At 70.9% G+C, this 230686-nt stretch carries 201 protein-coding genes, 1 tRNA gene and 4 pseudogenes (2 of these 206 cut by a window edge); 102 read left to right on the top strand and 104 right to left on the bottom strand.

What is annotated here, in order from left to right; all coding sequences use genetic code 11:
- The 5 genes from OHA98_RS01325 to OHA98_RS01345 form a co-directional block, all read right to left on the bottom strand.
- Positions 1-1689, bottom strand: the 5' portion of a protein-coding gene (locus OHA98_RS01325) for an FtsX-like permease family protein (RefSeq protein WP_266922241.1). 1167 nt of this gene lie to the left of the window's left edge; the window shows 1689 of its 2856 coding nt (coding positions 1-1689); its start codon is at positions 1687-1689; its stop codon lies off the left edge, out of view.
- A complete protein-coding gene (locus OHA98_RS01330) occupies positions 1686-2450 on the bottom strand; it encodes an ABC transporter ATP-binding protein (RefSeq protein WP_266922242.1) in 765 nt (254 codons plus the stop codon). Before OHA98_RS01330 ends, OHA98_RS01325 begins: the two co-directional genes overlap by 4 nt.
- A gap of 190 nt (positions 2451-2640) precedes the next feature.
- Complete coding sequence (locus OHA98_RS01335) at positions 2641-3264, bottom strand: PadR family transcriptional regulator (protein WP_266922243.1); 624 nt, start codon at positions 3262-3264, stop codon at positions 2641-2643.
- 93 nt (positions 3265-3357) lie between these two features.
- Positions 3358-4140, bottom strand: a complete 783-nt coding sequence (locus tag OHA98_RS01340) for a hypothetical protein (RefSeq protein WP_266922244.1) — start codon at positions 4138-4140, stop codon at positions 3358-3360.
- A 184-nt stretch (positions 4141-4324) separates the two neighbouring features.
- The gene (locus OHA98_RS01345; protein WP_266922245.1) at positions 4325-6019 is read right to left on the bottom strand and encodes a protein kinase; all 1695 of its coding nucleotides are present in this window, start codon (positions 6017-6019) and stop codon (positions 4325-4327) included.
- A 291-nt stretch (positions 6020-6310) separates the two neighbouring features.
- On the opposite strand from OHA98_RS01345, the gene OHA98_RS01350 reads away from it, so the two are divergent.
- A complete protein-coding gene (locus OHA98_RS01350) occupies positions 6311-7885 on the top strand; it encodes a protein kinase (protein WP_266922246.1) in 1575 nt (524 codons plus the stop codon).
- Positions 7886-7939: 54 nt separating this feature from the next.
- On the opposite strand, the gene OHA98_RS01355 is transcribed toward OHA98_RS01350, so the two are convergent.
- From OHA98_RS01355 to OHA98_RS01365, 3 genes are all read right to left on the bottom strand, one after another.
- A complete protein-coding gene (locus OHA98_RS01355; protein WP_266927641.1) occupies positions 7940-9025 on the bottom strand; it encodes a phosphotransferase enzyme family protein in 1086 nt (361 codons plus the stop codon).
- A 63-nt stretch (positions 9026-9088) separates the two neighbouring features.
- The gene (locus tag OHA98_RS01360) at positions 9089-9517 is read right to left on the bottom strand and encodes a pyridoxamine 5'-phosphate oxidase family protein (protein ID WP_266922247.1); all 429 of its coding nucleotides are present in this window, start codon (positions 9515-9517) and stop codon (positions 9089-9091) included.
- A 244-nt stretch (positions 9518-9761) separates the two neighbouring features.
- Positions 9762-10421: a response regulator transcription factor gene (locus OHA98_RS01365; protein ID WP_266922248.1), complete on the bottom strand. Its 660-nt coding sequence runs from the start codon at positions 10419-10421 to the stop codon at positions 9762-9764.
- A 400-nt stretch (positions 10422-10821) separates the two neighbouring features.
- Between OHA98_RS01365 and pdhA the strand changes: the two genes are divergently transcribed.
- From pdhA to OHA98_RS01380, 3 genes are read left to right on the top strand one after another with little or no spacing between them, the layout of a single operon-like run.
- Entirely contained in the window at positions 10822-11979 is a 1158-nt protein-coding gene (gene pdhA, locus OHA98_RS01370) for a pyruvate dehydrogenase (acetyl-transferring) E1 component subunit alpha (RefSeq protein WP_266922249.1), read from the top strand.
- Between the two features lie 2 nt (positions 11980-11981).
- On the top strand, positions 11982-12962 hold the full coding sequence (locus OHA98_RS01375) for an alpha-ketoacid dehydrogenase subunit beta (RefSeq protein WP_266922250.1): 981 nt from the start codon (positions 11982-11984) through the stop codon (positions 12960-12962).
- A gap of 13 nt (positions 12963-12975) precedes the next feature.
- Positions 12976-14469 (top strand): dihydrolipoamide acetyltransferase family protein, encoded by a 1494-nt coding sequence (locus OHA98_RS01380; protein ID WP_266922251.1) that lies wholly within the window; start codon positions 12976-12978, stop codon positions 14467-14469.
- A 75-nt stretch (positions 14470-14544) separates the two neighbouring features.
- Here OHA98_RS01380 and OHA98_RS01385 read toward each other — a convergent pair whose 3' ends face one another.
- On the bottom strand, positions 14545-14973 hold the full coding sequence (locus OHA98_RS01385; RefSeq protein ID WP_266922252.1) for an ATP-binding protein: 429 nt from the start codon (positions 14971-14973) through the stop codon (positions 14545-14547).
- Between the two features lie 244 nt (positions 14974-15217).
- Between OHA98_RS01385 and OHA98_RS01390 the strand changes: the two genes are divergently transcribed.
- Positions 15218-16105, top strand: a complete 888-nt coding sequence (locus OHA98_RS01390; protein WP_266922253.1) for a helix-turn-helix transcriptional regulator — start codon at positions 15218-15220, stop codon at positions 16103-16105.
- Positions 16102-16284, top strand: a complete 183-nt coding sequence (locus OHA98_RS01395) for a DUF397 domain-containing protein (RefSeq protein WP_266922254.1) — start codon at positions 16102-16104, stop codon at positions 16282-16284. Before OHA98_RS01390 ends, OHA98_RS01395 begins: the two co-directional genes overlap by 4 nt.
- Before the next feature lie 80 nt (positions 16285-16364).
- Here OHA98_RS01395 and OHA98_RS01400 read toward each other — a convergent pair whose 3' ends face one another.
- The 3 genes from OHA98_RS01400 to OHA98_RS01410 all read right to left on the bottom strand — a co-directional run bounded on the left by OHA98_RS01400 (position 16365) and on the right by OHA98_RS01410 (position 19355).
- Positions 16365-17246, bottom strand: a complete 882-nt coding sequence (locus OHA98_RS01400; RefSeq protein ID WP_266922255.1) for a phosphotransferase — start codon at positions 17244-17246, stop codon at positions 16365-16367.
- 86 nt (positions 17247-17332) lie between these two features.
- Positions 17333-18232: a D-alanyl-D-alanine carboxypeptidase family protein gene (locus tag OHA98_RS01405; protein WP_266922256.1), complete on the bottom strand. Its 900-nt coding sequence runs from the start codon at positions 18230-18232 to the stop codon at positions 17333-17335.
- A gap of 148 nt (positions 18233-18380) precedes the next feature.
- Positions 18381-19355, bottom strand: coding sequence for a Bro-N domain-containing protein (locus OHA98_RS01410; RefSeq protein WP_266922257.1), 975 nt, complete (start codon positions 19353-19355; stop codon positions 18381-18383).
- 161 nt (positions 19356-19516) lie between these two features.
- Between OHA98_RS01410 and OHA98_RS01415 the strand changes: the two genes are divergently transcribed.
- Positions 19517-20200, top strand: coding sequence for a GntR family transcriptional regulator (locus OHA98_RS01415; protein ID WP_266922258.1), 684 nt, complete (start codon positions 19517-19519; stop codon positions 20198-20200).
- On the top strand, positions 20197-21507 hold the full coding sequence (locus OHA98_RS01420) for a nitrate/nitrite transporter (RefSeq protein ID WP_266922259.1): 1311 nt from the start codon (positions 20197-20199) through the stop codon (positions 21505-21507). Before OHA98_RS01415 ends, OHA98_RS01420 begins: the two co-directional genes overlap by 4 nt.
- Before the next feature lie 213 nt (positions 21508-21720).
- Here OHA98_RS01420 and OHA98_RS01425 read toward each other — a convergent pair whose 3' ends face one another.
- Positions 21721-22545: a maleylpyruvate isomerase family mycothiol-dependent enzyme gene (locus tag OHA98_RS01425; RefSeq protein ID WP_266922260.1), complete on the bottom strand. Its 825-nt coding sequence runs from the start codon at positions 22543-22545 to the stop codon at positions 21721-21723.
- 200 nt (positions 22546-22745) lie between these two features.
- On the opposite strand from OHA98_RS01425, the gene OHA98_RS01430 reads away from it, so the two are divergent.
- Positions 22746-23555: a carbon-nitrogen family hydrolase gene (locus OHA98_RS01430; protein ID WP_266922261.1), complete on the top strand. Its 810-nt coding sequence runs from the start codon at positions 22746-22748 to the stop codon at positions 23553-23555.
- 114 nt (positions 23556-23669) lie between these two features.
- Here the strand turns inward: OHA98_RS01430 and OHA98_RS01435 are convergent, their stop codons facing one another.
- Positions 23670-24170 (bottom strand): LURP-one-related/scramblase family protein, encoded by a 501-nt coding sequence (locus tag OHA98_RS01435; protein ID WP_266922262.1) that lies wholly within the window; start codon positions 24168-24170, stop codon positions 23670-23672.
- Between the two features lie 30 nt (positions 24171-24200).
- Here OHA98_RS01435 and OHA98_RS01440 point away from each other — a divergent pair, with 30 nt between their 5' ends.
- The 4 genes and pseudogenes from OHA98_RS01440 (at position 24201) to OHA98_RS01455 (ending at position 28637) form a co-directional block, all read left to right on the top strand.
- Entirely contained in the window at positions 24201-25727 is a 1527-nt protein-coding gene (locus OHA98_RS01440) for a recombinase family protein (RefSeq protein ID WP_266922263.1), read from the top strand.
- Between the two features lie 34 nt (positions 25728-25761).
- Positions 25762-26250 (top strand): annotated as a pseudogene (locus tag OHA98_RS01445) (recombinase family protein); the annotation flags it as partial.
- Positions 26251-26379: 129 nt separating this feature from the next.
- The gene (locus OHA98_RS01450) at positions 26380-26577 is read left to right on the top strand and encodes a hypothetical protein (protein WP_114660140.1); all 198 of its coding nucleotides are present in this window, start codon (positions 26380-26382) and stop codon (positions 26575-26577) included.
- 245 nt (positions 26578-26822) lie between these two features.
- On the top strand, positions 26823-28637 hold the full coding sequence (locus tag OHA98_RS01455; RefSeq protein ID WP_266922264.1) for an NHL domain-containing thioredoxin family protein: 1815 nt from the start codon (positions 26823-26825) through the stop codon (positions 28635-28637).
- Between the two features lie 80 nt (positions 28638-28717).
- Here the strand turns inward: OHA98_RS01455 and OHA98_RS01460 are convergent, their stop codons facing one another.
- The 6 genes from OHA98_RS01460 to OHA98_RS01485 form a co-directional block, all read right to left on the bottom strand.
- The gene (locus OHA98_RS01460) at positions 28718-31609 is read right to left on the bottom strand and encodes a BTAD domain-containing putative transcriptional regulator (protein WP_266922265.1); all 2892 of its coding nucleotides are present in this window, start codon (positions 31607-31609) and stop codon (positions 28718-28720) included.
- Positions 31610-31740: 131 nt separating this feature from the next.
- Positions 31741-31962 (bottom strand): DUF6458 family protein, encoded by a 222-nt coding sequence (locus tag OHA98_RS01465; protein ID WP_266922266.1) that lies wholly within the window; start codon positions 31960-31962, stop codon positions 31741-31743.
- 164 nt (positions 31963-32126) lie between these two features.
- Positions 32127-33425 (bottom strand): M18 family aminopeptidase, encoded by a 1299-nt coding sequence (locus OHA98_RS01470; RefSeq protein ID WP_266922267.1) that lies wholly within the window; start codon positions 33423-33425, stop codon positions 32127-32129.
- A gap of 104 nt (positions 33426-33529) precedes the next feature.
- Positions 33530-34204 (bottom strand): hypothetical protein, encoded by a 675-nt coding sequence (locus tag OHA98_RS01475; protein ID WP_266922268.1) that lies wholly within the window; start codon positions 34202-34204, stop codon positions 33530-33532.
- Positions 34205-34287: 83 nt separating this feature from the next.
- A complete protein-coding gene (locus OHA98_RS01480; RefSeq protein WP_266922269.1) occupies positions 34288-34947 on the bottom strand; it encodes a hypothetical protein in 660 nt (219 codons plus the stop codon).
- 118 nt (positions 34948-35065) lie between these two features.
- Positions 35066-36892, bottom strand: a complete 1827-nt coding sequence (locus tag OHA98_RS01485; RefSeq protein ID WP_266922270.1) for an acyl-CoA dehydrogenase — start codon at positions 36890-36892, stop codon at positions 35066-35068.
- A 167-nt stretch (positions 36893-37059) separates the two neighbouring features.
- Here OHA98_RS01485 and OHA98_RS01490 point away from each other — a divergent pair, with 167 nt between their 5' ends.
- From OHA98_RS01490 to OHA98_RS01500, 3 genes are all read left to right on the top strand, one after another.
- Positions 37060-37500, top strand: a complete 441-nt coding sequence (locus OHA98_RS01490) for an SseB family protein (protein WP_266922271.1) — start codon at positions 37060-37062, stop codon at positions 37498-37500.
- 141 nt (positions 37501-37641) lie between these two features.
- On the top strand, positions 37642-38598 hold the full coding sequence (locus OHA98_RS01495) for a pirin family protein (RefSeq protein ID WP_266922272.1): 957 nt from the start codon (positions 37642-37644) through the stop codon (positions 38596-38598).
- A gap of 78 nt (positions 38599-38676) precedes the next feature.
- Positions 38677-39795: an AI-2E family transporter gene (locus OHA98_RS01500; protein ID WP_266922273.1), complete on the top strand. Its 1119-nt coding sequence runs from the start codon at positions 38677-38679 to the stop codon at positions 39793-39795.
- On the opposite strand, the gene OHA98_RS01505 is transcribed toward OHA98_RS01500, so the two are convergent.
- Positions 39781-41934, bottom strand: coding sequence for a SpoIIE family protein phosphatase (locus OHA98_RS01505; RefSeq protein WP_266922274.1), 2154 nt, complete (start codon positions 41932-41934; stop codon positions 39781-39783). The two genes, OHA98_RS01500 and OHA98_RS01505, sit on opposite strands and share 15 nt — an antisense overlap.
- 175 nt (positions 41935-42109) lie before the next feature.
- Between OHA98_RS01505 and aspS the strand changes: the two genes are divergently transcribed.
- Positions 42110-43894, top strand: coding sequence for an aspartate--tRNA ligase (gene aspS, locus OHA98_RS01510; protein ID WP_266922275.1), 1785 nt, complete (start codon positions 42110-42112; stop codon positions 43892-43894).
- Positions 43895-44191: 297 nt separating this feature from the next.
- Entirely contained in the window at positions 44192-44977 is a 786-nt protein-coding gene (locus OHA98_RS01515) for a L,D-transpeptidase family protein (RefSeq protein ID WP_266922276.1), read from the top strand.
- A 92-nt stretch (positions 44978-45069) separates the two neighbouring features.
- Here the strand turns inward: OHA98_RS01515 and metG are convergent.
- Positions 45070-46685: pseudogene (gene metG, locus OHA98_RS01520) on the bottom strand (methionine--tRNA ligase).
- Positions 46686-46898: 213 nt separating this feature from the next.
- Between metG and OHA98_RS01525 the strand changes: the two are divergent.
- Both OHA98_RS01525 and OHA98_RS01530 read left to right on the top strand, forming a co-directional pair.
- Complete coding sequence (locus OHA98_RS01525) at positions 46899-47552, top strand: response regulator transcription factor (protein WP_266927642.1); 654 nt, start codon at positions 46899-46901, stop codon at positions 47550-47552.
- Positions 47549-48835, top strand: coding sequence for a cell wall metabolism sensor histidine kinase WalK (locus OHA98_RS01530; protein ID WP_266922277.1), 1287 nt, complete (start codon positions 47549-47551; stop codon positions 48833-48835). Before OHA98_RS01525 ends, OHA98_RS01530 begins: the two co-directional genes overlap by 4 nt.
- Here the strand turns inward: OHA98_RS01530 and OHA98_RS01535 are convergent.
- Positions 48769-50370: a VWA domain-containing protein gene (locus OHA98_RS01535; protein WP_266922278.1), complete on the bottom strand. Its 1602-nt coding sequence runs from the start codon at positions 50368-50370 to the stop codon at positions 48769-48771. The genes OHA98_RS01530 and OHA98_RS01535 overlap by 67 nt on opposite strands.
- Before the next feature lie 292 nt (positions 50371-50662).
- Between OHA98_RS01535 and OHA98_RS01540 the strand changes: the two genes are divergently transcribed.
- The gene (locus OHA98_RS01540; protein ID WP_266927644.1) at positions 50663-52732 is read left to right on the top strand and encodes a PhoX family phosphatase; all 2070 of its coding nucleotides are present in this window, start codon (positions 50663-50665) and stop codon (positions 52730-52732) included.
- Between the two features lie 150 nt (positions 52733-52882).
- Positions 52883-53302, top strand: a complete 420-nt coding sequence (locus tag OHA98_RS01545) for an RNA-binding S4 domain-containing protein (RefSeq protein WP_266922279.1) — start codon at positions 52883-52885, stop codon at positions 53300-53302.
- Between the two features lie 163 nt (positions 53303-53465).
- Here the strand turns inward: OHA98_RS01545 and OHA98_RS01550 are convergent, their stop codons facing one another.
- From OHA98_RS01550 to OHA98_RS01565, 4 genes are all read right to left on the bottom strand, one after another.
- A complete protein-coding gene (locus tag OHA98_RS01550; RefSeq protein WP_266927645.1) occupies positions 53466-55331 on the bottom strand; it encodes an FUSC family protein in 1866 nt (621 codons plus the stop codon).
- A gap of 151 nt (positions 55332-55482) precedes the next feature.
- Complete coding sequence (locus OHA98_RS01555; RefSeq protein WP_266922280.1) at positions 55483-55728, bottom strand: DUF2630 family protein; 246 nt, start codon at positions 55726-55728, stop codon at positions 55483-55485.
- Positions 55729-55797: 69 nt separating this feature from the next.
- The gene (locus OHA98_RS01560; protein ID WP_266922281.1) at positions 55798-56748 is read right to left on the bottom strand and encodes an NADP-dependent oxidoreductase; all 951 of its coding nucleotides are present in this window, start codon (positions 56746-56748) and stop codon (positions 55798-55800) included.
- A 275-nt stretch (positions 56749-57023) separates the two neighbouring features.
- Positions 57024-57920: a hypothetical protein gene (locus tag OHA98_RS01565; protein ID WP_266922282.1), complete on the bottom strand. Its 897-nt coding sequence runs from the start codon at positions 57918-57920 to the stop codon at positions 57024-57026.
- 132 nt (positions 57921-58052) lie between these two features.
- On the opposite strand from OHA98_RS01565, the gene OHA98_RS01570 reads away from it, so the two are divergent.
- The 4 genes from OHA98_RS01570 to OHA98_RS01585 all read left to right on the top strand — a co-directional run bounded on the left by OHA98_RS01570 (position 58053) and on the right by OHA98_RS01585 (position 61876).
- On the top strand, positions 58053-58460 hold the full coding sequence (locus OHA98_RS01570) for a hypothetical protein (protein WP_266922283.1): 408 nt from the start codon (positions 58053-58055) through the stop codon (positions 58458-58460).
- Positions 58461-58690: 230 nt separating this feature from the next.
- Complete coding sequence (locus OHA98_RS01575) at positions 58691-59662, top strand: ATP-binding cassette domain-containing protein (protein WP_266922284.1); 972 nt, start codon at positions 58691-58693, stop codon at positions 59660-59662.
- Positions 59659-60516 carry an ABC transporter permease gene (locus tag OHA98_RS01580; protein WP_266922285.1) on the top strand — a complete coding sequence of 286 codons (858 nt, stop codon included), beginning with the start codon at positions 59659-59661 and terminating at the stop codon, positions 60514-60516. The genes OHA98_RS01575 and OHA98_RS01580 overlap by 4 nt, the downstream gene beginning before the upstream one ends.
- 154 nt (positions 60517-60670) lie before the next feature.
- Positions 60671-61876, top strand: coding sequence for a MerR family transcriptional regulator (locus OHA98_RS01585; RefSeq protein WP_266922286.1), 1206 nt, complete (start codon positions 60671-60673; stop codon positions 61874-61876).
- Between the two features lie 27 nt (positions 61877-61903).
- Here OHA98_RS01585 and OHA98_RS01590 read toward each other — a convergent pair whose 3' ends face one another.
- From OHA98_RS01590 to OHA98_RS01605, 4 genes are all read right to left on the bottom strand, one after another.
- Complete coding sequence (locus OHA98_RS01590; RefSeq protein WP_266922287.1) at positions 61904-65188, bottom strand: AAA family ATPase; 3285 nt, start codon at positions 65186-65188, stop codon at positions 61904-61906.
- 174 nt (positions 65189-65362) lie between these two features.
- Positions 65363-65785, bottom strand: coding sequence for a universal stress protein (locus OHA98_RS01595; RefSeq protein ID WP_266922288.1), 423 nt, complete (start codon positions 65783-65785; stop codon positions 65363-65365).
- 117 nt (positions 65786-65902) lie between these two features.
- Positions 65903-66493, bottom strand: a complete 591-nt coding sequence (locus OHA98_RS01600) for an FMN reductase (RefSeq protein WP_266927647.1) — start codon at positions 66491-66493, stop codon at positions 65903-65905.
- A gap of 83 nt (positions 66494-66576) precedes the next feature.
- Positions 66577-67683, bottom strand: a complete 1107-nt coding sequence (locus OHA98_RS01605; RefSeq protein ID WP_266922289.1) for an LLM class flavin-dependent oxidoreductase — start codon at positions 67681-67683, stop codon at positions 66577-66579.
- A 431-nt stretch (positions 67684-68114) separates the two neighbouring features.
- On the opposite strand from OHA98_RS01605, the gene trpS reads away from it, so the two are divergent.
- Entirely contained in the window at positions 68115-69209 is a 1095-nt protein-coding gene (trpS, locus tag OHA98_RS01610) for a tryptophan--tRNA ligase (protein WP_266922290.1), read from the top strand.
- A 33-nt stretch (positions 69210-69242) separates the two neighbouring features.
- Here trpS and OHA98_RS01615 read toward each other — a convergent pair whose 3' ends face one another.
- Positions 69243-71261 carry an NAD(P)-binding protein gene (locus tag OHA98_RS01615; RefSeq protein WP_266922291.1) on the bottom strand — a complete coding sequence of 673 codons (2019 nt, stop codon included), beginning with the start codon at positions 71259-71261 and terminating at the stop codon, positions 69243-69245.
- Between the two features lie 455 nt (positions 71262-71716).
- Here OHA98_RS01615 and OHA98_RS01620 point away from each other — a divergent pair, with 455 nt between their 5' ends.
- Positions 71717-72790, top strand: a complete 1074-nt coding sequence (locus OHA98_RS01620; RefSeq protein WP_266922292.1) for a CdaR family transcriptional regulator — start codon at positions 71717-71719, stop codon at positions 72788-72790.
- Between the two features lie 164 nt (positions 72791-72954).
- On the opposite strand, the gene lysA is transcribed toward OHA98_RS01620, so the two are convergent.
- The 8 genes from lysA to OHA98_RS01660 form a co-directional block, all read right to left on the bottom strand.
- Entirely contained in the window at positions 72955-74352 is a 1398-nt protein-coding gene (gene lysA / locus OHA98_RS01625; protein WP_266922293.1) for a diaminopimelate decarboxylase, read from the bottom strand.
- A 12-nt stretch (positions 74353-74364) separates the two neighbouring features.
- Positions 74365-74721: an SAV_915 family protein gene (locus OHA98_RS01630; protein ID WP_266922294.1), complete on the bottom strand. Its 357-nt coding sequence runs from the start codon at positions 74719-74721 to the stop codon at positions 74365-74367.
- Between the two features lie 361 nt (positions 74722-75082).
- Entirely contained in the window at positions 75083-75538 is a 456-nt protein-coding gene (locus tag OHA98_RS01635; RefSeq protein WP_266922295.1) for a tellurite resistance TerB family protein, read from the bottom strand.
- 242 nt (positions 75539-75780) lie between these two features.
- Complete coding sequence (locus OHA98_RS01640; protein ID WP_266922296.1) at positions 75781-77094, bottom strand: cation:proton antiporter; 1314 nt, start codon at positions 77092-77094, stop codon at positions 75781-75783.
- 2 nt (positions 77095-77096) lie between these two features.
- Positions 77097-77567: a cation:proton antiporter regulatory subunit gene (locus tag OHA98_RS01645; RefSeq protein ID WP_266922297.1), complete on the bottom strand. Its 471-nt coding sequence runs from the start codon at positions 77565-77567 to the stop codon at positions 77097-77099.
- Between the two features lie 209 nt (positions 77568-77776).
- Positions 77777-79243 carry a flotillin family protein gene (locus OHA98_RS01650; protein WP_266922298.1) on the bottom strand — a complete coding sequence of 489 codons (1467 nt, stop codon included), beginning with the start codon at positions 79241-79243 and terminating at the stop codon, positions 77777-77779.
- Positions 79244-79333: 90 nt separating this feature from the next.
- The gene (locus OHA98_RS01655; protein WP_266922299.1) at positions 79334-79843 is read right to left on the bottom strand and encodes a hypothetical protein; all 510 of its coding nucleotides are present in this window, start codon (positions 79841-79843) and stop codon (positions 79334-79336) included.
- A gap of 104 nt (positions 79844-79947) precedes the next feature.
- Positions 79948-80433: a peroxiredoxin gene (locus OHA98_RS01660; protein ID WP_266922300.1), complete on the bottom strand. Its 486-nt coding sequence runs from the start codon at positions 80431-80433 to the stop codon at positions 79948-79950.
- A 156-nt stretch (positions 80434-80589) separates the two neighbouring features.
- Here OHA98_RS01660 and OHA98_RS01665 point away from each other — a divergent pair, with 156 nt between their 5' ends.
- Complete coding sequence (locus OHA98_RS01665) at positions 80590-81435, top strand: alpha/beta hydrolase (protein ID WP_266922301.1); 846 nt, start codon at positions 80590-80592, stop codon at positions 81433-81435.
- A gap of 117 nt (positions 81436-81552) precedes the next feature.
- On the opposite strand, the gene OHA98_RS01670 is transcribed toward OHA98_RS01665, so the two are convergent.
- Positions 81553-82188 carry a TetR/AcrR family transcriptional regulator gene (locus OHA98_RS01670; RefSeq protein ID WP_266922302.1) on the bottom strand — a complete coding sequence of 212 codons (636 nt, stop codon included), beginning with the start codon at positions 82186-82188 and terminating at the stop codon, positions 81553-81555.
- 69 nt (positions 82189-82257) lie between these two features.
- Between OHA98_RS01670 and OHA98_RS01675 the strand changes: the two genes are divergently transcribed.
- The 3 genes from OHA98_RS01675 to OHA98_RS01685 all read left to right on the top strand — a co-directional run bounded on the left by OHA98_RS01675 (position 82258) and on the right by OHA98_RS01685 (position 86178).
- Positions 82258-83751, top strand: a complete 1494-nt coding sequence (locus OHA98_RS01675) for an MFS transporter (protein WP_266922303.1) — start codon at positions 82258-82260, stop codon at positions 83749-83751.
- A 161-nt stretch (positions 83752-83912) separates the two neighbouring features.
- Positions 83913-85625 carry a SpoIIE family protein phosphatase gene (locus OHA98_RS01680; RefSeq protein WP_266922304.1) on the top strand — a complete coding sequence of 571 codons (1713 nt, stop codon included), beginning with the start codon at positions 83913-83915 and terminating at the stop codon, positions 85623-85625.
- Positions 85626-85803: 178 nt separating this feature from the next.
- The gene (locus OHA98_RS01685) at positions 85804-86178 is read left to right on the top strand and encodes a hypothetical protein (protein WP_266927649.1); all 375 of its coding nucleotides are present in this window, start codon (positions 85804-85806) and stop codon (positions 86176-86178) included.
- 41 nt (positions 86179-86219) lie between these two features.
- Here OHA98_RS01685 and OHA98_RS01690 read toward each other — a convergent pair whose 3' ends face one another.
- The 5 genes from OHA98_RS01690 to OHA98_RS01710 all read right to left on the bottom strand — a co-directional run bounded on the left by OHA98_RS01690 (position 86220) and on the right by OHA98_RS01710 (position 90431).
- Positions 86220-87068: a GNAT family N-acetyltransferase gene (locus tag OHA98_RS01690; protein WP_266922305.1), complete on the bottom strand. Its 849-nt coding sequence runs from the start codon at positions 87066-87068 to the stop codon at positions 86220-86222.
- Between the two features lie 82 nt (positions 87069-87150).
- A complete protein-coding gene (locus OHA98_RS01695) occupies positions 87151-87867 on the bottom strand; it encodes a hypothetical protein (RefSeq protein WP_266922306.1) in 717 nt (238 codons plus the stop codon).
- Positions 87864-89174, bottom strand: a complete 1311-nt coding sequence (locus OHA98_RS01700; protein WP_266922307.1) for an MAB_1171c family putative transporter — start codon at positions 89172-89174, stop codon at positions 87864-87866. The genes OHA98_RS01695 and OHA98_RS01700 overlap by 4 nt, the downstream gene beginning before the upstream one ends.
- Before the next feature lie 157 nt (positions 89175-89331).
- Positions 89332-89913 carry a toxin gene (locus OHA98_RS01705; protein WP_266922308.1) on the bottom strand — a complete coding sequence of 194 codons (582 nt, stop codon included), beginning with the start codon at positions 89911-89913 and terminating at the stop codon, positions 89332-89334.
- 14 nt (positions 89914-89927) lie between these two features.
- Positions 89928-90431, bottom strand: coding sequence for a hypothetical protein (locus tag OHA98_RS01710; protein WP_266927651.1), 504 nt, complete (start codon positions 90429-90431; stop codon positions 89928-89930).
- 662 nt (positions 90432-91093) lie between these two features.
- On the opposite strand from OHA98_RS01710, the gene OHA98_RS01715 reads away from it, so the two are divergent.
- The 5 genes from OHA98_RS01715 to OHA98_RS01735 all read left to right on the top strand — a co-directional run bounded on the left by OHA98_RS01715 (position 91094) and on the right by OHA98_RS01735 (position 94808).
- Entirely contained in the window at positions 91094-91420 is a 327-nt protein-coding gene (locus OHA98_RS01715) for a MerR family transcriptional regulator (RefSeq protein ID WP_266922309.1), read from the top strand.
- A 281-nt stretch (positions 91421-91701) separates the two neighbouring features.
- On the top strand, positions 91702-91905 hold the full coding sequence (locus OHA98_RS01720; RefSeq protein WP_069572018.1) for a cold-shock protein: 204 nt from the start codon (positions 91702-91704) through the stop codon (positions 91903-91905).
- A gap of 247 nt (positions 91906-92152) precedes the next feature.
- On the top strand, positions 92153-93709 hold the full coding sequence (locus tag OHA98_RS01725) for a DEAD/DEAH box helicase (RefSeq protein ID WP_266922310.1): 1557 nt from the start codon (positions 92153-92155) through the stop codon (positions 93707-93709).
- A gap of 292 nt (positions 93710-94001) precedes the next feature.
- Positions 94002-94367: an SCO5918 family protein gene (locus tag OHA98_RS01730; RefSeq protein WP_266922311.1), complete on the top strand. Its 366-nt coding sequence runs from the start codon at positions 94002-94004 to the stop codon at positions 94365-94367.
- 237 nt (positions 94368-94604) lie between these two features.
- Entirely contained in the window at positions 94605-94808 is a 204-nt protein-coding gene (locus OHA98_RS01735) for a hypothetical protein (RefSeq protein ID WP_266922312.1), read from the top strand.
- Positions 94809-94824: 16 nt separating this feature from the next.
- On the opposite strand, the gene OHA98_RS01740 is transcribed toward OHA98_RS01735, so the two are convergent.
- Together OHA98_RS01740 and OHA98_RS01745 are read right to left on the bottom strand one after the other, a co-directional pair.
- On the bottom strand, positions 94825-95925 hold the full coding sequence (locus OHA98_RS01740) for an acyltransferase family protein (RefSeq protein WP_266922313.1): 1101 nt from the start codon (positions 95923-95925) through the stop codon (positions 94825-94827).
- Positions 95926-95976: 51 nt separating this feature from the next.
- On the bottom strand, positions 95977-98292 hold the full coding sequence (locus OHA98_RS01745) for an MMPL family transporter (RefSeq protein ID WP_266922314.1): 2316 nt from the start codon (positions 98290-98292) through the stop codon (positions 95977-95979).
- Positions 98293-98546: 254 nt separating this feature from the next.
- Here OHA98_RS01745 and OHA98_RS01750 point away from each other — a divergent pair, with 254 nt between their 5' ends.
- The 3 genes from OHA98_RS01750 to OHA98_RS01760 all read left to right on the top strand — a co-directional run bounded on the left by OHA98_RS01750 (position 98547) and on the right by OHA98_RS01760 (position 102431).
- Positions 98547-100076 carry an alpha/beta hydrolase gene (locus OHA98_RS01750; RefSeq protein WP_266922315.1) on the top strand — a complete coding sequence of 510 codons (1530 nt, stop codon included), beginning with the start codon at positions 98547-98549 and terminating at the stop codon, positions 100074-100076.
- A 175-nt stretch (positions 100077-100251) separates the two neighbouring features.
- Positions 100252-101478 (top strand): cation:proton antiporter, encoded by a 1227-nt coding sequence (locus OHA98_RS01755; RefSeq protein WP_266922316.1) that lies wholly within the window; start codon positions 100252-100254, stop codon positions 101476-101478.
- A 182-nt stretch (positions 101479-101660) separates the two neighbouring features.
- Positions 101661-102431, top strand: a complete 771-nt coding sequence (locus tag OHA98_RS01760) for a peptidoglycan recognition protein (RefSeq protein ID WP_266922317.1) — start codon at positions 101661-101663, stop codon at positions 102429-102431.
- Between the two features lie 75 nt (positions 102432-102506).
- Here OHA98_RS01760 and OHA98_RS01765 read toward each other — a convergent pair whose 3' ends face one another.
- From OHA98_RS01765 to OHA98_RS01785, 5 genes are all read right to left on the bottom strand, one after another.
- Complete coding sequence (locus tag OHA98_RS01765) at positions 102507-102872, bottom strand: PH domain-containing protein (RefSeq protein WP_266922318.1); 366 nt, start codon at positions 102870-102872, stop codon at positions 102507-102509.
- 145 nt (positions 102873-103017) lie between these two features.
- Positions 103018-104997, bottom strand: a complete 1980-nt coding sequence (locus OHA98_RS01770; RefSeq protein ID WP_266922319.1) for an ABC transporter permease — start codon at positions 104995-104997, stop codon at positions 103018-103020.
- Positions 104998-105115: 118 nt separating this feature from the next.
- Complete coding sequence (gene modA, locus OHA98_RS01775) at positions 105116-105925, bottom strand: molybdate ABC transporter substrate-binding protein (RefSeq protein WP_266922320.1); 810 nt, start codon at positions 105923-105925, stop codon at positions 105116-105118.
- Between the two features lie 244 nt (positions 105926-106169).
- Complete coding sequence (locus OHA98_RS01780) at positions 106170-106565, bottom strand: molybdopterin-binding protein (RefSeq protein WP_266922321.1); 396 nt, start codon at positions 106563-106565, stop codon at positions 106170-106172.
- A gap of 346 nt (positions 106566-106911) precedes the next feature.
- Positions 106912-107709 (bottom strand): VOC family protein, encoded by a 798-nt coding sequence (locus OHA98_RS01785; RefSeq protein ID WP_266922322.1) that lies wholly within the window; start codon positions 107707-107709, stop codon positions 106912-106914.
- Positions 107710-107862: 153 nt separating this feature from the next.
- Between OHA98_RS01785 and OHA98_RS01790 the strand changes: the two genes are divergently transcribed.
- Positions 107863-108513: a GNAT family N-acetyltransferase gene (locus OHA98_RS01790; RefSeq protein ID WP_266922323.1), complete on the top strand. Its 651-nt coding sequence runs from the start codon at positions 107863-107865 to the stop codon at positions 108511-108513.
- Here the strand turns inward: OHA98_RS01790 and OHA98_RS01795 are convergent.
- The 14 genes from OHA98_RS01795 to OHA98_RS01860 all read right to left on the bottom strand — a co-directional run bounded on the left by OHA98_RS01795 (position 108453) and on the right by OHA98_RS01860 (position 127397).
- The gene (locus OHA98_RS01795) at positions 108453-109733 is read right to left on the bottom strand and encodes an FAD-dependent oxidoreductase (RefSeq protein WP_266922324.1); all 1281 of its coding nucleotides are present in this window, start codon (positions 109731-109733) and stop codon (positions 108453-108455) included. The two genes, OHA98_RS01790 and OHA98_RS01795, sit on opposite strands and share 61 nt — an antisense overlap.
- 114 nt (positions 109734-109847) lie before the next feature.
- The gene (locus tag OHA98_RS01800) at positions 109848-110048 is read right to left on the bottom strand and encodes a hypothetical protein (RefSeq protein ID WP_266922325.1); all 201 of its coding nucleotides are present in this window, start codon (positions 110046-110048) and stop codon (positions 109848-109850) included.
- A gap of 88 nt (positions 110049-110136) precedes the next feature.
- The gene (locus OHA98_RS01805) at positions 110137-111111 is read right to left on the bottom strand and encodes a TerC family protein (RefSeq protein WP_266922326.1); all 975 of its coding nucleotides are present in this window, start codon (positions 111109-111111) and stop codon (positions 110137-110139) included.
- Positions 111112-111226: 115 nt separating this feature from the next.
- The gene (locus OHA98_RS01810; RefSeq protein ID WP_266922327.1) at positions 111227-112579 is read right to left on the bottom strand and encodes a phosphoribosyltransferase; all 1353 of its coding nucleotides are present in this window, start codon (positions 112577-112579) and stop codon (positions 111227-111229) included.
- 136 nt (positions 112580-112715) lie between these two features.
- Positions 112716-113537 carry an enoyl-CoA hydratase/isomerase family protein gene (locus tag OHA98_RS01815; protein WP_266922328.1) on the bottom strand — a complete coding sequence of 274 codons (822 nt, stop codon included), beginning with the start codon at positions 113535-113537 and terminating at the stop codon, positions 112716-112718.
- Positions 113534-114664 carry a cytochrome P450 gene (locus tag OHA98_RS01820; protein WP_266927653.1) on the bottom strand — a complete coding sequence of 377 codons (1131 nt, stop codon included), beginning with the start codon at positions 114662-114664 and terminating at the stop codon, positions 113534-113536. The genes OHA98_RS01815 and OHA98_RS01820 overlap by 4 nt, the downstream gene beginning before the upstream one ends.
- 358 nt (positions 114665-115022) lie before the next feature.
- A complete protein-coding gene (locus OHA98_RS01825; protein WP_266922329.1) occupies positions 115023-116417 on the bottom strand; it encodes a cytochrome P450 in 1395 nt (464 codons plus the stop codon).
- A 55-nt stretch (positions 116418-116472) separates the two neighbouring features.
- Entirely contained in the window at positions 116473-117063 is a 591-nt protein-coding gene (locus tag OHA98_RS01830) for an ATP/GTP-binding protein (protein WP_266922330.1), read from the bottom strand.
- On the bottom strand, positions 117038-117412 hold the full coding sequence (locus OHA98_RS01835) for a DUF742 domain-containing protein (protein ID WP_266922331.1): 375 nt from the start codon (positions 117410-117412) through the stop codon (positions 117038-117040). The genes OHA98_RS01830 and OHA98_RS01835 overlap by 26 nt, the downstream gene beginning before the upstream one ends.
- Positions 117409-117813: a roadblock/LC7 domain-containing protein gene (locus OHA98_RS01840; protein WP_266922332.1), complete on the bottom strand. Its 405-nt coding sequence runs from the start codon at positions 117811-117813 to the stop codon at positions 117409-117411. Before OHA98_RS01840 ends, OHA98_RS01835 begins: the two co-directional genes overlap by 4 nt.
- Positions 117810-119027: an ATP-binding protein gene (locus OHA98_RS01845; RefSeq protein WP_266922333.1), complete on the bottom strand. Its 1218-nt coding sequence runs from the start codon at positions 119025-119027 to the stop codon at positions 117810-117812. Before OHA98_RS01845 ends, OHA98_RS01840 begins: the two co-directional genes overlap by 4 nt.
- Positions 119028-119319: 292 nt before the next feature.
- Positions 119320-124308: a DNA repair ATPase gene (locus tag OHA98_RS01850; RefSeq protein ID WP_266922334.1), complete on the bottom strand. Its 4989-nt coding sequence runs from the start codon at positions 124306-124308 to the stop codon at positions 119320-119322.
- A 217-nt stretch (positions 124309-124525) separates the two neighbouring features.
- Positions 124526-126637: a flotillin family protein gene (locus OHA98_RS01855; RefSeq protein WP_266922335.1), complete on the bottom strand. Its 2112-nt coding sequence runs from the start codon at positions 126635-126637 to the stop codon at positions 124526-124528.
- Positions 126638-126773: 136 nt separating this feature from the next.
- On the bottom strand, positions 126774-127397 hold the full coding sequence (locus OHA98_RS01860; protein ID WP_266922336.1) for a hypothetical protein: 624 nt from the start codon (positions 127395-127397) through the stop codon (positions 126774-126776).
- Between the two features lie 453 nt (positions 127398-127850).
- Between OHA98_RS01860 and OHA98_RS01865 the strand changes: the two genes are divergently transcribed.
- Positions 127851-129293: a vanadium-dependent haloperoxidase gene (locus tag OHA98_RS01865; RefSeq protein ID WP_266922337.1), complete on the top strand. Its 1443-nt coding sequence runs from the start codon at positions 127851-127853 to the stop codon at positions 129291-129293.
- A gap of 55 nt (positions 129294-129348) precedes the next feature.
- Here OHA98_RS01865 and OHA98_RS01870 read toward each other — a convergent pair whose 3' ends face one another.
- Positions 129349-130455, bottom strand: a complete 1107-nt coding sequence (locus OHA98_RS01870; RefSeq protein WP_266922338.1) for a CU044_5270 family protein — start codon at positions 130453-130455, stop codon at positions 129349-129351.
- Complete coding sequence (locus OHA98_RS01875) at positions 130452-131129, bottom strand: RNA polymerase sigma factor (protein WP_266922339.1); 678 nt, start codon at positions 131127-131129, stop codon at positions 130452-130454. Before OHA98_RS01875 ends, OHA98_RS01870 begins: the two co-directional genes overlap by 4 nt.
- 165 nt (positions 131130-131294) lie before the next feature.
- Between OHA98_RS01875 and OHA98_RS01880 the strand changes: the two genes are divergently transcribed.
- The 6 genes from OHA98_RS01880 to OHA98_RS01905 all read left to right on the top strand — a co-directional run bounded on the left by OHA98_RS01880 (position 131295) and on the right by OHA98_RS01905 (position 137260).
- Complete coding sequence (locus tag OHA98_RS01880) at positions 131295-132872, top strand: serine protease (protein WP_266922340.1); 1578 nt, start codon at positions 131295-131297, stop codon at positions 132870-132872.
- 343 nt (positions 132873-133215) lie between these two features.
- Positions 133216-134172 (top strand): endonuclease/exonuclease/phosphatase family protein, encoded by a 957-nt coding sequence (locus OHA98_RS01885; RefSeq protein ID WP_266922341.1) that lies wholly within the window; start codon positions 133216-133218, stop codon positions 134170-134172.
- 100 nt (positions 134173-134272) lie between these two features.
- A complete protein-coding gene (cseB, locus tag OHA98_RS01890) occupies positions 134273-135034 on the top strand; it encodes a two-component system response regulator CseB (protein ID WP_266922342.1) in 762 nt (253 codons plus the stop codon).
- A gap of 5 nt (positions 135035-135039) precedes the next feature.
- A complete protein-coding gene (locus OHA98_RS01895) occupies positions 135040-136287 on the top strand; it encodes a HAMP domain-containing sensor histidine kinase (RefSeq protein ID WP_266922343.1) in 1248 nt (415 codons plus the stop codon).
- 138 nt (positions 136288-136425) lie between these two features.
- Positions 136426-137088 carry a DUF6338 family protein gene (locus OHA98_RS01900; RefSeq protein WP_266922344.1) on the top strand — a complete coding sequence of 221 codons (663 nt, stop codon included), beginning with the start codon at positions 136426-136428 and terminating at the stop codon, positions 137086-137088.
- Entirely contained in the window at positions 137072-137260 is a 189-nt protein-coding gene (locus OHA98_RS01905; RefSeq protein WP_266922345.1) for a hypothetical protein, read from the top strand. The genes OHA98_RS01900 and OHA98_RS01905 overlap by 17 nt, the downstream gene beginning before the upstream one ends.
- A gap of 36 nt (positions 137261-137296) precedes the next feature.
- On the opposite strand, the gene OHA98_RS01910 is transcribed toward OHA98_RS01905, so the two are convergent.
- Entirely contained in the window at positions 137297-137851 is a 555-nt protein-coding gene (locus OHA98_RS01910; protein WP_266922346.1) for a hypothetical protein, read from the bottom strand.
- 60 nt (positions 137852-137911) lie between these two features.
- Here OHA98_RS01910 and OHA98_RS01915 point away from each other — a divergent pair, with 60 nt between their 5' ends.
- From OHA98_RS01915 to OHA98_RS01925, 3 genes are all read left to right on the top strand, one after another.
- Entirely contained in the window at positions 137912-141262 is a 3351-nt protein-coding gene (locus OHA98_RS01915; protein WP_266922347.1) for a CHAT domain-containing protein, read from the top strand.
- A 38-nt stretch (positions 141263-141300) separates the two neighbouring features.
- The gene (locus tag OHA98_RS01920; RefSeq protein WP_266922348.1) at positions 141301-143217 is read left to right on the top strand and encodes a hypothetical protein; all 1917 of its coding nucleotides are present in this window, start codon (positions 141301-141303) and stop codon (positions 143215-143217) included.
- 109 nt (positions 143218-143326) lie between these two features.
- Complete coding sequence (locus OHA98_RS01925) at positions 143327-144823, top strand: serine/threonine-protein kinase (RefSeq protein ID WP_266922349.1); 1497 nt, start codon at positions 143327-143329, stop codon at positions 144821-144823.
- A 141-nt stretch (positions 144824-144964) separates the two neighbouring features.
- Here OHA98_RS01925 and OHA98_RS01930 read toward each other — a convergent pair whose 3' ends face one another.
- Together OHA98_RS01930 and OHA98_RS01935 are read right to left on the bottom strand one after the other, a co-directional pair.
- Positions 144965-146137: a hypothetical protein gene (locus OHA98_RS01930; protein WP_266922350.1), complete on the bottom strand. Its 1173-nt coding sequence runs from the start codon at positions 146135-146137 to the stop codon at positions 144965-144967.
- 49 nt (positions 146138-146186) lie between these two features.
- Positions 146187-147095: a LysR family transcriptional regulator gene (locus OHA98_RS01935; protein WP_266922351.1), complete on the bottom strand. Its 909-nt coding sequence runs from the start codon at positions 147093-147095 to the stop codon at positions 146187-146189.
- Between the two features lie 129 nt (positions 147096-147224).
- Between OHA98_RS01935 and OHA98_RS01940 the strand changes: the two genes are divergently transcribed.
- Positions 147225-148430: an MFS transporter gene (locus tag OHA98_RS01940; RefSeq protein ID WP_266922352.1), complete on the top strand. Its 1206-nt coding sequence runs from the start codon at positions 147225-147227 to the stop codon at positions 148428-148430.
- 147 nt (positions 148431-148577) lie between these two features.
- On the opposite strand, the gene OHA98_RS01945 is transcribed toward OHA98_RS01940, so the two are convergent.
- Both OHA98_RS01945 and OHA98_RS01950 read right to left on the bottom strand, forming a co-directional pair.
- Positions 148578-149435, bottom strand: coding sequence for a lamin tail domain-containing protein (locus OHA98_RS01945; protein ID WP_266922353.1), 858 nt, complete (start codon positions 149433-149435; stop codon positions 148578-148580).
- Between the two features lie 712 nt (positions 149436-150147).
- The gene (locus OHA98_RS01950) at positions 150148-150408 is read right to left on the bottom strand and encodes a hypothetical protein (protein WP_266922354.1); all 261 of its coding nucleotides are present in this window, start codon (positions 150406-150408) and stop codon (positions 150148-150150) included.
- Between the two features lie 209 nt (positions 150409-150617).
- On the opposite strand from OHA98_RS01950, the gene OHA98_RS01955 reads away from it, so the two are divergent.
- From OHA98_RS01955 to OHA98_RS01965, 4 genes are all read left to right on the top strand, one after another.
- Positions 150618-150878, top strand: coding sequence for a peptidoglycan-binding protein (locus tag OHA98_RS01955; protein WP_266922355.1), 261 nt, complete (start codon positions 150618-150620; stop codon positions 150876-150878).
- A gap of 19 nt (positions 150879-150897) precedes the next feature.
- Entirely contained in the window at positions 150898-151068 is a 171-nt protein-coding gene (locus tag OHA98_RS42860) for a peptidoglycan-binding domain-containing protein (protein ID WP_353962243.1), read from the top strand.
- A 396-nt stretch (positions 151069-151464) separates the two neighbouring features.
- Complete coding sequence (locus OHA98_RS01960; RefSeq protein ID WP_266922356.1) at positions 151465-152061, top strand: hypothetical protein; 597 nt, start codon at positions 151465-151467, stop codon at positions 152059-152061.
- Between the two features lie 227 nt (positions 152062-152288).
- Positions 152289-153050, top strand: a complete 762-nt coding sequence (locus tag OHA98_RS01965; protein ID WP_266922357.1) for a polysaccharide deacetylase family protein — start codon at positions 152289-152291, stop codon at positions 153048-153050.
- 3 nt (positions 153051-153053) lie between these two features.
- Here the strand turns inward: OHA98_RS01965 and OHA98_RS01970 are convergent, their stop codons facing one another.
- Positions 153054-153533, bottom strand: coding sequence for a hypothetical protein (locus OHA98_RS01970; RefSeq protein ID WP_266922358.1), 480 nt, complete (start codon positions 153531-153533; stop codon positions 153054-153056).
- Positions 153534-153585: 52 nt separating this feature from the next.
- Here OHA98_RS01970 and OHA98_RS01975 point away from each other — a divergent pair.
- Positions 153586-154394 (top strand): IS5 family transposase gene (locus OHA98_RS01975; protein ID WP_266922359.1). Its coding sequence is split into 2 segments (ribosomal slippage): positions 153586-153930 and positions 153933-154394, totalling 807 coding nucleotides; the frame shifts between segments, so codons are not numbered across the junction.
- A 320-nt stretch (positions 154395-154714) separates the two neighbouring features.
- Here the strand turns inward: OHA98_RS01975 and OHA98_RS01980 are convergent.
- Positions 154715-155293, bottom strand: a complete 579-nt coding sequence (locus OHA98_RS01980) for a TetR/AcrR family transcriptional regulator (protein ID WP_266922360.1) — start codon at positions 155291-155293, stop codon at positions 154715-154717.
- Positions 155294-155412: 119 nt separating this feature from the next.
- Between OHA98_RS01980 and OHA98_RS01985 the strand changes: the two genes are divergently transcribed.
- The 4 genes from OHA98_RS01985 (at position 155413) to OHA98_RS42605 (ending at position 158861) form a co-directional block, all read left to right on the top strand.
- Entirely contained in the window at positions 155413-156897 is a 1485-nt protein-coding gene (locus tag OHA98_RS01985) for an MFS transporter (RefSeq protein ID WP_266922361.1), read from the top strand.
- Positions 156898-156971: 74 nt separating this feature from the next.
- Complete coding sequence (locus tag OHA98_RS01990) at positions 156972-157637, top strand: O-methyltransferase (RefSeq protein ID WP_266922362.1); 666 nt, start codon at positions 156972-156974, stop codon at positions 157635-157637.
- A 328-nt stretch (positions 157638-157965) separates the two neighbouring features.
- Complete coding sequence (locus OHA98_RS01995) at positions 157966-158451, top strand: hypothetical protein (protein WP_266922363.1); 486 nt, start codon at positions 157966-157968, stop codon at positions 158449-158451.
- On the top strand, positions 158448-158861 hold the full coding sequence (locus OHA98_RS42605; RefSeq protein WP_323179488.1) for an AAA family ATPase: 414 nt from the start codon (positions 158448-158450) through the stop codon (positions 158859-158861). The genes OHA98_RS01995 and OHA98_RS42605 overlap by 4 nt, the downstream gene beginning before the upstream one ends.
- Here OHA98_RS42605 and OHA98_RS02000 read toward each other — a convergent pair.
- Positions 158745-159176, bottom strand: a complete 432-nt coding sequence (locus OHA98_RS02000; RefSeq protein ID WP_266922364.1) for a tautomerase family protein — start codon at positions 159174-159176, stop codon at positions 158745-158747. The genes OHA98_RS42605 and OHA98_RS02000 overlap by 117 nt on opposite strands.
- A 115-nt stretch (positions 159177-159291) precedes the next feature.
- On the opposite strand from OHA98_RS02000, the gene OHA98_RS02005 reads away from it, so the two are divergent.
- Positions 159292-159882, top strand: a complete 591-nt coding sequence (locus tag OHA98_RS02005) for a TetR/AcrR family transcriptional regulator (protein ID WP_266922365.1) — start codon at positions 159292-159294, stop codon at positions 159880-159882.
- A 551-nt stretch (positions 159883-160433) separates the two neighbouring features.
- On the opposite strand, the gene OHA98_RS02010 is transcribed toward OHA98_RS02005, so the two are convergent.
- The 3 genes from OHA98_RS02010 to OHA98_RS02020 form a co-directional block, all read right to left on the bottom strand.
- On the bottom strand, positions 160434-161267 hold the full coding sequence (locus OHA98_RS02010; RefSeq protein ID WP_266922366.1) for a PIG-L family deacetylase: 834 nt from the start codon (positions 161265-161267) through the stop codon (positions 160434-160436).
- A gap of 478 nt (positions 161268-161745) precedes the next feature.
- On the bottom strand, positions 161746-163326 hold the full coding sequence (gene dacB, locus OHA98_RS02015) for a D-alanyl-D-alanine carboxypeptidase/D-alanyl-D-alanine-endopeptidase (protein WP_266922367.1): 1581 nt from the start codon (positions 163324-163326) through the stop codon (positions 161746-161748).
- Positions 163327-163791: 465 nt separating this feature from the next.
- Positions 163792-164007 (bottom strand): DUF6243 family protein, encoded by a 216-nt coding sequence (locus tag OHA98_RS02020; protein ID WP_266922368.1) that lies wholly within the window; start codon positions 164005-164007, stop codon positions 163792-163794.
- 882 nt (positions 164008-164889) lie between these two features.
- Between OHA98_RS02020 and OHA98_RS02025 the strand changes: the two genes are divergently transcribed.
- The gene (locus tag OHA98_RS02025; RefSeq protein WP_136314796.1) at positions 164890-165165 is read left to right on the top strand and encodes a hypothetical protein; all 276 of its coding nucleotides are present in this window, start codon (positions 164890-164892) and stop codon (positions 165163-165165) included.
- 77 nt (positions 165166-165242) lie between these two features.
- Positions 165243-165938: a hypothetical protein gene (locus tag OHA98_RS02030; protein ID WP_266922369.1), complete on the top strand. Its 696-nt coding sequence runs from the start codon at positions 165243-165245 to the stop codon at positions 165936-165938.
- Between the two features lie 306 nt (positions 165939-166244).
- Here the strand turns inward: OHA98_RS02030 and OHA98_RS02035 are convergent.
- A pseudogene (locus tag OHA98_RS02035) lies at positions 166245-166375 on the bottom strand (DNA-binding protein); the annotation flags it as partial.
- A 413-nt stretch (positions 166376-166788) separates the two neighbouring features.
- Between OHA98_RS02035 and OHA98_RS02040 the strand changes: the two are divergent.
- The 6 genes from OHA98_RS02040 to metC all read left to right on the top strand — a co-directional run bounded on the left by OHA98_RS02040 (position 166789) and on the right by metC (position 173875).
- Positions 166789-167961 (top strand): ATP-grasp domain-containing protein, encoded by a 1173-nt coding sequence (locus OHA98_RS02040; RefSeq protein ID WP_266922370.1) that lies wholly within the window; start codon positions 166789-166791, stop codon positions 167959-167961.
- An 86-nt stretch (positions 167962-168047) separates the two neighbouring features.
- On the top strand, positions 168048-169301 hold the full coding sequence (locus OHA98_RS02045) for a radical SAM protein (protein ID WP_266922371.1): 1254 nt from the start codon (positions 168048-168050) through the stop codon (positions 169299-169301).
- 20 nt (positions 169302-169321) lie between these two features.
- Positions 169322-170548 (top strand): acetyl-CoA carboxylase biotin carboxylase subunit family protein, encoded by a 1227-nt coding sequence (locus tag OHA98_RS02050; protein ID WP_266922372.1) that lies wholly within the window; start codon positions 169322-169324, stop codon positions 170546-170548.
- Positions 170545-171429 (top strand): sulfurtransferase, encoded by an 885-nt coding sequence (locus tag OHA98_RS02055; protein ID WP_266922373.1) that lies wholly within the window; start codon positions 170545-170547, stop codon positions 171427-171429. Before OHA98_RS02050 ends, OHA98_RS02055 begins: the two co-directional genes overlap by 4 nt.
- A complete protein-coding gene (locus OHA98_RS02060) occupies positions 171426-172688 on the top strand; it encodes an MFS transporter (protein WP_266922374.1) in 1263 nt (420 codons plus the stop codon). The genes OHA98_RS02055 and OHA98_RS02060 overlap by 4 nt, the downstream gene beginning before the upstream one ends.
- The gene (metC, locus tag OHA98_RS02065) at positions 172685-173875 is read left to right on the top strand and encodes a cystathionine beta-lyase (RefSeq protein WP_266922375.1); all 1191 of its coding nucleotides are present in this window, start codon (positions 172685-172687) and stop codon (positions 173873-173875) included. The genes OHA98_RS02060 and metC overlap by 4 nt, the downstream gene beginning before the upstream one ends.
- A gap of 114 nt (positions 173876-173989) precedes the next feature.
- Here the strand turns inward: metC and OHA98_RS02070 are convergent.
- From OHA98_RS02070 to OHA98_RS02090, 5 genes and pseudogenes are all read right to left on the bottom strand, one after another.
- Positions 173990-174262: pseudogene (locus OHA98_RS02070) on the bottom strand (nucleotidyl transferase AbiEii/AbiGii toxin family protein); the annotation flags it as partial.
- Complete coding sequence (locus OHA98_RS02075) at positions 174225-174605, bottom strand: transcriptional regulator (protein ID WP_266922376.1); 381 nt, start codon at positions 174603-174605, stop codon at positions 174225-174227. The pseudogene OHA98_RS02070 and the gene OHA98_RS02075, both read right to left, overlap by 38 nt.
- Positions 174606-174915: 310 nt before the next feature.
- A complete protein-coding gene (locus OHA98_RS02080) occupies positions 174916-175317 on the bottom strand; it encodes a DNA-binding protein (RefSeq protein WP_266922377.1) in 402 nt (133 codons plus the stop codon).
- Positions 175314-175562 (bottom strand): type II toxin-antitoxin system CcdA family antitoxin, encoded by a 249-nt coding sequence (locus tag OHA98_RS02085; protein WP_266922378.1) that lies wholly within the window; start codon positions 175560-175562, stop codon positions 175314-175316. The genes OHA98_RS02080 and OHA98_RS02085 overlap by 4 nt, the downstream gene beginning before the upstream one ends.
- 205 nt (positions 175563-175767) lie before the next feature.
- The gene (locus OHA98_RS02090) at positions 175768-177084 is read right to left on the bottom strand and encodes a hypothetical protein (protein ID WP_266922379.1); all 1317 of its coding nucleotides are present in this window, start codon (positions 177082-177084) and stop codon (positions 175768-175770) included.
- An 812-nt stretch (positions 177085-177896) separates the two neighbouring features.
- On the opposite strand from OHA98_RS02090, the gene OHA98_RS02095 reads away from it, so the two are divergent.
- Both OHA98_RS02095 and OHA98_RS02100 read left to right on the top strand, forming a co-directional pair.
- Positions 177897-178922, top strand: coding sequence for a hypothetical protein (locus OHA98_RS02095; RefSeq protein WP_266922380.1), 1026 nt, complete (start codon positions 177897-177899; stop codon positions 178920-178922).
- A 115-nt stretch (positions 178923-179037) separates the two neighbouring features.
- Entirely contained in the window at positions 179038-179505 is a 468-nt protein-coding gene (locus tag OHA98_RS02100) for a hypothetical protein (protein ID WP_266922381.1), read from the top strand.
- A 400-nt stretch (positions 179506-179905) separates the two neighbouring features.
- On the opposite strand, the gene OHA98_RS02105 is transcribed toward OHA98_RS02100, so the two are convergent.
- The 6 genes from OHA98_RS02105 to OHA98_RS02130 all read right to left on the bottom strand — a co-directional run bounded on the left by OHA98_RS02105 (position 179906) and on the right by OHA98_RS02130 (position 184959).
- Positions 179906-180235, bottom strand: coding sequence for a MazG-like family protein (locus tag OHA98_RS02105; RefSeq protein WP_266922382.1), 330 nt, complete (start codon positions 180233-180235; stop codon positions 179906-179908).
- Between the two features lie 26 nt (positions 180236-180261).
- Complete coding sequence (locus OHA98_RS02110) at positions 180262-181584, bottom strand: UDP-glucose/GDP-mannose dehydrogenase family protein (protein ID WP_266922383.1); 1323 nt, start codon at positions 181582-181584, stop codon at positions 180262-180264.
- A gap of 107 nt (positions 181585-181691) precedes the next feature.
- Positions 181692-182924, bottom strand: a complete 1233-nt coding sequence (locus tag OHA98_RS02115) for a hypothetical protein (RefSeq protein WP_266927655.1) — start codon at positions 182922-182924, stop codon at positions 181692-181694.
- A 97-nt stretch (positions 182925-183021) separates the two neighbouring features.
- On the bottom strand, positions 183022-183231 hold the full coding sequence (locus OHA98_RS02120) for a hypothetical protein (RefSeq protein ID WP_266922384.1): 210 nt from the start codon (positions 183229-183231) through the stop codon (positions 183022-183024).
- Positions 183228-183446, bottom strand: a complete 219-nt coding sequence (locus OHA98_RS02125) for a hypothetical protein (protein ID WP_266922385.1) — start codon at positions 183444-183446, stop codon at positions 183228-183230. Before OHA98_RS02125 ends, OHA98_RS02120 begins: the two co-directional genes overlap by 4 nt.
- 283 nt (positions 183447-183729) lie before the next feature.
- The gene (locus OHA98_RS02130; RefSeq protein WP_266922386.1) at positions 183730-184959 is read right to left on the bottom strand and encodes a helix-turn-helix domain-containing protein; all 1230 of its coding nucleotides are present in this window, start codon (positions 184957-184959) and stop codon (positions 183730-183732) included.
- A gap of 300 nt (positions 184960-185259) precedes the next feature.
- Between OHA98_RS02130 and OHA98_RS02135 the strand changes: the two genes are divergently transcribed.
- A complete protein-coding gene (locus tag OHA98_RS02135; RefSeq protein WP_266922387.1) occupies positions 185260-186102 on the top strand; it encodes an NAD(P)-dependent oxidoreductase in 843 nt (280 codons plus the stop codon).
- Between the two features lie 32 nt (positions 186103-186134).
- Here OHA98_RS02135 and OHA98_RS02140 read toward each other — a convergent pair whose 3' ends face one another.
- The 4 genes from OHA98_RS02140 to OHA98_RS02155 all read right to left on the bottom strand — a co-directional run bounded on the left by OHA98_RS02140 (position 186135) and on the right by OHA98_RS02155 (position 190626).
- On the bottom strand, positions 186135-187838 hold the full coding sequence (locus OHA98_RS02140) for a mobilization protein (protein WP_266922388.1): 1704 nt from the start codon (positions 187836-187838) through the stop codon (positions 186135-186137).
- Positions 187835-188359: a plasmid mobilization relaxosome protein MobC gene (gene mobC / locus OHA98_RS02145; RefSeq protein WP_266922389.1), complete on the bottom strand. Its 525-nt coding sequence runs from the start codon at positions 188357-188359 to the stop codon at positions 187835-187837. Before mobC ends, OHA98_RS02140 begins: the two co-directional genes overlap by 4 nt.
- Before the next feature lie 222 nt (positions 188360-188581).
- Entirely contained in the window at positions 188582-189355 is a 774-nt protein-coding gene (locus OHA98_RS02150; protein WP_266922390.1) for a DUF2637 domain-containing protein, read from the bottom strand.
- Positions 189356-189543: 188 nt separating this feature from the next.
- A complete protein-coding gene (locus OHA98_RS02155) occupies positions 189544-190626 on the bottom strand; it encodes a DUF3631 domain-containing protein (RefSeq protein ID WP_266927657.1) in 1083 nt (360 codons plus the stop codon).
- 446 nt (positions 190627-191072) lie between these two features.
- On the opposite strand from OHA98_RS02155, the gene OHA98_RS02160 reads away from it, so the two are divergent.
- The 4 genes from OHA98_RS02160 (at position 191073) to OHA98_RS02175 (ending at position 194330) form a co-directional block, all read left to right on the top strand.
- Positions 191073-191558: a helix-turn-helix transcriptional regulator gene (locus tag OHA98_RS02160; protein WP_266922391.1), complete on the top strand. Its 486-nt coding sequence runs from the start codon at positions 191073-191075 to the stop codon at positions 191556-191558.
- 188 nt (positions 191559-191746) lie between these two features.
- A complete protein-coding gene (locus OHA98_RS02165) occupies positions 191747-191965 on the top strand; it encodes a helix-turn-helix domain-containing protein (protein ID WP_014046958.1) in 219 nt (72 codons plus the stop codon).
- On the top strand, positions 191965-193122 hold the full coding sequence (locus tag OHA98_RS02170) for a tyrosine-type recombinase/integrase (RefSeq protein ID WP_266922392.1): 1158 nt from the start codon (positions 191965-191967) through the stop codon (positions 193120-193122). The genes OHA98_RS02165 and OHA98_RS02170 overlap by 1 nt, the downstream gene beginning before the upstream one ends.
- A gap of 359 nt (positions 193123-193481) precedes the next feature.
- The gene (locus tag OHA98_RS02175) at positions 193482-194330 is read left to right on the top strand and encodes a hypothetical protein (protein WP_266922393.1); all 849 of its coding nucleotides are present in this window, start codon (positions 193482-193484) and stop codon (positions 194328-194330) included.
- Positions 194331-194591: 261 nt separating this feature from the next.
- On the opposite strand, the gene OHA98_RS02180 is transcribed toward OHA98_RS02175, so the two are convergent.
- Positions 194592-194665 (bottom strand) — tRNA-Gly (locus tag OHA98_RS02180).
- Between the two features lie 543 nt (positions 194666-195208).
- Between OHA98_RS02180 and dcd the strand changes: the two genes are divergently transcribed.
- Entirely contained in the window at positions 195209-195784 is a 576-nt protein-coding gene (gene dcd, locus OHA98_RS02185; protein WP_266922394.1) for a dCTP deaminase, read from the top strand.
- A 10-nt stretch (positions 195785-195794) separates the two neighbouring features.
- Complete coding sequence (locus tag OHA98_RS02190; RefSeq protein ID WP_266922395.1) at positions 195795-196292, top strand: phosphoribosyltransferase; 498 nt, start codon at positions 195795-195797, stop codon at positions 196290-196292.
- Positions 196293-196373: 81 nt separating this feature from the next.
- Here OHA98_RS02190 and OHA98_RS02195 read toward each other — a convergent pair whose 3' ends face one another.
- The 3 genes from OHA98_RS02195 to OHA98_RS02205 all read right to left on the bottom strand — a co-directional run bounded on the left by OHA98_RS02195 (position 196374) and on the right by OHA98_RS02205 (position 200756).
- Positions 196374-197327 (bottom strand): Yip1 family protein, encoded by a 954-nt coding sequence (locus OHA98_RS02195; RefSeq protein ID WP_266922396.1) that lies wholly within the window; start codon positions 197325-197327, stop codon positions 196374-196376.
- A 327-nt stretch (positions 197328-197654) separates the two neighbouring features.
- The gene (locus OHA98_RS02200; protein ID WP_266922397.1) at positions 197655-199922 is read right to left on the bottom strand and encodes a (Fe-S)-binding protein; all 2268 of its coding nucleotides are present in this window, start codon (positions 199920-199922) and stop codon (positions 197655-197657) included.
- 81 nt (positions 199923-200003) lie between these two features.
- Positions 200004-200756: a sugar transferase gene (locus tag OHA98_RS02205; RefSeq protein ID WP_266922398.1), complete on the bottom strand. Its 753-nt coding sequence runs from the start codon at positions 200754-200756 to the stop codon at positions 200004-200006.
- A 352-nt stretch (positions 200757-201108) separates the two neighbouring features.
- Here OHA98_RS02205 and dnaK point away from each other — a divergent pair, with 352 nt between their 5' ends.
- The 4 genes from dnaK to OHA98_RS02225 all read left to right on the top strand — a co-directional run bounded on the left by dnaK (position 201109) and on the right by OHA98_RS02225 (position 205335).
- Complete coding sequence (gene dnaK / locus OHA98_RS02210; protein WP_266922399.1) at positions 201109-202956, top strand: molecular chaperone DnaK; 1848 nt, start codon at positions 201109-201111, stop codon at positions 202954-202956.
- Positions 202953-203603 carry a nucleotide exchange factor GrpE gene (grpE, locus tag OHA98_RS02215; protein ID WP_266804949.1) on the top strand — a complete coding sequence of 217 codons (651 nt, stop codon included), beginning with the start codon at positions 202953-202955 and terminating at the stop codon, positions 203601-203603. Before dnaK ends, grpE begins: the two co-directional genes overlap by 4 nt.
- 93 nt (positions 203604-203696) lie before the next feature.
- Positions 203697-204887, top strand: a complete 1191-nt coding sequence (gene dnaJ / locus OHA98_RS02220) for a molecular chaperone DnaJ (protein WP_266922400.1) — start codon at positions 203697-203699, stop codon at positions 204885-204887.
- A 1-nt stretch (position 204888) separates the two neighbouring features.
- Positions 204889-205335 carry a helix-turn-helix domain-containing protein gene (locus OHA98_RS02225; RefSeq protein ID WP_266922401.1) on the top strand — a complete coding sequence of 149 codons (447 nt, stop codon included), beginning with the start codon at positions 204889-204891 and terminating at the stop codon, positions 205333-205335.
- A gap of 97 nt (positions 205336-205432) precedes the next feature.
- On the opposite strand, the gene OHA98_RS02230 is transcribed toward OHA98_RS02225, so the two are convergent.
- Positions 205433-206434 (bottom strand): helix-turn-helix transcriptional regulator, encoded by a 1002-nt coding sequence (locus OHA98_RS02230; protein ID WP_266922402.1) that lies wholly within the window; start codon positions 206432-206434, stop codon positions 205433-205435.
- 110 nt (positions 206435-206544) lie between these two features.
- On the opposite strand from OHA98_RS02230, the gene OHA98_RS02235 reads away from it, so the two are divergent.
- The gene (locus OHA98_RS02235) at positions 206545-206841 is read left to right on the top strand and encodes a hypothetical protein (protein ID WP_266922403.1); all 297 of its coding nucleotides are present in this window, start codon (positions 206545-206547) and stop codon (positions 206839-206841) included.
- The gene (locus OHA98_RS02240; protein ID WP_266922404.1) at positions 206838-207158 is read left to right on the top strand and encodes a (2Fe-2S)-binding protein; all 321 of its coding nucleotides are present in this window, start codon (positions 206838-206840) and stop codon (positions 207156-207158) included. The genes OHA98_RS02235 and OHA98_RS02240 overlap by 4 nt, the downstream gene beginning before the upstream one ends.
- 108 nt (positions 207159-207266) lie before the next feature.
- On the opposite strand, the gene OHA98_RS02245 is transcribed toward OHA98_RS02240, so the two are convergent.
- Positions 207267-207668 carry a pyridoxamine 5'-phosphate oxidase family protein gene (locus OHA98_RS02245; RefSeq protein ID WP_266922405.1) on the bottom strand — a complete coding sequence of 134 codons (402 nt, stop codon included), beginning with the start codon at positions 207666-207668 and terminating at the stop codon, positions 207267-207269.
- 362 nt (positions 207669-208030) lie between these two features.
- Here OHA98_RS02245 and clpB point away from each other — a divergent pair, with 362 nt between their 5' ends.
- Together clpB and OHA98_RS02255 are read left to right on the top strand one after the other, a co-directional pair.
- Entirely contained in the window at positions 208031-210616 is a 2586-nt protein-coding gene (clpB, locus tag OHA98_RS02250; protein WP_266922406.1) for an ATP-dependent chaperone ClpB, read from the top strand.
- 138 nt (positions 210617-210754) lie between these two features.
- Complete coding sequence (locus OHA98_RS02255) at positions 210755-211324, top strand: YbjN domain-containing protein (protein ID WP_266922407.1); 570 nt, start codon at positions 210755-210757, stop codon at positions 211322-211324.
- A 111-nt stretch (positions 211325-211435) separates the two neighbouring features.
- Here OHA98_RS02255 and OHA98_RS02260 read toward each other — a convergent pair whose 3' ends face one another.
- Positions 211436-212620, bottom strand: coding sequence for a pyridoxal phosphate-dependent aminotransferase (locus tag OHA98_RS02260; RefSeq protein ID WP_266922408.1), 1185 nt, complete (start codon positions 212618-212620; stop codon positions 211436-211438).
- Between the two features lie 798 nt (positions 212621-213418).
- Here OHA98_RS02260 and OHA98_RS02265 point away from each other — a divergent pair.
- The 15 genes from OHA98_RS02265 to OHA98_RS02335 all read left to right on the top strand — a co-directional run bounded on the left by OHA98_RS02265 (position 213419) and on the right by OHA98_RS02335 (position 229667).
- Entirely contained in the window at positions 213419-213940 is a 522-nt protein-coding gene (locus tag OHA98_RS02265; protein ID WP_266922409.1) for a DUF2617 family protein, read from the top strand.
- Between the two features lie 120 nt (positions 213941-214060).
- Positions 214061-215659 (top strand): polyamine aminopropyltransferase, encoded by a 1599-nt coding sequence (locus OHA98_RS02270; protein ID WP_266922410.1) that lies wholly within the window; start codon positions 214061-214063, stop codon positions 215657-215659.
- Positions 215660-215765: 106 nt separating this feature from the next.
- The gene (locus OHA98_RS02275; protein ID WP_266922411.1) at positions 215766-216773 is read left to right on the top strand and encodes an SRPBCC domain-containing protein; all 1008 of its coding nucleotides are present in this window, start codon (positions 215766-215768) and stop codon (positions 216771-216773) included.
- 21 nt (positions 216774-216794) lie between these two features.
- Positions 216795-217589, top strand: a complete 795-nt coding sequence (locus OHA98_RS02280) for an aldose 1-epimerase (RefSeq protein WP_266922412.1) — start codon at positions 216795-216797, stop codon at positions 217587-217589.
- A gap of 41 nt (positions 217590-217630) precedes the next feature.
- Positions 217631-218170 carry an orotate phosphoribosyltransferase gene (gene pyrE / locus OHA98_RS02285; protein ID WP_266922413.1) on the top strand — a complete coding sequence of 180 codons (540 nt, stop codon included), beginning with the start codon at positions 217631-217633 and terminating at the stop codon, positions 218168-218170.
- A 189-nt stretch (positions 218171-218359) separates the two neighbouring features.
- Complete coding sequence (fbaA, locus tag OHA98_RS02290; RefSeq protein ID WP_266922414.1) at positions 218360-219382, top strand: class II fructose-bisphosphate aldolase; 1023 nt, start codon at positions 218360-218362, stop codon at positions 219380-219382.
- Between the two features lie 73 nt (positions 219383-219455).
- Positions 219456-220646 (top strand): MalY/PatB family protein, encoded by a 1191-nt coding sequence (locus OHA98_RS02295; RefSeq protein WP_266922415.1) that lies wholly within the window; start codon positions 219456-219458, stop codon positions 220644-220646.
- Between the two features lie 113 nt (positions 220647-220759).
- Positions 220760-222268: a DHA2 family efflux MFS transporter permease subunit gene (locus OHA98_RS02300; RefSeq protein WP_266922416.1), complete on the top strand. Its 1509-nt coding sequence runs from the start codon at positions 220760-220762 to the stop codon at positions 222266-222268.
- Positions 222269-222316: 48 nt separating this feature from the next.
- Positions 222317-222730, top strand: coding sequence for a DUF3151 domain-containing protein (locus OHA98_RS02305; RefSeq protein WP_266922417.1), 414 nt, complete (start codon positions 222317-222319; stop codon positions 222728-222730).
- A 231-nt stretch (positions 222731-222961) separates the two neighbouring features.
- The gene (locus tag OHA98_RS02310; RefSeq protein WP_266922418.1) at positions 222962-223810 is read left to right on the top strand and encodes a tryptophan 2,3-dioxygenase family protein; all 849 of its coding nucleotides are present in this window, start codon (positions 222962-222964) and stop codon (positions 223808-223810) included.
- Entirely contained in the window at positions 223803-225029 is a 1227-nt protein-coding gene (gene kynU, locus OHA98_RS02315) for a kynureninase (protein WP_266922419.1), read from the top strand. The genes OHA98_RS02310 and kynU overlap by 8 nt, the downstream gene beginning before the upstream one ends.
- A 237-nt stretch (positions 225030-225266) precedes the next feature.
- A complete protein-coding gene (locus OHA98_RS02320; RefSeq protein WP_266922420.1) occupies positions 225267-226142 on the top strand; it encodes a S9 family peptidase in 876 nt (291 codons plus the stop codon).
- Between the two features lie 210 nt (positions 226143-226352).
- Positions 226353-227726 (top strand): sensor histidine kinase, encoded by a 1374-nt coding sequence (locus tag OHA98_RS02325; RefSeq protein WP_266922421.1) that lies wholly within the window; start codon positions 226353-226355, stop codon positions 227724-227726.
- Positions 227723-228385, top strand: coding sequence for a response regulator transcription factor (locus OHA98_RS02330; protein ID WP_266922422.1), 663 nt, complete (start codon positions 227723-227725; stop codon positions 228383-228385). The genes OHA98_RS02325 and OHA98_RS02330 overlap by 4 nt, the downstream gene beginning before the upstream one ends.
- A 76-nt stretch (positions 228386-228461) precedes the next feature.
- Positions 228462-229667, top strand: coding sequence for a cytochrome P450 (locus OHA98_RS02335; protein ID WP_266922423.1), 1206 nt, complete (start codon positions 228462-228464; stop codon positions 229665-229667).
- A 191-nt stretch (positions 229668-229858) separates the two neighbouring features.
- Here the strand turns inward: OHA98_RS02335 and OHA98_RS02340 are convergent, their stop codons facing one another.
- On the bottom strand, positions 229859-230686 hold the 3' portion of the coding sequence (locus OHA98_RS02340; RefSeq protein ID WP_266922424.1) for an NAD(P)-dependent oxidoreductase. It continues 108 nt past the right edge of the window; the window shows 828 of its 936 coding nt (coding positions 109-936); the start codon falls outside the window, past its right edge; the stop codon is at positions 229859-229861.

Here is a 230686-nt window from a genome sequence, read left to right on the forward strand (position 1 = left end):
GGACGGGTCCTCGGCGACGAGCGCGGAGGTGCCCTTGGTGAGGACCGGGGAGTAGTCGTAGTCCTGTTCGGCCATGGCGCTGGAGGCGTACGTGGCGACGGCGACCGTGCCGGCCACGGCGGCCATCACAGCGGCGACGGCGGGCGCGGTACGTCCCCGGTTGCGTGCCGCGTCACGGAGCGCCATGCGCGGTGTGAGCGGGAGCCTGCGGCCGAGCCGGCCGAGGAAACCGATGATCACCGGGATGCAGGCGAGCACGCCCAGTTCGGCGATGACCGAGCCACCGGCGACCAGGGGGGTCTCACCGCTGACACCCCCGTAGACGGCGATGGCGACACCGCCCGCCAGCGTGAGGGAGCCGAGGACGGGCAGTACGCGGGAGCTCCGGCGGGTGCCGCGACGGCCGGTGAGCGATTCCAGGATCGACTGGCGGCCGGCCACCACGGCCGGGACGAGAGCCGCGAGGACGCCGGTCACCAGGCCGAGCAGGGCGATCGCCAGGAGTTCCGCGGGGCGCAGGGTCAGGCCGCCGAAGCGGTTACCGGTGTAGCCCTCGATCAGCGGGCGGAACACCAGGGTCAGGCCGAGTCCGAGCAGCACGCCGAGCACGGTGCCGGCACCGCCGAGCACGACACCACCGGCGAGCACGACGGCCCGTACCTGACTCCGGTCGCCGCCGCACGCACCGACGAGGCCGAGCTGCCTGCGCGACCGGCGCGCGCCGACGGCGAACGCGGGCCCGGCGAGCAGCACGATCTCCAGGACCGTCATGGCCACGACGGTGATGACGGCCGTGCTCATGACCAGCCCGCCGTCGTCTCTTCCGCTCATCTGCGAGGCCAACGGGATCTCGGAGTCCGGCGGGGGGTCGAGGACGAGCCGGCGGGACAGCACCAGGACGCCCTTCTCGTTGGCGGCGAGCACGTCGGGCCAGGTCACCCCGGCGCCCTTCGGGCCCTGGACCAGCCACTCCGTCCTGTTTGGGTTGGGCGGGAGGATCCTGTCGTCGCGGTCGGCCGCGGCTTTCCAGGGGGCGATGACGGCGCCCGGATCGGCGTACAGGGCCTGCTTGCCCAGCGCGTCGGGGAGTTCCACGGAACCGGTGACGGTGTACGCCAGGTCGGGGCCGCGCACGGTGAGGCGGGAGCCGATGTGGAGGCCGGACGACTTCAGGAACGCCTCGGTGACGGCGATCTCACCCTTGCCGTGCGGGAACGCGCCGTCGACCAGTTCGATCCTGCCGCGGAGCATCCGGTCCGCGGTGCGCAGTTCGGTGATCTCGGTGTTCGTGATGCCGTGGGCGGTCGTGACGGAGGCGGGTACGGACCGTTCGGTGAGGAACCGTGAGCCCTTCGGGAACGTGGCCGGTACATCCACCGGCTTCCGCTCCTCGCCCTGCCGCGGTCCGGCCGCCTCGTCGCCACTGCGCCACGCGCTCTGGTCGGGCACCTGCTGGATGGGCACCCTCCCCAGGCCGGGGTCGCTGTACTGGGCGTCCGCCGCGCCCATGACGGCCGTCAGTTCCTCGGCCCTGGTCGGGGTGGCGCTGCGGTACGTGACATCGGCGGCCGTGACGCCGAGGACGGGAAGGGCGATCATCGCGACCACCAGGGCGCTGCGGCCCTTGGCCCGCATCGCGTCGCGCCGGGCGATACGGAGGGCGGCGCGCCATCCGGAGAAGAGGCTCACTCGGCGGCCTCGGCGACGAGCAGGGAGTCGGCCCCGGAGGACAGTGTCTGGTCGACGATCGAGCCGTCCCGGAGGAACACGACCCGGTCGGCCCAGGCGGCGTAACGGGGCTCATGGGTCACCATCACCCCTGCCGCACCCTCGTCGCAGCGCTTGCGCAACAGGGCCAGGACGGCCTCGCCGGTCTCGGAGTCGAGCGCCCCGGTCGGCTCGTCGGCCAGCACCAGGCGCCGGTCCCCGACGAGGGCGCGGGCGATGGCGACGCGCTGTTGCTGGCCGCCGGACATCTCGTCCGGGAAGCGGTCGGCGATCTCGGCGAGGTTCATCTCGGCCAGCGCCGCGAGGGCTTCCCTGCGGGCCTTGCGCAGCGGGATTCCGTCGAGTTCGCGGGGCAGGGCGATGTTCTCGGCGGCGGTGAGGGCCGGTATCAGGTTGTAGTCCTGGAAGACGTAGCCGACGCTGCGGCGGCGCAGAGCGGCCATGCCCTTGCGGCCGAGGGCGGCGATGTCCTGGCCCTCGATGACGACCTGGCCGCCGGTGGCGGTGTCGAGGCCTCCGGCCAGGGTCAGCAGGGTGGACTTGCCGGAACCGGACGGGCCCATCACGGCGACCAGTTCGCCCGTGCGCACGGAGAGGTTGACGCCGCGCAGGGCGTGCACCTCGGCGATGCCGGAACCGTGTGTGCGGGTCAGTTTCCGCAGTTCGAGAACGGGCTCGTCCACGGGCAGGCCGGTGGACGGAGAAGGGGCGGGCGAGGACATGGTGGGTTGTTCCCCCTAGGAACGCTCGGAGCAGGTCGTGCAGAGTCGTGCATGGGCAGGGCCGCCCGCAGGCCGTGGCAGGGCCCGGCAGGCCGCGGGGCGAGCCGGGCGGGGCAGGGGCGGGGCAGGGGCAGGACGGCCGGCAGTGGTTCCGGTCCCGCGCCCGGCAGGTGGGCGGCAGTGGTTCCGGTCAGCGGCGGGTACGCGGGCGGGCGGCCGGGAAGCGCGCCGGGGCGCGGGTGGCGGCCGTACCGGACTCGGCCGCCGGCTCGGTGGCGGCGGCCTCGGCGAGGCGGACGAGCCGGGCCTCGCAGTGGTCCAGCCACCGGGCCTCGGCCTCGGCCTGGAAGATCAGCTGCTCCACCACGAGGAGCCAGGCGACCTCGTCACGGTTGGCCGGGACATCGGCGAGGGCCTGCGCCTTCAGCCGGGTGTAGTCCTGCATCGCCTTCAGGGTGTGGTGGCGCTGGGACTGGATGACGTGCCGGATGTCGACGCCCGGGGCGCCCACGGCCATCGCGAGCTTGATCGCCAGCTCGTCACGGGGCGGGCTGCTGCGGTCCACCGGCGTCTCGAACCAGCTGTGCAGCTCGGCGCGGCCGTCGTCGGTGATCGTGTACAGGTCGTGGCCCGCGTCGTCGGCGCCGTCCTGCGCGACCATGCCGTCGCGCTCCAGGCGGCTGAGCGTCGTATAGACCTGGCCGACGTTCAGGGGCCAGGTGGAACCAGTGCGGGACTCGAATTCGGTGCGGAGCTGGGAGCCGTACCGAGGCCCGCGCTCCAGGAGGGCGAGAAGCCCGTGACGGATCGACATACTCAGTATGTATACCGAGTATGTCGCTGATGGCAAGCCCGGTGTCCTTGCACCACAGGCGGATCGCGGCCGGTTTCCGAGGGCCGGGAACGCTCAGTGGGTTCGGCGCATACGGAAGGCGAGGAAGCCCAGTCCCGTCCCGACCAGCGCGATCCCGGCCCCCAGCGAGACCTGCTTCACCTGCTCCACGGACGGCGCGTCCAGCGCCTGCCCGGCAGCCCCGGGCGGGTTGGAGAACGCACTGGCCGGTGGGGTGAATACCGGCACGTCAACGGCGTCCGCCTCCGGTTCGTCCTCTTCGAGGCCGGCCTCGGCCCGCGCGAGTTCCAGCGGCGACAGCGAGCGCCCGGGGCGCGCCCGCCCCGCCCCGGCCTCCCGCCCGGCGAGCGGCCGGTCCGAAGCCGAAGCGGAAGGCGAAGCCGCAGCGGGATCCGCAGCGGAATCCGGGGAGGTGAGGGGTGCGGAGGAGGCGGAGGACGACCTTCCCGCCGACCCTTCCGCCGACCCTGCGGGTGGCTGTGCGGCATCACCGGCGGACGCGTCGGCCGCTCCGGTCGGTGCGGGCGGACCGCCGTCCGCGGGCCGGAGCGTCGCCGTGCCGGAGGCACGCGGGGAAGGCGGGGCGGAAGGAAGCATCGACGGCCGGGCCGAGGGCGGCGGGGCGCTCGGCGCGGCACTCGGGTGAGCATCGGGCGGAGCTGCGGGAGAGGCGCCCGATGGGGCCGTTCCCGGGCGGGCGGAAGAGGCGAGGGCCGCGGCGTCCGGGGCCACGCCCGCGTACGCCGTCCCGCTCACGGTCCCCAGCGCCGCGCCGACCGCCATCACCAGACAGGCCACGTATGTCGACGACCGCGCTGGGAGGAGTCCTGGAGCCATGAGATCAGCGTCACACGCGCCGATATATCCGGCATCCCGGACACCGGAGACGCCCACGGAATGCCGGGGCATCCCTCATAATCCCGCCCCGGCACAGCATCGCCCGGCATGCATCACACGTCACCCGGCACGCATCACGCATCATGCGTGCCGGGTGACGTGTGATGCGTGCCGGGTGCAGTCCCTAGGCGGGGTCGCCGGTGGAGATCCGCAGCTCGAAGTGGGCGCCCCGCTCGGAGACGGCGGTGCCCGAGGACGGGAACTGGTCGACGACCTGGTCCTCCGCGTACGTGTTGCCCGGCTCCTTGATCTCCTTGATCGTCCATCCGGCCGCCAGGGCGCAGGCCTTCACCGACTTGATGTCCTTGTAGATGAAGTTCGGAGCCGCGACCTTCGAGGGGTCGTTCGAGTCCTCCATCGCGTCCGTGCACTTCTCGGTCTTCATCGTCCGGTTGCGCTCCGGCGGCTTGTGCTCGCCCGCCACCGACGATTCGTTCGACGTCGGGTCGTCCTTGTCGGCGTCGGAGCCCTGGAGGGACAGCACCGTGATCAGACCGCCGATCGCGAGCAGCGCGACGGCGATCGCTCCGACGATGACCGGCATGTTCCGCTTCGAGCCACCACCGCCCGGACCACCGCCCGGACCGCCACCGCTGACGCCCATGCCGCCGGCACCCGTGTTCTGCGGGACGGTCGAGTACGGCGGCGGGGTCTGGTGGGCCAGGGGGCCCTGGGTCTGGTACGCCGGGGCCGACTGCGGGTAGCCGTAGCTCGGCGCGGGCGCCGGGGTGGGCTGGTTGTACGGCCCCGGCTGCTGGTGGGGCTGCTGCGGCTGGTGCTGCGGGTGCGGGTGCGGCTGGTAGGGCGTCTGGACGCTGTGCGGGGCCGAGGTGGCCTGGTCGACGGGCGGGAACACCGCCGAGCCGACACCCGAACCGCTGTTCGTCGGAGCTCCGCCGCTGACGATCACCGGAGCGCCGGTCTGGCCGCCACCGGCGTTCAGCACGCGGGCGATCTCGTCCCGCATCGCGGCCGCGCTGGGGAAGCGCTCGTTCGGGTTCTTCCTCAGGGCGCGGGCGACCAGCGCGTCCATGGCCGGGGTGACCGCACGGTTGATGCTGGAGGGTGCGACGGGCTCCTCCTGCACATGCGCGTACGCGATGGCCAGCGGCGAGTCCGCGTCGAACGGGATCCGGCCGGTGTGGAGCTGGAAGAGCATGATGCCGACCGAATACAGGTCGGACCGGGCGTCCACCCCGCGCCCGAGGGCCTGCTCGGGGGAGAGGTACTGCGGCGTACCGACGACCATGCCGGTCTGCGTCATCGAGGTCACGCCCGACTGCATGGCGCGGGCGATACCGAAGTCCATGACCTTCACGACGCCGCGCTTGGTCATCATCACGTTGCCGGGCTTGATGTCCCGGTGGACCAGCCCCATCTCGTGACTGGTCTCCAGCGCGGCCAGCACATCGGCCGTCACCTTGAGCGCCTTGTCCGCGGGCATCGCGCCGTAGCTGCGGATGTCCGCCTGGAGGACGGAGCCGAGCGGCTGCCCCTCGACGTACTCCATGACGATGTACGGCATCAGCGCGCCGCCGAGCTCGTCCTCGCCGGTGTCGAAGACCGAGACGATGTTGGTGTGCTGGAGCTTGGCGACGGCCTGTGCCTCGCGCCGGAACCGCTCGCGGAAGGACTGCTCGCGCCCCAGCTCCGTGTGCAGCGTCTTGATCGCGACCTGGCGGTCGAGCGCCGAGTCGTACGCCAGATATACGGAGGCCATCCCGCCTTCGCCGAGCAGGTCCCGGAGCTGGTACCGGCCGCCCGCGATGGCACCGCCCGCGTAGCGACCCTGTGCGCCGTGTGCGCCGTCCTGGCTCATGACTTGCTTCCCCCTCGGCGCGACTGACGCGATGATCCGTACGACGGCCAAGTCTGCCCGAGGGGTACGACACGTCAAGCCAGGTGCCCGTTCCGTGACCCTAAGCACAAGAAGCGTCTCGGAAGCGTTACAGGATGTGCATGGAATTTGCTTGTCCGGCACGCCGGTCGGTTGGATGACCCGTCCCTCTCGGAACAGGTGTGTCCGGGAGAGGCTGTAGCGTGACGTGGCAATGCAGCTAGGCACCGTGAGAACCCGCGGACGCGCGGACAGATACGACGGCGAGGACTGATGGCACCCGATTCCGAAGCAAACGGCGGCGGAGTTTCGGATGGCACCGACTCCTGGGGCATTGGCGGTGTCGTCGGCGACGGACGTTACCGGATGACCCACCGGCTCGGCCGGGGCGGCATGGCAGAGGTCTATGCCGCGGAGGACGTCCGCCTGGGACGTACGGTCGCGGTGAAGCTTCTCCGCTCCGATCTCGCCGAGGACCCGGTCTCCAAGGCACGTTTCACCCGCGAGGCACAGTCGGTCGCGGGCCTCAACCACCATGCGATCGTCGCCGTGTACGACTCCGGCGAGGATGTCGTGGGCGGCCAGACCGTCCCGTACATCGTGATGGAGCTGGTCGAGGGCCGCACCATTCGTGACCTGCTCCTCAGCGCGGAGGCCCCGCCGTCGGAGCAGGCGCTGATCATCGTCTCGGGGGTGCTGGAAGCCCTCGCGTACTCGCATCAGCACGGCATCGTGCACCGTGACATCAAGCCCGCCAACGTGATCATCACGCACTCCGGCGCGGTCAAGGTGATGGACTTCGGCATCGCCCGCGCGCTGCACGGCGCGCAGTCGACGATGACGCAGACCGGCATGGTCATGGGCACACCGCAGTACCTCTCGCCGGAACAGGCGCTCGGCAAGGCGGTCGACCACCGCTCCGACCTGTACGCCACCGGCTGCCTGCTCTACGAACTCCTCGCCCTGCGGCCCCCGTTCACCGGTGAGACCCCGCTCTCCGTGGTGTACCAGCACGTCCAGGACATTCCGGTGCCGCCCTCCGAGGTGTCGGACGGGGTGCCCCCGGAGCTGGACGGGCTCGTGATGCGCTCGCTGGCCAAGGACCCCGACGACCGGTTCCAGAGCGCCGAGGAGATGCGCGGCCTGGTCCAGTACAGCCTGCAGATGCTCCAGGTGCAGGGCGGTCACACGGGTACGTGGAACACCGGCCCGGTCACGATGCACGAGGGCGGCCACACCCCGGCCATGGGCATGACCGGCGCGACGACGGCGATGGGTCACCCGGTGCACGGGGAAACCTCGCAGGGGCCGATCCTGCCGCCGATGAACCCGGACGACGGGGCGTACGACGGCGGGCACCGGTCCGGCGGCGGTCGCGGCAAGATGTGGCTCTTCGTCGTGCTCGCGCTGATCGCGATCGGCGCGGGCGTCGCGTTCGCCGTCCAGGCGGCGAACGACAGCGGCAAGGCGAAGAAGCCGGTCACCCCCTCCACCTCCGTCTCGCCGTCCGACGAGGAGACCTCCCCGGAGCCGACCGACGAGGAGACCGAGCCCTCCGAGGAGCCGGACGGTTCCTCGGGCAGTCAGACGCAGCCCAGCCAGCCGCAGTGGACACCCTCGCACAAGCCGACCCAGCCGTCGTACACCCCGTCCGACTCCCCGAGCCCGCCGGACACGGGCGGCAACTCCGACGGGAACACGAACGAGGGCGGGACGGGCGAGCCGACCGACCAGCCGACCGACCCGACCACGGCCCCGGGCTCCCCGGGAGGCAACGGGGACGACGGAGGCTCGGAGGACGGCGGAGCGGGCGGCAACGTCGGTGCGTCGACGGGTCTGACCCCGTAGCGGCGCATTCGCCGGGGCCCTGACGTCGCGGGGCCCTTACGTCGCAGGGCGGCCTCACCCCGTGAAGGCCTCGCTCACCGCCTCGTACTCGCGCGTCCACCACACCGCCAGGGCCGACACCGCAGGGAACTGCGGGTCGGCCCTGCGGTCGTGCAGGCGGTAGCGCCAGCGCAGTATCCAGAAGTCGTTGAGCCGCTCCCACCACACCCGGTGCACCGCGGCGGCCATTTCCGCCGCGCAGGCCCCGGCGGCGTTCCGGTACGCGCGGGCGTACGCCCGTACCTTCTCCAGCTCCAGTTCCCCCGCCGGCCGGACGAAGAAGATCGCCGCGGCCCGGACCGCCTCCTCGGCGCGCGGCTGCACTCCCAGCCGGTCCCAGTCGACGATCGCGACCGGGTCGGCGCCCCGGTAGAGCAGGTTCAGCGGATGGAAGTCGCCGTGCACCCAGCCCGTGGCGGGTCCCTCCGGGGTGGGCGGGCGGCGGTGGGCATGCCGCTCCAGCAGCGTGCGCCGCTCCACCAGCCGGTGTACGGCGAGTTCGTCGAAGGCGTCCCGCGGGGTGCCCCGGGGGTGCTGTCCGCGGGCAGCGGACAGCAGATCGTCGATCAGCGCGAAGGTGTCGGCCGGGTCGGGACTCCCGTAACCGGGCCGGGGTGGCTGTCCGGCCCCCGAACAGCCACCCTCACCGCCGCCGTGGCAACCGCCACGTCCGCCGCTGTCGCCGTCCTCGCCGCTGCCGGGTGCCATGACCTGTTCCAGACCGGTGTGTACGGCTCCGAGGAGCGTCCCGAGCCGTTGGGACTCGGCGCAGGTCAGCTGGGCGCCGACCCGGTGCAGACCGTCCACCCAGGGGTGCAGGGCATAGCTGCGGCCGCCGATCACCGCGACCGTGTCACCCTCCGTGTCCGCGAGCGGCGGGACCACGGGCACGCCGAGCGACTGGAGGCGCTGGGTCGCGCGGTGCTGGCGCACGATCGTGGCGCGTTCGCCGGTGGCGTCGTCCAGATGCTGCTTGTCCAGATGGTGCTTGAGGAAATAGGAGCCGCTGGTGGTGGAGACGCGGTATCCGTGATTGAGAAGGCCTTTGGTGATCGGTTCGCAGGCGAGCGGTTCACCGACGTCCGGGTAGCGGCGCAGCACTTCGCCGACCGGAGGAACAGGCGGGCGGGTTACATATGAGCGCGGCACTTACCAAATGGTAGATCACGCTGCGTTGCGGATCAGCGGACTTGCGCGGAAGTCCAAAGTGTGCTCGCTGACGAAGTGGGGATCCAGGCTGAGGAAGGCCGGTTCGAACGGCTCGCCGTTGACCCTGGCGGGGGCGGTGCCGAACAGTTCCCGCAGGTCAGGGCTGGGACGCACGATCTCGGCGGGGCCGGTGAACTGCACCGACCAGAGATTTCCGCCGTCTCCGGGGGTCGCGGCGTTGAAGTTGTCCGCGCCGTAGGCGACGACGCTCCCGTTGCACGCCTCGTGGTAGCCGAAGCCGCTGTGCATCCGCAGAAGGATGCGGTCGCCGACCACGATGTGCCGGGCCACCGCCAGGAAGGGGAGGGCCCGCATGCTCGTCGCCAGCCGGCCGTAGGGGACGCGGCCGAGCAGCTCGATTGCGTGGAGTTCCTCAGAGGGCATAGGTCCACTGTCCGGCACGGGTAGGGGGCGGGTAAGAGTCGGCGGCCCCGGGTGGTCCGGGACCAAAGTCCCAGATCACCCGGGGCCGCCGGGACTTCTCAGAAGGGTCCGAACCTGCCCGACGCGGGTGCCGGTCGCTGCCGATCCGTCCTGCCCGGTCCTGCCCGGTCCTGCCCGGTCCTGCCCGGTCCTGCCCCGTCCTGCCCGGTCCCGCCCGGTCCCGCCCGGTGTCGTACGGCGCCGCTCAGCGCCGTTCGGCCTGCAGGCGGGCCACATAGGCGGCGGCCTGCGAGCGGCGTTCCATGCCCAGCTTGGAGAGCAGGCTGGAGACATAGTTCTTGATCGTCTTCTCGGCCAGGTGAAGCCGCTCGCCGATGACCCGGTTGGTCAGCCCCTCGCCGATCAGGTCCAGGATCTTGCGTTCCTGCTCGGTGAGGTTGCCGAGCTTGTCGTTGCCCTTGCCGTTCTTGCCCTCGCGCAGCCGCTCCAGTACGCGGGCGGTCGCCGCGGGGTCCAGCAGGGACTTCCCGGCCGCCACGTCCCGTACCGCGTTCAGCAGCTCGTTCCCGCGGATCGCCTTCAGGACGTAGCCGGACGCGCCCGCCATGATGGCGTCGAAGAGCGCCTCGTCATCGGCGTACGACGTCAGCATCAGGCACTTGATGTTCTCGTCACGGGAACGGACCTCCCGGCACACCTCCACCCCGCTGCCGTCCGGCAGCCGTACGTCGAGCACCGCGACATCGGGGCGGGTGGCCGGAATCCGCACCAGCGCGTCCGCCGCTGTGCCCGCCTCGCCGACGACCTCGATGTCTTCCTCGACGGAGAGAAGCTCATGGACTCCGCGTCGCACGACCTCATGGTCATCGAGCAGAAATACAGTGATTTTTCCATCGTTGCGCACAAGCGCAGTCTCACATATTCACCCCGGCTCCGCTCCTGTCGGCCTCGGGCCGGCTTTGGATCAGCTGTGGATCAGCTCCTCGCTGCCCTTCCCTGGCGCCTTTCGCCGGGATAACGTGCCGTTGTTCCGGCGGCCTGCGAGGCTGTTACCAGTGCTGTGACCAGCAAGGCTTGACGATTTTTTCGATTTACTTGGAAATCCAAGCAAAATCGCAGGTCAGATAGGGTTTCGCAGTTATGCGAAGCACTGGGTAACGTGCCTATGACAGGACGCTCGCCGGGGCACCTGTCACGCCTGATCCCGGCCGAGTGGCACCCACCCCGTGCACGGGTCCGGAAACAGGCGAGCCGCACTGGTTCCCGGCAGACCCCGGGGGCCGGACCGACGGAGGAGCACGCACGTGACCGTGGAGAGCACTGCCGCGCGCAAACCGCGACGCAGCAGCAAGCGGACCAGCGCCGCCAAGACGCCGCAGAGTTCCGAGCCCCAGCTCGTACAACTGCTGACGCCCGAGGGCGAGCGCGTCGAGCACCCGGACTACTCGATCGACATGACCGCGGAAGAGCTGCGCGGTCTGTACCGGGACATGGTCCTGACCCGCCGCTTCGACGCGGAGGCCACGGCCCTCCAGCGTCAGGGCGAGCTGGGCCTGTGGGCCTCGCTGCTGGGCCAGGAAGCCGCGCAGATCGGCTCCGGCCGGGCGCTGCGCGACGACGACTATGTCTTCCCGACCTACCGCGAGCACGGCGTCGCCTGGTGCCGCGGGGTCGACCCGACCAATCTGCTCGGCATGTTCCGCGGCGTGAACCACGGCGGCTGGGACCCGAGCACCAACAACTTCCACCTGTACACGATCGTCATCGGCTCGCAGACCCTGCACGCCACCGGCTACGCCATGGGCGTCGCCAAGGACGGCGCGGACTCCGCCGTGATCGCGTACTTCGGTGACGGTGCCTCCAGCCAGGGCGACGTCGCGGAGTCGTTCACCTTCTCCGCGGTCTACAACGCCCCCGTGGTGTTCTTCTGCCAGAACAACCAGTGGGCCATCTCCGAGCCGACCGAGAAGCAGACCCGCGTGCCGCTCTACCAGCGCGCCCAGGGCTACGGCTTCCCCGGCGTCCGGGTCGACGGCAACGACGTACTCGCCTGCCTGGCGGTCACCAGGTCCGCGCTGGAGCGCGCCCGCCGCGGCGAGGGCCCCACCCTCGTCGAGGCGTTCACCTATCGGATGGGTGCCCACACCACCTCCGACGACCCCACGAAGTACCGGGCCGACGAGGAGCGGGCGGCCTGGGAGGCCAAGGACCCGATCCTGCGGCTGCGCACGTACCTGGAGAAGCAGAAGTTCGCCGACAAGGCGTTCTTCACCGCGCTGGACGAGGAGAGCGAGACCCTCGGCAAGCGGGTACGCGAAGCGGTACGGGCCATGCCCGACCCGGACCCGATGGCGATCTTCGAGCACGGCTATGCCGACGGCAACTCCCTCGTCGACGAGGAGCGCGCCCAGTTCGCCGCCTACCAGGCATCGTTCGCAGACTCTGCCGAGGAGGGCAACTAGCCATGGCCGTGGAAAAGATGTCCATCGCGAAGGCGCTCAACGAGTCACTGCGCCACGCCCTGGAGAACGACCCCAAGACCCTCATCATGGGTGAGGACGTCGGAAAGCTCGGCGGTGTCTTCCGGATCACCGACGGGCTGCAGAAGGACTTCGGCGAGGACCGGGTCATCGACACCCCGCTCGCCGAGTCCGGCATCGTCGGTACGGCGATCGGCCTGGCCCTGCGCGGCTACCGCCCCATCGTCGAGATCCAGTTCGACGGCTTCGTCTTCCCCGCGTACGACCAGATCGTCACGCAGCTCGCGAAGATGCACGCCCGCGCGCTCGGCAAGATCAAGCTGCCGGTCGTCGTCCGGATTCCGTACGGCGGCGGCATCGGCGCGGTCGAGCACCACAGCGAGTCCCCCGAGGCCCTCTTCGCGCATGTCGCGGGCCTGAAGGTGGTCTCGCCGTCCAACGCGAGCGACGCCTACTGGATGATGCAGCAGGCCGTTCAGAGCGACGACCCGATCATCTTCTTCGAGCCGAAGCGGCGTTACTGGGACAAGGGCGAGGTCGACACCGAGTCCATCCCCGGCCCGCTGCACCGGGCCGCCGTGGCCCGCACGGGCTCCGACCTCACCCTCGTCGCGTACGGCCCGATGGTGAAGGTCTGCCTGGAAGCCGCCGCGGCAGCCCAGGAGGAGGGCAAGTCGGTCGAGGTCCTGGACCTGCGGTCGATGTCCCCGATCGACTTCGACACCATCCAGACGTCGGTCGAGAAGACCGGCCGGCTCGTCGTGGTCCACGAGGCACCCGTCTTCTACGGCTCCGGGGCCGAGATCGCCGCCCGGATCACCGAGCGCTGCTTCTACCATCTCGAAGCACCGGTGCTGCGGGTCGGCGGATATCACGTCCCCTACCCGCCGGCCCGTCTTGAGGACGAGTACCTGCCGGGTCTCGACCGGGTGCTCGACGCCGTCGACCGCTCGCTGGCGTACTGAAGGGGAGAGGGACGTGACGACGATGACTGAGACGTCTGCTCGTTTCCGTGAGTTCAAGATGCCCGATGTGGGCGAGGGACTGACCGAGGCGGAAATCCTCAAGTGGTATGTCCAGCCCGGTGACACGGTCACCGACGGCCAGGTCGTGTGCGAGGTCGAGACGGCCAAGGCGGCCGTGGAACTGCCGATCCCGTTCGACGGGGTGGTGCACGAGCTGCGCTTCCCCGAGGGCACGACCGTGGATGTCGGCGAGGTGATCATCTCGGTGGACGTGGCACCGGGCAGCGGTGACGCGGCTCCCGCGGCCGCTCCTGCCACCGCTTCCGCCGCTGTTCCCGCTGCCGCGCCCGCTGCCGCCCCCTCGAAGGCTCCGGCGGCCGAGGACGAGGCACCGAAGGGCCGACAGCCGGTCCTGGTCGGCTACGGCGTGGCCGAGTCCTCCACCAAGCGCAGGCCGCGCAAGGGTGCTGCCGCGGCTCCGGAGGCCGCCGCCGTCGCGGCGGCGGTGCAGGCCGAGCTGAACGGGCACGGCGCGCCCGCCGCCCCGGCCGCTTCGGGTCCGGCCGCTTCGGGCGAGGTGCCCACGGGTGGCCGGCCGCTGGCCAAGCCGCCGGTCCGCAAGCTGGCCAAGGACCTGGGGATCGACCTGGCGACGGTCACCCCGACCGGCAAGGACGGGATCATCACCCGCGAGGACGTCCACGCGGCGGCAGCGCCGGTGGCCGAGGTTCCCGCCGCCGTGTCCGTCGCCGCGGAGCCCGCCGGCATTGGGACCGAGGCCCCGGCCGCGCAGCCCTCGGTGACCGCCCGGGAGACCCGTATCCCGGTCAAGGGCGTACGCAAGGCCATCGCGCAGGCCATGGTGGGCAGCGCGTTCACGGCGCCGCACGTCACCGAGTTCGTCACGGTCGACGTCACACGGACCATGAAGCTCGTGGCCGAGCTCAAGGAAGACAAGGACATGGCGGGCGTCCGGGTCAACCCGCTCCTGATCATCGCCAAGGCGCTCCTGGTCGCGATCAAGCGGAACCCGGACGTCAACGCCGCCTGGGACGAGGCCAACCAAGAGATCGTCCAGAAGCACTACGTGAACCTGGGCATCGCGGCCGCCACCCCGCGCGGTCTGATCGTGCCGAACATCAAGGACGCGCACGACAAGACCCTGCCCCAGCTCGCCGCCGCACTGGGCGAGCTGGTCACCACGGCCCGCGAGGGCAAGACCTCCCCGGCCGCGATGGCGGGCGGCACGGTGACGATCACGAACGTCGGCGTCTTCGGCGTCGACACGGGCACGCCGATCCTCAACCCCGGCGAGTCCGCGATCCTGGCGGTCGGTTCGATCAAGCTCCAGCCGTGGGTCCACAAGGGCAAGGTGAAGCCCCGTCAGGTCACCACGCTGGCGCTGTCGTTCGACCACCGCCTGGTCGACGGCGAGCTGGGCTCCAAGGTGCTGGCGGATGTCGCCGCGATCCTGGAGCAGCCGAAGCGGCTGATCACCTGGGCGTAACGCCCTTCTGCGGTACGTGTTTCCGGTGGGCCCGCGCGTCGTCTCGCGCGGGCCCACCGGCATGTCCGGCGGTTGTCACCGTACGGCGAGTTCGGCGAACACGGTCTTGCCGATGGTGCGTGGTTCGACGCCCCAGTTGTCCGCGAGCCGCGCGACGATCTGGAGGCCGCGGCCGTAGCAGTCGTCGGCATCGGCCTCCCGCAGACCGGGCAGCCGTTCGCCGCGCGGATCGCTGACCGCGATACGGAGCACGGTCGCGGTGAGGGTGAGCTGTACGCGGAAGAGGCGCCCCCGCATGACCCCGTGCAGCAGGGCGTTGGTCGCCAACTCACTGACCAGGAGAGCCGCGTCACCGGCCAGCTCCGGGTGACCCCACTGAAGCACGAGCCGAGCGGTGCGGTGCCGGCTGAGCGAGACGCTGCGGGCGGTGGGGGTGTAGTCGGCCCGGTCCTGACGAAGGACGGGTTCGGACGCGGGGGTGGAGATCTCCTGGGCTGCGGTCATGGACGCGTGCCTCCGTGGGGGGTGCGGGCGGTGGCGGTGCCGCGCCTGCGGTGGGCCGGGGGCCGGTTGGGTCCGGGCGCGGTTCCGCCAGTTCGTTGCCGCGTAGCGAGCGGCTGGGGACCGAGAGTAGCGACGCATATTCCTCACGCTCAAGTGCTTGAGGAATATATTCCTCAAACGAGCTAACGGGGGCTGCTTGACGTGCCGTTGCTGGCACACTGAGCACGATCAGCGGGAGGGCGACATGCAGAAATCTGGAACCGGCACACGCGGCAAGCAGGTCTCGACCGTGCTCGGCCGCCGCTTGGGTGGTGAGCTTCAACGACTTCGTTTGTCCGCAGAGATGACGCAGCAGCAGGCAGCTGAGTACCTCAGTGCGACTGCGACCAAGGTCGTCAAGATGGAGAGCGGCTTGGTCCCCGTCCGTGATCCGGACATCCGCGCGCTGTGTCACTTGTACGGGATGACAGATCGTGCCGTTCTCGGCGGGTTGCTGGACATCGCGAAGACGGACCGCGAGCGCAGGAAGGTCAAGGGCTGGTGGGACGACGGACTTGCTCCTGGTGCAGCGTCCTACATCGCCATGGAAGACGCCGCACTCCGCAATAGGCAGTGGCAGCTGTCCTTGATTCCCGGCCTGTTCCAGACTGCTGAGTACACCAGGGCCATGGGTGTGGCGGACTCGCTGTGGGAGAACTTGGACCTGGTTGAAGCGGTGGTATCGGCTCGGGCCCGACGTCAGCAGCGCCTTCACGGAGACAGTCCGTTGCTGATGCACGCCGTGATCTGGGAGGCTGCCCTACGGCAGATGGTCGGCGGCTCCGCAGTCATGAGGCGCCAGCTCAATCATCTGTGTGAGCTGGCTGAATTGCCCAACGTTCACATTCAGGTGCTCCCGTTCCGGGCAGGCGGGCACAGCGGAGTCAGCGGGCCGTTCAACATCTTGTCGTTCGGTGAGGATGAGGCAGTGGACGTGGTCCACATGGATACGCCGCGTTCCGAGATCTGGATCGAGGATGCGGAGCGGAGCGCGGCGTTCGTCGGGATGTTCAACAGCTTGTCGCGTTCAGGTCTGTCGCCGCACGACTCGATGCAGCTCATGCAGAGCATCGGTAAAGGGATGAGTGAGTGAAGGTGTTCCAGTTCGCCAAGTCCAGCTACAGCACCCTGGAGAAGGATTGCGTCGAGGTGGCCCGCAACATCCCTCGTACCGTCGCCGTCCGCGACTCCAAGCGTCCCGGTGGCCCCGTTCTCACCGTCACCCCCGCCGCGTGGGACGCCTTCACGGCAGACGTGCGCCGGCAGCCGTAGTACGGGCCGGAGCGCCCGCCACACGTGGAGCGCGAGCAAGGCCCCGTACCCCGGCCCCGTACCTCCGAGCCCCGCACGGCCTACGGCAGTCGCCGCTCAGCCAGGTCCAGCCATTGATCCACCTCGGCCGCAGCGAAGTGCCGGATGGCCCAGTCGGTCATGCGCAGGCTCATGTGGGCCCAGGAGGGCAGCAGGACGTCCGGCGGGACCGTGTCGAGCACGGCGTCCAGATGGGCCACGGTGTCCGGTTCGGTCTGTTCCGCGTGGAGCAGGCCGAAGCGCAGGGTGACGAGGTCGAATCTGCGGTCCCCGCGGGCCGCTCCGTCCCAGTCGATGATCCCGGTGATCGTGGCGTCCACGGCCAGCATGTTGCCGGGGTGGAAGTCCAGATGGACCGCGTCGGTGCCGTCGAGCCGGTCCGGACGGGCGGCACCGATGGCGGCGATCCGGCGTTCGAGGGCGGCGGTACGGGGGCTGTGGTCGCGCAGCGGTCCGTGCAGGCAGTACCCGGGGCCGTCCTCGCGCAGGTGCAGGGCGAGGGCCGGGATGTCGGTGCGGTGGGCCAGCCGGCCGGTCAGTGACTCGTTGAGGGCCAGTGCCTGGTCCAGGCCGTTCCGGTCCAGGCGCTCGACCGGTGTGCCGGGCAGGAGTTCCTGGACGGTGACGACCGCGTGCCCGGCCTGGACGGCCAGCTCGGTGGCCGGGGCGGGGAAGCCGCCCGCCCGCAGGGTTTCGCTGACCGCGAGCGGGCCGGCCCGGAGTGCGGCGAGCTCCGTGTGGGCGCGCCACTTGAGTACGGACCGGTGGCCGTCCGGCCATCGCACGTACGCGGCACCCACCTGCCCGCCGGGGCAGGGGCCCTCCACGGTGAGCCGTATCCCGGTGCCGGCGTACACGGCTTCGGCCATGCGGTCGGCGTCCAGGCGCTGTACGCGGTCCCGGCCGCGCGAGGATGAAGTCATCGGCAGATTGTCGCCGGTACGCGGACGGGGGTGCGGCCACCCTCACGGTGACCGCACCCCCGTCGGGGTGCTGCGGGACGAGCGGACTACTTCTTGAAGCCGTAGTCCATGAGCTTCTTCGCGTCGGCGGTGCGCTTCGCCGCGGAGGGCGAGGTGAGCACGGTGCCGATGACGGTCTTGCCCTTGCGGGTCGCGGCGAAGACCAGGCAGTACTTGGCCGTCGGGCCGGAGCCGGTCTTCACGCCGATCGCGCCGCTGTAGCTGCCGAGCAGGGTGTTGGTGTTGCCCCACGACATGTAGCGGTAGCCACCGCTCTTCGTGGTCACCTTCTGCTTCGTCGACTTCGTCTTGACGATGGTGCGGAACGTGGAGTTCTTCATCGCCTTGCTGGCGATCTTCGTCAGGTCGCGGGGGGTCGAGTAGTTGTTCCCACCCCCTATGCCGTCGAACGAGTCGAAGCGGGTGTTCTTCAGCTTGAGGCTCTTGGCCGTGGAGTTCATCTTGCCGATGAACGACTTCACACGGGCCGCGCGGGTCTTGCCGGAGCCGTACTTGTCGGCGAGGGCGTACGCGGCGTCGCAGCCGGAGGGGAGCATCAGGCCGTAGAGGAGCTGGCCCACGGTGACCTTGTCGCCGACGATCAGCCGGGCGGACGAGGCGTTCTTGGAGACGATGTAGTCGCTGTACGCCTTCTGGATCGTGACCTTGGACTTCAGGTTCACGTTCTTCTGCGACAGCACCACCAAGGCCGTCATGATCTTGGTGGTGGAGCCGGTGGAGCGGCGGGTGTCCGCGGACTTGGTGAAGAGGGTCTTGCCGCTGCCGTTGTTCATCACGAAGCCGCCCTTGGCGGTGATCGTCGGCTTCGGCGGTGCTGCTGCCTGCGCCTGGGTGGCGAAGGCACTGCCCGAGAGAACGGCGCCCGCGGTGAGGGCCACGGTGGCCGTGGCGGTCGCGCGATTGATGCGCTTGATGCCGATATTCAACTGAACGCTCCAAATGCCCCTGAATTGCGGCCACATAAGGGTGCCGCTCGGTGGTGAGACTCCTGGGGCGGGGCAATGGATGTGCTCTCGAACTGATGGTTTTTTCACCGGGTCCCGGCCGGTTCGTCCCCTCGCGCGGAGTGCGCCGTCATGGGCGGTTGAGTGCGTAGTGCGGCGACCCGTCCGCCGTACCGCCGAGGGAGCGGATGCAGGCGTGCCGGCGCATGAACCGGAGGCACTCGTTCACCCGGTGCGCGCTGAGGCCCGTGCGCTCCGCGATGGACTCCAGCGACTGACGTAACTCGCCCTCTGCCGCCAGTGCGGGGGCGATGGCGACGGCCACCGACCAGACGTCCTCCGTCACGGACATCCGCGACTTCCAGTCGTCCAGAACGGCCTGGGCGGTGGGGCGGGGCGGCTGCGGCGGTACGGAGACCTGGGCCGGGATCGCGGGGGCGGGGGAGGGGGAGGCGAACAGGGTGTCGAGGCGATCGGCAATACGTTCCAGGGCGTGCGCCGTCGCGCGCTGTGCGAGAAGGGCTTCCCGCTGGGTAGCCAGACTCTCGCACTGTGCGGCTGCGAACTGTTCGTCGAGGCGGATGTTCCGCTCTTCGAGGCGTACGATCGCGTCGGCGACCCGGTCCGGTACGCCGTGGACCGCCGGAGGTGCGGCACCGGTGGTCTCCGAGTCGGCCGGAGGCCCGCCGAGGCTGTAGGACCCGTCCTGCTGGACGGTGGCGATGACGTCGGCGACCCATTGTTTGAAGGGGCGGCAGGACGGTTTCGTGCTGCCGCTGACCAGCAGGATCAGACCTCGGAGATCAATGAGTTGCAGGTCTCGACGCCACTCTCTACCTGGGGGAACGCTGAGACCATGACTTCCAGTCACTGTCTCAAGAAACTCTCGGTTTCTCTCGGGCACGTGGTCGCGGAGCGTCTTGTGCGGTGTTGTGTAGCCGAGCTGCCCGCACACGTCCACCGCCGGGAACCAGTGCTTTCCGTCCGGCATCGTCAGCCGCCGGATCCGGGCCCCGGTCGCCCCGTACACGAAGTCGTTGATGTCGATCGCGTCGCGCCGTACGGGCGTCCGCCCCGCCGTCCCGGACCTGTCCGCCGTGGTCATGTGAACCACCTCCGTGACGGAACGTAAAGCGGAGCAAATCGAATGTGCCACCGGATCCTGGAATGTTCATCCCTACGGGGAGGGGCGCCGAGGTTTGCCGCTCCTGTCCAGATTTCGGACGCCTGAAACACATGCGCGCATGTTGTATCTATGCTGTGTGCATGCCTGCCGCGCCTCTCGCCCCCGCACAGCCGCCCAAGACCTCCCTCAAGCAGCCGCCCGCCGCCGAACGCGTCTACACCCACATCAAGGAAGCGGTCCTCGGCCGTCGCTACGAGGGCGGGACGCTCCTCACCGAAGGTGATCTCGCGGAGGCCGTGGGGGTCTCCCGCACGCCCGTGCGCGAGGCGCTGCTGCGGCTGGAGGTGGAGGGGCTGATCAAGCTCTATCCGAAGAAGGGCGCCCTGGTGCTCGCCGTCTCCGCGCAGGAGATCGCGGATGTGGTGGAGACCCGTCTGCTCGTCGAGGAGTTCGCCGTGCGCCGGGCCGTGCCGGCCTCGGCGCAGCTGATCAGCCGCCTCGAACAACTCCTGGAGGAGCAGCGGCAGCTGGCGGAGGCCGGGGACCTGGCCGCCGTTTCGGTGAAGGACCGCTGTTTCCACGCCGAGATCGTGCGGAACGCGGGCAACGAGATCCTTTCGCGGCTCTACGACCAGCTGCGCGACCGGCAGTTGCGGATGGGCGTCGCGGTGATGGAGGCCCACCCCGGCAGGATCGCCGCCAACATCACGGAGCACGGTGAGCTGCTGGAAGCCATCCGGGCCGGTGACGCGGACGGTGCCGCGCAGGTCGTGCGGCGCCATATCAGCCGGGTCAAGGTGCTGGTCAGGGGTGAGGACCGGTGAGCTCTGCCGCCGCTCCCACCCTGTCCCTGCCCGGTGATCCGCCCGGCGGCCGGCGTGCCGCCTGGGTGTGGGGCATCGGGGTCGCCGTCTACTTCGTCGCCATCGTCTTCCGCACGAGCCTGGGGGTCGCCGGGCTCGACGCCGCCGACCGGTTCGACGTCAACGCCTCGGCGCTGTCGACGTTCTCCATCCTCCAACTGCTCGTCTACGCGGGCATGCAGATACCCGTCGGCCTGATGGTCGACCGGCTCGGCACCAAGAAGGTCCTCGCCGTCGGGGCCGTCCTGTTCACGGTCGGGCAGCTGGGCTTCGCGCTCTCCCCCTCCTACGGAACGGCGCTCGCCTCCCGGGCGCTGCTCGGCTGCGGGGACGCGATGACGTTCATCAGCGTGCTGCGGCTCGGCAGCCGCTGGTTCCCGGCCCGGCGCGGGCCGCTGATCGGTCAGGTCGCGGCGCTCTTCGGGATGGCGGGCAACCTCGTCTCGACCCTCTTCATCGCCCGCGCGCTGCACGGCCTCGGCTGGACCACGACGTTCGCCGGGAGCGCGGTCGCGGGTGTGGTGGTGCTGGTGTTGCTGATGCTGTTCCTCAAGGACCACCCCGAAGGGCATGAACCGCCGCCCGCCGAGCACGCCGGGCCCGCGTACGTCCGCAAGCAGATCGCCGCCGCGTGGCGGGAGCCCGGCACCCGGCTCGGCATGTGGGTGCACTTCACCACGCAGTTCCCGGCCATGGTGTTCCTGCTGCTGTGGGGGATGCCGTTCCTGGTGGAGGCGCAGGGGCTGAGCCGGGGGACCGCCGGTGAACTGCTCACGCTGGTGGTGCTCTCCAACATGGTGGTCGGGCTCGTCTACGGGCAGATCATCGCCCGGCACCACGCCGCACGCGCCCCGCTCGCGCTGGGCACGGCGGGGCTGACGGCCCTGCTCTGGGCCGTCACGATCTTCCACCCGGGCGACCATGCGCCGATGTGGCTGCTGATCGTCCTGTGCACGGTGCTCGGGGCCTGCGGTCCCGCTTCGATGATCGGTTTCGACTTCGCCCGGCCCGCCAATCCTCCGGAGCGTCAGGGCACCGCGTCGGGGATCGTCAACATGGGTGGTTTCATCGCGTCGATGACCACACTGTTCGCGGTCGGTGTGCTGCTGGACGCGACCGGCGACAACTATCGCGTCGCTTTCGCCTCGGTCTTCGTCCTGGAGGCGCTCGGCGTCGTACAGATCCTGCGGCTGCATGCCAGGGCGACGCTCAGGGAACGCGACCACCATGTGGTCAGCCGGGTCGAAGCGGTCCACGTACCCGCGTAGTGCCGCGCACGAGCGGCGCATGATCGGCGCGCGGGCGAAGCGTGGAGTGCGTACAGCGCATGCGCATGCGGGTGCGCGTGCGGGTGCGCGGCGCACCGGCGGCGCGGTGGGCGGTGAACCGGCGGCGCGCCCGTCTCTCGTACTCCGGGACGGGCGCCGCCGATCGGTACACCGTGTGCGGGTTCCCGCACAGGGGGACCGCGGGTCGGGAAACTACGGCATGACGGCGAAGTGGTGCAGGATCGCCGCGGCCAGCTCCTGGTCGCCCTCGATCTTGACGCGGTCCGGGACCGCTGTCGCCCGGACCCGGCCGCAGGCCAGGCGGTAGTACGTCTCCCAGTCCATCGCGAGCGTCACCGCGGGGCCCAGCGACGGCGCGCCGTCGATCGAACCGCGGCCGTCCGCGTCGACCCGGACCGTGCGCAGGAACTCCAGCGGCCCGTGCACATCGAGTACGACGGCCGAATTGGCCGGAGCGCCCGCGTCCTTGGCGACCACCTTGGGGAGCCCCTGGAGCAGGGTGTCCCGGACGATGTGGGCGCCGGGGGAGTCCAGATTTCCCGGGACGCCCAGCGTGACGCGCAGGTCCTGCTCGTGCACCCAGAGATCGACGGCCCGCATGTGCAGTGCCACTTCGAGGGTCTGCTCCGCGCCGAGAGGCGCCCGGACCATCGTGTCGGGGGAGCGGTTCTCGTTGCGCAGCTGGCGGGCGCGGCGGATGAGCGTGTACTCCAGCTCGGAGGTCATCTCGGGCGCGGTGTGGTGGCGCCGTACGTCGACCTGCATCTCCATGTAGCGGGCGAAGTCGCTCTGTATGTGGTAGAGGTCGCGCGGCAGTGTGTGGATGGGGCGCGGGTCGCCTAGCATCTCGCACTCCATGCCGATGATGTGCGACACGACATCACGGACCGACCAGGCGGGGCAGGGTGTACGGCGGTTCCACTCCCCCTCGACGAGTGGCTTCACCAGCTCGGCTATCGCCTCGATGGAGTGGGTCGCGGCGTCGGCGTAGGTCTGGAGGCTGGGATGGACGGTCACGGGACCCCTCGTGCGGTTCTGCGGTGCATGGGCTGGGAGAGCAGGGCGTGCTGGCGGGCGGGCTGGCACTGACGGCGCTGTCTGCGAGCTGCGTGGGAGGTTCGTTGGCTAAGTTACGCTGCGAGCAGGCACCCCGGCAGTGCTTTGGTGTGACGATCGTAGGCCCGCGTTGACGGCTCGAATGCCAGGACGGTGGTAGTGTGCGCGCCTCTCTCATCCAGATCGCAGTAGACCCGGACGAATCAGTCAATTCCCGTCGGAAACGCGCGGTTTCGCTGGTCGTGGCCCAGCGCGGTGCGGATCTGGTGGTCCTTCCCGAGCTCTGGCCGGTCGGCGCGTTCGCGTATACGGACTTCGCCGCCGAGGCCGAACCCCTCCAGGGTCCCACCCATGAGGCGATGGCCGCGGCCGCCGCCGAGGCGGGGGTCTGGCTGCACGCGGGCTCGTTCGTGGAACGGGCCGCGGACGGCACGCTCTACAACACCTCGCTCGTCTTCTCGCCCGAGGGCGAACGCCGTGCCGTGTACCGCAAGATCCACCGCTTCGGCTTCGACAAGGGCGAGGCGGTCATGATGGGCGCGGGCGAGGAGCTGGTCACGGCCGCACTCCCGCAGACCACGCTCGGCCTCACCACCTGCTACGACCTCCGCTTCCCGGAGCTGTACCGCGGACTCGTGGACGCGGGCGCCGAGACGCTGATCGTCGCGGCGGGCTGGCCGGAGCGGCGCCGGGCCCACTGGACACTCCTCGCGCAGGCCCGCGCCGTCGAGAACCAGTCGTACGTCCTGGCCGTCGGCACCGCGGGCACCCATGGCGGGGTCGAGCAGGCCGGGCACAGCATCGCCGTCGATCCGTGGGGCGAGATCCTGGCCGAGGCGGGCGGGGGCGAGGAGGTGCTGAGCGTGGAGTTCGACCCGGCGAAGGTCGCCACCACGCGGGAGCAGTTCCCCGCGCTGAAGGACCGCCGGCTGGGACTGGACACGCCGCAGGACGTGGCCCCGGCGCGCTGAGGTACGGCTACGCCCCTCGACGGGCCGGTTTCACGTGAAACCGGCCCGTCGAAGGGCGGGTACCGGGCCGCGCGGCGCATGCGGGCCGCCCTCCCGCCTCCCGGCACCGCCGCCTCACTCCTCGTGCCCCTCACGCTCCTTGTCCGCGAGCACGATCACGCACATCGACACGGCGATGAGCAGCGCGGCATCGGCCTCCTCGCGCACGACCTCGATGCCGTACGTGTCCCGGATCGTCAGCAGGCGCCGCGAGACCTGCGCGAGCAGCTCCCCGTCGTAGTCGATGGCGAACTCGCGGTCCAGGATCCTGCCGCTGACATCCAGCTCCGTGCCGTCCACCAGCGTCACCCGGTAGTGGTTGCGCAGCAGCGAGAGCCGCTTGCGCCTGACCCTGGCCAGTTCCTCGCCCCCGCGCTCGATGACCATCGTGTCGCGCAGACTGACCAGCTTCTGCCGCAGTTCGACGAGTACCCGGCCGTCGCGGTCCTTCAGCTCGAAGGTGTCGCGTACCCGCATGGCCTTGCCGTCGACCAGGAAGACCTTGCGTCCCTCGGTGTCCTCGATCCAGTAGTCGTCACCGACGGCGAACAGCCGCTCACGTACGAGAAGTCTCATGAGTCACAGGTTCTCCCGCGCCCCGGCGGAATGCGCGCAGGTTGGCGTGATGTTGACTTGTGGCACGGGTACACGTGCACGCGTCCGCGCCCCCGAGCTCATCGGCAGGGGCGGCTGGCTCAATACGGGATCACGGTCCGCAAGGTCCACATCGACCGGGGACGGTCCGGTTACAAGAACGTCAGTCGCAAGGGCTTCGATGCCGCGATCACCGCCGTGACCTCCGGAGTCGTCGGTGTGCTGCTCGTGTGGAAGCTCGACCGGTTGAGCCGCAAGGGAATCGGCGAAGTCGGTAAGGCGCTGGACGACTTCAGCCGTGTGGGCGGACGGCTCGTGTCCGTCATGGACGGTCTCGATACGGCGAACGACAGTGCCCGCGTCACCGTCGCGCTGCTTGCTGAGCTTGCCCGCAACGAGTCCCGGAACCTGGGCATGCGCGTCAGCAGCGCGAAGCGGTTCCTGCGGCAGCGTGGCCAGTGGATCGGCGGTCAGCCCCCGTACGGGCTCAAGGTGGACCCGGACACGAAGAGGCTCGTGCACGACCCGGAGACAGCTGTTTACGCGCGTCTGATCGCCGACGAAGCGCTCTCGGGGAAGGCGCTCGTCCATGTGGCGCGTTTCCTCAATGAGCATGGGATCGAGTCGTCGCGTGGTGGAAAGTGGAATTCGTCCAGCGTGATGCAGTTGCTTCGCGGACCCGCTTTCGCAGGTCTCATGCCTCAGACCATGTACGAAGAGGCAGCGGACGGAACTCGGAAGTACGGCTCGAAGGTCATTCCGTACCGCGATCCCGAGACGCTGGACACCGTGAGCATCGGTGAAGGCATCATCACGGTGGGAGAACGTGAACTCATCATCAGGCAGCTTGAGTCCCGCACCTTCCCGCTCGCCGGAAAGCGCCACGGACACAAGCAGGGGACGGCGCTCCTCACCGGGATTGCCCGATGTGGTCTGTGCGGGGCACGCATGAGTCAGGCGGGAACGTCGTATGCCTGTTCCTCGAACCGGATGGGGCGGGGTTGCGTCGGAGTCACCGCACGGGTTGAGAGCCTTGACGCCTATGTGAGGGACGCGTTTCTGAGCCGTCTTCCCGCACTTGAGCCCGACGACGACCTGCTTGCTGTCATCGCGGAGCGCTGGGTGAAGCAGGAAGACCCGGAAGTGTTCGCGAAGCGCGATGCGATTGAGGCGGAGATCAGAGAAGAGGAAGCGCGTCTCGCTGATCTTGAGGAAGCACGGTACGTGCGCGGGGAGTTCAGCGGAGCGGACGCCATCGACCGGTACAACAGGCTTGCGGGAAGGCTCCGAGGGCGTATTGAGGGACTGCGTATGGGGCTCGCTGAGATGCCGGCGCCGACCATCGATATAACCCCGCTATTGGACGGGGAACTTCTCGGAGAGGCGTGGGAAGCCAGCGATACGGTGGGGCGGCGGGAACGGCTCCGGCTCGCGATGGACTCCGTGACCGTCAGCAAGGGGCGACGGGGTGCGCGGTTCGTTGGCCACGAGCGCTGCGACATCGCGTGGGCGGACCACTCGGGGGAGCTGGTGGCGTAAGCCTGCCTGAGCGCCGTTCGCGGCGCTCGCGGAAGCGGGTTGCGCGCGGGTCTTCACTGACAAGGCGAGCGGGAAGAACACGGAGCGCCCGGAGCTGACTGCCGTTCTCGACTACGTCCGCCCCGGGGACACCCTGTGCGTGTGGAAGCTGGACCGGTTCGCGCGGTCGCTGATCGACCTGGTGAACATGGTGGACGCCCTTGCCGCGAGGGGTGTCGGGTTCAAGGTGCTCACGGGTGCGCTGGCAAGCATCGATCCGAACACCCCGGACGGTCGCCTCATGCTCCAAGTCGTGGGCGCCATGGCGGAGTTCGAGCGGTCGCTGATTCAGGAGCGGACGCGCGCGGGTCTCGACGCTGCCCGCGTTCAGGGCCGTACGGGTGGACGTCCGGCGGTCATGGACGCGGACAAGCGCGCTGCTGCCAAGGCGCGCCGCGCGAAGGGAGAGAGTGTGACGGCGGTGGCCAAGGCGGTGGGCGTGTCCCGCGCGACGCTGTACCGGGCGCTTGCCGACACGGAGTGATCCGACTTCACCCTGAGTTCAAGAGGTCTCTCGCAGACGTTTGGGCCTTTCCGTGACCGTAGCGAAGAACGGCTCAACTGTCGCCCGCTCGGGGTGGATACGTCCATGAGGGCGCATCACGATCAGGGAATGACCGAACCGACGCGTTACCAGACCATGCCGGTGGAACTGCCATTACGTATGGAGTTGGAGCCGACCCCGGTGGAGGGGTGTCCGGGCTGTACCGAACTCGCGAACGTGCGGGATCGTGCCCGTACCGGGGGCGACATGACCACGGTGTCCGACTGCAACGTCTACATGAGGCGGCACCCGGAAGGTCACGGGTGATCGCGCGGGCGGATATCGGCGCTCGGGCGGAGGACGCTGCGGGCCGTGTCGGCATCCTGCGCGACGTGATCCCCGACTATGAGGACCCCGCCGAGCTCTTGTGGCTGCGCCGCAAGCGTCCTACGGCGTTTCTGCGGCCTGCGGGCGGGGGTGCTGAGTGGCTGGTGCCCCCGGACGATGTGAGGCGGGTGCAGCGGGGCCGGGGGCGTCGTGGCCACCGTGGTGGTAGTGGCACGCTTGGACGCATGAGTAAGCGTGCCCGCGTCCGCGCCCCTGAGCTGCAGGGGCGGTCCTGGATCAACACTGGTGGCAAGGAACTGTCCCTCGCGGACTTCCGAGGTCGCACATTGGTGCTAGATTTCTGGACGTTCTGCTGTGTGAACTGTCTCCATGTCCTCGACGAGCTGCGCGAGCTGGAGGAGAAGCACCGCGACACCGTGGTGATCATCGGTGTCCACTCGCCGAAGTTCGTGCACGAGGCCGAGCATCAGGCCGTGGTCGACGCCGTCGAGCGCTACGAGGTCCATCACCCGGTCCTCGACGACCCCGAGCTGGCCACCTGGAAGCAGTACGCCGTACGCGCCTGGCCGACCCTGGTCGTCATCGACCCCGAGGGCTATGTGGTCGCCCAGCACGCGGGCGAGGGCCACGCCCACGCCATCGAGAAGCTCGTCCAGGAGCTGGAGGCCGAGCACTCCGCGAAGGGGACGCTGCGGCGCGGTGACGGCCCGTACGTCGCGCCCGAGCCCGTCGCCACGTATCTGCGCTTCCCGGGCAAGGCACTGGTGCTCCCGGACGGTGGCTTCCTGGTCTCCGACACGACGCGGCACCGGCTGGTCGAGCTGGACGCGGACGGCGAGAGCGTGCGCGGACACTTCGGCAGCGGTGACCGGGGTCTGGTGGACGGGGGGCCGGCCGACGTCAGGTTCAGCGAACCGCAGGGCCTCGCCGCGCTCCCCGACGGGCGGATCGCCGTCGCGGACACCGTCAACCACGCCATCCGTGTCCTCGATCCGTCGACGGGCGTCACGAGCACCCTCGCCGGTACCGGCCGCCAGTGGTGGCAGGGCTCGCCCACCAGTGGCCCGGCGCGCGAGGTGGACCTGTCCTCGCCGTGGGACATCGCGTGGTTCGCCGGCCGGCTGTGGATCGCCATGGCGGGCGTGCACCAGCTGTGGACGTACGACCCGGAGAGCGCGACCGTACGGGTCGCGGCCGGGACGACGAACGAGGGTCTGGTCGACGGGCCCGCCGATGAGGCGTGGTTCGCCCAGCCGTCCGGGCTCGCCGTCTCGGCCGACGGGGAGCGGCTGTGGATCGCCGACTCGGAGACGTCCGCGCTGCGCTGGATCGACCGGGACGGACACGTGCACACGGCCGTCGGATCCGGCCTGTTCGACTTCGGCCACCGTGACGGCGCCGCCGCCCAGGCGCTGCTCCAGCATCCGCTGGGCGTGACCGCGCTGCCCGACGGGTCCGTCGCCGTCTGCGACACGTACAACCACGCCCTGCGGCGTTTCGACCCCGCGAGCGGCGAGGTGACCACCCTGGCCACCGATCTGCGGGAGCCGAGCGACGCCGTGCTGGTCGACGGTGACCTGGTCGTCGTCGAGTCCGCCCGTCACCGGCTGACCCGGCTGCGGCTGCCCGAGGAGGCCGTGCGCGTCACGGACCGGGCGCATCGCACCCGGCGCGCGGCCACCGAGGTCGCCCCCGGCACCCTCCGGCTCGATGTGGTCTTCCAGGCGCCCGCCGGACAGAAGCTGGACACCCGGTACGGGCCCTCGACCCGGCTGCTGGTCTCCGCGACCCCGCCCGAGCTGCTGGCGGTCGGGGCCGGGCCAGGCACCGATCTGGGCCGCGATCTGGTGCTGGCGGACGGGTTCACCGAAGGTGTCCTGCACGTCTCCGCGATGGCGGCGTCGTGCGACGACGACCCGCTCAACGAGTACCCGGCCTGCCACGTGCACCAACAGGACTGGGGCGTCCCCCTCCGAGTGACCGCGGAGGGAACGGCCCGGCTGCCGCTGGTGCTGGCGGGGATGGACGCACAGGGCTGACCGCGCGGCGGGGGCGCGCCGGGGAAGCGCGGCGGGGCGGGAAGGCGCGGCGGGCGGGCGCGGCGGGCGGGGCGCCGTGCTCACGCCTCGTCCGCGAGCCTCCGCACGGCCTGTTCGTGCCTCCTGCGGTACTCCGCCCGCGCCGTCACCCGCAGCAGTGCCGCCAGTGCCCGTACCGCGCCCTCGTCGTATCCGGCGAGTTCCGCCTCCAGGGCCGCCCGGTCCAGCAGCCGGATTCCCTCGCCCTCCTCGCCGAGCGCCAGATGTGACTCTCCGCTGACGGTCAGCAACAGCACCCGCCGGGCCACCTCCTCGTCCTCCGGCCCCAGTTCGAGCGCGGTACGGGCGGATTCGAGGGCGTCGGCGGGCCGGTTCGCGGTGAGCTGCATCCGGGCGAGGTGCTGGAGGCCGAGCATCTCGGTGTGCCGGTCCCGCGCCTCGCGGGCCAGCCCGACCGCCCGCGCGCAGCCCTCCAGCGCGGCGTCGAACCCGCCCTGTTCGGCCTGGACGACGGACAGGTTGATCAGCGCGGTCGCCTCGCCGAGCCGGTCACCGGCCTGCCGGGCGAGGGCCGGCGAGCGCTCCAGCAGGGCGACGGCCTCGGCGGTCCTGCCCTCCTCCGTCAGCACCCACCCGAGCAGGGTGATCACCCGTGATTCGGCGTACGGGTCCTGCTGGGCGCGGGCGGCGTCCAGCGCGAGTTCCAGCATCGGGGTCCAGCTGTCCCGTACCCGCCACACGATCTGCGGCCACTGGAGCAGAACGATCCGCCAGGCCCGGTCGTCGAGACCGGCGTTGCGGGCCGCGACGGCCGCCAGCGCCAGGTCGTCGCGCTCGGTGGCCAGCCACCGCATCGCCGTCTCCCGGCAGCCGAAGTCCCGGACGGCGGAAGGGCGGTGGTAGTCGTCCGGCAGGACGAAGCAGGGCTCCCCGCCGGGTTCGGCGGTGTCGGCGGCGGCCAGCGCGGTGGCGATGTAGTGGTCCAGGACACCGACGAGGGCCCGGGGCGCGGAGGCGGGGTCGAGCCCGCGGGCGTAGAGACGTACGAGGTCGTGGAGCACCCACTGTCCGGGCGCTCTCTCGGTGACGAGATGGGCCGCCGCGAGCCGCTCCAGCGCCGCCGCTGCGGTGACCGGGTCGGTCTCCGCGAGCGCGGCGGCCGCGTACGGGTCGAAGTGGCTGCCGGGATGGTGGCCGAGCCGGGCCAGCTGACGTACGCAGTCCGGTGGCAGATGCTGCACCGTCAGCCGCAGCGCGGCCGAGACGCCGGTGTCGTCCACATCGAGGTACGCCAGCCGGCCGCGCTCGTCGGCCAGTTCCTCGGCCAGTGCGGCGAGGGTCCACTGCGGACGTCCGGCCAGCCGGGCCGCGGTGACGCGCAGCGCGAGCGGCAGGCCGCCGCAGAGTTCGGCGAGCCGGCGGGCGGCGACCGGCTCGGCCAGGACCCTCTCCTCACCGAGCACCCCGGCGAGCAGGGCCGTGCCGTCGTGCGGTTCGAGTGTGTCGAGCGGTACGGGGCGGGCCGCGTCCGAGGCGATGAGGCCCTCCAGCCGGTGGCGGCTGGTGACCAGCGTGACGCAATCGGTGCCGCCCGGGAGCAGGGGCCTGACCGTGGCGGAGTCGCGGGCGTTGTCGAGGATCACCAGCAGCCGGCGCCGGTCGGTCAGGGTACGGAAGAGCGCGGCGGCGGCGGGGACGGATTCGGGGACCCGGCGCGGTGCGACGCCGAGGGCCAGCAGGAACTCGCGCAGAACCTCGATCAGCGCCGGCTCGCCCGTGTCGCTGAACCCCCGCAGGTCGGCGAAGAGCCGTCCGTCCGGGAAGGCCGCGGGGCTGCGGTGGGCCCATTGGAGGGCCAGCGCGGTCTTGCCCACGCCCGCCGGGCCGGTGACCAGACAGACGGGCGCCTCGCCCGCCGCCGCGCGGGTGAGGGCGGCCAGTTCGGTGACCCGCCCGTGGAAGCCGCGGGGTGCGCGGGGCAGCAGGTCGGTGGGGTGCGGCTCGCCGGTGGCGGACAGCGGCGCGGGGAGGGGCCGGGGCGGTACGGGGGCGGGCGCGGCCGGGGGAGCGGGGGCGACTGGAGCGGAAGAGGCGGAAGGGGCGGCGGCGACGGCGGCTTCCCGCGTCGCCTCCGTACCGTCGCGCCGGTCCGCCGCCGGGCGCGCGGCGGGTACCGGGCCCGCCGCGCCGGCCGGGGCGGTGCCGGTGCCCGTGGCGGGGCCGTCGGGTCCGGGGTCGCCGCGCAGGATCAGCGCGTACGCGTCGGCGAGTTCATGTCCGGGATCGATCCCCAGCTCGTCGGCGAGCAGCCGCCTCGTGCGGTGGAACCGGTCCAGCGCCTCCGACTGACGCCCGGCCCGGTACAGCGCCATCATCAGCGCCGCCGCCAGCGACTCCCGCATCGGGTGGGCGACCGCCTCCGCGCCCAGCACGGCCGCGGCGCGGTTGTGCTCCCCCAGCGCCGAGTAGGACCGCGCCAGCTGCTCGACCGTCGCCAGCCGCGACTCCTCCAGCGAGTGCGCGGCGGCCCGGAGCGGTGCCCCGGTGAAGGCCCCGGTCAGCGCCGGGCCCTGCCAGAGGGACAGGGCCTCCTTGAGCATCAGTACGGAGTCGGCGGGGCTGCGCTGCTCCCGTGCCAGCATCAGCAGTTCCTCGAACCGCTGGGAGTCCAGCAGGGTCTCCGGTACCCGCAGCACGTACGCGTCGCCGAGCGTGACCAGCTCCACCCCGTACGCCACCGCGTCGGCGCCCATCAGGAGGGCGCGCAGCCGGGAGACATGTCCCTGGATGACGCTGCGGGCCCGGAGCGGAGGGGTGTCGTCCCAGAGGGAGTCCGTCAGCCGGCCGATGGACACCGGTGTGTTGGCGGACAGGAGCAGTGCGGCGAGCAGACTGCGCCGTTTGGCGGGTCCGAGGGGCAGGGGCCCGGTGAGCGTGTCGACGGAGACGGTGCCGAGCAGCCGGAACTCCACGAACGGCTTCCCTTCCGGGCAGGACGCACCCGCGGTCGGGGCGTGGAACGGTGCTCAGAATATCGGGGAGCGAGGGTGCCGACGAAGGGGTCACACCCGGTCGGGGACGAACGTTCCGCCCGGATACCCGGTCACTGGTAGTGGCGGTCGTCCTCGGACACGACGGTGGTGGTGGGCGGCACGACCATGCGGCGGCGGCGCGCGACGCTCATGTAGACGAAGACGCCGACGAGGCCGACGATCATCATGATCCAGCCGACCAGATCGACGTCGACGGTGTCCATTTCCCAGTCGGTGGCGAAGGCGAGTATCGCCCCGGCGCCGATGAGAAGAATGCATCCTCCGAGTCCCATGTGATTCTGCCTCCTCGACGGCCCGGTCGCTCCGGGCCGTGGACGACCGGGTACCCGGTCCGGCGACGGCCATGTCCCGGGGAGCGGCAGGGGAGACGCCGGGGCGCCGGGGACACCCGGCTGTCGGGGTCCCCGGCGCCCCGGGGCGTCGGACGCTTCGGCGGTCAGCCCGCCAGGAACGCCGCCAGCGCGTTCGCCAGCAGATACGGGTCGTCGGCGCCGCACAGTTCGCGGGCGCTGTGCATGGAGAGGATGGCGACACCGACATCGACGGTCTGGATGCCGTGCCGGGCGGCGGTGATCGGTCCGATCGTGGTGCCGCAGGGCATCGAGTTGTTGGAGACGAAGGTCTGCCAGGGCACGCCGGCCTTCTCGCACGCGGCCGCGAACACGGCCCGGCCGCCGCCGTCGGTCGCGTACCGCATATTGACGTTGACCTTGAGGATCGGCCCGCCGTTGGCCACCGGGTGGTGCGTCGGGTCGTGCCGCTCGCCGTAGTTGGGGTGCACGGAGTGGCCGGTGTCGGAGGAGAGACAGACGGTCCCGGCGAAGGCCCTGGCGCGGTCCTCGTACGAACCGCCGCGGGCGAACACGGAACGCTCCATGACCGTGCCGAGCAGCGGCCCGTCCGCGCCCGTGTCGGACTGCGAACCGTTCTCCTCGTGGTCGAACGCCGCCAGCACCGGGATGTACGGGATCTCCTCGTCCGGCTGCCCGGCGACGGCGGCCAGCGCGGCGGTCGCGGCGTGCACGGAGAGCAGGTTGTCCATCCGCGGCCCGGCCACCAGCTCCCGGTCCCGGCCCAGGTACGACGGCGGCTCGACGGCGTGCGGCATCAGGTCCCAGCCGGTCACGTCCGCGGCGTCGACACCGGCCTCCTCGGCGACGAAGCCGATCAGGTCGCCCTCCGCGACATCGCCGAGTCCCCAGATCGGCTGCATGTGCTTCTGGCGGTCGAGCTTGAGGCCCTCGGTGTTCACCGAGCGGTCCAGGTGCACGGCCAGCTGCGGCACGCGCAGCAGCGCCCGGTCGATGTTCACCAGCCGGTGGGTGCCGTCCCTGAGCGAGATCCGCCCGGCGAGGCCCAGATCGCGGTCCAGCCAGGTGTTGAGCAGCGGCCCCCCGTAGACCTCCACCGCGACCTGCCGCCAGCCGTACGCGCCCGTGTCGGGCAGCGGCTTCACCCGCAGGTTGGGGGAGTCGGTGTGCGCCCCGGCGATCCGGAACGGGGTGTGCGGACCCGCGCCCTCCGGTACGTACCAGGCGACGATCGCCCCGCCGCGCAGGACGTACTTCCCCCCGGTGGAAGCGTCCCAGGCCGCGGTCTCCTCGACCTGGCGGAAGCCGGCCTTCTCCAGCCGGGCCGCGGAGTTGGCCACGGCGTGGTACGGGGACGGGCTGGCCGCCAGGAAGGACATCAGGTCGTCGGTGTGCGCGCGGTCGAACCGGAGGGGAGAACTCATGTTCTTCACTGTAACGAGGACCGCCCGGGAGAATCGCCGGTTGGCCGAGGGTGTACATGCCGATCATGCGCTCAGCGTGTGCGGTACGTGCGCCCCGCGTGTGCCTACGGTGAGGGAAGCTTCGCCGAGGGTTTCCCGCCGTCCTGCGCCTGCTGCGCACGCTTGGCGAACATGCCGCTGAACGCCGTGAGATCGCGGTCGGAGGTCTCGTCCTCGCCGGTGGTGCCCGTGCTGATGCCGAGCACGGCCGTACCGACCCGGACCTGCGCGATCGTCGCCGGACCGCCCATGGTGCCCACATCGGCACGGTTCGCCAGACGCTGGTCGCCGAGGTCGCCGAGGTCCACCTTCCGCGCGCCCACCCCCACCCGGTCGCCGCCGTACCACTTCGCCAGGGCGTCGTACGCGGTGCCGGCGGCCTTCTCGTCCTTGTAGGCGAGCACCCAGAAGTTGAGCGAGGTCTTGTCGGACGTCCGTGCGTAGGCGGAGACACCCCAGGAGGTGGCGCCCAGGCAGATCTCGTCCGCCTTCTTCTGGTCGGTGACACGGCACACCGAGGGCGGGAACTCCGGGTCCGGCTTCAGGGCCCCCGGTTCCAGGTGGGTCCGCCAGCCCGGTACGGCCGCCGCGTCCGGCAGGACCGACTCGACCTGCTTCCGGTCGAGCGCCGCGGCCCGCGCCCCCGCCCCGTCTCCGTCACCGCCGCCGCACCCGGTGAGCAGCATCGCCGCCGCTCCCGCCGCCGCGCCGCCCCGCACGTACCATCGCCGCTTCACCATCGTGTCCTGCCCCCGTTGGACGTGTGATCCGGACGACCGGTCCGGACGGGTGTTCCCGTTTCCCGACGCGTTCCCGCCGGGCTCTACGAGCCGAGCTGGGCCGACGGCTCGTCGCCGTCCTGCGCCTGCTGCGACCGCTGCGCGAACAGGGCCGCGAGGTCCTTGGCGAGGCCCTTGTCCAGCTTGGCCTCGCTGGGGGCGTCCGTGGCCGCCCACAGCACCGTCGTGCCCACCCGCATCTGCCCGGTGACGCTGTGCGCGCCGCTGTACCCCTGGGGTCCGGAACGGGCGTCACGCTCGTCGCCCACGGTGCCCAGGTCGGCCTTCTCGCGGCCGTTCGTGCGCGCGGTCGCCTTCCACAGGACGTCGTACGCGGCGTCGGCGGCCTTCTCGTCCTCGAACGCGACCAGCCAGAACCGGACCGAGGCCTCCCGGTCCTCGCGCTGGAAGGAGACGGAGCCCATGTAGCTGGATTCCTCGCACCCCGCGTGGCCCTTGTTGGGGCAGATGGTGCTCTTGGCGAGGCTGTTCATCGGCGCGGTCGAGGATTCCCCGCTGCGCTTCCAGCCCGGCATCGCGTCCTGGTCCGGCAGCAGCGCCGCCACCTGGGACTCGTCGAGCGCCGTCGCCTTGCCGTCGCCGCCACCGTCACCGCCGCCGCATCCGGTGAGCAGCATCGCCGCCGCTCCGGCCGCCGCACACCGTACGGACCACTTTCGCGGGGCCGAACCCTTGGCACTCACGAATGAACCTCCCCCTCGTACCTGGATGCCGATCATAGATACGGCCCGCCCCCGGAGAAGGGGGCGGGCCGTATCGATTCGGTGCCGGAGTGCGGGACCGCGGACTATGGCGTGTGTCCTAGAACGCGGCCTCGTCCAGCTCCATCAGCGAGTTGTCGACGGACTCGGCGAGCGCGCGCTCGGCCGAGACGCCGGGCAGGATGTTCGAGGCGAAGAACTTCGCGGCGGCGATCTTGCCCTGGTAGAAGGCGATGTCCCTCGCGGAGGCGGTCGGCAGCTTCTCGGCCGCCACGGCCGCGCCCTTGAGCAGCAGGTAGCCGACGACGACATCGCCGGAGGCCAGCAGCAGGCGCGTGGTGTTGAGGCCCACCTTGTAGATGTTCTTGACGTCCTCGCCGGTCGCGGTGAGGTCGGTGATCATCGCGCCGACGATCGCCTCCAGGTCCACGGCGGCCTTGGCGAGGGAGTCCAGCGAGCTCGCCAGCTCCTCGTTGCCCTGTGCGCCCGAGAGGAACTTCTTGATCTCCTCGGAGAGGGCGTTCAGCGAGGCACCCTGGTCGCGGACGATCTTCCGGAAGAAGAAGTCCTGGCCCTGGATCGCCGTCGTGCCCTCGTACAGAGTGTCGATCTTGGCGTCACGGATGTACTGCTCGATCGGGTACTCCTGGAGGTACCCGGAGCCGCCGAACGTCTGGAGCGACTGCGCCAGCTGCTCGTACGACTTCTCGGAGCCGTAGCCCTTCACGATCGGGAGCAGCAGGTCGTTGAGGCCGTGCAGCGCCTTGGCGTCCTCGCCCGCGGCTTCCTTCTCCTGGATCGCGTCCTGGACGGAGGCGGTGTACAGCACGAGGGAGCGCATGCCCTCGGCGTACGCCTTCTGGGTCATGAGCGAGCGGCGCACGTCGGGGTGGTGCGTGATGGTCACCTTGGGCGCCGTCTTGTCCATGAACTGCGACAGGTCCGTGCCCTGGACGCGCTCCTTGGCGTACTCCAGCGCGCTCAGATAGCCGGTGGAGAGGGTCGCGATGGCCTTCGTGCCGACCATCATGCGGGCGAACTCGATGATGCGGAACATCTGGCGGATGCCGTCGTGCTTGTCGCCGATCAGCCAGCCCTTGGCGGGGTGCTTGTCGCCGAACGTCATCTCGCAGGTGTTGGACGCCTTGAGGCCCATCTTGTGCTCGACGTTCGTCGCGTACACACCGTTGCGCTCGCCCAGCTCGCCGGTGGTCCAGTCGAAGTGGAACTTCGGGACCATGAAGAGCGAGAGGCCCTTCGTGCCGGGGCCGGCGCCCTCGGGGCGGGCCAGCACGTAGTGAATGATGTTCTCGGACATGTCGTGCTCGCCCGACGTGATGAAGCGCTTCACCCCGTCGATGTGCCAGGAGCCGTCCTCCTGCTCCACTGCCTTGGTGCGCCCGGCGCCGACGTCGGAACCGGCGTCCGGCTCGGTCAGCACCATCGTCGAGCCCCACTGCTTCTCGACGGCGATCTCCGCGATCTTCTTCTGCGCCTCGTTGCCCTCGTCGAAGAGGATGCCGGCGAACGCCGGGCCGGAGGAGTACATCCAGACGGCCGGGTTCGCGCCGAGCAGCAGCTCCGCGTAGCCCCAGATCAGGGAGCGCGGGGAGGTGGTGCCGCCGATCTCCTCGGGCAGACCCAGGCGCCAGTACTCGGAGTCCATGAAGGCCTGGTACGACTTCTTGAAGCTCTCCGGGACCGGTGCGGTGTTGGTCTCCGGGTCGAAGACCGGCGGGTTGCGGTCGGCGTCGGCGAAGGAGTCGGCGAGCTCGTTCTCCGCGAGGCGGTTGACCTCGTCGAGGATGCTCTTCGCGGTCTCGACGTCCATCTCCGCGAACGGGCCGGCGCCGTAGACCTTGTCGCGCCCGAGGACCTCGAAGAGGTTGAACTCGATGTCGCGGAGATTCGACTTGTAGTGCCCCATGGGAAGGCTCCGTAATCAATAGCAGTGGCGCACAGCGCCCCGGGGAGTGATGCGGGTCGGGCGGCAGGCCGGCGTGGATGTATCAGCTGACCTCTCCGATGATGCTACCCGTCAGTAATAAGGCGCAACCCCTCAAGCCGCAGATGTGTCCGATTACTCTTTGTGGCATGTACGGCTACGACCAGAACCAGGGTGCACAGCAGCAGATGGCCGGCGGTTACGCCGAGCAGCCGCTGTATCCCGAGCCTTCGCCGCCCTCCCTGGCCGATGCGGTACGGGCCTTCACCACCGGCTCGCTGTCCGCCGAGGACTTCCAGCAGATCTTCGCCACGTCGAAGGTCTACTGCCCGCGCGGCGACAATCCCGGCTTCCTCGCCCTCCACAACACCCAGCAGCCGGTGATCCCGATGTTCACCACGCTCAAGGAGTTGCGGCGGTACGCGGGCAAGGAGTCCAAGTACTTCGTGATCACCGGCGCCGAGGTGATCGACCTGCTGCCGACGGGGTACGGCTTCGTCCTGGACATGGAGGGCGATCACCGGATGGTCTTCGACGCCAAGGCGGTGGAGCAGATGGTCGATTTCGCGATGCGCCGCATGTACGGCTGATCACCTCCGCCGGACAGCGCAGGGAGGGCCCGCACCGCTCGTGGTGCGGGCCTTCTCGCTGCCCGGGAATGAACGCCGCCTTGCAGGATGTTCACTGTTCAACTAAATTGGACGCAGAACACTCGCCCGGAGGTGGCTTCCATGCCCGCAGTGACCGTCGAAAACCCGCTGACCCTGCCCAAGGTCGCCGCCTCGGGCGACGCCGCGGCCCGTCCCGTGCTCGCCGTCACGACCGCGCCGAGCGGATTCGAGGGCGAGGGCTTCCCGGTGCGCCGCGCGTTCGCGGGGATCAACTACAAGTACCTCGACCCGTTCATCATGATGGACCAGATGGGCGAGGTGGAGTACGAGGCCGGGGAGCCGAAGGGCACCCCCTGGCACCCGCACCGCGGCTTCGAGACCGTCACCTATCTGATCGACGGAACCTTCATCCACCAGGACTCCAACGGTGGCGGCGGCACGATCCGCAACGGGGACACCCAGTGGATGACGGCCGGCTCCGGCCTCCTGCACATCGAGGCCCCGCCGGAGTCCCTCGTCATGTCCGGCGGCCTCTTCCACGGCCTCCAGCTCTGGGTGAACCTGCCCAAGGCCGACAAGATGATGGCCCCCCGCTACCAGGACATCCGCGGCGGCCAGGTCCAGCTCCTCGCCTCCCCGGACGGCGGCGCGCTGCTCCGTGTCATCGCCGGTGAGCTCGACGGGCACGAGGGCCCGGGTATCACGCACACGCCGATCACCATGATCCACGCGACCGTCCGTCCGGGCGCCGAGGTGACACTGCCCTGGCGCGAGGACTTCAACGGACTCGCGTACGTGATGGCCGGCCGCGGCACCGCCGGTACGGAGCGCCGCCCCGTCCACATGGGGCAGACCGCGGTGTTCGGCAACGGTTCCTCGCTGACCGTCCGCGCGGACGAGCAGCAGGACGCCCACACCCCGGACCTGGAGGTCGTCCTGCTCGGCGGCCGTCCGATCCGCGAGCCGATGGCGCACTACGGGCCGTTCGTGATGAACAGCCAGGCCGAGCTGAAGCAGGCCTTCGAGGACTTCCAGGCCGGCCGCCTCGGCACCGTGCCCGCGGTCCACGGCATGTGACGTTCGCCATGTGACGTTTGCTCACTCGTACGGAGGTGCGGGTGGGCCGGCGGGCCCCTGCTGTGATCGGGTGGGAGGGTGCATACCCAAAAGCCCCTCCTGCCCGACACCGCGCGGCGTACGGCCGCCTGGTGCGGTGTCGTCCTGCTGGTCACCGGTGTCGCCGCGGTCGCCATCTGGCTGTGCATCGTCTTCAAGACCGCGATCACGCCCGTGCTGCTCGCCCTGCTCGGTACGGCGCTGCTCGGCCCCGTCCACCGCTGGCTGATCGCCCGTAAGCTGAATCGTTCCCTTGCCGCCGGTCTGACCTGCGCCGCGCTCGTCGCGGTGGTCGGCGGCGCCGGCTACATCGTCGTCACCGCGCTCATCGACACCGGCGATCAGATCGTCTCCTCGCTGAAGGACGCCGGGCAGTGGGTGGTCGACCACTTCGGCATCGCCGACGAGACGAACGTGAACAGCCTTGCCGACAACGCCAAGACCTTCGTCGAGAAGTTCGGCGCGAGCGCGGCGGGCGGGCTGCTCAGCGGAATCAGCCTGGTCGGATCGCTGCTGGCGACCAGTGTGCTCGCCCTGCTGCTGACCTTCTTCTTCCTGCGCGACTCCGACCGTGCCGTGAACCTCGCCCACTCCATCGCCCCGCGCGGCACCGGAGAGCTGGTGGAGGCCATGGGGCGGCGGGGCTTCGAGGCGGTCGAGGGCTTCATGCGCGGCACCACGTTCATCGCGCTGATCGACGCCCTGTGCATCACGGTCGGCCTGCTGATCCTGGATGTGCCCGGCGCGGTGGGGCTGGGGGCGCTGGTCTTCGTCGGCGCGTACATCCCGTACCTCGGGGCGTTCATCTCCGGCGCCGTCGCCGTCCTGGTCGCCCTCGCCGACCGGGGCCTCGTGATCGCCCTCTGGGCGCTGGGGGTCGTGCTCGCGGTCCAGGTGCTGGAGGGCCACGTGCTCCAGCCGATGATCCAGAGCCGTACGGTCCAGATGCACCCGGCCATGATCATGATCGCGCTGACCGCGGGCGCCAGTGTCGCCGGGCTGCTGGGAATGCTGCTGGCGGTACCGCTGTGCGCGGCGGCCTTCGGTGTGATCGGGGAACTGAGAAAGGGGTACGGGGGACCCTCGGGCACCCCGTCGGACCGGCCGGACCGGCCGGGACCGTCGGGAAGCTCCCCCGAGCCGTCACCCGGCGCCTGAGCCGTCGTCCGGCGCCTGAGCCTTCGCGTCCTTCCCCGGCCCGGCCGGCTCGTACAGCTCGAACCAGATCGACTTGCCCTCGCCCCGGGGGTCGACTCCCCATGAGTCCGCCAGCAGCTCCATGAGCACCAGCCCCCGCCCGCTGGAGGCCATCTCGCCGGGCCGCCGCTTGTGCGGCAGTTCGTCGCTGGCGTCGGCCACCTCGACTCGGAGCCGCCGCTCGCCCCGCTCACCGGCCGCCTCGGCGACCATCAGCGCGTCGCCGTCCGTGTGGACCAGCACATTGGTGGCCATCTCCGAGAGCATCAGGACCGCCGAGTCGACCTGGTCCGGGTCGGCCCAGTCGTGCAGGAGCTCCCGCAGCTGCTGCCGGGCGACGGCGACCCGCTCGGGCTCGGCCTGGGCGATCGTCATCGCGGTGCGACGCGGCTGTGCGACCCGGGTCGTGGTGCTCTCGCGGCGGAGCACCAGCACCGCGATGTCGTCCTCGCGGCGGTCCGCCAGAGGCCCTGTCGTGTAGTGCGAGGTCGGCCCGTGCACGGCCTGGACCAGGGCGTCGGCGAGCTTCTCCAGATCCTCGACGGGCTGTTCCAGGACCGGCCGGAGCCGGGCCCAGCCGGTGGCCAGGTCGTGTCCGCCGGTCTCGATGAGCCCGTCCGTGCACAGCACGATCGTTTCTCCGGGCTCCAGGACCACCCGGGTCGTCGGGTAGTCCGAGTCCTCCTCGATGCCCAGCGGCAGCCCGCCCTCGGTCGGCCGGATGACCGCGGTGCCGTCGACACTGATCACCACCGGGTCCGGATGACCGGCACGGGCGATGTCGAGCGTTCCGCCGACCGGGTCCACCTCCGCGTACAGGCAGGTCGCGAAGCGCGGGGCCGTGGCTTCGTCGCCGTCCCCGTCGCCCAGGTCCTCGTACGCCTCGGTGAGCCCGGAGAGGAAGCGCGAGGCCCGGGAGAGCACGGCGTCGGGGCGGTGCCCCTCGGAGGCGTAGGCGCGCAGGGCGATGCGGAGCTGGCCCATCAGACCGGCCGCCCGCACGTCATGGCCCTGGACGTCGCCGATGACGAGCGCGATACGGCCGGTGGGCAGCGGGATCATGTCGTACCAGTCGCCGCCGACCTGGAGCCCGCCGCCGGTCGGGATGTAGCGCGCCGCCACCGTCATCCCGGGGATGTCCGGTCCCAGGGACGGCATCATCGAGCGCTGGAGTCCCAGGGACAGTTCGCGTTCGGTCTCGGCGACACCGGCACGGGCCAGCGCCTGCGCGAGCATCCGGGCGACGGTCGTGAGCACGGCACGCTCGTCGGGGGAGAACGCCACGGGGTGCCGGAACCCCGCCATCCAGGCCCCCATCGTGCGGCCCGCGGAGACCAGGGGCAGGAAGGCCCAGGACTGGCGCCCGAAGCGGCGGGCGAGCGGCCAGGTGGCCGGGTAGCGGCTCCGGTAGTCGTCGGGGGAGGGGAGATAGATGGCCCGCCCCGTCCGGACGACCTCGGCGGCCGGGTAGTCGGTCTCCAGCGGCATGTCGGTGAACGGTTCCTCGTCCCCCGTGCTGTGCCCGTGGTGCCCGATGATGGTCAGCCGCTCCCCGGCGGCGCCGAAGACGGCGAGCCCGTCCGGCGAGAACCCCGGCATGGAGAGCGAGGCGGCGACCCGCAGCACCTCCTGGGTGGACCGGGCCTCGGCCAGTGCCCGCCCCGCGTCCAGCAGGAACGCCTCCCTGGACCGGCGCCAGTCCCCGGTGATGGAGGTGTGCGCGGCGGTGGCGCCCGGCCGGGGCTCGGCGACCTCCTGGAGCGTGCCCATCAGCACATAGCTCTCGGCGCCGTGTCCGGCCGGGTAGGTCGGCCTGGACCTGCTGCGTACGGTGCGCAGGACCCGGCCCCGCTCGTCCACGATCCGCAGCCGGGCCTCGGCCAGGGTGCCTTCGGCGACCGCCAGATTGACGACCCCGTAGATCTCGTTCCAGTCGACCGGGTGGAAACGGGAGCGCACCGCGGACTCCCGGTAGACGCCGGGCTCGGCGGGCAGCCCGAGCAGCCGGGCCGCCTCCCCGTCGAGGGTGACCGTGCCGGCGGCGTTGTCCCAGCGCCACAGACCTGTCGCGATCGCGGCCAGGATTTCCTCGGTGCGCATTGCCCCACTTTAGGAAGATGTACTCGGCCGACGCCACCGAGGGATGGTCGTACACGGGCATCCGCAGCCCTTACGGATGATCTTGAACGGTCAAAGGCAATGAAGTGGTGCGGGCGCGGGCGGTAGCCTGGGGTGGCTGAATCCACCCCGAACCGCGAAGACTGGATGAACGACGATGCATCGGTACAGGTCCCACACCTGCGGCGAGCTCCGCGCCTCTGACGTCGGCACCGACGTCCGGCTGAGCGGCTGGCTGCACAATCGCCGAGACCTGGGTGGCATCCTCTTCATCGATCTGCGCGACCACTACGGTCTGGTGCAGCTGGTCGCCCGCCCCGGCACGCCCGGCAACGACGCCCTGTCGAAGCTGACCAAGGAGACCGTCGTCCGTATCGACGGCAAGGTCTCCGCCCGCGGCGCCGACAACGTCAACCCGGAGCTGCCGACCGGTGAGATCGAGATCGAGGTCACCGAGGTCGAGGTGCTGGGCGAGGCCGCCCCGCTGCCCTTCACGATCAACGCCGAGGACGGGGTCAACGAGGAGCGGCGTCTGGAGTACCGCTTCCTGGACCTGCGCCGCGAGCGCATGCACCGCAACATCATGCTGCGCACCGCCGTCATCTCCGCGATCCGGCACAAGATGACCGCCCTCGGCTTCAACGAGATGGCGACCCCGATCCTCACCGCGACCTCTCCCGAGGGCGCCCGTGACTTCGTGGTCCCGTCCCGGCTGAACCCCGGCAAGTTCTACGCCCTGCCGCAGGCCCCGCAGCAGTTCAAGCAGCTGCTGATGATCTCGGGCTTCGACCGGTACTTCCAGATCGCGCCGTGCTTCCGCGACGAGGACGCCCGCGCCGACCGCTCGCCGGGCGAGTTCTACCAGCTCGACGTCGAGATGTCCTTCGTCGAGCAGGAGGACATCTTCCGGCCGATCGAGAAGCTGATGACCGAGCTCTTCGAGGAGTTCGGCAACGGCCGTCATGTCACCTCGCCGTTCCCGCGCATCCCGTTCCGCGAGTCGATGCTGAAGTACGGCAACGACAAGCCGGACCTGCGGGCCCAGCTGGAACTGGTCGACATCTCCGACGTCTTCGCGGACTCCGAGTTCAAGGCGTTCGCCGGCAAGCACGTCCGCGCCCTCCCGGTGCCGGACACCGCGGGCCAGTCCCGGAAGTTCTTCGACGGCCTCGGTGCCTACGCCGTCGAGCACGGCGCCAAGGGCCTCGCCTGGGTGCGTGTCGGCGAGGACGGCACGCTGGCCGGTCCGATCGCCAAGTTCCTCACCGAGACGGACGTCAAGACCCTCACCGAGCGGCTGTCGCTGGTCCCCGGCCACGCGGTCTTCTTCGGCGCGGGCGAGTTCGACGAGGTCTCCAAGATCATGTCGGCCGTCCGGGTCGAGGCCGCCAAGCGGTCCGGCAACTTCGAGGAGGGCGTCTTCCGGTTCTGCTGGATCGTCGACTTCCCGATGTACGAGAAGGACGAGGAGACCGGGAAGATCGACTTCTCGCACAACCCCTTCTCGATGCCCCAGGGCGGACTTGAGGACCTGGAGACGAAGGACCCGCTGGACATCCTCGCCTGGCAGTACGACATCGTCTGCAACGGCATCGAGCTGTCCTCCGGCGCCATCCGTAACCACGAGCCCGAGCTGATGCTCAAGGCCTTCGAGATCGCCGGTTACGACCGCGAGACCGTCGAGCACGAGTTCGCGGGCATGCTCCGCGCCTTCCGCCTCGGCGCCCCGCCGCACGGTGGGATCGCCCCGGGTGTCGACCGCATCGTGATGCTGCTCGCGGACGAGCCGAACATCCGCGAGACGATCGCCTTCCCGCTCAACGGCAACGCCCAGGACCTGATGATGGGCGCTCCCACCGAGCTGGACGAGACCCGCCTGCGGGAGCTGAACATCCAGCTGCGCAAGCCGGTCGCCTCCTCGAAGGACAAGACCGAGAAGTAGTCCCGCGCCCGTTTCACGTGAAACAGTCCCCGGTCACCTGATCGGGGACTGTTTCGTTGTGCGGGGCCCCGCGGGTGACGGACCGTGCGGGGCCGACGGGCGATGAGCGGTAACTGCGGCGCACCCAACTGACCGGCGCGTACGGGCACGTGGAGTTCGGGCCCGTCCCGCCCCGGTCACCGGTACAGCCGGATGGCCCCGGTCCGGATTCGGCCGGGCCGGGCCCGGCAAAGACTGGCACCTGAGACCACGTGCCGTGCCGTGCCGGCCGCCGGAACCACCGAGGAGCCCGCCACCGTGTCCGTCCCCCGCCGCCCGTCCCTCCGTTCCACCGCCCCGTTCCTCCTTCTGATCCTGCTCCTCACCGGCTGCTCCATGGTCGCCCCGGACGCCTCGCCCGCCGGTCCCCCACGCGGTGCGGCGGGCCCGGAACCCGCGGTGGAGGCCATGCGTGCCGCCCCGTCCAGCCCCGCACCGCCCGCCCGTCCCGCCGAGATCCCGGGCCTGGGTCCGGGGACCAGGGCCCTGATCCCGTCCACCGCCCTCCAGGCGTTCGTGGTGACCGGCGAGGCCGCCGACTCCCACCGGGCCACCGCCGCGCTCTACACCCGGGACGCCCCGGCGAGGAGCTGGAGAAGGGTGACCGCCCCCTGGCCCGCGCACAACGGGATGAAGGGGTGGACGGACCTCCATGTCGCGGGCGACCTCAAGTCCCCCAACGGCGTCTACTCGCTCACCGACGCGGGCGGCAGGCTGCCCGACCCCGGCTCCCTGCTGCCGTACGACGAGCAGCCGCACTTCGCGGTGAGCGGTGACGGGTTCTTCGGCGAACCCCTGGAGGGGTCCTTCGACTACGTGGTCGCCATCAACTACAACCGCGCGGAAGGCGTCAGCCCCCTGGACCGCGCCCGGCCGCTCGGCCTGGAGCGCGGCGGCGGTATCTGGATCCATGTGGACCACGGCGGACCGACCCAGGGCTGTGTCTCGCTCCCGGAGGAGCGGATGAAGGAACTCCTGCTCACCCTCGACCCGGCGAAGAAACCGGTGATCGTGATGGGCGACGCCGCCGCGCTGGGGCGCTGAGACCGTGCCGCGGCAGACCTCGACAGCACAGGGGCCCGGGACCGATCACTCATCGGTCCCGGGCCCCTGCGCTGTCTGATCCGACACAGGCCCTAGGCGGTCGGCTTCTCCTCCAGACGCGGGAACAGCACCGCGCCCTTGGTGACGGTCGTGCCCGCGGGCAGCAGACCCCAGGTGCCCGCGTCCTGGACCCGCTGGTCGGCCAGGGCGCCCAGGGACGCCTCGGCGCCCAGCGACTCCCACAACTTCTGCGAGGTGTCCGGCATGACGGCGTTCAGCAGGACCGCCACCCCGCGCAGCGCCTCGGCGGCGGTGTACAGGATCGTCGCGAGCCGCGCCTGGCCCTCAGGGGAGGTGTCCTTGGCGACCTTCCACGGCTCCTGCTCCGTGATGTAGCCGTTGACCTGCTTCACGAAGTCGAAGATGGCCAGGATGCCCGCCTGGAAGTCCAGCTCCTCGCCGATCAGCCGGTCGGCCGCGGTGACCGCCGCCGCCAGACCTTCCTGGACGGCCCGCTCGGCGTCACCGGCGGCCGTGGCCTCCGGCAGCGCACCGCCGAAGTACTTGCCGACCATGGCGGCGACGCGCGAGGCGAGGTTGCCGTAGTCGTTGGCGAGCTCGGAGGTGTAGCGGGCGGAGAAGTCCTCCCAGGAGAACGAGCCGTCGCTGCCGAACGCGATGGCGCGCAGGAAGTACCAGCGGTACGCGTCCACACCGAAGTGCGAGGTCAGGTCCTGCGGCTTGATGCCGGTCAGGTTCGACTTCGACATCTTCTCGCCGCCGACCATCAGCCAGCCGTTGGCCGCGATCCGGCCCGGCAGCGGAAGCCCCTGCGCCATCAGCATCGCGGGCCAGATGACCGCGTGGAAGCGCAGGATGTCCTTGCCGACCAGGTGCACATCGGCCGGGAAAGTCCCGTCGAACTTCTCCTGGTTGGCGCCGTAGCCGACCGCCGTCGCGTAGTTGAGCAGCGCGTCGATCCACACATAGATGACGTGCTTCTCGTCCCACGGCACCGGGACGCCCCAGTCGAAGGTCGAGCGGGAGATCGACAGGTCCTGAAGGCCCTGCTTGACGAAGTTGACGACCTCGTTGCGGGCCGACTCGGGCTGGATGAAGCCGGGGTTGGCCGCGTAGAACTCCAGCAGCTTCGGGCCGTACTCGCTCAGCTTGAAGAAGTAGTTCTCCTCCTTGAGGATCTCCACCGGCTTCTTGTGGATCGGGCACAGCTTCGTGCCGTCCTCGGCCTCGATGAGGTCGCCCGGGAGCTTGTACTCCTCGCAGCCCACGCAGTACGGGCCTTCGTACCCGCCCTTGTAGATCTCGTCCTTGTCGTACAGGTCCTGCACGAACTCCTGCACACGGTCGGTGTGCCGCTTCTCCGTCGTACGGATGAAGTCGTCGTTCGCGATGTTCAGATGCTCCCAGAGGGGCTTCCACGCCTCTTCGACGAGCTTGTCGCACCAAGCCTGCGGAGTGACGTTGTTCGCCTCGGCAGTGCGCATGATCTTCTGACCGTGCTCGTCCGTGCCGGTGAGGTACCACACCTTCTCGCCACGCTGGCGGTGCCAGCGGGTGAGCACGTCGCCTGCGACGGTCGTGTAGGCGTGGCCCAGGTGAGGAGCGTCGTTGACGTAGTAGATGGGGGTCGATACGTAGAAGGAATTCACGCCTTCGCCCCCTGCTTCTCGGATCCAGTGGCCGCCATGGTCGAAATCCTAACGGCCTGTGGGAGATCCCCTCACATCGATAAACGCCGCCGGCCCCGGGAAGGGCCTGCTGAGCGCCCCGGGAGCCCCGCCCCGCATGTGCCGGGCGCCTGTGGACAGCCTGTGGAGAGCTTTGCGAAACATGCCTTCCGGTAATTAAGACGCATCCTGGGAGGGAGTGGACACGCATGCACGAGGCAGGGGACATCACGATGCGGGTACTTGTCGCCGAGGACGAGGAGATCCTGGCGGAGCTGGTCGCGACCGGGCTGCGCCGGGCCGGGTTCGCGGTCGACACGGTGTACAGCGGTGACGCGGCACTCGCCTATCTCGGGCTGCACGACTACGACGTCGTCGTCCTCGACCGCGATCTGCCCCGCGTGCACGGCGACGACGTGGCCCGCAGACTGGTCGCCTCCGGCTCCCGGACCAGGATCCTGATGCTCACCGCCTCCGGGACCATGGAGGACCGCGTCGCCGGGCTCGACCTCGGCGCCGACGACTACGTGGCCAAGCCGTTCGAGTTCCCCGAGCTGGTCTCACGGGTACGCGCGCTGCGGCGGCGCAGCGCCAGGCCCGTACCGCCGCAGCTGGAGCGGCACGGAATCCGGCTCGACACCGTACGGCGGGCCGCGTCCCGGGACGGCCGGGACCTGGATCTGTCACCGAAGGAGTTCACGGTGCTCCAGCTGCTCCTGGAGGCCGACGGCGGGACCGTCAGCGCGGAGGAGCTGCTGGAGCGGGCCTGGGACGCCAACGCCGACCCGTTCACCGGGGCCGTCCGCGTCTGCATGAGCAAGCTGCGCGGCAAGCTCGGTGAGCCCGCGCTGATCCGTACCGTGCAGGGCGTCGGGTACGCCCTGTGAAGCGGCGGTCCTGGTTCCCGCGGGTGCCCGGCGCGGCGAGGACGCCGCGCTCCACGATCCGGACCCGCATCGCCCTCGTGTACGGCGGGGTGTTCCTCGTCCTGGGGACGGCGCTGCTCGCCACCGTCAACCTGGCCTCCCGCGCCGGTACGGACTCCCAGGCGCGGGCCATCGCCTCCTCGGCGGCGGTCGTGCAGCCGGGCTACGCGGTGAACGGACCCCTCATCACCCGAAGACGGCTCGGACCGCCCACCGTCTACGACCTCACCGACCATGTCAGCGATGCCGCCGGGCAGCAGCTCATGTACTGGTCGGTCGCCGCGCTGCTCGTGATGACGGCGTGCGCGGTCGGCGTGGGCTGGTGGACCGCCGGGCGGGTGCTGCGGCCCGTCCACGCGATGACCGCGAAGGCCCGCCGGCTCTCCGAGCACACCCTGCACGAGCGCATCGCGTCCAGCGGCCCGGACGACGAACTGAAGGAGCTGGGCGAGACCCTCGACGCGCTGCTGGCGCGGCTGGAGAAGGCGTTCGACAGCCAGCGGCGGTTCATCGCCAACGCCTCGCACGAGCTGCGGACCCCGCTGGCGACCCAGCGGGCGGCGATCCAGGTGGGGCTGGACGACCCGACCCCGGAGGATCTCGTCCGGACCCGGCAGATGCTCCTGGACGCCAACCGGCGAAGCGAGCGGCTCATCGAAGGGCTGCTGGTGCTGGCCCGCAGCGAACGCGGGCTGGCGTCGGGCGAGCGCGAGGCGGTCGGCTTCGCCCGGGTGGTGGAGGAAGAGGTCGCCCGGCAGCACTCCCGGCTGCGCGCCGCGCGCCGGGCCCGGGGCGGGCCGGAGACGGACGGGATCGACGTGCGGACCGTGGTGAGCGGGCCCTGCACCGTACGGGGCAACCGGCTGCTGCTCGCCCAGTTGGTGGCCAACCTGCTGGCCAACGCCACGACGTACAACGTGCCCGGCGGGTATGTGGAGGTGTCGCTGACGGCGGAGGGGCGCCTGGCGGTGCGCAACACCGGCCCGATGGTGGCCGAGGCGGACATCCCGGGGTTCTTCGAGCCGTTCCGGCGGGGCGAGGGCCGGGACCGGATGGGTCCGGGGTCCGGGCTCGGCCTTTCGATCGTACGTTCTATCGCTGAGGCCCATGGCGGTACGGTCACGGCGGTTCCGGGCCCGGAGGGCGGCCTCGCCGTGACCGTACGGCTACCGGTGGATCAGCCTCCGGTCACGGTCTCGCGGGCCGCGATCCAGGCGGGCAGTCCGGCCAGGATCTCCCGGTAGAGCTCGGCGTCGGTCACCTCGCGCGGGGCCGGGCCCGCGTGGAAGAAGCCGGCGTTGTCGGCGTCCAGCTTCCGGAGGAAGTCGAAGCCCTTCGCGTCCTGCTCGCCGAACGCGACGAACTGGAAGAACAGCGGCAGCCGCGCGGCCTCGGCCAGCGCCTGCTTGGCGGCCTGCTTGGCGTCCGGCGGGCCGTCCGTCTGGAAGATCACCAGTGCGGGGCCGGTGGCCGCCGACTTCTCGTAGTGCGCGACGACCTCCTCGACGGCCCGGTGGTAGTGGGTACGGCCCAGGCGGCCGAGACCCGCGTGCAGCTCGTCGACCCGGCCCTCGTGGGCGGCGAGGTCGATCGTCCCGGTGCCGTCGATGTCGGTCGAGAAGAAGACGACGGGCACGGTGGCGCTCTCGTCGAGGTGCGCGGCGAGGGCCATGGCGCGGTCGCCCAGGTGCTGGGCGCTGCCGTCCTTGTAGAACGGCCGCATGGAGCCCGAGCGGTCCAGGACCAGGTAGACGGTGGCACGGAGCCCCGTCAGCCCGTGCGCCTTGAGCCCGGCCTGCGCCGCCTTGTACGGGGCGGCGAGCTGGGGGGCGCGCGACTTGACCCGGGCCAGGGTGATCGCGGGCTTGCCGGGGGTGGGTGTGGATGCGGGGGCAGCGGTGTCGGCGGGGGCCGGTGCGGTGGGTGCTTCCGGTGCGGCAGTGGGCTCGGCGGCCTCGGGAGCCTCGACGGCTTCGGGGGCGTCCGGGGTCTCGACGGGCTCAGGTGCGGTGACGGCTTCAGGTGCCTCGACGGCTTCGGGGGCGTCCGGGGTCTCGACGGGCTCAGGTGCGGTGACGGCTTCAGGTGCCTCGGCCGACTCGGTCGCCGCCCGGGGAGCCGGCGCGGGCTCCGATGCCGGCTCCGGCTCGGTATCGCTTTCGGTGCCGGCCTCGGCGTCGGCTTCGGCGGTGACCGCGGACGTGGGCTCGGCCTCGGCGCCTGCCTCGGCCCCTGCCACTGTCTCGGCCTCGGCCTCTGCCACTGTCTCCGCCGGAGCCTCGGCGGCGGGTGCGGGCTTGGCCTCGGCCTCCGGTTCCGGCTCCAGGTCGATCGTGATCGGCTCCGGCGCGGTCTCCGGCTCCGCGTCCGGGGTCCTGTCGGCCTTGGCCGTCGCCTCGACGGGCTCGGGCTTCGGCTTCGTCGGATCCGGGGACGAACCCTGGGCCGGGACCGTCGGGGTGGCCGCCTTGTCGAAGGCCGCCGCGACCAGATCGGAGGCCAGCCCGCTCTCGGCGGACCCGGAGCCCGAACCGGAACCCGAACCGGAGCCCGAACCGGCGGCGGCTGAAGAGACCGACGTAAGGGTGGAAGCAGAGGAAGGCGAGGCAGGGGCAGGAACCGAGGCCTTCGCTTCCGGCACGGGTGCGGCCGCCGAAGTGGTCTCCGGCTCCGATTCCGTGGGCGGGGTGCGCTCGGCCTGGGGCGGGACGGTGGCCGTGGGCGGCTCGTCCTGCTCCGTGCGGCCGAACACCTTGCGCAGCAAGCTCCGAATGCCCATGGGCGAGGCCTTTCGCATGAGTTGGGTGCGGTAAATGTCCGACCTGCGGAAAATGATCCCTGACCAGGACGGATACGTAAGGTTAGCGGCCGGATCCGGCCGTTCGGTGGTGCGGCCCGCCCCCGGCACGGTTGAGCCGCGATCGATTTCCGGCCGGACCGTGCCGGTGCCCCGGTGGATCATCAAGAGAGCAGCGGTGTCCCGGACTTCACCGTCCGTTCACCGGGAGTCCGTCGTACCGCGTGGATGCGCACCTACCGTCACGCAAGACACATAGATGGAGGGAAACCACGTGCGCAATCTGCTGCCGCTCATCAGCTCGCACCCGGGCGGGCGCTCTGCGCTGACCTGCCGCTTCCGCTGCGGTGACGCCTGCTTCAAGGAGATACCGAACACCAGCGACAACGAGTACGCCGGCGATGTCATCGCCGGTGCCCTGTCGCGTCGCTCGATGATGCGTGCCGCCGCCGTGGTGACCGTGGCCACTGCCGCCGGGACCGCCGCGCTGACCGGCCCGAACGTCCCGCAGGCCGAGGCCGCGGCGCTCGCCGGTCATGGCCACGGGCCCGGACACCCGCACCGGCCCACTCCCTCCGGTGCCCGCGGTCTGCGTTTCACGCCCGTGGCGCCCAACAAGAACGACAAGGTCACCGTCCCGGACGGGTACGGCCAGAACGTGGTGATCCGCTGGGGCGAGCCGATCCTGCGCGGTGCGCCCGCCTTCAATCCGGACAAGCAGTCCGCGAAGGCGCAGGCGGGCCAGTTCGGTTACAACAACGACTTCCTCTCCCTGCTCCCGCTCCGCGGTGAGCGCGGCCGTCAGGTCCTGGTCGCCAACCACGAGTACACGGACGAGATCCTGATGTTCCGTGGATACGATCCGGCCAACCCGACCCGCGAGCAGGTCGAGATCGCCTGGGCGGCGCACGGACTCTCCGTGGTCGTCGTCCAGGAGGAGCACCGCACCGGCAAGCTCGGCCCGGTCAACCGGCACCCGCTCAACCGCCGGCTCACCGCGACCAGCGAATTCCGGGTCACCGGCCCGGCCGCCGGCAGCGCCCTGCTGCGTACGTCCGCCGACCGCACCGGCCGCAAGGTGTTCGGCACGCTCAACAACTGCGCGGGTGGCACCACGCCGTGGGGCACGACCCTGCACGGCGAGGAGAACTTCAACCAGTACTTCGCCAACGGTTCCACCGACATGCACAAGCGGTACGGCATCGGGGCGGGTGCCACGGAGCGCAAGTGGGAGCGGTTCGACAAGCGCTTCGACCTGGCCGAGGAGCCCAACGAGGCCAACCGCTTCGGCTGGGTCGTCGAACTGGACCCGTACGACCCGGACTCCACTCCGCGCAAGCGGACCGCGCTGGGCCGGTTCAAGCACGAGGCCGCCCAGCCCCGGCTGACCTCCGACGGGCGTCCGGTCGTGTACATGGGCGACGACGAGAAGTTCGACTACTTCTATAAGTTCGTCTCCAGCAAGCGGATGAAGAAGGGGAACTCGCGGGCGGCCCGCGAGCACAACCTCACGCTGCTGGACGAGGGCACGCTGTACGTCGCGAAGCTGTCCGGCGACTCCCCGGTCGAGGAGTTCGACGGCACCGGAAAGCTGCCCAAGGACGGCGAGTTCGACGGCAGCGGCGTCTGGATTCCGCTGGCCACGGGCAACACCTCGCATGTGCCCGGCATGACCGCCGAGGAGGTGTACGTCTACACGCGCCTGGCCGGTGACAAGGTCGGTGCCACGAAGATGGACCGCCCCGAGGACGTCGAGCCCTCGCCGCGTACCGGCCGCGTGTACATCGCGCTCACCAACAACTCCGACCGCGGCAAGGCGGGCAAGGCCGGGGCGGACGAGGCGAACCCGCGCAACGCCAACAAGCACGGCCAGATCCTGGAGCTCGCCGAGAACTGGGACGACCCGGCGGGTGACGGCTTCGCCTGGCGGCTCTTCCTCGTCGCGGGCGACCCGAACGACCCGGCGACGTATTTCGCCGGCTTCCCCAAGGAGAAGGTCAGCCCGATCTCCTGCCCGGACAACGTGGCCTTCGACGACCACGGCAACCTGTGGATCTCCACGGACGGCAACCAACTGGGCTCGCACGACGGGCTGTTCGGGGTTGCCACACAGGGTGACCGGCGCGGGGAGCTGAAGCAGTTCCTGACCGTGCCGACGGGCGCCGAGACCTGTGGCCCGCTCATCCAGGACCGCCGGGTCCTGGTCGCCGTGCAGCACCCGGGCGAGATCGACGGCGCGTCCGTCGAGAAGCCGGCGAGCAGCTGGCCCGACGGTCCCGGGAAGATCGTCCGCCCGTCGGTCGTCGCCGTCTGGCGCAAGGACGGCCGCGACATCGGCGTCTGAGACCGGACGCGCTTCCGGCAGGGGAGCCGGTCGCGGGACGCGCGTCAGGCCCGTACCGACCCGGTGCGGGCCTGACGCGCGTCCCGCGCATTCCGTCCGGTGCCCCGCGAGCCCACCAGGGATGGGGGGACAGCGCTTAGAGTCGGACCCATGGTTTCCGGTGACGCACCACAGACGGAGGGAAGCGTCCGGGTCGACGTCTGGATCTGGTCGGTCCGGCTGACGAAGACCCGTTCGCAGGCCGCTGCCGCCTGCCGGGCAGGACATGTGAAGGTCGGCGGGGTACGGGCCAAGCCCGCCCAGACGGTCGGCGTCGGCGACGAGGTGCGGCTCCGGCACGCGGGGCGGGACCGGATCGTCGTCGTGTCGAAGATCGTGAAGAAGAGGGTCGGCCCGCCGGTCGCGGCGGAGTGCTTCGTCGACAACAGCCCGCCCCCGCCGCCCCGTGAAGTGGCGATCGAGGTACCGGTCCGGGACAGGGGCGCCGGCCGGCCGACCAAGCGCGACCGGCGGGAGATGGAGCGCCTTCAGGGCCGCGCCCCGGAACAGGCGCCCGGCCCGCGGCACTGACCCGTACTGACCCGCACGGGCTCCCACGGGCTCCCACGGGCTCTCTGGGCCTCGTACGGGTCCGTGGGGTGTTTCACGTGAAACACCCCACCGGGACGGTTGTGGCCGAGGAGGGTCGAGCCCGTACGGGGCTGAGCGGGAGCCGCCGCGAGGCCGGACCGGGTCAGGGCTGGGGCGAGGCGATGGCGCGGGCAGCCGCCACCTCCTGGCGCAGTGGCTCAAGGACACTGTCCTCGTCGCCCGGCAGCTCGGCCCGCACCTCCACCAGGACCTCGCTGCTCCGGATGCCGTCGGCCAGCTCCCGCAGCTGCCGCTCGATCCCCGCCACCTCGTCGGGCGAGGGCTCCGGGACGCCGTGGTTCACCCGGACCCGGGCCGCCGTCGTCGCGTCCACGATCCGTTCGACGGCGACGACGAGCGGCCACCAGGCGGCGGCCCGGGTGCCGACCGGGGGCGGTTCCGTCAGGGCCCGCTGGAACTCGGACCGTACGGAGGACAGGTCGCGGTAGAGGCGGCGGCGGGCCCGTACCCGTTCGGCCTGGTCGGTGCCGTGGCCGTCGAAGCCGCAGGCCACGTAGTCGGCGATGTCCGTCACGGCGTCGGCGAGCCGGGAGCCGATCCGGGTGTGCCAGCTCTCGGGCCACAGCAGATAGCCCGCGATCAGCACGATTCCGCAGCCGATCAGACTGTCCAGGAAGCGTGGCCAGACGAGGCCCACGCCCTGATGGTTCAGCAGGTCCGACAGCAGCAGGATGACCGGAGTGATGGCCGCGGTCTGGAAGGCGTACCCCTTCGCCGTGAGCACCGGGATCAGCGCCGCGAGCACCACCATCACGGGCACGTCCCACCACCCGATCGGTACCGCGGACAGCACCGGGGCGGCGATGACCAGCCCGGCCGCCGTCCCCACCGCGCGCAGCACGGCACGCGAGAACACCGAACCGAAGTCGGGCTTCAGGACGAATGTGACGGTCAGCGCGACCCAGTACGAGCGGGGCACCGGGACCAGCGAGGTGAGCGCCTGCGCCAGACCGATGCAGAGGGCCAGCCGGAGCCCGTACCGCCAGGACGTGGCGGAGAGGAGCACACTGCGGGTCGTCCGGCGGATCCGTACACCGAGCGCGGCGGGCCGTCCGAGCCGGTCGTCCACGTTGTACGGGTCGGGGTCGGCCTTGTGTACGACGGTCGCCGTGTGCCGCAGCGCGCTGTCCACCGCACGGGCCTCGGGGGAGTCCGGTTCGGGCAGCCGGAGTTCGGGCTCGCCGGTACGGCTCCGCTCGACGTCGTCCGCCAGTTCGCGGACCGCCGCCGGGATCTCGGCGGGCAGCGGGTGGCGGCGCAGATGCACGGCGGGTGCCGCCTCGACGAGCGGGATGACGACGTTGAGCTGGGACAGGAGCCGCACCATGGGGGCGCTGCGCCCGTGGTAGCGGGCACGACGGGCGAGGATCAGATCGTAGGAGGTGTTGAGCGACTGGGTGACCGCCTGGCGCTGCTGTTCGTACTCCGGGGTCGCGGCGGCCGTCAGCAGATCGGCGATGGACCGGTAGGTGTCGGCGACCGCGACGCGTTCGGGGAGCTTGCCGCGGAACGGCCAGGAGAGCAGGGTCAGGGCCAGCACCACCAGGCCGCCGAGGGTCAGCAGCAGGGGTGCCACCCACCAGGGGTCCGGCATCGGCAGCCCGGCGCCGACCACCGCGTTGAGCAGGAGCAGCAGGCCGGAGACGGAGGCGACGGCGCCGATCGTCGACATCATGCCGGAGACCAGGCCGACGAGGGTCAGTACGGCGACGGCCGCCCAGCCGGTCCCGAACACGAAGGTGCCCAGCATGATGCCGAGGGCCCCGAACAGTTGCGGCACGGCGATGTTGAGGATCCGCATGCGGTAGGCGTCGGCGGTGTCGCCGATGACACCGGACAGGGCGCCCATCGACACGAGTGCGCCGTACGCGGGCCGGTCGGCCGCGAAGCCGACGGCCAGCGGGGCGGCCAGGGCGATGGAGGCGCGCAGGACCGCGGCCCGGTGAATGGGCGTGGGCTGCGGGAGCAGCCCGTTCAGCAGCCAGGGCGGTGGTGCCGCGCGCTTCCGTTCGGCTTCCGCTTCCGCTTCGGCATCCGCATCGGCGGCGTCGTCGGCCGTGGCCACTGCGTACCCCCTGGCTGTTCTTCGAGGTCTCCGGTCAGCTCTGGTAGCCCTCCACCTCGTCGGCGGGGCGGACCCTCGCCACGGACGGGTCCTCGCCGAATTCGCTGAGGGCGCGCCGCTGACGCAACAGGTCCCAGCACTGATCGAGTTGGATCTCCACCGTACGCAGGCGCGCCTTCTCCTCCGCCGACAGGCCCGGATTCCCGGTGGACCGGTCGCGCAGGGCCCGCTCCTCGGCGACCAGTCCGTCGATGTTCTCGAAGATGTCGCGGTCGGCCATGGGGGTTCCTCCGTTGGAGTCTCGTGGGTGCGGTGGGTGCGGTGGGTGCGGTGAGAGCCGGTGACGGGGTCAGAGGGCGAAGACGGTTTTGCCGCGGGCGCCGCCCGCGCGGTTCCGGGCGAGGGCCTGCGGGGCTTTCTCCAGGGGGAGCTCGATGTCGATGGGGCTGCGCAGCGTGCCCGACAGGACACCGGCGGCGAGGACGTCGAGCAGGCCGGGGGCCGGGGCGAGCCGGAAGCCGACGCACTCCACCCCGGTGGGAGGCGCGCCTCGTCCGGCGACCGGGCGGGTGGTGAGCGCGACTCCGCCCTCGTGCACGAGGGCGGAGGCCGCGGCGAAGGCGGCAGGGTCGGTGGAGACGAGGTCGACGAGAGCGTCGGCCCCGTCCGGGGACATCCCGCGCAGTCCCGCTTCGAGGGCCCCGGGCCCGGCGGTGGTATCGATGGTGGCGGCCGCGCCGAGGGCGGCCATCCGCCGGTCCTCGTCGCCGCGCACCACCGCGATCACCCGCACACCGCGGGCGGCGGCGAGCTGGGTCAGATAGCTGCCGACACCGCCCGCCGCTCCGATGACGAGCAGGGTCCCGCCGCTGCCGACCCGCGCGGCCGAAAGGATCTGCGCGGCGCTCATCCCGGCGGACGGGAGCGCCGCCGCGACCTGGAGCGGCAGGTCACGGGGGGCGAGGGTGATCGGGGAGTTCTGCGGTACCGACACGTACTCGCTGTACGTCCCCTGTCCCACGGGCGGACGCGTCACGCGGCCGAAGACGGGGTCACCCACCCGGAACCGGTTCCCGCCCCTGCCGATCATGTCCACCCGGCCCGCGAAGTCGACGCCCAGGACCAGGGGAAAGACATGCGGGGCGGAGCCTTCCAGGGCGCCGTCCGCGGTCTGCCAGTCGAGCGGGTTGAGCGCGGCGTACTCGATCCGCACCCGGACCTCGCCGGCTCCGGGCTCCGGCTTGGGGATCTCGACGGGGCGCGGTTCCGTACGGAACGCGCTGACCGCGATGGCTCGCATGGGGGAAGACCTCTCCGTCGCGCCCGGTACTCACGAGTCCCACTGTCGCCCGGCCCACGCCCACCCGCACGTCGGGTCCGCCCGCCCGTACGGGGCCCGCCCGTCCGCGCGTTGCCCGCTCCGTACGAGGCCCCGCCCGTCCGCCCGCGCGTCGCCCCGTCCGTCCGCGCGTCGCCCCGTCCGTCCGCGCGTCGCCCCGTCCGTCCGCGCGTCGCCCCGTCCGTCCGCGTGACGCCCCGTCCGTCCGCGTGACGCCCGCCCGCACGGCGGCTGCGCTAACCCGGCGGAACGCCGGGGGCCGCCCGTTCCGGCCGCGCCGCCCGGCGACGGGTCAGCAGCCGCACCACCACCGCCCCCACCAGCAGGACGGCGCCCACGGCCAGCACCACCCACACGGTCGTCCGCAGCGACGCGGTCAGTGCGTCGAGGACGGCCGCGGCCGCGTCACGGTCGCCGTCCGGCACCTCGTCCAGCACCTGGTTCCGGCCGACGGCGACCAGCACCCACAGCACGACCGCTCCGGCCACGAACCCCGCCCCGACCACCGCCGCGGCCGTCAGCGCGGCCCGCCGGCCACCCCGCACCGTCGCGATGCCCACCACCAGCACCAGGAGCACCAGGGTTCCCACGGCCGGCCAGACGCTGCAGTACCGCAGCCGGCGGAACGAGCCGCGAAGGTTGTCGGCCTGATCGGCGGTGAGCACCGTGATCTCCGTGTGCCGGACGGCAATCCGGTCCGCGAACGGGACACCGTCGCGTACCAGTTCCTGCTTGACCTGCTCGATCACGGGCGCCAGATCGATGGTCACGGCCTCCCCGGTCTCACCGTCCAGTGCCGAGGTCACCGCCTCGTGCGCGGTGCGGTTGGCCGTGTCCCAGGCCGTCCGGAACGCCTCGGTGGTGGTGAACGACCGCACGGTCTCGTAAAGGAGGCTCCGGGCGGTGTCCTGGAGCGGTCCGAAGTCGATCTGCTTCATCGCCTCGTCGGTGATCTGTTCGGCCACGGTGTTCTGCACGGCTGGATCGGAGGCGAGCGGGGAGACGGCGGCCAGGTACCGGTCGGTGTCGTCGATCTCCAGGTCGACCCAGGCGGAGAGCGCGCTCAGCGGCACCAGGACGGCGAGAAGGAGGAAGAGCACTGCCGACAGGGCCGCTGAGAGGGAGGTCCGCACACTCCCCAGCAAATCCCCTGCGGAGGCCGCACGCCGCAGGCCGTACGCCATTCGAGTTGCCGTCCGGCGTGGTCGGGTGTGCGCTGGATGGACGGGGGCGTGCGACGGGGGAGAGGGAAGGAGCTGTCCGCCATGGCCACACACGCAGCCATGCCGACCCGTGGAGGTTCGCGGGTCCGCGCACGGGCACGCCATCACAGTCCGCTCGCCTGGGCCCTGCCGCTCACGCTGGGCGTCATCTTCGGCTTCTACGCGGCCTTCATCCGCCGCGACGGCGGCCCGAGCACCGGCGGGCAGGTGGTGCTCGGGCTGGTCTCGGGAGCGGCGCTGGCCGCGCTCTGCTTCGTACTGGGCCGGATCCAGCACGCGCTGCCGCGTGAGCTGAGAGCAGCGGCCTACGGCGGACTGACCGCCTGCGCGATCGGATTCCTGGTCAGCCTCACCGATACCAGCGTGCTGCGGTCCACCGGGCTGGGACTGGTGGTCGGGGCCGTGATGCTGTGCGTCTCGTTCTATGTCTTCTACACCCGGGAGGACTGAGCGTTCGGCACCGGGCAGGACCGAGCGCGCGGTCCCGTTCCCTCCGCGGGCGTGGCCGCCAGATTCAATCTGGCGACCGCGCCCCGTCGTCTGGCGCCCCTGGGGTGAGGGAGCCGCGAAGCCGGTCCCCTTCGGGAGCCACGGGCACGGGTCCGCCGGTCAGTACGGGGCGGAACTGCTGGGACCGGTCTTCGGCGCACCCCGCCCCATCGACGTACAGGGAACGGATCATGAGTACTGAACTGGCCATCGAGACCGCGGGGCTGGTGAAGACCTTCGGCGAGAACCGCGCGGTGGACGGCGTCGACCTGGCTGTCCCGACCGGCACGGTCTACGGAGTCCTCGGACCCAACGGCGCCGGGAAGACCACCACCGTACGGATGCTCGCGACGCTGCTGCGGCCGGACGGCGGCGAGGCACGGGTGTTCGGCAACGACGTCGTGAAGGACGCCGACGCCGTCCGCGGCAGGGTCAGCCTCACCGGGCAGTACGCCTCGGTCGACGAGGACCTCACCGGCAGCGAGAACCTGGTGCTGCTCGGACGCCTCCTCGGGCACGCCAAGCCGGCCGCCCGGACCCGGGCGGAGCAGCTGCTGGAGGGCTTCGGGCTGACCGGGGCGGCGGGAAAGCAGGTGAAGAACTACTCGGGCGGCATGCGGCGCCGGATCGACATCGCCGCCTCCATCCTGAACACCCCGGACCTGCTCTTCCTCGACGAGCCGACGACCGGTCTCGATCCGCGCAGCCGCAACCAGGTGTGGGACATCGTGCGGACGGTCGTCGCCCAGGGCACCACGGTCCTGCTCACCACCCAGTATCTGGACGAGGCGGACCAGCTGGCGTCCCGGATCGCCGTCATCGACCACGGCAAGGTGATCGCGGAGGGGACCAAGGGCGAGCTGAAGGCCTCGGTCGGCTCCGGCACTGTCCATCTGCGGCTGCGCGACCCCGCGCAGCGGCCCGAGGCCGAGCGGGTGCTGGCGAGCGCCCTGGACGCGACGGTCCAGCGGGAACCGGACCCCCTGGCGCTGACGGCCCGGGTCACGGGGAACGGCACCGAGCAGGGCGCGGCCGCGCAGGCCGCACGGGCGCTGGCGGAACTCGCCAGGTCCGGCATCACCGTCGACAACTTCTCGCTGGGACAGCCCAGCCTCGACGAGGTCTTCCTCGCACTCACGGACAAGAAGGGGGCGGCGGCATGAGTACCACGACTGCCAGGACCGAACTCGACGAGGTCGCGCTCGCCGCACCGGACGCGGAGCGGCTCGCGTCCCTTCTGATGGGTCAGGAACGGCCGCCGAGGCCGAGCGCGCTGTCGGCCTCCGTCACCTTCGGATGGCGGGCCATGCTGAAGATCAAGCATGTGCCGGACCAGCTGTTCGATGTGACGGCGTTCCCGATCATGCTGGTCCTGATGTACACGTACCTCTTCGGCGGGGCGCTGGCCGGCTCGACCGAGGAGTACATCCAGTTCCTGCTGCCCGGCATCCTGGTGATGAGCGTCGTGATGATCACGATGTACACCGGGATCTCGGTCAACACCGACATCGCCAAGGGTGTCTTCGACCGCTTCCGTACGCTGCCGATCTGGCGGCCCGCGCCGATGGTCGGCTATCTGCTGGGCGATGTGCTGCGCTATGTGCTGGCCTCGCTGGTGATGCTCGTCGTCGGCATGATCATCGGCTTCCGGCCGGACGGCGGAGTGGTCGGGATGGTGGCGGGTGTGGCCCTGCTGCTGGTGTTCTCGTTCTCGTTCTCCTGGATCTGGACGATGTTCGGTCTGCTGCTGAAGACCGAGAAGTCGGTGATGGGCGTCAGCATGATGGTGATCTTCCCGCTGACGTTCCTGAGCAATGTGTTCGTCGACCCGAAGACGATGCCGGGCTGGCTCCAGGCCTTCGTGAACAACAGCCCGGTCACACATCTGGCCTCGGCGGTACGTGAGCTGATGGCCGGGAACCGGCCCACGGCGGAGATCGCCTGGACGCTCGGCTGGGCCGGGCTGTTCGTGGCGGTGTTCGGCCCGGTGACGATGCGGCTCTACAACCGCAAGTGACGGGCCACGCCCGGCGGGCGTACGGCGGGCCTCACGGACACCGCCCCGGACCTCGGCGTTCCGTTCCGGCGGCGCATCCTTGACCTTCCCCGCGGGGGAAGCCCCAGCATCGGTGGGGCCGGGCGGGAAGACGTCCGGCACGAGGAGGTACGTGGTGGAACGCGAAGGCCGTGCGGCGGGCGGGCTGGTGACGATCGGGGAGTTCGCCCGGTTGTCCCGGCTCTCCGCCAAGGCGCTGCGACGCTACGACGAACTGGGCCTGCTCCGCCCCGCCCTGGTCGATCCGGAGAACGGTTACCGGTATTACGGCCGGGCGCAGGTGGAGACGGCCCGGCTGGTGGCGTGGCTGCGCAGGGTCGGCATGCCGCTCGGCCGGATCACCGCGGTGGTGGCGCTCGACCCGGGCGCAGCCGCCGCGGAGATCCGGGCCTACTGGGCGCGGGTGGAGGCCGAGACGGCGGCCCGGCGCGATCTGGCGACGTTCCTCATCGACCATCTGTCAACGGAGGATGTCGCGATGCCGAAGACGCCGGACGATGCACAAGGCAGCAAGGACGCGTATGCGTACGACGGTCCCGGCAGCGGGGCCGGAGCCGGAACAGCGGCGCGGGGCGGGGCCGGGTGGGGGCTGGGCACGCTCGGCATCCGCTACGCGGCGCTCACCGAGACGGGGGCGGTGCGGGAGTCCAACCAGGACGCGGCCTTCGCGGGGGCCCGGTTGCTGGCCGTCGCCGACGGCTTCGGGGAGAGCGGCGCCGAGGCGAGTGCGGCGGCCCTCGACGCGCTGAAACCGGCCGCACAGGCGGTGGTCGGCGCCGCGGACCTGCTCAACGCGCTGGAGGACGCGGCGGACCGCGCGTCCCGGGCGGTCCGGGACGCCGTCGCGGGGCGTCGTGCGCCGGAGGAGTCGGGGACCACGCTCACCGCGATGGTGTGGACCGGCTCCTGGCTGGGGCTGGTGCACATCGGGGACTCGCGGGCCTATCTGCTGCGGGACGGCGAGCTGTTCCGGATCACGCACGACCACAGCCTGGTCCAGTCGATGATCGACGACGGTGCGCTGACCGTGGAGGAGGCGCGCTCCCACCCGCAGCGCGCGCTCCTGCTCAAGGCGCTGGCGGGCGGTGCCGGCACGGTGCGGACCCGGCCCGACGTCCGGTTGCACGAGGCCCGTCCCGGTGACCGCTACCTCCTGTGCTCGGACGGGCTGTCGGCGGTGGTGGACGAGGGGGACCTGCGCCGGGCGGTCACCGCGGCGGACGGTCCCGACACGGCCGTACGTGATCTGGCGGCCCTGGCCGCGGACGCCGGCGGTCCCGACAACGTGGCGTGTGTCGTCGCGGATGTCGTGGCGCTGTGAGGCGGGCGCGCGGACGGGCCGTCCGCGTCACAGGCGCCAGTCGGGAAGGTCGCCGGGGCGGTAGGCGCAGGTGGTGCCCGTGGTCACGGAATCCCGCAGATGCGCGGCCAGTTCGGGGTGCAGCGCGTCGAGCTTGCGCAGGGTGTCCCGGATGCGGGCGGTGACGGTCTTGCGGGCCCGTTCGGACTCGTCGCCCAGACGGCGGGTCCTGCCGCCGAGCCCGGCCGCGCGGCGCAGTTCGTCGAGCAGGGCCCGCCGCTCCCGGCCGTATTCCCCGACCCTCCGCACGTCGTCCCGCGCCGCGGCACGGTCGATCTCCGCGTCGAGCCGGTCCAGGCGCTCCTTGTAGCGGCGCCTGGCCTCCTCGTCGAGCACGGGGTCGCCCCCGAGCCGGCGGGCGGCGACCACCTGCTCGCCGCCCTCGGGGGCGAGCAGGTGTACGGCGGGGACGTCGGAGCCGGGCATCCGCAGCAGGGTGTGCAGGTCGCGGAGGCCCTTGGCGTCGGGCACATGGACGCTCAGCCCGGCCCAACGGAGCGACCACACGGGCCCGTTCCGCCGGAACTCCGGGGCGGCCGGTACGGCGATGTCCCCGGACGGCGGCCGCGGGGCGGAGCGGGCCCGCGAGGACGCGGCCCCGGACGCCAGATGGGTCAGGCCCAACTCGGCCGCTTCCCTGCCGACTTCGGTCAGCAGCCGGCCCGCCCACGCGGCGTCCTCCGAAGCGGCTCCCACTGCCGCGCCCACCGGGTCGCCCGCCGCGGCACCGGCTCCGCCCCCGCACCCGCCCCGGGCGAGCAGGGACTCCGCCAGGTGCAGCCGGGCGCGCACGGACCAGGGACGGGCGCCCAGGCGGTCCGAGGAGGCGACGGCCGCGGTGAGCCGGGCCACCGCCGCGTCCCGGTCCTCGCGGGCGGCGGCGAGCAGACCGAGCCAGAGGTCGACGGGACCGCTGATGTCGCACCCGTACAGCGAGACGACCCACTGCCCGGTGTACGGCGCGAGCGCCTCCTCGGCCCGGGAGATCAGCTGCCGGTCACCCGTCAGCGCGGCCGTCTGCGCCAGCAGCCGGAGCCACAGCGGGGTGAGGGGACGCGAGTAGGGGGCGGCCCGGTCGGACCTCTCGGCGATATGGCGCAGCGCGGGCGCCGCGTCGCCCTGCTCCACCGCCGTGATCGCCTCCAGCAGCCGGGAGTAGGGATATCCGGAGCCCGGCAGGCCGGTGAGGACCGCCTCGGCCCTCTCGTACCGCCCCTGGAGCAGCTGGTGGGCCCAGTGCAGATGGTCCGCCGTGAAGCCGAACGGCGACGCCTCGGCCTCGCCCTTGCCCAGCGCCTTGTCCGCGAGGGCCTCGTCGGCCTCGGCGAACCGCCCCTGGAGGGAGGCGATCAGGCCGGTGTCCACGGCGATGCCCAGGTCGAAGCGGGGCATGCCGGACCGCTCGGCGAGCGTGACGTAGGTGCGGAACTGGTCCACGAACCGCGGGTCGCCGAGTTCCAGCAGGGTCACCCACCGCATCGACGTGGCGTGCAGCTCCATCTCGCGGTGGTGGGTGCGCCGGGCCACGGCGGTCATCTCGTCGGTCAGCGCCAGGCGTTCCGCCGAGGAGCCGAGCCCCCAGAGGGAGTCGTGGAGCGCCCAGAGGGAGAAGGCGAGCGCCTCGTCGTCCGAGCCGCGCCGGGCGAGCGAGACGATGTTGATGGCCAGTTCCTGGGCGAGCCGGTCGGCGGAGAGGTTCTCCTGCCCGTCCTTGCCGGTGAGCTTGCGGTGCGCCTCGCGCAGCAGGGTCGCCGTGGACGCGTCCCGGGAGCCCAGGGCGCCTTCGCGGTGCAGGGTCATCGCGACCCGGGCCAGCAGCTCCGGCTCGTCCAGCTCCTGGGCGAGTGCGACGACCCGGTCCAGACAGCGCTGCCCCTCCTCCTGCTCACCGCCGAGCCGCAGCTGCCAGGAGAGGTCCAGGCAGATCAGCGCGATCCGGCGGTGGTCCGGCGCCTCGCCGGTCGCCGTCTCCCCCTCCGCTGCGGCCAGGGCCCGCCGGTAGTGGCCGACGGCCTCCTCGCCGGCCAGCCGTCCCGAGGCGTCGCGGGCGGCCTCCAGCAACAGGTCGACACGGCGTTCGCGGTCCAGGGCCCCGCCCGCCAGATGGGCGTGCCGGGCGAGGTCACCGGGGAAGACGGCCCCGACGAGCCCGCTGTGGGCGTCCAGGTTCCGTACGACCTCCGCGTGGCGCGTGCGGACCGCCGTCGTGTCCAGCGAGGCGTACAGCGTCTCGCGCAGCAGGTCGTGGGCGAAGGAGTAGTGCCCGGACGGGCGGGCGACGACGACGCGGGCCGAGATCGCGCGTTCCAGCAGGGCTTCCACCTGCGGGACGGGTGCGCCGTGCACCACGGCGAGCACCTGGCGACGGAACTCCCGGCCGAGGACGGCCGCGGTGGTCAGCAGGGCGACCACCGGCTCGGGCAGCAGGGTCAGCCGCTGCCCGACCGCCTCGCGCACACCGGGCGGAATGGTGGAGAGCGGGCTGCCGCTGTGCCAGAGCCGGGCGGTCTGCTCGACGAAGAAGGGATTGCCGCCCGTACGCCGGTGGACCTCGTCGACCAGCCGCGCCGAGGGTTCCCGGCCCGTCGTGACGGCCATCAGCGCGCCCACCTCGTCGCGGCCGAGGCCGGTCAGGGTGAGGGTGGCCGAGGCGCGGGAGACGAGCGGAGGGATCAGCTGCTGGAGGGGGTGTTCCGGGGCTTCCACCTCGACGTCCCGGTAGGTCCCGACGAGCAGCAGACGCTCGAACCAGGCGTGCTGGGCGGCGAACTCCAGGAGCCGCAGCGACGCCGGGTCGGCGCTGTGCAGATCGTCGAGGACGACTATCAGCGGGCGGCTCTGCGAGACCGTGACGAGGGCCGTGGTCACCGCGTCGTACAGCCCGAACGCCTCCGCGCCGTCCGGTGGACCCGCCTCCGGCTCCGGAGCTGTTCCCGGCCCGCTCCCCGGCTCGCCGAGCAGCACGCCCAGCCGTCCGTCCGACGCCTCCTGGGCCGCGGCCCACTCCTCGCCGGTGGCGGCGCGGCGCACACCGCGCAGCACCTGCACCCACGGCCAGTAGCCCGGGGTGCTGTCGGAGTCCCAGCAGGAACCGCCGACCACGAGTGCCCCGCGCCGCTTCGCCCCGTGGGCGGCGTCCATGACGAGCGCCGTCTTTCCGATGCCGGCCTCGCCCGTGACCAGCACCAGGCCGCCGTGGCTGTCCGTCGCCCGGCCGATCTCGGAGCGGAGCACGCCTGCGGGATGGTCGCGCCCGAAGAGAGCAGGGGTCATGGCTACACGATAGGAGTACCCCATGACAGCGGGCGGCCCCGCGTGGAATCACGCGGGGCCGCCCGCTGCCCCGAAACCCCGGGCCCGGAGCCCGGCCCGCCGGTCACGACCGCCGGTCAGGACTGTCAGTCACCCGACGGTCAGTCTCGTACGACCCTCAGGTGCCCACGGCCGTCAGTCGCGTACGACCGTCACCGGGCAGGGCGCGTGCTGGGTGACGTGGAGGCTGACGGAGCCGAGCAGCGTGGCCTTGAAGCCGCTGTACCCGCGGGCACCCACGACCAGCAGATTCGCGCCCTTGGCCCGGTCCAGCAGGGCCTGGGCCGGGTTGCCGATGACCACGATCTTGCTGACCCCGGCCGCTCCCTCGGCGCCGAGGGACTCCTCCAGCGCCTCATTGAGGGACACGGTCGCCAGCGCCTGCGGATCGAAGTCCTCCGGCATGCCCGGCATCATGGACGCCCAGCTGGTCGCGGGGTACTCCCAGCTGTTCACGGCCTCCACCGAGTCACCGGTCAGCTCGGCCTGGCGTACGGCCCAGCGCAGTGCCTTGATCGACGAATCGGAGCCGTCCACACCTACGACGATCCTGCCCATATCTGCCTCCAGCTAGGTCAAAGATCAGCTTTCGATCCAACTGTAGTCAAACAGGACAAGCCGTCGTGCGGTGGGTCGGTCCGGCGGGGGACCGGCCCACCGCCGGACCGGTCCGGCTCAGTCGAGCCGGAGGTCGGCGAGCTGCTGTTCGAAGGGCACGACCGCGTCCTCGCCGGCGTCCAGGCCGGGCGTTCGGGCCGCGCCGGAGACCGTCCGGCCCATGACCGCCGAGGCCAGCTCGCCGCCCGCCCGCCGGATGCGGGACGGCAGGCCCTCGGTGTACTCGTCACCGGACGAGCCCCAGTCCTCCGAGGCTGCGTACACGGACGTCGGGAGGGTGACGGCCCGCAGGTAGGCGAAGAGCGGACGCATCGCGTGCTCCAGGACCAGCGAGTGCCGGGCCGTGCCGCCCGTCGCCGCGATCACGACGGGCTTCCCGGTCAGGGCGGTGTTGTCGATCAGGTCGAAGAACGACTTGAACAGTCCGCTGTACGAGGCGGTGAACACCGGTGTCACCGCGATCAGCCCGTCGGCCTCCGCCACGGTCTCGATCGCCTGCTTCAGGGCCTGCGGCGGGAAGCCGGTGACCAGGTGGTTGGCGATGTCGACGGCCAGATCGCGCAGCTCGATGACCTGGACCTCGACGCCGCGGTCCTGCTCCGTCCCCAGCCGTTCGCGGGCCGCCCCGGCCAGCCGGTCGGCCAGCATCCGGGTGGAGGAGGGCTTGCTCAGCCCGGCGGAGACGGCCACGATCCTCAGCGGCTCGGTCGCGATGGTGTCGAACACGGTGGTCAGACCTCCTTCGAGGCATCGGTCGCGCCGTGCGCGGCGCGGGCGGCGGTCACCGCCGGGTGGACGGGGGCGTCCGGCACACCGGCCGGGCGCAGGCTGGCGAACTCCTTGCGCAGTACGGGCACGACTTCCTCGCCGAGGATGTCGAGCTGCTCCAGGACCGTCTTCAGCGGCAGCCCCGCGTGGTCCATCAGGAACAACTGGCGCTGGTAGTCGCCGACGGACTCACGGAAGGACAGGGTCCGTTCGATGACCTCCTGCGGGGAGCCGACGGTCAGCGGGGTCTGCTCGGTGAAGTCCTCCAGGGACGGACCGTGTCCGTAGACCGGTGCGTTGTCGAAGTACGGGCGGAACTCCCGTACCGCGTCCTGCGAGTTCTTCCGCATGAACACCTGGCCGCCGAGGCCCACGATGGCCTGCTCGGCGGTGCCGTGGCCGTAGTGGGCGTAGCGCTTGCGGTAGAGGTCGACCATCTTCCTGGTGTGCTCCATGGGCCAGAAGATGTTGTTGTGGAAGAAGCCGTCGCCGTAGTACGCGGCCTGTTCGGCGATCTCCGGGGAGCGGATGGAGCCGTGCCAGACGAACGGCGGGACGCCGTCCAGCGGGCGCGGGGTCGCGGTGAAGGACTGGAGCGGCGTACGGAACTTGCCCTCCCAGTCGACGACGTCCTCGCGCCACAGCTTGTGCAGCAGCGCGTAGTTCTCGATGGCCATCGGGATGCCCTGGCGGATGTCCTTGCCGAACCAGGGGTAGACCGGTCCGGTGTTGCCGCGGCCCATCATCAGGTCGACGCGGCCGTCCGCGAGGTGCTGGAGGGTGGCGTAGTCCTCGGCGATCTTCACCGGGTCGTTGGTGGTGATCAGCGTGGTCGAGGTGGACAGGATCAGGTTCTCGGTGCGGGCGGCGATGTAGCCGAGCGTCGTCGTCGGCGAGGACGGGACGAACGGGGGGTTGTGGTGCTCACCCGTCGCGAACACGTCCAGGCCGACCTCCTCGGCCTTGAGCGCGATGGCGAGGGTCGCCTTGATCCGCTCGTGCTCGCTCGGTGTCGTGCCGGTCGTGGGGTCGGTGGTGACATCCCCGACGGTGAAGATCCCGAACTGCATGGCGCCCGCCTCCAAAGATGTGGAACTGACTGATCAAGGAGCTGATAGTTGTTGAACATTGAACTATGTGAACACACCCTATAACGGGACGCCCCCTCGTCCTATTCCGAGGCCCGGTCCGGCGCCCGGAACGGCGCCCGATTCCGTCTCCGGCCCGTTCTGGGCCCGTCCTGGGCCCGTCTCCGGTCCGGCCGAACGCTGGAGACCGGACCGGGGTACGCGCTAGACTCGCCCCCATGACCTCCGTACTGTGCCGAAACTGGTGGCGCTCCTCCTAGGAGCGGCCACAGCACCTGCACGGAACCAGGGCCGTTCGAGATGGACGGCCCTTTTCGCTGCCCCCGTACGGCATCCGCGTACGGTACGGACACGGACAGACACCGGAAACCGGCGGGCCGTCCTCCACGCACACCACCAGCGAGGAGAGACCCATGACCAGCACGCTCCCGGCAACCGCCCCCGGCACCCCCTCCGGCACCGACCACGTGTCCCTCGCCCCCGCTCAGCGCCGCAGCGCCGAGCTGGAGCGGCAGTTCCAGCAGACGCCCGACCGCTTCCGGGTGATGACCGGCGACCGGCCGACCGGAGCCCTGCACCTCGGGCACTACTTCGGCACCCTCCACAACCGGGTCCGGCTCCAGGACCTGGGGGTCGACGTCTTCGTGATCATCGCCGACTACCAGGTCCTCACCGACCGGGACATGGCCGACCGGCTCGGCGAGTACAAGGACGGGCTGCTGCTCGACTACCTCGCCACCGGCATCGACCCGGCCCGTTCCACGGTCTTCAGCCACAGCGCGGTGCCGGCCCTCAACCAGCTCCTGCTGCCCTTCCTCAGCCTCGTCTCCATCGCCGAACTGGGCCGCAACCCCACCGTCAAGGACGAGATCGCCAACTCCCGGCAGTCCACGGTCAGCGGGCTGATGTACACCTACCCGGTGCACCAGGCGGCCGACATCCTCTTCTGCAAGGGCAATGTGGTGCCGGTCGGCCAGGACCAGCTGCCGCACCTCGAAACCACCCGCACCGTCGCCCGGCGCTTCAACGAGCGGTACGGGGCCGTCTTCCCGGAACCCGACGCGCTGCTCTCCGCCGCGCCCCTGCTCCTCGGCACGGACGGGACCAAGATGAGCAAGAGCCGCGCCAACTCCGTCCCGCTCGGCGCCACCGCCGATGAGACCGCCCGCCTCATCAAGGGGGCGAAGACCGATGCCGACCGGCACATCACCTACGACCCCGAGAACCGGCCCGGGGTGTCGGGCCTGCTGCAACTGGCCGCGCTGTGTCTCGGCCGGGACCCGCACAACGTCGCCGAGGAGATCGGGGACGGCGGCGGCGCGGCGCTCAAGCGGACCGTGACCGACGCGGTCAACACCTTCCTGGCCCCGATCCGCGCCCGGCGGGCCGAGTACGCGCAGGACATGCCGTACGTACGGTCGGTGCTCCGCGCCGGCAACGAACGGGCCAACGCCATCGCCGAGGCCACCCTGGACGAGGTGCGCGAGGTCATGGGCATGCGCGGGTAGGGAGCGCGACGCGGGGGCCGGGCCGGACCGCTGTCAGCGGCGCAGTGATACCGAGCGCTGTCTGCGCAGCAGTTCGGCCAGTCCCCGGCGGGTCGCGGCGATCACCACCCGGTCCTCGGCGCGCAGGACGTAGCCGGGGTGCAGATCCCAGATCAGGCCGGCGGGCTGGTCGGCGCCGTCGGAACGGTACGGCGGGACGGCGGCCAGGTCCGGCCGGCGGTCGGCGGGCGGGGTGGCGTCCAGGGCCAGGACCCGCCAGGCACCCGCGCGGAAGGCCTGGTCCACGGTGCGTCCCTCCAGCTGGGGGTGGCCCGCGACCTCCAGCGCGGCGAAGAGCATCACCTTGCGCTCGACCGGGACCGCGCCCAGGATCTGGCGGCCCATCATGGCGACCGCGAAGGACGGGGCGGCCAGGTGGGAGACGGAACGGGAGCGGGTCAGGGCCTGCGGGTGCGCGGTGCGCAGGGTGCGGTAGACGGCGGTGGCGAACTCGTCGTCGTACAGCCGCAGGGCGACCCTGAGGTCCGGCTTGACCGAGCGGGCGTACAGCGCGGCTTCCAGGTTGGTGGTGTCGATGCTGGTGAGGGCCAGCAGGGCGCGGGCCCGGCGGATCTTGGCCGCCTCCAGGACGCCTTCCTGGGTGACGTCGCCCAGGACCGTGGGGACGTGCATGCTGCGGGCCAGCGGGATGCCCCGCGCCTCGGGGTCCTCCTCCACGACCACCACGGGGATGTCGAGTTCGCGCAGCCGCACCAGGACCCTCGTACCGATCTTGCCGAGACCGAGCAGCACCACATGACCGGAGAGGCCGCGCGGCGGGCGGCGCAGCGAGGACGCGGTGCGCAGCGAGCCGAACGCCTCCAGGACCGCGGCGACCAGGAGCGGCAGCAGCATCAGGCCCGCGAGGCCGGAGAGCAGCTGGATGATCTGGCGGGCCGGCCGGGCGCCCTCGGCCGGGTCGCCCATCGCGAAGAGGTCGAGCAGGGTGAGGTAGGCGGCGTGCAGCGCGTCGTCCCCCGTCGTCAGGACGGAGGCCACGGCCAGGGCGACCACGGCCGTCGCCACGCCCAGCGCCGACCAGCGCAGCCGCCGGGAGAAGACCTGGGCGAGCGGTGCGCCCCGGCCTCCCATCCGGGTGGCGGGCCGGTCCGGGTCCGCCCGGCTGATGGCTTCCAGGACGACCGTGCCGCGGCCGGTCGCCGCGTCCACCGCGGCCTGGTCGGGCAGGAGCTGGGGGCCTTCGTCGCCGCTGCTGTCGGACCCCTCGGCACCCGCCGGGTCGTGGGTGGTGGAGGACAGCAGGGCCAGCGTGCACAGTCCGGGGTCGGCCGTATCGCCCGGCCGCGGCGGGGTGCGTTCGGCGGCGCGCAGGAGCAGGCCCTCGGCCTGGATGACCTTGCTGCTGCCGGTGAGCGCGGTGGCGGCCAGCGCGGGTGCGGCCGTGTCCGCGTCGGACAGGACGGTGGTGGAGGCGTCCAGTGCCGCGGGGTCGATGCCCGGCATGGTGACGGCCGCGGCCTGGTCGAGCAGGGCTTCCAGATGCTGGCCGAGCTTGCGGTTGTAGAGCCGGATGACCAGGCGCAGACGCGGATTGAGGCGGCGGGCGGTCAGGGCGGCGCGGATGTTGCGCTCGTCGTCGTCGTAGACGAGCGCGAGCGCCGCCGCCCGGTCGACGCCCGCCTCTTCGAGTACGTCGTCGGAGGGTTCCGGCGCTTCCATGATGCGGACCGCCTCGACCCCGGCGTTGGTGTCACTGTCGTTGGCGCCGATCCCCGTGCCGGTGGTGAGGGTGCCGCCGCCGTTTCGGTTCATGGCCGACGACATCCGGCCGAACAGGGCCGCGGCCCGGCCCCGTTGGTTCAGCGGCAGCTCCGGGCGGTTCGTGTCGCGGCCCGGCGGGAGGAGGAGCGTGACCCGTTCTCCGTACACATAGCGCAGCTCCACCGCGAGCCTGCGGGCCAGCGCGTCGTCGCCGCAGACGACCATGTGTCCGGCGGACGCGGGGTGTTGGGGCTGCGGAGGCACGGGAAGTGGGGGCACGAAACCCAGCATGCCTTGCTCCGTCCCGATCGGTGAGGAGTGCCGGTGATCTTTGTGCGACGGTGCGTGTGGGGGTGGTGGGGCGCCTGGGGCCGATGGGGGCCCGTGGTGAGCCGATGGGGCGATGAGGGGGCGATGGGGAGCCGGGACGGATGCGGGCCCGTGGCCCGGGACGGGGAGGGGCCGCCGGTGCGGCACTGCGGACAGTGCCGCACCGGCCGGGTCGTCCCCGTTGCTCCCCCGTGCTTCCCCCGTTGCTCCCCCGTTGCTCCCCCGTGCTTCCCCCGTTGCTCCCCCGTTGCTCCCCCGTGCTTCCCCCGTGGTGCTGACCGGATCGTGTCACCCGTGGCCGGACCGCCGCACTGCTGGGATCCGGCAATCTTCATGTGCTCCCGGTGCCGGGCACCGGCACCGGCCCGAGTGCGTTAAGAAAGTGTCAGTGAATTTTCAACTGTGGAGGAGTCGGCGTGGCCGAGCCGGAGATCCCCGAGGAGCTTCTGGGGGACTACACCCGCATTCTGGGGGAAGTCGCCGTCACCGGCCGCCGTCTCACGCGTGAGGAACTGGAGGACCGCCGCGCCCTGGGCCGCCGCGCCGCCGAGGCGGGGCATCAGCTCCGCGCCCTGGTGACGCTGCATCTGTCGGTGACCCGTACCGACTGGCCGCGGACCGCGCTCGTCCGCACCGAGGCGGGCACGGACTCCGTGCTGGCCGCGGTGGAGCAGGCCGTCGACGCCTTCGCCGAGGGTTTCGAGCGGGCCCAGCGGCTCACGGTGCGCCGCGAGGAGGCGGCCCGCCGTGAGTTCATCGACGACCTGCTCTACGGGCGCAGCGATCTGGGCCGTCTCGCCGAACGGGCCACCCGCTTCGGACTCCGGCTGTCCCGGGCCCACGCGGTCGCGGTGGCCACGGGCCCCGAGGCGTACACCGAGACGGACGCCGTGCCGCGCAGTGTGGAGGCGGCCCTGCTGGCCCGGTTCAGCGGCCGGAAGATCCTGCTGACGACGAAGGACGGGCGGCTGGTCTGCATCGCCCCCGGCAGTCAGCCGGACGTCCTGAGGTACTTCGCCAAGCAGGCCCACGCGGCGACGGACGGCGGTCAGGTCGCGGTCGGCCGCCCGCACCGGGGGCCGGGCGGCGTCGTCCACTCGTACGACGAAGCGCTCGAAGCCCTCGACCTGGCCGTCCGGATGGGGCTCGACGACCCCGTGCTGTACACCGCCGACCTGATGGTCTTTCCGGTGCTGACCCGGGACCGGCAGGCGATGGCCGATCTCGTCCGCAGCCAACTGGGGCCGCTCCAGGAGGCCAGGGGCGGTGCGGAGCCGCTGCTGAAGACCCTCTCCGTCTACTTCGACTCCGGCTGTGTCGCGGCCGAGGCCGCCCGGCGGCTGACGCTGAGCGTGCGGGCGCTGACGTACCGGCTGGAGCGCATCCACCAGCTGACCGGGTCCGACCCGTCCGACCCGATGCACCGCTACGCGCTCCAGACCGCGGTGATCGGGGCCCGGCTGCTGGACTGGCCCGCCAAGGAGCTCTGAGGCGGTGCCGTGGCGCGGGGGGAGCGCCTTGGGGGACCACCCCGGGGGAGCGCCCCGGGTGAACGGCGGCCCTGTCCACCGCTGTTCACCCGGGACGGGACCGCCGCGCTGCCGGCGGCAATCCGGCGGCACTCCTGCCGGCCGTACCGCTGTGGGCTGCGGGGCTACACCCCCACGTCGCGCCGTTGCATGTCGTCCAGGGACTCCCGCCGCACCAGCAGCCGCGCCGTTCCCTCGTCGACGGAGACGACGGGCGGTCTGCCGACCAGGTTGTAGCCCGATGCCATCGACAGGTGGTACGCCCCGGCGGCGGGCACCGCCAGCAGGTCGCCGGGCCGGACGTCACCGGGCAGCTCCACCCCGTCGGCCAGGACGTCACCCGCCTCGCAGTGCCGCCCCACGACGGTGACCACCCGGTCCGGGGAGGCGGAGGATCTGCCGACGAGGCGGGGCGCGTACCGCACTCCGTACAGCGCGGGCCTCGGGTTGTCGCTCATCCCGCCGTCGACGGCGACGAAGGTGGTGGTGCCGGTCCGCTTGACCGCGAGGACGCGGTAGACGGCGACCCCGGCGGGCCCGATCAGCGCCCGCCCCGGTTCGACGGTGAGCCGCGGCACGGGCAGGCCCGCCCGCGTACATCCGTCGACGAGTTCGGCGCGGACCCGGGCGGCGAGGGCCGGGACGTCGAGGGCGCGCTCGCCCGGCCGGTACGCGATCCCGTGCCCGCCGCCGATGTCGAGCTGCGGCAGGGCGATGCCGTGCTGTTCGCGGACGCGGGCGAGCAGCCCCACCATGCGGCGCACGGCCGCGACATACGGTTTCACGGCGGTGATCTGCGATCCGATGTGACAGTGCAGGCCGACCAGTTCGAGGCGCGGCTGGCCCAGCACCCGGTCGATGGCGTGCTGCGCGGAGCCGTCGGTGAGGGACAGGCCGAACTTCTGGTCGTCGGTGCCGGTACGGACGGCCGCGTGCCCGCCCGCCGAGATGCCCGGGACGACCCGGATCATGACGGGCTGCCGGTTTCCCCGCAGCACGAGCGCCGCCAGCCGGGTGATCTCCGAGGTGCTGTCGACGACGATCCGGCCGACGCCGAGCCGTACGGCGGTCCGCAGGTCCTCCGGGCTCTTCGCGTTGCCGTGCAGGACGATCCGCTCGGCGGGGAACCCCGCGCCGACGGCGAGCAGCAGCTCACCGGCCGAGCAGACGTCGAGCCCCAGCCCCTCCTCCCGGACCCAGCGGACGACGGTCCGGCACAGGAAGGCCTTGGCGGCGTAGACGACGTCGGCCTTGTCCGGGGGGAACGCGGCGCGGTAGGTGCGGCAGCGTCGGCGCACCTCGCCCTCGTCGAGTACGTACAGGGGTGTCCCGAACCGGTCGGCGGCCTCGGTGAGCGAGACCCCGCCGACGGCGACGTCCCCGTCCGGGCCGGGGCGCGCGGAGGCGGGCCAGAGACCGGTCGGAACCTCGGACGGAGCGGTGCCCGGGGTGACGTCAGGGGTGACGTGAGGGGCCGGGGCGACGCCCGGGGCCGGGGTGCGGACAACAGGAGTCGTGGTCATGGCGCGGGCCTCTCAGCAGCCGTGGCGGGCGAGGGCGACCGCGGCGATGGCGGGTGTACGGGTGCCGGTGCACGGCGGCCACGACGCGGTCCGGGGCGCGGAGAGCTGCGGGTCGACGGTGAGCGCACCGACCCCCAGCGGTGCCGCGAGCGCGCGCAGGGCGGGCTCCGCGAGAAGGATCCACGGCTGCCCGGCGCCCAGCGTGGCTTCGAGCTGCCACACGGAGGTGAAGGCGACGGCCGTGCGGTCACCGAGGGGGGTACGGAAGAACCGTGCCGTGAAGGAGGGCGAACAGCCTGGGAAGCCCGGCCGGACGGGGACGACGAGCGGTCCGGCCGGGACGGGTTCGAGAGGGTCGGGGTCCGACATGGTGTTCCTCCTGCGTGTGCGGGGCCGCTGCTGTCATCGGCCCGTCTGCCGAAGCTATGCCCGGGCGGGAGGGGGACGGATACGGCTTTGACGCGCACTTGACGCAAAACCCCACCCCGGTGACGCGATGCTGATGCGCGTACGGGGGTGGGGTCCGGGGACGGGGTCCGGTGCCGGGCGGGCGAAGGAGGTGGCCGGGGGCGCGCAGGGGGGGGTGACACGCCCCCGGCCTGCCGGGCGCGGACCGGTGGTCAGCCGGTCCGCGGTCTTCCGGCGGTACTGGGGTGGGGCCGGGGCGCTGGGGTCCGGCCGTGGTGCTGAGGGGTCCGAGGGCCGGACGGGAAGCCCTGCGGGGCTGCCCTCAGAGGTCGAACTCGTGCGGCGGGAGGCCCAGCGCGAAGCACGCGTCCCGTACGACGGCCTGCTCGTCCTTGTCGAAGTCGCCGTCGGCGCCGCCGATGACGATGCCGATCTGGATGACGGCACGCGCCTCCGCGGGCTTCTTCTTCGCCTTGGCGATCTCCTGGAGCACGCTGACCTTGCCGAAGGCGAAGTCGGCGGTGAGCTTGTTCACGTAGTCGTTGAAGCGGCGCTGGAGGTCGTCCGCGGGGAAGTTCTGGAGTACGTCGTTGCTCGCGATCAGCGACGCGACGCGCTGCCGCTCGGACGGGTCGATGGAACCGTCGGCGGCGGCGACCAGGGCGCACATGGCCATGCTGGCATCACGGAACGCGCCGCTCTTCAGGTCGTTCTTCTTCGCCTCCAGCTGCGTCTGCATCGACGATGCGGATTCCTTGATCCGATCCCACAGGGCCATGACGTCTCCATACGTTGCGGTGCGTTTGCCGTGCATTGCTGTGCACTGCCGGAACCGAGTGGAACTCTACAGACGTGTAGAAGTTAGCAGGAGTGGCCCCCGTGTCCAGCACGGGGTGCCGGTCCGCCCGGTCGCCGGGGAACGCCGAACGCCCCGACCGCGGGTGGCGTACGGCCCGGTCGAGGCGTTCGTCGGTGTTCTTCCGGCCGTGTTCTTCCGGCCGTGTTCCTCGCGGACGGCCTTCAGTCGCGCGGGTCCCCCACCGGTTCGGGGGTGAGGCCGTCGTGCGAGGGCGTCCGGACCTCGGCGGCGGCCTCTTCGGCCACGGGTACGGCCTGGGCCTCGGGACCCGTTACCGCGCCGGTACCGCTCGCGCCACCGCCGCTCTTCCCCTCCCCGTGCCCGCGCATGCTCTGGATCTTCGCCACGACGGGCTGGGTCCAGCGGGCGGTCAGCGGTCCGAGGATGACGAGGATCAGGACGTACGCCGTGGCGATCGGCCCGATCCGCGGCTCGGTGGCCACGGCGAGACCGGCGATGACGATCGAGAACTCGCCGCGCGCCACGAGCGTGCCGCCCGCCCGCCAGCGCCCGCGCGAGGCGATTCCGGCCCGCCGGGCCGCGTACCAGCCGGTGAAGATCTTGGTCAGGACGGTGACGACGGCCAGCAGGGCGGCCGGAAGCAGCACCGGCGGGATCTCCGCCGGGTTCGTGGAGAGGCCGAAGAACACGAAGAACACCGCGGCGAACAGGTCGCGCAGCGGCGTCAGCAGCTTGCGCGCGCCCTCCGCGACCTCGCCCGAGAGCGCGATGCCGACGAGGAACGCCCCGACGGCGGCCGAGACCTGGAGCTCCTGGGCCACACCGGCCACCAGGACGGTGAGGCCGAGGACGACAAGGAGCAGCATCTCCGGGTTGTCGGAGGACACCGCCCGGCTGATGAGGCGTCCGTGGCGCAGCGCCAGATACAGGACGAAGCCGACCGTTCCGAGGGCGATGAGCAGGGCGACGCTGCCGCCGGCGAGGCCGGCCCCGGCCAGCATCGCGGTGAGCAGCGGGAGGTAGACGGCCATCGCGAGGTCCTCGATGACGAGGACGCCGAGGATGACGGGGGTCTCGCGGTTGCCGAGCCGTCCCAGGTCGGTCATCACCTTGGCGATCACGCCGGAGGAGGAGATCCAGGTGACCCCGGCGAGCGCGACGGCCCCGACCGGACCCCAGCCGAGGAGCAGAGCGGCGACGGCACCGGGTGTCGCGTTGAGGAAGAAGTCGACGGCCCCGGACGGATACTGCGTCTTGAGGCTGGTCACGAGTTCGGAGGCGCTGTATTCGAGCCCCAGCAGGAGCAGCAGCAGAATGACGCCGATCTCGGCGCCGACGGCGGTGAACTCCTCGCTGGCGCCGAGCGGCAGCAGGCCGCCTTCGCCGAACGCCAGCCCGGCGAGCAGATAGAGCGGGATCGGCGAGAGCCCTATGCGGCCGGCGAACCGGCCGATGATCCCCAGCCCGAGAATGACGGAGCCCAGCTCCACCAGCAGTGCGGTGGTGTCATGCACGGTCAGCCCTCCGCAATGATCTCGGAGAGCGTGTCGACGCCCTCACGCGTACCGACGACGACGAGCGTGTCCCCGATGGCCAGCCGGAAGTCCGGTCCCGGTGACGGGTGCGCGCTGTGTGTCCGCAGCACGGCGACGATGGACGCCCCGGTGCGGGTCCGCGCCCGCGTGTCGCCCAGCAGCCGCCCGCCGTAGGGGGACCGGGCGCCGAGCGGGATGTGCTCGGTGAGGAGGTCGATGCCCTCGGTCCGTACGGCGTCGATGGGTGCGGGATCGATGAGGTGGGCGAGCGCCGTCGCTTCCGCCGTCGTCAGGGGCACCGACAGCTGGCATGAATCAGGATCGTCCTGTTCGTAGAAGCCGATGAACCGCCGTCCGTCGTGGTGGACGACGACGGAGATGTGCTGTCCCGACTCGGTGGTGAAGTCGTACTGAGCACCGACTCCGGGCAGCGACGTGTGACGGGTTCCCATGACTTCCTCCCGAGGTGTGCGGCGGGCGACGGCGCACTTGGTGATCTCTTTATCCGCTCATTACCTTATCCGGAGACTTCGGGCGTCCCCCGGGCCGCTCGCGACGCCCCGGCCGCACCGGCCGCGGGCGTCCGGCCGGCCGCCGACACACCCGTGCCCGGCGGTGAGCGGTCGCCGCCGGGCACGGGTACTTGGGGACGGGGGTCAGGTCAGTCGGTGATCTCGATCTTGCCGTTGGCCGGGGCCGGCGCCGATGCGGTGGCACCGGCGGTCTCCGCACCCTGGGCGGGTACGTCGGTCCGACCGGCCGTGCGGCCCTTCAGGTTCTGGAGGAGGGCGGCGAAGTCGACGCCGGTGGTGGAGTTGAGGAGCTCCATGCCCTGGGCCACGTTGTCGGTCACCGTACGGGCCAGCTGGCTCGCGCCGTCCGTGGAGATCACGGTCAGCTTGTCGACGGCGCTCAGCGGCTCGGAGGCCTTGGCGACGACCTGGGGCAGGACCTCGACCAGCATCTGGAGCACGGCCGCGTCGCCGTACTGCGCGAACGCGTCGGCCTTCTTCTGCATGGCCTCGGCCTCGGCGGAGCCCTTGGCCGCGATGGCGGCGGCCTCGGCCTCACCCTCGATGCGCACGGCGTCGGCGAGGGCGGAACGGTGCAGCTTCTCGCCCTGACCGGTCAGACGTGAGCGCTCCGCGTCCGCCTCGGCCTCCTTGACCTGGGCGATACGACGGGCCTCGGCCTCCTGCTCCGCCTGGTAACGGGCGGCGTCGGCGGGCTTGCGGACCTTGGTGTCGAGTTCGCGGTCGGTCAGGGCGGCCTGGCGCTCGGCCACCTTCTCCTGCTCCTGGAGGACCTCCTGCTGACGGGCGGCCTCGGCGAGCGGGCCCGCCGCGTTGGCCTTGGCGGCCGCGGCCTCCGTCTCGGCCTTGATCTCGGCCTGCTTCAGGTTGAAGGTCCGCTCGGCGATGGCGATCTCCTCGGCCGCCTTCAGCCGGGCCTGCTCCGACGCGCGCCGGGCGATCGCCTCGGCGATGTCGGCCTCCTGCTTGGCGCGGGCGGCCTCGGGCCGGCCGAGGTCCTCCAGGTAGGAGCCCTCGGTGGTGATGTCCTGGATCTGGAAGGCGTCCAGGATGAGGCCCTGGCCGGAGAGGCTGGCCTCGGCCTCCTCCGCGACCTGTCCCGCGAACGCGGCGCGGTCGCGGATGATGTCCTCGACCGACATCCGGCCGACGATGGCGCGCAGCGCACCCGAGAGCACTTCCTGGGTGAAGCCGACGATGCCGTCCTGCTGCTGGAGGAAGCGCTGGGCGGCGGCCCGGATCGCGTCCTCGCTGCCGCCGACCTTGACGATCGCGACGCCTTCGAGGTTGGACTTCACGCCGCGCAGGGTGACGGCCCCGCGCACGGCGATCGGGATGTGGCGGCTGGAGAGGTCGAGCGTGAACTTCTGCTGCACGAACGGCACGACGAAGACGCCGCCGCCGACGACGACCTTCTGGCCGCTGTTGTCGGTGCTGGTGAGGCCGGTCACCGGGTCGGTCGACTTCTTGCCGCGGCGGCCGGTGATGATGAACGCCTCGCTGGGCCCGGCGACCTTGTAGCGCGTGATGACTACGAGGGCGAGCAGGACGAGGAGTACGACGATGCCGATGACGGCGATCACAACTGGGCTCATAAGAGGTGTCCCCCCTGCCTCCCGACGGGGGACGGCAGATCGTTTACAGACAGGTGCGAATGGTGGGCGGCCGGGTGCTGGTCGGCGTGGTCAGCGCTCGACCGGGCGGACCGCGACCGAGGTGGTCGACAGCGCCGCCTCCACCCAGATCTCGGCGCCCCGTTCGACGGGCGCGGCGCTCTTGGCCGCGTACTTCACGGTCTGACCCGCCAGCCGCAGCAGCACCTCGCCGTAGCCGTCGGCCGGAATGGCCGTGACGACGGATCCGGAGGTGCCGACGAGATCCTCGCCGCGCGGTGTCGCGGTGGTCTGATCCCGCATCAGAGCCTGGCTGAACTTCCAGGTCAGCCAGGCGGCGACGAGCCCGGCCAGGACTCCGGCACCGGTGGCGACGACTGTCCCGGCACCGGTGGTGCCGAGCACGATCGCCCCGCCGAAGCCGAGCATCGAAAGGAATCCCGCGATCACCGGCAGCGAGAGGAGACCGTCGAACAGGCCGTCCAGTACGCCGCCGAAGAGCCCTTCGAGGACTCCGTCGAAGATCAGGGAGAGCGCGAGAAGGATGATCCCCGCAATACCGAGACCGAGAAACAAGGTCACGTGATCACTCCCCGATTTTCGATTTCCCCCGATTATTTTCCGTCGAACTGGCTGGATGATCCCATACGTGACCGGATCGGGACACTGCCGGGACCCGGCAGTCTTTACGCGGCTTTGATGCCGGACAGCTGGCCGGCCAGGGTGTCGAGCGACTGGAACGTGGCTCCGAGCAGCGCCACGTGCTTCCAGCGCAGGATCCCGTCCGGCCCGATGAGGAAGACCGCGCGGCGGACTCCGATGCCGGGTGCGGCGACCCCGTACGCCCTGGCGGTCTCCCGGCCCTCGTCGGCGAGCAGCGGCATGCGCAGCCCATGGGTCCGGGCGAACGACTCATGGCTGTCCACACCCTGTGGACTGATTCCCCAGACGTCGGCGTCGAGCCCGTCGAAGGTCTCCAGGCCGGAGGAGTACGAGCAGAGCTGCTTGGTGCAGACGGCGGTGTTGTCGCCGGGGTAGAAGGCCAGCACGACGGCCCGGCCCCGGGCGGTGGAGAGACGGTAGTCGGCGCGTGCGAACGATTCGCCGGCCAGGACTCCTCCCGGAAGGGTGAAGTCCGGTGCGGGGCTGCCGGTTTGCGGTCCTGATGCCATGTCGTGTCCCTTGCCGAAGGTACGTGGACGAGGTCGTGCCCCGTACAGTGAACGGCACTTCCCGCTCAATGACACGTTCGCCCCGTCCGCGGTCCGCCCCGCACCGAATATGGGGTGAGCGGGCGGTGCGGCCCGCGCCCGGATCTGGAGGTACGCGTGGCGCAACGACCGCCGTCGGCAGCGGTACTCATCCTTCACGGCGGCCATGAGACGGGCGTCGAAGCGCCCCCGCCCGGATTCCTGAACCTCCCCGCCCTGCGCATGCGGCCGTTCTTCCGGGCCGTCTCACGGGCCACCGGCGGCGAGGGGGACCGGGATGCCCTGGATGCCCTGGATGCCCGGGAGGAACGGGATGCCCGCGACGGTGAGGGCCGCGACGGTGAGGGCCGCGATGGTGAGAGGCGCGATGGTGAGAGGCGCGGGCCGGTCCTGGTGCGCAATGTCAGATACGCCCATCGGGGCTGGAACGGCACCCGCGAGGACCCGCTCCATGACGCCGTGAGCGCCCTGGACGCGCTGCGGCGGGAGGCCGGTGACCTTCCGGTGGTTCTCCTCGGCCACTCCATGGGGGCCCGCGCGGCCCTCCGCGCCGCCGATCACTCCCTGGTCCGGGCCGTGGTCGGCCTCGCGCCGTGGTGCCCCCCGGGTGATCCGGTCACCCAGCTCGCGGGCCGTGATGTCGTCCTGCTGCACAGCACCCGGGACCGTGTCACGAGCCCCCAGGCCACCCAGTCGCTCACGGCCCGCGCCCGCCGCGCGGGCGCCCGTACGTGCATGATCACCGTCCGGGGCGGCGATCACGCGATGATCCGCCGGGCCCCGGCCTGGCACCACCTGACGACGGCGCTGGTCACCGGCCTGCTGGGCCTGGCGCCGCTCCCGGGCCCGGTCACGACGGCGCTCGGGCTGCCGCTGCACGCCGAGGCCACCGAGGGGACCCTCGACCTCGACACGCTCCGGGCCGGCCGTGCGCGCCCGGCCGCCGCGAGGCCCCGGCGCTGAGACCGGCCAGCCCCCGGCCCGCCCTCGGCCCCGGCCCCCGGCCCGCCCTCGGCCCCGGCCCCCGGCCCGCCCTCGGCCCCGGCCTCCCCGGAACCCCCGGATCCTCGGGCCTCCGGATCACGGCCTGCGGGTGTAGTGGCCCAGGAACATGTCGACGCCGCTCGTGATCAGCCGGTCCGTCGCGGCGTCGTCGATCTCCGTGCCGTACGAGCCGAAGACCATGTGCGGGAAGACCAGGAGCGCGTAGAGCTGGATGACCGCCGTTTCCAGGTCGGGGATGTCCAGGCGGCCCCGGTCCGCCAGGGCACGCAGGGCTTCGGCGACGGCCGGGTGGTGCCCCGTGGGGCCGTGGCCCTGCCAGGCGCCGGCCAGTTCGGGGAAGCGGTGGAGCTCGGCGGCGACGAGGTTGCGCAGGGCGGTGACGTCGGAGTCGCCGCGGACGGCGGCGACCCAGGTGCGGGCCACGTCGACGAGGGCCGGGCGGAGGTCCTCGGCGTCGGCCAGTTCGGCGAGCGCCGCCGTGGACGTACCGCCGAGCGGCTCGTCCAGGGCGCCCGCGATGACGGCGGTGAACAGCGCTTCCTTGCTGCCGAAGTGGTTGTAGACCGTCACCTTCGACACACCCGCCTCGGCGGCGATGGTGTCCATGCCGACGCCGAACCCTTCGCGGAGGAAGGCGGTGCGGGCCGCGCTCACGATGGCCTGCCGCTTGGCCTCGGCGCGGGGGCCGCCGGGGGGCTGCTTCGCGTTCATGGGGTCAGGCTAACAGCGGAGCGAACTGAACAGTTGAGTTCATGTGTACCGAACTGTACAGTTCAGTTCATGAGTCCCCACGGAGCCGATTCACCCGTACCCGTCCACGCCCCCGTACCGGACCGCGCCCCCGCCGGTTCCCGGGAGGACGGTCCGCCCGACCGCCTCGACCCGCGCCGCTGGGTGCTGCTCGCGCTCGTCTGCGCCGGTCAGTTCATGCTGGTGCTCGATGTCACCGTGGTGAACGTCGCGCTGCCCGACATGGCCGCCGACCTGCACCTCGGCCGCACGACACTGACCTGGGTGGTCACCGCGTACACGCTCTGCCTCGGCGGGCTGATGCTGCTCGGCGGCCGGCTCACCGACGCGCTCGGTGCCCGGCGCACCCTGCTCGCCGGGCTGGCCGTCTTCACCGCGGCGTCGCTCGCCGCCGGTCTCGCCCAGAACGCCACCGTGCTGATCGGCGGGCGGATCGCCCAGGGGGTGGGGGCAGCGCTGTTGTCCCCCGCCGCGCTGTCCCTGGTCACCACCACCTTCCGCGGCGAGGAACGGAACAGGGCGCTGGGGGTGTGGGCGGCGATCGGCGGGACCGGTTCGGCGCTGGGCGTCCTGCTCGGCGGGGCGCTGACCGCGGGTCCGGGGTGGAGCTGGGTGTTCTTCGTCAATGTCCCGGTCGGACTGGTCCTGCTCGCCGCCGTGCCCCTGATCGTGCCGCCGGGTGCGCCGCGGGCCGGTGCCCGGCTCGATGTGCCCGGGGCGCTGCTGGTCACCGCCGGTACGGGTGCGCTGATCTACGGACTGGTCAAGGCGGGGGACACGGGGTGGGGTTCGGCCGCCGCACTGCTGCCGGTGCTCGGCGCGGTGCTGCTGTACGCGGGGTTCGCGCTGGTCGAGCGGGTGGCGAAGGCTCCTCTGATGGACCTGCGGATGTTCACCCGGCGGCCGGTCCTGGCGGGGGCGTTCCTGATGCTGATCGCCACGGGGCTGCTGATCTCGTACTTCTTCCTGGGCTCGGTGTATCTCCAGCATGTGCGCGGTTTCGGCCCGATGCGGACCGGGCTGGTCTTCCTGCCGGTGGCCGTCGCCGTGGGCATCGGTGCCCATCTGGGGTCCCGGCTCGTCGGGCGGATCGGCAGCCGGGCCACGGCCGTGGGCGGCATGGTGATCGCCGCCGCCGGCTCCGTACCGCTGACGGGGCTCGGCCAGGGCGGGAGCGTGTACGGGGCACTGCTGCCGGGGCTCGTCGTGGCCTCGCTCGGGATCGGGGCGGTGTTCGTCACCGCCACCACCACGGCGCTGGCGATGGTCGGGCATCACGAGGCGGGGCTCGCTTCCGGGGTCGTGAACACCTTCCACGAGATGGGCGGTTCGATCGGGGTGGCGGTCGTCTCGACGGTCGCGGCGGCCGGCATCGGGGCGGCCGGTTCCGACGGGGGTGCGGTGGCTTCGTTCGGTGACGCCTTCACCGTCTGCGCCGCGGCGGCGGGTGTGAGCGCGCTGGTGGCGCTGGTGCTCGTACCGCGCGGGAAGCCGCAGTCGGCCGGCGGGCCGCACGTGCACTGAGGCTGTGCCCGTGCCTGTGCCTGTGCCCGTGCGTGTGCGTGTGACTGAGCCCGGGGCCGGGCCGGGGCTGAGCCTGCGGCTGCGGCTGCGGCTGGGGATGCGGGACGGGAGACGGCGGCCGACGATGAAAGACCGGTGGCCGACGACGGCAGGAGGCCCTCTTGCAGGCCGAACCGTACGACGACGACGCGCCGGTGCCCCTGGACCCCGCGCCGCTCGCCGCCCTGTTCGGTGGCAGTGCGGCCGGGGTGGGCTTTCTCGACCCCGGACTGCGCTACCTCTACGTCAATCCGGCACTCGAACGGATCAACGGCATCCCCGCCGCCGCCCATCTCGGCCGGACCCCCGCCGAACTGCTGCCGGAGCTGGGCGTGCACGGGGACCTGATGCACCGTGTGCTCGACGACGGGAGGCCCCGCGAGACCACCCTCAGCGGGCACACCTGGGTGGCCTCGCCACTGGAGCGGCGGTACTGGCACTCGGCGTTCCACCGGCTGGAGAACGGCGGGCGGGTCCAGGGGCTGGTCGCGATCATCCTGGAGATCACCGACTACATGCGGCAGCAGGAGGAGCTGGAACAAGCCCGGCGCAGGCTGGCCCTCCTGGACACCGCCGCCGTCAGCATCGGCACCACGCTGGACATGGACACCACCTGCCGCGAACTCGCCGACTTCGTCGTCCCCGCACTGGCCGACATCGCCGCCGTGGAGGTCTTCCCGCCGGACATCGGGCACGAGGTGCGGCGCGCGGCCCCCGGGGTGTTGCGGCTGCGGCGGGCCGGTCTGGCGGCGGCCGGCGAACTCGCTCACCAGATGGCGCAGTTCGGGCATCTGGGGGAGTACATCGACTACAAGGAGGAGACGGGCGTGGCCCGTTGCCTGGCGACCGGTCAGCCGGTGGCCGAGAACCGCGACGACACCGGCGAGTTCCTCGGCGCGCTGCTGGTGGACGACTTCCGCGCCGCCTACCGTGCGCTCGGCCTGCGCGGGGCGGCCGCCGTGCCGCTCACCGCGCGCGGCCGTGCGCTGGGTGTCCTGAATCTGGTACGGGCCGGGGACTCGCCCGACTTCAGCGACGACGACCTCGTCGTCGCGCGGGAACTCGCGGACCGCGCCGCCGTCGACCTCGACCACGCCCGCCGTTACGCCCATGAGCACAGCGTCGCCCGGGAGCTCCAGCGCTCCCTGCTCTCCGAGCCCCGCGGTCCGCACTCCCATGTCGAGGTCGCCACCCGGTACCGGCCCGCCGAGCGCGGCGTCCTGGTGGGGGGCGACTGGTTCGACGTCGTACCGCTGCGGGACGGGCGCCATCTGAAGGCGATGGGCGATGTCATGGGCCACGGGGTGGAGGCGGCCGTCGCCATGAGCCAGTACCGCTCGCTGCTGCGGCTGCTGGCCGATGACGATCTGCCGCCGCACCTCATTCTGGAGCGGCTCGACGTGATGGTCGAACGGTCCGGCCTCGACCGTGCGGCGACGTGTCTGCTCGCGGTCGTCGACCGGATGGGCGGGAACTGCGAGGTGGCCAGCGCGGGCCATCTGCCGCCGGTGTTCATCGAGCCGGGGGCGGCCGGGGCGCGGGTGGTCCGGGTGCCGGTGGGGCCGCCGCTCGGCACCGGGTTCGGCGGGTACCGGACCGCGTCGGTGCCGTGCGGGCCGGGCACGGTGCTGTTCATGTACACCGACGGCCTGGTGGAGCGCCGGGGCGAGGACATCGATGTGTCCGTGGGACGCCTGGCCGGGCTGACGCTGCCGGTGAGCGGGCGGCTCGAAGACCTGCTGGACGATGTCCTGGACCGCTTCGGGGACGATGCGGAGGACGACATCGCGGTCCTCGCCTCGCGCATCCGGGAGGGAGCGCTGCCGGGCAGGTGAAGGGGCGTTGTCAGTGCCCGGTGCGAGGATGCGGGACATGGAATCCCGCACCGAGGAACGCACCGAAGCCCTCCCCGACGCAAGCACCGAAGTCCTCCCCGAAGCCCAGGCCGGGGCGCGCACCGACTCCCGTACGGAGTCCCGTACGGAGCCCCCGGCGGAGGCCGGTACCGCCCCCCTGCTCCTGACCGACATCGAGGCGGCCATCCGCGCCAGTTGGGACGCCGGCACCACGACGCCGGCGCACCGGGACGCGTGGAGCCCGGAGAATCCGGCCCGCGACCAGTGCGGGGTGACCGCCATGGTGGTCAATGACCTGCTCGGCGGTGAGCTGATCCGCGGCGAGGTGCACGTGGACGGCCGGCAGACGGACTTCCACTGGTGGAACCGGTTCGGGGCGGGTGTCGATATCGACCTCACCCGCGAGCAGTTCGGCCCGCACGAGATCGTCTCGGGCGGCACGGTGATCCCGAGGCCCGCCGAGTTCGTCCGGCTGCGCGAGGAGTACGAACTGCTCGCCCGCCGGGTGCGGGAGCGCCTCGGACTGGGTTAGAGGGCTGTCCCGTCATCCCCGGCGGGCGCGGGCAGCCGGGGTCAGCCCAGTTCCAGGCTGGTGATGCCGTACAACCCCGACCGGTCGATGACCGGCTCCGGTCCGGTGTACATACGGGCGGTGTCGAACGACGGTGTCAGGCCCAGCTGTTCCGCCAGACGCATCGCCACCGGGTTGATGTCGGGGATGTCGATCGCCACGGGGGTGCCCGGCGCGGTGGCCGCGAGCGCGCTCACGAGCGCGGCGGCCACCTCCGGCGACGCGGCGTACAGGGGGCCGATGCGGGAGGCGGCCCGGCAGGGGCGGCGGACGGCGAGGCCCTGGAGTTCCCCGTCGCGGACGGCGGCCAGCGCGGCATGCCCGGCGGTAGCGATCCAGGGCGCCAGGAAGCTGTCCCGGGCGGCGGGGAAGAACCGCCGGTCGTACGCGGCGAGTTGCCCGAACGGCAGGGTGCGGGCATCGGTCAGGGTGACACCCGGCGGCGCGGGGACGTCCGTGGGCGGCACGCCCTCGTACCGCGCGTTGCTCCAGCAGGAACGGAAGCCGGACCTGCGGTAGTTGTCCTGCTGGGCCGGTACGCCGTCCAGCCCGACCGTGCGCCCGGAGAGACGGGCCATCCCGGCCCGCCAGACCTGGATCCCGTAGCCCTGCCCCCGGAGCGGGGGACGGGTCAGATACATGCCCAGAAAGCCGAAGCCGTCGCCGTAGCGCACGACCGAGACGGAGGAGACGGGTGCGCCGTCGAGGCGTCCGGTCAGGAAGCCGCACGGGTCCGCGGCGAAGAAGGTCCCGCTGTCGGTGAGTCCCGGGTTCCAGCCCTCGTCATGGGCCCACGCGGCCAGGGTCGTCATGTCGTCGGCGCTCGCGGTGGTGATCTCGAAAGTCGGCACGGACCAGACGTACCCCGTCCGGGAGCCGTTCAGCACGCGTGCCGACGGCCTGTTCGGAGGACGTACGGGCAAGGGGGCCCGGTCAGCCGAAGGCGTAGGCCACGGCGGTGGCCGCGCCCAGTGCCGCGCCGGCCACGACCTGGGCGACCGAGTGGTAGCGCAGGGCCACCCGGGACCAGCACACGGCCGCGGTCAGCGTGCCGGCCGCCAGCCACCACGGGGAGTGCACCGCGGAGAGCAGGGCGACCACCGCCGAGGCGACCGCGGCGTCCACCGAGATCTTCCAGACGGTGTTGACGGTCAGCAGGACGACCGTCATCGCCCACAGGGCGAGCATCGCGAGGAGGATCCCCGTGGGCGCGTGCCCCAGCACCATGACCAGCGAGCCGGCGCCGATGGAGCCGAGGATGACGAAGAAGATCGGGGCGCGTTTGGTGCGGTCGACGACATGGCGGTCGCCCCAGGTGCCCCGCTTGCGCTCCCATTCGATGTAGCCCGCGGGGACGAGCCCGGCGCAGAGCGCGCCGAGGAAGCCCCAGAGCAGTCCGGTCCAGTCGCCCGCGGCGGCCAGCCCGACGCCGAGCATGCCGGCCAGCAGGGTGTTGCGGGGCTGGAGCGCGTCGGTGACGGTGCGGGCCGCGGAGGCCGTGGCGGTCGCCGGGGGCGACGGGGGGACGGGGGCCGGCGGGGTGCCGGTGGGGTCCGAGGGGACCGTCGCCCGCGTTCCGGCACCGTTCCCGGTGGCACCGTTCCCGGTGGCACTGTCCCCGGCGGTGCTGTCCCCGGTGGTGGTGCTCATGCTGTCCTCGCTTCCTTTCCCTGCTCCTGTGCGCACTCCGCCGTTGCTCCAGCGGACGGCAGGAGCCGGCGGACACGTGCTTCGGTGATCGTCCGGCAGGCGTCGGCGACCCGCACCAGCCGGGCCACCTCGCCGTCCTGGTCGGTGGCCGTCTCCCCGTCCTGCTCGGCGGTGTGCTGGGCCGCCACCGCGGCGGCGGGCCCGGCGGGTGCCCCGGACGCCTTGGCGGCGAGCGCGGCCCTGATCCAGTAGGCGTCGGTCAGCGGGCCCGTCCGGCGCGGGTCCCGGGTGTCCTCGGCGGCCGCCCGCGCGGCGGCCGGGAGCAGACCGTCGGGCACGTAGTGCCGCAACTTCTCGACCGCGTCCGCGATATCGGCGGCCCACCGGTCGATCCGGAGGTCCGCGGGGGTGTCGAACCGGGTCAGCTCGCGGGCCAGCGACCCGGGCGGGTCGAAGGGCTGGTCGGGGAAGGCGGCCATCAACTCGTACCAGAGCGCGTGCAGTTTCACCTGGGCCCGCCACAGCTTCGCCCGGTGCGCGCCCTTGCTGAAGGCCGGGATCGAGGCACCGACCGCGAAGAACGCGAACAGCACCAGCTGCGCCGCCTCGGTGATCTCGTCGAACCGCAGGGCGAAGTCCTCGCTCGGCCGGTCCACCACACTGACCCACAGGAACAGGGTCCGGCTGACGGTGTAGCCGACGCCGATGAACATCGCGAAGGTCATCATCCCCAGGCCCACACGGAGATGGCGCAGCCGCGCGTCGGCGGTGGCCAGGGCCCACTGGTAGGCGCACACGGCGGAGGCGGCGCCCAGGTAGAGGTAGAAGACGCTCATGTAGAGCGTGGCGCCCCACTGTCCCGCGTGGTCGGAGACGAAACGGTCCGAGGGCACGGAGCGGTCGACGACGGTGAAGAAGAGCACGGTCAGCAGGATCAGCGTCGCCACGGACGCCTTGGCCGCGATCTGCTGGACGAGACGGGCGAACCGGACGTGCCGGGGGACGCCGTCCGCGTCGGGGTAGCGGCCGTAGATGGCGACGATGTAGCTGAGGATGGCCAGAATCGCGATGGTCGCCGTGTAGTGCTTGATCAGTACGGCGAGGTCGGTCACGGCGCTGTTGTTGAGGCCGATACGGACGGCCCGGGTCTTGGTCCACAGGGCGACGGCGAATCCGGCGTAGCAGCCCCACAGGGCCCGTCGGCGTTTGTCCTCCTCGTCGCCCCACAGGGCTGCGGGCATGCGCCACAGGGCAACGGCCGTCATCAGGCCGGCTATCAGGTAGCCGGCGAGATCGAGGGGGGTCACGGCGGTCTTCGTTCCTCGGGGTCGGGGGTCGGGGGTCGGTTTCGGAGCGGGGCTCAGGGCACGAGGGCCGGGCACGAGGGCCGGGCGTGGGGGTCTCGCGCGGGATCACGGACGTCGGGCGGCGATGTCACGTGTCACATGAGTCAGGGATGCGGGGTCATGTGCCGTCCGTGCGTCGGAACAGGCCGCGGCGGCGGTGCGCCACGGGGCGGGACAGGGAGTTGGCCAGCCGCCCCACCATGTCATCGGTGGTCATGTCCCTGGCCATCCGGGGGATCAGCGAGGCACCGAATTCGGCCATGCGCTCGTCATGGGTGTCGTACTGGGCGCGGGCCTGGACCGTGCTGCCGTCCGCCCGGAACGCGTCGGCGACCGCGGGCGAGACCATCCGGGCGATCAGCGAGGTGTCGAAGACCGGGAGAAGCGTGCGGAGCTGGTCCGCGGAAAGCGTGGTTCCGTGGTCGAACCACTCATGGCACAGCTCATGCAGGATGACGTGCTGGGTCTGGTACGCGGACGGCCGCCGCCGGTAGAGCACGAAGCTGGTGTCGCCCGCCTTCAGGCGTAGTCCGCAGGCGGCGTTGACGCGCGCCAGACGGTCCGGCATCTCGTGCAGACGGATGGTGCGGCCGCGTGCCGCCTCCATGTTCGCCACCAGCCGCGGCAGGGAGAAAGGGGTCGGGATGGGCAGGTCGGCCAGCCCCGACTCGCACTCCTTGCGCAGTTCGCGCAGAGACATGGCGCTCCCGCCGCCTACGCTGCGGGGCCGGGGCCGGGGCCGGGGCCGGGGCCGGGGCTGCCGGTGCCGTCGCCGGTGTCCCCGTGGCCGGGGGCCCTGTCCCGGCTCCTGGTGGCGTCCTCCAGCAGGGACAGCGCGAACTGCAGCAGCTCCGGGGAGAGTCCGTCGTCGCCGATTCCCCGTCCCGCCAGCCCGCTGATCTCCCCCGTACGCCGCTTGGCGAGGAACTGCAGCCCGGCCACGACGTCGTCGACGACGTCGGACTCCTCCTTGAAGAAGTGCCAGTCCACGCCGAACCCCAGGCCGAGCGCCTTGAGGATCTCCTCGGACGGCTGGGTGACCTTGCCGGCGAGGATGTTGGAGAAGTAGCTGTGCGAGAGCGACCCGCCGCGCTCCCTGACCAGCTCCGCGAAGACCCGGCCCGAGATCTTCTGGCCGGGGAAGGTCTTCTCGACCATGTACTCGACCTTCTGGCGCAATGACTTCAGTTCCGGCGTGCGCTCTTCACTGTTGTCCATTGCCATCCGGGCCCCCACGATCACGTCCGCCGCAGAGCGCTCGGTCGTGCGCCGCGCGGTGTTCGATTCGGTCAACGGGCTCGTACTGTAACCAACCCCGACAGGGATCCCGCAGCGCGGGTGACGAAGCGGACCAATCCACTCCGGAGCCGGAAGTGAGCTTGCGCAAACACTCTACGTCACTGTTAACTCGAAAAAACATGGGCAGGGGACCACGAGGGGAGTCCCTTGCCCATGATTCTTCGGGGTTGTCGGCGCAATGCGCGGCGAGTGCGGCGCGGCGCCCCGGTGACGCGCGGTCCCTGTCCGGTAAGCGCATCGGCGCGGGATATCCGGAGTCTTGAACTCCGTTTGTTCCGGCCGGACATGGGTGTAGCCCTTCACGACGGGGGATGCGTGAAGGGCTACGCGTGCATTATGACCCTTGCTTCACCTGGCGACAACTGACCGGTCGGTCAGCTGTGTTGAACGGCCCTCCGTCCGTCCCGCCCCCGGCGCGGGAAATCTGTTCCGGCCGCGATAGACATGGCGTTCTCGTACGATTAGGGTTTCTTGTACGGTCAAGCTAAAACAGTGGTACGCGGCAGTGGGACACCCTGGAGGCGTACGACGCCGGGCCCCCTGTCATGTGCGGCAGAACATGTGTGACAGAAGAGGTGCAGATGACCCCGGAAACCCCCTCGCACGCCACCGATCGGCTCGATGACGACGACTACCCCGCGTACACCATGGGGCGCGCCGCGGAGATGATCGGTGCGACACCGGGTTTCCTGCGGGCGATCGGCGAGGCCCGCCTGATCACCCCGCTGCGTTCCGAGGGCGGCCACCGCCGCTACTCCCGCTACCAGCTGCGCATCGCCGCCCGCGCCCGTGAGCTGGTCGACGCCGGGACACCGATCGAGGCCGCCTGCCGGATCGTCATCCTGGAGGACCAGCTCGAAGAGGCGCTGCGCCTCAACGAGGAGCTGCGCCGGCCGGCCGGCTCCTGAACATATCTGTATTCGCGAGCACAGGATTTTGCGCAATGCGCGGGGAGGGTTTATGTTCCGCGCGGCGGAGTGATATTACGTACAGCGCTCTTCCCCTCGCATCGTGCTACGGTTGATCTCAGTTGCAGTTGTGGTTCCCAAAAACTTCAAGTGCTCTCGCCGGTTCTGTACCGGTGGGTGCGCTTTTGTATTTCCGGTGCTTTCCGGACGGGGTAATCATCGCGGCGACGTGGGGCTCGCACAGTGTGGGCCCACGGGCACTGCCCCGAAGGAGATATGACATGGCTACTGGCACCGTGAAGTGGTTCAACGCGGAAAAGGGCTTCGGATTCATCGAGCAGGACGGCGGCGGCGCCGACGTCTTCGCCCACTACTCGAACATCGCCGCCCAGGGCTTCCGTGAGCTCCAGGAAGGCCAGAAGGTGAACTTCGACGTCACGCAGGGTCAGAAGGGCCCGCAGGCCGAGAACATCACCCCCGCCTGATCACTCAGGTTGTACTGCGCAGCTGGGGCCCGCACCTTGGGGTGCGGGCCCCAGCTCGTTGTCGTTTCCGGGGTACGCCTGGCGCGTCCCCGTCCGAAGCCATGTCCGGTGCGGTGATTCCCGGCGGCAGGGCTTCGTTTTCTTTTGTCATTTCATCGGCTCGTTCTTGCGATTCTGGGTGCTGTTTTCGGGCTCCCGCACAAAAAGAATCCCTCGATACGTGCCCCACATCGAGGAAAGGTTCTGCATGAACCGCGAACGCGCACCCCGCACGAACGACCGATATTCCCGGACCCGCTCGGGCGGATCCACCGGCAGCCGCACGGGAGGTGCCCCCAGGTACTCCGGCGGCGCGCCCCAGCGTTCCGGCGGCGGACCGAAGCGTTCCGGTGGCTATGGCCGCCGGCCCGCCGCGAAGCAGGGGGAATTCGCCCTGCCGGTCACCATCACTCCGGCGCTGCCCGCAGCGGCCGCCTTCGACGAGCTGGACATGCCGGCCTCGCTCAAGGCGGCTCTCGTCGCCGAGGGCATGACGGTCCCGTTCCCCATCCAGGCGGCCACCCTGCCGAACTCGCTGGCCGGCCGGGACGTCCTGGGCCGCGGCCGGACCGGCTCGGGCAAGACGCTCGCCTTCGGCCTGGCTCTGCTGGCCCGTACGGAGGGTCGGCGCGCCGACGCCCGCCGCCCGCTGGCGCTGGTCCTCGTCCCCACCCGGGAACTGGCCCAGCAGGTCACCGACGCGCTGACCCCGTACGCCCGCTCGCTCAAGCTGCGCCTCGCCACCGTCGTCGGCGGCATGTCGATCGGCCGGCAGGCCAGCGCGCTGCGCGGCGGTGCCGAAGTCGTGGTCGCCACTCCGGGGCGGCTCAAGGACCTCATCGAGCGCGGTGACTGCCGGCTGGACCGGGTCACGATCACCGTTCTCGACGAGGCCGACCAGATGGCCGACATGGGCTTCATGCCCCAGGTCACCGAGCTGCTCGACCAGGTGAATCCGGAGGGGCAGCGGATGCTCTTCTCGGCCACTCTCGACCGCAACGTCGACCTCCTGGTCCGCCGCTACCTGCACGACCCGGTCGTCCACTCCGTGGACCCCGCGGCCGGGGCCGTGACGACGATGGAGCACCACGTGCTCTACGTCCAGGGCTCCGACAAGTACGCCACGACCACGGAGATCGCGGCCCGCGACGGCCGCGTCATCATGTTCCTGGACACCAAGCACGCCGTGGACAAGCTGACCGACCACCTGCTGCACAGCGGTGTCCGGGCGGCCGCGCTGCACGGCGGCAAGTCGCAGCCGCAGCGCACCCGCACCCTGGAGCGGTTCAAGACCGGGCACGTTACGGTCCTGGTCGCCACGAACGTCGCCGCCCGCGGAATCCACGTCGACAACCTCGACCTCGTCGTGAACGTCGACCCGCCCAGCGACCACAAGGACTACCTGCACCGCGGCGGCCGTACCGCCCGCGCCGGGGAGTCGGGCAGCGTCGTCACGCTCGTCCTGCCGAACCAGCGCCGCGACATGACGCGCCTGATGGCGGATGCCGGGATCACCCCGCAGGTGGCCCAGGTCCGTTCCGGTGAGGCCGAGCTGAGCCGGATCACGGGTGCGCAGGCGCCCTCGGGCGTCCCCGTCGTCATCACCGCACCGCCGAAGGAGCGTTCCAGGAGCGGCGGCGGCGCGTTCATGGGCCGTGGCACCAAGCGCGGCGGCGGCGCTCCCTCGCGGGGACGCCGTCCGGGCCAGCCCACCCCGGAGGCGCGGGCGGCCGCCGCGCAGCGCCGGAACAACCGCGCCGCGTAGCGGGCGGGGCCGCGCGGGCGGCCGGGCGACGGCACGGCCGGCACGGGACAGGCCGGCGGGGACGGGCGGGACCGCCGTCCCCGCCGATGGTTTCGTGCCATCGGGTGCGATGGGTTTCGTACCGCCGTCTTCTCCTGGCAGTCTCGTACCGGCGGTCCCGTACCGGCGGTCCCGTACCGGCGGTCCTCCCTTGGCGGTTCCCCGCCGCCGGCAGTTCCCCTGGCAGTTCCCCTGGCAGTTCCCCCTGGCAGTTCCCGTCCGGTTTCTCTCGACCCGACCCTGTTGAGGCACCATGCGCTGTGTCATCGCCCGCTTCCCCTTCGATCTGTTCAAGAACGAAGTGGAGGATTCGATGAAGGGCATCAAGCCCGAACCCGTCACCGGAGACGCCGTCGTCATCAGCCGCCGCGTCTACCCCGTCAAGCAGGTCGGGGAAGTGATCACCCGGCAGGACCGCCGTGACTTCACCGCCGCCGAGGTGACCAGGGCGCTGACCCGCCTCGGTTTCACCTGCCGTACGGCCCAGGCGGCCGTGCCCGCACCCGCGCTCACCCCGCTGGAAGCGGCGTCCGCGATGCTCGGGACGCCGGCGCCCGCACCGGAGCCGCTGCTCCCCCTCCCGGATCCGCAGCCCGCGCCGGGACTCGGCCGGATGTGAGTCAGGCCGGGTCCTCCCGGTCGCTGTACGTACGGGCCCCGCGGGCCGGATCGGCCATCGGGCCACCGGCCGGCGGGGCCCGTACGGCTGTCGGGGCCCGACAGCGGCGGCGACGACAGCGGCGGGGGCTCACACCGGCGGGGACTCACACCGGCGGGGGATGTCGTGTAACAAGCGCACCGCCGAACGGGTGGGATCGCGCGTGTCGCCTCTGTGGACAGGGGGAGGATCGGCGGCATGAAGACCAAGCTCACCGCGCTCGGCGTGACGGTTCTCGCCGTCGTGCTGCCCGCCGCCGGAACCGCGTACGCCGACGAGACCCACACGAACGCGCACAACGGTCCTCAGGTGGCGTTGATCTCCACCGGCCAGATCGACGATCCGCTGGAGGACGTCCTGGAGCACGCGGCGGTGCTCGGCACCACGAGCGTCGTCGACTGAGACCGCAGGACGTACGTCAGCCGGCCGCCCCGACGCGCTTCTGCCGCGCCCAGTTCAGCCGCGGCTCCACCACGGGCCGCAGTACCCGCCGGACGGGCGGTGTGCACAGGAGGGTCACCGCCGCCGCGCCGCCGACGGTCACCGCGACCGTACCCAGGGGGGTCGAGAGGAACGGTTCGTCGTAGAGGCCCCGGTAGAGCGCGGTGCGGATGACGAAGCCGTGCAGCAGATAGCCGTAGAGGGTGCAGGTCCCGAGCGCGCTCATCCAGGACCGGCGGTTCGGCACCCAGGCGAGGAAGCACGCTCCGAGCACCACGGCACAGCCGAACAGGATCAGCGTCGCCAGCGGCCCCGCCCACGCGGGCGATCCGAGCTCCTGCGCGCTGTACTGCCGGTAGAACCAGAGCGTCGACACCCGCGGCACCGCCCAGTACGCCGCGAGCAGGGCGAGTGCGAACACCGGGACGGACAGGACACGCACCCGGGTGCCGCGCACGAGGTCGAAGTGGTGGGGCCGCAGCCGCAGGCCGAGCACGTAGAACGGCAGGAACTGGAGCATGCGCTGCACCTGCATCCCCTGGTCGATGCCCAGGGACATCGAGGCCAGAGCCGCTACCCCCAGGGCCACGGCCACCGGAGCGCGGACGGCCTGCCAGAGCGGTGTGGACAGGCGCCAGAAGAACAGGGCGGGCAGGAACCACAGCAGCCAGTAGGGGGCGAACAGCGACGGGAACACCGAGACGGCGGGGTCGCCCACGGCGCGGTGGAAGTACGCGAAGACGACGTCGAAGACGGCGTACGGGACGAGGATCCCGGTGACCAGCTTCCACACCCGCTCGGGCCGCAGTTCGAAGCCGCGGGAGAAGTAGCCCGCGATCATGATGAACACCGGCATGTGGAAGGTGTAGACGAAGGTGTACGCCGTCTCCACCAGCCGGCCGCTGTCCGGCAGCGGCTCCCAGGCGTGGCCCATCGCCACCAGCACGATGGCCAGGTACTTCGCGTTGTCGAAGAAGTGGTCGCGCCCGGCCGTACGTCCGCCCGCGGCCCCCTTACCGGGAGCTGCGGAGCGCGGCGGCTCGGGGGCCGGTGAGGTCTGCGAGGTCAGGGAGGACACGCCGACACCCTAAGGGCCGGCCCGTGATCCCCGGCGGGCGCGGGAGAGCTTTCAACGGCCGTCCCGCGTCCCTTCGCCTTTCCCTCGCCTTTCCCCCTTCCCTTCCCCTCTCCCCTCTCTCCCCTCCGCTTCCAGGTGCGGCATGATCCGGTCCAGCGGGCGCGGGGTCCACCAGGCGGCCCGGCCCAGCAGGGTCATCACGGCGGGCACCAGCAGCAGCCGGACGACGGTGGCGTCGATCAGCACGCTGGCGGCCAGGCCGAGGCCGAGCATCTTCACCACGATGTTGTCGCTGATGACGAACGCCGCGAAGACGCTGACCATGATGAGCGCCGCGCAGGTGATGACGCGGGCGGTGATCTCCAGCGCGTGCGCCACGCTCGCCCTGGGGTCCCCGGTGCGCAGCCACGCCTCGTGGATGCGGGAGAGCAGGAAGATCTCGTAGTCCATGCTGAGCCCGAAGACGATGGCGAACATCATCATCGGTACGTAGCTCTCGATCGGGACGTCCCCCGAGACCCCCAGCGCCGGGCCGCCCCAGCCCCACTGGAAGACGGCCACCACGACCCCGTACGAGGCCGCGATCGACAGGACGTTCAGTACGGCGGCCTTGACGGCGACGAGCAGCCCGCGGAACACGACGAGGATGACGAGGAAGGCGAGGGCGACGACGACCGCGATGATCAGGGGCAGCCTGCTGGCGACGATGTCCAGGAAGTCGACCTGGGCGGCGGTCGTGCCGGTCACATAGGTGCTCGCCCCGGTGCCGGAGACGGCCTGCGGGAGGACATCGTCGGTCAGCCGGTTCACCAGGCCGGTGGTGCGCGCGTCCTGCGGGGCGGCGACCGAGTACGCGGTGCCGGTCAGCACGTCGCCGTCCGAGGTGGCGGTGAGTGGGGTGATCACGGCGGCGTCCGGCACCCCGGTGAGCGCCTTCTGGGCCTGGTCCGCCAGCGCGGAGCGGTCGGACTGCGGGACCGCGCTCTGGTCGATCACCAGCGTCAGCGGACCGTTCGAACCGGGGCCGAAGGCGGTGGACATCAGGTCGAAGGCGCGCCGGTCGGTGAAGGACTTCGGGTCGGCGCCGTCCCCGATGTGACCGAGCTGGATGAAGAAGACCGGGAAGGCGAGGACGGCCAGGACGACCACACCGCCGCCCAGGAACCACCACGGGCGCCGCTCCACCCGCTGCGCGTACCGGTGCCAGCCGCCGTGCGCCTCCTCGCCGGGTGCCGCGTCGGTCTCCGCGACGGGGGTCCGCACCCGCAGCCGGTCGATGTGCCGCCCGATCAGCCCCAGGATGGCCGGCACCAGGGTGAGCGCCCCGATCACGGCGGTGACCACGGTGACCGCCGCGGCGAGGCCGAGCTTGCCGATGAAGCCGATGCCGGAGACCCACAGCCCGGACAGGGCGATGATCACCGTGCAGCCGGAGAACAGGACGGCCCGGCCACTGGTGGCGGCGGCGTTCCCGGCGGCGGTCAGCGGGTCCTCGCCGTCGATGAGGTTCTGCCGGTGCCGGGTGACGAGGAACAGCGCGTAGTCGATGCCGACGCCGATGCCGATCATCGTGGCGAGCGTCGGTGAGACGGTGGCGAAGGTGGCCGTGGCGGCCAGCAGCCCCAGCAGGGCCAGCCCGCACACGGCGCAGACCAGCGCGGTCACCAGCGGGAGCACGGCGGCGAGCAGACTGCCGAAGCCGATCAGGAGCACCAGGATCGCCACGCCGAAGCCGATGGCCTCGCTGGTGCGGTCGTCGGCCTCGGGCCTGGCCAGTTCGCCGAGCGGCCCGCCGTACTCCACCTCGACGCCCGCGGCCCGCAGCGGCTGGACGGCGTCGTCGACCCCGTCCAGGTACGAGGGGTCGAGGGTGGACGGCTGCACGCTGAACCGGACGGTGATGTACGCGGTTTTTCCGTCGGTGGAGAGCGGCCCGGTGTTCGGTGTGCCGGTGGGCGGCGGGGGCGGCGTCGAGCCGGACGGCGGGAGCGGGTTCTGGACCGAGAGCACGTCGGGGAGCTTCTGGAGGTCGGCGACGGCTGTGGAGACCTGGTCGCCGACCTCGCTGAGCGCCTTGGTCCCGTCGTGCAGCACCACCTGGCTGCTGTAGCCGCCGGCGGTGGGCGCGTGCGCCCTGAGTACGTCGAGGCCGTCCTGCGACTGGGTTCCGGGGAGCGAGAAGTCGTCGGAGTAGTCACCGCCGTACGCGTGCTGGAGGACCTGGAGCCCGGCGAGGGCGGCCAGCCACAGCACGAGGACGATCACGAAGTGCCGGGCGCACCATTGCCCGGTCCGGCACAGTACGCCGGTGCGGCGGTGGGCGGAGGGGCCCGGCGCCCGGGGCCCGGGGGCCTGTGTCGACGGCATGGAGGGGGCTCCCGCTCCCGGAGAGGGGCACCTCGGGCGGGTGCCTCGGACACTCCGTATTCAAGGGCGGTTGCCGGGATGCGGCACCCCGGTGCGGGGGAACGGGTGACGGGCGGCGGGCGTGGCCGCAGGGACGCGCCGCTCCGACGGGTACCGCGACAGGTACCCCGACGGGAACCCTGACGGGTTAGCACCACCCCGGGTGTCGGGCCTGCCGCATGGAAAACGGAAACACCGTCAACAACCCTTGCCACATGACGACTTGTACGCGAAAGGCCCTCCTGCTGGCTCTCTCCGCCACCGCCGTCGCCTCGGCGCTGGCCACCTCCGTCACTCCGGTGGCCCACGCCGGGCCTCGGGCCTCCCCGCCCTCCTCCCCGCCCTCCCTCGTCTGGCACGGGTGCGAGCTGCCCGACGGTACGGCCGGTGCCGAGGGGCAGCAGTGCGCGGAGCTGCCCGTACCGCTGGACTACCGGAACCCGGACGGCCGTACGCTCACCGTCGCCGTGACCCGGCTGCGCAGCGACCGGCCCCAGGCGCGGCGCGGGACGCTGCTCGTGATCGCCGGCGGGCCGGGCGGGTCGGGCGTGGAGCGTCTCGCGCGGAAGGGGGAGGCGTTGCGGGCGGCCACGGAAGGGGCGTACGACCTGGTGAGCCTGGATCCGCGCGGCGTCGGGGGCAGCACCCGGGCCGGCTGCGGAACCGCGGACGCGGACCGCCAGTTGGTGACCCTGCGGGCCTGGCCGGGGGCGGACGGGGACATCACGGCGAACGCCGACCGGTCCCGGCGCGTCGCCGAGGCCTGTGCCCGCAACGGGGGCGAGGTCCTGCGCTCCTTCTCCACGCGGAACGAGGTCCGCGACATCGACCGGTTCCGGCAGGCGCTGGGCGAGGAGAAACTGTCGGCCTGGGGCAGCTCGTACGGGACCTATGTCGGCGCGGTCTACGCCCAGAAGTACCCGCGGCACACGGACCGTTGGGTCCTGGACAGCAACGGCGACCCGGACCCGGCGCGGGTCGCGCACGGCTGGATGCGGAACATGGCCGTGGGCGCCGCCGACCGCTTCCCGGACTTCGCGGCCTGGGCCTCGGACCCGGCCCGCGAGCAGCAGGGCCTGCGGCTGGCCGAACGGGCCGAGGACGTACAGCCGTTGGTCCTCTCCCTGGCCCGGGAGCTGGACCGGGAGCCGAGGGAGTCGGATGTGCCCGGCCTCCCGCTGACCGGCAACCGGCTGCGGCAGGCGGTGCAGAGCGCCCTGTTCGGCGACGGCGCGTTCGCTCCGCTGGCCGGGATGATCCGGGCGGCGCTCGACCCGCAGGGGAGCCCGGTCCTGACGCCGGACCTGGTCCAGGTGGTCCCGGACGAGGACGCGGCGGTGATGGTCGCGGTGATCTGCAACGACGTGCGCTGGCCGGGGTCCGTCGCGGGGTACCGGCGGGAGGTGGCCGCCGACCGGCAGCGCTACCCGCTGACGGCCGGGATGCCCGCGAACATCACGCCGTGCGCGTTCTGGAAGGGCGCTCCGGCCGACCGCCCCACCCGGATCACCGACGAGGGCCCGTCCAACATCCTGATGATCCAGAGCCTGCGCGACCCCGCCACCCCGTACAGCGGCGCCCTGAAGATGCGCGGCGCGCTCGGGGAGCGGGCCAGGATGGTCACGGTCGGCCAGGGCGGGCACGGCATGTACCTGGGCGGCGGGAACGCGTGCGGGGACCGTACGGTCAGCGAATTCCTCGTCACCGGGCGGCGCCCGGCCCAGGACACGCACTGCGCGAACTGAACCGGACGGGATCGGACGGGATCGGACGGGATCGGACGGGGCTGGACGGGATCGGACGGGGCTGGACGGGATCGGGCGGGACACGGCCGGACCGGGGCCGTCCGGACCTGACCGGGCCGGACGGGGCGGGGTGGTAATCGGGTGATTCCGGATACTTTCTTGCTATACACGAGCGATGGAGCACCCCGGGACCCTCATCCTGATCATGGCCATGGCGGTCCTCGCGCCGCTGCTCTCCTATGCGGTCGGGCGCCGGTTCGCCGTCCCCATGGTCATCTTCGAGATCACGCTGGGCATCGTCATCGGACCGGATGTGCTCGGCTGGGCCCATCACGACGCGGTCATCGACGCGCTCTCCGACCTGGGCCTGTCCATGCTGATCTTCCTGGCCGGGTACGAGATCCAGTTCGGCGCCGTCCGCGGTGACACCCTGCGGCGCTCGGGTTGGGCGTGGGTGATCTCGTTCGCGGCCGGACTCGGCGTCGCCCTGGCGCTGTCCGGGGCGGACCTCGCGAAGAGCCTCGTCATCGGCACCGCGCTCACCAGCACCGCGCTCGGCGCCGTCCTGCCGATCCTGCGTGACGCGGGGCGCCTGGAGGGCCGCTTCGGCACGGTGGTGATGGCGTTCGGCGCGGTCGGAGAGTTCGGCCCGATCATCGCGATGGCCCTGCTGTTCAGCGGCCGCAGCCCCGGGGCGGCCGGGGCGGTGCTGGCCGCGTTCGCCGTGGTCACCGCCGGGGCGGTGTTCTGGGCGATGCGGCCCCGGCCGCCGTGGTTCGCCCGGATCATCGCCCACACCCTGCACAGCAGCGGTCAGTTCGCCGTCCGCTTCGTGATGCTGGTGCTCGCCGGGATGCTCGGCCTGTCCCATGTCTTCGGCCTGGACACCCTGCTCGGCGCCTTCGCCGCCGGGATGCTGACCCGGCTGGTGCTCCAGGGGGCGGTGCCCGACAGCAGTACGGAGATCCTCGGCCGGATCGAGGCCATGGGCTTCGGCTTCCTCGTGCCGTTCTTCTACATCGTCACCGGCATCGACTTCGACCTCGCGGCGCTCCTGGACGGCGGCCGTCCGCTGCTGCTCCTGCCGGTCTTCCTGCTGCTCTTCCTGGTGGTCAGGGGCGGTCCGGTGTATCTGCTCGCGCCGCGTGACCTGGCGGGCGGACCCCGTCGGCCGGCTCTGGCGCTGTTCGCGTCGACCTGTCTGCCGCTCGTCGTCGCGATCACCACCATCGGCCTGGACGAGAAGGTGCTCGGAGCGGGCGAGGGCGCCGCGCTGGTCGGTGCCGCCATGGTGTCCGTGCTGACGTTCCCCCTGCTGGCCTTCCGGCTGCTGCGCCGGGGCAGGCCCGGCGAGGGGCCCGGCGCCCCGTCCCCCTCGGCGGAGGCGGCCGACCCCTGGTGAGCGGCTCGGGGGGAGCGGGCAGCGGGGCGGAGGGAGCAGGGCGCGTGGTGGAGGGCGCGTGGCGGGTGGTGGTGCGGGAGCGTGCGGTGCGCGGGTGGTGCGGGGGCGTGCGGTGCGGGGCGCTCTCACCCGGTTGGCACGCCGCTCTGCGAAGCGCGAGGTCGGGGCGCAGGCTGGAAACCATGTGGTCCCGCCGACTCGCCCCGGGCGTCCTGCTCCTGCCGCTGGCCTTCCTGGTGTTCCGGGACGCCCCGGCGGGGCTCGTCCCGCCCGCGCAGAGCGCGATCGGCCCGGTGCCGCCGCGCGGGCTGCCGCAGCCCGCGATCGTGAGCCGGGCGGCCTGGCACGCGGACGAGGCCATGGTCAAGGAGCGGCCACGCTACACGGGGGCGGCGAAGGCGGTGTTCGTCCACCACACCGGGAACTCCAACGGGTACGACTGCGCCGACGCCCCGGACCTGATCCGGGCCGTGCAGGCGGAACACATCCGGGGCGAGGGCTGGGACGACATCGGCTACAACTTCGTCGTCGACCGGTGCGGCACCATCTACGAGGGGCGCGCGGGCGGCGTCGGCCGGTCGGTGCGCGGGGCGCACACCAAGGGGTTCAACGCCGACACCGTGGGCATCGCCGCCCTCGGCAGTTTCGGCTCCGGGACGACCGTGCCGAAGGCGCTCACCGACGGGATCGCCAAGGTCGCCGCCTGGAAGCTGCGGCCCGGCATCGATCCGCGCGGGACGGTGGAACTCGTGTCGACGAACGACGAGAGCCTGTACGACAAGGGCGAGGTGGCCCGGCTGGCGGTCATCTCGGGGCACCGCGACAGCTACGGGACCAGTTGTCCCGGTGAGGTGCTGTACGAACTGCTGCCCGTGCTGCGGGAGAAGGTGGCCGCGCTGCGCGCGAAGACCGGGCGGCAGGCCGCCACGGCCCGGCTGCGGCCCACGCTCTGACGGCCGGGCACATGACGGCCGGGCACGTGACGAGCGGGTGCGTGACGGCCGGGTTCGTGATGACCGGGCACGTGACTACCGGGCCACGAACTGGGTCAGGATCGCCTGCACCTCGTAGATGTCGACCCCCTTGGTGAACGTCTTCTGGATCGGCGCGGCACTCCCCGAGATCCAGATCTTCAGCTCCGCGTCCAGGTCGAACGTCCCGGCCGTCTCCACCGCGAAGTGCGTGATGCTGCGGTACGGGACGGAGTGGTACTCCACCTTCTTGCCGGTGATCCCCTGCTTGTCGACGAGAAGGAGCCGCCGGTCGGTGAACAGGATGGTGTCGCGTATCAGCTGATACGCGGCGTGCACCTGCTCGCCCTGGCCCAGGAGCCGTGCGTAATCCTGCTGCGCCTTGCCCTGGTTGACCGTGTGCGCGTTGCCGAACAGTGCCATGGAGGCCCCCGTCTTCCTATGTCTCAGGTGTCCGAGTCGGACGATCTTCCTACGTTATTACGCACTTGTCGGGGGTCCTGGTTCCCTTCCGGCACGAGCACCCGTTGCCGTACCCGTACCCGTACCCGTTGCCGTACCGGCGCCGTCACAGCGTCACGATCGTCACCTCGGTCGCCTTGACGCTCGTCCAGACCTCCGTGCCGTCGGCGATCCCGAGTTCGGCGGCGGCCTGCGGGGTGATCTCCGCGACCAGGTCCGGTGCTTCGGGCGAGGTGATCAGCAGGCGCAGCCGGCTGCCGCTGCCGGTGATCTCACGGACGGTGCCGGGCCAGACGTTGCGGGGGCTGCCGCTGGGCCGGTCCCGGTGTACGGAGACGGCTTCCGGCGCGATGATCGCGAGCGCCTCGGTGCCCGCGGGGAGCGGGTCGGCGACGACGAGGAGCCCGCCGCCGGGCAGGGCGAGGCCGTCGGCGGCGGCGGTACCGGGCCAGGCATTGCGGCCGAGCATGCGCGCGACCCACGGGGAACGGGGGTTCCGGGCCACCTCACCGGGCGGCTCGTCCTGGAGCGCACGGCCCTCTTCGAGGACGAGGACGCGGTCGGCCAGCGAGACCGCCTCGACCGGGTCGTGGGTGACGATCAGGCAGACCCCGCCGAAGTCCGCCAGGTGGCCGCGCAGGGTGTGGCGTACCTGGGCGCGGGTGGTCTGGTCGAGGGCGGCGAGCGGTTCGTCCAGCAGCAGCAGCCGGGGGCGCGCCGCCAACGCCCTTGCCAGGGCGACGCGTTGGGCCTGGCCGCCGGAGAGCTGGGCGGGCTTTCGGTGGGCGAGGTGGCCGACGCCGAGCCGGTCGAGCCAGGCCTGTGCCTCGCGCCGGGCCTCGCTCCGGGCGACCCCGTGGGCGCGGAGCCCGTACGCCGTGTTCGTCAGGGCGCTCAGGTGCGGGAAGAGGGCCCCGTCCTGGGGTACCCAGGCGACGCCCCGGCGGTGCGGGGGCAGGGCCGTGACATCGGTGTCCCCCAGGCGCAGTTCGGCGTGGGCGCGGGGGGTGAGCCCGAGAAGGGCCCGCAGCAGCGTGGTCTTGCCCGCGCCGTTGGGGCCGACGACCGCGATGGTGGTACCCGGGCCGGCGTCCAGGGCCAGGGTGGTGAAACCGGTGACCTCGGCCCGGAGCGGCCAGCGCTCCCGCGGCCCGGGGGGCGGCGCGGGGACCGGCGCGGGGAGCCGGCCGGGCACGGGACCGGGGAGCGCGCCGGGCGGCGGACCGGCGGGATCGCGCGTGTCGGGTACGGCCTTCGGCGGACGCGGGCGGTCGCCGCCGCCCGGCGTACCGGTCCAGCGGCCGCGCAGCGCGACGAGGACGGCCATGGCGATGGCGAGCAGCAGCAGGGAGACGGAGGTGGCGGCCTCGGGGGAGTCCTGGAGCAGCAGATACACCTGGAGGGGCAGCGTCTGTGTGGTGCCGGGGAGATTCCCGGCGAACGTGATGGTGGCGCCGAACTCGCCGAGCGCCCGCGCCCAGGTCAGCGCGGCCCCGGCGATCAGTCCGGGGGCGACCATGGGCAGCGTGACGGTGAGGAACACCCGTAGCGGCGAGGCGCCGAGGGACGCCGCGGTCTCCTCGTAGCGGGGGCGCAGACCGCCCAGCGCGCCTTCGAGGCTGATGACGAGGAACGGCATTGCGACGAACGTGGCGGCGAGCACCGCCCCCGAGGTGTGGAAGGGCAGTGTGATGCCGAAGGTGTCCTCCAGCCAGGGGCCGAGCAGCCCGCGCCGGCCGAAGGCCAGGAGCAGCGCCACCCCGCCGACCGTGGGAGGCAGGACCATCGGCAGCAGGACCAGCGAGCGGACGAACGCCTTGCCGGGGAAGGGCACCCGGGCCAGCAGCCACGCCAGCGGCACCCCGAGCACGAGCGACAGCCCGAGCGCCCACAGCGACACGAGGAGCGACAGCCTGAGTGCCTGGGTGGTCCCCTCGGAGGTCAGGTGCGCGCCGAGGTCGCCCCAGGACGTGCGGGCCAGGATGCCGATCAGCGGCATCATCAGGAACGCCACGGCAAGCAGCGCGGGCACGGCCAGGACGAGCGGGGCGCGGGAGCCCGGCGCGTGGCCGCGGAGACGTTTCATGACTGGCTGACCCCTGGTCCCGTCCTCGAAGTGCGTTGTGCGGGCTGCCCGTTGCTGAAGACTGTCCCTCATCCCTGGCGGGACAGCCTCATGGTGGCCGGGCAGCCCGCGACGGCGGTTACGGCTGCTGGAAGCCCGCGCCCTGGAGGATCTTCCGGGCCTCCGGCGTGGACAGCCAGGCGACGAACGCCGCTGCCGCCTCCGTGTGCTCGGAGGCCTTCAGGGTGGCGGCCGGGTAGGAGGCGACGGCGTTCTGCTCGTCGGGGATCTCGATCGCGTCGACCTTGCCGGTGGCCGTGGCGGCGTCCGTCCTGTAGACGAGCCCCGCGTCGGCCTCGCCCAGCTCGACCTTGCTGAGGACGGCGCGGACGTTGGGCTCCTGGGAGACCGGCTTCACGTCGATCTTCTGCGCGTCCAGGATCTGCTTGCCGTACCGGCCGACGGGCACCTCGGGGGCGGCGAGGACGACCTTCAGATCGGTGTCGGCGAGGTCCTTGAGGTTCTCGATCTTCTCCGGGTTGCCCTCGGCGGTGGCGATGACCAGGCGGTTCCTGGCGATCACGGTCGGGGTACCGGTGTCGGAGGCCAGCGTGTCCATCGTCCTGGTGTCGGCGGTGACCAGCACGTCGGCGGGGGCACCCTGCTTGACCTGGGCGGCCAGCTCCTGGGAACCGGCGAAGGAGAACGTGACCTTCGTGCCCGGGTGGGACTTCTCGTACGCGGCGCCCGCCGTCGTGAAGACATCGGTCAGCGAGGACGCGGCCAGCACCGTCAGATCGGCCTTCGGGGCGCCCGAGGCGGAACCGGTGGCCTTGGCGCTGTCGTCCGCGGCCCTGTCGTCACTGCCGCAGGCCGTCAGCGGCAGCAGCAGGGCGGCCGTCGCGGCGGCGGCGACGGTGGCGCGGCGTCCGGTGAACAGGGGAGACATGAGGTCGGGCTCCTTGGGTGCGTACGGAGGTGCCGTACGCGGTCGGCGGATGGTGGACGCCTTCCGGACGGGGACGGCGCGGCGGGTGCGGGACGGCGAGCGGGTGCGGGTGGTGCGTGCGTGCGCGTGGTGCGTGCGTGCGAGAGGTGCGTGCGTGCGAGAGGTGCGTTCCGGGCGGTACGGGGCGTGCGCGTGGTGCGCGGGGTGCGTGCGCGCGGGCGCCGATGGCCGGTGCGTACCTGTGTCAGGTCCGGTCGATGTGCACGCTGGTCGACTTCACGCGGGCGGTGGCCCGCATACCGACTTCGAGGCCCAGTTCCTCGACGGCTTCCCGGGTGAGCAGCGAGACGAGCCGGTGCGGTCCGGCCTGGATCTCGACCTGGGCCGCCACATCGCCGAGCTTGACGGCGGTGACGATGCCGGGGAAGGCGTTGCGGGCCGAGGTGTACGGGGCCTCCTCCTCGCCGTTGCCGCTCTGGCCGACCTCGATCGAGAAGGCGGCCAGATCCCGGCCGTCGATCAGCCGCCGGCCCGCTTCGTCGCGATGGGTCGCGACCCGTCCGGCGTCCGCCCAGCGTCGGGCGGTGTCGGGGCTGACGCCGAGCAGACGTGCCGCCTGGCCGATTGTGTAGGACTGCATGTGCGACACGCTAGGGCGATCTGGCTCGCATACGCAATTGTCTGGACGATTGTCCATGGCAGATGCGGTTCGGTCGGTGGAACGGACGAAGTCCGCGGCGCGCCGGGTCCCCGGGCGCGCGCCGGAGCCGACGGCCTCGCCGTACGTCACCCCACCCGGCCGGTGTGCCCGGGTGTTCCGGACGCCCCGGAGACCGCCGGAACACCCGGATCAGACACTCGGAGACTGTGCCGGAACACCCGGAACAGCGCCCGGAGACCGCCGGAACACCCGGAACGGCGCCCGGAACACGCGGAACGGCGCCCGGCCCCCCCCGGAACCGGTGCGCCGTCCTCCCGTACGTCCGTCAGGTCACGGGCGTGAGCTCGGGCATCTCGCCCTTGACCGTCACGACGTCGATCACGGCGAAGGTCGCGCCCTGCGGGTCGCTGAGCGCGGCGAACCGGCCGAAGGGGCTGTCCATCGGCCCGAACCGCAGCACTCCGCCGCGCTCGGTCGCCTTCGCCACCGCCGCGTCGCAGTTCTCGACGGTGAAGTACACGCTGACGTACGGCGGAGCCTCGGGCGGGAACTCGTCGCCCATCTTCATCCGCCCCAGGACCGGTTCGTCACCGAGGTCGAACACCCGGTAGTCGATCGCGGCGTCCTTCATCTGCTGCATCCGGTAGGGGAAGACGCCGGCGAGGAAGGCGTCCGACTTCTCGGGCTCCCGGGTGAAGACCTCGGCCCAGCAGTAGGCGCCGGGTACGGCGGTCGCCTCGAACCCCTCGTGGGTGCCGGCCTGCCACACGCCGAAGACGACCCCGCTCGGGTCGCGGGCCAGCACCATCGTGCCGAAGTCGCCGACCGTCATCGGCTCCATCAGCACCTCGCCCCCCTGGGCGCGGATCTTTCCGGCGGTCGCCGCCGCGTCCGGCGACGCGAGGTACAGACACCAGGCGGAGTGGCCTTCCGCGCCGGGCATCGGAGGGACGACGGCGGCCACCGCCTTGCCGTCGGCGTACGCCTGCGTGTAGTTGCCGTACTCCGAAGCGGACTCGCCGAACGTCCAGCCCAGCACGTCTCCGTAGAAGCTCTTCGCGCCTTCGATATCGGCGAACATCGCATCCGCCCAGCACGGTGTTCCCTCAGGTTGTACAGCCATGGTTCTGACTCTTTTCCGTCGGTCGGGTGGTCCCGCCCCGCACTGCCACGCTAGCCAGCCCCCCGTCCCTCCGCGCGCCGAGCGGCCTCCCTGGCACTATTGCTCTAGTGCATAAAATGATGACGCTAGTTCAAAGTGGTCTACACTCTCGCCATGCCTGCGACCACTCCTCGGCCCGTGACCCTGACCGGGCGCCATGTCGGCCTCGTGCCGTTGACGATGGACCACCTCGACGACCTCTTCGCGGCCGGTGGCCGGGACGAGGAGGTGTGGCGCTGGCAGGGCGGCCCGGCGCCGCTGACGCCGGGCGAGCTCGGAGCCAGACTCGCGGACCTGCTCGAAGCCGCGGACCGGGGTACGTATGTCCCGTTCGCCGTCATCCACCGCGAGAGCGGCCGGGCGGTCGGCTGGACGACGTACATGGATGTCGAGGAGCAGCACGAGCGTCTGGAGATCGGCTGGACCTGGTACGGGCGCGCGTACTGGCGGTCGCCGGTCAACACCGAGGCGAAGCTGCTCCTGTTGACCCATGCCTTCGAGGAACTGGGCATGGGGCGCGTGCAGTTGAAGACCGACCACCTCAACGAGCGCTCGCAGGCCGCGATCGCCCGCCTCGGTGCCCGCCGGGAGGGGGTCCTGCGCCGCCACCGGCTCCGCCACGACGGGACCTGGCGGGACACCGTCTACTTCTCGCTGCTCGCCGAGGAGTGGCCCGCGGCCAAGGCCCGCCTCGCCGCGCGTCTCTACGGAGCCGGGTCCCCGGAGAGCGGCGGCACGATCGCCCCGAAGCGCACGAGCGTCTGACGCAGCCCGGACATCGGTACGGAGACGATGTCGCCGCCCCGGTCCGCGGACAGGGCCGCGAGCGCGCCGGCCGCCTGCCCGGTCGCCATGGCCGTGGCCTGGACGCGGAGCGCGGAGTTCGCCGCCTGGTCGGACCCGACGCAGCGCCCCGCGACCACGGCGTACGGGTTGGCGGCCGGGACCATCGCGTCGCGCGGCACGGTCGGGACCACGCCGTGGCGGAGATGGGTCTTGGCGACCCCGTCGCCGTCCGGCCGGTGGATGTCGATCGGGTAGAAGCTGTGGCACACCGCGTCGGGCCGGTTGCGGCCGGTGAGATAGTCCTCGCCGGTCACCTCGGTCCGGGCGTCGATCGTGAGGCTCTCGCGGACACCGACCTCCGCCGCGCGGAAGTCGAGCCGGACGGCTTCGAGGCCCGGCAGGGTGCGCAGGAACCGGTAGATCCGCAGGATCGCGGCCCCGCCCGCGAGCTCCGCGGCCGTACGGCCCTCGCTGGTCGCGCCGTCGATCCCGACGAGATGGATCGCGTTCTCGCCCCGCTTGTCCAGGAACGGCAGCAGGGGCCGCCCCCGGGAGCCCAGGTCCGCCGGGTGCAGCGCCCCCGACCCGATCGCCTCCGCGCAGCGGCGGTCGAGCTCGTCCCGGTCCAGGGAGGCGACGTCGTAGCCGGACAGCCGGATGTCGATGGTGCCGGGCTGGCGCTCCGGATTGCGCCTGCGCGGCAGTCCGGCGAGGCCGATCGCGTCCGCGTCGCCGGAGCAGTCGACCAGCCGCCGGGCCGTGACCGGTTCGAGCCCGTCCTTGCCGCACAGCTGGATCTCCCACAGCTCACCGGTCCACCGCACCGAGGCGGGCATCGTGTGCAGGCGCAGGTCGATCCCGCGGTGCTGGACCTCCTCCATGAGGAGCGCGCCGTACAGCGGTGCGTTCAGCCGCACCTGACGCCGCCAGTGGGGGCGGTCGTCGTCGGAGAAGTCCGGCAGCTCCTCGCCGCTCAGCTCGACGGCCCTGCACACCAGGTCCCAGCCGATACCGGCGATCACCTGCTCTCCCCATGCGTGGAAGAGCCCGGGGAACGCGATGTTCGCGTAGGTGGTGGTGCCGCCGAGTCCGGCGTTCTTCTCGACCAGCAGCGTGCGGGCGCCGAGGCGGGCGGCCTGGACGGCGGCCGGGACCCCCGAGGGGCCACCGCCTATGACAACGATGTCGTACCTGCGCATGGATCTCTCGCACCTCTGTCGGGGGGATTGATTCGTTTCAATCCTAGCGACGAAGGCGCGCCGGGACGAGGGGCGTGCGGGCCGCCGGGCGGATGATCCGTCCCGGCCGGCCTCTCATCGGTGGGCCCGGTGCTCGGTCCGTGCGTCGTCCACGAGGTGGTCGGCGCAGTCCGGGTTCCGGCAGGGACCGGGACCCCAGACGGGGACGAAGATCCCGAGGGTCTTGTGCCGTTTCAGTTCGGTCGCGACGGGCTGCTTGCAGGTCGGACACATGAAGGCGGCCTGCCGCTGCATCTCACGCTCATTGCTGGCCATAACCTCACCATAAGCCTGGCTGGATTGTTTGAAAAGTTTTTTCCTCGCCTTTGCCGGCACGGGGTTTCGTCCGCCGGGTGGGCGCCCCTCAGGGTTCTGGATCCGCACGGGAGTTCCCCTTGGAGTTCCCTTCGGGCGGGCGGCGCAGGCTCAGCACCACCGACACCGTCAGGACCACGACGATGACCGCCAGGCTCAGCGGCGAGGGAATCTCCGGGACGTCCTCGCTGATCATCTTGTGGGACGCCTGGAGGATCAGTTTGACGCCGATGAAGGAGAGGATGATCCCGAGCCCGTGGCTCAGGTAGTGGAACCTGTCCAGGAGGCCCGCGAGCATGAAGTACAGGGCCCGCAGTCCCAGAATGGCGAAGGCGTTGCTGGTGTAGACGATGAACATCTCGTCGCTGACCGCGAGCACCGCCGGCACGCTGTCGACGGCGAAGACCAGGTCGGCGGCCTCGATCGCGGCGACGACGGCGAGCAGGGGGGTGCCGACCCGCCGGCCCGCCTCCTTGACGGTGAATTTCGCACCGGCGTATTCGTCCCGGACCGGAATCACTTTGCGCAGCAGGCGTACGGCGAGGCTCTTGCCCGGGTCGAAGGTTTCTTCTTCTCCCCTGAGGATTTTATAGGTGCTGTAGAAAAGGATGGCCGCGAAGACAAAGAGCACGGCGGTGAAACGTCCGACCACCGCGACGCCGAGGGAGAGGAATATCCCGCGAAATACGAGCGCACCGAAGACGCCGAAGAAAAGGACGCGGTGCTGATAGGCACGGGGCACCCGGAAATACGCGAAGATCAGGGCGAAGACGAACAGGTTGTCGACCGACAGGCTCTTCTCCAGCAGCCACGCGGTGGTGTATTCGGTTCCGGCGGTCGGCCCGAGGACCAGGAACACCACCCCGCCGAACACCAGCGCGAGGCTCACCCACAGCCCGCTCCAGAGGGCAGCTTCCCTGAAGCCGATGACATGGGTGTCGCGGTGCGCCAGGAGGTCGATCACCAGCGCCACGACCACGGTCGTGGCGAACGCCCCCCACAGCCACAGCGGTACGTCGAGCATGTGGGCGACCCCGGATCGGTCGCGAGAGGTGGATGGGGTCCTGTCCTACGAGTGTGCGCCGGGGGCCCGCGTCCCGCGCGTCGGCGGACCGCGCGGGCACGCGGGACGCGGGGGCTCAGCCGCGTCCCCCGGCGGCCGGGAGAAGGTGCCCGGTGAACCAGTCCCGGGCCAGGTCCGCGACCCGGTCCAGCGCGCCCGGCTCCTCGAAGAGATGGCTCGCCCCCGGGACGATCTCCAGTCGGTTCTCGCAGGTCAGCCGCTCGCCGGCCTGCTGGTTGAGCGCGAGCACCGTTGTGTCGAGGCCGCCCACGACAAGGAGTGTCGGAGCGCGTACGTCACCGAGCCGGCTCCCGGCGAGGTCGGGCCGGCCGCCCCGCGAGACCACCGCGCCGATGTCCGCGCCCGCCTCCGAGGCGGCCCGCAGCGCCGCCGCCGCTCCGGTGCTCGCCCCGAAGTAGCCGATCGGCAGCGCCACCCGGGCGCGCAGCAGGCGGGTGGCCTCCGACAGGCGCCCGGCCAGGGTCCCGATGTCGAAGACATGCCCGTGGTCGGCCGCCTCCACGGGGGTGAGCAGATCGAACAGGAGCGTGCCCAGGCCCGCTTCGTTGAGGGACGCCGCGACCGATCTGTTGCGCGGGCTGTGGCGGCTGCTGCCCGAGCCGTGGGCGAACATCACGACCGCGCCGGCGCCGTCCGGCAGGACGAGATCCCCGGTCAGCTCGATGCCGCCCGTCCCGGCCGGCCCGCCCGAGCTGGGCGCGCCGCCCACGGCCAGCCGCACCTCTTCCGTACGCACGGCCGGCGGGCGCGTGGACCGGGGGCGCAGGGGCCGGTCCGCCGCCGCCCGTGCCAGCAGGGCGACGACCTCGTCGTCGGAGGTCTGGGAGAAGTCGCGGTACCACTCGCCGACGGACGAGAACGGCTGCGGCGCGGCCAGGCACACCACCTCGTCCACCCCTTCGCGCAGCCGCGCGACGGCGTCCGGCGGGGCCACCGGAACGGCCAGGACGACGCGTGCCGCGCCCTGTGCCCGTACGACCGCGCAGGCGGCCCGAGCGGTGGAGCCGGTCGCGATCCCGTCGTCGACCACGATCACCGTCCGGCCCTCCAGCGCCCGGCGCGGACGGCCGTCACGGAACCGGTGCGCCCGCCGTGCGAGCTCCGCCGACTCGGTGCGCTCGACCGCGGCGAGATCCTCCTCCGTCACGCCCGCGCGGCGGACGATGTCCTCGTTGAGGACCCGTACCCCGTCCTCGCCGATGGCGCCGAATCCCAGCTCCCGGTGGTACGGGACGCCGAGCTTGCGGACGACGATCACATCGAGCGGTGCGCCCAGCTCCCTGGCCACCTCGTACGCCACCGGGACTCCGCCGCGGGGCAGGCCCAGGACGACGGGACGTTCTTCCTTCCACCGCCGGAGGGCATGGGCGAGCCGCAGTCCGGCGTCCGTGCGATCGGTGAACAGCACGATGGGTCACCCCCAGCGAGGGCGGACGGAGGCCACGTACGTACACACCACGCAGTACGTGCCTACCTCGACGCAACCCCGTTCGCGGCCGTTCCGCAACTCCGGACCGGGCCGGTGTCCGGCCCGCCGGAAGCCCTCAGCGCATCGGTACGACCCCGGCCCCGGTCCCGCCGGTGTCACGGGGGCGCCGGGTCGCGGCGGCGACGGAGGCCATGAGTTCGGCGTCCAGGAAGGACGGATCGGCCAGCCGGGTCGCGGAGGCGTAGGAGCTGAGCAGGGCCTTGGTGACGCGCAGGGCGGCCTCGGGGCGGCGGACGACGGGCTTGGCCCAGGCGCTGACGGCCTCGTCGAGGGCGTCCTCGGGCACGACGCGCTGGAGGATCGACAGGCTGTACGCCTCGGTGGCGTCGAAGGCCCGTCCGGTGAGGATCAGCTCGCGGGCGCGGGCGGCGCCGACCTCGTGGATCAGCCGGGGCAGCACGCCGCCCCACGCGGTGGGCAGGCCGAGGGCCAGCTCCGGCAGCCGGAATCCGGCGGTGTCGGCGCCGACCCGCAGGTCGCAGGCGAGGGCCAGGGCCAGCCCGGCGCCGATGGCCTTGCCCTGGACCCGGGCGATGGTGACGGCCCGGCTCCCGGAGAGCGCCTCGCAGACGCGGCGGGCCTTGTCCCCGGCGAGCCGGATGCCGCGCCCGGTCGGGTCCTCCTCCAGCCAGTCGGCGAACTCGGTCCGGTCCCCGCCCAGACAGAAGTCGTCCCCGGCACCGCTGAGCACCAGCACCCGTACGTCGGGGTCCGGTGCGGCCAGGACCTCCAGGAGGTCGTCCAGCATCGCCTCGGTGACCGCGTTGCCGGTGGCGGGGCTGTTCAGCTCCACGCGCAGGACGGGGCCCTCGCGCACGGTGCGTACGGTGCCCGGCCGGCCGTAGGGGGTCAGGAAGTCGGGGAGGGAGAGCCTCATGCCGTCACGCTCATCGAGGTCACCCGCCGGAAGACCATGCGGGAGGCGTAGTCGGGTGGTGCGGCGGCGCGCAGGGCCGGGAAGCGGTCCAGCAGCGCGGTGAGCAGCGTACGGGCCTCCAGGCGGGCGAGCGCCGCGCCCAGGCAGTAGTGCACACCGCCGCCGAAGGTGAGGTGGCCGCCGCCGCGCAGGATGTCGAAGGTGTCGGGGTCCTCGTTGCGCCGGGGGTCGTGGTTGGCGGCCCCGTACAGGACGTGGACCATGCTGTCCTTCGCGATCGGGACTCCGGCCAGGACGGTGTCCTCGGCGGCGATCCGGCTGTTGATGTGTATGGGCGGGTCGTACCGCAGGACCTCGTCGATCGCCGCGTCGATGTGCTCGGGGTGCTCCCGCAGCCAGGCCCACCGGCCGGGCTCCTCCAGCAGCAGCGCCACCATGGACGACAGCAGGGTCGCGGTGGTCTCCAGCGAGGCGATGGTGACGAACATGGTGAGGCGGTAGAGGACCTCGTCCGCCGTCTCACGGTCGGGTTCGAGCCCGTCCCAGGTGTGGATCCAGCCGGTCAGGACGTCATCGCCGGGAGCGGCACGGCGCCGCGCGACCAGGTCGGTGAAGTACGCGCGCAGTTGCGCCGTCGCCTCGGCGGACACGGCGAGCTGGCTCCTGGTGGGCAGCAGCTCCTGGGCGTGCACCTGGTTGTGGGTGATCTCCAGGATGTGCGGATGGTCCTCGGGCGGGATGCCCAGCCAGGAGCCGATGGTGCTGATCGGGAGCTGTTCGCTGACGGTGCTGACGAGGTCGGCCTCGCCCCACCGGAGCTTGTCGGCCAGCTCGTCGAGGAGGCGGGTGACATGCCCCTCGACCTGCGGGGCCAGCCGCTCGATGGTCGAGCGGTCGAAGAGGTTGCCGAGGCTGCGGCGCTGGCAGGTGTGCGCGGGGGCGTTGAGGCGGGAGAGGGTCTTGGTCATCTCCTGGGTGGCGACCGCGTCCCAGCGCCCGGTGTCGTCCTGGCGTTCCTGCCAGGCGAAGTCGGGCGCCAGCCAGTGGCGGCCGCGCAGCACCTGGCTGCACGCGTCGAAACCGGTGACGAAATAGCCGTTCCACGGAGCGCGGACGACGTCCCCCATGGCGCGCAGTTCACCCAGGAGCGGGTACGGGTCGGCCTGGCCCTGGGGGGAGTGCAGGCGTCGCAGGAGCGAGATGAGAGCACGGCGGTCGGCGGGGGGCGTCCCTATGCCACTGATAGCGCTCACGCAGAGTTCCTTGACCTAGGCTCCGGGTTACCGCCTGAACCTACCCCTCCGCATATCTCCGCCAAGCGTCGATCTTTGTTGCCCCCGTCACATGCAAAAGTCGTGAATGCCCTTTGTCATATGCGAATAGCGATATGGGCACTCACTCATCGATGGCGTACGCACTCATCCGCGTACGCCCTTACTCAAACGCGCACTCATATGTGCGCTCAATTGCGCGTCGGCCGCCCGCTCACACCCGGAAGACGTCGAGGAACGAGCTCCACCAGCCCTTGGGCTTCTTGTGCGACTCCGCAGCGTGATGATGCGGGACCGCGGAGTTGGGGGCCGGCTGCGCGGCAGGCTGTGCGGCCGGTCGTGCGCCGGGGGCGGTGCCGCGTGCGGCGGTCGGGCTGAAGCGCACCGGCAGGGAGACCAGGGCCCGGTGGAACGGGCCCGGCCGCCACTCGACGCCCGAGGCCTGCACGGCCAGGGTGAGGTCCGGCACCGTGTTGAGGATCTTCTCGATCGCGGTGAGGGCGATGAGCTGCGCGGGCGACTTGGCCGGGCAGACATGGGGGCCCGCACCCCAGGCCAGATGGGCGCCCTTGCTCAGGGTCTGGCGGGCGCCGGTGAGCGCGGGGTCGCTGTTCGCGGCGGCGAAACTGATCAGGACCGGGGTGCCGGCCCGCAGGGTCACCCCGTCCAGGTCGATGTCCTGGATCGGGTAGTGCGTCGCGTAGTTGGCGATGGGCGGGTTGTTCCACAGCACGTCGTCGAGCGCGTCCTCGACGAGCATCCCGGTACCGCGCCGCTCCGGCCCCGGGCCGGAGGCGTCCCCGGCCAGCAGGAGCAGCAGCGCGTTGGCGATGAGATTGCGCTCCGGCTCCACGCCCGCGCCCATCAGCATGACGAGCTGGTCCTTGAGTTCCTCGTCGCGCAGGCCCGCCGGGTGCTGGATGAGCCAGGAGGTGATGTCCTCGCCCGGCTGGCGGCGCTTCAGCGCGACCAGCTCCATCAGGCATTCCGTCAGTTCCGCGTTGGCCCGCAGGACGTCCTCGCCGTCGAAGATGGCGGACATGCCGCGGGTCAGCCGGTCACCGATGTCACCGGGGCAGCCGAACAGCTGGTTGAACAGCAGCAGCGGCAGGAGCTTGGCGTACTCGCCCAGCAGGTCGGCGCTGCCGCGCTCGATGAACTGGTCGATGAGGTAGTCACCGATGCGCTCGACGTCCCGGCTGAGGCGGCTGGAGCTCAGGCGCCCGAGGCTCTCGGTCACCGCCTTGCGCAGCCGCAGGTGCTCGGCGCCGTCCGTGAACAGGCAGTTGGGCCGGTACGCCATCATCGGCAGCACCGGGCTGTCGAGCGGCACCCGGCCCTCGCGCAGCGCGGCCCACCGGCGCGAGTCGCGGGGGAAGAGCGCCGGGTTCTGCAGAACCCGGAGCGCGGCCTCGTGCTGCACGACGAGCGTGGCCTCCACCCCGGGGGCCAGCTCGATCGGCGAGGCGGGCCCGTTCGCGCGGAACGCGTCGTACACCCGGTGCGGGTCGGACGCGAACTCCGGCCCGTAGAGCGAGCTCTGCCCCTCCTGGTGCATGGGGCACCCAGCGGGGGCGCTGTACGGGGTGGCTCCCGGCTGAGAGTCCATGTGTGATTCCTCGGTGTGATCGCGGGGCTCCGCGGAGCCCCGGGCGGAAGGGAGGTCAGGCCGCGTGCGCGAGAAGGTGCCGGACCAGGGTGATCAGTGCCTGTGCTGACGAGTTCCGGTCCCGGGCGTCGCAGTACACGACCGGGGTGTCGGGCAGCAGGTCGAGCGCCTCGCGCAGCTCGGCCTCGGCGTGCTGGGACTGCTGGTCGAAGCTGTTGACCGCGACCGCGTACTCCAGGCCGTACGTCTCGACCAGGTCGATGACCGGGAAGGTGTCCGCCAGACGGGCCGGGTCGACCAGGAGCAGGGCGCCGAGCGAGCCCCGCGCCATGTCCTCCCACAGCTCCACGAAGCGCTGCTGGCCGGGCGTACCGAACAGGTACAGGACCAGCTCGTCGCTCAGGGTCAGCCTGCCGAAGTCCAGCGCGACCGTGGTGGTCTTCTTGTCGGGCGCGCCCCGGAGATCGTCGATGTGCGCCCCGGCCTGCGTCATCCGTTCCTCGGTGCGCAGCGGGGTGATCTCGGAGAGAGTGCCGATGAGCGTCGTCTTGCCCACGGCGAAGTGTCCGACGACGAGGATCTTCGCCGCACGCTGCACCGCGTCCGGCACATACATGTTCTCAGCCGAACCGGACCTGGAGTCCATGCAACACCTCTTCGAGGATCTTCCTGTCAACGAGTTGGGCCGGTGGCGGGGCCTTGCGGCGGAGCAGATGCCCCTGTTCCGCTAAATCCTTCAGCAGCAGGCGCGCCACTCCGACGGGCAGCTCCAGATGCCCCGCCACCTCGGCCACCGACAGATAGCCGCCCGAGCACAGCTCCCAGATCGCCCGGACCTCGGGGCTCTGGTTCGGCGGCGGTGCCGCGTCCGGGGCGAGCGTGACCAGGGTGACGAGGGAGAGGTCCTCCGCGGCGGGCAGCCCGCGCCCGCCGGTGATGACATAGGACCGGACGAACCCGCTGCTGACCTGCTGCTCCTCGCCCGGCGCCGTCATGCGTCGCTTCCCGCGTTCTGGCGGGGAGGAGTGGTCATCGCCTTCCCCAGCGCGGTGACCTGCTGCTGCATACGGAAGGACATGGCCTCCATGTCCACGTCGGCCGCGGCGGTCGCCGCGAGGTAGGCGCCGGCGCCCGCCGCGATCAGGAAGATCCAGCCGTCCTCGTACTCCAGGAGCGTCTGCCGCCAGCGCCCGGGGGACTGGGTCCCGATGAAGGGGGCGACGGCCCGGCTGAGCGACTGCATGGAGCTCATGGCCGCCGCGACGGTCTCCGCGTCGTCCCGGCCGATCTCACTGGAGTTGGCCAGCAACAGGCCGTCGGCGGACACGAGGATCGCGTGCCGTGCGCCGGGTACCTGGAGTACGTCGTTCAGTACCCACGAGAGATCGGGGTTCACTGGATCTCGGGTCCTTCCATCGTCGTCGTGTCACGCCCGGACCGCGTACCGCGCTGGAACGCACCCAGCCGGGAAGCGGACTCCTCGTTGCTGCGGGCCGGCCCGGAGTCGGTCGACGGCACCGCTGACACGGGGCTCTTGCGGCGACGCTTGGGCAGACCGCCGGCGGTGGTGACCGGTCCCGCGTACTGCGGGGCGGCCTCCGGCAGCGGGGCGGCCGGCGGGAACAGCGGAGTGGGCGGCGGCGTGGGGGTCCGGTGCCGGGAGAACTCCGACGCGTCGTGCGTGGGGGCGTCGGGGGCCGGGGGCACCTCGCTGGTGAGAAGCTCGTCGGGCAGAAGAACCACCGCGCGTACGCCTCCATAGGGGGAAACGGAGTCCACCGAGATCTTGAACCCGTAGCGGGCGGCCAGCATGCCGGAGACGGCGAACCCGAACTGCGGCGGGATGCCCAGGCTGGAGACGCTGATCGCCGCCCGGGGCGAGAGGAGGTCCGCCGCGCGGTCCTTCTCCTCCTGGCCCATGCCGAGTCCGGCGTCGTCCACGATGAGGCAGACGCCGGTGGGGACGGCCTGGATGTTGATCTCCACCGGGGTGCCGGGGGCGGAGTAGTTGGTGGCGTTGGCCAGCAGCTCTGCGAGGACCACGGCCACCGGCTCGACGGCCTTGCTGACGACCGAGAAGTTCACCTGTCCGTTGACGCGCACCCGGTCGAACTGCCGGATCCGCCCCTGGGCGCTGCGGGCCACGTCGAAGACCGAGGCGACGGTCTCCCGGCGGCCGAGCCAGCCGCCGCACAGTACGGCGATGCCCTGGGCGCGCCGCCCGAACTGGCTGTTGGCGTGGTCGATGGCCATCAGGTCGGCGAGCATCCCGGGGTCGTCGCCGTACTTGTGCTGGGCCTTCTCCAGGACCACCTGCTGCTCGTCCGCGAGACCCTGGAGGGTACGCACGGCGGCCTTGAGGACGGCCTTGGTCTCCTCCTCGGCGTCCTTGCGGACCTCGGAGAGCTCCGAGGCGTGCCGGTGGAGCAGGCTGTTGTGGGCGACATGGAGCTCGTCGCGCTGCCGGAGCAGCGTGTCGCGTTCCTTGCGGAGTTCGGAGTTGTGTCTGCGCAGTCTGATGTTGGTCGTGCGAGCCCGCAGAACGGCACCCACAGCGACCAGTGCTACGACAACCAGTGCCCAGAAGACAGGGCCCTGCGGAAATGTCATGAGACTCACTTCAAGTGCCATGGCTGGAAGACGGTGTGACACTCCCTCAGGCGGTGCGCGGGTCCGGACTCGCCGAGTCGCGGTGTGCACCTCTTGGGAAGGCCCCTCCGAACGTGGGGCCGAGGAATTCATCCCTCCCGGAATGCCCCCATACACCATCAGCCCACTGGAAGTAAGATGATCTTACCACTGGGGTGATGGCTAAATGTCAAGACAGCCACGCCAGTTGCCTTCCATGCGGAATGTTCACACGGCGCCCGACAAGGCAGACAACGCGGACACAGCCGATTTCTCACGGGGAAACAGGGGCATCTCCGGGGCCGGACACGGGGCCGGACACGGGGCCCGGGGCGCCCCCGGCGGTGGCCCGGCAGCCGGATCCCGGGCCCGGTGCCACCGGCCGTACCGCGTGCCGGGCGAGCGGGTTGGCGAGCGCGTTTCGGGGGTCCCCGGCCCGGTCGATCGCCGACTCGACGGCGGCGATCCGGTCGGCCAGCAGGCCGAGCGCCGCGACGGCGCGCGTGAGCGGATCGCCCTCCGGGCCGCCGAGCGTCCTGGCGCGCACATGGGCGGCCTTGACCTCGGCCCAGCGGGCGGACTGCGCGGGGGTGAGCGTGGAGCGCAGTTCGGCGAGCTTGAGGAGGTTGGCCTCGGCGCCGGTGGTGAGGGTCTGGGCCTCGCCGGTGTAGTGGTCCTCGATGACGGCGGCGAGTTCCGCGTCGTTCATCACGGGGTCGACGCGTGCGGCGATCCTGTTCATGTTGCGGTAGGAGCCCTGCAGCTGGAACGGGGGCTCGGTGCGTGTGGCGTCGGGCTGCGCGGCGGAGGCGATGTAGGCCGCGTTGACCGCCAGGACGGTGGCCCGCGCGGTGAGCAGGTGCCGCAGCACGGCGAGGACCCGCTCCCGCTCGGCCGGGGTGCCCGGGTGGCCGAGCCGGTCGGCGCGTGCGGTGGGGTCGCCCTCCGCGAGGCGTACGAACAGGTCGAGGTCGGCGCGGTCCCGCCCGGCGAGCGGAGCGAGGACGGCGTTGGAGGTCAGGGCGTTCTCGATGAAGCTGAACGCGAAGGCGTCCTCCTTGCCGGTGAGGACGTCGCCGAGATTCCAGACGTCGGCCCGGTTGGCGAGCATGTCGGGGATGCGGAAGCGCCGGCCGGCCTCGGTGTAGGGGTTGCCCGCCATACAGACGGCGAAGCGCTTGCCCCGCAGGTCGTAGGTGCGGCTTCGGCCCTCGCGGACGCCCTCCATCCGGCGGGTGGTGTCGCACAACGAGATGAACTTCTGGAGGAGTTCGGGCGAGGTGTGCTGGATGTCGTCGATGTGGAGCAGGGTGTTGTTGCCGGTCTCCAGCGCGAAGTTGATCTTCTCGACCTCCCGGCGGGCGGTGGCGTTGGGGGCCTCGGCGGGGTCCAGCGAGGTCACCGTGTGCCCGAGGGCCGGGCCGTTGACCGTGACCAGGACCAGTCCGAGCCGGTCGGCGACGTACTCCATGAGCGTCGTCTTGCCGTAGCCGGGCGGTGAGATGAGCAGCAGCAGGCCATGGGTGTCGGTCCGCCTGCTCTCGCCGGTGGTGCCGAGCTGCTTGGCGAGGTTGTCGCCGATGAGGGGGAGGAAGACCTCGTCGAGGAGACGGTTGCGGACGAAGGCGGACATCACCCGGGGGCGGTACTCGTCGAGGCGCAGACGGGCGTGCTCGGCGGCGACGAGCGCGGCCCGCCGACGCTGGTAGTCACGGAATCCGGCCGCGTCCCGGGTGGTGAAGTCCCGTGTCCGGGCGAGCACTTCGTCGATACGGAGGGTGAGCCGGCGGCCGGTGACGCGCGGGTGGGTGCCGAGCAGCCCGTCGACCGTCTCGGACAGGGGCGCCTTCGCCTCGTACCGGTCGAGCCCCGGGCAGAGTTCGAGGGCCACCGCCTCCGCGAGGTCCTCGGGCGCGGCGGGCCCGCCGGTCGCGGCGGTGAACGAGGCCAGCCAGGCCTCGACGAGCTGACGCCGGTCGGCCAGGGAGTCCAGCGCCGCCAGATCCTCGTCGTAGGCGCCGCCCGCCGCACGGCGGAACGCGTCGAGCAGGGTGCGGGCGGCCGCGCTCGTGGCGAAGCCGTCCGGCCCGCGGGTCAGCTCCTCGAAGAGGTACTCGGCGGCGAGGTCCATGGCGGGACCGCCCATGGCGGTGGCCAGCTCGGTCCGCAGGCCCTCGATCGCGGGGGAGGGTCCGAACGCGGCGCGGGCGCGGGCCAGCGAGGTCATGCGCCGCAGCCAGGACGCGCGGCCCGGCCCGGTCGTGCCGTGCGCCCAGAACAGCTGGGCCTCGGCGCGTGCCGAGGGCGGGTAGCGCAGCAGTCCCGCGCCCTCGTGCAGGCGCAGCAGCGCGCCGAGGATCGCGGTGGCGTCGTGGTCGTGGACACCCCGCTCGTAGCCCTCGTCGTAGGCGGCCTCGGCGGCGCTCCGCACGAGGGCGGGCAGGTCGGCCCCGGCCAGGGCCTCGGGCCCGTGCTCGGTGAGCAGGCGTACGGCGAGGTATTCGGCGCGGTAGACACCGTCGCTCTCGGACGGCAGCGACCGGCCCCAGTAGGGGCGGGTGGCCGCGAACTCCGGGTCGGTGACGGGTGAGCGGTAGTCGGTGCCGGTGAGGGCGAAGGCGAGCCCGTCGTCCTGCGGGACCAGGGTGAGTTCCAGGGACTGGGTGTTGACGGCGAACCGGTGCCGGCCCAGGCGCACCGTCCGGCCGCCGTCCGCGTACAGCTCGGTGCGGTCGCGCAGCGCGCGGGCGGCCTCCTGCCGGGCCGCCTTGAGCCGGCCTTCCAGCTCCCCGGCCCGCACCTCCTCGCCCAGCCCGCGCAGTTCCTCGGCGATCCGGCGGATCCGCGCGGTCATGGGGTCGGAGGCGAAGTAGGTGCTGACCGCGTCGGCATCGGCCAGCGTCGCCGCCCGGCGGGTGACGGTCTCCAGCACCCGGACGGCCGAGGTCGCCAGCCGCTCGGCGCGGCGGGAGCGGTCGTCCCGAAGGGTCTGCGCGCGCGCCGAGAACGCCTCGTACACCTCGGTGCGCTTGGCACCGAGGTCGGTGAGGAAGGTGTCGGAGTCCGCGAACCGGGACTCCAGGTTCTCCAGCTGGAGCAGCAGCCCGGCGAGCTGCCGCTCGCAGCCGTCCGGAGTGTCCGCGGCGGCGAGCGCACCCGTGACGGACTGGCCGAACAGGGCGGATTCCGCGGCGAATTCGGCCCGGCCCTCATGGACGCGGAGTTCCCGGCGGCGGGCGTCGAGCAGGGCGCGGGACCGGTTGACCCCGCCGAGCACCTCGGCGATCCGCTCCAGGACGGAGGTGCGCAGGGTGGCATCGCCGATGTCGAGCCCGGCCACCACCTCGGTGACGGTCCGCAGCCCCTCGGCCCGTTCGTCCAGCCGCGCGGCGATCGGCTCCGCCGCGGCGACGGTGCCGATGGCCCCGGCCTCCTCGGCGAGCCGGTCGATGTCCTCGTGGAAGTCGGCGAAGGCGTCCTCCCGCTCCAGGAACGCGACGGCACGCCGTGCGAGGGACGCGATGTCGGCGTCGGTCGCGGCGGCCACTTCGTCGATGCGCCCGGTGTCCGCGTACCGCATCTCCTTGAGGGTGAGCAGCTGTCCCTGTGCCCGCCGCAGCGCGGTCAGCCGGTCCACCCAGCCGGCGGCGCCGTCGGGTACCTCCCCGCGGACGCGGCGTACCAGCGAAGCGATGGTCCCGGCGGATTCCTCCAGCGCCTCGGCGGCCCGGCGGGTCAGCGCCGTCACGGTCTCGAACTCGGACAGCACCTGCTCGGCCGTGGCCCGTACCTGGTCCAGCGGTGTGCGCAGATCACCGGCCTCCGGGTCACCGAGCCAGTGGTAGCGGTCCCCGGCCCGTACGCAGGCGGTGACGAGCGTCCCGTACACCCCGGTGGTGGGTTCCGTCCCGGACACGCCGCGGGCGATCGAGAGGCAGTCGGAGATGCCCCGCACCAGGTCCGCGTTGCCGATGCGGGACAGGGCGCCGGTGCCGGGGGTCCGCGCGGCGGCGTGGGTGTCGGAGACGAACGGGGAGCGCCACCGCTGGACGGGGTGCACCCGGGACGGCTCGTCGGACCCGTCGCGCAGCACCAGGAGCGTGCCGTCGTCGAAGAGCGCGTGGCCGTAACAGGAGACCGGTGTGGCGACGGCCTTGCGGATGATGTTGTACGGGAGGAGAAGGCTGCGGCCCGCGAGCCGGGCGCGGAACTCGTACAGCACGTCCTCGCCGTTCGGCGAGCGCACCGTCCGCTCGAACTCCATGGCCTCGTCGCCGGACGCGTCGTCGGCGTGGGCTCCGGTGTCGAACGTCTTCGCCTCGCCGGAGGTGAGGTAGTAGCCGCCGGGGAAGACGACCCCCTGGTCCTCGGGAAGACGACGGCACGCCTGGCCGATGCCGTCGAGCCGCGTCACGGTCCCGGTGACGCCGTTGAAGACGAGGTGGCGCCGCCGCTCCTCCTTGTACGGGCGCACGCGCAGCAGGACCAGCGGCCCCACCCGCGCGTACTCGATCTCGGCGTCGGCGAGCGACTGGAGGGGGTCGTCGACCGGCTCCGAGTGGATCCCCTCGCCCGTCCCGGTGTCGTCCACGCTCTTCACGGTGAGCGTGCCGCCGACCGTGGCGACGAACACCTCGCCGCCGATGGACACATGCGGGTGGCGGCCCAGGACATGGTCCTCACGGGTGGCGGCGGTCCACTCGACGTCGTGCGACGGGGGCAGGACATGGTCCCGCTCACCACGGGCGTCCAGGAACGCGGCCCTGCCGTCCGCGTCCAGGGTCCACCGCAGGACGCGGATGTCGTCGCTCTTCTCCCCGGTCCGGAAGACGGCGAGGAGTTTCCCCTCGACGTGCCGGAGCCTCAGCAGCCGGGCCTCGCGGAAGTAGCGGTACAGGGCGGCGAACTCCCGCCGGAACGCGGGGTCGTCGAGCAGACCGGGAACGGCGTCCTCGGGGAGCCGCTCCAGATCGCGGTCGTGCAGGGCGAAGACATCGCCCACCGCCGTTCCGGGCCGCGGACCCGGGGACACGTTGTGGCCGAGGAGCAGCCGGTCCCCCACGGCGACGATGTCACGGGGCACGGACGGCTGCCCGGTGCGCAGGTTCCCGGTGCCCGCCAGGGCCAGCTCGGTGGAGCCGAACTCCTCGGTGCGGCGGGCGTTGAGCGCCTCGGCCCGGCGGGCCAGCTCGCCGGCCTGCGCGCCGAGCCGGTCCCGCAGCACCTCGTAGGTACCCGCGTCCATGGCGGACGTGCTGTTCATGGTGATGGCTCCCTGCGGATACGTACGTGCCCGGACGGTCGGACCGGGGGGCGGGGTGGGGGCGGGACGGGGTGGTGCGGCCGGCCCCGTGCGGTGCGGCCGGCCCCCGTGAGGCGCGGCCGCAGTGGACGTGACGGGCCGTGAGGGGCCGTGGTGGGCAGTGGCGGGCCGTGGCGGCCGCCCGGCCGTGGCGGCCGTGCGGCTCGGCTCCCCGGCCTCAGATCCCCTTGGCCCCGGCCGCCGCCGCCCCGGCCCCGTTGAGGCCGACCCCCAGCTCCGCCAGCGGTACATCGGCGAGACCCAGCTGCCCGGCCTTCTCCAGCAGCTCACGCAGCGGCCCGGACTGGGCGCCACCGGACTTCATCAGCTTCATCAGCAGGGCCGACACCGTCAGATTCCGTACGTCGGCGGTGGATACGGAGCCGAGCACGCGGGTCATGTCCTCGGTGAAGTCGGACGTGCCGTCCAGCCAGTTCTTCCCCAGCGCCTGCGCGGTGTCGGAGTTCTGGACGAAGGCGTCGACGCTCCTGCCGAGCGAGATGGAGGAGACGAGCCGGTCGAAGAAGACGGACTCGCCGCCGACGATGCTGATGTCGGCGCTCTCCAGGCCGGTCGCGATCACCGTGGCCTGCGCCTCGGCGACCTGGCGCTGGGTGTCGAGCCCGGCCAGCCGGATCTCCTTCTCCGCGTCCAGCCGCAGCCGGTACTCCTCGTGACCGCGCGAGGCCTCGTCCAGCGCCGCCATCGCGGCCGCCTTCTCGGTGAGCCCCGCCGCCTCGGCCTTCAGCTTCTCGCCGATGACCGCCGCGTCGGCCGCCGCCTGCGCCAGCGTGCCCTCCGCGACCGCCAGCGCCTTGAGCCGGGACCCCTCGGCCTCCGCCCGCAGCCGGGCGGACGTGGCCTCGGCCTCCGCGAGGCCCGCCTTCTCGATGACGTCGGCCTCCTTCTCCCGTACCTGCACGGCGGCGAGTCCGGGGGCCGCCGCCTCCGCCTGGGCGCCCTCGGCCAGCCGCAGCTTGGCCCGTGCGTCCAGTTCGGCCGACTTCACCCGGGCCTCGGCGAGGGTGAGCTCCTCGGCGGCCCGGTGCACGGCCGCCTGCTCCGCGGCCTCCGCCGCCTTGATGTCCTTGACCAGCAGTTCCTGCGCCTCGGCCTCGGCGGCGATCACGATCGCCTGACGGTTGCGCTCGGCCTCCTCCACGGCCCGCAGCTTCTTGATCGACTCCTCCTGCTCGGCGACCGTACGGTCCACCGCGACCCGCTCGCGGATCACCTCGGCGATGTCCCGGCGCTCCGCCTCGACCTCCTTCTCGGCGGAGATACGGCGCAGCTGGGTCTCCCGCTCCCGGGCGATGACCTCCAGCAGCCGGTCCTTCTCGATGCGCTCGCTCTCGATGGCGATGACCCGCTCGCGGTTCTTCTCGGCGACCGCGACCTCGCGGGCCTGGTTCTCCCGCTGGATACCGAGCTGCTCCTCGGTCTTGAGGAAGGCGGCCTGCGCCCGCAGCCGCTGCTCCTCCTGCACCTGCGAGGTCTCGGCCTCCTCACGGGCCCGGACGGTCTCGATCTCACGGCGCTGCTTGATCTCGGCATCGGCCTGACGCCGCTCCAGCTCCAGGATGGCCTCCCGGGCGTCGACGTTCTGCCGGGTGATCTCCTTCTCCTCCGTGCGCTGGAACTCATTGGTGCGCACATGCTCGATCGCCGTCAGTTCGGTGATCTTGCGGATGCCCTGGGCGTCCAGGATGTTGGTGGCGTCCAGCTGCTGGAGCGGTGTCTGCTCCAGGTAGTCGATGGCCGCGTCCTCCAGGCTGTAGCCGTTCAGATCGGTGCCGATGACCTGGATGATCCGGTCCCTGAACTCGTCGCGCTTGGTGTACAGATCCGTGAAGTCGAGCTGCTTGCCCACGGTCTTGAGCGCCTCGGAGAACTTGGCGTTGAACAGCTCCTGCAGCGTCTCCTTGTCGCTCGCCCGCGCCGTGCCGATGGCCTGGGCGACCTTGATGACGTCCTCGACGGTCTTGTTGACGCGGACGAAGAACGAGATCCGGATGTCGGCACGGATGTTGTCGCGGCAGATCAGTCCGTCCCGTCCGGTCCGGCTGATGTCGATGGTCTTGACGGCGATGTCCATCGTCTCGGCCTTGTGCAGCACGGGCAGCACGACCTGCCCGGTGAAGGTGACGTCGACCTTCCGCATCTTGGAGACGATCAGTGCCTTGCCCTGCTCGACCTTCCGGAAGAGCCGGCTGACGACGAGGAGCAGGGCGACGGCGATGAGCAGGACAACGGCGATGAGCACGCCGACGCCCAAGGAGATGGCATCCATGGTGAAGTCCTAGCGGTGGAGGTGCGGCGAAGGTCGCCGGAAGTGGGAGAAGGCGCCGGGGTCCGGGGGGTCCGCGGTGTTCCGGTACGTACTGCGGTGGTCCGGTGCGGTGTTCCGGTGCGGTCCGGGCGGACGCTCAGGCGGCGGTACGTGGATCGAGCGCCGCGTCGTAGGGCGCGACCCAGAAGAACTCGCCGTCGTCGTCGTAGGCGTACAACAGCCCCGTACTGCCCCGCGTCAGCGTGGCCGCGAGGTCCTCGCCGAGGCGGCGGACCTGGACGAGGGCGGTGGAGCCGTCCGTCGCGGCGACCTCCGCCTGGCCGAACGCACCGTCCACCCGTCCCGTGCGGATGGTGCAGGTCTGCCCGATGAAGTCTTCCCGGGACGGCCCGGGTTCATCGGGGAAGAGCCTGGCCAGTGGTCGTACGAGCTGCCGGGTGAGCCACCAGGACAGGAGCAGCGAGCCGAGGAGGACCCCGGCGGCGAGGGCGGCGTGGGCCGGTCCGGCGAGCCCGGCGCGATGCAGGGCCAGCGTCCCGGCCAGGCCGGTGAACCAGGCGAGGCCGGTCATCAGGGAGGCCCCCACCGTGACCGGCACCCCGTCGGCGATGCCCAGCGCGGTGCCGGGCAGGTCCCCCTCGAAGCTGTCGTGCTCGGCGGCACCGAACAGGACCAGCAGCCAGAAGGCCACGACCACGACGAGCGCGGCGCTGAAGAGTGAGGCGGGAAATCCGAACGCGGCATCAAGGAATTCGCCCACTGTTCCGCCCCCTACGTCCGTGACTTCCGTCGGCGGGGACGCCGGTACGGCCCCGCTCCGGGATGTCACCGCTTCCGCGTTCCGGCAGCGGTACTGTCCCTCGCGCTCCCCACGGCCATCCTGGCAAAGGGGCACGATTGTTCGCATTGCCGGAGTCCGGCAATCTTTACGCGTCCTTGATGCCGGGTCGTGCCAGTGGTGGAATGGCCGTGTTCCTCCCGTTCCGGCGCGGAGGGGCGGGGCGGCGGACGCCGTGCCGTGCGGCGAGGTGTCGGACGCGTTACCGGCGCGAACGGCCGCGCGCGGTCGCGAAGGGGCGCGGACAGGCGGGGCGCGGGCAGGAGGGCGACGCGCTGCGGCGTTCGGCTCATGGAGTCCGGGCCACGGCGGTTGATCTTGATCCCGCGCTCCCGGCGGTGCTACTTCGGCTCTACCGAACCAAGGGAGAGCGCCGTGCGCCAACTTCACCCCCTTTCGTCCCGCCTTTTCCCCCGTGCGTCGCGTTCCGTCCGTGCGCGGCTACGAGCCGCCGCCGTCGCCGGCCTCGCGGTCCTCGCGGTCGTCACCGTCCCCGTGCAGGCGCCTCCGGCCGCGGCCGGAGGGCACCGTCCGGCCGCCGCGGCGGACCCCGCGGCGGACCCTGCGGCGATCCGTGACTGGAACGTCATCGCCACCGAGACGATCAGCGCCAACCTCGGCGCCACCCGCCCCTCCGGGCAGGTGGCGCTCTGGCACGGGTTCGTCTCCGCCGCCGTCTACAACGCCGTGGTCGGCATCCAGGGCACCTACGCCCCGTACAAGTGGAAGGAGCGCGGGCCCGCCGGCGCGTCCCCCGAAGCGGCGGCCGTGACCGCCGCGCACCACGTCCTGCTCACCTGCTTCCCGCCCTCGCGGGCGAGCCTCGACACCGCGTACGCCGCCTCCCTGGACAAGATCCCCGCAGGCCCGGCGAAGGACCGGGGCGTGGCCTTCGGGGAACGGGCCGCCGCCCACCTCATGGAGCTGCGCGAGGGCGACGGCCGGTTCGCGGACGTGCCCTTCACGATGCCGCCCGCGCCCGGCGTCTGGCGCCCCACCGCACCCGCCCGGCTGCCCTTCATCGACACCTGGCTCGGCAGGCTCCGGCCGCTCCTGCTCACCTCGCCCGGCCAGTTCCGCCCCGGACCGCCGCCCGCCCTGCCCTCGGCCCGCTACGCGCGGGACGTGAACGAGGCGAAGAGCATGGGAGCGAAGACCGGCTCGGGCCGAACGGCGCACCAGACCGGGACCGCCCTCTTCTTCGGGGGCAATCTGCTGGTCCAGGTCCAGTCGGCCCTTCGGGACCATGCCGCCCGGCACGGCCTCGGCATCGCGGAGACGGCGCGGCTGTTCGCCGCGGCGAACACCGCGGCGGCCGATGCCGCCATCACCGCGTGGGACTCCAAGCTCCAGTACGGCTTCTGGCGGCCGGTCACCGCGATCCAGCTCGCCGGGACCGACGGCAACCCCGCGACGGAGGCCGACCCGCAGTGGGAGCCGCTGCTCGTCACACCCCCGCATCCCGAGTACGTCAGCGGCCACGCGACGGTCGCGGGTGCGGTGATGCGGGCGGTCACCGGAGTCCTCGGCACCTCACGGGTCGACCTCGACGTCCCCTCCGAGATCACCGGCACCACACGGCACTACGAGTACGCCGACCAGTTCAACGAGGACATGATCGACGCCCGTGTGTTCGGCGGGATCCACTTCCGTACCTCGGACATCACCGGATGCCGGGTCGGCGACCGTATCGGCGGCTGGGCGCTGGCCCACTACTTCCGGCCGCTGGACCGGGGGGACGCGCAGGCGTCGGCACGGCCGGCGGGCCCCGACCGCGCCGCCCGGCCGAACTGTCCGGGTGAACTGTCCGGGCGGTGACGCCGGGAACGCCCCATGACCGCCGGGGCTCCCGGCCTCCCGTGCTCTTCGGCCGTTACGCCGTCGTCGGCGCCGGGGTCTCACCGGCGCGGCCGACCGCGGCCCTGGTCAGGACGGCGGAGGAGCCGACCACGGTCCCGGCCGGCCCGGCGTCGCCCGCCTCGGTGAGGACGGTGCGCTCACCGAGGAACGCGTACGTGGTCCGGTCGAAGATCCACTGTGTCTGCTGTCCGTGCGACGTACGGGCGACGGCGACGCCCTTGCGGCCCGCGGCGTCGGTGGCCGTGTCGACCACCGTGACCCCGGGGATCTTCCCGGCGGCCGCGTAGAGTGCGGCGCCGACCCGCGGCGGCGCCCAGGTCTCGGCCAGCAGGTCACCGATCGCGGTGAACGCCCGCTGGTCCGGGTCCTGGCCCGATCCGCTGGTCTCCTCGCGGATCAGCTTCAGCAGGGCGTCGGGGTCGGTGGGCAGCGATGCGACGTACGCGTGGGTCGGGTCGCTGATCGACGGCCCGCTCCCGGACAGCGTGCTCGGCCGGGGCTTCGCTCCGGGGCCTTCGAGGGAGTGGACCGGTGTGCCGGCCTCGGCGCCGAGCCGGCTGTCGGGCTCGCCCTCCTCGCGCAGCAGTCCGGGGCGGCTGCCGTCGGCGGACAGCCACACCTGCCGGGAGTGCGCGGGAGGCAGGGTCACCGGGCCGCCGCCCGCGCTCTGTCCGGCGTACGCGACCTTGCTCTCGATGTACACGAACCGGTCGTCGGCGACGGCCTGCCGCTTCTCCCCGCCGGCGGCGAGCGCGATGCGGTCCAGGAGCCGGGCCGCCTCCGGCGCGGCGGGGGAGGCGCTCACGACGTCGGGGGTGCCGCGGCCGGGGGTGTCCGTGAGGTTCACCGCGACGACGCCGCCGACCGCCAGCGCGCAGGCGATGGCCGGTACCAGGAACCGGACCGTACGCCGACGCGGGCGCGGGGCGCGGGCGGTGGCGGCGTTGGCGGTGACGGACTCTTCGGTACGGGCGGTCTCGCGCAGCATGGCTTCCTTCAGCATCAGTTCACGGTCGGCGCGCAGGCCGGGGACCGGCGGCGCGGGCAGCAGGGCGGTGAGGCCGAGGCGTTCGGCCTCCTCGGTCCGGTGGTCCGGACGGGGCCGCGAGGGGGTGTTCATCCGAGGTTCTCCTGGGTCAACGGCGGGACGGCCGGGAAGCGGCCCGGTCCGGGCCTGTCGGGGGTGGCGGAGGGGGCTCTGCCCCCTGCCGCGGGCGGCCGGTCGGCTCCGGGGCCGGCGGCGCGGGCCCCTGACCTGGCGGCGCGGGTCTCCTCGGCGGCGAGTTCGCGCAGCCGGGTCCGGGCGCGGGACAGCCGTGAGCGGACGGTGCCGACCGGTACGCCGAGCGCGTCGGCGGCGGCCGCGTAGTCCAGACCGGCCCACACCACGAGGGTGAAGACCTCCCGGTCACGGCGCCGCAGGCGGGCGAGCGCGGCGTGCGCGGCGCGCAGTTGCTCGGTGTCGGCGAGATGCGTGACGAGATCGTCGGCGAAGTCCGGGACCGCGTCGCGTTCCGGGGCGCGGGCGAGCGCGATCTCGCGGCGTCGCCGTGCGCGTGCGCCGCGGCGCATGATGTTGGTGGCGATTCCCAGCAGCCACGGGCGCAGACTGTCCCCGTCGGGGCGGAGTTTCTCCCGTCCGCGCCATGCCTCCAGGAAGGTCGCCGAGACGACGTCCTCGGCTTCCGCCCAGTCGCCGGTCACCCGCAGGGCATAGCGGTACAGCACCTGGGCGTGCTCGTCGTACAGCTCTGCCAGGGCGTCGCGGTCCCCGCGGCGGAAACGGTTCCTCATGAGTGATTCCACACTCTGCACTGCCACCTGCGTTGCGGGAGTTCCCGTGACGTGGACCACAGGGGCCGGCCGGGACGTCGTGGACGCGGCCGGGACGTCGTGGACCCGGCCGGTGGTGTGGCGCGGCTCACAGGAACTCCGGGGCCCGGCGGCGCAGTGCAGAGCATGAACAGTTCATCCGTATCCCGCCGGAGCGCCCTGCGGACCCTGGCCGTCGCCGTCGCCCTGACCGCCGGCGCCGCCCCGCTGTGGGAAGCCACCGCCTCCGCCGCCGCGTCCGCCGCGGAGCCGACGACGTACACCCTCACGATCACCCACCTCGACCGCACCGGCGCCCGAACGGCGGACTACGCCACCAACGTCACGGGAATCTCCGGTCCGGGTGCCGAGGAGACGGTCCATCCGTACGACGCCTCCGGCACGACCACCGTGCGGCTGCCCCGGGGCCGGTACCTGCTGGACAGCTCCCTGACCACGGGGAAGGAGGGGGACGGTACGGACTGGATCGTGCAGCCGCGCCTGGACCTCGACCGCGACACCGAGGTCACCGTCGACGCGCGGACCACCGCCCCCGTCGACGTACGGCCGCCCGACCGCTCGGCGGGCTTCCTGCACAGCGCGATGTTCGTCCGGGTCACCCACGACGGGGTCACCCGGGACGCCAACCTGATCAACTCCACGCCGGACCTGCGCGTCGCGCACCTGGGCCCCGACAGCGAACCCGGCTCGGTCCGGCAGTGGTTCGACGCGTACTGGAGCGCCGGCGCCGCCGACTACGCGCTCGGCTACACCTTCACCGGCCCCCGTGCCCTGACCGGGCTCACCCGGCACCCCGCGCGGCGGGACCTGGCGACTCTGCGGGCGCGCGGCGCGGCCCGGCCGGGTACGGACGGAGCCGCCTCCCTCGACCTGCAGCCGAGCGCCGGACCGACCGTCGGGCTCTCCCGGCGGCTGGCGGCCCCCGGCACGGCCACCTCCTACGTGACACCGGAGCGCGGCACCTGGGACCTCACCTACACCGCCCCGGGTGCGCCCGGCGCGCGGCCGAACCGCTACGCCGCCGACGGCATCGCCGTACGCGCCGGGCGCACGACCACCCACACCTTCGACAACGCCGTCTTCGGCCCCGACCTCACCGGCCGCCCCGGTGTCGTACGCCAGGGCGACCGCCTCACCGTCGATGTCCCGCTGCTCGCCGACGGCGACGGCCATGTGCCGTCGGCACCGTCGTACGGAACGGCCCGCACCACGCTGCACCGCAACGGTGTGCGCGTCGGCTCCCGGACGGACGCCCCCGGAAGGGCCGCGTTCACCGTGCCGCCGGGGAACGCGGCGTACCGCCTCACCAGCACGGTGGACCGCGAGGGCGCGCCCGGCACCGCCACACGGGTGACCTCCGTGTGGACGTTCACCTCGGGCACGACGGCCGGACCGGTCCCGGTCCCGGTGAGCGCCGTGCGGTTCTCGCCCGCGCTCGACCCGGCCGGCACGGCGCCGGCGAACGCGGCCCTGCGTGTTCCGGTCACCGTGCAGGGTGCCGGGGCCGGCGGGTACGTCAGCACTCCGGCGGTTTCGGTCTCCGTGGACGGCGGCACCACCTGGACCCGGGTACGGGTCGAGCGCGGCGCCGTCACGATCCGCAATCCGCGTGCGGGCAAGGGCGTCTCGCTGCGCGCCGAGCTGACCGACACCCGGGGGAACACGCTCACCCAGACGATCATCGACGCCTACCGGACGGCGTGAGGGACTGACGGTCCGGGGGCGGACCCGTGCGGCGGCGCGCCCGGACGGGCCCGCCCCGGACGGGTCCGGACGCCCGTCCCCGGACCGCCCCGTCCCCGGACCACGTACGCCGTGATACCCACCTGATACACAGCCGCGCGATGCCCGAAGCCTTCCCCTGACGGGCCGGAAGCGCGCCTCCCGGAGGCTGGGGGACGTACCCGACCCCCGGCGTACGAGAGGTTGGGAGGCACATGCCGTGCTGAGTTCTCCGGAGGCTTCCGCGCCCGCTACGAAACCCGGGCCCGCTACGGAACCCGCGCCCGCTACGGAACCCGCGCCCGCTACGGAACCCGCGCCCGCCATGGAACCCGGGCCCGCGACCGCCGGGCGTCGCACCACCGGCCCCCGGCGGGACGGTGTACTGCTCGCCGCCACCGCGCTGCTGTGCGCGGCGCTGATGGCGCTGCACGGGCAGATCCCGAACACCGTCGGCCATCTCGGCAGCCTCTTCCAGACGCTGCTGCCCTGGACCGGGCTGAGCGTTCCCGTCCTGCTGGTGTCGGCGGCCCTCCGCCGCTCCCGGTTCGCGGCCGTGGCGGTGCTCGCGCCCGCCGCGGTGTGGGTGACGCTCTTCGGCGGCATGCTCACCGACAAGGGCTCCGCCGGCGGCGACCTGACAGTGGTCAGCCACAACGTGGACGAGGGCAACACGGACCCGGTGGGGACCGCCCGCGGCCTCGCCGCCGCGGACGCCGACCTGCTGGCACTGGAGGAGCTGTCGCAGGAGGCCGCGGACGTCTACCGGCGCGAGCTGGCCCCCGGCTACCCGCACCACGCGGTGATCGGCGGGGTCGGCCTGTGGAGCAAGTACCCGCTCAAGGACGTGGCGGCGGTGCCGATCATGCCGTGGACCCGCGCGATACGGGCCACGGCCCTGACGCCGAAGGGGCCCGTCGCCGTCTACGCCGCCCATCTCGCGTCGGTACGGGTCCACCCGGTGGCCGGGTTCACCGCGGGCAGGCGCAACGACGCGGCCCGGGAGCTGGCCGCGGCGCTGCGGGCGGAACGCTCGCCCCGTGTCGTGGTGGTGGGCGACTTCAACGGCACGTTCCAGGACCGGGCGCTGGCCCCGGTGACCTCCCGGCTGCGCTCCGCGCAGCGGGAGGCCGGCGACGGGTTCGGCTTCAGCTGGCCCGCCGCGTTCCCGGTGGTCCGCATCGACGACATCCTCGTGAGGGGGATGGAGCCGGTCTCCTCCTGGAACCTGCCCGCCACCGGCAGCGACCACCTCCCCGTGGCGGCCTCCCTGCGCCTGTGAAACGCCCCGCGCCCCGCACCGGCCCGGGGGGTGGCGGACACCGCCCCGCGCCTCGCGCCCCGCGCCCCGGACCCCCGACTGACTACGATGCGAGGGACGAATGACCCATGACGGCCAGGTAGGTGCGGTGTCGGAAGCCCGGGTCCCGGACCCAGTCAGCGTGCTCGTCGTCGAGGACGACGCCACCATCCGCCGGGCCGTCCAGCTCGCCCTGGAACGCTACGGCTACCAGGTCACGGTGGCCGCCGACGGGCTCAGCGGGCTGGAGGCCTTCCGCGCGGGCGGGCACGATCTGCTGATCCTCGATGTGATGCTGCCCGAGCTCGACGGGATCGGTCTGTGCTACCGGATCCGTGAGGCGAGCCTCGTCCCGGTCCTGATGATGTCGGCGCGCGGCGACGCCCTCGATGTGGTCGCCGGTCTGGAGGCGGGCGCCGACGACTATGTGATCAAGCCCGTCGACACCGCCGTCCTGGTCGCCCGGATCCGCGCCCTGCTGCGCCGCGCCACCTTCGAGCCGCCCGCCGCCGGCCCGGCCCGGCCCGGGGGCGGCAGCGGCGCCCGGGTCCCCGACGGGCTGCTGGTCTTCGGCGACCTCAGCGTGGACACCCTCGGCATGGTGGTGCGCCGGGCGGGCGAGACCGTACCGCTGGCCCCCACCGAACTGCGTCTGCTGCTGGAGTTCGCCGCCTCCCCCGGCACGGTGCTGGACCGCCGCCACCTGCTGCGCGAGGTGTGGGACTACGGCTGGGAGGGCGACACCCGCGTCGTGGACCTGTGCGTGCTGCGCCTGCGCAAGAAGATCGGCGGCGCCCGGATCGAGACCGTCCGCGGCTTCGGCTACAAACTCGTCCGCGGCTGACCGCCGTGCGCTTCGTCAACCCCCTCTCCCTGCGCTGGAAGATCGCCGCGCTGACCGCCGCCGCCTGCTGCGCGGTCGCCGCCGTGATCGGCCTGCTCGTCCACGACGAGACCCGGGAGCGGGGGCTGCGGGTGGGGCGGGAACGGGTCTCGGCCGCGCTGGCCGCCGCGGAGAGGGAGTACACCCGGACGGGGAAGCGGCCGCCCAGCGCCGACCTCATGGCGCCGGACGCGCTGCCCGCGCCGCTGGCGCGGGACCTGGCCGCTCAGGCGCGGGAGGGCGGGACCTACGGCATCTGGTACGACGTCGAGGACCCCAACTGGTACTGGATGTGGGGGGCCGTGGCCGTCGGGGACGAGGTCCTGGTCGTACGGACGGACATGAGCACCGAGGTGCGCGGCCTCCAGCTCCTGGACCGCAGCATCCTCACGTCCGTACTCGCCGCCCTCGCCGTCGTCGTCCCGCTCGCCGCCCTGGCGGCCGAACCGGTCAACCGGCGCCTGCGGCACGGCGCCCGCACCGCCCGGATGATCGCCGACGGCGACCTCGACGCCCGCATCGGCCGCACCGGACGGACCCGCGACGAGATCACCGAGATGTCGGCGGCCGTCGACGGGATGGCCGGGGCCCTGCAACGCAGGCTGGAGAACGAGCAGCGCTTCACCGCCGATGTCGCGCACGAGCTGCGCACCCCGCTGATGGGCCTGGTCACCGCCGCCGGGCTGCTCCCGGAGGACGACGAGGCGACGGAGCTGGTACGGGACCGGGTGCGGGCGCTGCACGGGCTGATCGAGGACCTGCTGGAGATCTCCCGCCTCGACGCGGGTGCCGAGCGGGCCCGGCTCGACCCGGTGCCGCTGGGCGAACTGGTCGCCGACGTGGTGCGCCGCACGGCGACGGACACCCGGGTCACCGCCGGGGACGCCCGGGTGGTGGAGACCGACCCGCGCCGGGTGGAGCGTGTCGTGGTCAACCTCGTCACCAACGCCCACCGGCACGGTGCCGCGCCCGTCGAGGTCACCGTCACCGGTGCCCGCGTCGTCGTACGCGACCACGGGCCGGGCTTCCCCGCCGCGCTGCTCGACCAGGGCCCGCAGCGCTTCCGCACCGGCGCGAGCGAGCGCGGGTACGGCCACGGTCTGGGGCTGACCGTCGCGCAGGGGCAGGCAGGGGTCCTCGGGGCCCGGCTCACCTTCGCCAACGCTCCGGACGGGGGCGCGGTCGCCACCCTCGACCTGGACCCCGCCGCCTGAGGACGGCCGGCTCCGCCACCCCGGCGGGCACGGGGCCGCGCGTCTCGCCAGAATGGACCGGCAACACCGGCCGCCCACGGGGGAGTCCGCGCGGACCCGGCACCGGGCGGCCCGGCCGGGCGCGGGGGAGGAGACGATGTGCAGGCACCGTCCACGGTGAACCAACTGCTGGGGCTCGTAGTGTTCCTGGTCCCGGGGATGACGTATCAGTTCCTGCGCGAACGATGGCGCGGCCCCGTGCCCGGCGAGGCGGAACTCGGGACGCGGATCCTGCGGGCCGTCACCGCGGGCGTGGCGCTGAACGGTGTGTACGCCGTGATCGCCGGTCCCGCGCTCGTCGGCGCGTGGCGGAGGGTGGAGCGCGCGGGGCTGAGCGGTCCGGTGGCCGAACGGCCCCGGACGGCGGGGCTGTGCGCCCTGCTGCTCTTCCTCGTCGTACCGGCGGCCGCGGCGGCCGCCGTGTCGTACGGGGAGCGGCGGCGCGCCCGTTCCGTGTACCGGCCGGTGCCGAGCGCGTGGGACTACGCCTTCGGTGTCCGGGCCGACAGCGGGCCGCGCTATGTGCGTGCGCGGCTGAAGGACGGGACCTGGGTCGGCGGCTGGTTCGGGGAGCGGTCCTACGCCTCCGGCTATCCGAGCGAGCCGGACCTCTACCTCCAGTCGTCCTACCGGATGGGCGCGGACGGCTCGTTCGGGCCACGGGTCGAGGGCACGGACGGGATCTATCTGCGGATGGCGGACGTTGACCTGGTGGAACTGGTCAATGCCCCCGAAGGGAGCGGACATGACGGCACAGGATGACGAACTGACGGCGTGGGAGCGGGACTTCCTCGACGGCGGTTCGGAGCCGCGCGGCTATCAGCCCAAGGCGGCGGGCGATGTGCCCGGGGAGCCCGCCGCGCCGCCGCCCGGTGCGGCGGGCCCGTCCGCGCGGCCGGACCCGCCGCCGGCGCCGGAGGGCTCCGACGCGTAGACGGCCCCCCGCCGGTCGGCGCGTGGCCGTCTCCCCTCAGTGCTTGATCATGTTCAGTTCGTAGCCCGCCTGTTGGAGCCGGACGGCCGTCTGCTGGATGTCGTCGTTCCGCAGCTCGCGCCAGGTGTCGAGCAGGGCCTGGAAGGGGGCGAGGAGCGGCGGGTTCTCGTAGTGGGCCGGGGTGCCCCAGTGCGGGATGACGGTGGGCGCGCCGGACTCGCCGTCGGGGCCCCATTCGATGTCGTACGGGTGCCAGTGCAGCGTGTGCTGCTCGAAGTCCGCGTCGAGCAGGGCGATACCGGTCGCGAAGTGGTCGCCCGGCAGCTCCAGCGCGGTGCGCATGTCGCAGTCCTCCCAGGCGACGAGGAGATGTGTCGCCATGAGCACCGACGGGAACTGCCCGAGGTCCGTGATCGCCGTGACGGCGTCGGCGCCCCGGTAGAAGGGCCGGCAGGAGACGAATCCCACGTACGGCTTGTCCATGTCCTCGGCCACCATGTGCACCTGCGGCGGGAGGCACATCCCGTGGTCGCGCAGCAGCGTGTCGCTGACATCGAGAAGGCTGTCGAAGAGGAAAGCGGTAGCTGACATAAGATCAGCTTAGGTGTGTGCAAGGGGTGTTGGCCGGGTGATCGGTGAGGGGGGCCGCGCATGCGGGAGCGGTGGACGAGGGCGCTGCGGTCCAGGATCGCCGGTTCCGGAGGGCCGTACGGTCTCCTCGATCCGGGCGCCCTGACCGAGGCGGTGGAACTCTTCGCCGCGACGACGGAGACGTACGACATCGTCGAGACCTGTCACCTCGCGGGGATGCTGCACTGGCACCGTGCGACGGCCCTCGCCGACGAGCGGTCACTGCCCGAGGTCCGGACCGCCATGGCGCTGCTGGTCCTGGTGAGCCGGGCCGGGACCGGTCTTCCGCTCCCGGACCAGGTGCCGGTGTTCCCGGCGCATCTGATGATCCGGGGCGGCGAACCCACCTGGGAGGACCTTCTGGAGGTCCTGGGCCTGCGGTTGGAGGAGGGGACGGACGCGCACACCGCCCGGGTCGCGGTCGCCGCCGGCCGCAACGCGGTGGCCGACGCGCTCGGCGACCCCGCCCGGCTGTCCGGACGCCTGCGCGTCCTCGGCATCGCGTGGCAGCGCCTGTTCGAGCAGACCGGCGAGACGGCCGCGCTGGAACAGGCGGTCTCGGTCGCCCGCAGCGCCGCGGCGCAGGCGTCCCCGGAGAGCGGGGACCGGACGATGGCCCTGCACAACCTGGCCGACGCGCTGCGCGTCCTGTCCGAGCGGACCGGCGACATCGCCCACCTCCGCGAGGCCGTCACCATCGGGCGGGAGGTCGTCGCCCACCAGGACCGGGCCGTGGCCGGGGACAGGCGCCACCTCGCCCTCACCGGGCACGCCGACTCGCTGCGGATGCTGTACGAGCGCACGGACGACGCCGCCGTCCTGGACGAGGCACTCACGGTCAGCGCCGCCGCCCTGGACTCCGTGGCGGAGCACGAGGAGCCCCCGGCGGCCGTCCTGGTGAACTCCTCCATCCTGCTGCGGTGCGCGTTCGAGAGCACGGGGGACACGGCCGTGCTGCACGACGCCCTCACCATGGCGCGGCGCGCGGCCCGGTCGGCGCGGCCCGGCACACCGGGCCGACAGATCAGCCGGTACAACCTCGGTTCCCTGCTCCAGGTCCTCGCGGCCCGCACCGGTGACCTGGACGCGCTCGACGAGGCCATCGAGAACGTACGGGCCGTCGTCCACGACACGCCCCCCGGCCATCCGGACGGCCCGCTCTACCGCTCGACCCTCGTCGGACAGCTGCACGAGCGCTTCGTACGGGCCGGGGACGCGGAGGCCCTGGACGAAGCGGTGGATCTGGGCCGGCAGGCGGTGGAGGCGACTCCGGGGGACCACCCCCAGCGGTGGATGCACCTGGCGAACCTCGCGGTCTGTCTGAAGGCCAGGGCGGACCGCACCGACGACCTCGGGGCCCTGCGGCTGGCCATCGGGACCGGACGCCGGGCGGCCGAGGCGGCCGTCGGAACGGGCCGCCACGGGGCCGCCGCGCTCTCGAACCTCGGCAACGCGCTCCGTCTCCTCCACCACCGCACCGGCGACACCGCCGCGCTGGAGGAGGCGGTCTCGGTCTGCCGCGCGGCGGTCGCCGGGACCGGCGAGGACCACGCCTACAGGTCGCAGTGCGAGTTCAACCTCGCCATGGTGCTGAGCGAGCCCGGCCTGCGCACCGACGGCGCGGGTCCGGCCGAGGAAGCGGGTCCGGTCGACGGCGCGGGTCCGGCCGAGGAGGCGGGTCCGGTCGAGGAGGCGGTGCGGCTGCTGGAGAGCGCCGCGTCCAGGAGCACCGCCCCGACCGGGGTCCGGGTGTCGGCCGCCCGGGAGTGGGGCGCCCTCGCCGCACGCGGAGGGGACCACGAGGACGCGGCCCGCGGCCTCGCGCTCGGCGTGGGGCTGCTGCCGCGCCTCGCCGCCCGCGGTCTGCCGCGCGCCGACGCGGCACGGTGGATGGCCGAGTACGGGCGGCTGGCCGGGGACGCCGCGGCCTGCGCGCTGGTCGTGGGCCGGCCGGAGCAGGCCGTCGAACTGCTCGAAGTGGGCCGCGGTGTCCTGCTGGCCCAGGTACTGGAGTCCCGTACGGACCTCACGGAACTGCGCGAGCGCGCCCCGCACCTGGCCTCCGGCTTCGACCGCATCTGCGCCCGGCTGGACGGCGACGGCTCCCCCGACGCGGTCCTGGACATCGCGGCGGGCACCCCCGCGGAGGACGACCCGGACCGCCGCCGCGCCCTCGCCCAGGAGCTGGACGCCCTGGTCGCCGACATCCGGACCCTGCCCGGCCTGGAACGGTTCCTGCTGCCGCCCCGGGCCGCCGCGCTGACCGCCGAGGCGTGCGACGGCCCCGTGGCCGTGGTCAACGTCAGCCACCACCGCTGCGACGCGCTCATCGTGACCGCGGAAGGCATCCAGGTCTGCGAGCTGCCCCGGCTGGACCTCGACGAGATCCACAGCCGGCTCGGCTCCCTCCAGAGCCTGCTGGGCGGAATCGGCGGGCTCGACGCCACGGGGCGCCGGGAGGCGGAGCACGGCCTGGCGGCCGGGACGCTGCCCTGGCTGTGGGACACCGTCGCCGGTCCGGTGCTCGACCGCGTCGGCTTCACGGGGCCCCTGGACGAGGACGCCGCGCGCCGCCTGTGGTGGGTCCCCTGCGGTCCGCTGGCACACTTCCCGCTCCATGCGGCGGGCCACCACCTGGAGGCGCCCGCCGAGGGCGTGTCCCGGCGCACGGTCATGGACCGGGCGGTGTCCTCGTACACCCCGACGGTACGGGCCCTGGCCCACGCCCGGTCCCTGCGCGCCGGTCAGCGGGCGGCGTCCGGGGAGTCGCGCGGCCCGCTGCGCGCACTGGCGGTCGCCATGCCGCAGACTCCGGGAGCGGCGGAACTGCCGGGCGCCGAGCGCGAGTACGAGCATCTGGCCCGGCTGCTGCCCGCGGTCGACGAACTGGTCGCGCGGGACGCCACCCGCGCGTCCGTGCTGTCCCGGCTCCCCACCCACCCCTGGGTGCACTTCGCCTGCCACGCCGGTACGGACCCCGCCGACCCGTACCGCGGCCACCTGCTGGTCCACGACCACGCCCGCCACCCGCTGACCGTCCTGGACATCTCCCGACTGCGCCTGGAATCCTCCGAGTTCGCCTTCCTTTCCGCGTGCAGCACCGCGGCGACCACGCCCGAGCTGGCGGACGAGTCGATCCATGTGGCGACCGCGTTCCAGCTCGCCGGCTTCCCGAACGTCGTCGGCACCCTGTGGCAGGTCGACGACCGGATCGCCGCCGGGATCGCCGAGCACATCTATACGGGGCTCGCGGCCGACGGGTTCGACTCCGCGCGCGCGGGGGAGTGCGTCCACCGGGCGACACGGCTGATGCGGGACCGCTACCCCCGGTTCCCGACGCTGTGGTCCGCCCATCTCCACATGGGGGTCTGACAGGTGCGGGTGACACGGGGTGTGTGAAAGGAGTGCGGATGGCTGAGGGGCCGGTCCTCGCGGACCTGCATTTCGGACGTGAGGACGCCGAACGGGACGTGACGGAGGGGCTGTTGCTGCGCGGCGGGTTCCTGCCCAACGCGGCCTACCGCGCGGCGGTGAGCGGGCGGAAGATGCTGATCATCGGCCGCAAGGGTTCCGGCAAGAGCGCCATCTGCATGCGACTGGCGGCCGACGGGACGCACCACACCGGCAAGGCCCTCATCACTCCGGACGAGGCGGCCGGCGAGGAGATCCGGCGCTTCGAACTGCAGGGGCTGCCCGGGGACTCGGCCAAGGCGCTGATCTGGCGGTACGTGTTCGCCGTGCACGCGGCACGCCACCTGGTGACCCATGCCAAGGAGGCGCACGGCCGCAGGCCCGACGCGGTGAAGGCGCTGGCCCGGTTCCTGAAGCAGAACGACGAGCTGCCCGGCGGCCGGCTGGCCGACCGGCTGGCGCAAGGGGCCAGGGGCCTGCAGACGTCCCTGTCCCTGGAGGCGTTCGGCGTCAAGGCGAGCATGGACATGGCCCGCTCGCCGTCGGAGGGCGCCCGTGCGGCGGCCCAGCTGGAGGTGGTCGAGCAGGGGGTGGCCGCCGCGCTCGACGAGCTGGCCTGCGACGGCGCGCACGGCCCCCTGCTGCTCATGGTCGACCAGCTGGAGCAGGTGTGGTCGGCCGAGCCGGACAGCAACTCCCTGGTGATCGGGCTGCTGTTGGCGGCGAAGCACGCCGCCGGGCTCTACGGGCGGTCCGTGCGGTTCCTGTTGTTCCTGCGCGCGGACATCTATGACTCGCTCTCCTTCGGGGAGGGCGACAAGTTCCACGGTGACGAACTGCGCATCGTCTGGACACCGCAGGCCCTGCGGGAACTCGCCCTGGCCCGCGCGCGGGCCTCGGCGGGCGCGGAGCTGACCGGGGAACAGCTGTGGCGGGAGATCTTCCCGGCGACCGTGGGCGACGAGGACACGGCGCGGTACCTCTTCAGCCGGTGTCTGCCGAGGCCCCGGGACGCCATCCAGTTCCTCAACCTCTGCCAGGAGACGGCCTCACTGGTCCACGGCCGGGACCGGATCACGGAGGCGGACGTCCTCCAGGCGGGACGGCAGTTCTCCGCGTGGAAGCTCAAGGACCTGGCGATGGAGTACCTGGTCGCGCACCCCTTCCTCAAACACCTCTTCCCGCTCTTCCAGAACACCGGCTACGTCGTCACCCGCGCCGCGCTCAGCATCCGCTACGAGGCGGCGGCCGAGACGCTCCACCGGCTGTTTCCCGCGTACGCGGACGCGCTGACGCTCCCCGGAGTCGTCGACATCCTGTACGGGGTGGGCTTCCTCGGGGTGCGGCGCGGGAACGACGTGGTGTTCGCGGGCGACGACGACCTTCCGGCGCAGCCGCACGAGACGGAGTTCCACGTCCATCGCTGCTTCCGGGCGGCGCTCGGTGCCACCAGCGCCATCGACCTCCGTACCTACGAGCCGCTCCTGACGGGCTCCCGTGTCACCTCGGGCAGCGTCGGCCCCGCAGGGCCGGCGACCACGGCCGTCAATCGTGACCGGCGGCTGCTGGGGGAGCTCGGCCGCTCCTGTCACTCCGTCCTCAACCAGGTCGGCCGGGCGGTGACGCTGGGGCACGACGCCCGGGACGAGATCACCGAACGGATCAGCCGTGTGCTCGACGACGCCAACGGCTTCCCGCCGGACGAGGGCAGCGCGCCCCCCTTCGACGTGGAGGACCATCTCCTCGCCACGGCCCACTACTTCACCGCACTCGCCGTACAGCTCCTCGCCAGCGGACTGGACGACACGGCGGGCGGCGCCGGAGGCGTGGCGCACCGCCTGGAGGAGGAGGCCCGGCGGCTGAGGCTCCTGGCGGGCGGATCGTACGGCAGCTCGGGCAACTCGGGCGGTCCGTGACCGCCCGCGACGCGCGAGGGACGGGTGATACTCGTCAACGGGTTCCGGGCCCGGCCCTCATGGCGCGGCGGCGGTCCGGCAGCGGGGGAGGCGACGGGGGAGGCAACGGGTGAAGGGTGTACTGCTCGCCGAGCGGTTCCGGATCGGGGACCGGCTGGGCGCGGGCGCCATGGGGGAGGTCTGGTCGGCGCTGGACGAGCGGATGCGGCGCGAGGTGGCGGTCAAACTCGTCCACGCGCAGTTCGGCATGGGCGAGGACGAGACGCAGGCCAGGTTCCAGCGCGAGGTGCAGCTGGCGGGGCGGCTCTCCCACCGCAACATCGTCACCGTGCACGACTGGGGCGAGGTGCCGGTGGGCGGGCGCCAGACCCTCTACCTCGTGATGGAACTCGTCCCCGGCGTCTCCCTCCGCCAGAGCCTCAAGGAGGCCGGCCCGCCGTGGCCGCTCGCCGTCGGATGGGCCGTGCAGATCGCCGACGCGCTGCACGCCGCGCACCGCCGGGGCGTCATCCACCGGGACATCAAGCCCGCCAACGTCCTGCTGACGCCCGAAGGCACGGTCAAGGTCCTCGACTTCGGGGTCGCGAAGTTCATGGGCGACACCATGAGCGTCCACGAACTCACCGTCACCGGCGCCCTGCTGGGCTCCCCGCCGTACATGTCCCCGGAACAGGCCCACGGCGTACGGGAGATCGACCACCGCAGCGACCTCTACTCCCTGGGCTGCCTGCTCTACCACGCGGTGACCGGCCGGCCGCCGTTCACCAGCCGGGTGGCGCTGGCGGTGCTCCGGATGCAGATGGAGGACATCCCGACCCCGCCCGGCCATCTCGTCGCGGGCGTTCCCGCCGCGCTGAACGACCTCATCCTGAAACTGCTCGCCAAGCGCCCCGAGGACCGGCCGGCGGACGCCGCAGCCGTCCACGACGCCCTGAGCACACTGCTCGTCGACGAGGCCGTCGCGATGCCCGGCGCCGACATTCTGGGCATCGCGCAGCTGGAGCGGGCCGATTCGGTCACCGGACGGCTGCTGAACAAGTCGTGGCAGCTCTGGCAGGGGACGCTGCGGCAGACCACCGACCGACGCGAGGAGGCCGAGGCGGTCGCCGAGTCGGCCCGCGCTGAGGCGGAGTCGGCCCGCGCGGAGGCCCTGGAGGAACTGCACCGGAGCCGCACGGACGCCGAACGGCTGCTGGACGCGGCCGCGGCGCAGGCGCAGGAGGTCACCAAGCACACCGATCAGATCCGCCGCAGGGCGGAACAGCGGCTGGAGGAGGCGTCCTGGAACGCGGAGGCCACGCTGGAGCGCGCCCGTATCGAAGCCGGACGGATCCGGGCCGAGGCGGAGGGCCTGCTCGCCGGGGCGAAGGACGAGGCCGCCCGCGTACGCGCCGCCCTCCGGCAGGACCTCGCGGCCCCACCCAGGCCGGTCGCGTCGGACACGGGGTCCCCCTTCGGCTTCGAACTGGTGCGACGGGGCTACGACCGGGGCCAGGTCGACGACCGCATCACCAAGCTCGTGGCCGACCGGGACAGCGCGCTGAACCGCATCATCGCCCTGGAACGCCGCATCGAGGAGCTCTACCCTCCGCAACAGCAGATGTGAGGGTCCACGGCCGGTGGGGCAGGGTTCCCCTGCCGGTCCGGCAGGGCTCTACGGGCTGTCGGGCAGGGGTTCAGCGGCCCGTCCGGCAGGGGCCTTCCACGCTCGGTCCGGCAGAGGTTCCACGGCCTGCCCGGCAGGGCTCTACGCCCCGTCCGGCAACCGGAGCCCCGTGCAGTTCCCGCGTCGCACCTGGTCCTTCGCGAACGCGGTCACGTACGCGCTGAGCAGCATGCTCCGCTCCTTCCGCTCGGCGGCTGTCGGGGGCTCGGACTTCCCGCCCTTCACCCGGTGGGGATAACCCTCGCCCCAGTGCGCGGCGAAGCCGGCCTGCTCACCGCCGCACTCGGCGACGGCCCACGCGCGCTGGTCATTCAGCGCGGGCTGCCAGGCGGCGCCCGCGTCCCCCGGCGGCAGGTCGGGTCCCCAGCTGCTCGTGGGCAGTCCCGTGCCCCAGTCCCCGCGCCACCCGGTGAGTTCGACGACGGGCCTGCCCCGCGGTTCGCCGTCGCTCCGCGCGGTGGCACCGCCGTCCGCCGCCGGTGCGTACAGGGTGCACCGGCCGACAACTCCGCCGTCGGCGACGGCGATACGGACCCTTCCGCCACGCCCCTCCGCCGGGATCCGCGTGGTGGCGAGGGCGTCGCAGGCGGTGCCCTTCGCCTCGGCGAGGGGCACATGTCCGCCCGTGTCCGGCACCGCCCCGTGCTCCGGCGCGGGCAGCGGCTCGCCACCGCAGCCGAGCTTCTCGGTCACCGCGTTCGTCATCCGCACCGCGATCCGCAGCATGGCCGCCTTCTCCGCGCGGCTCTTGGCGAAGTAGGTCCAGGTGCCCACCAGAAGACGACGGTGCTCCCCGGGCGGTCCCTCGCGCCTGTCCGGGCATTCGGGCATCAGATAGACGAGGCTGTCCTCGGTCTCGAAGCCGGGCAGCCCGCCCGGCAGCACCGCGTGCGGCGGATAGGAGCGGGCGACGTACGACAGCTTCTCGTCCCGGGCCCGCCCGCCCGGGTAGGCGTCGACGGCGACCACGACCTTTCCCTGGTCGCTCGTCAGCACGCAGTGGTACCGGCCGAGTTCCCCGTCGAGGGACTCCTGCTCCGCGCCGAGGCGGACGCCCGCGCGTACGGTCTCCAGATCGGCGCCGGTCAGCTCGCCCCCGCACGCCTCACGCGCCAGCCACCACTGCTTCACCGGTGCCCGGACGGAGAACGCGACGATGACCAGTACGGCCAGCACACAGCCCGAACCCCACAGCCACCCGCGGTGCTGCCGCGCCCAGTTGCCCACCTGTTCCCCCGCTTTCCCGTACGTCATCCCCGTACGTCATCCCCGTACGCGATCTCCGTACGAGTATGCGACCCGGTTAAGGGTTGTCCCGCAGGCGGCCGGTGACGGTGGCGAGGGCCTGCGAGAAGCCGCGTACGCGTGCGGTCTCGTGGCCCCGGCGCCGGACCAGGCCGAGGTAGGAGTCGGGGAGCCCGGTGACGGGGACGAAGGTGATCTCGCGGCGGCCGTAGTAGTCGGCGGTGGGACGGCAGAGAAGCAGGGAACCGCGGTCCGCCCGCACGAGGGCCAGGCCCTCCTGCAACGTGGCCACCGTGGGCCCGACGGGGATGGCGAGCCCCTCGGGGGTGGTGTCCGGGGCCTGCGCGCGGCGCCAGTATTCCGGCGCCGCGCCTCGGACGCTGATGAGCGGGCAGGCGGCGAGTTCCTCGGCGTCCAGACTGTCGCGAGCCGCGAAGGGGTGCCGGGGGGAGACCGCGAGAGTCTGCGGTTGTGCGGAGAAGACCTGTCCGACGACGAGCTCGCTCTCCTCGACCGGCATCAGGACCACCGCCGTGTCGACCTCGCGCCGCAGCAGCGGACCGAACGGGTCGGAGAAGGCGATCTCCACCAACTCGGTGGCACAGTCGGGATGTTCCTTCTGGAACAGCGCCAGGGCCTCCATCACGTCGTTGTTGACCGTGCCCTGGAAACCGAGGCGCAGGAGCCCGCCACCGCCCGCGGCCACGGCGCGGACGTCGTCGAGCGTGGTGTTGATGGCGTCGAAAGCGGGGCGCAGGCCCCCGTACAGCTGCTCGCCGAGAGGAGTGAGCCGTACGCGACGGCTGGTGCGTTCCACGAGCCGGGCGCCGACCCTGTTCTCCAGGGTGCGCAGCAATTGGCTCACGCGGCTCTGCGACACGTAGAGACGTTCCCCGGCCCGGCCGAAATGGAGTTCTTCGGCGAGGGCGAGGAATGCCTCCAGTTCGCGGGTCTCCGGAGTGCCCACGGGTCTCCTCCCCTCGGACGGCGGACCGGTATGTCCGGCACCGCCAGTCTATCGATCCATGAGCCCGGCTAATGAATCGATGAGGGATTCGCCGTTGTTCCGGCGGCCGGCGGTCTGTTGTCTGGAGGCATGACGCAGGCAGAGGAATCCGTACGGACGGCGGACACACGGGAACGTTCCGGGGCGCGGGGCCGGCTGGGGGTGGTGGCGCTGGCCGTCGGTACGTTCACCGTGGTCACCTCCGAGATGCTGCCCGTGGGGCTGCTCACCCCGATGAGCGGTTCGCTCGGGGTGTCCGAGGGCACGGCCGGTCTCACGCTGACGATCACGGGGCTCGTCGCGGCGGTCTCCGCGCCCCTGCTGATCTCCGCCGGGGGCCGGCTCGACCGGCGCGTGGCGCTCTGCGCCCTGGCGGCCGTGCTGATGATCGGGAACCTGGGCGCGGCCTGGGCCCCCGGCTTCGGTGTCATGGTCGCGGCGCGGGTGCTGGTCGGGATCGCGATGGGCGGGTTCTGGGCGATAGCGGCGGGGCTGGCGGTACGCCTGGTGCCGGAGAGGTCGGTCGCCGCCGCGACCTCGCTGGTCTTCAGCGGCATCGCCGTGGCCTCGGTGCTGGGCATCCCGGCCGGGGCGTACGCCGGGGCCCTCGCCGGCTGGCGCGCCGCCTTCGTCGCGGCCGCCGCCCTGGCACTCCTCGTACTGGTCGCGCTGGCCGTCCTCCTGCCGCCGCTGCCCGCGGAGCGGCCCGCGCCGCTGGGCGACGTGCTGCGGCTGCTCGGCAACGCCCGTATCCGCACCGGCCTGGCCGTCGTCGTCCTCCTGGTCACCGGCCACTTCGCCGCGTACACCTACGTCCGGCCGGTCCTGGAGGACGTCTCCGGGGCGGGCGAGGGCCTGATCGGCACGCTGCTCCTGGTCTACGGAGCCGCGGGTGTCGCCGGGAACTTCCTCGCGGGCGCCGGTGCCGCCCGCTCCCCCCGCAGGACCCTCCTGGTGATCGCCACGGCCCTGACGCTCACTGTCGTCCTTCTCCCGGCGCTGGGCGGATCACTCCTGGCAGCAGGCGCGCTGATGGCCGTGTGGGGCCTCACCTACGGCGGGGTCTCGGTGAGCACCCAGACCTGGATCCTGGCCGCGTCCCCCGAAGCCCGCGAGGGCGCGTCCTCCCTGTTCGTCGGGGCGTTCAACGGCGCCATCGCCCTGGGCGCGCTGCTGGGCGGCCTGGTGGCGGACGGTATCGGCACCACGGCGGTGATGTGGCTGGGGGCGGCCCTGGCGGCCGGAGCGGCGGTGACGACGGCGACGGGCCGGGCGCCGGCGGGTACGAGGCGCTGACGACGACGAGTCACGAGGCCACCTCCTCCCCCGGACCACCAGGACCACCAGGACCACCAGGACCACCAGGACCACCAGGACCGTCCGGGCCGTCCGGGCCGTCCGGGCCGTCCGGGCCGTCCGGGGGAGGGGCTTCGGGCAGGGCGATCAGGGGTTGCCGGCGCCGTAGCTGTAGTCGGAGACGACCGTGTCATCGGCGTCGCGGAGGTGGGCGGTGTCGCCCTTGTCATTCCAGAGGGGGCGTCCGCTGCCGTAGGTGAAGCCGCCCCACTCGGGGTGGACTTCGTTGGTGTAGATGCGGATCCGCTGACCGGGCTGGAGCACGGTGGCCGGCGGGAAGGTGAAGTTCTGGCCGGGGTCGTCGGCGAAGAGGGTCCAGCCGGAGATGTCGGCGGATGCCGTGCCCTGGTTCACGATCTCGACGTACTCGTCCGCCTGAGTGCGCTTGACCTGACCCTTGGAGCGGACGTCGGCGATGACCACGTCCGGCCTGCCCACGCGGGACAGCACCGCGACGATGTCGGCGCTGTTGGCACCGTTCTCCGGGCTGATGAACTTGTTGACGATCTGGCCGTTCTGCTTGAAGCCGGTGATCACGACGGCGTACTCCTCGCCGTCGATGGTCACGCTCTCCGGGGACACCCGAGTGGGCAGGTCGACCTCGTCGTCGGGGGTCGGGCCGTCATTGGGCGTCTCGAAGTGGTGGAAGCGGAAGCTGAATTGGCGGTCGGCGTCGTCCTCCTCGAACCGGATGCGTACCGCGAGATCGACATCGAACTGGTTGTTCGCCCCGCCCTGGATCGGGAAGTTCTGGTGGGTGAAGGTCCCCAGGGTGAATTCCGTGCCGCCGACCTTCACTTCGGTCGTGCCACCGGCGAACCGGTAACCGCTCTTGCCTCCGCCGACGGGAACACCCCAGGTGACGTTGTCGGTGGAGAGACCCGAGAGGTTGGGCGGGGCGGGGCTGACAGCCGTCCAGGTGCCGGACGCCGTGACTGTGGACATGTGCAAGATCTCCCTCTTCGGCCGGGCGCTTCCGGCAGGGGTAACCGCCCTTGCTGCGAAAGCAGTTGATGGAGGCGGAGGTGCACCGAAACCCCAGTGCCAGTACACCTCCGCAGACCGTCTGCGAATCGTCTGCAGAGCCGCCTGCGAACTGTCTGCCGAACAGCGTCCGGGAACCATCCCGCCGGCCACTTCGACGGACCGGCGTTCCCGCCAGGACACCGTGTCCGCCCTGCGAGGCACCGTAATCCGGTCATTTACGAGGTGGCCGCGACCGACCGGAGCGGCACGGCCCCCTCCCGGCGACGAGGGCCCCACCGGGACACGACCGGTGTTCCGGTGCTCCGGAGCGGCAGGGGGCGGGTGAGGCCCGGGACTTCTCGGGTCATTTCCCCACCGGGCAGCTATGGCCGGTAAAGCGCTCTCGGTCGAGTGATGACACGCGTCGGCGCGGATGGCGGGGGCGGGTGCGAGGAAGGCGGGTGCAAGGAAGCGGGGAGGCGCCTGACTGCGCCGGGGAACGGCGACAGCGAACCGGGTCCGCACCCAGGGCTGATGCCCCGCCCCGGGCACCCCCCGCTTCAGGCCGATGTTCCCGCCGACGGCTAAGGGCTGTCGTCGTACTCCCTGGCGGGCGCACGCCGACAGCTACGGCACCTCGCCACCGCATCTGACGCCGCGCGCTGATCCGCCAGGGATTACGGGACAGCCCTTACTCCGGGAAGACGCAGACCCACACGTGATCCGTGTGGAAGCAGAAGCCGTCGGAACGCGCTGTCGGCGCCGAGAAGGAGACAACGATCTTTGCGGACAACTCCACGTGATCGCTGTCGCCATCGCCGGAACGCAGCTTTTCCGTGGCGTCACGAAGAATTGCGGAGAGCAGGGCACGGCCGAAGTAGTCAGGTGTGCCGATCTCGTCGAGCACCTGACTGACTGCCGACTCCTGCTTGATCCGATCGGGTGAGGACATGACTGATCACCCCTCTACGAGAGAAGAGAAACGCTGTATGTCCAGCGTGTGGCACGGAGGACGGCCACGCATCTGGGGCCGGAGGTGACACAGGTACGTGGCCGCCCAGCGGATACGACGATGAATGGTTCGTTCCTTACGGCATGCGCGTCCATGCGCCGAGTGTCACGTTGGAACAAGGCAGAACGCGCGGCCATATTGGAGGAAAGATGCTGCCGTATTCCACCCTCCCTGGGGGAATACCAGGAATCGAGCAACCGGGCCCTCGTTCCTTCGTGGAGCTACTTCAAAGAGTGCTTCGGCGGGAAGGAGTGTATGGCGGGCCTGTCAACGGAGGCTCCACGGCCGACACGGGCACAGCGGTCAAGAGTTTCCAGGCGGCGCGTGGACTTACCGCTGACGGTGTCGTAGGACCAGCGACGTGGGAAGCGCTCCCGGCGGAAGACCTGAGGCATACCCACCATCAGTGAGGGAGATACGGGCGGGGCCGTGGCGCTGCTTCAGCGGTGCCCGCGGCGACAGGGGTTCAATCCCGGACCCATAAGCGGCATCTTCGGCCCTGGGACTACCGTGGCGCTGAAGGAATTTCAGACCACGGGCGCGCCGGAGATTATCGTTGACGGAATCTGCGGGTCTCAGATGTGGCCTTTCACGGGCTGACAGCGGGGGAGCCCCACCGCCACTGTCCCCGGGTATGTACGGGGAGCGGGCGGGAGAATCGCAGCTGAGAACGGGAAGCCCGCCCGATTTCACTCGACCGGGTTTCCCGTTCCGTGCGTGTAGTTCGCTGCTTTGTCTGGATATGAACGCAGAATGCTGCGAATGTGCAATTTGCTTGCTCTATCCCTGCCTCGTACGGTCCTCGTATCGAAAGTCTCGCCGACTTCTCCGGACGGCTGACTTCGTTGCTGAAAGCCGCGCGGAAGCGGGATGGCGCCTCTTGGATGTGGCTACATTTACCGTGCGGCGAAGGCGCGCGTAATGGGAAGTGGTCGGTCCCTTTCGTGGTAGAGTCTTGATGAATTCACAGGACGCCGCGATTAAAAGGGGAATGGCGTGAATACCGAGAAGGTTACGGCTCGACGTCTTACGGCCGAAGAGATTTCAGGCTTGGGTCTCCAGGACGCCATCTTCGTCTCGGCAGGGATGGATGGCCTTCCTCTCGACTGCTATGCCCCGGCTTTCCTCACGGAGCCGGGCAAGAATTTTGAGGGAGGGGCCTTCGTTGCGAGGACGGTGTTCGGTGAGGAGATTCACGTCCTCCCGGAAAACGCCGAAGAGGCCGGGATCTGGATCGCCGACAAGGCCGGGGAGGAAATCGAGGTTCTCCGGAGTGCCGGCGTCCTCCTGAACCTTGCCCTCTTCGTGCCCGGCGGGAACAAGGAATCCCTGGACGCGCTCTACTCCGCCGCACGGGACGCGTTCGGCGCGGGGGTCGTGCAGCGCTGGAGCGAGGAAGCCGTCGCGGTGCCGGACGTCAAGGTCGACCTCTACGAGGAGCCGGCCCGGGGGCGGAAGAACAACAGCCAGAACCGCGACCGCCGTGCCCTGGACATCTACCCGACCCGAGTGCGGTTCCTGGAGCCCAGCGAGGGCTGGAAGTTCATCATCGAACCGCACAAGGAGATCGTCGACGACACACCGACGATCTGACCTGATGGCAGGTTAGCCTCGGCCCTTCGCGGGAGCCCGTCAGCTTGCTGACGGGCTCTTCTCCGTTCGCGGGCGCCGCGCGGCCCTCATCTGTCCCGGGGCTCCGGTGATTGTCGCCGGTCCCCTGCGGATTCGTCCGCGATCGGTAACAGGGGGATCTTGTGCGGGCTTTCGTATGTCTTGATGAGGGCAGGGCATCGGCGGAGACAGCAAAGGGGCGGGCGGACATGGCGAAGCACAAGGGAAGGGGATGGCACGGCAGGCTTCTCTCGGCGGCACTCGGGGTGACAGTGGTGGCCGCCGGATCCTCGGTGTGGACCGCGCAGGCCGAGCCCACCGGAGGCCGGCAGCCGGAAGCCCGTGTCTCGGCGCCGGACTCCCGGCCCGTGGCGGCGGACATCGCGCATGCCTCGGACCGCGGCAAGCGAGGCGTCAACATCACGATCGATGACGGACCGGACCCGGCGTGGACGCCGCAGGTGTTGCAGCTGTTGAAGGACAGCGGTGTGAAGGCCACGTTCTGCATGGTGGGTACGCAGGCCCAGGCGTACCCGGACCTGGTCAAGGAGGTCGTGGCGGACGGGCACCGACTGTGCAACCACACCGTCTCGCACGACACCGCCATGGACACCAAGTCCGAGGCCTATCAGTCCCAGCAGATCCTGGATGCCGAACGCATGATCACCAAGGCGTCCGGTGGCGTCCGGTCGCAGTACTACCGGGCCCCGGGAGGCGCCTTCACCCCGTACAGCCGCCAGCTCGCCGCGTCCCGGGGGATGCGGCCGCTGGGCTGGAACGTCGACACCAAGGACTTCGAGCGCCCCGGCGCGGACGCCATGGTCGCCACCGTCAAGAGAGAGATCTCCAACGGACCGACCATCCTCTTCCACGACGCGGGAGGCGAACGCTCCCAGACCCTGGCCGCTCTGCGCGAGATCCTGCCCTGGCTGAAGGAACAGGGGTACTCCTTCGGCTTCCCGGTCCGGTGAACCTCATCGTGTCGTGATCGAATCGACCGCACCGAGGTCCCGGCGCATCACGTTGCGCAGCTCGATCACCGCCGCGTCGAACCTGTCCTCCAGGTCCCTGTAGGCCCGGCTGTCGGCCGTGGCCCCTTCCACCAGCAGGTCCCGCGTGTCCCTCAGAACCACAAACGCGGTGCGCGCGGCGTCCACAACCTCTCGCGGCGCGATGATGGCCAACTGGTGGCGGATCTCGTACGCCCCAGGTGCCAGAAACAGCTCACGCACCCTCTGAGGGTGCTCCTCCACGGGGATGCTCATCCGCGCACACTCGTTGAGGGCCGTTCGTATCCGCGAGAGCGAGGCGGTGTAGTCGCCGTACATCTGCCTCCGCGTGTCGAGATTCTGGCCGGCCCGCTCCCTGCGCCACCTGAACCGATCGGTGAGCAGAGTCGAACCCACCCCGATCACCGCACCAAGTGCCGTGCTGACTGGGGATATCCACTCCATGCCAGGAGACTAAGAGGTCATCTCATTTGGCTGATTCGGTAGTCTGTTGGTCATGGTGGGGATCGTTGAGCGTCTGGTGCCGGACGAGTTGTGGGAGTTGTTCCAGCGGGTGGTGCCGGAGGCACCGTCGCGGCCTCAGGGTGGCGGTCGGCGTCGGCACGGCGACCGGGAAGTGCTGGCCGCAATCGTGTTCGTGGCCACGTCAGGCTGCACGTGGCAGCAGTTGCCTTCCGCGTCGTTCGGCCCGTCGGGAGCGACCGCCCATCGGCGCTTCTCGGAGTGGTCGAAGGCCCGGGTGTGGGCCAAGCTCCACCGTGTGGTCCTCGACGAGCTCGGTGCCCGCGGCGAGCTGGACTGGTCTCGTTGCGCGATCGACTCGGTGAACATGCGGGCCCTGAAAAGGGGGACCTGACGGGTCCGAATCCTGTCGACCGGGGCAAGTACGGGTCGAAGATCCACCTGATCACCGAGCGGACCGGTCTGCCCCTGTCTGTCGGAATCTCCGGAGCCAACGTCCACGACAGCCAGGCCCTGATCCCGCTCGTGAAGGGCATACCGCCTATCCGTTCCCGCCGCGGCCCCCGTCGACGCAGGCCCGCCAAGCTCCACGCCGACAAGGGATACGACTATCGCCACCTGCGGGAGTGGTTGTCCCAGCGGGGCATCCGGCACCGCATCGCCCGCAAGGGAATCGAGACCTCGCAGCGACTCGGCCGACACCGCTGGACCATCGAACGCACCATGGCCTGGCTCGCCGGCTGCCGCCGACTGCACCGCCGCTACGAACGCAAGGCCGCCCACTTCCTCGCGTTCACGAGCATCGCCTGCACCCTCATCTGCTACCGCAGACTCACCAAATGAGATGACGTCTAAAGGCTGTCTCGTATTCCTGGCGGGCGCGCGACGACAGCTACGCCGCACGCTGATCCGCCAGGGATTACGGGACAGCCTCGAGAACCTTCGCCCACTCGTCGTTCGGCCGGGTCGGCGCACTCGTTCCGACCGCTCCTCACCGCCGTTGCTCGCGCGCCATGGCATGACCACAGCCGGTGCGGCCCGCAGGCCGCCGCCTGGCAGATGACGTGGGGATCAGGCTCCGTACCGGCGCCGTGCCGGCTGCATCCGCTTCGGGCGTGCTGGGTGTGCTGGGTGTACGGGGCGCTGGGGCACTGGCCCGCACCTCACGTCCCCGGATGGTTCAGGGTGCGCACGAACTGCTCCGCGAGCTGCTCGGTGTCGATGTCGTCCGCGCTGTGCCCGGACAGGATGTGGAAGAACGGCGGGCCGATCAGGAGCGCGGTCGCCTGTTCGAGCGAGAGGGTGGTGCCGCTCGCCTTCCGCGCCGCCTCCACGACCTCTGCGGCGCTTTCCCCGAGGATGTCGCGGGAGGCGAGCAGCGCGGCGACGTCCGCGTCGTGCTGGGCCTCCCCCATGAGGGCGCGGTAGGCCGCGCCCGCGTGGGAGCGGGACAAGAAGGCGACGAGGGCGTCGAGATAAGCCTTGAGGTCCTTGCGGGGGTCGTCGCTGCCGGACACGGACAGTTCGTGCCGGGCGTCGATGGCGCTGGCCTCATAGAGGACCTCCGCCTTGTTCGACCACCAGCGGTACACGGTCTGACGGCCCACGCCCGCCCGCTCGGCGATGCCCTTCATGGTCAGGGCCGCGTACCCGACTTCGACCAGAAGGTCGTCGACGGCGTGCAGCACGGCGGCACGCGCGCTTTCACTGCGGGGCCGTCCGCGACCACTTCCATCCACCATGTTGCCACTCTATACGAGGCACGGTGTCTCGTATGTGCTACCTTTACGGTGCACGGTGACTCGTAAGTGGGTGTCCTGCCGTGCTCCGTGTACGGCAATCCCAGAAGGAATCGAGAGCGATGGCTCCCATAACGGAGGGCGCTCCGCGCCCGACGCAGCGGTCCGGCACGGTGCTCGCCTGCGTGAGTGTGTGCACCGCCCTGGTCGTCGGATTCGTTGCGGCGATCAACCTGGCGGTGCCGCAGCTGGCCGCGAGTTCACTGGAACCGACCTCGTCGAACCTGCTGTGGATCGTCGACTCCTATGTCGTGATCTTCGCCTGCCTGGTCATCCCCGCCGGTGCGGCCGGCGACAAGCTCGGCCGCAAGGGCGTCCTCATGGCGGGGCTCGGCATATTCGCGTTCGGCGCCGTGGTGTCGGCCGTGGCGCCGAACGTGGCGATCATGCTGACCGGGCGCGCCATCACCGGCCTCGGCGCCGCGTGCGTCCTGCCCAACTGCGTCGGCGTCCTCCTGCACGCCACCGCCCCCGCGCGGCGCCCTCACGCGCTGGCCGTCTGGGCGGCGGCCACCGGTATCGGCGGCGTCGTCGGCAACGTCGGCGGCGGCGCGGTGCTGAGCGCGGGCTCCTGGCGCACGTTGTTCGAGGCGGTCGCCCTGATCGCGGCCTGCTGCTTGGTGTGGGTGGCACGCTCCGTACCACGCAGTGCCCGGCTTGAGCGCACCCTCGACCTGCCCGGCACACTGCTGTTCGTGGCAGCCTTCGTGGCACTGCTGATCGGAATCATCGAAGGGCCCGAACAGGGCTGGGGCAGCACGGTCGTCCTCGTCGCCTTCGCCTGCAGCGTTCTGCTGAGCCTGTGGTGGGTGCGGGTCGAGCTGCGCGCCACCCATCCCATGCTCGACCCGCGGCTTTTCCGCAGCGCGGCACTGAGCAGCGCCAGCCTGGGCATGACCATCACCTTCTTCGGGAGTTTCGGGCTCTTCTACGTCAACGCCTCACTCCTGCAATACGGGCGTGGCTTCTCCGTCCTGCAGGCAGGGATCGGGATCATCCCGCTCACCCTCCCGCTCCTGGTGGGCACCCGTTACGTTCCCGGGCTCATCAGCCGCTTCGGCAACCCCGCGACCCTCGCCGCGGCCTTCGCGCTCACCAGCGCCGGCCTGCTCGGCCTCTCGTACGCCTCGACCATGGCCTACCCCGTGTACGCGGTCGCCCTGTTCGTCATCGGGCTCGGCATCATGCTGGCCGCGCCCTGCCTGACCGCTCAGATCGCCGCGGCCCTGCCCGTGGAGAGAGCGGGCATCGCCGGAGGTCTGCAGTCCGCGACCCGCGAACTGGGCAGCGCTCTGGGGGTGGCTGTCGTCGGCACCATCCTCACCGCCGGGTTCACACACCACCTGCCCGACGACCTGAGCCGGCACTCGCCGCTTCCCCGTACGGTGCAGGAAGCGCTCGCGCTGGCCCCGGCCGACCACACCGCCGTCACCGACGCGTTCACCCAGGGCGCCAACACCGCCCTGCGTGCCGCGGCCCTCGTCGTACTCCTGGCCGGAGCCCTGGTCGTCGCCGGCGCCCGCCGCGCCCAGCGGACCACGCCCTAGCGGAGGGCCCACCTCGCCCACACGGCCTGACGAGACGGCATCCACCCATCGCACCGCCCGAAGGAGTCAGTACTGTGCCCACGCAACCCTGCACCCTCGCGGAACCACGTGTCTCCGCCGCCCTGATCCGCATGTTCGGAGCCGCGACCCGCGACGACGAGACCGCGGCCCGCCTGTGGAGCATCCCGCTCGACGACCGGGCGTCGCTGTCGGCGCAGGAACTCGCCGACGCGGCGCAGGAGATCTACATGCCGGTCTCCGCCGACGGCGGCAAGCTCCTCTACAACCTTATCCGCGCCACCAGGCCGACCAACGTCGTCGAGTTCGGCACCTCGTACGGCATCTCCACCCTGCACCTGGCCGCCGCCGTTCGCGACAACGGCACGGGCCAGGTCATCACCACGGAGATGAACCGGATCAAGGCGGCCTCCGCCCGCGACACGTTCACCGCCACCGGCCTCGACGACGTGATCACCGTGCTGGAGGGGAACGCCCTGGAGACGCTCGCCGCACTGCGGCAGCCGGTCGGCTTCCTGTTCCTGGACGGCTGGAAGAACCTCTGCCTGCCCGTCCTGCGGCTCCTCGAACCACACATCGCCCCCGGCACCCTCGTCGTCGCCGACGACGTGGACCTCCCGGGCCTCGGCCCCTATCTCGACCACGTCCGCGACACCGCCAACGGCTACCACAGCGTCACGTTCCCCGTCGAGGACGGCCTCGAAATCAGCTGCCGCCTCTGATCGAGCCCCTTCCGGACAACACGAAGGCCCGGGTCGCCGACCAGGGCCTTCACCAGGGAGCGGATGACGAGAGCCGAACTCGCGCTCCGGACCCGGGAAGGCCGCAGAGTGCGGAACCCGGGCTGGAGGAGAGCGATCCACGCACCGGGACGCCGTACGAACGCCGGGACACCGTACGAACATCGGCACGCCGTACGAACGCCGGGGTACGTGGCCCACGCCGGCCGGCCGGACGCCTGGGACGCACGTGGAGGCGCCGGGCGGTTCGCCGCGGTGGTACGAGACCATGTGCACGCTGATGTGCAAGGACGTGTCTTAGGGGGACAACGTGGCCTCGGAAGTGTGGACTTCGGTCCTCTCGCTCACGGGTGTCGCGCTCGGCGGCGGGCTGACGGCCCTCTCCCAGCGCGCCACCCAGCGGTCCGCGGACCGGGCCGAGGAACGACGGCTGAGGGCGGCGACCGGCGAGGCGCGCCGGGCCGAACAGCTCCAGGCGATCAAGGAGTTCATCGCATGCGCCCAGGCGGCCGAACGAGCGGCCTACAGCCGCCCCGATCCATGGGGCGGTGACGACGGATGGAGTGCGCCCGCCGGCGCCACCATGACCACACTCTGGGTCGCTGAACGGCACCTCGTGCTGCTCTGCGACCCGGACCTGCACGCCACTGTCCATGCGTACGGTCGCGCGCTCAACCAAGCGGTGTGGCGGGACATCGGCGACACCGAGGTCAACGAGCACCTGGAGGAGTGCAAGACCGCCTTCATGACCGCGGCCCGCGCCGGCCTGTCCTCCCTGCCGGGCCAAGCACCATGAGCTCCGGGCCGAGGGCGATCCCCGCAGGACTCGTCGTACTCGTCGGACCGCCGGCCGCGGGCAAGACCGCCTTCGTCCGTGAGGTGGTCGCTCAGGGGAGCCTCGACCCGGAAGCCGTTGTCTCCAGTGACGACATCCGGGCGGAGTTCTTCGGGGCCGAGGCGGCGGACGCCCTCATCCTTGAGGGCGCCAGGAGGAACCTCATCACTGACCACTGTTTGCCGCGCTGCCGGCGCGCAAGGGCACGGTGGGGAGGGCACGGTGGGGAGGGCGCCGGCCGGGGCCTTGAGGGTTTACGAGACCGACCGCTGCGCCTCCGCGAGCGCGGCCAGGTCGGCGTGGTGGACGACGGAACCTCCGGCACCCCAGGAGCCTTCGGGCTGTTCGTGCACCAGCACCCACACCCGTGAGGCATCGTTCCGGGACAGACCGGCGGCCTTCAGCACGGCCCGCGTCACGTCCTCGATCAGTCCGGACTTGTCGAGGACGGGCGGAGTCCCCTGCGGCACGGTGACCTCCGCGAGGAACCGAGGAGCGTCATCACCGGCGGTCCCCTGGACACCCTCGGGCAGTTCGGTCAGGTAGCTCCAGGACAGGCCACGGAAGAAGGCTGTGTCGGGGAAGCCCTCCCAGCGCAGTACGGCTGCGGCGAGGTCCTGCCGGATGGCCGCACGTCCTTCCTCGGTCAGGGAGCCGGTCGGTGCGGTCAGTCGGATCAATGGCACGGCAATTCCTCATTCACTCGCGACGCTCGATTATGTCGAACGTTATAACCAGGGGTCACGCTAGACTATGACAGTCGATATAGCCAAGGGTGTTCCCCCAAGGAGAGGGCATGTCGTGACCGAGGTCGCCCCACAGGCGCGCGAACGGATCGTGGCCGGTGCGGCCGACATGATTCGGCGTCGCGGCCTGAACGCTACGAGCATCCGTGAGACGGCCAAACACGCCAGGGCGCCGCTCGGCTCCACGTACCACTACTTCCCCGGTGGCAAGCAGCAGCTCACCACGGAGGCCGTCCGGTACGCGGGGGAGACGATCGCCCGGAATCTGCGCAGGGAACTGGAGGCCGGCCCGGCCGCGGGGCTGCGGGCCCTTCTCGCCCTGTGGCGCGAGACCGTCGTCGGCACCGACTTCCGTGCCGGCTGTACGGTCCTCGCCGTCGCCATCGAGGAGCCTCCGGAGGCCGAGATCCCACCCGCCCTCGCGGCGGCTGCCGAGGCGTTCGATCAGTGGGAGGACCTGCTGGCCGCCTCGCTGAAGGCGCACGGTGTCGAACCGGACCGCGCCGCTCAGGTCGCCACGCTCATCGTCGCGGCCGTCGAGGGGACGGTGGCCATGTGCCGCGCCAAGCGCAGTACGGAGCCCCTGGACCGCGTCGCGCGACAGCTCGAAACGGTGCTGGCGGACGCGCTCGACCGGCCGATCTGACAGGCGCGCCGCCCGGTGAGTGGTGTGAGGGTTCCAGGGTCAGCCGCCCTGCGGTCGAGACCACCGTCCCCGGGGGTGCCGCTTCCAGCGGGCCCGCCGCGAGCAAGGTCGACGGGGCCGGACGGGCCGGTCGCGCCGAACCGTGAATGGGCCCGGTCCCGCACTGAGAGGTCCGGACACAAGGATGAAGGCCCTGGTCTCGGCCAGGGCCTTCATATGGAGCGGGTGACGAGAATCGGACTCGCGCTCCGAGCTTGGCAATCACCCCGGGCTTCGGCCAGATAGTGGTATCTGACCGGGGGTGATGCTCGATTGCGGCCGTTCGCTCAATGCTGCGGTGAAGCCTCTGCCGACCGCCGACCGCCGACCGCCGACCGCCGACCGCCGACCGCCGACCGCCGACCGCCGACCGCCGACCGCCGACCGCCGACCGCCGACCGCCGACCGCCGACCGCCGACCGCCGACCGCCGACCGCCGACCGCTACCGCTTGGGGGCAGGTCCGCTGAGGCCGATGAGCTTCCCCGGGCCCCGGCCGGCCGGACGGGCGGATCAGCGCAGTCCGGCGAAGAGATCGTTCTCGGGTATGGCCGCGCCGGTGGCGTCCTTGACACGTGTGAAGGTCTCCATGCCCATCAACTCGCCGAACCTCTCCTTGCCCATCTTGAGGAAGAAGATGTTCTCGCCCTGACTGGCGTGCGCGGCCAGCGCATCGAACTTCTGACCGCTGAATGCGGTGGTGTCCACCCACGTGGTGATCTCATCGTCGGGGAGGCCGATCTCGGCCATCGCGGCGGCCTCGGCGGGATCCGGCTCCGGCATGTCCTCCTGAAACTCGCGCAGGGTCTCCCCGAACCGCTGCATCATCGAACGGGGCATCGTCGTCCAGTACACCTTCGGTGTCAGCGCGGTCATCTCCAGCGCCGCCATCGTGATGCGGTGGGCCTGGATGTGGTCGGGGTGCCCGTAGAAACCGTTCTCGTCGTAGGTGACGACCACATCGGGTCGGTAGTGCCGCATGAGTTCCGCAAGCCGGGCGGCGCCTTCCTCCACGGGGGTCTGCCAGAAGGAGCCGGGGGCGTCGTTGCTCGGCCAGCCGGCCATCCCGGAGTCGGCATAGTCCAGCATCTCCAGGGCGCTGATCTTCAGGACGTCACAGCTCGCCTTGAGTTCCTGACGGCGCATCGCGGCGACGGCCGCCGGATCGTGCCCGGGATCGCCCGGCTTGACACCCCCCGTTCCGTCACCGCAACCGCCGTCGGTACATGTCACGAGGACCGTGCGGATGCCTTCCGCCGCGTACCGCGCGAGAACCCCTCCCGTTCCGGTGGCCTCATCGTCGGGGTGGGCGTGTACTGCCATGAGAGTCAGGGGCTGGTCAGTCATGAAAACAGTTCCTTCTGTAGAAGTACGTCGTGGTCCGAGTGCGCGGCGGGCGCACCGCGATCCTGAGGCCCGGCTCCTGGTGGGGCGGACGGCCTTGGGGTCTCCGTTTCCCCGCCTGTGCTGCGCGTCGGTCCTTCGGTCGATGCAACCGTGCCGGCCGGACCGGCTGTTCCCGGTGCGGCCGCTCGGCCTTCCAGGTGTCGGCGTTGTCAACGCGTACGAGGAACAGGAGCGACCCGCACGTCTCGGCGCCACGCCGGATCCGGCTTCCGTCCGAGGCGCTGCCCCTTGGCCGGCCTGGCGCTCGGACAGGACACTAATGGCACGCGGCATGGCGCGCGGGTGTTGAGGTCTGGACAACAAGGATGCCCCCGGCCACTGGCCTGGGGCATCCGGGTCGAGCCGCGGAGCGGGTGTTACAGCCGCTGGTATGCCGCGTGGTGTGCGGATCCCCTCAATCGGCCGTGACGCAGTGCTCTCAGTCTTCTCGCCGCGCCGCCGCCTCCTGCAGGTACGCGGAGATCATGGCGAGGTCATCGGCAATATCCAGCACACCGTTGACGTCGGTTGTCGGGGTGGAGGCGCCGTTCACGCCGGCGAAGAAGACGTCGAAGCGGCCGTTGCCCTTGTCCAGGTAGCCGGCGATCGTGATGGCGCCCACGGCCAGGCGGTTGTTGAGTGCGTCCAGCCCGACGGCCGCGCCGGTCTTGGCGAACACCTTTCCGCGCGCGGGGCAGTCGGTGCAGTTGTCGGCCAGCAGGCCGTCGACGCCGAGGATGGGCAGCGCATTCCGGAAGAGCTCCGCCTCGGGGGTGCGATGCCAGTACGTCAGCAACTGCACGACGGCCTTGGGTGTGGTCCGGTCGACGGGGTTTCCGCCACGGCCGTCCAGGAGCTGGACCTGTTCGCGGTCGACGCCCGCGTGTTCCAGGAAGTCGGCCAGTGTCGGGAACCCGTCCATGCAGTCCTTGCTGCCGGCCGCGACCGCCATCAAACAGATGGCGAGGTTGCCGCCCAGGTTGTGGCTGACCTTGAAGATGAGCTTGGCGTACTGGGCGTACGAGGGGGAGGTGTACAGCGCCACACGCGGTCGGCCCTCGTACGAGCCGGGGAGTTGGCCGACCGGGTTGGCACCGGTCGGATCGGCGGTCACCTCCACACCGGCCCGCCCCAGCGCCTCGATCAGCGCGGTGCGTCCGAAGGCCGCCGGATCGGCGATGGGCGACACCTTCAGAGCCGGTTCGGAGTCGGCCGCGATGGTGCCGGACAGCTGGATCCGCGTGCCGTTGCCGGAGGTCGTCACCTCGATGTCGGTCGGCTCACCCACCCCCACTGTCCGCACGGTCGACGTGACGCGGTACGGGGCGACTCTCGGCCGCCAGTCCAGTGTCGCGGGCGCACCGGCGCGGGCACCGGGGGTGGTCAGCAGGTCGATGAGATTGTCGTTGATGATCAGCGGGGTCGGGACGGGGACGAAGACCGGCTCGGGCTGGAAGAGCCGGTTGTCGACGATCACGTTCCCTTCGACGCGGGTGATGCCGGAACGCCGCACCTGCCGCGCGATCTCGTTGATCCCGGCGAGCGGGTTCTCCGGCGTGAGCGTGGCGCCGGGGAAGTCATTGGCGTACGTGTGGTCGAGGTCTGTGTAGTCCACCGTGCCGTCGGGACGGGTCCTGCCGCCCATGGTGAGGTCGCCCTGGGCGACAAGGCCGAGATCGCCGTCCAGTGTGCTTCCCCGGCGCTCGCCGACCGCGTAGACCGGCGTCCTGAAGCGGTGGTCGCCGCCGAGGGTGTTCCACGCCCCGGAGGTGCCGAACAGCTTGGCCACCGATCCAGGGATGAAGAACTGCTCGGCGAACCGGCTGTGGACGACCCGCCCGCTGTCCGGGTCCTGCTGGAGCAGGCCCCACTGGGCGTTGGGGTAGTCCGGCTTCCGCATGATCTCCGTGATCCGCGGGTCGAGCCGGTCGGAACCGCCGTCGTCGGGCGAGGAGGCCGCCTGGGCTGCCGCGCCCGAAGTCAGGGCCAGAAGCAGCAGGGCACAGCATCCGGCGACCACGCGATGCCGAAGGGATCCGACATTCTCGCCTCGCACTGCGATACGCACCGTTCGTCTCGGCAGTTTCCCGTCCATGGGCTCAGGTATGGACCCCGATGGGCGCCGGATACGGGCGGCGCGAACGGTTGTCACCCGAACAGCACGGCGATTCGTCGAAATGCGCAGCGAATGCCCGGCGGAGACAGGGCGCCTGGTGAACCGGAGGCGGTACGTGGCCCGATGCGTGCCGGTTCGGGCCGCCCGCGAGAAGGCCGAGGAGAAGCCTTCTGGTGCGGGATGCTCGAAGGGGTCCCAGACAACACGAAAGCCCCAGGCCAACGGCCTGGGGCTTTCGTGTGGGGCGGGTGGCGAGAATCGAACTCGCGCTCCGAGCCTGGGAAGCACCCGGTACGGCAGAACGGCCCGGACCGAGAGTCGCGGTCCGGGCCCCTGCCCCGTGCCGTGCCGCCCTGCGGCGGCGGTGCGTCAGCTCTGTGAGGTGTCGTCGCCCGTCTGCCCTGCGTCCCCGGCCGCGCCTGCCTTCTCGCGCATCTTGCGCACCAGCTCGGCCTTCCGGTCGGCGGCACCCTGGCGGTCGAGGTTGCGGTGCGGACCATTGTTCTGCCGCTCGGCGCGGGACAGCTTCTTGCGCTGGCCGCCGCCCATGCCCACGGGGTTGTTGATGTTCTTGCTCACGGTCATGGGTTCTCCCGGTAATGAGGTGAAGTGATCTACGGATTCATCGGTGGGGGCGGGCACGGCGACATCGAGGGACGTCAGCAGGGGCCCGTCACACTCTCACTCGTAAATCGGCGTCTGGAAGAACATGACAAAGACGTTACCCGGTCCCGTCGGCCCCGCACGCCAAGCCCTTCGCCGCCCCGGCGCCGGCCGGGGTCAGCCGTCTCCTTCCGAGAATCTCAGCACCGCACCGCCAGTACCCGCCAGCACCCGCCGGTGGTCGTCGAGCGCCCGGTGCAGCCCAGACGGACGCTACTGGGCCGCCGCGGGCGTGGTCAGTGGTCGCGAGCACACTGGCGGCGTGAGCACCGGCCCTGCGGAACCCGGCGCATACCCACAGAACAGCGAGGTTGAGGCAAGGCCAAGGCAGTTATGTCGCACGAATGGCACGTGTCAAAGAGATCTGGACAGCAAGGAAGCCCTGCCTATCGACCGGGGGGTCACGGAGCGGGTGGCGAGAATCGAACTCGCGCTCTGCGCTTGGGAATCAACAGTTCTTGAACGACTGTAGTGGCTCTGACCTGCATGTTTGGCTGGAGTGGTCGAGGCCGGCGTGGTCTCTGGGTACCGTGCTTGACCGCTGCTGTCCGCTCCGAAGGGCACGGATGGGGCACGAGGGTGATCGATGCCGCCGTGCCGTGGGTGGGAAAGTGTCACCGTGCTGGACCAGGCGCTTGCCGTCGTGCGATTTCATCCCTGGCGATCTGTCGCAGGGCAATTCGGTTGGCCGTCATCGATTCGGAGCCGCAGTACTGGCGGTCGGCGGACTGCAACTCATCGCGGTCACCAGCGGAAAACTCCAACATGAGGTACTAAGGTACCGTGAATGTGGAGGTGGGAATCATGACCACGGCTTCGAAGCCGCCCCGGCAGTCGCCGCTCAAGGTGGACCCGGCGACGGACAAGTTGATCAGCCAGGGCGCGCATTTCCTGGGCCTGACGAAGAAGGACCTGGTCGCGGAGGCGGTACGGGTTTACCTGGACCAGCGGCGTGAGGATCTGCGCGAGGGCATGGTGGAAGCGCTCAGCGTCCTGGACGGCTCCTTGAAGTCGGACGTCATGCTCCTGACCGGTCTGACCGCGGAGGAGATCGACGCGGTCGGCGGGATCGACGAATGACCCTTCACGCTGCGATGCGTCCCGCCAGGCCCACCCTGCGATGTCTACGCGATGACCTCGGGTTGCCCCTACCGGCGGTGACCGACCCCCTGGACGAGATCGAGCACCCGATCCTGGCGAAGGCCGCCGAGCAGTTCGCGGCGGACGATGCCAAGCATGAGCGCATCCGCGCTGTCGATGACCAGGTGTTGTTCAAGGTGAAGGTCCAGCGCTGGCGCGGGGCGGTCTGGGTGGACGCCGACCTTCCGTGGCTGGTGGCGGCCGGCCGCCGCGAGGACGGCTCCACCGACGACTTCTATGCCGCTCTCGAGGCCGACGGCAAGACTGCCCGAACCCGCTACAACGCCGGCAACACCGACGCGCTCAAGTCCGCCACGTACACCGCTCACTTGCTCCCCGCTCGCGAGGACCACGTCCGCTATCGCGCCGAAGCTGGAGTCCGTTTCGTCCGGCGGCTCCGGACCACGGTTCTGAATCTGAGCCGTGCCACCCTCCGGGACGGTCAGGAGCACACGGTGGATTTCGACACCTTCACCGTCGGCCTTCAGGTCCGCGCCGACGACGGCCACGAGACCTACCTCGCGGTGCGGATCACGGGTTCGGTCCCGCCGAACCTCACGACATTGATTCTGCGCAACGTTCCCGGCTGCGAGGCCGACGGCTGGTACCCCGAATACGCCCTGCCGGAGCGGGACCTGCTCCCCGCCGAACAAGCCTGGTCCAACCTGATGGACCCTCGTGAGGCCGCCCGAGTCCTCGACACGGAGCCGTAGCAGCCGGAACAAGAGAAAGGCCCCGGTCTCCGACTAGGGCCTTCTTCGTGGAGCGGGTGACGAGAATCGAACTCGCGCTCTGAGCTTGGGAATCTGGGGTGCTTGGGTTGGTAAAGGTGCTCTGAACTGGGATTTTGTAGTGGGCAAGTGGATGGTCTCCCGGTCTCTGAGAGCCGTATCCGACCACTGTTGTCCGCTCTGCTGGGCACGGATGGGGCACGAGTGCGGCGTACTGCGGACCCAGCCAGGGAGTATGTCCGGCCTGGGCCCGCGGAGCGTGACCGTGGTGCCGATGGCACACGTGCACCCGTGCAGCCCGGCGCCTTCGAAAAGCTCAGCCGCCGCCTTCGCCGCCTGCTCGGTGACCGGTTCCACCTGACTCGGGAGAATGCCCGGTTCGAGCGAGGCATGTTGGTGCGGGAGTGGCTGAATTCCATGGAAACTCTGGCGGGCCCTCTTGAGAGGTCTCTTTGCCACATTTGGCCACCAAGAAGTGGCAAGTTCTACGGTTTGTGCACGGGCTGGCCCGTGTTGTGCACGGGCTCGGCTCGTGGCCGTCGAAAAGTTGGCTGGAATCATGCTCCTGGCGTGCCTGTGTCGCATCCGAGCGTGAACGGCCTTCTCGCCGCATAACCATCTGAGCGGGATGTGGCCTAACGGGCCGGATACGACCAGGAATCGTTGGGCAGAACGGTTCCTGGTCTTTTGTCAACCCGTTGGCAGAGGTCGCCGCCCCTTGCGATGTTTTGCCTGCCGCGCAGTTCGAACGAGCAGTCGGCATGGGGGACGGGGAGAGCAAGTGTGCGCAGTGGTGGCGGTGGAAACATCGCAGGGGGGCAGTCCGCGGGGTGTGGGCGATGTGCCGGTCCTCGTGATCGTCGGTGCCAATCCGACGGTGGCCCGGGAGGCGGCGACGCTGCCCGGTGAACTGATTCACGTGCAGTTGCCCGGCGCGCCGGCCCTCGGCCCTGACGATCGGGTTCTCACCACCGACTACGGGGACCTACCGGCCTTTCTCGACTTCACCGACGAGGTCCTGCGGCCGCTGGCGCCCACCGCCGTGGTTTCCCTGACCGAATTCGGCCTGGAGCCGGCCGCGCAGGCCGCGCGGAGGCTCGGTGCGACCGGCGTCGCACCTGCTGTGGTGCGGGCCACCCGCGACAAGCTGGAGATGCGGCGGATCCTTGAGCGCCAGGCCCCGCACCTGAATCCGGCTTTCGCGGCGGGCGACGACCCGGAAGGCGTGGCGCGTCTGCTCTCCGTGCACCGGCGGGGGGTGGTCAAACCGGTCGACGGGGTCGGCAGCACCTCCATCGCCCTGGTGGAGGGCGTCGATGGATTTCCCGCCGAGCGCCGTACGGCAGCGCACCTGCTCGAACAGTTCGTCGAGGGAAGCGAGTTCAGTGTCGAGGCCCTCTCGGTGGGAGGCCACCACACGGTCGTCGGCATCGCCGAGAAGGGCACCACGGACGGGTTCGTCGAAGTCAGCCATATGATGCCGCCGCCCTCGCTGGACCCGCGCCGCCAGGAGCTGGTCGTCCGGGCGGTCGGCGAACTGCTCGACGCCATCGGCCTGACCGACGGACCGAGCCACAGCGAGGTGAAGGTCGACGGTGACAAGGTCGTCGTGATCGAGACCCATACCCGGCTCGGCGGCGACGGCCTCGCGGACCTGGTCCGCCTCACCACCGGGGTCGAGTGGCGGCGTGCCGCGCTCGGCTGGGCCATCGGCGCGGAGGCCCCCCGGGGGCCCGCATCGGCGTCCGCGGCTGCCACCGTCTTTCTCACCGCGACGCCCGGACGAGTGGCGGCTGTCGCGCCACGGCCCGACCTCACCCACGGGCACGTCCACACCTGGGATGTTTCCGTTCTTCCTGGAGACGAGGTCCGTCCGGTGCGCTCATCCTCGGATCGGCTCGGTATGGCCGTCCTGACCGCAGCCGACACCGGCGCCTGCGCGGCGGCCGTGGCGGAGCTGATCTCCCATCGAGTGGTCACCACCACCCCCGGCCCTTCGCTCTGACAGGAACGCGGGCCGTACTGCCTGGCCCGCGCGGCCTCATTCCTTCACTCACTCCTTCATCGCGCACACCAACACAGGGGGGACACATGTCTGTCAAGAATGATCCCATTTCCTATGATTTCCACGGGGATGCTCCGTTCTCGATGCCCTTCAAGGACATCAAGCCCCAGGACATCCACATCTACCTCGACCTCGACACGAAGATCGGGAAGAACACCTGCGGCCAGAAGTGCAGCCACTGTTGGTTCGTCAACTACGAGAAGTTCTACGACAAGTCCTTCGCACTGGAGGAAGGACCCCTCATTCTTCAGGGCCTCCAGTCGCACGGTTACCATGTCTACCCGCGTTACGTGGACAGCTTCGCCTACGACGGTGCCTTCATGCGGATCTACGGGCCGGCGAACAACCGCGAGTTCCGGCAGGAATCCGACCACAAGCCCACCGAGACCATGGAGAAGGGAGACGCCTGGACCAGCGGCCGCCCCCTGCTTGCCGACAACTGGACCGAACTCCTCGACCTGGCCGTGGAGAACGGCTACGGCACCATCTCCATCACCTATCACGGCGTGATCGACGAGAACCTCGAAATCGTCGACCACAAGACGTATCCCATCAAGGGCGTCTTCTCCGGCGCGGACACCGAGGAGGTGCTGCGCCGCATCGCCGAGTACAACAAGGGCATCGACCCCGAGGACGCGTTCCGCGTCAACATCGGCGTCACCGTCGGCCGTCACAACCACGGCCGCACCTCCCTGGAGCGCTACGCCCGCTACTTCAACAAGCTGGGTGTCGCCACCGTCCGGTTCAACAACTTCACCGACCACGGCGGCCGGCACCCTGAACTCCGTCTCTCCCGCGAGGAGACGGAACAGGCGTACCGGGACTTCAAGTGGATTCACGAGACTGTTCCGCTCGGCTTCCAACTCGGCGGCAGCGAGGATTTCGGCACTTTCGGCATCAAGGTCATGGGCTTCCCCGGTCACGTCGGCTGGTGCCGGGCAGGACGCCAGCTGTTCGCCGCCATCCCCGCGCAGGAGGAGACGCTTTCCGACGGGCCCGAGGGCCGTCGCGAGAAGATCGGCGACATCGTCGGCTGCGTCAACACCTTCGAGCCGCACCTGGGGCACCTGGTCCGCACGGTCACCCAGGGCGATGCGGGTGAGGAAACCACGTACGACGTGGAGTTCGATCACGAGGGGATCGAGACGTTCACCGCCAAGCGGCTCTCCGGTACGTACAAGGACGGCTGTTTCGCCACCGAGCTGTCCGAAGAGCTCGGCCTGATCTCCCGGGTCCCAGCGCGCCGCCGACTGCCGCTCCTCACCGACTCCCGGCCCTGACCCGAGAGGTTCCCAGCACGATGCCCCACATCCTCGTCTTCGCCAAGACGCCCTACGCCAGGACCCCGTACGACCAGTGGCTGACGGGTTCGGGAATCGTCCCCGTCATCGTGACCGCTTCCGAGTACGCCGCGGGCTACTCCCACCTCCCGCACGTCCATGCCTTCGACGCGTACGACACCAACCAGCTGGTCGAGAAGACCGCGCTGCACCTGGCCCGCGAGTTCGCGGTCGAGGCGGTCTTCGCCCGCGCCGAGGCCGACATCGTGCGGGCCGCCCATCTGCGGGAGCTGCTCGGGCTGCCGGGTCAGCACGTATCCAGCGCGCTCGCCTTCCGCGACAAGGTGGTCATGAAGGACCACCTCGCGGGCGGCCCCGTCGACGTGCCCGCCTACCGACGGCTCGACTCGGCTTACACAGCCCTCGAATTCGTCACCGAGCACGGATACCCCGTCGTGATCAAGCCCGTGTCCGAATCGGGCTCGCTGGGAGCGGTGATCGTACGCGAGGAGGCGGAGCTGGACGCGTACCTCGCCGACCCGTGGCGGGGAGAGAGCGGGATCGAGGAGTTCGTACCGGGGCAGATGTACCACGTGGACGGGCTGGTGGCCGGGGGAGAAGTGGTTTTCGTGCATCCCTTCCGGTACCTCAACGACTGCCTGTCCTTCCGGGACGACGACTGGGTGGCCAACCTTCCGCTCACCCGGCAGGACCCGTCGTACGACCGGCTGGTCAAGGCGGCACGGGCGGTCCTCGCCGAGTTGCCGACCCCCTCGCAGACAGCCTTCCACGCCGAGTTCTGGATCACGCCCGATGACCGACTGGTCTTCTGCGAGATCGCCAGCCGCACCGGTGGCGGCATGATCAGCGGGATGGTCCGGCACGCCTTCGGGATCGACCTGGACAAGGAGTGGCTGTACGCGGAGTGCGGCCTGCCCCCGACGCCGGGCGCCCTCACCTACCGACCTGCCGGAGCGCTGTGCATCCCGCCCCGGAAAGGGGTACTCGAATACCTGCCGACGACCGGCCCCGGGGCCGGACAGCCCGAGTGCGTCCGCGAAACGACCATCACCGGGGCGGCCGGCCAGCAATTCAACGGCGGAGTCAAGTCCGGTCTCTTCCTGGCCGGTTACGTGGTCGACGGGACCACGGAGGAGGATGTGGCAGCCAATCTCGAACATGTGGCGGGCTGGTTCTCCGACAACACCCGGTGGCGGCCCGCCGATTCCCTCGGAGGTACCGCATGAGTGCGACGACACGCCCCGATACTGCTGCCACCGAACTCACCGGCCCGCTCGTCGGGGCCGACCGGCTGGCTGCCCTGCGCGAGGAGGGCGTGATCCTCTTCGACGCCTCTGTCGGCGCCCACCGGGGCGCGGCCGTGTGCATCCCCGGGGCCCGCCCCTTCGATCTCGACGGGGACCTGTCCGACCACACCTCCACCGTGCCGCACACCATGCCCGGCGCCCGGCAGTTCACCGAAGCCCTGCGCGCGCTCGGCGTGCACGACTCCGACACGGTGGTCGTCTACGACGCCCAGGGCGTCTACTCCAGCGCCCGCGCCTGGTGGATGCTGCACGCCATGGGCTTCGACCGGGTCGCCGTCCTCGACGGCGGACTGCCCGCCTGGATCGCCGCCGGCCACCCGGTCGAGCAGTCGCCCGCCGCTTACGACGGCCCGCGCGGCACCTTCACCGCCCGGCCCCGGCGGGGGCTGATCGTGGACGCCGATGCTGTCGCCTCCGCCCTCGCCGACCCGGCAGCCGCCGTTCTCGACGCACGCACCGCGAAGCGCTACGCCGGCACGGCGCCGGAGCCGCGCCCGGGCCTGCGCGGGGGCCACATGCCGGGTGCCGTCAGCCTCCCCTTCGGGGAGATCCAACGGGACGGCGGTGTGATGCGTCCGACGCCCGAGCTGCGCACGGTGTTCGAGAGGGCGGCCGGGGGGCGTGAGCAGCTGTACTTCAGCTGCGGCTCCGGGGTCACCGCCTGCGTCCTCGCACTGGGGGCCACCTTGACCGGCTACGGCGACCTCGCCGTGTACGACGGTTCATGGAGCGAGTGGGGCCTGCCCTCCGACCGGCCGGTGGTCACAGGCGACGCCCTCGACGAGAGCGGCCCGCGGTGACCGAAGGAACTCGCGGTGTCCGGCTCACCGCGAAATGGCGGACTTTCACCAGCCTGCCGGCCGGCCTCAAGGCCCTGATCGGCCTGTCCTTCGTCGTCGCCCTCGGCAGCTACATGGTCACGCCGTTCATCGGGGTGCTCATGGTCAAGGCGATCGGCCTGGACATCCGGGTGGCCGGAACCCTGGTGGCCGTGGCCACCTTCATCCAGTTCGGCGGCAGCATCCTCGGGGGTGCGGTTGTGGACCGGATCGGTCTCAAGCGGACCATGGTGCTCGCGCTCACCGTGCGCACGGCCGGCCTGGCTCTGCTCGGAGTGGCCGTCACGGTGCCCTGCGTCGCTTACCCGGCCGTCGTCCTCGTGGCGGCCGGTCCGGCGCTGTACCTGCCGGCGAACAAGGCGTACATCGTCACCAGCGTCTCCGACGAACTGCGTCCGCTCTTCCTCGGAGTGAGCAGCGCCGCACTCAACGCGGGCATGGGAATCGGGCCGCTGCTCGCCGCACTGCTGATCGACGCCGATCCGGTGCTGCTGCTCGTCGGTCTCGCCGGGCTCTTCGCGCTGATCACCGCGGCCCACCAAACTGCCCTGAAACCGGTCGAGCGCCGGCCGGACGCGCCTCCGACGGCGCACGGGAGCGAGAAGGTCCGTGGGAAGCGGGCGGCGCTGCGCGGCGCGCTGCGCCCGGTCCTCTTCACCGCGCTCGCCTTCTACCTCTACTTCTTCTTCCAGAGCTTCATCGGCCTGTACGCGGCCGGAGTGTCCGACATCCAGCTTCTCGGGTGGGTGATGCTCCTCAACTGCGCCATGGTGGTGTTGCTCCAGCCTCCGCTTGCCGACCGCATCGCCTCCGCCGACTACCGCCTGCTGATGGCCGGTTCGTTCGGTCTGATGGCACTCGGCATGGCGAGCATGGCGCTCGGCGGCCTTCCTGCCCTGTTGGCCGGCACCGCACTCTTCACCCTCGGCGAGATCTTCCTCTTCCTCCGCTGCGACCTGGAACTCGTCGACCGTGTGCCCGGCAACCCGGCTTTCGCCTTTGGTGTCCAGCGGCTGGCCGCCGGAATCGGCGGCCTCCTCGCCGGTGTCGTCGGCGGGTTCGTCTTCGCCCACTTCGAGGCTGCCGGGGACCTGGGTACGTTCTGGCTGGTGGTGGCGGCCCAGTGCGCGGGCGCGGCTCTGCTCGCCCTGCTGCTGGGTGGCCGCCGACGCCCGGCCGTTCCCGAAACGATCGCGGTCGAAACGGGGGTGGCCCGGTGAACGAGTCAGCCTTCTCGCAGGAGACGCGTTTCGTGCACGCGGGCTCCGACCACCGGCAGCAGGGCGGCTACGTCAATCCGCCCGTACACCGCGCCTCCACCGTCCTCTACCGGGACATGGCCGAGATGGACATCTCCCAGGCGGATCCGCTCAAACGCGAAGGCCCGGTCTACGGGCGCTTCGGTACCCCCACCAGCCGCGCTTTCGAGGAGGCGCTGACCGAACTGGAGGGTGGGCACGCGGCGGTGGCGACCTGCTCCGGTCTCTCAGCGATCACCACGGCGATCCTCGCGTACGTCCGGGCCGGCGACCACCTCCTCGTCAGCGACTCCGTCTACCTGCCGACCCGGAGGTTCTGCGACTCGCTCGCGGCCCTGGGAGTGGAGACCGAGTACTACGCTCCGCTCACGGACGGCGCCGCGATCGTGGAACTGATGCGCCCCCGGACGCGGTTGGTCTACCTGGAGTCCCCGGGCTCCACCACCTTCGACGTGCAGGACATCCCGGCGATCACCGCCGTCTGCCGGGCCCGGGGCGTAGCCACCATCGCGGACAACACCTGGGCCACGCCTGCCTTCTGCCGACCGCTGACGCTGGGCGTGGACGCGGTGGTCCACTCCGCGACCAAATACCTGACAGGACACGCTGACAGCATCCTCGGAACGGTCGTCTGCACGCAGGAGAGCTACCCGGTGATCCGGGGGGCGGCCATCCGGCTCGGCCAGTGCGCCGGCGCCGACGACGCCTACCTGGGGTTGCGCGGGCTGCGTACCTTGAGCGTACGGATGAGCCGCCATCAGCAGCAGGGGTTGGAGCTGGCACGCTGGACCGCCGGTCAGGAAGGCGTGGCGGCCGTCCTGCACCCAGGGCTCCCCGAGGATCCCGGCCACCAGCTGTGGCGCCGCGACTTCACAGGAGCGGCGGGGCTGTTCGGTGTCGAACTGGAGCCGGGTTTCGGCAAGCCGGCCATCGACGCGATGCTCAACCGGCTTCGGATCTTCGGCATCGGTCACAGCTACGGCGGCTACGAGAGCCTGATCGTGCCGACCGACCCCGAGACCCACCGCTTGCCGGGGACCTGGGCCGGACGCGGGCCGCTGGTCCGGGTACACGTCGGCTTCGAGAGCCTGGACGACCTGATGGATGACCTGAAGGCAGGTTTCGGCGCCCTGGTGAGCAGGGGATAGCCCCACCGCTGAGACGACACCGCGGGCCCGGGAGCGGTGGCGCGACCGTTTGCCTTCTGATGCTGCGCCCGCCCGGGCAATCAGCCCTACGGGCCGCACGGTCGTCGGTCAGGCGCTGACAGGATCGGTGACGATCAGGCGTGCGGAGAGCGGGTCCGTTTCCAGAGCGCTTACCTGCCACCCGTGTTGTTCCAGGCTGGTGCGCACGGCAGCAGCAATGTCCTCCATGCGATCGGGGTTCTCGGTCGCTACGTCGAGGTCCTGGCTGAGCCGGTCGACCAGGCCGTGTGCCTGGACTGCGTAGCCGCCGGTAAGCGCCAGAGGGTAGGCACCGCCTACGGCGAGTACATCAGCCAGCAGGCGGCGGTGCAGGTCGGTGAGGTTCACGCAGCAGCCGGGCGCTGTGAGTCAGCTCGTCGAAGGAGTGTTCCCAGACTTCACGGACATCACGGCTGATCAGTGTGCGCAGTGTGGGCCACAAGCTGACGAGGAGGCCGCGGTTGAGGCACCGGACCAGGTCGGCATGCTGGCCCTCGGCCAACACGATGCGGTAATAGCTCATCCGGAGCCGTGGCTGGTCGAGGTCGAAGACGGTCAGCCCCGACCATGCCAGGTGTAGGGGCAGGCGCACCGTGCCGTGCTCGGGGCCGACAAGCTCGGAGAGCGCTGCGGGCGTTCGCCGGGCGAACTTGGCACGGCGGAGATCAGAAAGACTGGACTGTGATGCCATACGTCGATAATCCAGGGAGAGGCCACCGAAGCCGACCGGACGCATCCAAGGTGACCCAAACAGAGAAGCCCCGGGCCGCTGGCCTGGGGCTTTCATGTGGAGCGGGTGACGAGAATCGAACTCGCGCTCTGAGCTTGGGAATCAGCGGTTCTTGTGCTGTTACAGGGGCTCTGAGCTGCACCTTTGTATATTGCAGGTGGGCGGGCCCCGGTCTCTGGGAGCCGCATCTGACCGCTGTTGTCCGCTCTGCTGGGCACGGATGGGGCACGAGAGCTGGCAGTGCGACGCGTGATCCGGGCGGGCCGGCTGGTCAGAGGGAGATGATGCGCACTTGGTTGCCGCAGAGCTTGTTCATGTCGTCGCTGTCGGACGTCAGCAGGGCGACGGGTTTCGGCTGGCGGAGGGCGACCTCGGCGACTGTGGCGTCGATGGCGTACTTGTGCCCGTGCAGTCCGGCACCTTTGAGGAGTTCCGCTGCTGCTTTCGCCGCCGCTTCGGTGACGGGCTCCACCTTGACGCGGGAGAGAGCCCAGTTCAGGCGAGGCATGTTGGTGCGGGAGTGGGTGACTTCCACGATGGTGTTGGCCCCGATGACCAGGTCGGCTCCCATGTCGTGGAAGACCTGAAGCATCGCGAGCAGCTTGCGATCCTGCGCGATCCAGGCGGAGAGCCCTTCCGAGTCCAGGACGACGGTTTCGATGCGCTCGCTCACGCGGCATCCGCGCCCGTGGAGGTGCCGGCGGAGCCGAAGATCTTCCCGCGCGCCTCGGCGAGCTCCTCGTCGCTGAAGGCGCCGTGCTCCTCCTCGTGACGGCGGAGGTCGTCGCCCAAGAGCTGGTGCCGGATCTGGCGGGCTACGGCTTCCGCCACGTAGCCGGAGACGTTGTCCGTGATCTTGCGAAGCTCCGCCACCTGATCGCTGGGGAGCGTGACGGTGATGCGAGTCGTTGAGGACATACTCGGAGCATACCGGAGTATGCGTGAGGTCGTCGGTGGCTAGCGCCCGAGCTCCGCCAAGCGCCTGTGGTGGCGGAATGCTGCCCTGTCGTGCGCCTAAGATGTCCGCCTCACTGGACCAGGGCGCGCAGGGTTGATGCCCCGGCGTCGGCCGAGTGGGCGCCCGACAGAAGATGAGTGCACCGACAGCCGCGCCGAGCGCCAGTTACTTATGCCCTACGGCACTGACCAGTTTCGTTAGCGACGTGCCGTGCAGACGCTGGAGCAGGAATCTATTGATCTTTTGCAACTGGCAGTGCGCCAATCTGCTCTGCAGGATCAGGTCATCCAGGTGGTAAGACTCCTCGACAAGCTTCGAATCAAGCTCGCCGTCGTCGCGATCATCTCTTTTTGCGAGGCGTCCCAAGTGGCGTTCCTTGGTTTCGAGACGTTCCCTCATCCACCCTAGCCCGAGCATCGAATCTTTGATGCCTGCGGTGGAGCTACTTGTGGAGTGGTATAGGTGCGATTGGAGACTGCAGTCGTAAAGCTCTTCCCAGACGGGAGAAAGGATCCTGAGAGCTACCGAAGATATGCCCTTTTCTCGAATTTCTGCCAAATTTTCAGCGACTTCGTCCAGGGCGCACTGCAGTCTCTGGAATTTTGGCTCCTCAAGGAGGATTTCCAATGACTTTCTGCCGTAGAGGCTCACCTTGAACCTGTAGTGATTGCTTTCGAACCCGAATCCCGGAGACCATACGCGTCCCGACTCCGCCGCCCCGGAGACAACGTCAAGGTAGGCAGAGCGATACGCATCGATGTTCTCGTGCACCTCGTGTAGTGCGACGTCCAACTTAGAGAGCTTGGCAAGGAGTTCGGCAAGCATGCGGTTCGCGTCCTTTGCCGCCTCGTCCCTCGCCCTGATCCTGTCGATCAAATTCCCGCTTCGAGTGAATGCGAAGACTCCGACAGCCAGGACCAGGATCGGCACCCACGTCCTCTGGTCTGCGATCCGCGGGATTTTGTCTGCAATGATCTGGAGATCGCCCTTCGTCCTACCTGGGCGCTCATACTGATACACCACCGCACCCGATGCGAGGAGAACCAATGATCGGCGAGAAGCAAAATTGACGACTCTCTTCGGTATCCGCGACAACTGCCCTAGAGTGTTCCTCCTCTTTGTCATCCTTTCGAGCTTATCCACCGAGACTTGCCTAACAAGGCGACGTGCTCTGGAATAGTGAAGGAACCAAGAAGGGCTCCTTCGCCCCACATTGGCCCATGATCGCGGTAGATTATTTCGCCAGCCGGGATCCCCCACCCGGACACCGATCTCACTGGCGGATTCAAGGATGTCTGAATACCAAATCCGCCGCTCGACGCGGATGCTCACTATGGCCCAGAATCTGATGGCCAAGAACCGGGTGACTGTGAGCGCGCCGAGCATTATGACAGCAACTACGGCGGCCTTCAAGGGAATGGAAAGCCAAGGCTGCGTCACGCTGGCCTCAATGGGCGAAAAGAATTTATACAGAAATTCCATTGGCTCTTCCCGGAGACTCTATGATTGGGGACATGATTATCCGGGAGTGGCGTGGGGGTCTACGTGAATTTGAGGACAGTTTGAGCTTCGCCTTGAGCGAAGCTACCTCTGCCCACCACCTATCCGGGCTCCCGCCCGTCCGCCGTCGACCCCGACACGCATGTGGGGAGGGCGCGGACCTGAAGCAGATCACCGCGCCCCGCGCGCACCGAGCGCTTGGCGCCGACAGGGGGTAGCCACGACCGTCGCCAAGCCCTGCCAGCTTTTCAAAGCCGTCGTGGAGACTGCGGTCGATGACTCGTCCGCCGCAACGCCTGCCGCATCCGGAGTGCTGGAAGGGGAGGTGCGGTGGAACTACAGATCGCCACCGTCGCTCGGGCCGATGTCCTCGCCGATGCGCTGGGATCGCGCTGGCGACTGATGATCTTCCTCGGGACGCACGGTCCATTCCGGCCGGAGGAACGAGCGGGGGCATTCGTGTCCGCATGACTGCTCCGGAGTGCACGACGCCCAGCCCTCGGCGACACCAAGTCTGACGCCGGGAAGCGGATCGTGGTCCTCGAGGGTCCTTACGAAGGGCCCTGGAATGTCGCTGCGTGATGGCACGTCTCCTGGCCATGATTCCCCTCGTTCACCGATCGACCTTGAGCGCCTTTGGCACGGGATTTGATCATCATCCACCTAGATAGTTCACTAGTTCGATTAGGGTGTCGAGCTGGCTGCGGGCCGCCTCCAGGTGTTGCGAGGGGTGCAGAAGTCGCTGCTTTCCTGTATAAGCTCGTAGGTAAACCATCTCGGCCAGGGGGGCGGACATGACTAGCTACGGTTACAGGCTCTTCACTCTTTCCGTTTTTCGGGGTAGCAAGCGAACTCCGATTAATTTCAAGGATTGCGAGGGGGAGCATTACAAGGAAACTGTGGCGAGGCTGCTGAAGTCCTTGGAAGTCCCTGTTGTGGGAGATCCTCCTTCCAGCCTCGAGGAGGCGGCTGCTAGTGCGCCGGATGATTTCCGGGGTAAGCCTGCTCTCCGCATCGAGGGGGTGGAGTTGGTTGATAATACGGTGCGAGCTACCGTGTGGGTTGGCAAAATCGGGAGCCATGCAAAAGCAATGAGCCGTGACGTTTCCGTGGCAGACTTTGATATTTCTGATAAGGCTGCAATTAATGGGTTCCGAGTGGTCTTTGCGTTTCCCGAGGATGGCACTAAAGGTATTCTCGCCGTCGAGTCAATCAGTCGATCCTGCCCCGTAGCGCCGCTAGTCAAGTGGCTGCGGTACAGGTCGCTAGAGGAAGATCATAAAAAGAATCAGGGTGCAGGGGTGGTTGCCCTCGGCTGGCGCTCAAAGGTTGAGGGGCTGACTGATGAGGCCCGGCTTTCTGAAATGATTGAAGCTGGGCTTGCTCAAGGTCTGGTTCTGGTAAAGCAATCCATTACTCCAGGGCGCACGCGGGCGGAAAAGGAATTCGAGATCCGCGCACCATTGGTCAATGACGGAAAGGTGAAGCAGGTGGCCGCTCTAGTCAGGGGGTGGGCTGCCCAGGCTAAGGACGGCGACGGGTCGCATGCGGCCACTACCAACGCACAGGCAGCTCGGCAACTGGCGGCCATCGTCAGCTCGGAGATCAAGGATCTTGACCTCAACGATGGGTGGGTGGAGCTTGCCGATCCAGATGACCAGGTCAGGCGTATCAACCCAAGCACCATGACTGATGTGTTCACCTACAAGCTGTCCGAGGACCAGCCCGTTGACACACCCAAGTTCTATGCTGAGGTGCGGGGAACGGCAGTGGGGCTCCAGGCGGCAGCGAAGATCGCCATTGAGTGGCCCCTCCAGTAGCGATTAGGGGGAATCGGTGCTTGATCGATTTAACGTCGCTCCTATTTTTAGAGGTCATTGGAAGGGCCTGACGAACGGGCAATATCTTTCATATCGGCCGGACGTTTTGGCGCGTGTGATCATGCTGCTGCCGATAGCCCTGTTCGTTTTCCTGCTCATCCGTGGGGCAACTCTTTCGGCACCGGGCGCTCTTCTGACGGGGGCGGCGCTACTGGCAGGCGGAATGCTGAGTGCCTTCACGCATCTTTCTACGCTGCGGCTTAAAATCACCGAGTGGGACGGCGAGTCCGGTGAAAGTCGTTTTGGCGCAGAGAGGGAAATGTTGGATGAAACCGCCGCTCATCTCTTGGCGGGCTCTTTTGCGTGCATCCTGGATGCTGCAGCCCTGGTTATCGGGATGAATTTGGGGCTTGACTCCGAGGGGCGACTTGTGGGTTTCTGGGCTGCGCTGCCATCCGGCATTAGTTTTTACGTTCTGTTGATCTTCGTTCTTATTCTGCCGCGTCTGTATTCTGCTTACGTGGAAATAAACGGGGTAATCGGTCGCCTCAGTGGGTTCACTCAGGGCAAGGGGCGAGATTAGGTCGGCGGAGCGGGTTTGGCCGGTGTCCTGCCCGGTTTGGGGTCGAGCATGATCAGGGGGCCACACGCTGGCCGGCAACTTGGGCAGGCTGTGATCCTGCCCGGAATTTGAACGAGTGGCCCCCTGGTCTTGCTCGACGCGGGACCCGAACCGGGGCGGTGGCTAAAGCCGCGGAGCCCACCGCACCGCCCCAGCCACAGCGGGTTTCTCCTCGCCATGGTGCTCGCCCTAGCCGCGCGACCGGCGTAGCCGGGGAGCGCGCGGCGAGCGGAGCGAGCCGCCTTGATGAAGTAGGGAAAGTTCTACCGCGCTGGAAGCAGGCGCCCGGCGCAGCTTGTGTGCCGGACGTGGCCGCCGCCCGCGTCCAACCGGAGCGGTCGACAACCACATCCGGAGGCCGTCAGGTCGCCGCAGCGGCCTCGCGCCCCCTTCGCGTCCGACGGTGGAGGATCTCGTCGAAGGTGGCGCGGGCGCCCGTGGGGTCGATGTAGTGCATGGCCAGGAGAGCCGCGATGACGGCGCCTACCAGGTCGTTCTGGACCTCGGACCAGGTGTGGTCGTCGCCGCAGGTGGTGAGGCCCTTCAGGCCGTGGAGGGCGTGCATCGCCTCGCCGGCTTCCTCGCCGACCTTGCCGACCTGGAGGGCTTTGAGCTCCTCGTCGGGGAGGTGGGCGCCTGCCGCTCGGCAGACGGCGGAGAGCTTCTCGATGTTGTCCCACAGGGTGTCCACGTCGGACCTCCGATCGATGGGTTCGGCTATTCCTGTGCGGGTCGTCCGAGCTGGCGTACGGTCCATCCGGCCATGCGCCAGGCGTCGGCGTCGATGAGGTTGCGGAGGTCGACGAGGACCTGGTCCGCGACCAGTGGGGCGAGGGCCTTGGGGTCGGCCTCGCGGAAGTGGGGCCATTCGGTGGCCAGGACGATCAACTCGGCTGCCGCGAGGGAGTCTTCGAGGGTTTCGCAGTAGTCGAGTTCGGGGTGGCGGCGCAGTGCTGTGGGCACGGCGTGCGGGTCGTGGACGGTGACGGTCGCGCCGCTCTGGTGCATGAGTGCGGCGATCGCCAGGGCCGGGGATTCGCGGACGTCGTCGGTTCCGGCCTTGAAGGAGGCGCCCCAGACGGTGATGCGTACGCCGTCGACGGGTCGGCCGAGCGTCTGCTCGATGAGCTTCAGCGCGGCCGTGGGCCGAGACTCGTTGACCTCCTCTGCCGCGCGCAGCATGGTCGCTGCCTCGGCGGCGCCCAGGGTGCGGGCGGAGGCGGTGAAGGCGCGGACGTCCTTCGGGAGGCAGCCGCCGCCGTAGCCGGGGCCGGCGTTGAGGCCGCCGCGGCCGATGCGGGGGTCCAGGCCGATGGCCTCGGTGAGTTGCTGGACGTCGGCTCCGGCGGCGGTGCACATGTCGGCGACGCCGTTGATGAAGGAGATCTTCATGCCGAGGTAGGCGTTGGCGGCGCCCTTGATGAGTTCGGCTGTGGCGGGGTCGGTCACGAACAGCGGGATGCCGTTCGCCAGGAGGGGTGCGTAGACCTGGCGTACCGCGTCCTCGGCGCGGGCCGACGGGACGCCGACGACGATGCGGTCGGGGCGGAGGGTGTCGTCGATGGCGTGGCCCTCGCGTAGGAACTCGGGGTTCCAGACGACCTCCACGTCCTCACCGGCCGGGGAGAGACGGGCGAGGAGAGCACCGAGGTCGCGGGAGGTGCCGACGGTGACCGTGGACTTCCCGACGATGACGGTCGGGCGGGTCAGGTGCGGGGCGAGGGCGCGGGCTGCGCCGAAGACCTGCCCGGTGTCGTAGCTTCGTCCGTCCGCGTCGATCGGCGTGCCCACGGCGAGGAAGTGGATGTCGGCGAACTCGGCTGCCTCGGCGAGGCTGGTGGTGAACCGCAGGCGGCCGGTGGCGGTGTGGGTGCTGAGGAGTTCGGGCAGGCCGTCCTCGTAGATGGGGCACTCGCCGGCGTTGAGACGGTCGATCTTCGCCTGGTCCAGGTCCACGCCGATGACCTCGTGGCCGATCTCGGCCATGGCAGCGGCGTGGGGGATGCCCAGGTGACCACAGCCGATGACGGATACGCGCATGGGTCGACGCTCCTTTCCTTGCCTCTCGCCCGCCCGGGGGAGTCCGGGCCGGCCGGGTGCGTCACGCTAGCGCCAACACCCGGCGCGGCCCTCTTCGTGCAGGTGGATCAACCAGCGTGCTGTTTGAGCAGGTTGACGAGGGCGGGCAGTGCCTCGGCGGCGGTCGCCCGGCACACCAGGTCGCCGTCCTGGGGGCCTTCCAGCGGGTACGGCATGAACCGGCCGTCGCGCCAGAAGCCCTCCGGGTCCAGGTAGACGACCTGCATGCCGCGAGCGCGGGCGCGTGCCTGGACCTTGCGTCGGTCGGCGTGCAGGCCGACGACGAGGAGGGCCTTGGCGCCGTCCACCCACTCGACGTCGGGTACGGCCTGGTCGTAGCGGCGCATGAAACACTCGTCGAGCCCGGCGCGCGCCGCGAGCACGTCGAAGTTGTTGGTGATGACCGGGCCGACGAGGTGACCGGCGTCCTTCAGTTCGTTCAGCGCCCACATCGCCGGAGTCGGTTCGGCCAGGAAGCAGGCGCGGAACATCTCCACGAACTCCGCAGTCTTCTCCTCCGGCTCCGTAAGAACCTCGTGGAGGAGCGTGTCCGCTGTCGGGGAGAGGGTGAAGCGGTGTTCCCGAGGCTCGTGGCCCTGGCGGTCGGTCACCCGGTAGATCTCGTGGAGCCGGTGCAGGGGCGGGATACCCGCCTCGACCGACGTACCGCAGCCGATCTCCACCTGGAACGGCAGCAGGTTCGCGAGGACGGACAGGTCTGGGACGCGGGTCGGCGTACCGGGGCGGTCCTTGCACCTGATCCCGGTGGAGAGGACGTTCCACGGCAGCTGCCGGACAGCGGGCGGCGGTGCGTAGGACACCGAGGTGATCTGCACGTCCAGGCTCCGGTAGCCGACGGGGAGGGTACGGCCCGCCGCCGCGTCCTGGGGGTGGGCGTCGTGCTCGGTGATCCGGCACTTCAGATCCCGGCGTGTCCATAAGAATCCGCCAGGAGCCTCCTTCCAGCCGCCGGTGGCGAGCGAGTCCCGCAGGGCGTCGTGGTGCGCGTCGATCTCATCCGCTGGAGCGGTAGCGGAGTGGTAGAGGTACAGGTCGGTCAGGCCGATGGCCGGCGCGGCGGTGGTGGGGACCAGGCCGTACCGGTAGCGGTAGTGGATGATCCGCCGCCGGGCGTCGTCGGCGGCCGTCCAGCCGCTCTGTTTGGCCGTGGCCTTCTCCTGCGTACGACGCCAGATGCCTTCCTCGATGTAGCGGGGTCGGTCGGCGTCGCCGAAGTAGGTCTTCCAGACCTGCTGTTGGTCGGCGGTGAGCTGGTCGATGACGATGTACGGGATGTCCACGATCTCTCCCTGGAGAATCACGCCTGGATGTTCCGGGTGCATGGCAGGCTCCGTTTGCCGGGAACGTGGGGTGAACGTCCCGGACAGCGGAGCGGAGTCAGTGGTCGGAGGGCGAGCTCGCGCCCGCCGAGACGGCGGCGGGCTGATGACCGAGGCCGTTGAGGAGCGGGGCGGCCTGCTCACGCAGTGCCCAGGCCGGTCCCACCAGGCCGGCGACGGCCAGAAGCGTGAGCGCGATGCCTCCGCCTTCGGAGCGTACGGAGCGCGGCGCGGCCTTTCGGGCGTGGCGCCGCCGAGGCTCGGTCACGGGGTGCCGCCGATGGCGCGTTCGTGTGCGTCGACGAGGCGGCTGATCTGCTGGTGCAGCCACTCCACCTCGGCAGAGGTGAGGATGAGCGCGCCATCGAGGGTCGAGCCGTCATCCAGGTGGAACTCGATGGGAACCGATCCCTGTCGGGCCCTCAAGTCATAGACCGCGTCCCGTCCGGCCGAGAGCGTGGCGTGGGTGGCCCTCACCGGCACGGGCCTGAGCGTCGTCCCGTCGGCGGGCGCGGACCACGGGGCCCCGCCCCCGGGCGGACGCAGGTGGTACGTCGTAGCAGAGCCCTCACCAGGGAGGGCGACCACGACCCCTACACGGCCATTGCGAGCACTGTCCGTGACGAGGTCGCCGAGTCGTGGAACGAACGGTGCTGCCGTACCTAACTCGGCACCCTGCGAGGGGAGATGAGAAGAGCGTCGTCGCGTCATGCCCCGAAGTTAGGGACAGGACGAGCCTCGAATATGAGCCGGAGGAATACGACCCCTATCCGTCCAGGTGAAAGCGGTCGGACATGTGCCGCAGCTTCTCCCTCGTGGCTGCTCGTTCGGCGTAGACGATGCTGCGGAGTGTTGAACGGGCGATGGGGTGGTTACGTACGAGCTGCGGCGCGATCCGCTCAGCCGCCTCCAGCTCGGCCAGGGCCTTTGCCCGGTTCCCGTCCCACAGCCAGGCCCGCGCCACGTCCATGTGGTGGTGGCCCTGACGTGAGTTGGGCAGTGCCCCGACCAAGCTCGGGCTGGTGCGGCGGTTTATCTCCAGAGCTTTACCCTGCTTGCCCATTTCCAGAGCCACGCTGATCGCGTGGATCTGCACGTTCCCGGCGGAGAACGTCAGCGAATGCCGGTCGTACACCGGTGCGCCGACGTACGCGTCCATGCGTTCCGCCGCGTCCTTCGCGTGTCCGATCCGGTCCTCCGCTTCCGATGGACGGTTGGCCCGAGCGGCGGAGATGGCCGCCCGAAGCTGAAGCGTGCCCCAAGCCCGTACGGCCAGCGGATCACCATGTTCGTACGGCTGTTGCACCGACGCGATCGCCTTGTCCGAGAGCACCAGGGCGTCGGTCCAGTCGGCCGTCGCCCACATGTCCCAGACGCGCATCCAGTCGGCGACGGCAGGCAGCACTGGATCTCCCGACAGCCTCGCTGACCACGCGGCCCGTTCGCACGCCATGGCCACCAGCTCGGGGTGCCCGAGGGCGTGCGCGGCGGTGTGCGCGAACTTGCAGCACACGGCGTAAATGGCATACGCCTCCTCCCGTTCGTGCCCGTCCGAGTCCTCCGCCAGAGCGCGCGCCTCCCGGAACAGATCCGGGAGAACTCGGAGAATCGCGACGTTGGAGGCGGTGTCCCGAAGGCGGTGCAGCCGGGTCACCTCACGCCATAGCTGGGGTGACGGTCGCGGAACCCCGTCGAAGACGGGAACGAGGTCGTAGCGGCGCAGCTCGCGCAGGATCGACGAGGCGGCGATCTGCCACTGGCTGTCGTCGGGGGAACTGCTGTACGGGCGGCCGATCAGGTCGTTCGGATGGACGTGCAGTTCCGCAGCCACCTGGTTGAGCAGCCCGACCCGGTCCAGCTCGATCAGGCCACGCTCCATCTTCGACACCCAGCCCTGCGACTTCCCGAGGGCCGTCGCCAGGTCGGCCTGCGGCATGCCCAGTCGCAGCCTCGCCCTGCGAGCGCGTTTGCCGATCTCCTCGGCTTCCTCCAGCATCAGGACACCTCCCGGCCGCCGGACGATCCGGCGCGGCCGCCGGTCTGTCCGTACAGAGTTCGTCTCCTGCACGGTACCCATGACGCGGCTTCAGCGTGAGACGAGCTGCAAGGACCGTCGGGGCCGCGGCCCGTGTACTGCTGTCCCGTCCTGAACGGCGAGTCCGAGACCGGAGGCACTTCTGTCCGCCATCAGTGCCCAGACGGCCATCAGGCATTGATTCCGAAGCCGCCGGTGCCGAACGACAGCGGATCATGGGGATGAGGAACTTTCCACGTCGCGCACCGCCGGAGGCAGCCAGTGATCACCGTGACCGTCCTCCACCCTGGAACCATGGGCGCGGCGATCACCGCCGAGCTCGTGGCCGGCGGCCATAAGGCGCTGTCGGTGACCAAGGGCCGCAGTGAGAACACCTGGCTCCGCGGGAGAGAGGCCGGTGCCACGGCGTACGACTCGCTCGCGGAGGCCCTGTCCAGAAGCGCGGTCGTTCTCTCGGTCTGCCCACCACAGGCGGCGGAGGACGTCGCGGCGGCGGTGGCAGCGCACGGCTTCGCGGGGGTGTACGCCGACGTCAACGCCATCAGCCCTCAACGCGTACGGCGCATCGCTGACGAGATCCGCCCCGGCTCCGCAGTTGTCGACGGTGCCGTTTTCGGTCAGCCGCCAGGCGAGGGGCGTGCCACACGGCTCTATCTCGCAGGGGCCGACTCTGCCGTCGAGCTGGTGGCGTCGCTGTTCGCGGACTCTGCGCTGCACGTGTGCCGCGTCGGGGACACACTCGGTTCCGCTTCCGCGCTGAAGATGGCCTTCTCCAGCTACCAGAAGGCCGCCCGCACCCTCGCCGGAGTCGCTCACGCGCTCGCCGACGCCCATGGAGTCGGTGATCAGCTCACAGCCGAAGCCGAGGTCATGATCTCCGCGATCCTCTCCGATCCGGAGTATCTACCGAGCGTGGCAGCCCGAGCCTGGCGCTGGACGCCCGAGATGGAAGAGGTCGCCGATACTCTCCGCGCGGCTGACCTGCCCACGGACATGGCCGAAGCCACGGCTCGGGTGCTCGCCTACTGGGAGCAGGACAAGGACCAGTTCCACCTGCCGGTCGTGCACACCCTCTCCCAGCTCCGGTCAGAGAAGAGCCGTTGATTCGTTCACGCTGAGGGGTAGCCGCTGGACGATCACCTCCGCCGAGGGCGAGACGCGGGAATGGTGGGTGGGGCCGTCGCCGCAGGCTGCGGGAGAGCTACGGGGCGTAGGACGGTGCTGCGTGCCTGTGCCGCCTGAGCTTGCCGACTTGGAGCGGGCCTCTGCGCAAGCCGTTGTACGCGCCAGACCAGTGTGCGTGCTGGGGAGCGGGCGTCGTCGAGGGCGCGTTCGTCTGCTGCCCGCTGCAACAGGCGTCCGGGATCGTGGCCTGCGGTCTCCGCGGCGGCCAATGCGGTGGTCAGTGCATCGGTGGCGGGGTCGGCGAGGATTTGGTCGGCGTGTGTGGGGGCGGCCTGGCGGATGAGCTGGGCGTACCGGACTGCGGCCTTCTGAGGCGGCCGATGCTGGCCGGCGGCAAGCAGGTGCCCGGATGAGGTTCGGTCGTAGGCGGTCTGGAGGTGGAGCAGAGCCTGGTGGGCGGCTGCGGTCTGCTGGTTGTGGTGTCGTTGGTCGTGCCAGCGGGCGGCGGCGATGACGGCGAGGAGCGCGGCGTCGAGGAACATCGCCAAAAGAGCTCCGTCCTTGGGTGAGGGCTCGCGGAGCATGGCCTTCACAGCCCCGCGCAGCGCGCGGGCGTGGTGGTGTTCGGCATGGATACGTGAACGGGTTGCCCGTTCGAAGGCAGAGGCTGCCGACCGGAGTTCGCTACGGATGTCCGGCGGTGCGGTGAGGGCCACGGCGTCGAGTGCTTCGCCGAGGGCGGCCAGGTGGGCCTGGGCGGCTTCCGCGTCCGGCCGGCCGAGGTGGTGAGGGATGCGCTCTGTGGCCGCGGTGGCTTGGTGCCACGGGTGCGGCCGTACATGCCCGTTGGGATTGTCGGCAGAGATTTTGGCTGCGGCGAGACGGCTCTGGATCTTGGGAAGGGAGAGGTCCGGTGACAGCGTGGAGCCGGAGAACCACACCGGTTCTCCTTCGGCGTTCGTGTCGTGTTCCAGGGCGACTTTGTAGCCGCGTGGTTCTCCGGAGGGAAAGTGCAGGACCTCGACGAGGACGCCGTTGGTGCGGGTGAGTAGAGCGAGGAACTCCTCGGTGTTGGTGGCGGCAGCCGCTGCTGTGCGGACAAGGGTGCGCAGGCGTATGCGGGCGGGCTTGTCGTGGCCGGTGCGGTGGGCCTTTTCCTGTTCGGCGCGGGTGGGCCGATTCGCGGCGGTGCGGTCTCCGCGTACGACTTGGAAGAGGCCGTATTCCTTCTCGACGGCTGCGAGTTCGCGGTCGGCGGTGAGGTAGTCGTGCCAGTGGCGTGCGGTGCGCAGGTCGCCTCGGATCTTGGTGGCGGCGATGTGGATGTGGTCGTTGGCATGCCGGACGGCGACCCAACGGCAGCCGTCCGGATCGTCTGTCGGTGCGATGCCGGTTGCTGTGACGACACGGCGGGCGATGTCCGCCCATTCGGCGTCGTCGAGTATGCGGTCGCCGGGTGCTGCGCGGACGGAGCAGTGCCACACGTGCTGCTTCGGGGCCCGGCCGAGTCGCCTGGCCTGCTGGACGCGTAGGTCGAGGTCGGCCACGAGGAGCTTCTTCGTGGCGGCGGTGTCGTCGGTGCGGCCGGGGTCGGGTGCGAAGCCGTCCCAGGAGGCGACGAGGTGCGGGTCGGTGTGTTCGTTGGCCCGACCGGGGCCGTAGAGGTAGCGGATGAGGCCGGCTGTGCTCTTGCCGCTGCTGATCTTCGCGATCACCGTGGCCCCTTTGTGGCGGCGGCCTGATTGGTGGCTGCTGCGATGTGGCGGACGGCGGTGCCGGCCGTGTCGAGGACGCGTTCCGCATGGTCGAGGAGTGCGGTGTCCCCAGGGTGTGGACGGTCGCCGGAGTTGAGCTTCTTGGCGATCTGGTTGATGTTGTGGCCGATCTTGGAGACCTCACCTCGGAGGGCGGTGAGTTCGTCGATGTAGTCGTCGAGCTGGGTGCGCTGACCAGGCAGCGTGAGGTCTCCGTGGATGTGGGCCATGACGACGGCGCCGACGTAGTGGGCGGCGGCGATGTTCAGTGACCGGGCCACGGCGAGGATCGCTGCCTTCTCGTCGATGCTGTAGCGGACGTCGACGCGTTCTTTGCGCTGGGTCTCTTTGCGCTGACGGCGGCGGGAAACTCGGTGCAGGGCGGCGGCTTCGGCGGCACGCTGCGGCAGCACGGTACGGGTGGCGGTGTCGACGAGCTTGTTCCGGTCGGGCGTCCCCTGGCGCCCGAGCTCCTCCGCCACCCCTGGGGCGGAGGCATCTGCGTTGGACCGACCCGTGGACGGTCCAACGCCATACCTTGCTCCGCCTGATGCCGAGGTGAAGGTCATCTGCTGCTGCGCTGACGAGGGTTCGCGGTCGAGGCCGTGCATGGGGGCTCCTGCAAGCGGTGGTGGAGGGAGAGGCCCGTTCCCCCCGTGCTGATCCATGGGAGGAACGGGCTGGGATGACGTGGGGTGCGAGGTTCAGTCGGTGCCTGTGGTGACGGCATCGAGTTCGGCCTGCAGCAGGTCCTTGACCTTGTCCAGGCGGGCGCGTGACATGCCGAATCCGTTGTCCCGGATCGCCTTCTCGACGTTGCGGCGGGAAACGCTGTCGCCTCGTCCGAGGGGAGCCGTGCGGCCGATGGCCACGGCCTGCTCCAGGGAAACGCTCGACTGCTTGCCTCCCGGCTTACCGGGCTGCTGCGGCACATCGGTGTCCGTGTCCGTGGTGTGTGGTGGCGCGAGCTCCCCGATGGTGTGTTCCGCGCCGGGTTCGTGGCGGTCGCCGCTGTTGTGGCGGTCGGTGGCTGTGGGGCGTCGGGCGACGAGGAGGTAGAAGTGGACGGCTCCGGCCAGGGCGAGCGGGGCGATGGCGGAGATGACTCCGACGGTGATGTCGTCGAGGGCGAGGCTGGTGTGGCGGGTCTGCTGGTTGAGGCGGATGGCGTGCAGGACGTTGGCCCAGATGCTTGTGGCGGTGGCGACGCCGACCAGGGCGGAGACGTAGAGGCGGGCGGACAGGGGTGCGGTCCGCAGGATGAGCAAGGCGCCGATCCCGATGGCGATGAACCCGTCGATGACGAGCGGGAAGGCATAGGTGAGCGCCCGGTGGATGTGGCTGGCGGCGGCCATCTGACGCAGCGCGTCGTAGGACAGTGCGAAGGCGGCCACGGCCAGCAGCGACACGCCTGTGCGGATCGCGGTGGCCAGTGGCAGCGGGGCAGACGGTGCCGCGGTGATGGCGGGGGAGGACAAAGGGAAATGCTCCAGAATGCGGGTTGCGGCTGAGGTGGCCCTGAGGGCGGGGGACCCGTCACGACTCGTCGCGTGCCTGGTCAGGGCTGGTACGAGTGCGGCGGTAGTGATGAGTCGACTCGTCACCGGACCGCGACTCGTCACCGCGCTGACCTGCGCGGAGACGGGTCGTGACGGGTCGTGCCGGGTCAGGCCCCGGTCGCCGTGCCGGGGGTGGGCTCGGGGCAGTAGCGCGCCCAGGAGTCGGCGAACTGCAGGCGGGTGAAGCCCCTGGCCTGGACGTTGCCGTGGAAGCGGCGGGTGACCGAGCTGATGTCGTACTCCTTGAGCAGGAGTTGCAGGCCCCGAGGGGTCAGTCCGTGGGGGGTGTACTCCGCCCAGGGCATCTCGTCGTCCTGGTTGAGGATGTCGAGGAGCCGGCTGGTGCGAAGTGCCGGCGGGTTGCCTTCAGTGGTGAAGGCACGGCGGATGTCGGCCAGGAGGCGGATGCCCAGGCTGCTGCGGTCCTGGTCGTGCTCGGCTTCGTGCTTGGCCATGATCTGGCAGGCGGTGCGAGCGAGGTCCGGCCATGCTCCGCCGGCGAGATCGGCGACGCTCACCAGCGGCTGCCAGGTGTCGGCCGCCCGGTCTTCGACCGGCATGGCCGGTGTCAGCTCCATCGCCTCGGCGTGCAGGGGAGTCAGCCAGGCGACGAGCCGGTCACGTAGCGCGTGGAGCGGCGGGGTGTCACGGAAAGTACGGAACTCCGCCACCTTCTCGCCCGGCCTGCGGCGCCGCATCCGGATCACGATCGACCGGTCCATGATCGTGTCCGGCAGGTCGCCGATGCCGGCGAGGGCCGCCATGGCGAACGTGGGGAACTTCGAGACCTCGTGGTTGGGTCCGGAAACCCGCAGGGTGGGGCGGTTGCGCTGGTGCCCCGCGTTGAACAGGCCGCGCATCTCCTCGTTCTTCTCCGCAACCTTCGCGGAGCCGAAGAGCGTGTCGGCCTCGTCGACCAGCAGGGTGGGCGGTGTGGCGGTGATCGACCGGAACACCGCGGCGGCCGACGCGTTGACCGTGATCAACGGATCGTGAACGCTCTCGGTGATCACGTCCAGCAGCCGCGACTTGCCGCACCGCTTCGCCGGCCCCACGACGGCCAGCCGCGGAGCGTGCTGCCACGCCGTCTGCAAGTGCGTAGCCGCAACCCACAAGGTCACGGCCGTGAACGCCTCCCCACTCGGCAGTACGACGTAGCGGCGAATCTGCTCCCGCAGCTCCGCGAGCAGCGCCTCGCCCTCGGACGGCGGAGCAGGTTCGGGCTCCTATGCCGGCGGCGGTACGGGCTCGGCGGGGCGGCCGGGTATGGCCACCGGCGGCCATAGGGCGGCGGTGTTTTGAAGGGATGGCGTGCTCTGGGCGGGATCGTCCATACTGGACACGTAGCTCCTCCGCTTGCGGGCCAATGGGACGGCAATCCCGGCCTCGCAGGTCAGTCGTTCAGGGATGGGCGGCGTGAGGTTTGCGCTCTGAGCCCCTCGGTGTTGGGTCACCGGGGGGCTTTTTGTATGTCGGGTGCTGGTTGAAGGCATGCCTCAGCGGATCGGTGCGGTCTGCTGGGGTGCTCTACAGTACTATGCAGATCGCATAGTGCTATGCGATCTGCAGAACAGATGTTAATCTTGTTCCATGCCGCACAACCGGCGGTAGACGCAGCGAACGGGAGGAGGGGGCGATGCCGGATGACGAGGGAAACCCTGAGGGCGTGCTCCTCAGCGGCGAGGAGAACGCCGCTGTGCGGGTCAAACTGGAGCGCGAGAAACGCGGCTGGAGCACCACCACGCTGTCCGACCGCATGAACGACGTCGGCTTCGACATGAACCCGTCTGCGGTCTGGCGCATCGAGAACCGCAAGCGCCGGATCAACCTCGATGAGGCCATCGGCTTCGCCGAGATCTTCGGCATCCCGCTCAGCAACTTCGTCGGGCCGCCCAGCCTGGCGACCATGGGCCGTGCCATGGAGCTGATCGACAACGTCGTCGCCGCCTACAGAGCCTCCAACCGTGCCAACCACGAGGCACGCAAGGCCCGCGACCAGCTCGACGCCTATCTCGCCGACCACCCGGACATCCGCGAAGAGGCTGACGTGATGGTCTCCAACGCCATCGCCACCGAACTGATGAAGAGCAACGAAGAGTACGGGCCCGCCTCGGACTCATAGCGGCCCACACCACGTGGCGCAGCGGGAACGCAAACCCCCGCTGTGGCCGTCATGCCCATCCCATCCCTGAACGACATGAGGCCAGGCCCGGGGTTGCCGCCCCATCCGCCGGCCAGAACCGGAGCACTCACTTGCGCCCTTCGGCGATACCGCACGCCCCCGTTAAGCGCCCGCGACCGCAGGGGGAGGTGACCACTACCGACACCCTCCTCACCGTGGAACAGGCTGCCGAACGCCTCGGCACCGGCGTGCGCTTCATCCGGCGACTCATCCAGGAGCGCCGTATCCGCTACGTCAAGCTCGGCAAGCCCGTACGGATCCCCGAGAGCGCCATCGCCGCGTACATCGAGGAGCGCACCGTTCCGACTCTCGGCGACGCGCGTTCCCGCTTCGGGAAGGCTGCCTGATGGCCGCCCGGAAGCCGCAGCGGCGACGTGAATTCGGCACCGTCCGTCAGCTCCCGTCGGGACGGTGGCAGACGCGCTACTGGGCTCCGGACGGCAGCCGTCGCACCGCCCCGGAGACCTTCGAGACGCGTACCGAGGCCCAGACCTGGCTCACGCTCACCCAGGCCGACATCGAGCGCAAGCATTGGGTCGACCCCGACGCGGGCTCGATCAATTTCGAGACGTACGCCATGAAGTGGATCGAGGAGCGCGGTCTCTCCGCCACCACGGAGGAGCTGTACCGAAGGCTCCTGCGCTTGCACCTGCTGCCCGCGTTCGCCTCGATGAACCTGGATGACATCACGCCGCCTGGCGTGCGGACCTGGCGCGTCGAGCGGCTGGAGGCTACCGGTGCGACGACCGTCGCCAAGTCCTACCGCCTTCTCAAGGCCGTCATGGAGACGGCGGCCGACGACGAGCTGATCCGCCGCAATCCCTGCCGGATCAGGGGCGCCGGCAGCGAGAAGGCCAAGGAACGCCCGACGGCCACCGTCGAACAGGTCGACGCGCTTGCCGACGCCATGGGGCCGAGGTGGCGGCTGATGGTGTACTTCGGCGCCTACGGACCGATGCGTCCGGAGGAGCAGGCGGCGCTGCGGCGGCCCGACGTCACGCTCGCACCCCTCTCGGTCAAGGTTCGGGACGCTGCACCCGAGCTGACCACCGGGCGTCGCGTCGAAGGCGACACCAAGTCGGCCGCGGGAAGGCGGACCGTCTTCCTGCCCGCCTTCCTGTACATCGAGGTGAAGCGTCACCTCGACTGGTACGCCGAGAAGGAACCCGACGGGCTCCTGTTCGTCGGGGAGAGGGGCGCCCCCTTCCGCCGGTCCACCTTCGGCCGCAAGTGGCGCAGGGCTCGGACCGAGGTCGGCCTGCCGGAGGGTTTCCGCTTCTACGACCTCCGGCACACCGGCCACACCCTGTCCACCCAGTCGGGCGCCACGCTCAAGGACACGATGGTCCGCGCCGGCCAGTCCTCGGAGAAGGCGGCGCTGATTTACCAGCACTCCGATGGTGAGCGGCAGCGGGAGGTCGCGGACGGCATCAACGACCTGGTCCGTGCCCAACGGATCAAGGCAGCGGAGGTCGTTGGGTCGCAGAGCGCTCGCGAAGCCTAACGAGCAGACCGGCTCGGGGCTGTCCGAACACAGCCCCGAGCTCGATACGTTTCGGAGTCCGGCCGGCGTGCCGCGTGCTTCCGCAGCGGCGAAATACGCCTCCGGAATAGCCATCTTCGGTCTTGCTGTCAGACGTTGCATCTACGCTGCCTCTCACCGAGGACACAGGGGGAACGGTGAGTGGTGCAGGATCGCCGCAGCGATGGCATCCAGTACAGAGAGTGCACAATCGGCAGGTTGAGAAACATGTGGGACGGGCGGAAAAGGCTGCCGCTGATCTGGGTGTCGCCTTCGATACGCACAGTGTCCGTAAGGCACTTGGATTTCGATGGGCCCCCTATCTGCTGAGACTGCGGCGAGTGCTGATCTTCTTCGTGGTGCTGGGCGTTACAGCCGTTGTTACCTACCGCCCGGCTTGTCGACCTGGCGGGATCCTCGATGTTGGTCCCACGTCTTGCGGGTCCTACTCTGCTTACGTTCTCGGACCCGGGGGCGACCCGCGGGCGACTGGGGTCTTCGTCTGCGCCTCGTTGGTCCTCGTTTTCGTGTGGTCGACATGGCGCGCGGAGCACATCGCGCGGTGCTACGAGCCGCTCTACCCACTCCTCAGCCTGCTCTCGGCCAGTGGGGATCTGGTCGGTATGGCGGAAAGCCATTACACGGATGCAGGGCGACTCCGAAAGAAGGTCTGGAGAGTTGGTCTCCCTCTGCGGGAGGTCGCCGGAGACGCTGCGTCTGCGTTCGGGGTTAGCCGGGCAATCCGAAAGGAACTCGTGAGCCACGTACGGCTGGTGGAGACGACGTTTACGCAGGCGGCGGACGAACTTCTGCGGGATCGCGAGGGCGCGGCGCGGAAGCTTGGTCTGCTTGCCGCGACTGCCGCGAGCAGCATCGCCGCCGATCGCTTTCAGGAAATCCTCCCGGAGGCGCTGCTCCCGAGCGGGGAATCTGGAGAGGGCTCGTTGGCACCTGACCGGGTGGACGGCCTCCGCTTGGCGAAGGCGTGCACGTGGTCGGTACTCTGCGTAACACTCTTCTCGCTGCTCCTCGCGGGGCTAGGTGTGCCGGCGGAGCTGATGGTGCCATTGGCGATACTGGCCTTCCCTGTGGCCGTATACGTGCTTTTGGCGGCGCGGCATGGGCTCAACGAGGCGTCACGTCTGACGCGAAGCATCAGCACGTTCTTCTCTTCGGGACCTCCGCTCTGACGCTGGCTGCTCGTACATGGCTGTGCGAACCGCTGTCCATGTCGAGTGGAGAGTTCCCGCTTGACCGCCCGAACGGTGACGCAGGTCACAAGGATTACGTCTCGTGATCCGAGATGCCCGGATCAGTCTTTCCTGGAGTGGGCCGCGAACGGCTCGCGAAACAGCGTCCCAATGGCGACTTAGGGCACAAGGAGGGCACGGAGCACCCTGGGTGGTCTAGACAACAAACAAGGCCCTGGTCTCCGGCCAGGGCCTTCATCATGGAGCGGGTGACGAGAATCGAACTCGCGCTCTGAGCTTGGGAAGCTCATGTTCTACCATTAAACTACACCCGCGAAGCGCGCCGATCATCGGCGGTGCATCGTCGCACACTGTACCCCATGGCAGGCCCCCGGCGTATTCGTCGTGGGGCCGGTCGTCGTTTCCGGGGGTGGGGAGGGGTGGATGCGGGTGTGAGGGGCGGGAGTTGGGGGCGTAGCGTGGGTTGTCGGAGTGCCGCCTGGAGTGGCGTCCCGTTCATCCCCTAATGTGGCGTTTTCGTCCAAGGCTTGGTTGGGGAAGGGACTTGATGGAGTCGATGGAGCGCACCGTCGTCCGCTGTGCCGAAGGGCACGTTTTTGCTACCTCGTCGTTCCCGATGCAGCAGCTCGGGGCCGGCCGGATCGGTCCCGGGCGGCTGATCCGGTGTCCGCGTTGTGCCCGGTTGAGGCATGCGGTGCCGGTGGTGTTCGAGGAGCGGTAGGAGCGGGGCAGGCCCGGTTTCCGGAGGCGGCGCTCGGGGTTTTCGGGGTGTCGTCGGGTGGTCCGGGAAGTGGTTCGGCAGGCGCGCGGGGCGGTCCGGTTGGGGCGGGCTCGCGCGTTCTGCGTATCCTCGGGACGTGCTTCTCTCAGACAAGGACATCCGGGCCGAGATCGACGCCGGGCGGGTCCGCATTGATCCGTTCGACCCGTCGATGGTGCAGCCATCGAGCATCGACGTGCGGCTGGACCGCTACTTCCGGGTGTTCGAGAACCACCGCTATCCGCATATCGACCCCGCCATCGAGCAGGTCGACCTGACGCGCACGGTGGAGCCGGAGGGGGATGAGGCGTTCATCCTGCACCCCGGTGAATTCGTGCTCGCCTCGACGTACGAGGTGATCTCGCTGCCCGACGATCTCGCGTCGCGGCTGGAGGGCAAGAGCTCGCTGGGGCGGCTCGGGCTCGTGACGCATTCGACGGCCGGGTTCATCGACCCGGGGTTCTCGGGGCATGTGACCCTGGAGCTCTCGAATCTCGCGACGCTGCCGATCAAGCTCTGGCCGGGAATGAAGATCGGCCAGCTATGCATGTTCCGGCTGAGTTCGCCCTCCGAATTCCCGTACGGATCCGAGCGGTACGGATCGCGTTACCAGGGGCAGCGCGGACCGACCGCCTCCCGGTCGTACATGAATTTCCACCGGACCCAGGTGTGAGGGCGGACCGATGAGCGAGGCGCGGGAGAACCTGACGTACGAGGGCTTCGGGCTCGCCGTGCGTGAGCTGGCGCAGACGGTGGCCGACGACGGGTACGAGCCCGATGTGGTGCTGAGCATCGCCCGGGGCGGGGTGTTCGTCGCGGGCGGGCTCGCGTACGCGCTCGACTGCAAGAACATCCACCTGGTGAACGTGGAGTTCTACACGGGCGTGGGCACCACGCTGGAAATGCCCGTCATGCTGGCGCCCGTTCCGAATGCCATCGATTTCTCGGACAAGAAGGTCCTGATCGCCGATGACGTCGCCGACACGGGCAAGACGCTGAAGCTGGTCCGGGACTTCTGCGTCGACCATGTCGCCGAGGTGCGCAGCGCGGTCATCTACGAGAAGTCGCACTCGCTCGTGAAATGCGAGTACGTGTGGAAGAAGACCGATCGGTGGATCAACTTCCCGTGGAGTGTGGAGAAGCCCGTCGTACGCCGTGACGGGCAGGTTCTCGACGCCTGAGGGCATTCCCCGGGGCGGGGACGGGTATCGAAGAACCCCCGGAGCGCGGTGCGCTCCGGGGGTTCTTCGTGTGGTGCCCGGTCAGATCGTGCCGAGCTTGATGATCGACAGCAGCGCGATCAGCTGGATCGCCGAGGCTCCCAGCGCCTTCGGCCACGGCAGGTCGTGCGACTTGCTCACCATCGACGTGAACAGTGCTCCGGCCGCCAGCCAGGTGATCCAGCCGATCACCTGCACCAGGGAGTTCTCACCGCCCAGGAAGAGGGCGAAGAGCAGGCGCGGGGCGTCCGTGACCGACATGATCAGCATCGAGAGGCCCACGGTCGGCTGCCAGGAGCCGTTGCCGCCCAGCTGGCGCGCCAGGGTGTGGGTGACCGCGCCGAGGACCAGGCCGCCGATGACGAAGCCGATGCCGGTGATGATGACGTAGGGGACGGCCGTGGAGATCGTCGCGTTGATCGCCTCGTCGCGCGCCTGGTCGAAGCCGAAGATCGCGAGCAGCCCGTACAGGAACGTGACGATGAGCGCCGGGCCCCACACCGGGTAGTCGCGCATCTGCCAGAACGTCGGCCCCGGGCGCATCACCATGCCGGTGAGCAGGTCCTTCCAGGGCAGGCGCGGGCCTGCGGGCTGGGCGGGGGCCTGGCCGGCCCCGTAGGCGCCGCCGTCGTTGTAGGGGTCTTCGTTGATGCTGAACGCCTGTGTGTGACCCGGGCTGTTGGCGTACGGGTCCTGGTGCGGGGGTTCCTGGTACGGGTCGCCGAAGTACTCGGGCTCGCCGTGTCCGTGGGCGCCGTTGCCGGGGCCGCCCTGCTGTCCGTGTCCGCCGCCGTACCCGCCGCCGTGTCCGCCGTTGTACGGGGCGCCCTGGGGTGCTCCGTACGGCGGTGCGCCGTTGCCCCCTGCGGGGGGCCACGACTGACGGCCGTACGGCGGCTGTGGTGCCTGCCCCCCGTACGGCTGTTGCTGCGGGTGCTGCTGCGGTTGCTGCGGCGTGCGGTTGTCCCGGCCGCGTCCGATCCTGAATCCAGCCACGAATCGAACGTACCTGGTCCGGGTGGGTGTGGTGAGGGGGCCCGGTGAACCCGCCCGCCTTTGCGGCCGAGCTGTGACATCCCCTAAGGGAGCCCTGGGGGGACAGCTGGGGGGTCTTTGGGGGCCGCCGGGAGGTGTGGGAGGGAGCCATCAGGGCAGCAACAGGGCCGTCGGGAACGTGATCCCGGGCCGTCCGGGGCAGGCGCGGACTCCCGTACGCGGGAGCTCCCGCACGCGGACTCCCGTACGCGAAAGCTCCCGTACGCGAAAGCGGCCGGACCCGCCCCCGAGGCAGGTCCGGCCGCTCGCGTACGCCGACGGGTTCGGCTACTTCGCCGGTTCGGGCTCCGGTGCGTCCACCGTCTCCGGCTCGCCCGTCGGGTCCGCCGGTGTCTTCACGGACTCCAGCAGGAGCTGCGAGACGTCGACCACCTGGATCGACTCCTTGGCCTTGCCGTCGTTCTTCTTGCCGTTGACCGAGTCGGTCAGCATGACGAGGCAGAACGGGCAGGCGGTGGAGACGATGTCCGGGTTGAGGGAGAGGGCTTCTTCGACGCGCTCGTTGTTGATGCGCTTGCCGATCCGCTCCTCCATCCACATCCGGGCCCCACCGGCGCCGCAGCAGAAGCCGCGCTCCTTGTGGCGGTGCATCTCCTCGTTGCGCAGACCCGGGACCTTCGCGATGATCTCGCGCGGAGGCGTGTAGATCTTGTTGTGACGGCCCAGGTAGCAGGGGTCGTGATACGTGATCAGGCCCTCGACCGGGGTCACCGGGATCAGCTTGCCCTCGTCCACCAGGTGCTGGAGCAGCTGCGTGTGGTGGATGACCTCGTACTCGCCGCCGAGCTGCGGGTACTCGTTGGCGATGGTGTTGAAGCAGTGCGGGCAGGTCGCGACGATCTTCTTGGAGGACTTCGGCTTTTTGGTCGCCTCGTCCTCGTCGTCCTCGCCGAACGCCATGTTCAGCATCGCCACGTTCTCCTGGCCGAGCTGCTGGAACAGCGGCTCGTTGCCCAGGCGGCGGGCCGAGTCACCCGTGCACTTCTCGTCGCCGCCCATGATCGCGAACTTCACGCCCGCGATGTGGAGGAGTTCCGCGAAGGCCTTCGTCGTCTTCTTGGCACGGTCCTCGAGTGCGCCCGCGCAGCCGACCCAGTACAGGTACTCGATCTCGCTGAGGTCCTCGACGTCCTTGCCGACGATCGGGACCTCGAAGTCGACCTCCTTGGTCCACTCGACGCGCTGCTTCTTGGCGAGACCCCAGGGGTTGCCCTTCTTCTCCAGGTTCTTGAGCATCGTGCCCGCCTCGGACGGGAACGCGGACTCGATCATCACCTGGTAGCGGCGCATGTCGACGATGTGGTCGATGTGCTCGATGTCGACCGGGCACTGCTCCACGCACGCACCGCAGGTGGTGCAGGACCACAGCACGTCCGGGTCGATGACGCCGTTCTCCTCGGCGGTGCCGATGAGGGGGCGCTCGGCCTCCGCGAGGGCGGCCGCCGGAACGTCCTTGAGCTGCTCCTCGGACGCCTTCTCGTTGCCCTCCATGTCCTTGCCGCCACCGGCGAGCAGGTACGGGGCCTTGGCGTGCGCGTGGTCGCGCAGCGACATGATCAGGAGCTTCGGGGAGAGCGGCTTGCCGGTGTTCCAGGCGGGGCACTGCGACTGGCAGCGGCCGCACTCGGTGCACGTGGAGAAGTCGAGGATGCCCTTCCAGGAGAACTGCTCGACCTGCGAGACACCGAAGACGTCGTCCTCGCCCGGGTCCTCGAAGTCGATCTCCTTGCCGCCGCTCGTCATCGGCTGGAGCGCGCCGAGGGCGACCTCGCCGTCGGCGTTCCGCTTGAACCAGATGTTCGGGAAGCCGAGGAAGCGGTGCCAGGCCACACCCATGTTGGTGTTGAGCGAGACGGTGATCATCCAGATCAGCGAGGTGCCGATCTTGATCATCGCGGTGAAGTAGATGAGGTTCTGGAGCGTGCCGAGCGAGAGCCCCTTGAAGGCGAGCACCAGGGGGTACGAGACGAAGTACGCGGCCCCGTAGCCCTCGACGTGGTGGATCGCGCCCTCAAGGCCGCGCAGGACCAGGATCGCCAGACCGATGACGAGGATGACGTACTCGACGAAGTACGCCTGCCAGGCCTTGGAGCCCGCGAAGCGCGACTTGCGGCCGGCCCGGGAGGGCAGGTTCAGCAGCCGGATCGCCATCAGTGTGACGATCCCGGCGACCGTCATCAGGCCGATGAACTCGATGTACATCTCGAACGGCAGCCAGCCCCCGATGACGGGCAGCACCCAGTCCGCCTGGAAGAGCTGTCCGTACGCCTGGAGCAGCGTCGGCGGCAGGGTCAGGAAGCCGATGGCGACGAACCAGTGCGCGAAGCCGACGATGCCCCACCGGTTCATCCGGGTGTGGCCGAGGAACTCCTTGACCAGGGTGATCGTGCGCTGTTTGGGGTCGTCGGTGCGGCTGCCCGCGGGTACCGGTTGTCCGAGGCGGACGAAACGGTAGATCTGCGCGACGGCTCGGGCGAGGAGCGCGACGCCGACGACGGTCAGCACCAGCGACACGATGATCGCGGCGAGTTGCATGTGGGGGCTCCTCGGGCCTGCGAGGGTGGGATCCAACACTACTAAGCAGTAACTTAATCAGTCTGTGCTGACACTACCCACTTATTCCGCGGCTCTGTAGCCGGACAAGCGGTGATCTGTGTCGCTCAGGTGTGCCTTGCCGCGCCGGGCGGGCCGGCGGAGCGCCGCACGCAGCGGGCGGTGTACGGACTCGGCCAGAACGGCGAGGTCGAGCACCGTTCCATGGTGCTCGGCGTAGTGCTGGTCGAGCAGTGCGGGTTCGTCCCAGGGCATTCCGGACCGGGCCCGCACCTGGGCCAAGCCTGTCAGGCCCGGTCGCAGCTCGTGACGCCAGTACCTGGCTCCGGCGGTTCCGGCCCCCGGGTCGCCCGGCGCCAGCGGTGCGGGGCCCACGAGGGAGAGGTCTCCCCGGATGACGTGGGGCAGCCGGGAGAGCAGGTCGAGCCGGAGCCGGCGGGTGCGCAGGGAACGCAGTTCGAAGGGCCGGCCATGCAGCCCGATCCGGGTCCGGCGCTCCAGTACGCCGCCGGACCGGTGTTTCACCGCGAGTGCGAGGGTGCCCGCGGCGAGGGCCGGGGCGGCCAGGACCAGGAGGGCCGAGCCGAGGAGCAGGTCCAGCACGCGTTTGGCCGTCACGCGGGAGGTGAAGCGGTGCGCCGCGTCCGCCGTCGTGTGTGCCGCCGCGCGCGCGGCCGTACGTACGGGGGCACGCGGTGCGATCACGCCGTGCCGGTACGGGCTCCGTCGGCTCCGCTCCCGCCGTTGCTGCTGTCGCTGCTGCTGCTGTCGCCGTTGCCTCTGCTGCCTCACGCGCCGCTGCCTCGCGTCCTGCATCGTGCCCACCCGGGGTTCGAGGTCCGATGGTGTGCCGGTTATGACCGGCTCACGGCATTTTGTGACAGAACGATCCCACGGTGGGATGGTGGGTGGGGGGTGCGCCGGGGTGTGGCGTGGCCTCCCGTGTGGGTGGGCTGCGCGCGGTCTGCGGTGGCAGGTGTGGCGCGTGATGCGGGGCGCCGGGTGGGCCCGAGGCGGTGTGTGGCGTGCGTCGAGGTCTGGAAAGCCCTGGCCGCGAGGGGTGTGAGCACTTAAGTTGAGTGCAGCCGACTCAGGTCTGTTGACTCTGGGACGGGAGTCATGCATTCTTGAGTCAGATCCACTCAAGTAGTCAGTTGGAGGAATTGAAATGGCACGTGCGGTCGGCATCGACCTGGGCACGACTAACTCCGTCGTCAGCGTTCTCGAAGGCGGCGAGCCCACCGTCATCACCAACGCCGAAGGCGCCAGGACCACGCCGTCCGTCGTCGCCTTCGCCAAGAACGGCGAGGTGCTCGTCGGCGAGGTCGCCAAGCGCCAGGCGGTCACCAACGTCGACAGGACCATCCGCTCCGTCAAGCGCCACATGGGCACTGACTGGAAGATCGACCTGGACGGCAAGAGCTTCAACCCGCAGCAGATGAGCGCCTTCATCCTGCAGAAGCTGAAGCGGGACGCCGAGTCCTACCTGGGCGAGAAGGTGACCGACGCGGTCATCACCGTCCCGGCGTACTTCAACGACTCCGAGCGTCAGGCGACGAAGGAGGCCGGCGAGATCGCGGGCCTGAACGTCCTGCGTATCGTCAACGAGCCGACGGCCGCCGCTCTGGCGTACGGCCTCGACAAGGACGACCAGACGATCCTCGTCTTCGACCTCGGCGGCGGCACCTTCGACGTGTCGCTCCTGGAGATCGGTGACGGCGTCGTCGAGGTGAAGGCCACCAACGGTGACAACCACCTCGGTGGTGACGACTGGGACCAGCGCGTCGTCGACTACCTGGTGAAGCAGTTCGCCAACGGTCACGGTGTGGACCTGTCCAAGGACAAGATGGCTCTCCAGCGTCTCCGCGAGGCCGCGGAGAAGGCGAAGATCGAGCTCTCGTCCTCGACCGAGACCACGATCAACCTGCCCTACATCACGGCGTCCGCCGAGGGCCCGCTGCACCTGGACGAGAAGCTCACGCGCGCCCAGTTCCAGCAGCTGACCGCCGACCTGCTGGACCGCTGCAAGACCCCGTTCCACAACGTCATCAAGGACGCGGGCATCGCGCTCTCCGAGATCGACCACGTCGTTCTCGTCGGTGGCTCGACCCGTATGCCGGCCGTCGCCGAGCTCGTCAAGGAGCTGACCGGTGGCCAGGAGGCCAACAAGGGTGTGAACCCGGACGAGGTCGTCGCCATCGGCGCCTCGCTCCAGGCCGGTGTCCTCAAGGGCGAGGTCAAGGACGTCCTGCTGCTCGACGTCACCCCGCTGTCCCTGGGTATCGAGACCAAGGGCGGCATCATGACGAAGCTCATCGAGCGCAACACGACCATCCCGACCAAGCGCTCCGAGATCTTCACGACGGCCGAGGACAACCAGCCGTCCGTGCAGATCCAGGTCTACCAGGGCGAGCGCGAGATCGCGGCGTACAACAAGAAGCTCGGAATGTTCGAGCTCACCGGTCTGCCGCCGGCCCCGCGCGGGGTGCCGCAGATCGAGGTCGCCTTCGACATCGACGCCAACGGCATCATGCACGTCGCTGCCAAGGACCTCGGCACCGGCAAGGAGCAGAAGATGACCGTCACCGGTGGCTCCTCGCTGCCGAAGGACGAGGTCAACCGGATGCGCGAAGAGGCCGAGCAGTACGCCGACGAGGACCACCGTCGTCGTGAGGCCGCCGAGTCCCGCAACCAGGGTGAGCAGCTCGTCTACCAGACGGAGAAGTTCCTCAAGGACAACGAGGACAAGGTCCCCGGTGATGTGAAGACGGAGGTGGAGACCGCGCTCGGCGAGCTGAAGGAGAAGCTCAAGGGCGAGGACACCGCCGAGATCCGTACCGCCACCGAGAAGGTCGCGGCCGTCTCCCAGAAGCTGGGCCAGGCCATGTACGCCAACGCCGAGGCCGGTGCGACGCCGGGCGCCGACGCGCCGGGCGACAGTGCCAAGGCCGATGACGATGTCGTCGACGCCGAGATCGTGGACGACGAGAAGGACACGAAGGGCGGTGCGGCGTGACCGAGGAGACCCCGGGCTTCGACGAGAAGCCCGACGTCCCCTCCGGCGCCACCTCCGACGACGCCGAGCCGAAGGCCGCCGCTCCCTCCGAGGAGGAGGCGGCGGCCCCGGCCGGGGACGCTAACCAGACAGCAGGCCTGACGGCACAGCTGGACCAGGTCCGTACGGCGCTCGCCGAGCGCACGGCCGACCTCCAGCGGCTCCAGGCCGAGTATCAGAACTACCGCCGCCGCGTGGAGCGGGACCGGGTCACGGTCAAGGAGATCGCCTCGGCGAACCTCCTGTCCGAGCTGCTGCCCGTGCTCGACGACGTCGGCCGCGCGCGGGAGCACGGTGAGCTGGTCGGCGGCTTCAAGTCGGTGGCCGAATCGCTGGAGACGACCGTCGCGAAGCTGGGCCTCCAGCAGTTCGGCAAGGAGGGCGAGCCCTTCGACCCGACGATCCACGAGGCCCTGATGCACAGCTATGCGCCGGACGTCACCGAGACGACCTGCGTGGCGATCCTTCAGCCGGGGTATCGCATCGGCGAGCGCACCATCCGCCCCGCGCGGGTGGCCGTCGCCGAGCCGCAGCCGGGCGCCACGCCCGCGGCGGCGAAGGAAGAGAAGGCAGATGACGAGGAGAGCGGTGGCACCGAGGAGGTCTGACATTCCGTCCGACCATCCCGGTGTGTACCGCCCGGCCCAGCGACCGGCCCACAGGCCGGTCGCTCGGCCGATCGTCCGGAAGGAGGGACGTCGATGAGCACGAAGGACTTCGTCGAGAAGGACTACTACAAGGTCCTCGGCGTCCCCAAGGACGCCACCGACGCCGAGATCAAGAAGGCGTACCGCAAACTCGCCCGCGAGTTCCACCCGGACGCCAACAAGGGTGACGCGAAGGCCGAGTCGCGCTTCAAGGAGATCTCCGAGGCGAACGACGTCCTCGGTGACGCCAAGAAGCGCAAGGAGTACGACGAGGCGCGCGCCCTCTTCGGCAACGGTGGCTTCCGGGCCGGTCCCGGTGGCGCGGGAGGCAACTTCAACTTCGACCTGGGCGACCTCTTCGGCGGCACCCAGGGCGGCGGCGGTCAGGGCGGCGGGGCCGGTGGATTCGGCGGCGGTGGCGGTCTGGGCGACGTCTTCGGCGGCCTGTTCAACCGGGGCGGTGCGGGGACGCGTGTGCAGCCGCGCCGCGGCCAGGACATCGAGTCCGAGGTGACGCTCAGCTTCACCGAGGCGGTCGACGGGGCCACGGTCCCGCTGCGGATGTCCAGCCAGGCGCCCTGCAAGGCGTGTTCGGGCACCGGCGACAAGAACGGCACCCCGAGGGTCTGCCCGACCTGTGTCGGCACCGGCCAGGTCTCGCGCGGCACCGGCGGCGGCTTCTCGCTCACCGACCCCTGTGTCGACTGCAAGGGCCGGGGCCTCATCGCCCAGGACCCCTGTGACGTCTGCAAGGGCAGCGGGCGGGCGAAGTCGGCCCGCACCATGCAGGTCAGGATTCCCGCGGGCGTCCTCGACGGCCAGCGGATCCGGCTGCGCGGCAAGGGCGGAGCGGGGGAGCGCGGCGGCCCGGCCGGCGACCTCTATGTCGTCGTCCATGTCGACGCCCACCCGGTCTTCGGCCGCAAGGGGGACAACCTCACCATCACCGTGCCCGTCACCTTCCCGGAGGCGGCGCTCGGCGGCGAGGTGAAGGTGCCCACGCTCGGCGGGCCCGCGGTCACCCTGAAGCTCCCGGCAGGCACCCCCAACGGACGTACGATGCGCGCCCGCGGCAAGGGCGCCGTACGCAAGGACGGCACCCGCGGCGACCTGCTGGTCACCGTCGAGGTGGACGTGCCCAAGGACCTCGCGCAAGAGGCCGAGGACGCGCTGGAGGCCTACCGGAAGGCGACCGCGGACCAGGACCCGCGGGCGGAGCTGTTCCAGGCTGCGAAGGGAGCTTGAGATGGACGGCCGGCGACGTAACCCGTACCAGCTGACCGATGAATCACCGGTGTATGTGATCTCGATCGCGGCGCAGCTCTCGGGTCTGCACCCGCAGACGCTGCGTCAGTACGACCGTCTCGGCCTCGTCTCCCCGGACCGTACGGCCGGGCGCGGCAGACGCTATTCGGCCCGTGACATCGAGCTGCTGCGCACCGTGCAGCAGCTGTCGCAGGACGAGGGCATCAACCTGGCCGGCATCAAGCGCATCATCGAGCTGGAGAACCAGGTCGCCGCGCTCCAGCAGCGCGTCGCCGAGCTCTCGGCGGCGGTGGACGGCGCGGCGGTGGCCATGCAGCAGCGCGAGGCGCAGGTGCATGCCTCGTACCGCCGTGATCTGGTCCCGTACCAGGATGTGCAGCACACCAGCGCGCTGGTCGTCTGGCGGCCGAAGAAGCCGAAGGACTGAGGCGGGCGGCGGACGCGTACGCGGCGTCCGGGTCCGCTCCGCAGGGCCCGTCTTCCGGGAGTTCGTTCCGGGGGCGGGCCCTGTCGCGTCGGGGCGGTCAGGACTCCTGGTCGAGGATTCCGGACCGGGCGATCAGATAGCCGAGCTGGGCCCGGCTGCTGCTGCCCAGCGCGGTGGAGAGCTTGGCGACGTGCGCCCGGCAGGTGCGGACGTTCATGCCCAGCCGCCGGGCGATGGAGTCGTCCACATGGCCCTCGACGAGGAGCTGGGCGATGGAGCGCTGGACGCCGCTGATTCCCTTGGGCGTCGGCTCGTACTTGACTTCCTCCCGCAGCGGCGCGGCCTGGTTCCACAGCTGCTCGAAGACCTTGACGAGGTACTGCACGAGCCCGGGGTGGCGCAGTTCGAGTGCCACGCGGCGGTCGTCCGTGGCGGGAATGAACGCGACGGTGTGATCGAAGATCATCAGACGCTCGATCAGCTCTTCGAGGGTGCGGATCTCGACCTTGCCCGCCGTCATGCGGTCCGCGTACGTCAGGGTTCCGTGGCTGTGCCGGATGGTGTGCTGGTAGAGCGAGCGCATGCCGACACCGCGCTCGGTGAGCATGTTGCCGCGCTCCACGGCGATGTTCAGGGTGCCCTCGCTGCGCCCGCCACCGGGCTGGATGGTCAGTACCTCCGACCGGCATTCGGCCATGGCGAGCTCGATGGAGGCGTTGATCCTGTCCTTGCCTTCAAGCACGGTGATGGCGTGCGTGGTGGGGGTCTGGGCACTGATCGCCATGAACGGTTCGAAGGTGTCGCTGAGCTCGACCGAGAGCTGTCTTCGAGCCTGGATCTCCCGTTCGATCGGGTAGAGCCGTTGCGTCAGTGCGGCGGACGGAGGTACCGGCCGGAGCCAGGCGTCATCGGCCGGATCCGGGTGAAGCAGGGCGAATTCGAGCAGACAGGGCGCGGACCCCACCTCGGAACGGGCTATCTTGCCCACGCTCAGGGCGCTGGCGTAGAGCCGTATCCCCTCCTCGCACAAGGCGGTAACAGAGTGGGGATGTGTCGCATTTGTGCTGTTTGTTATCAATTCTCCACCCCCCAGGAACATGAAACTACAGGAACATGATGCATCGATCCTGTGGCATTGACGTGCCTGAATGAGCCATCGTCTTGTCATGCGGGGGAGAGGAAACCTTGGAAGTGAGGACGAAGCCGACTATGGGTAGCAAAATGCTTCGCTCGGCGCTTGCCGCGGCCTTCTCCGCCGGGCTGGCGCTCGGAGCGGTCAGTATCCAGGATCTGGTCTGGGACAGTGCGCCCACCGGAGCGACCGGCACGCAGGTGCGGGCCGTTCCCCCGCCGGACCTGGTGTGGGACATCGCACCGGTCGGAACGCAGGCGACGCGGACTCTGGCAGCGCCTCCGCCGGACCTGGTGTGGGACACCGCGCCGGCCGGGGTGAAGGCGTACGACCTGGTGTGGGACATCGCACCGCGAGCGACGGCAGAGGCATGAGCATCCCCCCGGATGACCGCACCTTCCGGCGGGAGATGGCCACGGCCTACCGCTCAGGGTGGCATTTCATCGATCTGCTCACGGCACTCCCCCGCCGTGGCGATTCGTTGATGGTCACCCTGTTCGGAGAGCCGATCGTCGTCGTGCTGGAGGAGGACGAGGGCGTCCGTGCCTATCGGTGCCTCCGTCGCCCCCGCGGCGCTCCGCAGCCGGTCCGCTGCGCCGTGCGCTACGGCATGATCTTCGTCAATCTCGACCAGCGGGACCATGAGCTGTTCGAGCCAGAAACCATCTCCGCCACCCCCCGCAGTGCCTGAGCGATTCCCCCGTCGTTCCTTGTCGCTCAGGTACTTCCCCCACACAGCGGCGCCACCGTGACCTGAACGCGGTGGCGCCGTTGTGCTGTCCCGCCGCGGCCGGGCGGATCACGCCCTGCCGAGCGCCCGGTCCACGGCGATCTCGATGACGACCCGGTCCGGGCTGGGCTTGGGCGTGCGCCCGTAGCGGTCCGTGTAGCGGCGTACGGCGTCGTCCACGATGTCCGACTCCGGGCGGATCACCGCACGGCCCTCCAGCGTCGCCCAGCGGGCCCGGTGCATCTGGCAGACCGCGACCCGTGCCCCGTCCGGGCCCGCGGCGATGATGTTGGCGACCTTGCGGCTGTTCTTGTTGGTGATCACGCGGGCGATCCCGGCCCCGGCGTCGTACGTCACGCCGACCGGCACCACGTGCGGTGTGCCGTCCGGGCGGAGCGTGGTCAGGGTGCAGAGGTGGTACTCGCGCCAGAAGGCCAGGTACTCGGGGCTGAGGTTGCGTACGTCGGGCATGCCGAAAGCGTAGACATTCCGCCGGTGTGGTGACCCCCGGTGCGCGGGCGCGCGCACAGCGCGGGCAGGCACACAGCGCGGGCGCGCGCACCGCGCGGTGTGCGGTGGCGGGTGCCGGGGGTGAGCGGTTCACTCGGATCAGGGCCGGGAGCCGCCGTGCGCGGCGGAGCCGGGGCGCGGGTGCGCGTATTCAGGCTTGAGCGGAATACACTCAACTTTGTGTACGTTGATTCAGTCAATGGTGCGGGCGGTGCCCGTACGGCCGCCGGGCCACCGGCCGCCGTCACCGCCGCCCGGCCGACGACCGCCGGACCCGACGCCGGAACCGGGTCAAGCACCACCGCAAGGAGGAGAGAGCGCACGTGGACGCCGAGCTGACCAACAAGAGCCGGGACGCCATCAACGCGGCCACCAGCAGGGCCGTGAAGGACGGGCACCCCGACCTGACCCCCGGGCATCTGCTGCTCGCGCTGCTCGAGGGCCAGGACAACGAGAACATCACCGACCTGCTGGCCGCCGTCGACGCCGACCAGGCCGCCGTACGCGGCGCGACGGAGAAGCTCCTGGGCGCCCAGCCCAGCGTCACCGGCTCCACCGTCGCGCCGCCGCAGCCCAACCGCGAGCTGCTCGCGGTCATCGCGGACGCCGCCCAGCAGGCCAAGGAGCTCGGCGACGAGTACCTGTCCACCGAGCATCTGCTGATCGGCATCGCGGCCAAGGGGGGCCGGGCCGGTGAGATCCTCGGTGAACAGGGGGCCAGTGCGAAGAGGCTGCTGGACGCGTTCGAGAAGAGCAGGGGAGGGCGTCGGGTGACCACACCGGACCCGGAGGGTCAGTACAAGGCCCTGGAGAAGTTCGGCACCGACTTCACGGCGGCCGCACGCGAGGGCAAGCTCGACCCGGTGATCGGGCGGGACCAGGAGATCCGCCGCGTGGTCCAGGTCCTGTCCCGCCGCACGAAGAACAACCCGGTGCTCATCGGTGAGCCCGGCGTCGGCAAGACGGCGGTCGTCGAAGGTCTCGCCCAGCGCATCGTCAAGGGCGACGTACCCGAGAGCCTGAAGAACAAGCGCCTCGTCTCCCTGGACCTGGGGGCCATGGTCGCGGGCGCGAAGTACCGGGGCGAGTTCGAGGAGCGGCTGAAGACCGTCCTCTCCGAGATCAAGGAGAGCGACGGCCAGATCATCACGTTCATCGACGAGCTGCACACCGTCGTGGGCGCCGGCGCGGGCGGCGACTCCGCCATGGACGCGGGCAACATGCTCAAGCCGATGCTGGCCCGCGGCGAGCTGCGGATGGTCGGCGCCACCACGCTGGACGAGTACCGCGAGCGCATCGAGAAGGACCCGGCCCTGGAGCGCCGTTTCCAGCAGGTCCTGGTCGCCGAGCCGTCCGTCGAGGACACCATCGCGATCCTGCGCGGGCTCAAGGGCCGCTACGAGGCCCACCACAAGGTCCAGATCGCGGACTCCGCGCTGGTCGCGGCGGCCACGCTCTCCGACCGCTACATCACCTCCCGCTTCCTCCCCGACAAGGCCATCGACCTGGTCGACGAGGCGGCGTCCCGGCTGCGGATGGAGATCGACTCCTCGCCCGTGGAGATCGATGAGCTCCAGCGCGCCGTCGACCGGCTGCGCATGGAGGAGCTGGCTCTCAAGAACGAGACCGACGCCGCCTCCAAGCAGCGCCTGGAGAAGCTCCGCCGCGACCTCGCCGACAAGGAGGAGGAGCTGCGCGGCCTCACCGCCCGCTGGGAGAAGGAGAAGCAGGGCCTCAACCGCGTCGGTGAGCTGAAGGAACGTCTCGACGAACTGCGCGGACAGGCCGAGCGCGCCCAGCGCGACGGCGACTTCGACACCGCCTCCAAGCTGCTGTACGGGGAGATCCCCGGCCTGGAACGCGAGCTGGAGGAGGCCGCCGAGGCCGAGCAGGAGGCCGCCAAGGACACGATGGTCAAGGAGGAGGTCGGCCCGGACGACATCGCCGACGTCGTCGGCTCCTGGACCGGCATCCCGGCCGGCCGGCTGCTGGAGGGCGAGACCCAGAAGCTGCTGCGCATGGAGGACGAGCTGGGCAGGCGCCTCATCGGGCAGCGGGAGGCCGTGCAGTCGGTCTCCGACGCGGTACGGCGCACCCGTGCCGGGATCGCCGACCCGGACCGCCCGACCGGCTCGTTCCTCTTCCTCGGCCCGACCGGGGTCGGCAAGACCGAGCTGGCGAAGGCGCTCGCGGACTTCCTGTTCGACGACGAGCGGGCCATGATCCGCATCGACATGAGCGAGTACGGCGAGAAGCACAGCGTCGCGCGGCTCGTCGGCGCCCCGCCCGGCTACGTCGGGTACGAGGAGGGCGGCCAGCTCACCGAATCGGTACGCCGGCGCCCGTACAGCGTCGTCCTGCTGGACGAGGTGGAGAAGGCCCACCCGGAGGTCTTCGACGTCCTGCTCCAGGTCCTCGACGACGGCCGGCTCACGGACGGGCAGGGCCGGACGGTGGACTTCCGCAACACCATCCTGATCCTGACCTCCAACCTCGGCAGCCAGTACCTGGTCGACCCCCTGGTCAAGCCCGAGGTGAAGAAGGAGCAGGTCATGGATGTCGTACGGGCATCCTTCAAGCCGGAGTTCCTCAACCGGCTCGATGACATCGTGGTCTTCTCCGCGCTGTCCGGCGACGAGCTCTCGCACATCGCGGGGCTCCAGATCGACCGCCTGGCCGGGCGGCTGGCCGACCGCAGGCTCACCCTCGACGTCACGCCCGAGGCCCTGGCCTGGCTGGCCGAGGAGGGCAACGACCCGGCGTACGGGGCACGGCCGCTGCGCCGGCTGATCCAGACGGCGATCGGCGACCGGCTGGCGAAGGAGATCCTCGCGGGCGAGGTCACGGACGGCGACACCGTACGGGTGGACCGGTCCGACGACGGCCTGAGCGTCGGCCGCGCCTCGTAGCACCGGCCTCCGGGACCCCGGCGGGCCCGGTCCGCACCGGCTGCGTGTCAGCTTGTGGCGGATCGGGGCCGCCGGGGCTTGCCATGCCCCGCCCGGCATGGGAGAGGATGGCCGCAACCGTCACGAAGGGAAATAACGGTGAGCATCGATCCGTCCTCGATTCCTAATTTCGGGGGCCAGCCCGAACCGCAGGCGGCAGGACCGGAGGGCCCCGTCGTCCCTGACCAGGACCTCGTCAAGCAGCTTCTGGACCAGATGGAGCTGAAGTACGTCGTCGACGACGAGGGCGACCTCGCGGCGCCGTGGGAAGAGTTCCGGACGTACTTCATGTTCCGGGGCGAGGAGGAGCAGCAGGTCTTCTCGGTCCGTACGTTCTACGACCGCCCGCACGACCTCGACCAGCGCCCCGTCCTCCTGGACGCGATCGACGACTGGAACCGCCGCACCCTGTGGCCGAAGGTCTACACGCACGCCCACGAGGGCGAGGAGGGCGAGGCGGGCTCCGTCCGGCTGATCGGTGAGGCGCAGATGCTCATCGGCACCGGCGTCAGCCTGGAGCACTTCGTCTCCTCGACGGTCAGCTGGGTGCGCGCCTCGATCGAGTTCGACAAGTGGCTCGTGGAGCGCCTGGGCCTGGAGCCGGCCGAGGCCAAGGCCGAGGAGAAGGCCGAGGAGAAGGCCGAGGGCGACGCGCCCTCCGAGGGCTGAGCGCCCCCTCCCGAACGAGAGCCCGGCCGACCGGGGACCCCCGCGTCCCCGACCGGCCGGGTTCTGTCATGTCCGGGCTCTGTCATGTCCGGCTCCGGTCCTGGCCGCCTCTCACCCGGCCAGGCCCTTGAGCCGGGACACCGCCTCTTCCAGCACGTCCGCGCGCTTGCAGAACGCGAACCGGACGAAGGGCGCGCCCTGGTCGCGGTGGTCGTAGAAGACGGCGTTCGGAATCGCGACGACCCCGCAGCGGCCGGGCAGGGCGCGGCAGAACGCGAAGCCGTCCCGCTCGCCGCCGAGCGGGCGGATGTCGGTGGTGACGAAATACGTTCCGGCGGGGCGGTAGACCCCGAACCCGGCCTCGGCGAGCCCGGTGCTCAGCAGGTCCCGCTTGGCCCGCAGATCGGCGCGCAGGGCGTCGTAGTAGCTGTCGGGCAGCCGCAGGGCCTCGGCGACCGCGTACTGGAAGGGGCCGGCGGAGACATAGGTCAGGAACTGCTTCGCGGAGCGTACGGCGGTGACCAGCTCCGGGCTCCCGGTGATCCAGCCGACCTTCCAGCCGGTGAACGAGAAGGTCTTTCCCGCACTGCTCACCGTGACCGTGCGCTCGCGCATGCCGGGGAAGGAGGCGAGCGGGATGTGTTCGCCCTCGAAGACCAGGTGCTCGTACACCTCGTCGGTGACGACGAGCAGGTCGCGTTCGCGGGCGAGGCCGGCGACGGCGGCGAGCTCTTCGCGGGTGAGGACCGTGCCGGTGGGGTTGTGCGGGGTGTTGAGCAGGATCAGGCGGGTACGGGGGGTGACGGCGGCGCGCAGTTCGTCGAGGTCGAGCCGGTAGGTCCCGGACGCCGCCTCCGGGTGCAGTGTGACCGGGACGCGGGTGCCGCCCGCCATGGCGATGGAGGCGGCGTACGAGTCGTAGTACGGCTCCAGGGCGATGACCTCGTCGCCCGGTTCGAGCAGGGCGAGCATCGCGGCGGCGATGGCCTCCGTGGCGCCCGCCGTGACCAGGACCTCGGTGTCGGGGTCGTAGGCGAGGCCGTAGCGCCGCTGCTGGTGGTCCGTGATCGCGGTACGGAGTTCGGGGACGCCGGGCCCCGGTGGGTACTGGTTGCCGCGGCCGTCGCGCAGCGCCCGGACCGCCGCCTCGCGGATCTCGTCGGGGCCGTCGGTGTCGGGAAAGCCCTGGCCGAGGTTGATGGAACCGGTCCGTACGGCCAGCGCCGACATCTCCGCGAAGATCGTCGTGCCGAACTCGGTGAGGCGGCGGTTGAGCAGCGGTCGTCCCTGTGTCATGGGCCATCCTGTGCCGAAGCTCTGGAGTTGCTCAAGTCCGCTTTCGGCCCCGGCGGGGCGGGGCATCCCCGCTACACGCAAGAATCGCCATGAACATGAAGCGGGGGGTTCCGCTTCGGGGGACGGAAGGATGTGGGGACAGGTGGGAACCTTCTTCGTCGTAATGATCGTGCTTGTGGTGGTCGTGTCCGTGATCCCGAGGTTGGTGGTGGCGGGCATCCGCCGGCGGGCCGCCACCCTCGACGGCCTGCGCCGGACCGCCGACAGGCGCAGCTGGTGGGCGGGCGGCGGTGACGGCGGCGGCGGAGGAGGAGTCGGCGCGTCCTGCGGCAGCGGGCACTCGGGGGGCCACTCGTGCGGGGGCAGCAGTTCCTCGTGCGGGGGCGGTTCATCGTGCGGCGGGGGCGGCTGCGGCGGGGGAAACTGACCCGGAGCATATGGCTTGTGACTGTGGGTAGTTGACCGGGCGGGTGCCCCTGGCAAGTGACCCGGACGGCTGGTGCGGGGGAAGTTCCCTCAGGTGTCCGGCGGGTGAACTCCCGCCGGGCACCTTTTCGTTGGGATACGTGAGGTGTTCGGGTTGAACAGGTGAACCGGGCAGCCCCCGAGGGGATGGAAACCACGTCAAGTTGGGCAAAAACGCTGTGGGTGCGGCGTACTTCGTGATTCCCTCGCTCTAGAGAACATCCAGCCCTCGGACCCCAGTTGGACCTGATCGGGCGTTCCCCTACTCCCATGTGTGTCGTCCCGGGGGCGCCCCCTGTCCATGTGTCCATGTGTGTTTTGCGGAGCCGACCCATGCTCACGACCCTCCAGACGGCCTATTCCGATACCCGAGCTGCCGACCTGGCTTGGGCGCTGGGACGGGAGCCGCTGCCCGCCCTCGCCGTCCTCGATCTCCAGCTCGCCGACGCCAAGCTCCAGTTGAGGCTCCTCGGCGCCTCCCATCAGGTCCTCCTGGAGGAGGACCGAGGCTCCTGTTCGGAGACCGTTGCCTGTATTCCGGGCAGCAGTACGCCCCTTCCCCTCGGCGTCGCCAAGCGGCTCGGGGACTGGGAGTACGAATTCGCGGCGCGCGTCGAGACGCTCTCGGAGGGTTCGTTCGCCGTGCGCGCCCAGGAGCTCCTCGCGCTGGTCGCCGACCATCCGCACGGTCTCGCCGGGACGTTCCCCGGCAGCCCGCACGCCTTCACCGCCATGCTGGCGCAGCGGTCCGAGGGGCAGGTGCGGTGGCGTACCTGGCACGCGTACCCGCAGGAAGGGCAGTTGGTGGTGACCCGCACCCGGGTGGGCGTGCGGATGCCGGTGCCGGCCCTCTGAGCGGGGCGGGCCCCGGGGGCCCGCACGGCTCGTCCGAATGCCCTCCGCGGCTGCTCCCCGGGGCACTTGCACCCTTGTGGGTGACAGGTGGCGATCAATTCGTCACGTAGCGTTCGCATTATGATCGACCAGCAGGTGCCGCTGCGGGGGGCCGCCGCGCGGCTTCCCGTACGGCCCAGGACCGGCCGGTATCTCGTGCTGGCCACAGTCTTCGTCTGTGCCGCCTGCGGTCTGGTGTACGAACTCGAACTGGTCGCGCTCGCCTCGTACTTGATCGGAGACTCGGTCACCCAGGCGTCCGTCGTGCTGTCCGTGATGGTGTTCGCGATGGGGATCGGATCGCTTCTCGCGAAACGTTTGCGCTGCCGGGCCGCTGTGGGTTTCGGGCTCATCGAGGCCGCCCTCGCGCTGATCGGCGGCTCCTCCGCGCTCGTGCTGTACGCCTCGTTCGCCTGGCTCGGTGAATCGCGTTACGCGCTGGTCGGGTTCACGCTGGCCATCGGGATGCTGATCGGTGCCGAGATCCCCCTGCTGATGACGCTGATCCAGCGGGTGGACCGGCAGGACGCGGGCGGGGCCGTCGCGGATCTCTTCGCGGCCGACTACGTCGGAGCGCTGGTGGGCGGACTGGCGTTCCCCTTTCTGCTGCTGCCGGCGCTGGGGCAGCTGACCGGCGCGCTGTTCACCGGTGCGGTCAACGCGGCGGCGGGCGGGGCGCTGGTGCTGTGGCTGTTCCGGCGGGACCTCAGCTCCCGGTCCCGGTGGCTGCTCGTCCTCGCCAACCTCGCGGTGATCGGGCTGCTCGCGGGCGCCACTCTGCTGGTCGACGACTTCGAGCGGGCGGCGCGGCGGGCCGTCTACGGGGATCAGGTGCGGGTCGCCGTGCGGACCGGGGTGCAGGAGGTCGTGCTCACCGGGACCGGCCGCGACTCCCTCGGCCTGTATCTGGACGGGCGCCTGCGGGCCAGCGCCCGCGACGAGTACCGCTACCACGAGGCGCTGGTGCACCCGGCGATGAACGGGCGGCACGAGCGGGTCCTGATCCTGGGCGGCGGCGACGGGCTCGCCGCCCGCGAGGTGCTGCGCTACCGGGACGTCCGGGAGGTCACGGTCGTCGAGCTGGACCCGGCCGTCACCCGGTTGGCCCGTACGGACCCCGCGCTCCGCGGCCTCAACGGACACGCCTACCGAGACCCGCGCCTCACCGCCGTCGGCGGGGACGCGTTCAACTGGCTGAGGGCGGGCAGCGAACGCTACGACGTGGTGATCTCCGACCTCCCGGACCCGGGCATCACGGCGAGCACGAAGCTCTACTCCGCGGAGTTCTACGGACTGGTCGGCGAGGCCCTCGCGCCGGGCGGGCGGCTGGTGGTGCACGCGGGGTCGCCGGGCAGCCGGGGGCGGACGTACTGGACGGTGGAGGCCTCGGTCCGGGCGGGCGGCCTCGCGGCCCGGCCGTACCGCGTCACCGGCAGGCTCTCCGGTATCGCCGCGGGCCCGGACCGCTACGACGGAGAGGGGCCCGCCCCGCGGGACTGGGGCTTCGTGCTGGCCTCCCCGGGCGCGGTGCCACCGCTGGGGCTGGCCGCCGGGGCGCCGGGGCTGCGGTCGCTGGGGGAGCGCGAGCTGCGGGAGGCGGGGCGGTCGGCGGAGCACGTACGGGTGAAGGGGCAGGCACCGTCGACCCTGATCCATCCGCGGTACCGGGAGGAGACGTGACCTCCGGGGCGGGTCCGGGAGCGGCGCCGGGGGGCGGGCCCGGTCCGGGTGGTCCCGGGTGCGGAAGCGCTGACGTACCGGCCGGGGCTGAGTAGGCTCGGTTTCCATGGAGCATGAGGTGTTCGTTCCGGTGATGGCCCCGTCCCTTCGGCGGACGCTGGGCGATCCCGCCCGCGTCGCCCGCTGCGTACCCGGCCTCCAGCAGGACGCCGAGGAGACGGCCGGGCCGCTGGCCGGCCGTCTGAAGATCCGGGTCGGCGGCCACACGATCACGTACCGGGGCATGCTGCGGCTGTCCGGCCCGGACGGGGACTGTATCGCGGTGACCGGGGAGGGGACGGAGGCCCGGGGCACCGGTGCGGTCACGCTGGAGCTGACCATCGGCCTCATGGAGACCGACGGCGGTACGACCCTCGTCTTCACGGGGACCGCGAGCGGTGACGGCCGGCTGAAGGAGCTGGACCCGGCGGCGGCCCTCGCGGCGGCCCACCGGCTGCTGGACCGCTTTACGCAGCAGCTGGTGACGGAGACGCTGGCCTCCCACGAGAAGGAAGCGAAGCCGGCCGCGACGGAGTCGGGCGCGGAGGCGGAGCCGTCCCCCGGGCCCGCGGAGGACGCGGAACGGCCCGCGGCGGGCGCCGGACAGTCCGCTGCGGGCGCGGAGCGGCCCGGCGCGGAGGACGACGAGGATCTGCGCGCCGAGGCCCTGCACGACGACGTCGATGACGCCGACCACCCCGACGCCGACCACTCCGACTCCGACGCCGACTCCGACGACTCCGCTGACTCCGATGACGCCGGGGGCGGGCCCCCGGCCGACGGCAAGGGGTCCGTGTTCGACGCGCCCGTGCCGCCGCCCTCGCTCGACCCCGTAGCCGAAGTGGAGTTCACCGTGCCCGACGAGCCCCCGGCCGAGGCCGCGCACGCCCGGCGCACCATGATCGGACGCAGCGCCGAGGAGGTCGACCACGCGCCGCCGCGCGGCCGGTACGCCCCGGTGCCCTCGCCCGACGCGAACGGTGCGGGGACCGCCCTGCGCTGGGTCGCCCCGGCGGCGGCCCTCGCGATCGCCTCCGCCGTCGTCCTGGGCCGGGCGCTGCGTCGCCGGAGGTAGCGGCGCCAGTAGTGTCGGGGCGTGAGCAGAGCTGCGAAGAACGTCCGGCTGTCCGTCGGTGACGCCGAGTTGACCGTTGACCCCGTCCATGGCTGCCGGATCAGCAGCCTGCGGATCGGTGGCACCGAACTGCTGCGCCAGGGGGAGCGGTACGGCTGCTTCCCGATGGTGCCGTGGTGCGGACGTACCGGGGACGGGGAGTTCCGCAACGGTGACGCGGTCCACCGGCTGCCGCTGAACGCCCCGCCGCACGCCATCCACGGCACCGGCCGCGACGCGGCCTGGCACACCGCCCGGGAGGACGGGGCGGAGGCGGCCTTCTACTACGACCTCGCCGAGCCGTGGCCGTACCAGGGCCGGGTGACGCAGAGCTTCGAGCTGGCCGAGGACTCCCTCACGCTGCGCCTGTCCGTCGAGACCTACGGGGACTCCTTCCCGGCGCAGGCCGGCTGGCACCCCTGGTTCCGCCGCGACCTGGAGGGCCAGGACGTCCGGCTCTCCTTCGACGCCGCCTGGCAGGAGGAGCGCGGCGAGAACCATCTGCCGACCGGCCGCCGGATCGATCCCCTGCCCGGACCGTGGGACGACTGCTTCGGGATGCCCGACGGTGTCGATGTGAAGCTCACCTGGCCGGAGCGGCTCGAACTGACCGTGCGGAGCCGGGACGAGTGGGTGGTGATCTACGACGAGCAGGACGAGACGGTGTGCGTGGAGCCGCAGTCGGGTCCGCCGAACGGTCTGAACACCACCCCGCGCCTGGTCACCCCGATCGACCCGCTGGAGATCGCGACAACGTGGAGCTGGGTGCGGCTCTGAGCCGTACGCCGGGGTGGGCCGCAGCGCTTACCCTCGTTGACATGACTGACGTACGCGCTGAGCTGCTCCAGCAGATCAAGGACAAGGCCGTGGTGCACGGCAAGGTGACCCTCTCCTCGGGGCTGGAAGCCGACTGGTACATCGACCTGCGCCGGATCACGCTGGACGGCACGGCCGCGCCGATGGCCGGGCAGGTCATGCTCGACGCCACCGCCGACCTGGACTACGACTGCGTCGGCGGCCTGACGCTGGGCGCCGACCCGGTGGCCACGTCGATGCTGCACGCCTCCGCGGCGCGCGGCAGGAGCCTGGACGCGTTCGTCGTCCGCAAGGCGCAGAAGGCCCACGGCATGCAGCGCCGGATCGAGGGCACCGATGTGAAGGGCCGCCGCTGCCTCGTCGTCGAGGACACCTCGACCACCGGTGGCTCGCCGCTGACGGCCGTCGAGGCGGTGCGCGAGGCCGGCGGTGAGGTCGTCGGTGTCGCCGTGATCGTGGAGCGGGGTGCCGCCCAGGCCATCGCCGAGGCCGGCCTGCCCTATGTCCAGGTCTACTCGGTGGCCGACCTCGATCTGGGCTGATACGGGTCTGACCTGGGGTTTTTCTACGGGGTGGGCGGTTTCACGTGAAACCGCCCACCCCGTACCCGTACCCGTGGGGGTCCTCCGGGTGGAGCCGGAGGAAGAGTCTGGGAAGATGGGGGCGACGATGACGTCGCCCCCAGGTCAGGGACCAGCACTGCACACCCGCACATCCCAAGGAGCGGTCAGATGCCCATCGCAACCCCCGAGGTCTACGCCGAGATGCTCGACCGGGCGAAGGCAGGCAAGTTCGCCTACCCGGCCATCAATGTGACCTCGACCCAGACCCTGCACGCTGCACTGCGCGGCTTCGCGGAGGCGGAGAGCGACGGCATCGTCCAGATCTCCACCGGTGGGGCGGAGTTCCTGGGCGGCCAGTACAACAAGGACATGGTGACGGGCGCCGTAGCCCTGGCCGAGTTCGCGCACATCGTCGCCGCCAAGTACGGCATCACGGTCGCGCTGCACACCGACCACTGCCCCAAGGACAAGCTGGACGGCTACGTCCGTCCGCTGCTCGACATCTCCGCGGAGCGTGTCGCCAAGGGTCTGAACCCGCTGTTCCAGTCGCACATGTGGGACGGCTCGGCCGAGACCCTCGCCGACAACCTGGCCATCGGTCAGGAGCTGCTCGCCAAGGCCGCCGCCGCCAAGATCATTCTTGAGGTCGAGATCACCCCGACCGGTGGCGAGGAGGACGGCGTCACGCACGAGATCAACGACGAGCTGTACACGACCGTCGACGACGCGCTGCGCACCGCCGAGGCGCTCGGCCTGGGCGAGAAGGGCCGCTACCTGCTGGCCGCCTCCTTCGGCAACGTCCACGGCGTCTACAAGCCGGGCAACGTCGTGCTCCGCCCCGAGCTGCTGAAGGACCTCCAGGAGGGTGTCGGCGCCAAGTACGGCAAGGCGTCCCCCTTCGACTTCGTCTTCCACGGCGGCTCCGGCTCCACCGAGCAGGAGATCGCCACCGCGCTGGAGAACGGCGTCGTGAAGATGAACCTCGACACCGACACCCAGTACGCCTTCACCCGGCCGATCGTGGACCACGTGTTCCGCAACTACGACGGCGTCCTGAAGGTCGACGGCGAGGTCGGCAACAAGAAGGTGTACGACCCGCGCAGCTGGGGCAAGTCCGCCGAGGGCGGCATGGCCAAGCGCGTCACCGAGGCCTGCGCGAACCTGCGCTCCACCGGTACGAAGCTGAAGTAGTCCGTACGGACACCCGTCGTGGGCCCGGTACCCCTTGGGGTGCCGGGCCCATGGCATGTCCGGGGCGGCATCAATGACGCAGGGAATTGAGGGATCCGTTGTGAGTACGCCGATTTCGTCCTACGACTTCGACACCGTCGTCGACCGCCGCGGCACCTGGTGCGTCCAGTGGGACGGGGTCGCCGACCGGTTCGGAGTGGACGGGCTGCTGCCGTTCACCATCTCGGACATGGACTTCGAGACGGCTCCCGCGGTGCTGGCCGCCCTGCGGGCCAGGCTCGATCACGGGGTGTTCGGCTACACCGACTGGGAGCAGGACGACTTCCTGTCGGCGATAGCCCACTGGTACGCGACCCGCTACGGCACCGCGATCGACACCGGGCAGCTGGTCTACGGCCCCTCGGTCCTCAGCCAGCTCTCGCAGCTGCTGCAGATGTGGACCGGCGAGGGCGACGGGGTCGTCGTCCACACCCCCACGTACGACGGTTTCCGCAAGGCCGTGACCGGGCTCGGGCGGGAGCTGCGGGGAGTGCCGGTGGGGGACGCGGAGGCGCTGGAGCGTGAGCTGGCCCGGGAGGACGCCAAGGTCCTCGTGCTGTGTTCGCCGCACAATCCGACCGGGCGGGTGTGGACGGAGGCCGAGCTGGAGGCGATGGCGGCGTCGGCCCGGCGGCACGGGGTGGCCGTGATCAGCGACGAGATACACGCGGACTTCGTGCACGACGGGTACCGGCACGTGCCGTGGACGCGGGTGGCGGGCGACGGGCGCTGGGCGCTCGTGACCTCCGCGTCGAAGGCCTTCAACTTCCCGGCGCTGACGGGCTCGTACGGGATCATCGCCGACCCGGCCGACCGGGCGGAGTTCCTGCGCCGGATGCGGACGGCGGAGGGTCTCGCCTCCCCCGCCGTACTGTCGCTGACCGCGCACATCGCGGCCTACCGCGACGGCGGGGAGTGGCTGGACGCGGTACGGGCGTATGTGGCCGGGAATCTGGCACTGGTCGCCGAACGGCTGAACACGGCCTTCCCCGAGCTGGGCTGGGAGCCGCCGCAGGCGGGCTATCTGGCCTGGATCGACCTGCGTCCGCTGGGGGTGTCCGAGGAGCCGTTGCAGCGGGCGCTGATCGAGCGCGAGAAGGTCGCGATCATGCCGGGCGGGGTGTACGGGGCACCAGGGTTCGTCCGGCTGAACGTGGGGTGCCCGCGGAGCAAGGTGGAAGCGGGGACGGCGGCGCTGGTGCGGGCGGTGAGGTCGCTGCGGTAGGGGGCGCGGGGGGCCCGGGCCCCCGTGAGGGCGCCCCCGGGCGCCCGGCGGGTGCCTCCGGCTCCGGTCGCCTTCCGATGGCCGGCGTGGCGTGGAGCGGGGATGCTGCTCCTATGTCCGCTGCCGATACGGGGAGCATCCGCGTCGCCTCGCCCGTCGGGCGCTGGGTCGTCCTGACCACCGTCCTCGGCTCCAGCATGGCGATGCTGGACTCCACGGTCATCAATGTCGCCCTGCCCCGTATCGGCGAGGACCTCGACACCGACCTGGCCGCGTTGCAGTGGACCGTCAACGCGTACATGCTCACCCTCGCCGGGCTGATCCTGCTCGGCGGGGCGCTCGGGGACCGGTACGGGCGGCGGCGGGTCTTCGTCGTCGGGGTCGTGTGGTTCGCGCTCGCCTCGCTGCTCTGCGGGCTCGCCCCGAACGCCGCGGTGCTGATCGCCGCACGGGCCCTCCAGGGGGTCGGCGGGGCGCTGCTCACCCCGGGGTCGCTGGCCCTCATCCAGGCGAGCTTCCACCCGGACGACCGGGCCCGCGCCGTCGGCCTGTGGTCGGGGTTCGGCGGGGTCGGGGCGGCCGTCGGGCCGTTCGTCGGGGGCTGGCTCGTCGACGGGCCCGGCTGGCGGTGGGTGTTCCTGCTCAATCTGCCGCTCGCCGCGATCTGCGTGCCCGTCGCGCTGCGCCATGTGCCGGAGTCCCGGGACCCGGCGGCGCACGGCCGGTTCGATGTGCTGGGGGCCGTCCTCGGGGCGCTCGCGCTGGCCGGGGTGACATACGCGCTGATCGAGGCGCCGGGGCGGGGCGCCTCGCCGCTCGTCATCGGGGCGGCCGTCGGCGGGGTGCTGCTGGGGGCGGCGTTCGTGCGCGTGGAGCGGCGGCGCCCGGATCCGATGCTGCCGCCGTCCATCTTCTCCTCCCGGCTGTTCACCGCGGTCAATGTCGTGACGTTCTGTGTGTACGCGGCTCTCGGCGGCTTCTTCTTCCTCACCGCGATCCAGCTCCAGGTGGTCGCCGGGTACTCGGCCCTGGGCGCGGGCACCGCGCTGCTGCCCACCACCGTGCTGATGCTGCTGTTCTCCGCGTCGGCGGGGGACCTGGGCCGGCGCATCGGACCGCGCATCCCGCTCACCGTCGGCCCGCTGCTGGCCGCCGCCGGGATGCTCCTGATGCTGCGGGTCGGCCCCGGCGCCTCCGTGGGCTCGTACCTGAGCGAGGTGCTGCCCGCCGTCCTGGTGCTCGGCCTGGGCATGGTCACCTTTGTCGCACCGCTCACCGCGACCGTCCTGGGCGCCGTGGACGTGGGGCGGGCGGGGCTGGCCAGCGGCATCAACAACGCGGCGGCCCGTGCCGCCGGGCTGATCGCCGTGGCGGCGCTGCCGCTGCTCGCGGGCATGGGACCGGAGGCGTACCGGGACGCGGACGAGTTCGCCGCGACCTTCCGGCGGGCCATGCCGATGTGCGCCGGGCTGCTGGTCGCCGGAGCGGCGGTCGCCTGGTGGACGGTGCGCACCGCGCCCGCCGGGGCGCGCGGGACCCGGCCGGAGTGCCAGGTGCACTGCGGGGTCGTCGCGCCGCCCCTGGAGCCGGAGCACGAGCCGCCCGCGCGTGCCGGAGCGTGAACCCGTACGCGGCCCCACCGGCCCGCCGGGCCAGGCACACTTGATCCCATGTCCATCCACGAGAACCTTCTCGGGGGCCCTGCCCCGACGCATCTGCCCGACGACCCCGAACCCCGTGAGCTGCTCGCGGGCGGCACGCCGCCCGCCGACGTCGCCGCGAAGTACCCCACCTCGTCGCTGGCCTGGGCACAGCTCGCCGACGAGGCCTTCGAGGGCGGCCGGGTCGTCGAGTCGTACGCGTACGCCCGTACCGGCTACCACCGAGGCCTCGACGCCCTGCGCCGCGCGGGCTGGAAGGGCCACGGCCCCGTCCCGTTCGAGCACGAGCCGAACCGCGGCTTCCTGCGTGCGCTGCACGCCCTCGCCCGTGCCGCCCAGGCGATCGGCGAGGAGGCGGAGTACGAGCGCTGCGCGACGTTCCTGCGGGACTCCTCGCCGACCGCCGCCGACATCCTGGGCTGAACCGCCCCACCCGTACGCACCACAGGTCACCGGGCCCCGCAGGCCGCATCCACCCGTCTGCGGGGCCCCGCACCGTCCAGGGGCGTCCGGGGCGGTGCCCGTGTCCGGGGCGCGGCCGCCCCACGGACACGCGGCGCGGTCCCGGTTTAGGATGCCGACAGGGGACCGGAGCTCCACCACCTCACGGAAGGGGCGGACCGCTACCCGGAAGCTCGTGTCGAGGAGACAGAAATGTCGACGAACCACCCCGACCCCGAAGCCACCGGTGCGCAGACCCCGCACCTCGACTTCGCGGGAACGACTCCGTACGAGGACTATGTCCAGGCGGATGTCCTGACCCATCTCCAGCACCTGCGCTCCGACGATCCCGGGGAAATGGTCTTCCTGGTCACCACCCAGGTCATGGAGCTGTGGTTCACGGTCATCGTCCATGAGTGGGAGACCGCGGCACACGCCCTGCGCGAGGACCGCATACCCGTCGCCCGGGAAGCCCTGAAGCGCTCGCTGCGCGAACTGGAGGCGCTCAACGCCTCCTGGACCCCGCTGGCCGCGCTCACCCCGGGCCAGTTCAACTCCTACCGCGGCGCGCTCGGCGAGGGCTCCGGCTTCCAGTCGGCGATGTACCGGCGGATGGAGTTCCTGCTCGGCGACAAGTCCGCGTCCATGCTCGTGCCGCACCGGGGCGCGCCCCGTGTCCACGCCGAGCTGGAGAAGGCGCTGGGCGAGCCCAGCCTGTACGACGAGGTCCTCGCCCTGCTCGCCCGGCGCGGCCACGCCGTGCCGCAGGCGGTGCTCCGCCGCGACCTCACGCAGAAGTACGACCCGTCCCCCGAGGTCGAGGCCGTGTGGACGGAGATCTACGCCGACCCGGAGCGGTACGACGAGCTGGTGCGGCTCGGTGAGCTGCTGACCGACGTCGGCGAACTGGTCTGGCGATGGCGCAACGACCATCTCGTCGCGACCCGGCGGGCGATGGGCTCCAAGACCGGCACCGGCGGCTCCGCCGGGGTGGCCTGGCTGGAGAAGCGCGCCACGAAGAACGTGTTCCCCGAGCTGTGGACGGCGCGCAGCCATGTCTGAGACCGCCGACAGCCTCGCCGAACGGGCCGCCGCGCTCGACGCCGCCGATGAACTCGCGCCCCGGCGCAAGCTGTTCGTCCTCGACGACACCGTCTACCTCGACGGCAACTCGCTGGGCGCGCTGCCGGCCCACGTACCCGCCCGGATGCAGGAGGTCCTCACCCGTGAGTGGGGCCGGCTGCGCATCCGGTCCTGGGACGAGAGCGGCTGGTGGACCGCGCCCGAGCGGATCGGCGACCGGATCGCGCCGCTCGTCGGGGCGGCCGCCGGGCAGATCGTCGTGGGCGACTCGACGAGCGTGAACGTCTTCAAGGCCGTCGTCGCCGCGAGCCGTCTCGCGGCGGACGGACGCGAGGAGATCCTCGTTGACGCGACGACGTTTCCCACGGACGGGTACATCGCCGAGTCCGCCGCCCGGATGACCGGTCACCGGATCGTCCCCGTCGCGCCCGCCGAGGTGGGGGCCGCGCTCGGCCCCCGTACCGCCGTGGTCCTGCTCAACCACGTCGACTACCGCACCGGAAGGCTCCACGACCTCCCCGGGCTGACCGCCGCGGTGCACGCGGCGGGCGGTCTGGTGGTCTGGGACCTGTGCCACAGCGCGGGCGCGCTGCCGGTCGGCCTGGACGAGCACGGCGTGGACCTGGCCATCGGGTGCACGTACAAGTACCTGAACGGCGGCCCCGGTTCACCCGCCTATCTGTACGTCGCCGAGCGCCACCAGGCCGCCTTCGACTCGCCCCTGCCGGGGTGGACGTCGCATGCCGACCCGTTCGCGATGACCCCCGGGTACGCTGCGGCGGACGGTGCCGTACGGGGCCGGGTCGGGACGCCGGACATCCTCTCCATGCTGGCGCTGGAGGCCTCGCTGGACGTGTGGGACGGGGTCTCCGTGGAGTCCGTGCGGGCCAAGTCCCTCGCGCTGACGGACTTCTTCCTGGAGTGCGTCGCCGCGTACGTTCCGGACGGCCGGGTCGCCCCGGTCACCCCGGCCGCGCACGCGGAGCGCGGCAGCCAGGTCTCGCTGCGCTGCGCGGACGCGGAGCCGGTGATGCGGGCGCTCATCGGGCGCGGTGTCGTCGGGGACCTGCGGCGGCCGGACGTGCTGCGGTTCGGCTTCACTCCGCTGTACGTGGGGTTCGCCGATGCGGAACGGGCGGCGCGCGTCCTGGCCGAGGTGCTGGCCGAGGTGCCGGCCGAGGTGCCGAGCGGGAAGTGACCGGACGGGGGCGGTCCGGACGGCACGCGTCCGACTGGTACCGTCCCCGCAGGTCACGCCAGTTGGGCACATGACCCCGGCACGGTCCGGCCACCGTGCGTGGGTGCACACTGGCATCGGGACCACGCACGGGACCACGCACGGGCACACGCACTGGTTCGGTCACACGCACAGTCACACGCACTGGCTCGGGCACACGCACCGGCACAGGCATTGGCACAGGACGGTTGGAGCAGCATGTCGGATTCTGCCGCGCGTGATCGTGACGCCGCCGAGACCGAGTCGGCGTTCGCGCATCCGGTGGTCGCCCCCGATCGGTCCGCCTCCTACGGCAGCCATCCCGACCAGGTGATCGACTTCTACGGTCCGCGCGACGGGCGGACCGGGGCGCCGCTCGTCGTCCTGTTCCACGGCGGGGCCTGGCGGGCCCCCTACGACCGGGCCCATGTGTCGCCGCTCGCGGACTTCCTGGCCCGGCGCGGCTTCGCCGTCGCCAGCGTGGAGTACCGGTGCGGCCGCGAGATCCCGCAGCAGCGCGGCTCGGGGCCGGTCGCGGGCCGGTGGCCCGAGACCTTCGACGACGTCGCCGCCGCGATGGACGCCATGCCGGTGCTGGCCGCCCGGGAGCTTCCGCAGGCCGATGTGCGGCGGACCGTGGTGACCGGGCACTCGGCGGGCGGCCATCTGGCGCTGTGGGCAGCGGCCCGGCACGAACTGCCCGAGGGGTCGCCGTGGCGGCTGCCCGCCCCGCCGCCGCTGCGCGGGGTCGTCGCGCTGGCCCCGATCGCCGACTTCGCGACCGCCGTCGAGCTGGACATCTGCTCCGGGGCCGTCCGGCAACTCCTGGGCGCGGAGGAGGACTTCGCCGAGCGGAGCGCCTGCGCGGATCCGGCCGCGCTGCTGCCGACCGGCATCGCGACCGCCGTGGTGCAGGGCACCGACGACCTGACCGTGCCGCAGGCGGTGTCGGAGGCGTTCGTCGACGCGGCGGCGAAGGCGGGGGAGATGGTGGGGCTGACCCTGTTGGAGGGCGTCGGCCACTTCCCGCTGATCGATCCGTCGGCGGACGCGTGCGCGGTGGTGGCGGAGGAGCTGGCCCAGCTGGCGTGGTGAGCGCGGCCGGTTCGGGCTCCGGCACCCGGGTGGTACGCGGGGCGCCCGTGGGGTGTGCGGTGGTCGCGCGGGGCGCCCGTGGTGTGTGTGCGGTGGTACGCGGGGACTGCGGCGCGGGTCCTGACGCCGTCCCGTAGTACTTGAGGGGGACGGTCCAGGATCCGTATCGGTGCTGACGACCCGCGCCGCGCCGCCGCCTACCGTGGAGACGTGACCGAGACCCATACGAACACCAGAAGCCCGGAGCTGCGGGTGGCCTCAGGCGCGATCGCGGGCCTGCGGCAGGACCTCTTCCACGACGCGTTCGCCTACCGCCCGATGGGCCCGAGGAGGGGCGAGGGGCGGATCTTCCGGCTGGTGCCCGCGCGGCTGCGGCAGTACGCCGTCTGGACCCCGCACGGTGTGGTGCTGCTGGCGGCCGTGTTCACCGTGCTGCTGGGCCTCGACACCTGGGACCACCAGGTCGTCGTCGCCGCGCTGCCCGCGATTCCGGTCGCGCTGAGCCTGGTCAGGCCGGTCGCCGCGTTCTGGGTGTCGATGGTCTCCTCCCTGATCTCCGCCATGGGGAGCGGCGACGGGCTGTGGGGGCCCGCCAGCCTGTTCTCGCACCTGGTGGTGCTGGTGGTCGTGGCGGCCAGGACACGGCCGCGTACCGCCGCCTGGATGTGGGCGCTGACCCTGCTGTTCGGCATGCTGCTGCAGAGCGTCGGGCCCATGCGGGACTCCGACGGCGCCGGGCCGATGCTCGTGCTCTCCGCCCTGGCGCTGCTCGTGGTGAGCATGATCCAGGTACGGCGCGACGCCGAGCGCGAAGTGACCGTGCAGCGCACCGTCACCGCCGTCGAGCGCGACCGGCGCACGCTCCTGGAGGAGCGCACCACCATCGCCCGTGAGCTGCATGACGTCGTGGCCCACCACATGTCGGTCGTCGCGATCCAGGCGGAGGCCGCGCCCTACCGGGTGGAGAACCCGCCGCCCGAGCTGGAGCAGGCGTTCGTCACCATCCGGGAGAACGCCGTGGCCGCCCTCACCGAGCTGCGCCGGGTGCTCGGAGTGGTCCGCGCCGACGACTACGAGGCGCCGGACGCCCCGCAGCCCACCCTCGACGGGCTCGACGGCCTTCTCGCCAATGTGCGGGAGGCGGGTCTGGAGTCGGAGAAGACGATCACGGGCGCGGTGCGCGAACTGCCGCAGGGCGTCGAGCTGTCGGCGTACCGGATCATTCAGGAGGCCCTCAGCAACACCCTGCGGCACGCGCCGGGGGCGACGGCCCGGGTCGAGCTCGGCTATGTGCTCGGCGGTCTCGGACTGCGCGTCGTCAACGGGCCGCCGACCGGGCTGGTGAAGCCGTCGCCGGGGGCCGGGCACGGGATCACGGGGATGCGGGAGCGGGTCGCGATGCTGAACGGGGAGATGACCGCCGGGCCGACCGGGGACGGCGGATACGAGATCGCCGCGTTCATCCCCGTGCAGTCGGCGCACGACGACACCCACGAGGCCCATGACGCCCGCGCGGCACGGGACGCGAAGAGCGACCGGGGCACGCGGGACACGGACGGCACCGGGCAGGGCGAGGGCGCATGAACGACATCCGGGTGCTGATCGTCGACGACCAGATGATGGTGCGCGAGGGCTTCTCCGTGCTGCTCAACGCGATGCCGGGGATCGAGGTCGCGGGCGAGGCGGTCGACGGGCGGCAGGCCGTCTCGCAGGTCGCGGCCCTGCGCCCCGACGTGGTGCTGATGGACATCCGGATGCCCGTGATGAACGGCATCGAGGCGACCCGCGAGATCGTGGCGCAGGACGCGGACGCGAAGGTGCTGGTGCTCACGACGTTCGACCTCGACGAGTACGTGTACCAGGCACTGCGGGCCGGGGCCTCCGGCTTCCTGCTCAAGGACGCCTCCGCGCGGCAGCTGGCCGACGGCGTACGGGTGGTGGCGTCGGGGGAGGCGCTGCTCGCGCCGACGGTGACGCGGCGGCTGATCACCGAGTTCTCGAAGCTCGCCGAGACCCCCCGGCCGCCGGCCCTCGCCCGGGTCGGCGACCTCACGGAACGCGAGACGGAGGTGCTGGTGCTCATCGCGCAGGGCCTGTCGAACGCGGAGATCGCCTCGCATCTGGTGGTCGCCGAATCCACCATCAAGACGCATGTGAGCCGCATCCTGGTGAAGCTCGGGCTGCGCGACCGGACCCAGGCGGCGGTGTTCGCGTACGAGGCGCGGCTGGTCACGCCCGGATAGCGCGGGGACGGCGGTACCGGGGCGGTACCCGGGGCGGTCCCCTTGCGCCGGCGGCCGGTGCCGGTAGCGTCGGGTCATGCACGTGTCCTTCGATCCCTGGTCCCCGGCGTTCGTCGCCGACCCGTATCCCACCTACGCGGCCCTGCGCGCCGGTGGCCGGGCGCACTACTTCGAGCCGACCCGGCAGTGGCTGATCCCGCACTACGCCGATGTGTCGGGCCTGCTGCGCGACCGGCGGCTGGGCCGCACGTATCTGCACCGCTTCAGCCACGAGGAGTTCGGCCGCGCGGCGCCGCCCGCCGCGCACGAGCCGTTCACCGTCCTCAACGGGCAGGGCCTGCTCGATCTGGAGGCCCCGGACCACACCCGTATCCGGCGGCTGGTCTCCAAGGCGTTCACCCCGCGTACGGTCGAGCGGCTCGCCCCGACCGTACGGCGGCTGGCGGCCGAGCTGGTGGACGCGTTCGTCGCGGAGGGCGGCGGCGATCTCCTCGCGGCCGTCGCCGAGCCGCTGCCGGTCGCCGTCATCGCCGAGATGCTCGGCGTTCCGGAGTCCGACCGGGCGCTGCTGCGGCCCTGGTCGGCGGCGATCTGCGGGATGTACGAGCTGAACCCGTCCGAGGAGACCGCACGGGCCGCCGTCCGGGCCTCGGCCGACTTCTCCGCGTATCTGCGCGGGCTGATCGCCGAGCGGCGCGGGAAGCCCGGGGACGACCTGATCTCCGCGCTCATCGCCGCCCATGACGAGGGGGAGCGGCTCAGCGAGCAGGAGATGATCTCCACCTGTGTACTGCTGCTGAACGCGGGCCACGAGGCGACGGTCAACACCACCGTCAACGGCTGGCGCACCCTCTTCCGGCACCCGGACCAGCTGGAGGCGCTGCGCGCGGACCACGGGATGCTGCCGACGGCCGTGGAGGAACTGCTGCGGTACGACACCCCGTTGCAGCTGTTCGAGCGCTGGGTGCTGGACGACATCGAGATCGACGGCACGGTGATTCCGCGCGGCTCGGAGGTGGCGCTGCTGTTCGGCTCGGCCAACCGGGACCCGGAGCGGTTCGCCCGGCCGGACGAGCTGGATCTGTCCCGGCCGGACAACCCGCACATCAGCCTGGGCGCGGGCATCCACTACTGCCTCGGGGCGCCGCTGGCCCGCGTGGAACTCGCCGCGTCCTTCGGTGAGCTGCTGCGCAGGGCGCCGGAGATGCGGCTGGCGGCGGAGCCGGAGTGGAACCCCGGATTCGTCATCCGGGGGCTGAAGGAGCTGCGCGTGGAGCTGTGAGGGGCGCTGCCGGGATCAGCGGGCGCGCACCGGGACCAGCGGGGGTGGTCCCGGGATCAGCGGGGGTGGTCCCGGGATCAGCAGGGGTGGTCCCGGGATCAGCAGGGGCCCGGGGGACGCGCCGGGCGGTGTACCCGGTTCCGCTTCGCCCCGGGACTCTCCCGGGGCACAGGCGCGTCCGGCCGGGTGGGTCAGGCGAGCAGGGCGCGGTACCAGTCGGCGGAGGCGGCCAGCCCGGCGAGGGGGCCGGGGCCGGGATCCACTCCGGTGCGCTCCCAGATCGCGTCGGAGCGGTACCAGTGGTCCTGGGCGAGCAGATGGAACTGCCGCTCGCTCACGGCTCCCGGGTGGGCGGCGTGCTCCTCGACGCAGCGCTCCCAGGACAGGTCCTCGTCGGCGGGGGCGGGGACGACGCCGTGCCCGGCGAGGGCCGCGACCAGGTCGCCGATCCGTACCGGCCGGGGGTGCGCCGCGTGGAACACCGAGGGCCCCGGGGGCCCCGGTGCCAGTGCGACGGAGGTGATCAGCCGCGCCAGGTCCGGCGCGTCCACGACCGACAGCGACGCGGCGCCGCCGTCCCACCGGCCGGGCACCCGCTTCAGCAGGTCGGCCAGCGCGGGCACGACCCAGCGGTCTCCGGCCCCCAGGACCAGCCCGGCGCGGAGCACCACCGCTCCGGCCCGCAGCGCGTGCTGTTCGCCCGCGAGCCGGGTGGCGCTGGCGGCCGATACGGGAGCGGGCGTGAGTTCCGCGATGTCCTGGCCGGTGTGCGGCCCCCGGCCGTAGACGGCCGTGGTGGACAGCTGTACGACGCGTGGCGTCCCGGCCCGGACCGCTTCCGCCATCAGGGCGCCGGTGCCCGTCGCGTTCACCGCGCGGCAGCTCTCCTCGGTACCGGAGACCTTGGACGCGAGGTGGATCAGTACGTCGGCGTCCTCGCAGATCCCGTGCAGCGAGCCGGTGTCGGTGAGTTCGGCCGGAACCCACTCCACGCCGGGCGGGCCGTCGGGGGCGGGCCG

Source organism: Streptomyces sp. NBC_00654 (assembly GCF_026341775.1).
In the GTDB taxonomy this organism is placed as follows: Bacteria; Actinomycetota; Actinomycetes; order Streptomycetales; family Streptomycetaceae; genus Streptomyces.

What these genes read in the sequence shown, in the direction of transcription:
- OHA98_RS01330 (WP_266922242.1), bottom strand. Translation starts at nt 2,450, where the DNA reads ATGTCCTCGCCCGCCCCTTCTCCGTCCACCGGCCTGCCCGTGGACGAG.
- OHA98_RS01335 (WP_266922243.1), bottom strand. Translation starts at nt 3,264, where the DNA reads ATGTCGATCCGTCACGGGCTTCTCGCCCTCCTGGAGCGCGGGCCTCGG.
- OHA98_RS01340 (WP_266922244.1), bottom strand. Translation starts at nt 4,140, where the DNA reads ATGGCTCCAGGACTCCTCCCAGCGCGGTCGTCGACATACGTGGCCTGT.
- OHA98_RS01345 (WP_266922245.1), bottom strand. Translation starts at nt 6,019, where the DNA reads ATGAGCCAGGACGGCGCACACGGCGCACAGGGTCGCTACGCGGGCGGT.
- OHA98_RS01350 (WP_266922246.1), top strand. Translation starts at nt 6,311, where the DNA reads ATGGCACCCGATTCCGAAGCAAACGGCGGCGGAGTTTCGGATGGCACC.
- OHA98_RS01360 (WP_266922247.1), bottom strand. Translation starts at nt 9,517, where the DNA reads ATGCCCTCTGAGGAACTCCACGCAATCGAGCTGCTCGGCCGCGTCCCC.
- OHA98_RS01375 (WP_266922250.1), top strand. Translation starts at nt 11,982, where the DNA reads ATGGCCGTGGAAAAGATGTCCATCGCGAAGGCGCTCAACGAGTCACTG.
- OHA98_RS01385 (WP_266922252.1), bottom strand. Translation starts at nt 14,973, where the DNA reads ATGACCGCAGCCCAGGAGATCTCCACCCCCGCGTCCGAACCCGTCCTT.
- OHA98_RS01390 (WP_266922253.1), top strand. Translation starts at nt 15,218, where the DNA reads ATGCAGAAATCTGGAACCGGCACACGCGGCAAGCAGGTCTCGACCGTG.
- OHA98_RS01400 (WP_266922255.1), bottom strand. Translation starts at nt 17,246, where the DNA reads ATGACTTCATCCTCGCGCGGCCGGGACCGCGTACAGCGCCTGGACGCC.
- OHA98_RS01410 (WP_266922257.1), bottom strand. Translation starts at nt 19,355, where the DNA reads ATGACCACGGCGGACAGGTCCGGGACGGCGGGGCGGACGCCCGTACGG.
- OHA98_RS01415 (WP_266922258.1), top strand. Translation starts at nt 19,517, where the DNA reads ATGCCTGCCGCGCCTCTCGCCCCCGCACAGCCGCCCAAGACCTCCCTC.
- OHA98_RS01435 (WP_266922262.1), bottom strand. Translation starts at nt 24,170, where the DNA reads ATGAGACTTCTCGTACGTGAGCGGCTGTTCGCCGTCGGTGACGACTAC.
- OHA98_RS01440 (WP_266922263.1), top strand. Translation starts at nt 24,201, where the DNA reads ATGCGCGCAGGTTGGCGTGATGTTGACTTGTGGCACGGGTACACGTGC.
- OHA98_RS01450 (WP_114660140.1), top strand. Translation starts at nt 26,380, where the DNA reads ATGACCGAACCGACGCGTTACCAGACCATGCCGGTGGAACTGCCATTA.
- OHA98_RS01455 (WP_266922264.1), top strand. Translation starts at nt 26,823, where the DNA reads ATGAGTAAGCGTGCCCGCGTCCGCGCCCCTGAGCTGCAGGGGCGGTCC.
- OHA98_RS01465 (WP_266922266.1), bottom strand. Translation starts at nt 31,962, where the DNA reads ATGGGACTCGGAGGATGCATTCTTCTCATCGGCGCCGGGGCGATACTC.
- OHA98_RS01470 (WP_266922267.1), bottom strand. Translation starts at nt 33,425, where the DNA reads ATGAGTTCTCCCCTCCGGTTCGACCGCGCGCACACCGACGACCTGATG.
- OHA98_RS01475 (WP_266922268.1), bottom strand. Translation starts at nt 34,204, where the DNA reads ATGGTGAAGCGGCGATGGTACGTGCGGGGCGGCGCGGCGGCGGGAGCG.
- OHA98_RS01485 (WP_266922270.1), bottom strand. Translation starts at nt 36,892, where the DNA reads ATGGGGCACTACAAGTCGAATCTCCGCGACATCGAGTTCAACCTCTTC.
- OHA98_RS01490 (WP_266922271.1), top strand. Translation starts at nt 37,060, where the DNA reads ATGTACGGCTACGACCAGAACCAGGGTGCACAGCAGCAGATGGCCGGC.
- OHA98_RS01495 (WP_266922272.1), top strand. Translation starts at nt 37,642, where the DNA reads ATGCCCGCAGTGACCGTCGAAAACCCGCTGACCCTGCCCAAGGTCGCC.
- OHA98_RS01505 (WP_266922274.1), bottom strand. Translation starts at nt 41,934, where the DNA reads ATGCGCACCGAGGAAATCCTGGCCGCGATCGCGACAGGTCTGTGGCGC.
- aspS (WP_266922275.1), top strand. Translation starts at nt 42,110, where the DNA reads ATGCATCGGTACAGGTCCCACACCTGCGGCGAGCTCCGCGCCTCTGAC.
- OHA98_RS01525 (WP_266927642.1), top strand. Translation starts at nt 46,899, where the DNA reads ATGCGGGTACTTGTCGCCGAGGACGAGGAGATCCTGGCGGAGCTGGTC.
- OHA98_RS01535 (WP_266922278.1), bottom strand. Translation starts at nt 50,370, where the DNA reads ATGGGCATTCGGAGCTTGCTGCGCAAGGTGTTCGGCCGCACGGAGCAG.
- OHA98_RS01545 (WP_266922279.1), top strand. Translation starts at nt 52,883, where the DNA reads ATGGTTTCCGGTGACGCACCACAGACGGAGGGAAGCGTCCGGGTCGAC.
- OHA98_RS01555 (WP_266922280.1), bottom strand. Translation starts at nt 55,728, where the DNA reads ATGGCCGACCGCGACATCTTCGAGAACATCGACGGACTGGTCGCCGAG.
- OHA98_RS01560 (WP_266922281.1), bottom strand. Translation starts at nt 56,748, where the DNA reads ATGCGAGCCATCGCGGTCAGCGCGTTCCGTACGGAACCGCGCCCCGTC.
- OHA98_RS01570 (WP_266922283.1), top strand. Translation starts at nt 58,053, where the DNA reads ATGGCCACACACGCAGCCATGCCGACCCGTGGAGGTTCGCGGGTCCGC.
- OHA98_RS01575 (WP_266922284.1), top strand. Translation starts at nt 58,691, where the DNA reads ATGAGTACTGAACTGGCCATCGAGACCGCGGGGCTGGTGAAGACCTTC.
- OHA98_RS01580 (WP_266922285.1), top strand. Translation starts at nt 59,659, where the DNA reads ATGAGTACCACGACTGCCAGGACCGAACTCGACGAGGTCGCGCTCGCC.
- OHA98_RS01590 (WP_266922287.1), bottom strand. Translation starts at nt 65,188, where the DNA reads ATGACCCCTGCTCTCTTCGGGCGCGACCATCCCGCAGGCGTGCTCCGC.
- OHA98_RS01595 (WP_266922288.1), bottom strand. Translation starts at nt 65,785, where the DNA reads ATGGGCAGGATCGTCGTAGGTGTGGACGGCTCCGATTCGTCGATCAAG.
- OHA98_RS01600 (WP_266927647.1), bottom strand. Translation starts at nt 66,493, where the DNA reads ATGCTGGCCGACCGGCTGGCCGGGGCGGCCCGCGAACGGCTGGGGACG.
- OHA98_RS01605 (WP_266922289.1), bottom strand. Translation starts at nt 67,683, where the DNA reads ATGCAGTTCGGGATCTTCACCGTCGGGGATGTCACCACCGACCCCACG.
- trpS (WP_266922290.1), top strand. Translation starts at nt 68,115, where the DNA reads ATGACCAGCACGCTCCCGGCAACCGCCCCCGGCACCCCCTCCGGCACC.
- OHA98_RS01615 (WP_266922291.1), bottom strand. Translation starts at nt 71,261, where the DNA reads ATGCTGGGTTTCGTGCCCCCACTTCCCGTGCCTCCGCAGCCCCAACAC.
- lysA (WP_266922293.1), bottom strand. Translation starts at nt 74,352, where the DNA reads ATGACCACGACTCCTGTTGTCCGCACCCCGGCCCCGGGCGTCGCCCCG.
- OHA98_RS01630 (WP_266922294.1), bottom strand. Translation starts at nt 74,721, where the DNA reads ATGTCGGACCCCGACCCTCTCGAACCCGTCCCGGCCGGACCGCTCGTC.
- OHA98_RS01635 (WP_266922295.1), bottom strand. Translation starts at nt 75,538, where the DNA reads ATGGCCCTGTGGGATCGGATCAAGGAATCCGCATCGTCGATGCAGACG.
- OHA98_RS01645 (WP_266922297.1), bottom strand. Translation starts at nt 77,567, where the DNA reads ATGGGAACCCGTCACACGTCGCTGCCCGGAGTCGGTGCTCAGTACGAC.
- OHA98_RS01650 (WP_266922298.1), bottom strand. Translation starts at nt 79,243, where the DNA reads ATGAGCCCAGTTGTGATCGCCGTCATCGGCATCGTCGTACTCCTCGTC.
- OHA98_RS01660 (WP_266922300.1), bottom strand. Translation starts at nt 80,433, where the DNA reads ATGGCATCAGGACCGCAAACCGGCAGCCCCGCACCGGACTTCACCCTT.
- OHA98_RS01670 (WP_266922302.1), bottom strand. Translation starts at nt 82,188, where the DNA reads ATGAACGCGAAGCAGCCCCCCGGCGGCCCCCGCGCCGAGGCCAAGCGG.
- OHA98_RS01675 (WP_266922303.1), top strand. Translation starts at nt 82,258, where the DNA reads ATGAGTCCCCACGGAGCCGATTCACCCGTACCCGTCCACGCCCCCGTA.
- OHA98_RS01695 (WP_266922306.1), bottom strand. Translation starts at nt 87,867, where the DNA reads ATGAGCACCACCACCGGGGACAGCACCGCCGGGGACAGTGCCACCGGG.
- OHA98_RS01705 (WP_266922308.1), bottom strand. Translation starts at nt 89,913, where the DNA reads ATGTCTCTGCGCGAACTGCGCAAGGAGTGCGAGTCGGGGCTGGCCGAC.
- OHA98_RS01710 (WP_266927651.1), bottom strand. Translation starts at nt 90,431, where the DNA reads ATGGACAACAGTGAAGAGCGCACGCCGGAACTGAAGTCATTGCGCCAG.
- OHA98_RS01715 (WP_266922309.1), top strand. Translation starts at nt 91,094, where the DNA reads ATGACCCCGGAAACCCCCTCGCACGCCACCGATCGGCTCGATGACGAC.
- OHA98_RS01720 (WP_069572018.1), top strand. Translation starts at nt 91,702, where the DNA reads ATGGCTACTGGCACCGTGAAGTGGTTCAACGCGGAAAAGGGCTTCGGA.
- OHA98_RS01725 (WP_266922310.1), top strand. Translation starts at nt 92,153, where the DNA reads ATGAACCGCGAACGCGCACCCCGCACGAACGACCGATATTCCCGGACC.
- OHA98_RS01730 (WP_266922311.1), top strand. Translation starts at nt 94,002, where the DNA reads ATGCGCTGTGTCATCGCCCGCTTCCCCTTCGATCTGTTCAAGAACGAA.
- OHA98_RS01735 (WP_266922312.1), top strand. Translation starts at nt 94,605, where the DNA reads ATGAAGACCAAGCTCACCGCGCTCGGCGTGACGGTTCTCGCCGTCGTG.
- OHA98_RS01745 (WP_266922314.1), bottom strand. Translation starts at nt 98,292, where the DNA reads ATGCCGTCGACACAGGCCCCCGGGCCCCGGGCGCCGGGCCCCTCCGCC.
- OHA98_RS01750 (WP_266922315.1), top strand. Translation starts at nt 98,547, where the DNA reads ATGACGACTTGTACGCGAAAGGCCCTCCTGCTGGCTCTCTCCGCCACC.
- OHA98_RS01755 (WP_266922316.1), top strand. Translation starts at nt 100,252, where the DNA reads ATGGAGCACCCCGGGACCCTCATCCTGATCATGGCCATGGCGGTCCTC.
- OHA98_RS01760 (WP_266922317.1), top strand. Translation starts at nt 101,661, where the DNA reads ATGTGGTCCCGCCGACTCGCCCCGGGCGTCCTGCTCCTGCCGCTGGCC.
- OHA98_RS01765 (WP_266922318.1), bottom strand. Translation starts at nt 102,872, where the DNA reads ATGGCACTGTTCGGCAACGCGCACACGGTCAACCAGGGCAAGGCGCAG.
- OHA98_RS01770 (WP_266922319.1), bottom strand. Translation starts at nt 104,997, where the DNA reads ATGAAACGTCTCCGCGGCCACGCGCCGGGCTCCCGCGCCCCGCTCGTC.
- modA (WP_266922320.1), bottom strand. Translation starts at nt 105,925, where the DNA reads ATGTCTCCCCTGTTCACCGGACGCCGCGCCACCGTCGCCGCCGCCGCG.
- OHA98_RS01780 (WP_266922321.1), bottom strand. Translation starts at nt 106,565, where the DNA reads ATGCAGTCCTACACAATCGGCCAGGCGGCACGTCTGCTCGGCGTCAGC.
- OHA98_RS01785 (WP_266922322.1), bottom strand. Translation starts at nt 107,709, where the DNA reads ATGGCTGTACAACCTGAGGGAACACCGTGCTGGGCGGATGCGATGTTC.
- OHA98_RS01790 (WP_266922323.1), top strand. Translation starts at nt 107,863, where the DNA reads ATGCCTGCGACCACTCCTCGGCCCGTGACCCTGACCGGGCGCCATGTC.
- OHA98_RS01795 (WP_266922324.1), bottom strand. Translation starts at nt 109,733, where the DNA reads ATGCGCAGGTACGACATCGTTGTCATAGGCGGTGGCCCCTCGGGGGTC.
- OHA98_RS01800 (WP_266922325.1), bottom strand. Translation starts at nt 110,048, where the DNA reads ATGGCCAGCAATGAGCGTGAGATGCAGCGGCAGGCCGCCTTCATGTGT.
- OHA98_RS01805 (WP_266922326.1), bottom strand. Translation starts at nt 111,111, where the DNA reads ATGCTCGACGTACCGCTGTGGCTGTGGGGGGCGTTCGCCACGACCGTG.
- OHA98_RS01815 (WP_266922328.1), bottom strand. Translation starts at nt 113,537, where the DNA reads ATGAGGCTCTCCCTCCCCGACTTCCTGACCCCCTACGGCCGGCCGGGC.
- OHA98_RS01820 (WP_266927653.1), bottom strand. Translation starts at nt 114,664, where the DNA reads ATGGGGGACGTCGTCCGCGCTCCGTGGAACGGCTATTTCGTCACCGGT.
- OHA98_RS01825 (WP_266922329.1), bottom strand. Translation starts at nt 116,417, where the DNA reads ATGGACTCTCAGCCGGGAGCCACCCCGTACAGCGCCCCCGCTGGGTGC.
- OHA98_RS01830 (WP_266922330.1), bottom strand. Translation starts at nt 117,063, where the DNA reads ATGGACTCCAGGTCCGGTTCGGCTGAGAACATGTATGTGCCGGACGCG.
- OHA98_RS01835 (WP_266922331.1), bottom strand. Translation starts at nt 117,412, where the DNA reads ATGACGGCGCCGGGCGAGGAGCAGCAGGTCAGCAGCGGGTTCGTCCGG.
- OHA98_RS01845 (WP_266922333.1), bottom strand. Translation starts at nt 119,027, where the DNA reads ATGACATTTCCGCAGGGCCCTGTCTTCTGGGCACTGGTTGTCGTAGCA.
- OHA98_RS01850 (WP_266922334.1), bottom strand. Translation starts at nt 124,308, where the DNA reads ATGAACAGCACGTCCGCCATGGACGCGGGTACCTACGAGGTGCTGCGG.
- OHA98_RS01855 (WP_266922335.1), bottom strand. Translation starts at nt 126,637, where the DNA reads ATGGATGCCATCTCCTTGGGCGTCGGCGTGCTCATCGCCGTTGTCCTG.
- OHA98_RS01870 (WP_266922338.1), bottom strand. Translation starts at nt 130,455, where the DNA reads ATGAACACCCCCTCGCGGCCCCGTCCGGACCACCGGACCGAGGAGGCC.
- OHA98_RS01875 (WP_266922339.1), bottom strand. Translation starts at nt 131,129, where the DNA reads ATGAGGAACCGTTTCCGCCGCGGGGACCGCGACGCCCTGGCAGAGCTG.
- OHA98_RS01880 (WP_266922340.1), top strand. Translation starts at nt 131,295, where the DNA reads ATGAACAGTTCATCCGTATCCCGCCGGAGCGCCCTGCGGACCCTGGCC.
- OHA98_RS01885 (WP_266922341.1), top strand. Translation starts at nt 133,216, where the DNA reads ATGGAACCCGGGCCCGCGACCGCCGGGCGTCGCACCACCGGCCCCCGG.
- cseB (WP_266922342.1), top strand. Translation starts at nt 134,273, where the DNA reads ATGACCCATGACGGCCAGGTAGGTGCGGTGTCGGAAGCCCGGGTCCCG.
- OHA98_RS01905 (WP_266922345.1), top strand. Translation starts at nt 137,072, where the DNA reads ATGACGGCACAGGATGACGAACTGACGGCGTGGGAGCGGGACTTCCTC.
- OHA98_RS01910 (WP_266922346.1), bottom strand. Translation starts at nt 137,851, where the DNA reads ATGTCAGCTACCGCTTTCCTCTTCGACAGCCTTCTCGATGTCAGCGAC.
- OHA98_RS01915 (WP_266922347.1), top strand. Translation starts at nt 137,912, where the DNA reads ATGCGGGAGCGGTGGACGAGGGCGCTGCGGTCCAGGATCGCCGGTTCC.
- OHA98_RS01920 (WP_266922348.1), top strand. Translation starts at nt 141,301, where the DNA reads ATGGCTGAGGGGCCGGTCCTCGCGGACCTGCATTTCGGACGTGAGGAC.
- OHA98_RS01930 (WP_266922350.1), bottom strand. Translation starts at nt 146,137, where the DNA reads ATGACGTACGGGAAAGCGGGGGAACAGGTGGGCAACTGGGCGCGGCAG.
- OHA98_RS01940 (WP_266922352.1), top strand. Translation starts at nt 147,225, where the DNA reads ATGACGCAGGCAGAGGAATCCGTACGGACGGCGGACACACGGGAACGT.
- OHA98_RS01945 (WP_266922353.1), bottom strand. Translation starts at nt 149,435, where the DNA reads ATGTCCACAGTCACGGCGTCCGGCACCTGGACGGCTGTCAGCCCCGCC.
- OHA98_RS01950 (WP_266922354.1), bottom strand. Translation starts at nt 150,408, where the DNA reads ATGTCCTCACCCGATCGGATCAAGCAGGAGTCGGCAGTCAGTCAGGTG.
- OHA98_RS01955 (WP_266922355.1), top strand. Translation starts at nt 150,618, where the DNA reads ATGCTGCCGTATTCCACCCTCCCTGGGGGAATACCAGGAATCGAGCAA.
- OHA98_RS01965 (WP_266922357.1), top strand. Translation starts at nt 152,289, where the DNA reads ATGGCGAAGCACAAGGGAAGGGGATGGCACGGCAGGCTTCTCTCGGCG.
- OHA98_RS01970 (WP_266922358.1), bottom strand. Translation starts at nt 153,533, where the DNA reads ATGGAGTGGATATCCCCAGTCAGCACGGCACTTGGTGCGGTGATCGGG.
- OHA98_RS01980 (WP_266922360.1), bottom strand. Translation starts at nt 155,293, where the DNA reads ATGGTGGATGGAAGTGGTCGCGGACGGCCCCGCAGTGAAAGCGCGCGT.
- OHA98_RS01985 (WP_266922361.1), top strand. Translation starts at nt 155,413, where the DNA reads ATGGCTCCCATAACGGAGGGCGCTCCGCGCCCGACGCAGCGGTCCGGC.
- OHA98_RS42605 (WP_323179488.1), top strand. Translation starts at nt 158,448, where the DNA reads ATGAGCTCCGGGCCGAGGGCGATCCCCGCAGGACTCGTCGTACTCGTC.
- OHA98_RS02010 (WP_266922366.1), bottom strand. Translation starts at nt 161,267, where the DNA reads ATGACTGACCAGCCCCTGACTCTCATGGCAGTACACGCCCACCCCGAC.
- OHA98_RS02020 (WP_266922368.1), bottom strand. Translation starts at nt 164,007, where the DNA reads ATGACCGTGAGCAAGAACATCAACAACCCCGTGGGCATGGGCGGCGGC.
- OHA98_RS02025 (WP_136314796.1), top strand. Translation starts at nt 164,890, where the DNA reads ATGACCACGGCTTCGAAGCCGCCCCGGCAGTCGCCGCTCAAGGTGGAC.
- OHA98_RS02045 (WP_266922371.1), top strand. Translation starts at nt 168,048, where the DNA reads ATGTCTGTCAAGAATGATCCCATTTCCTATGATTTCCACGGGGATGCT.
- OHA98_RS02050 (WP_266922372.1), top strand. Translation starts at nt 169,322, where the DNA reads ATGCCCCACATCCTCGTCTTCGCCAAGACGCCCTACGCCAGGACCCCG.
- OHA98_RS02055 (WP_266922373.1), top strand. Translation starts at nt 170,545, where the DNA reads ATGAGTGCGACGACACGCCCCGATACTGCTGCCACCGAACTCACCGGC.
- OHA98_RS02075 (WP_266922376.1), bottom strand. Translation starts at nt 174,605, where the DNA reads ATGGCATCACAGTCCAGTCTTTCTGATCTCCGCCGTGCCAAGTTCGCC.
- OHA98_RS02085 (WP_266922378.1), bottom strand. Translation starts at nt 175,562, where the DNA reads ATGTCCTCAACGACTCGCATCACCGTCACGCTCCCCAGCGATCAGGTG.
- OHA98_RS02090 (WP_266922379.1), bottom strand. Translation starts at nt 177,084, where the DNA reads ATGGAATTTCTGTATAAATTCTTTTCGCCCATTGAGGCCAGCGTGACG.
- OHA98_RS02095 (WP_266922380.1), top strand. Translation starts at nt 177,897, where the DNA reads ATGACTAGCTACGGTTACAGGCTCTTCACTCTTTCCGTTTTTCGGGGT.
- OHA98_RS02110 (WP_266922383.1), bottom strand. Translation starts at nt 181,584, where the DNA reads ATGCGCGTATCCGTCATCGGCTGTGGTCACCTGGGCATCCCCCACGCC.
- OHA98_RS02130 (WP_266922386.1), bottom strand. Translation starts at nt 184,959, where the DNA reads ATGCTGGAGGAAGCCGAGGAGATCGGCAAACGCGCTCGCAGGGCGAGG.
- OHA98_RS02160 (WP_266922391.1), top strand. Translation starts at nt 191,073, where the DNA reads ATGCCGGATGACGAGGGAAACCCTGAGGGCGTGCTCCTCAGCGGCGAG.
- OHA98_RS02170 (WP_266922392.1), top strand. Translation starts at nt 191,965, where the DNA reads ATGGCCGCCCGGAAGCCGCAGCGGCGACGTGAATTCGGCACCGTCCGT.
- OHA98_RS02190 (WP_266922395.1), top strand. Translation starts at nt 195,795, where the DNA reads ATGAGCGAGGCGCGGGAGAACCTGACGTACGAGGGCTTCGGGCTCGCC.
- OHA98_RS02200 (WP_266922397.1), bottom strand. Translation starts at nt 199,922, where the DNA reads ATGCAACTCGCCGCGATCATCGTGTCGCTGGTGCTGACCGTCGTCGGC.
- OHA98_RS02205 (WP_266922398.1), bottom strand. Translation starts at nt 200,756, where the DNA reads ATGCAGGACGCGAGGCAGCGGCGCGTGAGGCAGCAGAGGCAACGGCGA.
- dnaK (WP_266922399.1), top strand. Translation starts at nt 201,109, where the DNA reads ATGGCACGTGCGGTCGGCATCGACCTGGGCACGACTAACTCCGTCGTC.
- dnaJ (WP_266922400.1), top strand. Translation starts at nt 203,697, where the DNA reads ATGAGCACGAAGGACTTCGTCGAGAAGGACTACTACAAGGTCCTCGGC.
- OHA98_RS02225 (WP_266922401.1), top strand. Translation starts at nt 204,889, where the DNA reads ATGGACGGCCGGCGACGTAACCCGTACCAGCTGACCGATGAATCACCG.
- OHA98_RS02230 (WP_266922402.1), bottom strand. Translation starts at nt 206,434, where the DNA reads ATGTTCCTGGGGGGTGGAGAATTGATAACAAACAGCACAAATGCGACA.
- OHA98_RS02235 (WP_266922403.1), top strand. Translation starts at nt 206,545, where the DNA reads ATGGGTAGCAAAATGCTTCGCTCGGCGCTTGCCGCGGCCTTCTCCGCC.
- OHA98_RS02240 (WP_266922404.1), top strand. Translation starts at nt 206,838, where the DNA reads ATGAGCATCCCCCCGGATGACCGCACCTTCCGGCGGGAGATGGCCACG.
- OHA98_RS02245 (WP_266922405.1), bottom strand. Translation starts at nt 207,668, where the DNA reads ATGCCCGACGTACGCAACCTCAGCCCCGAGTACCTGGCCTTCTGGCGC.
- OHA98_RS02260 (WP_266922408.1), bottom strand. Translation starts at nt 212,620, where the DNA reads ATGACACAGGGACGACCGCTGCTCAACCGCCGCCTCACCGAGTTCGGC.
- OHA98_RS02265 (WP_266922409.1), top strand. Translation starts at nt 213,419, where the DNA reads ATGCTCACGACCCTCCAGACGGCCTATTCCGATACCCGAGCTGCCGAC.
- OHA98_RS02270 (WP_266922410.1), top strand. Translation starts at nt 214,061, where the DNA reads ATGATCGACCAGCAGGTGCCGCTGCGGGGGGCCGCCGCGCGGCTTCCC.
- OHA98_RS02275 (WP_266922411.1), top strand. Translation starts at nt 215,766, where the DNA reads ATGGAGCATGAGGTGTTCGTTCCGGTGATGGCCCCGTCCCTTCGGCGG.
- pyrE (WP_266922413.1), top strand. Translation starts at nt 217,631, where the DNA reads ATGACTGACGTACGCGCTGAGCTGCTCCAGCAGATCAAGGACAAGGCC.
- fbaA (WP_266922414.1), top strand. Translation starts at nt 218,360, where the DNA reads ATGCCCATCGCAACCCCCGAGGTCTACGCCGAGATGCTCGACCGGGCG.
- OHA98_RS02295 (WP_266922415.1), top strand. Translation starts at nt 219,456, where the DNA reads ATGACGCAGGGAATTGAGGGATCCGTTGTGAGTACGCCGATTTCGTCC.
- OHA98_RS02300 (WP_266922416.1), top strand. Translation starts at nt 220,760, where the DNA reads ATGTCCGCTGCCGATACGGGGAGCATCCGCGTCGCCTCGCCCGTCGGG.
- OHA98_RS02305 (WP_266922417.1), top strand. Translation starts at nt 222,317, where the DNA reads ATGTCCATCCACGAGAACCTTCTCGGGGGCCCTGCCCCGACGCATCTG.
- OHA98_RS02310 (WP_266922418.1), top strand. Translation starts at nt 222,962, where the DNA reads ATGTCGACGAACCACCCCGACCCCGAAGCCACCGGTGCGCAGACCCCG.
- kynU (WP_266922419.1), top strand. Translation starts at nt 223,803, where the DNA reads ATGTCTGAGACCGCCGACAGCCTCGCCGAACGGGCCGCCGCGCTCGAC.
- OHA98_RS02320 (WP_266922420.1), top strand. Translation starts at nt 225,267, where the DNA reads ATGTCGGATTCTGCCGCGCGTGATCGTGACGCCGCCGAGACCGAGTCG.
- OHA98_RS02330 (WP_266922422.1), top strand. Translation starts at nt 227,723, where the DNA reads ATGAACGACATCCGGGTGCTGATCGTCGACGACCAGATGATGGTGCGC.
- OHA98_RS02335 (WP_266922423.1), top strand. Translation starts at nt 228,462, where the DNA reads ATGCACGTGTCCTTCGATCCCTGGTCCCCGGCGTTCGTCGCCGACCCG.